The organism is Metabacillus niabensis (genome assembly GCF_020524345.1).
Lineage (GTDB): Bacteria > Bacillota > Bacilli > Bacillales > Bacillaceae > Metabacillus > Metabacillus niabensis_B.
In genome coordinates this window covers 57,672-260,794 of the sequence record NZ_JAIVLH010000005.1, presented here as the reverse complement: position 1 = coordinate 260,794, position 203,123 = coordinate 57,672, and the positions used below count along the sequence as shown (strand labels likewise).

187 protein-coding genes, 23 tRNA genes, 1 rRNA gene, 1 other RNA gene, 1 pseudogene, 3 riboswitches and 1 other annotated feature (1 of these 217 only partly in view) are annotated in these 203,123 nt (G+C 36.1%); of the genes and pseudogenes, 45 read left to right on the top strand and 168 right to left on the bottom strand.

What is annotated here, in order from left to right; genetic code table 11:
• Positions 1-257: 257 nt before the first annotated feature.
• Both LC095_RS08900 and LC095_RS08895 read right to left on the bottom strand, forming a co-directional pair.
• Complete coding sequence (locus LC095_RS08900) at positions 258-383, bottom strand: YjcZ family sporulation protein (protein WP_226527830.1); 126 nt, start codon at positions 381-383, stop codon at positions 258-260.
• Between the two features lie 41 nt (positions 384-424).
• Entirely contained in the window at positions 425-529 is a 105-nt protein-coding gene (locus LC095_RS08895; RefSeq protein ID WP_078434634.1) for a YjcZ family sporulation protein, read from the bottom strand.
• A gap of 260 nt (positions 530-789) precedes the next feature.
• On the opposite strand from LC095_RS08895, the gene LC095_RS08890 reads away from it, so the two are divergent.
• The 3 genes from LC095_RS08890 to LC095_RS08880 all read left to right on the top strand — a co-directional run bounded on the left by LC095_RS08890 (position 790) and on the right by LC095_RS08880 (position 2,785).
• On the top strand, positions 790-1,362 hold the full coding sequence (locus LC095_RS08890; protein ID WP_226527829.1) for a copper resistance protein CopC: 573 nt from the start codon (positions 790-792) through the stop codon (positions 1,360-1,362).
• Between the two features lie 3 nt (positions 1,363-1,365).
• On the top strand, positions 1,366-2,448 hold the full coding sequence (locus tag LC095_RS08885; RefSeq protein WP_226527827.1) for a copper resistance D family protein: 1,083 nt from the start codon (positions 1,366-1,368) through the stop codon (positions 2,446-2,448).
• A 175-nt stretch (positions 2,449-2,623) separates the two neighbouring features.
• Positions 2,624-2,785 (top strand): DUF1540 domain-containing protein, encoded by a 162-nt coding sequence (locus tag LC095_RS08880; protein WP_226527826.1) that lies wholly within the window; start codon positions 2,624-2,626, stop codon positions 2,783-2,785.
• 132 nt (positions 2,786-2,917) lie between these two features.
• Here the strand turns inward: LC095_RS08880 and LC095_RS08875 are convergent, their stop codons facing one another.
• The 4 genes from LC095_RS08875 to proC all read right to left on the bottom strand — a co-directional run bounded on the left by LC095_RS08875 (position 2,918) and on the right by proC (position 7,347).
• On the bottom strand, positions 2,918-3,928 hold the full coding sequence (locus LC095_RS08875; RefSeq protein WP_226527825.1) for a DUF3231 family protein: 1,011 nt from the start codon (positions 3,926-3,928) through the stop codon (positions 2,918-2,920).
• Between the two features lie 122 nt (positions 3,929-4,050).
• Positions 4,051-5,313: a glutamate-5-semialdehyde dehydrogenase gene (locus LC095_RS08870; RefSeq protein ID WP_226527824.1), complete on the bottom strand. Its 1,263-nt coding sequence runs from the start codon at positions 5,311-5,313 to the stop codon at positions 4,051-4,053.
• A 13-nt stretch (positions 5,314-5,326) separates the two neighbouring features.
• Positions 5,327-6,457 (bottom strand): glutamate 5-kinase, encoded by a 1,131-nt coding sequence (gene proB, locus LC095_RS08865; protein WP_226527822.1) that lies wholly within the window; start codon positions 6,455-6,457, stop codon positions 5,327-5,329.
• Between the two features lie 41 nt (positions 6,458-6,498).
• On the bottom strand, positions 6,499-7,347 hold the full coding sequence (proC, locus tag LC095_RS08860) for a pyrroline-5-carboxylate reductase (protein ID WP_226527847.1): 849 nt from the start codon (positions 7,345-7,347) through the stop codon (positions 6,499-6,501).
• Between the two features lie 473 nt (positions 7,348-7,820).
• Between proC and LC095_RS08855 the strand changes: the two genes are divergently transcribed.
• Both LC095_RS08855 and LC095_RS08850 read left to right on the top strand, forming a co-directional pair.
• Positions 7,821-8,573, top strand: a complete 753-nt coding sequence (locus tag LC095_RS08855) for a SurA N-terminal domain-containing protein (RefSeq protein ID WP_226527821.1) — start codon at positions 7,821-7,823, stop codon at positions 8,571-8,573.
• Between the two features lie 110 nt (positions 8,574-8,683).
• Positions 8,684-8,769, top strand: a tRNA-OTHER gene (locus LC095_RS08850).
• Position 8,770: 1 nt separating this feature from the next.
• Here LC095_RS08850 and LC095_RS08845 read toward each other — a convergent pair.
• From LC095_RS08845 to LC095_RS08820, 6 genes are all read right to left on the bottom strand, one after another.
• A complete protein-coding gene (locus tag LC095_RS08845; protein WP_319005785.1) occupies positions 8,771-9,805 on the bottom strand; it encodes an ABC transporter substrate-binding protein in 1,035 nt (344 codons plus the stop codon).
• Positions 9,787-10,539: an ABC transporter permease gene (locus tag LC095_RS08840; RefSeq protein WP_226527818.1), complete on the bottom strand. Its 753-nt coding sequence runs from the start codon at positions 10,537-10,539 to the stop codon at positions 9,787-9,789. The genes LC095_RS08845 and LC095_RS08840 overlap by 19 nt, the downstream gene beginning before the upstream one ends.
• Entirely contained in the window at positions 10,536-11,306 is a 771-nt protein-coding gene (locus tag LC095_RS08835; RefSeq protein ID WP_226527817.1) for an ABC transporter ATP-binding protein, read from the bottom strand. Before LC095_RS08835 ends, LC095_RS08840 begins: the two co-directional genes overlap by 4 nt.
• Positions 11,299-11,973: a thiaminase II gene (tenA, locus tag LC095_RS08830; RefSeq protein WP_226527815.1), complete on the bottom strand. Its 675-nt coding sequence runs from the start codon at positions 11,971-11,973 to the stop codon at positions 11,299-11,301. The genes LC095_RS08835 and tenA overlap by 8 nt, the downstream gene beginning before the upstream one ends.
• Positions 11,974-13,266: an acetylornithine deacetylase gene (locus LC095_RS08825; protein ID WP_226527814.1), complete on the bottom strand. Its 1,293-nt coding sequence runs from the start codon at positions 13,264-13,266 to the stop codon at positions 11,974-11,976.
• Positions 13,267-13,380: 114 nt separating this feature from the next.
• Positions 13,381-13,482: riboswitch (TPP riboswitch) on the bottom strand.
• Between the two features lie 70 nt (positions 13,483-13,552).
• Positions 13,553-14,521 (bottom strand): bile acid:sodium symporter family protein, encoded by a 969-nt coding sequence (locus LC095_RS08820; RefSeq protein WP_226527813.1) that lies wholly within the window; start codon positions 14,519-14,521, stop codon positions 13,553-13,555.
• 207 nt (positions 14,522-14,728) lie between these two features.
• Here LC095_RS08820 and LC095_RS08815 point away from each other — a divergent pair, with 207 nt between their 5' ends.
• The gene (locus tag LC095_RS08815) at positions 14,729-15,574 is read left to right on the top strand and encodes a hypothetical protein (protein WP_226527812.1); all 846 of its coding nucleotides are present in this window, start codon (positions 14,729-14,731) and stop codon (positions 15,572-15,574) included.
• A gap of 36 nt (positions 15,575-15,610) precedes the next feature.
• Positions 15,611-16,456 carry a VanW family protein gene (locus tag LC095_RS08810; RefSeq protein WP_226527846.1) on the top strand — a complete coding sequence of 282 codons (846 nt, stop codon included), beginning with the start codon at positions 15,611-15,613 and terminating at the stop codon, positions 16,454-16,456.
• Positions 16,457-16,513: 57 nt separating this feature from the next.
• On the opposite strand, the gene xylB is transcribed toward LC095_RS08810, so the two are convergent.
• Positions 16,514-18,013 (bottom strand): xylulokinase, encoded by a 1,500-nt coding sequence (xylB, locus tag LC095_RS08805; RefSeq protein WP_226527811.1) that lies wholly within the window; start codon positions 18,011-18,013, stop codon positions 16,514-16,516.
• 221 nt (positions 18,014-18,234) lie between these two features.
• Between xylB and LC095_RS08800 the strand changes: the two genes are divergently transcribed.
• A complete protein-coding gene (locus tag LC095_RS08800) occupies positions 18,235-19,392 on the top strand; it encodes an ROK family transcriptional regulator (protein WP_226527809.1) in 1,158 nt (385 codons plus the stop codon).
• An 89-nt stretch (positions 19,393-19,481) separates the two neighbouring features.
• Here LC095_RS08800 and ssrS read toward each other — a convergent pair.
• Together ssrS and LC095_RS08790 are read right to left on the bottom strand one after the other, a co-directional pair.
• A non-coding RNA gene (ssrS, locus tag LC095_RS08795) (6S RNA) lies at positions 19,482-19,671 on the bottom strand.
• Between the two features lie 59 nt (positions 19,672-19,730).
• Positions 19,731-20,936: an alanyl-tRNA editing protein gene (locus LC095_RS08790; RefSeq protein WP_226527808.1), complete on the bottom strand. Its 1,206-nt coding sequence runs from the start codon at positions 20,934-20,936 to the stop codon at positions 19,731-19,733.
• A 90-nt stretch (positions 20,937-21,026) separates the two neighbouring features.
• On the opposite strand from LC095_RS08790, the gene LC095_RS08785 reads away from it, so the two are divergent.
• A complete protein-coding gene (locus LC095_RS08785; protein ID WP_226527807.1) occupies positions 21,027-21,278 on the top strand; it encodes an alpha/beta-type small acid-soluble spore protein in 252 nt (83 codons plus the stop codon).
• 49 nt (positions 21,279-21,327) lie between these two features.
• Here the strand turns inward: LC095_RS08785 and LC095_RS08780 are convergent, their stop codons facing one another.
• The 9 genes from LC095_RS08780 to LC095_RS08740 all read right to left on the bottom strand — a co-directional run bounded on the left by LC095_RS08780 (position 21,328) and on the right by LC095_RS08740 (position 32,855).
• Positions 21,328-22,032: an HAD family hydrolase gene (locus LC095_RS08780; RefSeq protein WP_226527806.1), complete on the bottom strand. Its 705-nt coding sequence runs from the start codon at positions 22,030-22,032 to the stop codon at positions 21,328-21,330.
• On the bottom strand, positions 22,025-23,248 hold the full coding sequence (locus LC095_RS08775; RefSeq protein ID WP_226527805.1) for a sn-glycerol-1-phosphate dehydrogenase: 1,224 nt from the start codon (positions 23,246-23,248) through the stop codon (positions 22,025-22,027). Before LC095_RS08775 ends, LC095_RS08780 begins: the two co-directional genes overlap by 8 nt.
• A 50-nt stretch (positions 23,249-23,298) precedes the next feature.
• On the bottom strand, positions 23,299-24,411 hold the full coding sequence (locus LC095_RS08770; RefSeq protein ID WP_226527804.1) for a GntR family transcriptional regulator: 1,113 nt from the start codon (positions 24,409-24,411) through the stop codon (positions 23,299-23,301).
• Between the two features lie 170 nt (positions 24,412-24,581).
• Entirely contained in the window at positions 24,582-25,709 is a 1,128-nt protein-coding gene (gene mmsB, locus LC095_RS08765) for a multiple monosaccharide ABC transporter permease (RefSeq protein WP_319005787.1), read from the bottom strand.
• 83 nt (positions 25,710-25,792) lie between these two features.
• Positions 25,793-27,328, bottom strand: a complete 1,536-nt coding sequence (mmsA, locus tag LC095_RS08760; RefSeq protein ID WP_226527803.1) for a multiple monosaccharide ABC transporter ATP-binding protein — start codon at positions 27,326-27,328, stop codon at positions 25,793-25,795.
• 41 nt (positions 27,329-27,369) lie between these two features.
• Entirely contained in the window at positions 27,370-28,452 is a 1,083-nt protein-coding gene (gene chvE, locus LC095_RS08755) for a multiple monosaccharide ABC transporter substrate-binding protein (protein WP_226527801.1), read from the bottom strand.
• A 363-nt stretch (positions 28,453-28,815) separates the two neighbouring features.
• Positions 28,816-30,033 (bottom strand): response regulator, encoded by a 1,218-nt coding sequence (locus tag LC095_RS08750; protein ID WP_226527800.1) that lies wholly within the window; start codon positions 30,031-30,033, stop codon positions 28,816-28,818.
• A gap of 23 nt (positions 30,034-30,056) precedes the next feature.
• Entirely contained in the window at positions 30,057-31,835 is a 1,779-nt protein-coding gene (locus LC095_RS08745) for a sensor histidine kinase (RefSeq protein ID WP_226527799.1), read from the bottom strand.
• A 27-nt stretch (positions 31,836-31,862) separates the two neighbouring features.
• Positions 31,863-32,855 (bottom strand): substrate-binding domain-containing protein, encoded by a 993-nt coding sequence (locus LC095_RS08740; RefSeq protein ID WP_226527798.1) that lies wholly within the window; start codon positions 32,853-32,855, stop codon positions 31,863-31,865.
• Positions 32,856-33,085: 230 nt separating this feature from the next.
• Here LC095_RS08740 and LC095_RS08735 point away from each other — a divergent pair, with 230 nt between their 5' ends.
• The 5 genes from LC095_RS08735 to LC095_RS08715 all read left to right on the top strand — a co-directional run bounded on the left by LC095_RS08735 (position 33,086) and on the right by LC095_RS08715 (position 36,979).
• The gene (locus LC095_RS08735) at positions 33,086-33,595 is read left to right on the top strand and encodes a DUF4178 domain-containing protein (protein WP_226527797.1); all 510 of its coding nucleotides are present in this window, start codon (positions 33,086-33,088) and stop codon (positions 33,593-33,595) included.
• A 9-nt stretch (positions 33,596-33,604) separates the two neighbouring features.
• A complete protein-coding gene (locus LC095_RS08730; protein ID WP_226527796.1) occupies positions 33,605-34,273 on the top strand; it encodes a PspA/IM30 family protein in 669 nt (222 codons plus the stop codon).
• A 100-nt stretch (positions 34,274-34,373) separates the two neighbouring features.
• Positions 34,374-34,982, top strand: coding sequence for a DUF4247 domain-containing protein (locus tag LC095_RS08725; protein ID WP_226527795.1), 609 nt, complete (start codon positions 34,374-34,376; stop codon positions 34,980-34,982).
• A gap of 22 nt (positions 34,983-35,004) precedes the next feature.
• Positions 35,005-35,400 carry a DUF350 domain-containing protein gene (locus LC095_RS08720; RefSeq protein ID WP_226527794.1) on the top strand — a complete coding sequence of 132 codons (396 nt, stop codon included), beginning with the start codon at positions 35,005-35,007 and terminating at the stop codon, positions 35,398-35,400.
• Between the two features lie 25 nt (positions 35,401-35,425).
• Positions 35,426-36,979 carry a polyamine aminopropyltransferase gene (locus LC095_RS08715; protein ID WP_226527792.1) on the top strand — a complete coding sequence of 518 codons (1,554 nt, stop codon included), beginning with the start codon at positions 35,426-35,428 and terminating at the stop codon, positions 36,977-36,979.
• 94 nt (positions 36,980-37,073) lie between these two features.
• On the opposite strand, the gene LC095_RS08710 is transcribed toward LC095_RS08715, so the two are convergent.
• The 20 genes from LC095_RS08710 to rocF form a co-directional block, all read right to left on the bottom strand.
• Entirely contained in the window at positions 37,074-37,385 is a 312-nt protein-coding gene (locus LC095_RS08710; RefSeq protein ID WP_226527791.1) for a DUF3892 domain-containing protein, read from the bottom strand.
• A 119-nt stretch (positions 37,386-37,504) separates the two neighbouring features.
• A complete protein-coding gene (locus LC095_RS08705) occupies positions 37,505-37,660 on the bottom strand; it encodes a hypothetical protein (protein WP_169908421.1) in 156 nt (51 codons plus the stop codon).
• A gap of 110 nt (positions 37,661-37,770) precedes the next feature.
• Positions 37,771-38,316: a hypothetical protein gene (locus LC095_RS08700; protein ID WP_226527789.1), complete on the bottom strand. Its 546-nt coding sequence runs from the start codon at positions 38,314-38,316 to the stop codon at positions 37,771-37,773.
• A 419-nt stretch (positions 38,317-38,735) separates the two neighbouring features.
• Positions 38,736-38,975, bottom strand: a complete 240-nt coding sequence (locus LC095_RS08695; RefSeq protein WP_226527787.1) for a hypothetical protein — start codon at positions 38,973-38,975, stop codon at positions 38,736-38,738.
• Between the two features lie 119 nt (positions 38,976-39,094).
• Positions 39,095-39,217 carry a hypothetical protein gene (locus LC095_RS26770; RefSeq protein ID WP_264195967.1) on the bottom strand — a complete coding sequence of 41 codons (123 nt, stop codon included), beginning with the start codon at positions 39,215-39,217 and terminating at the stop codon, positions 39,095-39,097.
• 438 nt (positions 39,218-39,655) lie between these two features.
• A complete protein-coding gene (locus LC095_RS08690; protein ID WP_226527786.1) occupies positions 39,656-40,018 on the bottom strand; it encodes a hypothetical protein in 363 nt (120 codons plus the stop codon).
• Positions 40,019-40,388: 370 nt separating this feature from the next.
• A complete protein-coding gene (locus tag LC095_RS08685) occupies positions 40,389-41,009 on the bottom strand; it encodes a hypothetical protein (RefSeq protein WP_226527784.1) in 621 nt (206 codons plus the stop codon).
• Positions 41,010-41,013: 4 nt separating this feature from the next.
• Positions 41,014-42,768, bottom strand: a complete 1,755-nt coding sequence (locus LC095_RS08680) for a T7SS effector LXG polymorphic toxin (RefSeq protein WP_226527783.1) — start codon at positions 42,766-42,768, stop codon at positions 41,014-41,016.
• 12 nt (positions 42,769-42,780) lie between these two features.
• Positions 42,781-43,047, bottom strand: a complete 267-nt coding sequence (locus LC095_RS08675; protein ID WP_226527782.1) for a YwqI/YxiC family protein — start codon at positions 43,045-43,047, stop codon at positions 42,781-42,783.
• Positions 43,047-43,475 carry a DUF5082 family protein gene (locus tag LC095_RS08670; RefSeq protein ID WP_078434671.1) on the bottom strand — a complete coding sequence of 143 codons (429 nt, stop codon included), beginning with the start codon at positions 43,473-43,475 and terminating at the stop codon, positions 43,047-43,049. Before LC095_RS08670 ends, LC095_RS08675 begins: the two co-directional genes overlap by 1 nt.
• Positions 43,476-43,488: 13 nt before the next feature.
• Positions 43,489-43,992: a type VII secretion protein EssA gene (gene essA, locus LC095_RS08665; RefSeq protein ID WP_226527781.1), complete on the bottom strand. Its 504-nt coding sequence runs from the start codon at positions 43,990-43,992 to the stop codon at positions 43,489-43,491.
• Entirely contained in the window at positions 43,982-46,954 is a 2,973-nt protein-coding gene (esaA, locus tag LC095_RS08660; protein ID WP_226527780.1) for a type VII secretion protein EsaA, read from the bottom strand. The genes essA and esaA overlap by 11 nt, the downstream gene beginning before the upstream one ends.
• A 2-nt stretch (positions 46,955-46,956) precedes the next feature.
• Positions 46,957-51,408, bottom strand: a complete 4,452-nt coding sequence (essC, locus tag LC095_RS08655) for a type VII secretion protein EssC (RefSeq protein ID WP_226527779.1) — start codon at positions 51,406-51,408, stop codon at positions 46,957-46,959.
• Positions 51,409-51,447: 39 nt separating this feature from the next.
• Positions 51,448-52,764 carry a type VII secretion protein EssB gene (gene essB / locus LC095_RS08650; RefSeq protein WP_226527778.1) on the bottom strand — a complete coding sequence of 439 codons (1,317 nt, stop codon included), beginning with the start codon at positions 52,762-52,764 and terminating at the stop codon, positions 51,448-51,450.
• Positions 52,765-52,777: 13 nt separating this feature from the next.
• Complete coding sequence (locus LC095_RS08645; RefSeq protein ID WP_226527777.1) at positions 52,778-53,017, bottom strand: EsaB/YukD family protein; 240 nt, start codon at positions 53,015-53,017, stop codon at positions 52,778-52,780.
• A gap of 288 nt (positions 53,018-53,305) precedes the next feature.
• Positions 53,306-53,599, bottom strand: coding sequence for a WXG100 family type VII secretion target (locus LC095_RS08640; RefSeq protein WP_026562742.1), 294 nt, complete (start codon positions 53,597-53,599; stop codon positions 53,306-53,308).
• Between the two features lie 44 nt (positions 53,600-53,643).
• Positions 53,644-53,877 (bottom strand): hypothetical protein, encoded by a 234-nt coding sequence (locus LC095_RS08635; protein ID WP_226527775.1) that lies wholly within the window; start codon positions 53,875-53,877, stop codon positions 53,644-53,646.
• A gap of 100 nt (positions 53,878-53,977) precedes the next feature.
• Positions 53,978-54,181, bottom strand: a complete 204-nt coding sequence (locus LC095_RS08630) for a hypothetical protein (RefSeq protein ID WP_413467473.1) — start codon at positions 54,179-54,181, stop codon at positions 53,978-53,980.
• Between the two features lie 225 nt (positions 54,182-54,406).
• Positions 54,407-55,600, bottom strand: coding sequence for an ornithine--oxo-acid transaminase (locus tag LC095_RS08625; RefSeq protein ID WP_319005784.1), 1,194 nt, complete (start codon positions 55,598-55,600; stop codon positions 54,407-54,409).
• Between the two features lie 17 nt (positions 55,601-55,617).
• Positions 55,618-56,523, bottom strand: coding sequence for an arginase (gene rocF / locus LC095_RS08620; protein WP_226527772.1), 906 nt, complete (start codon positions 56,521-56,523; stop codon positions 55,618-55,620).
• Between the two features lie 170 nt (positions 56,524-56,693).
• On the opposite strand from rocF, the pseudogene LC095_RS08615 reads away from it, so the two are divergent.
• A pseudogene (locus tag LC095_RS08615) lies at positions 56,694-56,828 on the top strand (transporter); the annotation flags it as partial.
• A 162-nt stretch (positions 56,829-56,990) separates the two neighbouring features.
• Here the strand turns inward: LC095_RS08615 and LC095_RS08610 are convergent.
• On the bottom strand, positions 56,991-57,599 hold the full coding sequence (locus LC095_RS08610; RefSeq protein ID WP_226527771.1) for an acetate uptake transporter: 609 nt from the start codon (positions 57,597-57,599) through the stop codon (positions 56,991-56,993).
• Between the two features lie 222 nt (positions 57,600-57,821).
• A complete protein-coding gene (locus LC095_RS08605; protein WP_226527770.1) occupies positions 57,822-59,537 on the bottom strand; it encodes an ABC transporter ATP-binding protein in 1,716 nt (571 codons plus the stop codon).
• Between the two features lie 136 nt (positions 59,538-59,673).
• Between LC095_RS08605 and LC095_RS08600 the strand changes: the two genes are divergently transcribed.
• Entirely contained in the window at positions 59,674-60,720 is a 1,047-nt protein-coding gene (locus tag LC095_RS08600; RefSeq protein WP_226527769.1) for a lactonase family protein, read from the top strand.
• A gap of 45 nt (positions 60,721-60,765) precedes the next feature.
• Here the strand turns inward: LC095_RS08600 and dgoD are convergent, their stop codons facing one another.
• The 18 genes from dgoD to LC095_RS08510 form a co-directional block, all read right to left on the bottom strand.
• Positions 60,766-61,914, bottom strand: coding sequence for a galactonate dehydratase (dgoD, locus tag LC095_RS08595; protein WP_226527768.1), 1,149 nt, complete (start codon positions 61,912-61,914; stop codon positions 60,766-60,768).
• Complete coding sequence (locus LC095_RS08590) at positions 61,911-62,546, bottom strand: bifunctional 4-hydroxy-2-oxoglutarate aldolase/2-dehydro-3-deoxy-phosphogluconate aldolase (protein ID WP_226527767.1); 636 nt, start codon at positions 62,544-62,546, stop codon at positions 61,911-61,913. Before LC095_RS08590 ends, dgoD begins: the two co-directional genes overlap by 4 nt.
• A gap of 56 nt (positions 62,547-62,602) precedes the next feature.
• A complete protein-coding gene (locus tag LC095_RS08585) occupies positions 62,603-63,607 on the bottom strand; it encodes a Gfo/Idh/MocA family protein (RefSeq protein WP_264195966.1) in 1,005 nt (334 codons plus the stop codon).
• A gap of 177 nt (positions 63,608-63,784) precedes the next feature.
• Positions 63,785-65,947, bottom strand: coding sequence for a glycoside hydrolase family 52 protein (locus LC095_RS08580; RefSeq protein ID WP_226527766.1), 2,163 nt, complete (start codon positions 65,945-65,947; stop codon positions 63,785-63,787).
• A 35-nt stretch (positions 65,948-65,982) separates the two neighbouring features.
• On the bottom strand, positions 65,983-66,813 hold the full coding sequence (locus LC095_RS08575) for a carbohydrate ABC transporter permease (RefSeq protein WP_226527842.1): 831 nt from the start codon (positions 66,811-66,813) through the stop codon (positions 65,983-65,985).
• Positions 66,814-66,897: 84 nt separating this feature from the next.
• Positions 66,898-67,776 (bottom strand): carbohydrate ABC transporter permease, encoded by an 879-nt coding sequence (locus tag LC095_RS08570; protein ID WP_226527765.1) that lies wholly within the window; start codon positions 67,774-67,776, stop codon positions 66,898-66,900.
• Between the two features lie 198 nt (positions 67,777-67,974).
• Complete coding sequence (locus LC095_RS08565) at positions 67,975-69,294, bottom strand: extracellular solute-binding protein (RefSeq protein ID WP_226527764.1); 1,320 nt, start codon at positions 69,292-69,294, stop codon at positions 67,975-67,977.
• A 115-nt stretch (positions 69,295-69,409) separates the two neighbouring features.
• The gene (locus LC095_RS08560; protein WP_226527763.1) at positions 69,410-70,195 is read right to left on the bottom strand and encodes a response regulator transcription factor; all 786 of its coding nucleotides are present in this window, start codon (positions 70,193-70,195) and stop codon (positions 69,410-69,412) included.
• Positions 70,164-71,930, bottom strand: a complete 1,767-nt coding sequence (locus LC095_RS08555; protein WP_226527762.1) for a sensor histidine kinase — start codon at positions 71,928-71,930, stop codon at positions 70,164-70,166. The genes LC095_RS08560 and LC095_RS08555 overlap by 32 nt, the downstream gene beginning before the upstream one ends.
• Before the next feature lie 296 nt (positions 71,931-72,226).
• Positions 72,227-73,144, bottom strand: a complete 918-nt coding sequence (locus tag LC095_RS08550; RefSeq protein WP_226527760.1) for an endonuclease I family protein — start codon at positions 73,142-73,144, stop codon at positions 72,227-72,229.
• 197 nt (positions 73,145-73,341) lie between these two features.
• Complete coding sequence (locus LC095_RS08545) at positions 73,342-74,334, bottom strand: S8 family peptidase (RefSeq protein WP_226527759.1); 993 nt, start codon at positions 74,332-74,334, stop codon at positions 73,342-73,344.
• 184 nt (positions 74,335-74,518) lie between these two features.
• A complete protein-coding gene (locus LC095_RS08540) occupies positions 74,519-74,923 on the bottom strand; it encodes a VOC family protein (protein WP_226527757.1) in 405 nt (134 codons plus the stop codon).
• A gap of 23 nt (positions 74,924-74,946) precedes the next feature.
• The gene (locus LC095_RS08535) at positions 74,947-75,327 is read right to left on the bottom strand and encodes a DUF2500 domain-containing protein (RefSeq protein ID WP_226527756.1); all 381 of its coding nucleotides are present in this window, start codon (positions 75,325-75,327) and stop codon (positions 74,947-74,949) included.
• A gap of 114 nt (positions 75,328-75,441) precedes the next feature.
• Positions 75,442-76,764 carry an alpha-glucosidase/alpha-galactosidase gene (locus tag LC095_RS08530; protein WP_226527754.1) on the bottom strand — a complete coding sequence of 441 codons (1,323 nt, stop codon included), beginning with the start codon at positions 76,762-76,764 and terminating at the stop codon, positions 75,442-75,444.
• 48 nt (positions 76,765-76,812) lie between these two features.
• Positions 76,813-77,700: a carbohydrate ABC transporter permease gene (locus LC095_RS08525; RefSeq protein ID WP_226527752.1), complete on the bottom strand. Its 888-nt coding sequence runs from the start codon at positions 77,698-77,700 to the stop codon at positions 76,813-76,815.
• Positions 77,687-78,562, bottom strand: a complete 876-nt coding sequence (locus LC095_RS08520) for a carbohydrate ABC transporter permease (RefSeq protein ID WP_226527751.1) — start codon at positions 78,560-78,562, stop codon at positions 77,687-77,689. Before LC095_RS08520 ends, LC095_RS08525 begins: the two co-directional genes overlap by 14 nt.
• Positions 78,563-78,643: 81 nt before the next feature.
• Positions 78,644-79,972 carry an ABC transporter substrate-binding protein gene (locus LC095_RS08515; protein WP_226527749.1) on the bottom strand — a complete coding sequence of 443 codons (1,329 nt, stop codon included), beginning with the start codon at positions 79,970-79,972 and terminating at the stop codon, positions 78,644-78,646.
• Between the two features lie 366 nt (positions 79,973-80,338).
• Positions 80,339-81,397, bottom strand: a complete 1,059-nt coding sequence (locus tag LC095_RS08510) for a LacI family DNA-binding transcriptional regulator (RefSeq protein ID WP_226527748.1) — start codon at positions 81,395-81,397, stop codon at positions 80,339-80,341.
• Positions 81,398-81,742: 345 nt separating this feature from the next.
• Between LC095_RS08510 and LC095_RS08505 the strand changes: the two genes are divergently transcribed.
• Together LC095_RS08505 and LC095_RS08500 are read left to right on the top strand one after the other, a co-directional pair.
• A complete protein-coding gene (locus LC095_RS08505; protein WP_226527747.1) occupies positions 81,743-82,195 on the top strand; it encodes a YndM family protein in 453 nt (150 codons plus the stop codon).
• 154 nt (positions 82,196-82,349) lie between these two features.
• A complete protein-coding gene (locus LC095_RS08500; protein ID WP_226527745.1) occupies positions 82,350-83,213 on the top strand; it encodes a DUF4097 family beta strand repeat-containing protein in 864 nt (287 codons plus the stop codon).
• Positions 83,214-83,259: 46 nt separating this feature from the next.
• Here the strand turns inward: LC095_RS08500 and LC095_RS08495 are convergent, their stop codons facing one another.
• From LC095_RS08495 to LC095_RS08420, 14 genes are all read right to left on the bottom strand, one after another.
• Positions 83,260-85,779, bottom strand: coding sequence for a DEAD/DEAH box helicase (locus tag LC095_RS08495; protein ID WP_226527744.1), 2,520 nt, complete (start codon positions 85,777-85,779; stop codon positions 83,260-83,262).
• Positions 85,780-85,962: 183 nt separating this feature from the next.
• On the bottom strand, positions 85,963-86,466 hold the full coding sequence (locus tag LC095_RS08490) for a hypothetical protein (RefSeq protein WP_226527743.1): 504 nt from the start codon (positions 86,464-86,466) through the stop codon (positions 85,963-85,965).
• Positions 86,467-86,601: 135 nt separating this feature from the next.
• Entirely contained in the window at positions 86,602-91,686 is a 5,085-nt protein-coding gene (locus tag LC095_RS27055) for an OmpL47-type beta-barrel domain-containing protein (RefSeq protein WP_319005783.1), read from the bottom strand.
• Between the two features lie 247 nt (positions 91,687-91,933).
• Complete coding sequence (locus LC095_RS08475) at positions 91,934-92,605, bottom strand: GNAT family N-acetyltransferase (RefSeq protein WP_226527742.1); 672 nt, start codon at positions 92,603-92,605, stop codon at positions 91,934-91,936.
• 2 nt (positions 92,606-92,607) lie between these two features.
• Positions 92,608-93,294 (bottom strand): GNAT family N-acetyltransferase, encoded by a 687-nt coding sequence (locus LC095_RS08470; protein WP_226527741.1) that lies wholly within the window; start codon positions 93,292-93,294, stop codon positions 92,608-92,610.
• A gap of 12 nt (positions 93,295-93,306) precedes the next feature.
• Complete coding sequence (locus tag LC095_RS08465; protein WP_226527740.1) at positions 93,307-94,182, bottom strand: carbon-nitrogen hydrolase family protein; 876 nt, start codon at positions 94,180-94,182, stop codon at positions 93,307-93,309.
• A 453-nt stretch (positions 94,183-94,635) separates the two neighbouring features.
• Positions 94,636-94,899 carry a hypothetical protein gene (locus tag LC095_RS08460; RefSeq protein WP_226527739.1) on the bottom strand — a complete coding sequence of 88 codons (264 nt, stop codon included), beginning with the start codon at positions 94,897-94,899 and terminating at the stop codon, positions 94,636-94,638.
• A gap of 106 nt (positions 94,900-95,005) precedes the next feature.
• A complete protein-coding gene (locus LC095_RS27050; RefSeq protein ID WP_319005782.1) occupies positions 95,006-97,384 on the bottom strand; it encodes a LamG-like jellyroll fold domain-containing protein in 2,379 nt (792 codons plus the stop codon).
• 93 nt (positions 97,385-97,477) lie between these two features.
• Positions 97,478-97,672, bottom strand: a complete 195-nt coding sequence (locus tag LC095_RS08445; protein ID WP_264195976.1) for a DUF6171 family protein — start codon at positions 97,670-97,672, stop codon at positions 97,478-97,480.
• Between the two features lie 71 nt (positions 97,673-97,743).
• Complete coding sequence (locus LC095_RS08440) at positions 97,744-99,234, bottom strand: alpha-N-arabinofuranosidase (RefSeq protein WP_319005781.1); 1,491 nt, start codon at positions 99,232-99,234, stop codon at positions 97,744-97,746.
• A gap of 28 nt (positions 99,235-99,262) precedes the next feature.
• A complete protein-coding gene (locus tag LC095_RS08435) occupies positions 99,263-100,231 on the bottom strand; it encodes a family 43 glycosylhydrolase (protein ID WP_413467472.1) in 969 nt (322 codons plus the stop codon).
• Between the two features lie 29 nt (positions 100,232-100,260).
• On the bottom strand, positions 100,261-101,124 hold the full coding sequence (locus tag LC095_RS08430; protein ID WP_226527735.1) for a carbohydrate ABC transporter permease: 864 nt from the start codon (positions 101,122-101,124) through the stop codon (positions 100,261-100,263).
• Between the two features lie 16 nt (positions 101,125-101,140).
• Positions 101,141-102,067 (bottom strand): carbohydrate ABC transporter permease, encoded by a 927-nt coding sequence (locus LC095_RS08425; protein ID WP_226527734.1) that lies wholly within the window; start codon positions 102,065-102,067, stop codon positions 101,141-101,143.
• Positions 102,068-102,146: 79 nt separating this feature from the next.
• Positions 102,147-103,496, bottom strand: a complete 1,350-nt coding sequence (locus LC095_RS08420; RefSeq protein WP_226527733.1) for an ABC transporter substrate-binding protein — start codon at positions 103,494-103,496, stop codon at positions 102,147-102,149.
• A 519-nt stretch (positions 103,497-104,015) separates the two neighbouring features.
• Here LC095_RS08420 and LC095_RS08415 point away from each other — a divergent pair.
• The 3 genes from LC095_RS08415 to sda all read left to right on the top strand — a co-directional run bounded on the left by LC095_RS08415 (position 104,016) and on the right by sda (position 105,879).
• Positions 104,016-104,933 (top strand): ArsR/SmtB family transcription factor, encoded by a 918-nt coding sequence (locus tag LC095_RS08415; protein WP_026561741.1) that lies wholly within the window; start codon positions 104,016-104,018, stop codon positions 104,931-104,933.
• A gap of 311 nt (positions 104,934-105,244) precedes the next feature.
• On the top strand, positions 105,245-105,460 hold the full coding sequence (locus LC095_RS08410) for a hypothetical protein (protein ID WP_226527732.1): 216 nt from the start codon (positions 105,245-105,247) through the stop codon (positions 105,458-105,460).
• Between the two features lie 251 nt (positions 105,461-105,711).
• Entirely contained in the window at positions 105,712-105,879 is a 168-nt protein-coding gene (gene sda / locus LC095_RS08405; RefSeq protein ID WP_226527731.1) for a sporulation histidine kinase inhibitor Sda, read from the top strand.
• Between the two features lie 109 nt (positions 105,880-105,988).
• On the opposite strand, the gene LC095_RS08400 is transcribed toward sda, so the two are convergent.
• From LC095_RS08400 to rrf, 27 genes are all read right to left on the bottom strand, one after another.
• Positions 105,989-106,318 carry an antibiotic biosynthesis monooxygenase family protein gene (locus LC095_RS08400; protein WP_226527730.1) on the bottom strand — a complete coding sequence of 110 codons (330 nt, stop codon included), beginning with the start codon at positions 106,316-106,318 and terminating at the stop codon, positions 105,989-105,991.
• 16 nt (positions 106,319-106,334) lie between these two features.
• Entirely contained in the window at positions 106,335-108,128 is a 1,794-nt protein-coding gene (locus tag LC095_RS08395; RefSeq protein ID WP_226527839.1) for an ABC transporter ATP-binding protein, read from the bottom strand.
• A gap of 19 nt (positions 108,129-108,147) precedes the next feature.
• On the bottom strand, positions 108,148-109,884 hold the full coding sequence (locus LC095_RS08390; protein WP_226527729.1) for an ABC transporter ATP-binding protein: 1,737 nt from the start codon (positions 109,882-109,884) through the stop codon (positions 108,148-108,150).
• The gene (locus tag LC095_RS08385; protein WP_226527728.1) at positions 109,871-110,620 is read right to left on the bottom strand and encodes a PadR family transcriptional regulator; all 750 of its coding nucleotides are present in this window, start codon (positions 110,618-110,620) and stop codon (positions 109,871-109,873) included. The genes LC095_RS08390 and LC095_RS08385 overlap by 14 nt, the downstream gene beginning before the upstream one ends.
• A gap of 146 nt (positions 110,621-110,766) precedes the next feature.
• Positions 110,767-110,840 (bottom strand) — tRNA-Arg (locus tag LC095_RS08380).
• Between the two features lie 33 nt (positions 110,841-110,873).
• Positions 110,874-110,948 (bottom strand) — tRNA-Asn (locus tag LC095_RS08375).
• Positions 110,949-110,957: 9 nt separating this feature from the next.
• Positions 110,958-111,034, bottom strand: a tRNA-Ile gene (locus tag LC095_RS08370).
• 25 nt (positions 111,035-111,059) lie between these two features.
• Positions 111,060-111,133 (bottom strand) — tRNA-Gly (locus LC095_RS08365).
• Between the two features lie 12 nt (positions 111,134-111,145).
• Positions 111,146-111,219, bottom strand: a tRNA-Cys gene (locus tag LC095_RS08360).
• Between the two features lie 7 nt (positions 111,220-111,226).
• A tRNA-Gln gene (locus tag LC095_RS08355) sits at positions 111,227-111,301 on the bottom strand.
• 111 nt (positions 111,302-111,412) lie between these two features.
• Positions 111,413-111,488: transfer RNA gene (locus LC095_RS08350), tRNA-His, on the bottom strand.
• Positions 111,489-111,498: 10 nt separating this feature from the next.
• Positions 111,499-111,572: transfer RNA gene (locus tag LC095_RS08345), tRNA-Trp, on the bottom strand.
• Between the two features lie 14 nt (positions 111,573-111,586).
• Positions 111,587-111,670, bottom strand: a tRNA-Tyr gene (locus LC095_RS08340).
• A 9-nt stretch (positions 111,671-111,679) separates the two neighbouring features.
• Positions 111,680-111,752, bottom strand: a tRNA-Phe gene (locus LC095_RS08335).
• A gap of 131 nt (positions 111,753-111,883) precedes the next feature.
• Positions 111,884-111,960 (bottom strand) — tRNA-Asp (locus tag LC095_RS08330).
• Between the two features lie 50 nt (positions 111,961-112,010).
• Positions 112,011-112,087 (bottom strand) — tRNA-Met (locus LC095_RS08325).
• Between the two features lie 25 nt (positions 112,088-112,112).
• Positions 112,113-112,205 (bottom strand) — tRNA-Ser (locus LC095_RS08320).
• 18 nt (positions 112,206-112,223) lie between these two features.
• Positions 112,224-112,300, bottom strand: a tRNA-Met gene (locus LC095_RS08315).
• 155 nt (positions 112,301-112,455) lie between these two features.
• Positions 112,456-112,531: transfer RNA gene (locus tag LC095_RS08310), tRNA-Ala, on the bottom strand.
• Between the two features lie 8 nt (positions 112,532-112,539).
• Positions 112,540-112,616: transfer RNA gene (locus LC095_RS08305), tRNA-Pro, on the bottom strand.
• A gap of 5 nt (positions 112,617-112,621) precedes the next feature.
• A tRNA-Arg gene (locus LC095_RS08300) sits at positions 112,622-112,698 on the bottom strand.
• Positions 112,699-112,707: 9 nt separating this feature from the next.
• Positions 112,708-112,796 (bottom strand) — tRNA-Leu (locus LC095_RS08295).
• Positions 112,797-112,802: 6 nt separating this feature from the next.
• Positions 112,803-112,877: transfer RNA gene (locus LC095_RS08290), tRNA-Gly, on the bottom strand.
• A gap of 11 nt (positions 112,878-112,888) precedes the next feature.
• A tRNA-Leu gene (locus tag LC095_RS08285) sits at positions 112,889-112,974 on the bottom strand.
• Positions 112,975-112,995: 21 nt separating this feature from the next.
• A tRNA-Val gene (locus LC095_RS08280) sits at positions 112,996-113,071 on the bottom strand.
• Between the two features lie 78 nt (positions 113,072-113,149).
• Positions 113,150-113,224 (bottom strand) — tRNA-Glu (locus LC095_RS08275).
• 29 nt (positions 113,225-113,253) lie between these two features.
• Positions 113,254-113,369 (bottom strand): 5S ribosomal RNA (gene rrf, locus LC095_RS08270).
• 330 nt (positions 113,370-113,699) lie between these two features.
• Between rrf and LC095_RS08265 the strand changes: the two genes are divergently transcribed.
• A complete protein-coding gene (locus LC095_RS08265; protein ID WP_226527727.1) occupies positions 113,700-113,954 on the top strand; it encodes a DUF1292 domain-containing protein in 255 nt (84 codons plus the stop codon).
• A gap of 17 nt (positions 113,955-113,971) precedes the next feature.
• Positions 113,972-114,334, top strand: a complete 363-nt coding sequence (locus tag LC095_RS08260) for an erythromycin esterase family protein (protein ID WP_226527726.1) — start codon at positions 113,972-113,974, stop codon at positions 114,332-114,334.
• A gap of 252 nt (positions 114,335-114,586) precedes the next feature.
• Here LC095_RS08260 and LC095_RS08255 read toward each other — a convergent pair whose 3' ends face one another.
• On the bottom strand, positions 114,587-114,967 hold the full coding sequence (locus LC095_RS08255) for a hypothetical protein (RefSeq protein ID WP_226527725.1): 381 nt from the start codon (positions 114,965-114,967) through the stop codon (positions 114,587-114,589).
• Between the two features lie 149 nt (positions 114,968-115,116).
• Between LC095_RS08255 and LC095_RS08250 the strand changes: the two genes are divergently transcribed.
• The gene (locus LC095_RS08250) at positions 115,117-116,073 is read left to right on the top strand and encodes a 3'-5' exonuclease (protein ID WP_226527724.1); all 957 of its coding nucleotides are present in this window, start codon (positions 115,117-115,119) and stop codon (positions 116,071-116,073) included.
• Positions 116,074-116,183: 110 nt separating this feature from the next.
• Here LC095_RS08250 and LC095_RS08245 read toward each other — a convergent pair whose 3' ends face one another.
• From LC095_RS08245 to LC095_RS08190, 12 genes are all read right to left on the bottom strand, one after another.
• The gene (locus LC095_RS08245; protein WP_226527723.1) at positions 116,184-116,924 is read right to left on the bottom strand and encodes a hypothetical protein; all 741 of its coding nucleotides are present in this window, start codon (positions 116,922-116,924) and stop codon (positions 116,184-116,186) included.
• Positions 116,925-116,984: 60 nt separating this feature from the next.
• Positions 116,985-117,254, bottom strand: a complete 270-nt coding sequence (locus LC095_RS08240; RefSeq protein ID WP_226527722.1) for a hypothetical protein — start codon at positions 117,252-117,254, stop codon at positions 116,985-116,987.
• A 195-nt stretch (positions 117,255-117,449) separates the two neighbouring features.
• Positions 117,450-118,712: a peptidase gene (locus LC095_RS08235; RefSeq protein ID WP_264195975.1), complete on the bottom strand. Its 1,263-nt coding sequence runs from the start codon at positions 118,710-118,712 to the stop codon at positions 117,450-117,452.
• 37 nt (positions 118,713-118,749) lie between these two features.
• A complete protein-coding gene (locus tag LC095_RS08230; protein ID WP_413467471.1) occupies positions 118,750-119,412 on the bottom strand; it encodes a 3-oxoacid CoA-transferase subunit B in 663 nt (220 codons plus the stop codon).
• A 19-nt stretch (positions 119,413-119,431) separates the two neighbouring features.
• Positions 119,432-120,139, bottom strand: coding sequence for a CoA transferase subunit A (locus LC095_RS08225; RefSeq protein ID WP_226527720.1), 708 nt, complete (start codon positions 120,137-120,139; stop codon positions 119,432-119,434).
• Positions 120,102-121,484 carry an aspartate aminotransferase family protein gene (locus tag LC095_RS08220; RefSeq protein ID WP_226527719.1) on the bottom strand — a complete coding sequence of 461 codons (1,383 nt, stop codon included), beginning with the start codon at positions 121,482-121,484 and terminating at the stop codon, positions 120,102-120,104. The genes LC095_RS08225 and LC095_RS08220 overlap by 38 nt, the downstream gene beginning before the upstream one ends.
• Positions 121,485-121,513: 29 nt before the next feature.
• On the bottom strand, positions 121,514-121,786 hold the full coding sequence (locus tag LC095_RS08215; RefSeq protein ID WP_226527836.1) for a YokU family protein: 273 nt from the start codon (positions 121,784-121,786) through the stop codon (positions 121,514-121,516).
• A gap of 16 nt (positions 121,787-121,802) precedes the next feature.
• Positions 121,803-123,203 carry a lysine 2,3-aminomutase gene (gene ablA / locus LC095_RS08210; protein ID WP_226527718.1) on the bottom strand — a complete coding sequence of 467 codons (1,401 nt, stop codon included), beginning with the start codon at positions 123,201-123,203 and terminating at the stop codon, positions 121,803-121,805.
• Positions 123,204-123,463: 260 nt separating this feature from the next.
• Entirely contained in the window at positions 123,464-124,315 is an 852-nt protein-coding gene (gene ablB / locus LC095_RS08205; protein ID WP_226527717.1) for a putative beta-lysine N-acetyltransferase, read from the bottom strand.
• A 35-nt stretch (positions 124,316-124,350) separates the two neighbouring features.
• Positions 124,351-125,739, bottom strand: a complete 1,389-nt coding sequence (locus tag LC095_RS08200) for a sigma-54 interaction domain-containing protein (protein WP_319005780.1) — start codon at positions 125,737-125,739, stop codon at positions 124,351-124,353.
• A gap of 192 nt (positions 125,740-125,931) precedes the next feature.
• Positions 125,932-126,714, bottom strand: coding sequence for an ABC transporter ATP-binding protein (locus LC095_RS08195; protein WP_226527716.1), 783 nt, complete (start codon positions 126,712-126,714; stop codon positions 125,932-125,934).
• A gap of 91 nt (positions 126,715-126,805) precedes the next feature.
• Positions 126,806-127,441, bottom strand: coding sequence for a LysE family transporter (locus LC095_RS08190; RefSeq protein WP_226527715.1), 636 nt, complete (start codon positions 127,439-127,441; stop codon positions 126,806-126,808).
• A 159-nt stretch (positions 127,442-127,600) separates the two neighbouring features.
• On the opposite strand from LC095_RS08190, the gene gvpU reads away from it, so the two are divergent.
• Positions 127,601-128,026, top strand: a complete 426-nt coding sequence (gene gvpU, locus LC095_RS08185; RefSeq protein ID WP_226527714.1) for a gas vesicle accessory protein GvpU — start codon at positions 127,601-127,603, stop codon at positions 128,024-128,026.
• 175 nt (positions 128,027-128,201) lie between these two features.
• The gene (locus LC095_RS08180; protein ID WP_226527713.1) at positions 128,202-129,563 is read left to right on the top strand and encodes an amino acid permease; all 1,362 of its coding nucleotides are present in this window, start codon (positions 128,202-128,204) and stop codon (positions 129,561-129,563) included.
• A 27-nt stretch (positions 129,564-129,590) separates the two neighbouring features.
• On the opposite strand, the gene spoIIP is transcribed toward LC095_RS08180, so the two are convergent.
• Positions 129,591-130,742 (bottom strand): stage II sporulation protein P, encoded by a 1,152-nt coding sequence (spoIIP, locus tag LC095_RS08175; RefSeq protein ID WP_226527712.1) that lies wholly within the window; start codon positions 130,740-130,742, stop codon positions 129,591-129,593.
• 216 nt (positions 130,743-130,958) lie between these two features.
• On the opposite strand from spoIIP, the gene LC095_RS08170 reads away from it, so the two are divergent.
• Entirely contained in the window at positions 130,959-132,935 is a 1,977-nt protein-coding gene (locus tag LC095_RS08170) for a SpoIID/LytB domain-containing protein (RefSeq protein ID WP_226527711.1), read from the top strand.
• Positions 132,936-133,065: 130 nt separating this feature from the next.
• On the opposite strand, the gene LC095_RS08165 is transcribed toward LC095_RS08170, so the two are convergent.
• Positions 133,066-133,266, bottom strand: coding sequence for a cold-shock protein (locus LC095_RS08165; RefSeq protein ID WP_026562521.1), 201 nt, complete (start codon positions 133,264-133,266; stop codon positions 133,066-133,068).
• A 207-nt stretch (positions 133,267-133,473) separates the two neighbouring features.
• Here LC095_RS08165 and LC095_RS08160 point away from each other — a divergent pair, with 207 nt between their 5' ends.
• Positions 133,474-134,265, top strand: a complete 792-nt coding sequence (locus LC095_RS08160) for a Cof-type HAD-IIB family hydrolase (protein ID WP_226527710.1) — start codon at positions 133,474-133,476, stop codon at positions 134,263-134,265.
• Between the two features lie 16 nt (positions 134,266-134,281).
• Entirely contained in the window at positions 134,282-134,710 is a 429-nt protein-coding gene (locus tag LC095_RS08155; protein WP_226527709.1) for a DUF1801 domain-containing protein, read from the top strand.
• Between the two features lie 120 nt (positions 134,711-134,830).
• Here the strand turns inward: LC095_RS08155 and LC095_RS08150 are convergent, their stop codons facing one another.
• The 5 genes from LC095_RS08150 to LC095_RS08130 form a co-directional block, all read right to left on the bottom strand.
• Positions 134,831-136,069 carry a PucR family transcriptional regulator gene (locus tag LC095_RS08150; protein ID WP_226527708.1) on the bottom strand — a complete coding sequence of 413 codons (1,239 nt, stop codon included), beginning with the start codon at positions 136,067-136,069 and terminating at the stop codon, positions 134,831-134,833.
• Positions 136,070-136,263: 194 nt separating this feature from the next.
• On the bottom strand, positions 136,264-137,751 hold the full coding sequence (locus LC095_RS08145) for a flotillin family protein (RefSeq protein ID WP_226527707.1): 1,488 nt from the start codon (positions 137,749-137,751) through the stop codon (positions 136,264-136,266).
• 230 nt (positions 137,752-137,981) lie between these two features.
• Positions 137,982-139,529, bottom strand: a complete 1,548-nt coding sequence (pruA, locus tag LC095_RS08140) for an L-glutamate gamma-semialdehyde dehydrogenase (RefSeq protein ID WP_226527706.1) — start codon at positions 139,527-139,529, stop codon at positions 137,982-137,984.
• A gap of 16 nt (positions 139,530-139,545) precedes the next feature.
• Entirely contained in the window at positions 139,546-140,463 is a 918-nt protein-coding gene (locus LC095_RS08135; protein WP_319005779.1) for a proline dehydrogenase, read from the bottom strand.
• A gap of 263 nt (positions 140,464-140,726) precedes the next feature.
• Positions 140,727-142,235: an alpha-N-arabinofuranosidase gene (locus LC095_RS08130; RefSeq protein WP_226527704.1), complete on the bottom strand. Its 1,509-nt coding sequence runs from the start codon at positions 142,233-142,235 to the stop codon at positions 140,727-140,729.
• Between the two features lie 237 nt (positions 142,236-142,472).
• On the opposite strand from LC095_RS08130, the gene LC095_RS08125 reads away from it, so the two are divergent.
• From LC095_RS08125 to LC095_RS08115, 3 genes are all read left to right on the top strand, one after another.
• The gene (locus LC095_RS08125) at positions 142,473-143,387 is read left to right on the top strand and encodes an ArsR/SmtB family transcription factor (protein ID WP_226527703.1); all 915 of its coding nucleotides are present in this window, start codon (positions 142,473-142,475) and stop codon (positions 143,385-143,387) included.
• A gap of 118 nt (positions 143,388-143,505) precedes the next feature.
• Positions 143,506-143,688, top strand: coding sequence for a hypothetical protein (locus LC095_RS08120; RefSeq protein ID WP_226527702.1), 183 nt, complete (start codon positions 143,506-143,508; stop codon positions 143,686-143,688).
• A gap of 218 nt (positions 143,689-143,906) precedes the next feature.
• The gene (locus LC095_RS08115; RefSeq protein WP_078434746.1) at positions 143,907-144,086 is read left to right on the top strand and encodes a hypothetical protein; all 180 of its coding nucleotides are present in this window, start codon (positions 143,907-143,909) and stop codon (positions 144,084-144,086) included.
• Positions 144,087-144,212: 126 nt separating this feature from the next.
• Here the strand turns inward: LC095_RS08115 and LC095_RS08110 are convergent, their stop codons facing one another.
• Positions 144,213-144,905 carry a YesL family protein gene (locus LC095_RS08110; protein WP_226527701.1) on the bottom strand — a complete coding sequence of 231 codons (693 nt, stop codon included), beginning with the start codon at positions 144,903-144,905 and terminating at the stop codon, positions 144,213-144,215.
• Positions 144,906-145,195: 290 nt separating this feature from the next.
• On the opposite strand from LC095_RS08110, the gene LC095_RS08105 reads away from it, so the two are divergent.
• Together LC095_RS08105 and LC095_RS08100 are read left to right on the top strand one after the other, a co-directional pair.
• On the top strand, positions 145,196-145,759 hold the full coding sequence (locus LC095_RS08105; RefSeq protein ID WP_226527700.1) for a sigma-70 family RNA polymerase sigma factor: 564 nt from the start codon (positions 145,196-145,198) through the stop codon (positions 145,757-145,759).
• The gene (locus tag LC095_RS08100) at positions 145,756-146,781 is read left to right on the top strand and encodes a DUF4179 domain-containing protein (protein WP_226527699.1); all 1,026 of its coding nucleotides are present in this window, start codon (positions 145,756-145,758) and stop codon (positions 146,779-146,781) included. Before LC095_RS08105 ends, LC095_RS08100 begins: the two co-directional genes overlap by 4 nt.
• Before the next feature lie 157 nt (positions 146,782-146,938).
• On the opposite strand, the gene phoU is transcribed toward LC095_RS08100, so the two are convergent.
• From phoU to LC095_RS08075, 5 genes are all read right to left on the bottom strand, one after another.
• A complete protein-coding gene (gene phoU / locus LC095_RS08095; RefSeq protein WP_226527698.1) occupies positions 146,939-147,598 on the bottom strand; it encodes a phosphate signaling complex protein PhoU in 660 nt (219 codons plus the stop codon).
• 19 nt (positions 147,599-147,617) lie between these two features.
• Positions 147,618-148,436 (bottom strand): phosphate ABC transporter ATP-binding protein PstB, encoded by an 819-nt coding sequence (gene pstB / locus LC095_RS08090; protein ID WP_216772770.1) that lies wholly within the window; start codon positions 148,434-148,436, stop codon positions 147,618-147,620.
• Positions 148,437-148,451: 15 nt separating this feature from the next.
• Entirely contained in the window at positions 148,452-149,276 is an 825-nt protein-coding gene (pstA, locus tag LC095_RS08085) for a phosphate ABC transporter permease PstA (protein WP_026559581.1), read from the bottom strand.
• 1 nt (position 149,277) lies between these two features.
• Positions 149,278-150,192, bottom strand: coding sequence for a phosphate ABC transporter permease subunit PstC (pstC, locus tag LC095_RS08080; RefSeq protein WP_226527697.1), 915 nt, complete (start codon positions 150,190-150,192; stop codon positions 149,278-149,280).
• A 78-nt stretch (positions 150,193-150,270) separates the two neighbouring features.
• Positions 150,271-151,110: a phosphate ABC transporter substrate-binding protein gene (locus tag LC095_RS08075; protein WP_226527696.1), complete on the bottom strand. Its 840-nt coding sequence runs from the start codon at positions 151,108-151,110 to the stop codon at positions 150,271-150,273.
• 515 nt (positions 151,111-151,625) lie between these two features.
• Here LC095_RS08075 and LC095_RS08070 point away from each other — a divergent pair.
• The 5 genes from LC095_RS08070 to LC095_RS08050 all read left to right on the top strand — a co-directional run bounded on the left by LC095_RS08070 (position 151,626) and on the right by LC095_RS08050 (position 153,831).
• On the top strand, positions 151,626-152,042 hold the full coding sequence (locus LC095_RS08070) for a DUF1284 domain-containing protein (RefSeq protein ID WP_226527695.1): 417 nt from the start codon (positions 151,626-151,628) through the stop codon (positions 152,040-152,042).
• A gap of 132 nt (positions 152,043-152,174) precedes the next feature.
• Positions 152,175-152,339 carry a hypothetical protein gene (locus tag LC095_RS08065; RefSeq protein WP_226527694.1) on the top strand — a complete coding sequence of 55 codons (165 nt, stop codon included), beginning with the start codon at positions 152,175-152,177 and terminating at the stop codon, positions 152,337-152,339.
• 66 nt (positions 152,340-152,405) lie between these two features.
• Positions 152,406-152,558: a hypothetical protein gene (locus LC095_RS08060; protein WP_226527693.1), complete on the top strand. Its 153-nt coding sequence runs from the start codon at positions 152,406-152,408 to the stop codon at positions 152,556-152,558.
• A 129-nt stretch (positions 152,559-152,687) separates the two neighbouring features.
• The gene (locus LC095_RS08055; protein WP_226527692.1) at positions 152,688-153,503 is read left to right on the top strand and encodes an undecaprenyl-diphosphate phosphatase; all 816 of its coding nucleotides are present in this window, start codon (positions 152,688-152,690) and stop codon (positions 153,501-153,503) included.
• A gap of 151 nt (positions 153,504-153,654) precedes the next feature.
• Positions 153,655-153,831: an SE1832 family protein gene (locus LC095_RS08050; protein ID WP_226527691.1), complete on the top strand. Its 177-nt coding sequence runs from the start codon at positions 153,655-153,657 to the stop codon at positions 153,829-153,831.
• 146 nt (positions 153,832-153,977) lie between these two features.
• Here LC095_RS08050 and LC095_RS08045 read toward each other — a convergent pair whose 3' ends face one another.
• The 17 genes from LC095_RS08045 to LC095_RS07965 form a co-directional block, all read right to left on the bottom strand.
• Entirely contained in the window at positions 153,978-154,937 is a 960-nt protein-coding gene (locus LC095_RS08045; RefSeq protein ID WP_226527690.1) for a 2-hydroxyacid dehydrogenase, read from the bottom strand.
• 187 nt (positions 154,938-155,124) lie between these two features.
• A complete protein-coding gene (gene atzF / locus LC095_RS08040; protein WP_226527689.1) occupies positions 155,125-156,870 on the bottom strand; it encodes an allophanate hydrolase in 1,746 nt (581 codons plus the stop codon).
• On the bottom strand, positions 156,867-160,502 hold the full coding sequence (uca, locus tag LC095_RS08035) for an urea carboxylase (protein WP_226527688.1): 3,636 nt from the start codon (positions 160,500-160,502) through the stop codon (positions 156,867-156,869). The genes atzF and uca overlap by 4 nt, the downstream gene beginning before the upstream one ends.
• 245 nt (positions 160,503-160,747) lie before the next feature.
• Positions 160,748-161,398 carry an urea amidolyase associated protein UAAP2 gene (locus LC095_RS08030; protein ID WP_226527687.1) on the bottom strand — a complete coding sequence of 217 codons (651 nt, stop codon included), beginning with the start codon at positions 161,396-161,398 and terminating at the stop codon, positions 160,748-160,750.
• Positions 161,399-161,477: 79 nt separating this feature from the next.
• Positions 161,478-162,221 carry an urea amidolyase associated protein UAAP1 gene (locus tag LC095_RS08025; RefSeq protein ID WP_226527686.1) on the bottom strand — a complete coding sequence of 248 codons (744 nt, stop codon included), beginning with the start codon at positions 162,219-162,221 and terminating at the stop codon, positions 161,478-161,480.
• A gap of 58 nt (positions 162,222-162,279) precedes the next feature.
• Positions 162,280-162,410, bottom strand: a riboswitch (guanidine-I (ykkC/yxkD leader).
• 88 nt (positions 162,411-162,498) lie between these two features.
• Positions 162,499-163,869 carry an APC family permease gene (locus LC095_RS08020; protein ID WP_226527685.1) on the bottom strand — a complete coding sequence of 457 codons (1,371 nt, stop codon included), beginning with the start codon at positions 163,867-163,869 and terminating at the stop codon, positions 162,499-162,501.
• Positions 163,870-164,010: 141 nt separating this feature from the next.
• Positions 164,011-164,123, bottom strand: a riboswitch (guanidine-I (ykkC/yxkD leader).
• A 271-nt stretch (positions 164,124-164,394) separates the two neighbouring features.
• The gene (locus LC095_RS08015) at positions 164,395-165,030 is read right to left on the bottom strand and encodes an FMN-dependent NADH-azoreductase (RefSeq protein WP_226527684.1); all 636 of its coding nucleotides are present in this window, start codon (positions 165,028-165,030) and stop codon (positions 164,395-164,397) included.
• Positions 165,031-165,100: 70 nt separating this feature from the next.
• The gene (locus LC095_RS08010) at positions 165,101-165,643 is read right to left on the bottom strand and encodes a CBO0543 family protein (protein WP_226527683.1); all 543 of its coding nucleotides are present in this window, start codon (positions 165,641-165,643) and stop codon (positions 165,101-165,103) included.
• A 117-nt stretch (positions 165,644-165,760) separates the two neighbouring features.
• Complete coding sequence (locus LC095_RS08005) at positions 165,761-165,910, bottom strand: hypothetical protein (protein ID WP_226527682.1); 150 nt, start codon at positions 165,908-165,910, stop codon at positions 165,761-165,763.
• Between the two features lie 435 nt (positions 165,911-166,345).
• On the bottom strand, positions 166,346-169,108 hold the full coding sequence (gene ppc, locus LC095_RS08000) for a phosphoenolpyruvate carboxylase (protein ID WP_226527681.1): 2,763 nt from the start codon (positions 169,106-169,108) through the stop codon (positions 166,346-166,348).
• Positions 169,109-169,384: 276 nt separating this feature from the next.
• Positions 169,385-171,583, bottom strand: a complete 2,199-nt coding sequence (locus LC095_RS07995; RefSeq protein WP_226527680.1) for a sensor histidine kinase — start codon at positions 171,581-171,583, stop codon at positions 169,385-169,387.
• On the bottom strand, positions 171,561-172,253 hold the full coding sequence (locus LC095_RS07990; RefSeq protein WP_078434765.1) for a response regulator transcription factor: 693 nt from the start codon (positions 172,251-172,253) through the stop codon (positions 171,561-171,563). Before LC095_RS07990 ends, LC095_RS07995 begins: the two co-directional genes overlap by 23 nt.
• A 256-nt stretch (positions 172,254-172,509) precedes the next feature.
• Positions 172,510-173,331, bottom strand: coding sequence for a carbohydrate ABC transporter permease (locus LC095_RS07985; protein ID WP_226527679.1), 822 nt, complete (start codon positions 173,329-173,331; stop codon positions 172,510-172,512).
• Positions 173,328-174,275 (bottom strand): carbohydrate ABC transporter permease, encoded by a 948-nt coding sequence (locus LC095_RS07980; protein WP_226527678.1) that lies wholly within the window; start codon positions 174,273-174,275, stop codon positions 173,328-173,330. The genes LC095_RS07985 and LC095_RS07980 overlap by 4 nt, the downstream gene beginning before the upstream one ends.
• A 53-nt stretch (positions 174,276-174,328) precedes the next feature.
• Entirely contained in the window at positions 174,329-175,630 is a 1,302-nt protein-coding gene (locus LC095_RS07975) for an extracellular solute-binding protein (protein ID WP_226527677.1), read from the bottom strand.
• A 31-nt stretch (positions 175,631-175,661) separates the two neighbouring features.
• A complete protein-coding gene (locus LC095_RS07970; RefSeq protein WP_226527676.1) occupies positions 175,662-176,426 on the bottom strand; it encodes a sugar phosphate isomerase/epimerase family protein in 765 nt (254 codons plus the stop codon).
• Positions 176,427-176,535: 109 nt separating this feature from the next.
• The gene (locus LC095_RS07965) at positions 176,536-177,561 is read right to left on the bottom strand and encodes a LacI family DNA-binding transcriptional regulator (protein ID WP_226527675.1); all 1,026 of its coding nucleotides are present in this window, start codon (positions 177,559-177,561) and stop codon (positions 176,536-176,538) included.
• A 365-nt stretch (positions 177,562-177,926) separates the two neighbouring features.
• On the opposite strand from LC095_RS07965, the gene LC095_RS07960 reads away from it, so the two are divergent.
• The 4 genes from LC095_RS07960 to LC095_RS07945 all read left to right on the top strand — a co-directional run bounded on the left by LC095_RS07960 (position 177,927) and on the right by LC095_RS07945 (position 182,091).
• Complete coding sequence (locus tag LC095_RS07960) at positions 177,927-178,958, top strand: LacI family DNA-binding transcriptional regulator (protein WP_226527674.1); 1,032 nt, start codon at positions 177,927-177,929, stop codon at positions 178,956-178,958.
• Between the two features lie 79 nt (positions 178,959-179,037).
• A complete protein-coding gene (locus LC095_RS07955) occupies positions 179,038-180,201 on the top strand; it encodes a Gfo/Idh/MocA family protein (protein WP_226527673.1) in 1,164 nt (387 codons plus the stop codon).
• Between the two features lie 35 nt (positions 180,202-180,236).
• Complete coding sequence (locus LC095_RS07950; RefSeq protein WP_226527672.1) at positions 180,237-180,965, top strand: ThuA domain-containing protein; 729 nt, start codon at positions 180,237-180,239, stop codon at positions 180,963-180,965.
• A 28-nt stretch (positions 180,966-180,993) separates the two neighbouring features.
• Positions 180,994-182,091 carry a Gfo/Idh/MocA family protein gene (locus LC095_RS07945; protein WP_226527671.1) on the top strand — a complete coding sequence of 366 codons (1,098 nt, stop codon included), beginning with the start codon at positions 180,994-180,996 and terminating at the stop codon, positions 182,089-182,091.
• 46 nt (positions 182,092-182,137) lie between these two features.
• Here the strand turns inward: LC095_RS07945 and LC095_RS07940 are convergent, their stop codons facing one another.
• From LC095_RS07940 to LC095_RS07910, 7 genes are all read right to left on the bottom strand, one after another.
• Positions 182,138-182,287, bottom strand: coding sequence for a hypothetical protein (locus LC095_RS07940; protein ID WP_226527670.1), 150 nt, complete (start codon positions 182,285-182,287; stop codon positions 182,138-182,140).
• 126 nt (positions 182,288-182,413) lie between these two features.
• Positions 182,414-183,448 carry a SepM family pheromone-processing serine protease gene (locus LC095_RS07935; protein ID WP_226527669.1) on the bottom strand — a complete coding sequence of 345 codons (1,035 nt, stop codon included), beginning with the start codon at positions 183,446-183,448 and terminating at the stop codon, positions 182,414-182,416.
• A 107-nt stretch (positions 183,449-183,555) separates the two neighbouring features.
• Complete coding sequence (locus LC095_RS07930) at positions 183,556-186,315, bottom strand: GTP-binding protein (RefSeq protein WP_226527668.1); 2,760 nt, start codon at positions 186,313-186,315, stop codon at positions 183,556-183,558.
• Between the two features lie 331 nt (positions 186,316-186,646).
• The gene (locus LC095_RS07925) at positions 186,647-187,117 is read right to left on the bottom strand and encodes a hypothetical protein (RefSeq protein ID WP_226527667.1); all 471 of its coding nucleotides are present in this window, start codon (positions 187,115-187,117) and stop codon (positions 186,647-186,649) included.
• A 170-nt stretch (positions 187,118-187,287) separates the two neighbouring features.
• Positions 187,288-187,692: a DUF350 domain-containing protein gene (locus LC095_RS07920; protein WP_226527666.1), complete on the bottom strand. Its 405-nt coding sequence runs from the start codon at positions 187,690-187,692 to the stop codon at positions 187,288-187,290.
• Positions 187,693-187,696: 4 nt separating this feature from the next.
• Positions 187,697-188,962 carry a glutathionylspermidine synthase family protein gene (locus tag LC095_RS07915; RefSeq protein ID WP_226527665.1) on the bottom strand — a complete coding sequence of 422 codons (1,266 nt, stop codon included), beginning with the start codon at positions 188,960-188,962 and terminating at the stop codon, positions 187,697-187,699.
• Positions 188,962-189,303, bottom strand: coding sequence for a hypothetical protein (locus LC095_RS07910; protein WP_216772743.1), 342 nt, complete (start codon positions 189,301-189,303; stop codon positions 188,962-188,964). The genes LC095_RS07915 and LC095_RS07910 overlap by 1 nt, the downstream gene beginning before the upstream one ends.
• 122 nt (positions 189,304-189,425) lie before the next feature.
• Here LC095_RS07910 and LC095_RS07905 point away from each other — a divergent pair, with 122 nt between their 5' ends.
• Positions 189,426-189,866, top strand: coding sequence for a hypothetical protein (locus LC095_RS07905; protein ID WP_226527664.1), 441 nt, complete (start codon positions 189,426-189,428; stop codon positions 189,864-189,866).
• Positions 189,867-189,929: 63 nt separating this feature from the next.
• On the opposite strand, the gene LC095_RS07900 is transcribed toward LC095_RS07905, so the two are convergent.
• From LC095_RS07900 to pxpB, 4 genes are all read right to left on the bottom strand, one after another.
• Positions 189,930-190,766 (bottom strand): AEC family transporter, encoded by an 837-nt coding sequence (locus tag LC095_RS07900; protein WP_226527663.1) that lies wholly within the window; start codon positions 190,764-190,766, stop codon positions 189,930-189,932.
• A gap of 83 nt (positions 190,767-190,849) precedes the next feature.
• Positions 190,850-191,602: a 5-oxoprolinase subunit PxpA gene (locus tag LC095_RS07895; RefSeq protein ID WP_226527662.1), complete on the bottom strand. Its 753-nt coding sequence runs from the start codon at positions 191,600-191,602 to the stop codon at positions 190,850-190,852.
• The gene (locus LC095_RS07890; protein WP_226527661.1) at positions 191,599-192,618 is read right to left on the bottom strand and encodes a biotin-dependent carboxyltransferase family protein; all 1,020 of its coding nucleotides are present in this window, start codon (positions 192,616-192,618) and stop codon (positions 191,599-191,601) included. The genes LC095_RS07895 and LC095_RS07890 overlap by 4 nt, the downstream gene beginning before the upstream one ends.
• Positions 192,609-193,325: a 5-oxoprolinase subunit PxpB gene (pxpB, locus tag LC095_RS07885; RefSeq protein ID WP_413467470.1), complete on the bottom strand. Its 717-nt coding sequence runs from the start codon at positions 193,323-193,325 to the stop codon at positions 192,609-192,611. The genes LC095_RS07890 and pxpB overlap by 10 nt, the downstream gene beginning before the upstream one ends.
• A gap of 264 nt (positions 193,326-193,589) precedes the next feature.
• Between pxpB and guaC the strand changes: the two genes are divergently transcribed.
• Positions 193,590-194,573 (top strand): GMP reductase, encoded by a 984-nt coding sequence (gene guaC / locus LC095_RS07880; RefSeq protein WP_078434782.1) that lies wholly within the window; start codon positions 193,590-193,592, stop codon positions 194,571-194,573.
• Positions 194,574-194,642: 69 nt separating this feature from the next.
• Here the strand turns inward: guaC and LC095_RS07875 are convergent, their stop codons facing one another.
• From LC095_RS07875 to LC095_RS07835, 9 genes are all read right to left on the bottom strand, one after another.
• Positions 194,643-194,837, bottom strand: coding sequence for a YwbE family protein (locus tag LC095_RS07875; RefSeq protein ID WP_226527660.1), 195 nt, complete (start codon positions 194,835-194,837; stop codon positions 194,643-194,645).
• Positions 194,838-194,887: 50 nt separating this feature from the next.
• A complete protein-coding gene (locus LC095_RS27045) occupies positions 194,888-196,327 on the bottom strand; it encodes a sensor histidine kinase (RefSeq protein WP_226527659.1) in 1,440 nt (479 codons plus the stop codon).
• On the bottom strand, positions 196,324-197,535 hold the full coding sequence (locus LC095_RS07865; RefSeq protein ID WP_226527658.1) for a beta-ketoacyl-[acyl-carrier-protein] synthase family protein: 1,212 nt from the start codon (positions 197,533-197,535) through the stop codon (positions 196,324-196,326). Before LC095_RS07865 ends, LC095_RS27045 begins: the two co-directional genes overlap by 4 nt.
• A gap of 318 nt (positions 197,536-197,853) precedes the next feature.
• On the bottom strand, positions 197,854-197,991 hold the full coding sequence (locus tag LC095_RS07860; protein ID WP_226527657.1) for a hypothetical protein: 138 nt from the start codon (positions 197,989-197,991) through the stop codon (positions 197,854-197,856).
• Positions 197,992-198,342: 351 nt separating this feature from the next.
• Complete coding sequence (locus tag LC095_RS07855; protein WP_226527656.1) at positions 198,343-198,543, bottom strand: hypothetical protein; 201 nt, start codon at positions 198,541-198,543, stop codon at positions 198,343-198,345.
• Between the two features lie 83 nt (positions 198,544-198,626).
• A complete protein-coding gene (locus LC095_RS07850; protein WP_226527655.1) occupies positions 198,627-199,871 on the bottom strand; it encodes a glutamate-5-semialdehyde dehydrogenase in 1,245 nt (414 codons plus the stop codon).
• A gap of 13 nt (positions 199,872-199,884) precedes the next feature.
• Positions 199,885-200,985, bottom strand: a complete 1,101-nt coding sequence (gene proB, locus LC095_RS07845) for a glutamate 5-kinase (RefSeq protein ID WP_226527654.1) — start codon at positions 200,983-200,985, stop codon at positions 199,885-199,887.
• A gap of 58 nt (positions 200,986-201,043) precedes the next feature.
• Positions 201,044-201,268 (bottom strand) — a binding site (T-box leader).
• 39 nt (positions 201,269-201,307) lie between these two features.
• On the bottom strand, positions 201,308-202,663 hold the full coding sequence (locus tag LC095_RS07840; RefSeq protein WP_226527653.1) for an MATE family efflux transporter: 1,356 nt from the start codon (positions 202,661-202,663) through the stop codon (positions 201,308-201,310).
• 277 nt (positions 202,664-202,940) lie between these two features.
• Positions 202,941-203,123 carry the 3' portion of a TetR/AcrR family transcriptional regulator gene (locus LC095_RS07835; protein ID WP_226527652.1) on the bottom strand. It continues 387 nt past the right edge of the window, so 183 of the gene's 570 nt are visible here — the last part of the coding sequence; its start codon lies off the right edge, out of view; its stop codon occupies positions 202,941-202,943.

The following is a 203,123-nucleotide window of genomic DNA, read 5'->3' as shown; positions in this document are numbered from 1 at the left end:
AATGAAAAATCTATATATTTATCTATTTTTCGAAGTAGATGATTTTCAGGAACAAGGTCATCTATTACTATAAATTCAACTTCATTTTGTGTGTTTTCTCTTGTATTGAACATAAATATCACCCTCCCAATTAGTTATCTATATTATACCAAATTAACGCGGTGAAAAGTTAAAGTATTCAGATAAAAATAATAGGCTGCCGAGGTTTCTCGACAGCCTGAGGACCTGAGAAATCAGGTCCTTTCCCTTGGTTCATCTTATAACCAAGCAGCACCAACGATAATCAATAAAATGAATAATACAACGATTAACGCAAATCCTCTACCATATCCATATCCTCCACCATATCCGTAACCACAATGTCCATAACCATATCCGTACATATAAATTCCTCCTTTATATAATAATTGAAATCAGCAGCAAACTAGTATACAACGTAAGCAGAGCCCACAATAATTAGCAGGATGAATAACACAACGATCAAAGCAAAGCCACCACCGTAGCCATAACCTGGAGTTGCACCACTCACTTACAACACCTCCCTTTCGTTGTACTAATACACTATGTATATAGGTACTTGTCTGTAAGGGCGGATGCACAGTTCCTATAAATTTTTTTATTTCAATGGGCATTAAGGATCAACATGTTTTGTTTGCTAATTTGTTAGAAATCGTTTATGAATAAAGAGGGAATTCAATGTTAAACTGTATAGTATAAGTGTTAAAAGCTGGTTGTTCGCGTCAAACACTTTTCTAACAAGCCTATTTCTTATATGTGAAGGATGATTTGATGAAAAAAATAGTATTTCTAATTAGCGTTCTTTGGATGCTTCCATTCATTGTCTCTGCTCATACAACAGTATCAAATTCCACCCCTGAGGAAGGTCAAGTAATTAATGAGGCATTATCCGAGCTGAAAGTTGAATTTGCCGGTGAAATTGAAAAACAAAGTACACTTATCTTAAAGCAAAATGATACAGAAGTTCCTTTAGATTCCGTTACTGTTAATGAAAAAGAGATTATTGGTACAGTTACCACACCACTAACAAATGGAAACTACGTCTTAACATGGAAAATAGCCGCAAAGGATGGACATGCGATGACAGGAGATATCCCATTTACTGTGGAAATTCCTGAGACAAAAAAAACTCAACCTGAAGAAAAAGAAGGTACAGAGAGTGAAGCACCCGAATACGAGGAATCAACAGAACAAAGTGGTGAAGATATTGTAGAAGAACCTCAATATAATGAGACAAGCTCAAACGAAGATTCGAATTCTTCAACATTTGCAACCCTTTCAGTCATTGTCCTCATTGTCTTATTAATTGCTGGAACATGGGTTATTTTTCGTAAAAAGAGGTAAAGTATGAGTCAACTAATTCCAATTACAGAGTATGCTACATATATGCTCTTTTCTTATTTAGTAGGGTATATCTTCTTACAATTTATACCTCAATCTAGAAAGCCTGTTATATTTGTAACAAAACAGAGTTTATTATTAAGTGTATTAGGTATTATTGTGTTAACTTTTCTACCTGTTGTTCAGGTAATTACTTTCTTTTCTGAGGATGGGTTATTTAGTTTAACTGCCTATTCTATATTAACTGAGTTTCAAGTTGGCATTGCATGGCTCTACGGAAGCTTTTTCGCAGTTTTATTATGGATGACAATTTATGTGGAAGGCCCAAAGTATTTGCAGGCAGTATTGATCCTTGTCATGATTATTTCAGTTGGTTATGCAAGTCATGCCTCAACACTTGATGCTTTACCCGGCTTACTTTCACATTGCATCCATTTTTTAACGATCACTATATGGGTTGGCGTACTTCTTCATGTTGGTTGGTTAGCAAAAGAGATAAATAATTGGCATGCATTTCTTCGATGGTTTACACCTTTATCGATCATATTGATTGTCATTTTAACGATATCTGGGATCAGCCTCATGCTTTTTGTGGTTGAACCACGCGATTATACAAACTCATGGGTTCTGACATATGGACAGATGCTTTTACTTAAGCATATAAGTATTTTACCTATCCTTGTCTTTGGATTAATAAACGGATTTTTATCTCGAAAAACTATGCAAGATGAGAATTTCAATCCCATTAAATGGGTACAAGCAGAAACATTTATCCTTATGATTGTCTTTTTTATTACAGGAATATTAGGGACTCTTCCTCCTCCACATCAAGTGAATGCGACATTTTTACAGGAGGGCCCTGCAAATTGGGTTGAACCTATATTAGGGCTAAATATTCAAGCTCCATTTAACGTGCAACTTGATATAGGTTTACAATCGATTGTTCTACTAGTAGTTGCTGTGTTATTTATCATGATGATGATTGTTAGCTTTTTCAAAAAAATCTCACCTCTAATTGCTTTAAGCTTTGGTATTGCCTTTATCATTTCAACCTACCTGGGTTTAATGTTTTCAATTGTTATTACCTAATAATCAGCTTAATAGAGAAGAGGGACAGTTAAAAATAATCACTATTCAAAGGTTGATTAGCTTCTTAATAATATTAATTTTCTGAAAATAGAAGCCAATAAGATTAAAACACCTCCAATCATTGAATAAGAAAGCATTAGTTTGCTTATCCTAACAATGAAGGAGGTGTTTTAATATGGCACAAGACGTATTATGTGAAGTTAGTAGCTGTATCCATAACATTAACAATGAGAACAAATGTGGTGCAACTCAAATTTATGTAGTGAATCATAAAGAAAAGAACGCTTCCACAAGCAGTGACACAGACTGCAAAACATTTGAACCTGCTGATTTGTAAGGCTATTAGAAAAGGCAACCAATGAGGGGTTGCCTCTTTCTTTAGTAGTATTGAAAATAATTATCATTATTATTCATATTAATACAATAAAATAAAAACGGCTGATATTTTAATCAGTCGCTTTATATATAATTAATTATTTTTTTTTATTATTTGATCACGATCATCTGTTTGAGGAGGTTCCTCAAGCCAACTATGACTTATCATAATATTTGCGCCATCTTCTGCATAAAGGCCAATTTCAGGTACTAAAGAGGCATATCTTAGAGCAAGATCTCTCCTTGGACTGCCTGACATAGAGGCACCATAATTTCCAATTCCTGCTGCAATCATGGCTGAAATATGAAATATCATAAGCTTATCAGAAAATACAGGAACCGTTGAATCTGTAAGTGCTGTATCCCAAGTCATTGGGGCAGGTAAATCCTCTTTCTTTAAGATATCACTAAAAAGATCTATATGCTTTTGAGCAATTCGCTTTCCTCTTAAAAAATACTCTTTCACTTCCTTCCTTTTAGCAGTTTGAGCAAACCCCATAATTAACGTTTTCCCGATTGCATTTGTTTGAATATTATTAAATAGCATTGTAATTTCATGTGCTGTTAATGGCCTTTTATCCCCCATAAATCCTGCTAGAAAATGTTGTTTCCCCACAAAATCAACTTTATCAGGTACAGAGATATATGGAGGTCTTATATATGTCCCTTGCTTTAGCATTAAATTTCTTGTTAAATCTTGTAGTCCAACAGCTGTTTTAAGTACACTCTTAAAAAACGATACAACATCAGATCTAGTAGAAAATCCAATTGCCCCACTTGCCGCTGCCATCCCTAATATGGACATATTTCTCAAATATATAAGTGAAAAAGTATCAGAAAATAAACGAGGAGCATCCTTATTAACATCCTCTTTTGTAAAACCAAGGGGTATTGGGAACTTCTCTTTTTGAAATAATTCTTTTAGAAAAGCAAGATTTTTTTCCGAACCATCGAGTGCGAATTTCAAAACAGGATGAACCTCTTCATCCTCTACTTTTTCTAAGAAATGACTCACAACACATACAGAAGCTGTATCATTTATATATTGCGTCCATAACACTGACATTTCAGCAGCCGTCAATTGAATGTTTGTTTTTTTCTCCATTGTGTACACCTGCTTTTTTCATATGTATTATAAGTTTTCACCACCTATATAAAATTATGTATTTTATAGAAATTCTTAGACAAAAAAGCAGGACCACCATAACGGTAAGTCCTGATCATTTATTATCTGGTTTGACCATTTCCTGACATGAGGAATTTAACTGTCGTTAATGCAGGTAATCCCATTGGACCACGTGCATGTAATTTTTGTGTTGAAATTCCAATTTCTGCACCAAATCCTAATGCACCACCATCCGTAAAACGTGTCGAGGCATTATGGTACAAAGCGGATGCGTCCACTAAATTCATAAAGATTTTTGCCGTATCTCTATTTTCAGTAACGATTGCTTCTGAATGCTTCGTACCATATCTTTCAATATGATCTATCGCTTCTTCCACACTCTCTACTGTTTTTACTGCAAGATCCAAGCTTAAATACTCATTAGCCCAATCTTCTTCTTTGGCTAGTAAAGCATCAGGTAGATAGGATAATGCTGTTTCATCACCATGAACTGTAATGCCCTCTTTATTCAATGTGTTAATTAATTGTTCTTTGTTTTTATCAAGCCACTCTTTATGAATAATAGCTGTTTCTAATGCGTTACATACACCTGGTCTGTCTGTTTTTGCATTAACAAGAATATTTAATGCTTTCTCAACATCTGCTTCTACATCAATATATAAATGACAGTTTCCCACGCCTGTTTCAAGGACAGGAACAGTCGCATTGTTTACAACAGCATTGATGAGAGAGCCGCCACCACGAGGAATTAACACATCAATATGTTCCTTCATTGTGAACAACTGTTGTGTTGCTTCACGATCAGTACTCGCAATAAATTGAACTGCTTCTTTTGGGATTTTTGTTGTATTTAATGCTTCATGCATAACCTCTACAATTGCTTTGTTTGATGATAAAGCAGATGATCCGCCTTTTAAAAGAATTGCATTTCCTGATTTAAGTGCAAGTCCTGTTGCATCAACTGTCACATTAGGACGTGCTTCATAAATCATCCCTATAACACCTAAAGGCACTGTTACCTTTTCAACCAATAATCCATTATCTAAAGTCCAATTGGATAATATTTTTCCTGTCGGATCCTCAAGTTTTGCTACTTGTCGTAATCCCTCTGCAAAATCAACGATCCTCTCCTTTGATAAAGCAAGACGATCCATATAAGCTGCATCATAGCCTTTTTCTTTCCCTACTTGTAGATCACGCTCATTTGCATGAAGTATGCGCCCCGTATTTTTCTCCAGGGTATCAGCTATAATATGCAACGCTTCATTTTTTTCTTCTGTCGATATTAAACTTATTTTTTTTGCTGCTTTTTTCGCTGCTATTGCTTGTGCTTCCACTGATATATGCTTTTCAATGACAGACATCCAATTCCTCCTTTTAAACTCCTACGGGTAATGATAATTCAAGCTCACAAACTAAATCATCAAAATGAACAACTTCTTGCCTTTGAATATCTCCACCTGTTATACGCTTCATGTTTTCTAATTCCTCTGTCGAATAATTAACAACCCCAAGGCCAACTCTCTCACCCTCATGATCAAGGATTCGAATGACCGCACCTTTTTCAAATTGACCGTTTACTTGCTCAATATCTGATGAATAAATACTATGTTTATGATCAGCAATGGACATTTTGACATTTTGGTTAATGACAACTTCTCCTTCCGGACCTGAATGGAAGGCAATCCATTGTTTCTTTCTATTTAAGTTAACAGTCTCATTTGTGAGTTCAAAATACGTTCCCTTTGCATCGCCTCGGACTGCTTCAGTAAGAATATTTGCAATGCTTGCTTTCCCAAGAAAGGTAGAAATACCTGATGCCATTGCTATTTTGACTGCATCAATTTTTGATCTCATTCCACCTGTACCAACATTACTACCGGAATCACCAGCCCCCTCTTCGATTTCAGGGGTAATTTCATATACCTTTTCAAGTAATTTTGCTTGCTCGTTTTTTCGTGGATCTGAGTCATATAATCCTTCGATATCAGATAGAATAATTAATTGATCTGCTTCAATTAAACCAGCTACTTTTGCAGACAATGTATCATTGTCGCCAAATTTCAAACGATCGACTGTCACTGTATCGTTTTCGTTAACAATTGGGATAATCCCTCTTTCCAGCAGTACATTTAACGTATTTCTTACATTGTTATAGCGGGTTTCATCTGAAAAATCACTGCGGGTTATTAATATTTGAGAAGCAACATATCCGTGTGACAAGAAAATTTCCGAATATGCTTCAATTAATAAACCTTGACCAATAGAAGCTGCTGCCTGTTTTTCAGGTAAAGATGTCGGACGATTAATACATCCTAATTTTCGATAGCCAGCTGCTACAGCTCCAGATGATACAAAAACTATTTCATGTCCTTCATCTTTTAATAATGCAATTTCATCTGCTAATTTCTCTAGTTTCCGTCGACTAATTTCACCGTGTCGACTTGTTAAGGAACTGCTTCCAACCTTTATTACAACCCGTTTTTTCTCATTTTCAAGGGTCGCCATTATATCACTCCTGAATCTTTTTTATCTCTATATTTAATCTATTATTTAGAATTAACTAAAAGACTTTCTTGGATTTGCTCACTTATTTCTTTTGAACGTATTGCGGCATGCTCAACAGCTTTGGCAATTGCCTTGCCTCCGCCATTTTCATCAAGTGCTTTTAGACCTGCAGCTGTCGTACCGTTTGGTGAAGTTACTTTTTCTCTTAAGATGGTTGGTGTTTCACCTTGCGCTTGAACCATATTTGCAGCACCTTTGATAGTTTGAGCAATGATCTTTCTTGTTGTCTCCACATCAAATCCAGCCTTTGCTCCTTGCTGCTCCATATGCTCCATTAAATAGTAAAAATATGCGGGTCCGCTTCCTGCAAGACCTGTAAAGACATCCATATCCATTTCATCGATTGTGTAGACCTCACCGATGCATTCTAGTAATGTTTTAGTTAAAATGACATTGTTTTCTGATGTTTCATGACCTGGGGATATGGCAGTAGCTGATTCACCGATAGCACTTGATGTGTTCGGCATAACTCGGACTACCTGCTGGCCAATATGAAGGTTTTGTTCAAGATATGTTGTTGTAATTCCAGCTAGTACTGATAAAATGAGTTGGTTTGGTTTAATATGTTGCTTGATTCCACTTAATGCCTGATCTACATCTTTTGGCTTCATTGCCAGAATAATGACATCTATTTGGTCAAACTGTAAGTCTTCTAATTTACAACTGTTAATACCATAAATTGCTTCTAAAGCAGCTAATCGTTCTGCATTTGAGCGGTTTGTGGCAACAATCTGATGTGTTGGAAATTTTTCTGATTTTACAAGTCCAGATATCATTGCCTCTGCCATAGAACCTGCGCCTATAAACGCAACTGTTTTATCGTGTAGCATCTCATCTCTCCAATTTCGTTCGTATTTTTGTTCGTATTTTTGCTCACGTTTTAATACTAACACGATGATTTTCATAATCAAGGTGTTCAAGTAATGTTGTGAGTATTTCTTCCAATTAGTTAGTGTAAGCGTTACCATTTATACATATACTCTTTTAAAAGCGTCTCAGACGTCTCTAACGCTTCTCATCCCCTTATATCAAGATTTGATTTTTTAAATTTTCATACAATTGTCTAGTTGCCAAGTTGTTTGATTAATTGTTTTTTACGTTTTTAAATCGGGACTTGTTTTTTTCTCATTTTCCCATTAATGAAACCAATTTTGGTTTTTAATCCGACAACTTTAACAATTTAAAAACTACTCTCTTCTATTAAATAATTTGAAAACCTTTCATTTTTCCGTTAACTATTATACAATTCCTAGTATGTACCTATGTCTTGAATGTTTCGTAGGATCGAAAGGAGTTTTTCAAGTTGAAAAAATTTTTACTAGCACTATTCGTCGGAATACTTTCTTTATCACTTGCTGCTTGCAACAACGATGAAGATAAAGCAAAGGAAAAGGAAACAGAAGAAAAAGCTACCGGAGAAGAAGAAGCAGCTGTTGATCCTGAGGAGATGCAAAAAAAGCTTGATGCACAAAAGGTAGAAGAAGATACAGTTGTTGCGATTGTAAATGGTAAAGAAATTAAAGGTAATGAATACAACGACGCTTTAAGTATGTCACAAATGCAATTCACTAGTATGGGACAAGACCCGACAACTGAAGAACTAGCAAAACAATTAAAAGACTATACACTTGAAAGCCTTGTAGGACAAACTCTTATTATGCAGGAAATTGAGAAAAAGGGCTACGAAGCGAAAGAAGAAGATATTAATAAACAGCTGGATACCTTAAAGGCTAAGTATGAAAATGATGATGCCTTTAATGAAGCATTAAAGGCAAATAGCCTTACTCTAGATGAACTTAAGGCTCAAATTGCCGACACAGTAAAATATGATCAATATGTCAAGAATGACTTAAAGGTAGAAGAAGTGACTGATAAAGAAGTAAAAGAATATTATGACAAAATGACAAGTTCTGGAGAAGAATCAGCAGAAACTCCAAAGTACGAAGATGTTAAGGATACATTAAAGACTAACCTCGAAGGTCAGAAAACACAAGAAAAACTTGCAGCAAAAGTAGAGGAGCTTCGTGAAACCGCGAAGATTGAGTTAAAATTATAAACAATGAATCAAAAACGGTTGTTCAATTTGAACAACCGTTTTTGATATGCCTTGTTAATTTTTATAAAATTCACTTGTATAAATGCGTTTAATTGCACACACTATCACTAGGACTTGTAGCTCAATGTGTAGAGCAGTCAACAGTTACCCCGTTAACTTGTTGTACATTTTGTGGGTTCAAATCCCACCAAGTCCTTCTATTCCTCATCTGCGATATTCACAAAGATATCCTCTACAATAGGTTCCTTTTCGATTAATCCTGCATCCTTCAACCATTTAATTGTTTCTTCCCATTGTTGTTGATCCTGACTACCAAATCCTTCTTCTGACTTCATCAGAGGCAATAAAATATCTAAGCTCTGAACTTCAACATCTTTTATAAGCGGAAAGTTGGATTCATCTTGGTTTTTTAATAATATCTGTAGGGCTTCATCTGGATTTTCTGCAGTAAATTGATATCCTTTCGTTGCAGCTCTCCAAAAAGCCTCGATTGATTCATGCTCTTTTTCCCATGTTTGATCACTTGTTACCGCTACGAGCTCATAGTAGTTTGGCACTTCATACTCGGTGGGATTGATGTTACGAGTTTCATGACCTTCATGAGCCAGGACTGGTACCTCATGATTAATATATGCACCAATGACAGCATCTACTTTTTTACTGACAATAGAAGAGCCCAGCTCAAATCCAACATCAATCATTTCAACATTTGCAGGGTTTCCTCCATCTGCTTTTACCATTGAATTTATTAAAGATTCATTTAGAGGGATTCCCGGAAATCCCACGGTTTTTCCTTCTAAATCCTTCGGAGATTGTATCTTGCTATCCTCCAAAAAAATGACACGATTTAAAGGTGAACGAACAATTGCACCTACTGATTTTATCTTAACATCTTGATTTGCTCGAGCAATGATCACATCTGGTTGGTAGGAAATACCTAAAGTGATTTTTCCTGCAGCAGCTAAATTAATAGGGTCTGTAGGGTTTGCCGGGAATTGAATATCTACATTCAGTCCTTCTTCTTCAAAGTATCCATTTTCTTTTGCAATGTATAAAAAGCTATGAACAGCATTCGGATACCAATCAAGCATTATACTAATATCCTTTAATTCTTCTTTCCCTGCTTCACCACCTGTTTCAGTTGTACTAGTTTTGTTGGAACATGCTGATAAAATAACTAAAGATAAACCTATGAACAATACGAAAGCTTTTTTCAATTTGTTTTCCTCCATTTAAACATCTTTTTTTCAATGAGTGTTACAATAAGGAATAATCCAATTCCTACTAATGAGAGAATGACAATTGGAGCAAATACACCAGCTCCATCAAATTGAGTCATCATTCTTCTGCTAAAATAGCCTAAACCCGCTTGAGCTCCAATCCATTCACCAATTGCAGCACCTATTACACTTAATGTAACAGCGACCTTTAACCCTGATAAAAAGTACGGTGCACACCCGGGAATCTGAAGCTTAAAAAAAATATCTTTTTTACTCGCTCCCATTGTCAATAGCATTTCTTTATATTCCTTGCTTGTTGCTTTAAGTCCATCATATGTATTTACCGTTATAGGGAAAAACGTAATAAGAATAGTCACAACAACTTTACTCCAAATTGAGTAACCAAACCAAAGAACAAATATCGGGGCAAGTGCAATAATTGGTATGGTTTGAGATGAAATAATCAAAGGATATAACGTTTTTTCAACCGTACTACTTACACTCATCCAAATTGCCAGACCAACTCCAAAGAAAATTGATAAACTTAACCCGATGATGATAATTAGAAAGGTAGCAGGTAAATGCTCTAAAAATAATGATTCTTTTAGGTCCCAAATTTTCACAATTACATCTGTTGGTGTAGGAAGGATAAAGCCCATATTCAGAAATACTGCGCCTATTTCCCAGACGACTAATAGCAGGATGATAAGACTAAATGAGGCACCATATTTATGTATCCAACTCATAGTTTCTGCCTCATTCGCAACTCATCCAATAGTTCATCTTTTAATTGGAGAATATCTGGGTGATTCAAGTCTTTTATATTTCTTGGTCGAAGTAACGGAATCTTTATTTCTTTTAATTTCGTTGTAGGTGATTCAGAAAACACAAAAATACGATCTGATAAAAATAATGCCTCATTCACATCATGAGTAATAAACAAAATCGTTTCGTTCCGCTTTTGCCATTGAGCTAATAACCACTCCTGAAGTGATAATTTTGTGATTGCATCTAATGCACTGAAAGGCTCATCAAGTAATAGAATGTTAGACCCGCTTAATATTGTTCTTAAAAAGGATACACGTTGCCTCATTCCTCCTGACAAATCACTTGGAAAATGTTTTTCCACTCCTTTAAGACCAAACTCATCCAATAGCATGATCACTTTTTTATATGCCTCCCGCTTTTTCAGCCCTTTAATCTCAAGTGGGAGTGCTGCATTTTCTACAATTGTCCGCCAAGGTAAGAGTAAATCTTGTTGAGGCATGTATCCTACCTGTCCCAGTCTATTGATAACAAGCTGATTTCGCAGAAAAATCTCACCTTCACTTGGTTGTTCCAATCCTGTGATTAATTTAAATAATGTACTTTTTCCAGATCCGCTTGGCCCTAGAAAACTGATAAATTCCCCCTCATATAGCTCCAAGTTCAGGTTTTTAAGAATCGGCTTTTGCAAGGAATCTTTTTCGTAGTGAAAACTAATATTATTAAATTGTAGTATTTTATTAGTCATTAATCGGCCACATCTCTTCATGATACGCCATATCCCAAAACATATATTCAAAGCGAGTAGTATTCAGAAAGATTTCTTCTAATTTACGTAACTCGGGTTCTGGTTTCCCTTTTGCATGCTCATCCATTAAATCAATGCACCAAGTGGCAAGCTGACCAAACTCAGCTGAAGCATACATTGTAATCCACTCACCGTACAATTCATGGTCACACGCTTCCTTCTTTTTCGCTAAATCCTTGCCTATCTCCCAGTAGCTCCACATGCAAGGAAGCAAAGCAGCAACTAACTCAGCAAGTGTTCCGTTTTGACTTACATGTAACATATAATGTGTATAGGCGAGAGTTGTTGGAGAAGGTTTTGCTTCTTCTAGTTCTTTCGTTGTAATGCCAAATTTTTTCGCATATTGTCTATGAAGTTCCATCTCTTCATTTAATGTAGAATGTAACAATTCAGCAAAGCGTGCCATTGTCTTCACATCTGTTGCTTTAACTGCACCTAATGCAAATACCTTCGCATATTCAATTAAGTACAAATAATCCTGAATCATATAAAATCTAAACTTTTCTTTTGCAAGTGTTCCATCTCCCATCCCTTGAACAAAGGGATGAGCATGATTTTGTTCCCAAATAGGCTTCACTTTATCATAAAGTCTCTGACTAAATGTCATTTAGGACATTCCCTTCTCTTTTTTATCTGTATGACTCCATTCATAAATAAACATTAAAATCGATTTTGTGAATTCAACTAATTCATCTATAGACAATTGTTCGTTTACAGAATGGGCATGATGCAATTTTCCCGGTCCATATATAACTGTCGGAATTCCTGCCTCTGCCAACCATCCCCCATCTGTTACTGTTGGAGAAACATCTACAATTGCTGGTTTTTGTAAAACTGATTCATGTGTAGATACTAATAGCTTTACAGCAGGATGGATTGGATCTACTTCTAATGAGGGAAAAATCTCTCCTCTATCTATAATCATTGATTTGCCACCCCATTTAAAGTGCGGTGGATGATCTCTAAGCCACGGATCAGACTTTGCAACATGCAGAATATGCTCTTCAATTTCCTGAATAATCTTTTGATGTGATTCATTCGGGTAATAGTGAACTGTGATCCATAAACGACATTCATCAGCGATAAAGGCAGCATGTCGTCCCCCTTCAATTACTGCCGGATTAATCGTATTTGTGCCAGGTAAAAAACCAGGATAGCTTTTTGTCACAGCCCAATGACGCTCGAGCTCCTGAAGTCCTTGTATAATCTTTGTCATTTTTTCAATTGCACTTGCTGCAAAAAGATTTCCACCTGCATGGATCATTTGACGTCTTGTCGCATCATGATAAGTTTGTGAGCTTTTGACTGTAATCCATCCAGTAATAACTCCACCTTGACCTTGAATATGTAAATCACTTGTATCAACCACAACTGCAAAGTCAGCAGTATAACCTCTATTGCAACATTCTAAAGTCCCTGCCTCTCCAACTTCTTCTCCAATTACAGATTGAAAAATAAGATCACCGGGAAGTTCAATACCTTGCTCATGTAATAATTGAATAGCAAACAATGCGCCAGCCAATCCGCCTTTCATGTCTGCCGCACCACGACCGACAATCATTCCATCCTTTACAATAGGAATAAAAGGATTTGTTTCCCATTGTTCATCTTCATGTACCTCAGCTACATCAATATGTCCATTAATAATTAGGCTTTTATAAGAAGCAGACTGAGTACCTTTCTTAACACCAACAACGTTTGGGTCATTTGGATATACATCCCATTTATCAATTAAAAAACCTTTACGCTTTAAAAAATCTGCAATAAACAGTTGTGCTTCCCCTGTATTTCGAGCCGGCGGTGCAGGGGTTTTAAATTCAATTAGCTTTTGAACGAAAGAAACCAACTCATCTTTACGTTCATGAACACTTTCAACTAATTGTGTAATCGATTTTTCCATGCAAACTCTCCTCCTTTTTTTCAAATAAAAAACCACTTCTATTTGAGAAGTGGTTTGAATGGCATAAAATAATGGTAAAAGACTAGAGCATCAAGTCTACAAATCTACCAAATATGTACTCAAACACCGCTTCCCTCCGCTAGTATTATCTAGATCAGGTAATAAGGGTCAAGGCGTTTGCCTCTCTCAGCTTTAACAGCTCCCCTAGTGGTGATTCTATAGATATAAAATTAGTTGATTCTCATTATTTTTAACATAATCTTTCCTTTTTGGCAATGCTATATTGTTATTGTGTAGCAGAAAAATGATCTTTCACAGCTTGTTTCTGATCTAATATGTGAAACAAAAAACCAAATAAGGAGGCTAATATTTGTTGGAATAACATCCCCAGAACAACGGGTACCGCGACTGCTGCCGGAAAATACTGAACAGCAATGACTGCACCGGCACTAATATTGCGCATACCGCCTGTAAACAACATCACAACCTGTGTCTCCCTGTCTCTTTTAAATAAAATTCCTAATCCCCATGCAATAACATACCCTAAGCATGCCAGAAAAAACACTGTTAACGCGATTAATATTAATTTAACACTAAATTCTTTTATATAAGGAGAGATAACAGCTCCGTTTATCATAACGACAGTGGCAAGAGCAAGCTTTGAAAACGGTGCTAATGTTTTGCCAGCCTTAACACTTTTCCCTTTCGTAAGATGATTTGTCAACATACCTAAAAGCGAAGGAATAACAACCATAAAGAATAATCCATACATAATATCCATGACATTAATTTGTACATTTTGACCAACAAAAAGAGATAGTGTAAATGGCACTAAAAAAGGTGACAACATGGTATCAAATAAAATAATGGATAAAGCAAGTCCAATATTCCCTTTATAAATCGTTACCCATATGAAGCTTGTAATTCCTGTTGGAATGACAGAAGCTAAGACAAAACCGGTAATTGTTAAATGATCATTAGGATAAAAACTTTGGCCGACTAACCAAGCAATTAAAGGCATAATTAAATGCAATAACAAAATAATCACAAATAATGGGAGGGGTTTTTTAATGACTCCTTTAAGTGATGAAAAATTTGACCCGAGACTGCCTGTTAACGTCATAAAGGCAAATAACCATGGAATGAGAAATGTTAAAGCTAACAGCTTATCTGCTAGTAACACACCTGTTACTACACTGATTGGTGTAATGACAGGCATCCACTTTTCAAGCTGTCGATTTATTTTATATAGCATAATGCATTCTCCTATTCGGAAAAATATCATGATGAAAAACTATGTCTATGCAATTGTACCAGAAAGTAGAAGTCATTTGTGCTTTCAAATGACTATCATCTACAAGATGTAAAAAATTTCTATATCTTTCCTTTATTAAATTGCGATGATTTACGAAATTTTACGCAAAATAAACGTAATGAATGCTAGCAATGGAGTTGAAGGAAGTTGAAAAAAACCTTAGTTATTTGCTTATTTCTTTTATCCCTAACTTATAAACATACATATGGAATAACAGGCGATAAGGCATCTGTTCATCCCATTAGCTTTGAACCGGAACTACCTATTTGGGAAGAAGTGAAGAAAGTGATTCCCCGTCAATCTACGTTTACAGTCATTGATGTGGATACCGGAAAGAAATTTGATGTTCAAAGAAGAGCTGGAAGCGGTCATGCCGATGTACAACCTTTAACAAAAGAAGATACAGTTATTATGAAAGCAATTTATAACGGCAATTGGAGCTGGCGGCGACGTGCCGTTCTTATTCAAGTCAAAGACCGTCTTATTCCTGCTTCAATGCATGGAATGCCACATGGAGCAGGAGCACTCCAAAATGGTTTTCCCGGTCATTTTTGCATTCACTTTTCAGAAAGTAAAACACATCGAACAGGTAAACTGGATTTGTCACATCATATTATGATCTTAAAGGCTGCAGGAAAATTTGATGAATATGTCTCAACACTAACACCTGAACAATCATTAGAAGTATTTCTGTTAACTGTTAAAAACAATGATAAAGAATTAAGTAAGAAAATGGTTTTATCCAATCATAAAAATCTAAATCAATCATTTGTATTTTTAAATGATATTGAAGGAATGCAATGGTCAATAAAAGAGACAAGCCAAGATGCTCCACCCTCCCTCTCCAAAAAAGTCTCTGCTGATATAAAAATTTACTTAAAGACTGTAGGTCCAGTGAAAGTGAAACAAACCTTTACCTTAGTGAGAATCTCCCCGTTTTCCTCATGGAAGGTTATAGTTGACCCTTTCTTGGAAAAAATACCGAAATCCTAGATCCAGGAAGAAATCGGAGGTTGAATTTATTTGTATATGTTACTTGCACTATTCATGCTGATCGGACAACCTGTAGAAGTATCTGATAATCTGTCGATCACTTATGAAGGAAAAGAAATCAAATCATTGCATCGTTCTGAAGTTGCTCTTTCTCCTTTTCATTATGATTTTATTGATGAATCAAAATTTAATGTGTTAACTGATTCATTAGAATCCAACGTTTTCAGAGAACCGATAAACGCGTCTCTAGATCCTCATGGACGACTAATTAGTGAAAAAACGGGGCTAAAATTAAATCGTGAATTGTGGAAGAAAACATTTTATACACGCTATTTTTCCGAAGGCCCTTCAACAATTGAATTACCAACAGAAACACTTTATCCAAAGGTAGATAGCGAACTCCTTTCTTCTATTAAGGAAAAGATGGTTGGTCAATATGTCACTTTCTTTAATAGCAGAAATGGAGAAAGAACTCATAATATTAAATTGGCGTCAGATGCTATAAATAATTATGTTATCTTTCCCGGAGAGATTTTCTCGTTTAATGCAGTGGTAGGTAAAAGAACAGTCGAAAAAGGTTACTTACCAGCTCCAGTAATAGTTAGAGGAGAATTATCCGAAGGGATTGGAGGGGGAATTTGTCAAGTATCATCAACCCTTTTCAATGCAGTAGATAAAGCCGGTGTCAAGATTCTCGAGCGATACTCTCATAGTCGGAAAGTTCCATACGTACCTCCAAATCGGGACGCAACTGTTAGTTGGTATGGACCAGATTTCACATTTAAGAACGAATATAATCAACCTTTACTTGTCCGTTCCAAGGTGATTGGTGGACAACTTATTGTCACCATTTTTTCTTCTGATACAATTCAAATTCAATAACAGAAAAAGGATCAGGTCTCTCTTCTACCATGAGCTCCTGATCCTTATGCTTATGTTTTACTTTCTAAAGGCTTTCAGCCCTTCATTTAGTGATTTTGTCTGGTTATAAACTTCTTTATAAAGTGTAAAAAGTTCTTTATATTTTTCAACATTCTCTGGAATTGGTTCATATGTTTTTTCAGGCTGAATGAAGATATCAGCAATTCTTTGTAATGATTCAGCCCAACCTGCTCCATATGCCGCAAGAATGGCAGCACCAATACCCGGTCCTTGCTCACTTTTTAACTTGATAATTTTAGCGTTGAAAACATCTGCTTGAATTTGGAGCCATGTATCATTTTTTGCTCCCCCGCCTATTGAAATTACACTCCCTATTTCTTTTCCGCTTTCACGGAAAATATTTATTGACTCATTAAGTGAAAATGTAATTCCCTCTATAACAGCACGTGCAAAATCCTTTTTCTTATGTGATCCTTCCATTCCAATAAAGCTGGCCCGTATCGTAGGATCGGCATGAGGAGTTCTTTCACCTACCAAGTATGGAGTAAACAGCAAACCATTTGATCCAACTGGTACATCTCCAATCCCGTCTAACAAAGCCTCAAATGATTCATTCTCAGCAAATACATCCTTAAACCAGCTTAAACTATATCCAGCTGCAAGTGTAACCCCCATCGTATAGAAGGCATTTTCTTTTCCATGATTAAAATAATGAACTTTTCCTGAAAAGTCACGATCATTACGTTCTTCGTATGATAGTACAACACCTGATGTACCTACACTACAAAGGGTATTACCTTCCGATAAAATACCTGAACCAATTGCACCACATGCATTATCAGCACCACCGGCAAATACCTTTGTTTCTGTTGAAAGACCGGTTTGACGGGCATATTCCTCGGTAATTTGACCCACACATTCATGTGATTCTACCAATGGCGGACAAAAATCAATATTCAGTTCGAATAAATCACAAATATCTTGACTCCATGTCTTCTCTCCGACATTTAACAATAATGTTCCTGCCGCATCTGAATATTCACTATGTACCTTTCCAGTCATACGAAAGCGAAGATAATCCTTCGGTAGCATAAATACAGCTGCTTTTTCAAAAATTTGAGGTTCATGCTCTTTAACCCATAAAATTTTAGGTAGTGTAAATCCTTCCAATGCCGGATTTTTTGTTATGTCTAGTAAGCGCTCAGTACCGACAACCTCATAAATTCTTTGACATTGATCAGTTGTTCTTACATCATTCCAAAGGATAGCATTTCTTAAAACTTGATTGTTGTTATCAAGAAGAACGAGTCCATGCATTTGTCCTGAAAAACTAATCCCTTCAATATCAGCCACATTACCTTTGAATTTTTGAACAAGTTCGGCAAGTCCTTCTCTTGTTTTTTCAACCCATTGCTCGGGTTCCTGCTCACTGTAACCTGACTTTTCATGAATCAAAGGATAGGATTTTGAAACTTCTTGTGCAATTGTTCCTTGTTGATCCATTAATATTACTTTTACTGCACTTGTACCTAAATCGACCCCAATTACATATTTCATATTGTCTCCCCCATTGTTTCTTATTTATCAAAATAAATTTATACTTCTTATCAACGGTATAATTCTCGTGTAAGTAAACCCTTACAATACTGATCTGTTGATGTGTCTACTACTCCAAAAACTAGTTAAAATTATATCATTGAGAGTAAAGTTTGTCTATCCATTAAACTAAGTTTGTACTATAATAAAAAGTAGAATAACATTGAAAATAGGTGAAGCATTTGAAGTCTATTACTTGGAATCAGCAAGTTGTAAAGAAAAATAATACAGCGCTTGTTTTTCAAACGATTACCCAGCAGGAGCCCATTTCAAGAGCAGATATTGCCCAGCAATCTGGATTAAATAAAGCAACAGTCTCCTCACTTGTAAATGAGTTGTTAGAAAAAGAGTTAGTGTATGAATCTGGTCCAGGTGAATCAAGTGGTGGACGCAGGCCGGTTCTCCTTCACTACCATTCAACAGCTGGCTATTCAATTGGAATTGATCTAGGCGTGAATTATATTCTGGGTGTTGTCACTGACCTAAAAGGAAGTATTGTCATTGAACATCATGTAAAAGTGAAAAATACTGATTTTCTGGCAGTGAACGAACAGATAAGAAATATGATTATTTTTTTAATGAAAGATCTACCCAACACACCTTATGGAGTTGTCGGGATCGGGATCGGGATACCCGGAATTGTCGATAAACAAGGAAACATCCTCCTTGCACCAAACCTCGGATGGAAAAATTGCGAAATAAAATCATTATTAGAGGAAGAATTTCAGCTACCGGTTATCATTATGAATGAAGCCAATGCAGGAGCATATGGCGAAAAGCAATTTGGTGTTGGACATGACTATAAAGATATTGTGTATGTAAGTGCAGGGATTGGAATTGGTGTTGGTTTAATTCTTAACAATGAATTATACCAGGGCCTTAATGGATTCTCTGGTGAGCTTGGTCATATGGTCATTGAAATAAATGGTATTCCTTGCAGATGTGGCAGTAGGGGCTGTTGGGAAACATATGCTTCTGAGCATGCACTCCTAAAACGATCAGAAACAGAGATTAGCCTAGAAGAATTAATTACCATGGCAAAGGAAAAAGACGAAAAGGCTATATCACTTTTTCATGAAATTGGAACTTATCTCGGCTATGGAATCAATAATATTATCAATACTTTTAATCCTGAGCAAATCATTATTGGTAATCGATTAGCAATGGCCGAAGAGTGGATAAAACAGCCAGTTTTAGATATTGTTTACTCTCAATCACTCTTTTTCCAGCAACAGGATTTACAGATTGATTTTTCAAAGCATTCTACCCACTCAGCTGCACTAGGTGTTGCAGCACTTACAACTGAGAGTTTTATCCATAGAGAATTACAGGAATTTTAAACGTAGTTCTTGCTTCTCTGAAACAATTCCATCTTAATAGCACAAAAAAATCCGGATTCCTATTGGAAACCGGATTGTTTGTTATAAAGGGTTTTGCCGCGATTGCCGCATCGTAAAATTATAGAGTTTTAAACCACCACTCCTACAAGTGGGTGTTCGCAGAAGGTTTCGTATCGTCCTCAACATAATGGAGGCATGATATTCCGACTTCAATGTAAAACTCCCTATTTCAGCTTAAAGGTTAAAACTTTATAAAGGATGCGTACAGCGCAGCTTGTATAGTTATAATACTAGAAATAATAGATGAATGCAATAGGATATTTTGACATTTTTCATGTTCATGTTGATTTTATCGTTTCGATTAGTAGCTTCATAAGCTCTTCTGAAGGTAGTACACTTTCTCCGCCTCCCTGGACAAAAGAAGGTCTTCCTCCTCCTTTTCCATGAATCAATGGTAATACTGCCTTTAACACTATGTTCAAATTAATGTCTACGTCATCAGTACGTGCACAAACAATCTGAATTTTATCTTGTTGCTTACAAATGAGAGTAACGATAAGGTTAGATTGGTTTGTTACCAGATCCTTCGCAAGATTTTGCAAGTCTTCGATTGGTCTGTCCTGAAAAACTTCTTTAACTAAAAATTGTTCAGATAAGGGCTCTGCTTTCAAAAAAAGCTCCTTAGCTTCAAATTGAATAGTCTTTGTGGTTAGTTCATTAACTTTGTCTTCTAAATGTTTTGTTGTTTGCAGAAGTCTATCAACGGCCACATCTAATTGTTCCTGTGGAGCACTAAGTTGTGAGCTTAGTTTTTGAATGATTTCATGCTTCTTATTCAGTTGTTTCAGTACTCTATTACCACAAACAAAATGAACACGTACTAGCTTTTTCTGTTTTTCATAATGGAGAATCTTTAAAGCACTGATCTCACCTGTAGATTCCGGATGTGTACCACCACAACCGTTATAATCAATTTCAGGAATGACTACAAGGCGAATATTTTCAGAGACAGCCAGATCTTTACGAAGAGTATATGTCAATAATTCTTCAGTATCCTTAATCCACTTCGTATGAATAGGTCGATTTTCCAAAATAAGTTGATTTGTTAACTCCTCAGCCATCTGTATCTCTTCGGTTGTAAGAGTTTTAGTATCAAGATCAATTGTAGACAGTTCCTTTCCGAGGTGAAAACTTTTCGTTTTATACCCAAGCTGATCCTCAAAAACTGCTGTTAAAAGGTGTTGACCTGCATGTTGCTGCATATGATCAAAACGACGTTTCCAATCAATTTGACCAACAATTGCTTCCATTTCTGTTGAAGGTCCTTCAAAGTAGTGTCGCAACTCTCCTTCTACTTCCTCTACATCTATAACACTTTTTCCGTTTATTGTTCCAGTGTCGTGCGGCTGTCCTCCTCCAGTCGGAAAGAAGGCTGTTTCCTTTAAAACAATATAATTTCTACCATTATCATCGATCCCTCTTTTCTCAACTTCCGAGTTAAAAGACGTTTGGTAGGCATCGTCATAAAACAATTTTCTCGTCATATACTAACACTCACTTTAATAGAGATTTATTTTTACTATAGCATAGATTCAGCCGATACTAGAAAAACTATAAACAAAGGGGGGAATGTGATGGCAAAGCGAAACAAGTTACTTGTCCCTGAGTCGAGAGATCAAGTAAATCAATTAAAGGCAAAAGTAGCAAACAGTAACACCGCAAATGAAGCAAAATTTGAGGCAGCAAAAGAACTGGGAATTCCATTAAGTGATGGAAATAATGGGGATTTAACATCTAAACAAGCCGGCAAAATAGGCGGGAAGCTCGGGGGCAATATGGTTCGAGAAATGATAAAATTAGCAGAACAGCAGTTGAAGCAGAAATAAAGTAGAAAAAGGATGAAATGTTTTTAACACTTCATCCTTTTTCATGTTGTTATTTTAATTGTAATAACTCATCAATCTCTGTAACTGTTTCATTCGGGAGATGATGTGTTTGTGGTTTTCTTTTTCGATGATTGAACCAAATACAATTCCACCCTGCTTCTATTGGTGGGACAATATCATTTTCCCATGTATCACCAATATATAGACATTTACTTGGAGTAAGATTTAATTTTATTTGAACATATTCGAATACTCGTTTATCTGGTTTAGCAATCCCTATACCATCAGAAACAAACATTCGTTCTTCAGGTATGATACGATCAATCCCTAAGGCGATTAATTTCTTCATCTGATGAGCAACAGGTCCATTTGTAATAACACCAACAACCTTCCCCTTGTCCTGCAGAGACGTAAGAAGGGACGGTATTTCTGAAAATGGTGTAATTATCTTTTGCTCATATTCATAACGTTCTTGAATAGCTATGGCTTTTTCTTTTGATAATAAGATACCGAAGTCTTTACATGCAGAAGTTAGCCTCTCAATTCGAAGCTCTTCTAAATTAAGTGATCCTTTTACATGAAGCTTCCATAGCACATCACTATAATAGCGTACTTGTTTATAAAACGGTACGATTTGTGATTTTTCCAATTCTATTTGCTGGTTTATTAACGCTTTTTCGAAAGGTAATAATTGATCATATAAAGTATCATCCAAATCAAAAAAGACAGAATCTGCACTTGTAATACTATGCATGTTGATGCGCTCCAGTATGTTCATTCCAAAATTTTAACATCGTGTAGCGGCTTCTTATTTTATGAGCATTCTTAACACTTTCGATCACTAACTGTTCGTCAATTCCTAAATCCCGTGGTTTAACTGCACCACCCAGCTTTCCTAGTTGATCACCAATGTAAGAACTTTCCGGTAATGAAGCTAAAACAGTTAATATCTCATCTCGGTTTTCTAACACTTTCAATAATTCGTCTGTTTTTCCAGCAGGAAGTGCTTCTAACTGTTGCTTACTAGCAACAAGTTCTTTGAATCTCTTTTTATACAAATCTAGAATAACCTGTGAAGAAACACCGACCTTAGCTCCATGCAAAACCTGTGGCTTTTGTTGTTGAAGAAACTTCATTTCCCAAAAATGGGACACATGATGTTCACCACCTGATGCCGGAGATGAATGACCGACGATTAGCATAGCATAGCCTGATTGAATCAAAGCTTCAATGAGAATCCTGATTCCTTTACGATCACCTTGAGCAATTTCATTAACATGATTTTCGCATTCTTTCAACGCTTCTCTCGTTAATCTAGCAGATAACGGGCAATATGGCTCTCCATTTACCAGATGGGAAAACCTCCAATCTGCTAGTGATGTATACTTACCAATCATATCCCCAAATCCCGCAGCAATCATTTCTTTGGGAGCAGCTTGTAGAATTGATATATCAGCAAATAATGCAATGGGAGTTTGCATTTGATACGTGGTTTTCATTCCTTTAATAACAACAGGTGCTCCCATTGAGTTAAATCCGTCCACTGAAGGTGCTGTGGGGACTGAGATAAATGGTTTTCCCATTTTATAGCTGGAGAATCTCGTGATATCATGAATTGTTCCCGCTCCAACAGCAATAACAACATCAGTCTCTTGTGGTATACCAAGCATGGCCTCAATTAATGAGACCTCATCAGCCACTACATCACCTTGATCATTTGGTTGAATAACAACAACTTGATGAGGAATAGTAGATTCTATAAGCAGAGAGGTAAGCTTTTTTCCTGCGACTTGATAAGTTGTTGAGTCAGCAACGACTGTTACATGTTGAAAGTTCTTTTCTGACAGATATGTAATTGTTTCTGTTAAGGCATTATGGCTAATGACCACCTTTTCGATGGCCACATCAATATGCTTGTTTCCACATGTACATGCTTTCGATTGTTCCTTTAAATCATTTAGTGTAATCACTACACATCCCCCTTAGTTTTTCGGTTTTCGAACCAAAATCAAAAAATAAATCAAATTAAATGATTAGTTGGGATAGATCTTGTTGAATTTCGAATAACTAACTCAGGCTCATAGATTTTTTGATTATTCTCCACGATTTTCCTTTCGCGGTTTTCTACTGCTGCAACAATCCATTGTGCCGCTTCCAATCCCATCTCTGTTTTTGGATGAGTAACAGATGTAATTTTCGTTTCAGATGCTTCTGCAAGGTACGAATCATCATATCCTACAATTGAAATATCTTCAGGTACCTTTAATTCAAGTTCCCGTAAAACATTCAACACACTAATCGCTATTTCATCATTGTAGCAAACAATTCCTGTTGGCTTCTTTTCTTCTGAAATGAGGACATCTTTTAGTTTGTTGACTAAAATTTTGTCTTTCTCCTCAGTGGTATATGTAATGATCATCTCGGGAAAAAATGAGATTTCATTTTCACGAAAAGCTCTAATAAACCCTTGCATCCTGTTTAACCCCTGAATATCATCACTTTTAAAGAGCCCGATTATTTTTCGATGACCCTGCTTGATCAAATGTTCAGTTGCTATAAAACCACCTTTCTCATCGTTGAGAATGAGATGAGGGGGATTTAATTGTGGATAATATTGATTGATCATTAAATAAGGAATCTCATTTTGTTCCATTTGTAAATAGTAATGAAGATTAGGATTATAGCTGCTGCTTCTCGTTGGCTCAACAATTAACCCATCAATATTACGGCTTAACATTGATTCCAGACATATCCTTTCTTTATCAGGATTGTTGTCAGTACAAGCAAATGTTAAGGAGTAACCATGATCTGATAAATATGATTCTATTCCTTTTATAATAGAAGGAAAGATATAGTCTGTCACATAGGTTGTTATCACACCGATATTTTTGCCAGTTGGGCTTGGATTTTTTTTTCGGCGTTGCGAGACAAAGGTACCCGCTCCCTGCTCACGGTACAACCACCCTTCATGAACTAGATCACCAACAGCTTGTCTTACCGTGTGTCTACTCACTTCAAAAAGTTTCACAAGTTCATTTTCCGAATGAATTTTTTCTCCTGGCAAAACCTTTCCCTCAGTAATCCACTCTTTGACTTTTTGTTTCACCATGCTGACTTTCGTTTGCTGTGCCATTCTGTCACCACTTTCAGCTTGTATGTTTCCGCACTAACTTATTCGTACAACTAATTTCATTATATACTATGAAGCAGACATTTAAAATGACTTGTTGCGAATATTAGTAGAAGATGATTCTGAATAGTAAAAAGGGATCGGCATCAATTGACCGAATCCCTTTTACTTATTTAAGAAGCTTTATTTTTATTATAGATATCAAATGCTACAGCAAGTAGTAATACCAACCCTTTAATACCTTGCTGCCAGTCAATTCCCAATCCTAGTAATGACATCCCGTTATTCATGATTCCCATAACAAGACCGCCGATAATAGCACCAGGAACCGTTCCAATTCCTCCATATGCAGATGCTCCGCCGATAAAGCATGCAGCGATTGCATCTAGTTCAAATAAGTTACCCGCTTTAGGTGTTGCAGCATTTAAACGTGCTGCAAATAATAGACCTGATAGTGCAGAAAGTACACCCATATTAACGAAAACCCAGAATGTCATGCGTTTTGTTTTAATTCCTGATAACTGTGCAGCTTTTTCGTTACCTCCAATTGCATAAACATGACGACCTGCCTTTGTTTTATTTGTAACAAATGTATAAAGAATAATTAAAACTCCGAGGATAATTAAAATATTAGGAATTCCCTCATACGTTGCTAATACATACGTAAAAATGTTTAAAATTGCCACGAGTCCAACAAGTTTTAAAACAAACATACCTGTTGAGGAAACTTCAACATTATATTTCAATTCTGTTCGTCTGCTTTTTATTTGGGTGAAAACATAAATAATTGATAAAGCAAAACCAATAATTAGTGTTAAAACATGGATTGAGCCGCTTCCGATATCAGGGATAAATCCTGAGCTAATTTTTTGGAAAGATTCAGGGAATGGCGCAATGGATTTTCCTTCAAGGACGATCATCGTCGCACCTCTGAACAATAGCATTCCTGCCAATGTTACGATAAACGCTGGAATTTTCACATAAGCGATCCAAAACCCTTGCCATGCGCCGATAATGGCTCCTACTAGTAAAGAGATGATAACTGCCAGGAAGGTTGGCATTTCATAGTTTACCATCAAAATAGCTGATATTGCTCCAACAAAGGCTGCAACAGAACCAACCGATAAGTCAATATGCCCTGTGATAATAACTAATACCATTCCAATAGCCAAAACTAAAATATAGCTATTTTGCAAAATTAAATTTGTAATATTTAGCGGTTTTAATAGTAACCCATCTGTTAAAACTTGAAACAAAATCATAATAAAGACTAATGCAATGATCATGCTATATTGACGCATATTGTTTTGAATTACTGATTTCCAAATTGAGTCATTGTTTAATCCCGGTGTTTTTTGTAGTTGATTTTGCGGTTGCATCATAACTACCTCCTTACCTTACTTTTTGTCATATAAGTCATAAGCTTTTCTTGATTCGCTTCTTCTTTTGTTACTTCACCAGTGATATTTCCCTCATTCATCACATAGATTCGGTCACACATGCCTAATAATTCCGGTAGCTCTGAGGAAATCATAAGAATTCCTTTTCCGGCCATCGCCAGGTCATTGATAATAGAGTAAATTTCATACTTGGCCCCTACATCAATTCCTCGTGTTGGCTCATCTAAAATTAAAATATCCGGTTCAGAGAAAATCCATTTACTTAATACAATCTTTTGTTGATTTCCACCACTTAAATTTCCTGCCTTTTGGTAGATACTCGGTGTTTTTATACGTAATTTCTTTTTATATTCTTCAGCAACCATAATCTCTTTATTTTTGTCTAAGATTGATTGGTTTGAAATTTTATCTAAGCTTGCTAGTGTAATATTTTGTCTAATATCATCCATTAGAATGAGACCGTTTCCTTTACGATCCTCTGAAACATATGCCATCCCTTGGTTAATTGCTGATGTAACATCGTTAAATTCAACTTCTGCTCCATCCTTGAAAATTTGTCCGGTAATCTTCTTTCCATATGATTTCCCGAAGATACTCATAGCAAGCTCTGTACGACCAGCCCCCATTAGTCCGGCAATTCCTACAATTTCTCCCTTTCGAATGGAGATCGTAACATCATCGATTACTTTTCGATCTGAGTGTAAAGGATGATATACATTCCAGTTTTTCACTTCAAAGAATGTTTCTCCGATTTTAGGAGTTCGTTCAGGATAACGGTTAGTTAAATCCCTTCCAACCATGCCTTTTATAATGCGATCTTCCGTAACATTGTCTTTTTTCACATCAAGTGTTTCAATTGTTTGTCCGTCACGTAGAATTGTGATTGAATCCGCTACCCTTTCAATCTCATTTAATTTATGAGAGATGATAATTGCCGACATTCCTTGTTTTTTGAACTCTAACAAAAGATTTAATAGATTTTCACTATCATCTTCATTTAATGAAGCTGTTGGCTCATCAAGGATAAGCAGCTTCACTTCCTTTGATAACGCTTTCGCGATTTCGACTAATTGTTGTTTTCCGACTCCAATGTCATCGACCTTGGTATTTGGTGATTCGGTTAGTCCTACCTTTTGCAGCAATTCACGTGTTTTCATCGCAGTGATATTCCAATTAATGACACCTTTAGAGGCAATTTCGTTTCCGAGAAAAATATTTTCTGCGATTGACAACTCCGAGATCAACGCAAGTTCTTGGTGGATAATGACGATCCCAAGTTCTTCACTTTGTTTTATATTCTTAAACTCACAAACAGAGTCTTTAAATAAAATATCTCCTGTATAAGATCCATGTGGATAAACCCCACTTAATACCTTCATTAAGGTGGATTTACCTGCCCCATTTTCACCGCAAAGAGCATGAATTTCTCCTTCTTTTACTTTTAGGTTCACGTTTTCAAGTGCTTTTACACCCGGAAACTCTTTTGTGATATTCCGCATTTCCAGAATGATCTTTGACATTTTTCCCACCTACATTCAATGTTTTTCTTTCGAATGATTGATCATTGTCCAAGTTGTTCTTCTGTATAATATCCACTTTCGACTAGTACAGAGTCATAGTTAGTTTTATCAACAGAGACTGGTTTTAAAAGGTAGGCTGGAACGACTTTTTCACCATTGTGATATGTTTCAGTATCATTAACTTCTGCTTGTTCGCCGTTCAATAGGGCACTGGCCATTTCTACCGCCTTTTTCGCTAGTTCTCTTGTATCCTTGAACACGGTTTGTGTTTGTCTTTCATTAATGATTGATTTAATTGATGCAAGCTCTGCATCTTGTCCTGTTATGACTGGCATCGGTTGGTCTTCACTTCCATACCCAACTCCACGTAGAGATGAAATAACACCGATACTAATACCATCGTAAGGTGATAGCACAGCATCCACTCGTTCTGATGAGTAATAAGCACTTAATAAGTTGTCCATTCTCGATTGAGCCAAAGCACCATCCCATCTAAGTGTTGCCCCCTGTTGGAATTTTGTTTGTCCACTTTGCACAACCAATTTACCTGAATCAATATATGGCATTAGAATGGACATCGCTCCGTCAAAGAAGAAGTACGCATTATTGTCATCGGGTGACCCTGCGAAAATCTCTATATTGAATGGACCCTCTTCTTCTTTTAAGTTTAGTTGCTCTTCAATATATGTTCCTTGTAAAACCCCAACTTTGAAGTTATCAAACGTAGCATAATAATCTACATATTTGCTGTGCTGGATGAGGCGGTCGTAAGAAATGACTTTAATGCCCCTTTTATTTGCTCTTTCTAATACACTTGATAAGCCTGAACGATCATCAATTGGTGCAATAACTAGTACATCCACACCCTTTGTAATCATATTTTCAATTTGTGCTGTTTGATTTTCTATTATATCTTCGGCATATTGTAAATCTGTTTGATAGCCAAGTTCTTCAAACATTTGCTTCATATTTTCGCCGTCCTTCACCCATCTTTCAGACGATTTGGTTGGCATAGAAATTCCGATAAATCCTTTTGACTCTCCTGTTGTCTTTTCAACTCCACATCCTGCCAGAGAAAAAATGATGACAAATAATAGAATTATTGATAACGTTTTCTTTCCCATGTAGGATTCCCCCTTTCTTAACGAAAAGTGTTCATTCCTGATAGTCGGAACTTCACTTCATTGCATTCATATATTTAATGAATTACCTAAAATATATCACCGCTTACATTTTTGGTCTTTTTAATAAATTAACTATTTTTATAATTATTTAACTTATTTTAAAACGCTTTCAAGAATTCTATTTTTCTCAAAAACTTACTGTCCTAAAATAAAGAGATTAGGTAAAAATTGTTCGTTCTATTGCTCTCCACAATAAAGTTAAAATAAAAGTTATAGGCTACAATCTTTGGAGAAAACAGCAAAAAATGAAGTTTGTAAGAGTTAGATAAACACAAAAAAAGCAGATAAATTTTTACCTGCTTTTCATGTGACTTCTATACCCATTTGTTTTCTGTATTTATTTGGTGAGACACCCATTACTTTTTTAAATGCTGTACTAAAGTAATGTTGTGTGTCATAGCCTACTTGTTCGGCAATCTCAACAATAGGGAGATTGGTTGTATTTAATAAATGAATCGCCCTTTTTATTCTCATGTTTGTTACAAGGTTGACAAAGGAGATGCCTAATTCTTGTTTAATCGTTCTACTTAGATACACTGGTGACACTTGTAAAGTATTTGCGACAAAATCTAAATTAATAGATCGTTCCGAAAAGTGTTCTTCAATATAATCTCTTGCCCTTCGAACGATAGGTGAAATGATAGACTCATTTTCTAAAGATTCCATACAATGTTTATAAGCCGCTGTTAAAGATGCTTGCCTAGAGTCCACTTCCCTTACGGTAAAATGAATGGTCGTTTTCAGACGTTCTTTTAGTGTTTGTTCTGTATTCTCAAATAAACTTCCTGCATGGTCGTTCCATAGAAATAAAATAAACATTCCCATCTCATCACGAAATAAGACGTGATCAGACGCTCCCAACAGTTCTTTTACTTGATCATTAAGTGCTTTCTCAAATTTCTTTTTCTCTTTTTCACTCATTAGCGGTTTATTTGCAAGGTATTCAGAAGCCTGAATGACAGCAATGTGTGTTGGAAAAGTTGACGGTAGCTGTAAAAAAGAAAGCTGGCTTCTTACTTCCTCCTCAGAAAAATTCCCATGTAGCCACTCCTGGCAAAATTGCTCTCTGAAGAGTGATTTATTTCGTTCAATTTGTTGATTTGCTATATCTAGATATTGTTTCTGTTGCAAGGTCTCTTCCAGGTCTTGTCGGACCCGCTCAAGCACTTCTCTTAATTGATTTGGATCAACAGGCTTTAAGATATAATCAACTACGTTTAATCTAACTGCTTCTTGCGCATAAGAAAATTCATCATGGCCTGTAATAATGATGATTTTACTATCAGGCAGCTTTTCACGAACTTGTTTAATTAAAGTAATTCCATCTATGATAGGCATGTTTAAATCTGCCAGAAGGATATCAACAGAATGTTTCACCGCTAATTCAAACGCTTCTTCCCCGTCCTCTGCCTCTCCTTTTACTTCCATTTGAAGTGATGCCCAATCTACTGATTCGCGAATCCCTTCACGAATAACCGGTTCATCATCTGCAATTAAAACGTGTAATAAATGATGATTCACTTTTTGTTCCTCCATTTGAACCTTTATTTCCTATGAATTGGCAGGCGGATAGTCACTGTTGTTCCAACATCGGGAAGGCTATCAATCTGCAATCCATAATTTTCTCCATATGTTAATTTAATTCTTGCTTGAACATTCATCATGCCATAGCCGAAATTAACCTTTTGATCGTGTTCTTTATAAAGAGAATTGAGTCTTTCATTTAGCATTATCAGTTTATCCTTAGAAATTCCCTTCCCATCATCTGTGACCATCAACAATAGACATTCATCAACCTCATTTGCAGTTATTGATATATGACCAGGTCCTTTCCGCTCTTTTATTCCATGGTAGATTGCATTTTCAACAATTGGTTGAAGAATAAGCTTTAGGATTTGAATGTCTTGAAACGTCTCTTTCACGTCAATAGAATATTTTAGTTTATCCCGATATCTCGCTTTTTGGATGCTCAAATAGCTTTGTATATGAGTGATTTCCTCTTTAAGATAAATAATATCATGCCCTTTATTAAGACCAATTCGAAATAATCTTGATAATGCTGTCACAACATCAGAAACATCTTCGGCTCCTCGTTTACGCGCCATCCAGCTAATTGTATCCAATGTGTTATAGAGAAAATGCGGTTTAATGTGTGCTTGAAGACTTCGAAGCTCTGCCTCTCGTTTTTGGCGTTCTTGCTTTTCTGATAATAATAGCAATTCATTTATTTTCTTTATCATATGATTGAAACTTTTACCCAGCATGCCGATTTCATCTTGTCTTCCGCTTTCATATTGAATGGATAAATTTCCAGACTCCACCTCTTTCATCGACGACATCAACTGAAATATAGGCTTTGACATAGAGTTAGATAGATAATATGAGGCTGTAATCCCAAATAAACAAACAAAAAATACAAAACAGATAACATAAAAGTGGATGGTTCTGACCTCATATACAGATTCATCTGTAGAAAAAATGCCAACAGTTGTCCAATTAGTAAACGGAAGTTTTTGATAAATGAATTGAAAGCCTTGATCATCTATAGTTTCAGAAAAGTACCCGGAATCTTCTTCCTCTAATAAACGAGTTGGAGGGTTTACAACTAAAGGATTTGCCGGCGTGTATATGCTCTCTCCATTATGATCAATGACCATTAAATAACCTGACTTCCATAAACGGATATTTTTAGTTGCTTCAGCTATAACACGCAGTTTTAAGTCAATTAATACAACACCCATTACTTTTTGGGTTTCCGGCTCTAATATTGCTCTCACTACCGTCACAACTTCATCATCTTCATAATTTATATGACTTGTTATGTTCCTGTCCTTTGGATGACCGACAATAGTAAAGATCCCTTCATTTTCAACCGCCTCTTTATACCATGACTCTTTTGACAAATTTTTATCGCTCTTAGGATAAAGCTCATTACTGATAAATTGACCGTTGCTATTGACAACCAGTATTCCTGCAATTTCGGGATACAAAGTTGAAAGCCCTTGCATAAATTGTTTTATTGAATACCGTCCATCCTCAGTATTAGGTTGGGTGGAAGTTGTAAGAAACCTTTCAATCTCCGGATCCATAGAAAGTAGATAGCTCACATTTTGCATATTATTCATGTATGATTCGAGTGTTTTATTTACTTGTCCGATCAATTGCAGGGTATGATCAGCTGCCTGTTTTTCTAAAATGCGTTCGACAGTATATCCTGTCAACAACCCTAACCCTATAGAAGGTACAATACTAATCACTAGTAATAACGCAATGACTTTGTGTTTGATTGATAGATTATTTAGTTTATAAAAACGTTGTTTCATCACTTCATCCACTCATTCTTTCCTGAATCAGTTTGCATAATATTCTTGGATATTTTCTTTCGTCACAATCGATACACCTGTATCTACATAATCGGGTAGTTGTTGGTCTTTCTGAATGTCCAGTAATTCATTGTTTTGTTGAAACAAAAATTGAAGAGACCAATATCCCATATTCCAAGTTCCTTGTGCCACTGTTGCTGATATGGATCCGTCACGGATTTTATCCAAGGTTGGTTTATCTGTATCAAAGCTAATGACCTTCATTTCATTTTTATTTTCATCTGTTTGGATCGCCTCAGCTATTCCCACACCACCATTAGCTTCTGTAGCAAAAATCCCTTGTATTTCCGGGTCATTTTTTAACAAATTGGCAGTAACTTCTTCTGAATACAACTCATCACCTTTTCCATCCTTTATCGCAACAACTTCCATCTCAGGATAGTCAGCTTGAATGGTCTCCACAAAACCATCTGTTCGTTCCTGATGATTCAGTTGATTTGGCAGAGTGATAACAGCTACCTTCCCTTTTCCATTCATAAGCTCCGCCATTTTATGAGCGCTAATCTCTCCTGCGGCGAAATTATTTGTACCTACAAACGAAAGCGCTTCACTTGAAGATGCATCTGAATCAAATAAAACAACAGGAATCCCGGCATCCACTGCTTTATTTATCGTTGTATTTAATTTATAGGGATCGATTGCAGAAATCGCAATTCCGGCCGGTTTTCTTGCGATTACCTGCTCTAAAACAGTGATTTGTTCATGAACATCATACTGGGTAGCTCCGCGATACTCGACAGACACATCTAGCTCTTCCGCTGCATCTTCAAATCCTTTTATAGCACTCTTCCAATAATCGATTCCAGCTAAGAATGTAACCATCACATATTTTTCACTTCGGTCTCCTTGAAACCGTTCACTTGAATTTGTATTTGATAAAGTATCCTTTAGGTGGAAATTATACAAGTAGAGAAAAAAGAGTAAAAATAAACATCCATAAACATATAAGAGCTTTTTCAAAAGTTTCACCTCTAGATGTATAGAAATTACATTTTCGCATGTGAGTTTATTATACATTTGTACGTACATTCTTGCACCTAAAAATTAATGACAAGGAATATTTCATATTCTAATAAAACTATTTGTACTCAAAAAATCTGTTCAATAGAAATTTAAATTTAGTGAAACTTTCTAAATTGTCATACGTAATATTAAGAGGAAACATTAGCACAAAAAGTTGAGGTGGATAGATGAGTTTTTTCAGTAGATTATTTGGCAATAAAAGCACAAATCAAAAGCCTGTAGAAGAACGAAATATGTTCAACCTTCAAACAGATGATATTGTCACATATGATTTAGAGGATTATAAAGTAGTCGGAAAAATCAGCTATGATGATCATGGCTTTAAGTGGCATGCCTATCAGCTTGAAGGAACTTCAAAAACACTTTGGTTAAGTGTTGAAATGGATGATGAGCTATACTTAGGAATGTATGAAAAAATAAAACTAAAGCTTCAGGAACCAATTCCTAAAAAAATTGAATTTGAGGGAGTAACCTATTATCTAGATGAATCAGGAACAGCTAGAGTAACAGGAATCGGCCGAAATCAAAACATAAATGGTATGGTATGCCAATATTATGACTATTGTGATGATGATGAAGAAAACTATCTGTCTGTAGAAAAATGGGGCAGTGAAATTGAAGTAAGCCGTGGATATGATATTGAGCAATATGAAATTAAAATTATTGCAAGTAAATAGGAGGATATTATGTTTAAATTATTTAAAAGAGTAAAAACAGTTGTGGATTCAGAATTAAATGCCTTATTGGACAAAGCTGAAGATCCTGTAAAAATGCTTGATCAATTTATGAGAGACATGGAAACTGATATTAGAGAAGCAGAATCAGCTGTTGCAAAACAAATTGCCAATGAAAAAATGTTACAAAAGAAATTTGAAGACGCAGGGAAAATGGTTCAAAAACGTGATGAACAAGCGATTAAAGCCATTGAAGCAGGTAATGATGACCTTGCCAGACGTGCATTAGAAGACAAGAAAATTCACCAGCAAACATTGGATACATTAAAAGAATCGTATGAACGTGCTAAACTTGATTCAGATACATTAAGAAAAAAATTAGATGAAATGAAGGCTGAATATAATGAAATGAAATTGAAAAAGGATTCTCTAAAAGCACGCGCAGAATCTGCAAAAACAAGAACAAAAATCAATCGCACTCTTTCCGGTATCGGCAGTGATGAGTCAAAACGCGGCTTTGAACGTATGGAGGAAAAAGTCCTTCAATATGAAGCTGAAGCTGAAACGAGTGAAGATATGAGATCTTCTAATAAAAGCTTAGATGATGAATTTGCTGCATTAGAAACCAATGATATTGATGATGAACTTGCTGCCCTAAAGAAAAAACTTGGCAAAGAATAAGGAATAGTTTGCAGAGAAAAACTTTCTTGACCTCCGATGCTACCGCATTAGAGGTCTCTCGAGTTTTCAATAAAAGCTTACCCGGAAAGAAGGTGAATCAATGAAAAAGTCACTTCTTTTTATTTTTCTATCTTGTATTCTCCTTTTATCTGCCTGTGGAAGTGAAACACAAGGCTCAACAGGAGGGTCATTTTTTAAAGACGGAATTGCTGACTTCATTAGTAGTACATACATGTTACAAGACGTAGTCTCAAGTCAGGAACGCTCTCAAGAGATTTCTGAAATATATGTAGCTGAGAATAAGTCCATTGATGATGTGGCAAACGAATTGCAAGATTATGAAAAACCTAGAGAAGTTAGTGAGAAAAAAGATGACAAACAAGTTCTGATTTATCAAGATACATTTGTTATCTTAACACCTGATGAAGATAACTCAGCTAATACAATGGTTGAAATCTCCACCTATGACTTTGTACGTAATCATTATAGCCCTGATTTTTTTGATGGATTATTTGTCCTATGGCTATTAGACGATGTTCTTGATGTAGATGATTGGGGTAAAAAACAGCGTAATAAATGTACCTCAAACCAAGATGATTGCTATCAAGGGTACAGTTCTTCCGGTGGATCATTCAAAACAGGCGGTACATCAACCGTAAGAGGCGGAACATCATCTGTCCGTGGTGGCGGACCAGGTACTGGAAAATAAAATTGGAAGGGAATGAAATAATATGGAGCCTTTTATTTTAACGGCAGTTTATTTTATTATTGCAATAGCAATTGTACTTATTGGCTTAATTTTATTTGAATTTATGACGAAAAAATATAAAGATTGGGATGAAATCTTAAATGGTAATCATGCCGTATCCCTTTCAATCGGGGGAAAAATCGTTGGAATTTGTATTGTTCTAGCATTCTCTATTTATCATAGTGCAAGTGTTGTAGATACACTTATTTGGGGTGCTTATGGTGTACTACTTCAGCTAATTGCTTATGTATTATTCGAGCTTTTCACTAGGAATTTTTCTGTAGAGGAACAACTAAAAAAAGGAAACATTTCTGTAGGCATCATTAGTATGTGTGTATCTATCGGATTAGCCTTTGTTATTGGGGCATCGATTACGTAAAGAATATGAACAAGGAGACAGTTGTGTGATTGAACAGAATATCAAACAAAGCAAAGCGATCTATTGGGCTTCAGGAATCGTATCTGTCTGTGGAATCATTTTTGAAGTATTATTTGGTGCAGCTGGCTCTTACTTACTTGGTGATGGTGTAAAACAATACACCCTCACCATTTCTCTTTTTCTAACAGGCATGGGCATCGGTGCTTCCATTAGCGAGAAAGTAACAAAGAATTTAATCTTGTCATTTGTATGGATTGAATATCTAATCGGGATTATTGGCGGACTTTCAACATTCTTATTATTTGGAGTTTCTGCTTTTCTGGAATCAGGAATGGATGCGTTCTTTCTTTACTCCATTACGTTAATTGTAGGTGCACTAACTGGAGTGGAGCTTCCGATCTTAATTAGAAAAGCAAATGAGATTGGGGTCACTCTCCAAAAAAGCACTGCAAGGGTGCTGTTTTCCGATTATGCCGGGGGCCTGATCGGCGGGTTACTTTTCGTGTACTTTCTAAGACCGGAATTTGGGCTAGTAAAAACAGCTTTTCTTGTAGCCATTATTAATGTTGCCATTGCCCTGTGGATTTTAGTTTATTTTAAAAAGGAAATAAAAACGTTCAAACGTCATTTATCAGCAGGTATTGTGATCTTCCTAATCCTTATTGGTGGTATTTTCTTTGGGGAAGAAACAGCTTTTACATTTGAACAAAAGCTATATAGAGATCCAATTATTTATACGGAACAAACTGATTATCAACAAATCATATTGACGAAGGAACAAGGAGATTTACGGTTATTTCTCGACGGGCAGCTTCAATTTAGTTCGAGCGATGAATACCGATATCACGAAACTCTCGTCCACCCTGCGATGAGTACAGCCAACAGAAGAGAAAACATTCTCATCCTTGGCGGTGGTGATGGTTTAGCTCTAAGAGAGTTACAAAAATATGATGAAGTAAAGTCTATGACTTTAGTTGACCTGGATCCAAGCGTCGTGGAGTTAGGGAAAACAAATCGGGATGTTGTTACCTTAAATCAAAAAGCATTTGAGGATAAACGTGTTCAAGTCAAAAACGAAGATGCCTTTCAATTTTTAAAACAAAATCAAGGCAGCCTCTATGATGTGATATTAATTGACTTGCCAGATCCAAATAATGAATCCTTAAATAAGTTATACACTCTTGAATTTTACCAGCTGGTACGCAATCGTCTGGCACCGGGTGGTTCAATTATGATTCAAGCAACAAGTCCAACCTTTGCAACAGAAGTATATTGGTCTATTAACAAAACCGTACAAGCTGCAAACCTTTATACAGAAAACCTCCACGTGGATGTACCAAGCTTTGGTGATTGGGGCTTTGTTTTAGCGAAAAGAGAAGAAGTCGACTTGAACAAAGCTAACATAAATGTTGAAACGAAATTTTTAACAAATGAAGTATTAGGCGGCTTAACTTCTTTCGGCAAGGACATTGATCAGGAGATTTTAGATAAAAAGGGAAATCTACTTCCAATTGACACGAATACCTTAACAAGGCCTACTATTATTGAGAAGTATGAGAAAGCTTGGAGAAGTTATTAGGTATGTACTCTTTCATACTATTTCTTTTAGAGTGTGAAGACAGGAAAAAACACAGTTCAGAAACACTTCTGAACTGTGTTTTCATTTTTTTATTTTAAAATTCCGGCAAAGAATCAAGATTGTTTTCTTTGTTTCCATCTGGTTCACTTCTTAAGATATCGCGGCCGTATTTATGAAACACATCTACATGAGCGAGTTTGCCTTCCTTCGCTTCTGAAAGTGCCTGAACGTAATCCAACTGTCTGCCTGACTCTGTTTGAAAAGCAATTAAATCCCCATCATCATTCCTTTTCACTGCAATGATTCTCTCTTGATTCGGGCTCATCCCCTCAATAATTTCTGCTTGAATTTCATCTTGATTCGCTTGATTTTTGTACTGGTTAAATGCTTGTTCGAAACGATCCATTTTTATCACCTCATGATTTGTATGTCCAATTGAAGTGATTTTATTCAATAAGGCTATCATCGACACTCTACATGCAAAGGATAGCTAATAACAAATTTAATTGCCAATATAAATTTTCTTTATTTTTCTAATTCCTTTAAATCTAAGCTTTCTGTATAAGGCTTAATAAGTTCATCAAATTTCTCAAGCTTTTTGCTAAAACTATACAATACAACTAACGCACTTGATAAAGGTCTTGCTTCTGTATGTACTATTTTTTCTTTTTGATAAGTCAAATAAAAAACATCAAATGTTTGATTTTCCTCAGCTAAATTAATAGCTCCTTCTTTCTCATATTTTAGAGACCAATTAAATATTTATTTAATAAAATTCTCCAGAGATATTATTAATAAGCTATGTTTTTTTTAGTCAGTTCACCGGTACTTAAATCTAGTTCAAAATGCCACGAATATCTACCGTATGAATCCGAAATACTCCCTTCGCATACGACCGTAATTCTATCTTGAACTGTTGATAAGTATAAAAATTTATAGTCTCTAGGTGCGTAGTTCTCAAACTTTATTCCACCTTCAAGATTATATCCAATAACACGATCTCTCGAGTTTTGCCCATTTTCTAAAACAATAACAATCTCTTTTTCTAAGAATATTTTAGCATGGATAACACAATTACAGTTTAATCTAACTGACTTTCCTTCCAAATCCCAACTTACAGCACCTTTTACTTTGTCACATAAAAAAATTCTGTTTCCCTCAAATGAATAATAATATATTATGTCCTCAGAAAATTCTTCTCCACAAACAATATATACATATCTATTCTCTTTTTCGACGTTTACAAATTTAATATTAGAAATTTGAAGTTCTACTTTTTTACTATTGTATTCCCATGTAACATTATTTGAGTCGAATATATAATCTACACTACCCAATATTTTTACCTCCTTATTTATTTTCACTTACTGATATTACTCCCAGACAATTCTATTTAACAACATTTCCATCCAGTTAGTGCGTTAGGAAATTATTATAAAATCAGCTATTACGTTATACTTTTTGTTATTTACATAAAGAAATATTTACTTAGTAAAAAAAGTTAACCATTTAATATAATCATTAACTCTCAATATAGTTATCTATTAGTTTATTTTCCTAATAATTACATATACATTATTGATATCTTTACTTCCCCACTTTTCATATCAGTATATGACGTTACTTCGCCCCACTCTTTTTTTAAAATTAAAGAAGTTGGTGTTTTCTCAGAAGGTGCACCCAAATTTTTTTATAGCCATTCATCATGTAATTCTCTCTTCTTTTTTACTTTGTGATTAGACCAATTTGAATATGATTATTGCAGGCTGGAATCTGAATTTTCGAGTATAATCCTTGATACATTATTTTGAGTAAAGATAACCCAAATATAAAAGCACATTGATTCAATTTCAATAGCATCTTTAAATTCAAAAACATCTTGATCTTCATTTTTATCTTCTAGATATTTTTCATATTTGTTTATAAATACTTTTTTATCTAAGGTCCTGTATATGGTATCGTTTAGTATTTTAATATCTCCTGTATATTGATCCATATTTCTTCACTCCAATTATTCACTAAATCTAGCTTTCCAATCTTTTTATGCAAATAATCCAGTCTATCTGCATATTTTCCACGTTGAGGTTGATTAATTTTAACATTCTTTGGTGCCTGCTAAACCGCATTTCCCTCCTGCAACCCATTCACAAAATAAGCACCACCACCAACAGCCAACAATCCAAGCGCCTGGGCAAGACTATTCTGCTGCTGTTCAACCGTTAACTCATTCCCAAACATATCTTTGTTACAAGTAATTTTATCTCTAGCTCTAGAGTATTTTATAAAAATTAAAACAAAAACTGCCCTATATATTTTTATAGACCAGTTAATTTCTTATATCTCTTATAATTTAATTTTTAAGACCTATTAATTTTATAGCTTCCGGATTAATAGGCTTCTTTTCCTCTATTAGCTTAACATTACTTTTTGGTACCCAACCAAGCCAGGTATCGCGATCTACTCTTGGAAGGTTTATCTTTCTTCCTCTAACAGTGTCTAAATTTTTGTGTTCTCAACTAGATCAGTAATTGCTTTTACATTCAGATGGAGTCTACTATTAAATTTATTATATAATTTGAAACTTAATTATTAAAATAGCTTTATGTTATTAATGGTACAATTTTGATTCACATATGTTTTTTTATCATAAACGTATTACGGATTCTCAATCAATTATTACCTAATATAAGGCTCAATATCTTCTATTATTTCTACTTCGTCCATTAATACGTATTTTGAATAGAGATATTTATCTGTTCTTTTAAATCCAAATCTTACTGCCAACTCAGTGTTTGAAGTGTCAAGTAATATTTTATCATTCTTACCTTGAGAAATAGGAAATTTTTCACCGTTATAAATAGCGTAAGAATAAATATTAAACAACTTGTCAATCTCATCTAATAAGACTGATTTAATAAAAACATTTTCTGGGTACTCTTTAAAGCCAATCCTCTTATCTGTTGGATTGTTACTTACTAATTCAACATAGTCACCTTCTATTTTAGTAAATCTATATTCACAATTCTTATATGAAAGCATATTTTCCTTTTCGAATCATAATTTTTCTCCTTATTTAACTGGAATAAAATTTCCTATCCTTTCATCGAAGATACCTACAATTTTTTCTTCTCCATTCACCACTTTGTACAATTCAGCACCATCTACAGGAAGAAACCTACCATTAAATTTAAATTCAGGGACAGTTCGACCATTTCTAGATCCAGTAAAACCGTTAAGAGTACAAGGAGGACCGTCTTCATTTCCTCAAAGGATACCTTTTACCTTTATAAGCAGCATATATTGACATCACTTCACTTGCTTTAATTGGTAGGTATTAACTTTTGAAAAGAACTTTTAACAAAAAGACTATCATCTACACTCTTCATGTAAATGATAGCCTCATAACAAATTAATTACCTAAATAAATTTTCTTCATTTTTTCTAATTCCTTTAATTCTAAGCTTTCTGTATAAGACTTAAAAAGTTCATCAAATTTTTCAAGCTTTATACTGAAATTATACAATACAACTAACGCACTTGATAAAGGTCTAGCTTCTGTTATCATCATTTTTTCTTTTTGATGAGTCAAATAAAAAACGTCAGCTGTTTGATTTTCTTCAATTAAATTAATTGCCCCTTCTTTCTCATGTTCTAGAGAAAAGTAGAGTTCGTTTATATTTTTTTGAAGAATTTTTTTACCATCTAAAAGATTTTTTTCTACTATCCTTAATTCACTTTTAACATGATTATCACCTTTAATTTTCTCAAATTTCCCTTTTACAGTAATATATAATGCTAAAAATGCAGTTTCTTTTATGGAAAAATCCCCTAGTTTATAGTCTTTATTTCTTTGTATTTCGTATAGGTCCCATATTAGAGAGCCATTAGAGTTCTCTAATTTAATTCCAGCATCAAGATTTGCACTTCCGTCATTATTTTTGGGATATACATAAATTATTGTATCCCCACTTAATTTGTCCTTCTTAATATGATAATTATCTAATTTATCTAATAAATCATTATAGTTCATAATTTTATCCACCTTTTTTAACGGATACAAACTCAATTAACTCAAGTTCTTCTAACTCTTCCATTGAATAAGCCTTACCGTTACTATGGTATTTAATAAATTGAGTTCCACCACCAGGTCTATCGAACCAAGGAGCTATTTTTCCGCCAGTAACTTCAAAGTCTTCAAGTACTCTATAGATATAATAATCTGCCTCATCACTATGAAGTGCTAAGGCTCTTTGCTCGTAAGGAATTCCTTCTGGCGAAAAGAAACCACCACCTGGCGCGCCAAATCTATCAATAAGCATTCCTTTTTTGAGTTCTGTAGGCATAGGTTCCCCATCAAACCCATCATTAGGTGGCCAATTTATATTACCTGATTCCTGATCATAATATTTCGGATTGTCATAAACTTCCTTATACTTTATATATTTCTCTTCTTTTGGTGGATAAGCCCATTTAGATAACTTTTCTCTATCAGCCTGTGTTATTTCTACTATTTTTTCTGCATTCTCTATAGGTACTTCATCAAGCACTCTACTTCCATCCTGCAACCTATTCACATAATAAGCCCCACCACCAACAGCTAACAATCCAAGCGCCTGAGCCAGACTATTCTCCTGCTGTTCAAGCGTTAACTCATTCCCAAACATATCCTTACCAGTAATATACTCACTAAACCCATTAGCAGAGACAAGTCCGTAAATTCCCATTTCGGCCATTTCGAGGTTCGAGAAGGTTTTGGATGTGCGGTAGACGTCAAGAGCACGATCTGCAGCGTTCATGCCTTTGGCGGTTTTGTAGATAGCACTTCCGCCTTTGAAGATTCTTCCCGCCCAGCCGACAACTGGGATGAAGCCAGCTGTTGCCATAGCACCGGCAGCAACTCGTTGCCCTGCTGTTAATTTTTCGCCAGTGACAGGGTCAACTCCTTCTGAGGCACGTAAATAATCATAATACCCTGTGATTTCTCCTGTAAAGGTTTTGACTCCATCCCATGCTTTTTCATACCATGGTCGGTTTTCGAGTTCTTCGGCTTTTTTGAGTTCTTCTCTAAATTTTTCTTGTTCTTCTTTGAAGGTGAGGTATTCGTTTGCGTATTGTTCAACTTCGTCTGTTAGTTGATAGGCTTCGCTTGCTTTGTAGGCTTGTGAGTCGAAATTGATTGGATGGATTGTGTTTCCTTGGGCCGTTGCCTCCAACAATTGTTGAAAGAGGGCTGCTATATGGTACTCGGCACTTTCTGATACCATATATTCTTCTTTCAATTGCTGATCTAGTGTATCTACGGCTTTAACAGTATCTTCCCGCTTCTTTTTTGCATCAGACATAGCCGTATCAAATTGATCTGTTGAAAAAGCGTCTAGGGAGACAATATCATCAATATCTCTAAAGATTTTCTTGAGGTCCTCCTGCTGACTTTCTACCATTGCGATATGGTTTGATGCCTGGATAGAAAGATCTGTCTCAAGAAAGTTTACGTCCACAATGGTGTCACCTGATAAATTAGATTCATCAATTGAACCTGATACACCATTAAAGAAAGCGATTTGCATGTCGATAAAACGAAGCAAGGCTTCTACCACATCAACTTGTGCTTGGTAAAAGCCTTTAATGGCATCTGCTCCCTTTCCTGTTAGGTTATCATCGAGCTGGACGATATCTGTAAATTCCATTTTAAGCTTATCAAGCTTTTCTCTTAAATCTTTATAGACTGTTGCGCGATCCTCCATTGTCTCAATTAACGTTTTTGATTCAAGTACTTTCACGTTTGCCATCTGCCCTTTCCATTAGTTTCTCGTAATGGCTTCATCCTGATCTTTCAATGAACGTACATTTGCTTTTGTATCTTCAATGTTTTTCCCGACAATTTGAACATAATCATTGATGAACTGATGAATTCTTTCTTCTCTCTCCAGAAAATAAGTGGTGAAATCCAAGAGATTTCTTCCGATGTCACCAGAGGCAGGGACTGTAAGTTTAACGGATGATAGGGCTGAATCTGCCTCATTAAGCTCCTTTGTTACGGCTTCGTAATTTAATTTGATTGTAACCATTAGAATAACCGCCTTTTCAAATCACTTATACGGTCGGAAAGCTCATCAATGGCGTCCTCCCCCATGTTCACTAAATCTCCTGCCTCATGTGCTAATGCACTAGCAGTATTTAAGGCCATTCTCTCTAATTCCAGGACATTGATTTTACTTTCAATTGTATATTGATAGCTATTATAGCTGTACTGCCCAATGTTTTTCATGATGGTATATGCTTGCTCTCTTTCCTCATCAAATTCCTCAGAACGTTTACCTGTCCAGTCTTTACCTAGGTCTGGCTGTTTAATTTTCTCTATTTCTTGCAATAGAATGGATTGTTCGCTACTAATCTCACTTTTGGCTTTTTGGAGTCGTTCGATTTTTTCATTTACATCATTTGATCGAGACGAAATTGTGTTTTGAATTGAGTATAACGTGCTTGATAAACTCATAACGTTCACCTCACTAGCTATTTTTAACAAATTTTTGCTTTGTAGATTTGTTCCAAAACATAATGACTGTGATAAGTGATATGAAACAGATCACAACGAGTACCCAAATGAAAAGGGATAAAGGCTTTGTAGAGGAAGCTGTTTCTTCCCCTACTGTTTGCCCCTGGGATACCTTTTCTGTTGAAGAAAATAAGTGTAAATTTTCTGCTTTTGTTTTAATTGTATTTAAATTTTTTGCGTTTTCATTAAATAACGAGGAAACAATTTTCGTATCATTAGACGATTTTTCACCTTCAAATGTTAATCCTTTTTGCTCTTCAGGTATATTTGTGCGCTGTTGATTTTGTTGTTTGTCTAATAGTAAATCTTTATTAATTTTCACATTTTCTTTTTGATAGTCGTTTGGAACAAGCTCATCAATATTCGTTTCTGCTATTACAGTTTGATCTTGTAATAGCAGAAAGCTGGCGACAAAGAATAAAAACGAAATCAACATTATCCAATGCTTACGCATCATATGTTTCCGATCCTTTATCAACTGAAACAATTTCAGATCTTCCAATAAAGTATTGCAGTGCTCCTAGTCCTAACAGAATACAGCAAAGTGCAATCATTGCTTGGGTAAACAGTGATTCAGTTCCATACTGGATACTCATGTACACCTTTGACATCGGATCTTGGAAGCTGAAGTTTGGTGTTGTCAGGGCAAGCAATGGTGTCACATAGAAAATAACCATCCCCACAGTAATAAATGTTCCGACAAGCTGGTGAACCGCAAATCCGACTCTTACTAAGGCAGAACCAGCCATTAATAGGAAGATCGTAAACACAGTCCATTCCACTGCACTTTCTTCTCGTAATGGATATATTTCAAGTCCAAATAGGCTAATGACAAATCCAACAATTAGATTCAATAGTACAAATACAATCGCCTGAATCCATAATGGTGGTTGTTTGAAATAATAGCTTATGTATCCTATTAATAAGCTGGATACTAAAACTATAAACAAGACAACAACCGGTGGGATATTTTTAACTGTTGTACTTTCTGTTTGTTCTGGAACATCTCCACTTATTTTTAATGGATTTGTTAAAAAGTCATACACATAACCATTTGATTGGCCATCAACAAACGCATTTCCCAGTACACTAAATACGTCGTCACGAATAAGCTCAGTTGATGCCACATTTGTTGCCCATTTTTGATTTAGCTTATCCGCATCTGCCTGAACATCATTAATTCTTCCTTGTAATTCACTCGTGTAATCAACAATACCCCCTTGACTTTCTTGAACTGAATCCAGCCAAGTGTGGATAGAATCCATTTGATTGCTAATTTGTTCTGAACCTAAAACCATTTGTTGTCCTTCAACAGTTGAAGTAGGAGTTGATGTTGAAAGCATTTTTTCAGGTTGTTGAATTTGTTCAAGAACCGTTTGTGCTTCCTGTTGAATAGCATCTAAGCTTTCCATAAGCTTCGCTTGATTGTCATCAACAGCTTTTCGGTATTCAACCATAAAGACTGTGAAGTTATCTTCAATTGTCGTTAAAGCATCTTGCGTTGTTGGGATTTCTTCTCTCATGACATCCCAGTTTCCTTGCTCTTCTTCTGTAACATTAACAATTTCAATAGCTGCATTCTGTAAGTCTTCATTAGCGAGTATTTCTGTTTTGACTAAGTCCTCATTAACCATTCTTTGTATTGTAGCGTAATAACGTTCTAAGTAAGAATAGTAAAACATCATATCTAGTAGATCTTTACTAATTATTTTTATTTCAAAAAACTTTTCTAAATCGGCTTTCCTAGATGGCGATAGACCTTCAAATTCTAATATCTCTCTTTCCTTTTCGTCTATCTTTTCTTTTATATCTTTTACTTTTGTTTCATAATAATTATTTTGTTTTTGTAATTCATCATTCTCACTTTTTACATTTTCTAACTCAGTATCTAATGACTCTATTTGAGCTGTAGTTTCTGCAAGTGTAGTATTTAATTCATCCACTTTTAATTGAAGTGGATTTTCAGCATTCTCTTTTTCAGTTAAATTTGAGCTAAGTTCGGCTAAATCCTTTTCTATTCCTTCTAACTTTATAAGTGCTTCGTCTAACTTCTCTTTAGTTAAACTTTCAAATACTCCTAGGTCTTCTCTGAGATTTGACATTAATTCTGATATACCAGCAATTTTTTCCTTTTCATTTTGCAAATCAACATACTTTTCTTTAGGCTGATCATCTGGAAAATCAGCTGTGTTATCTTGTTCATTGTTAGCCTCTATATTAGATGTATTGTTTTCATTATGTTCTATACCAGATGGTGAATTTTTAGTAACACTTTCAGAATCTATCGTGGGAGGTTCTACTGAACCTTCTTCATTTGAAGGAACAGACAGCTTTTCACTATATTTTTCTAAATTACCTTTAATTTGTTCTAATTCTTGTGTTGTACCTGTTAGATCCTTATAAAAATCAAGTATTTTATTCTGATAAGCATAAATATCACTAATTTGTCTTGCAACCTGGCTGTACCTTTGTTCCTCAAGCTGTGTAAAAAGCTGCTGTGACTGAGTCATGCGAGTGTTTAACTGCTGCATGCTTTCTACAACGGAACTTCCTTCGTCCTCAAAGAGTCGAATGGATTGCACAAATAAAGGCTGTTGATTATTGGTTGCTTCACTTACTGTTTGAATCGCTTGTGATTGAATTTCCGATAAGATTTTCTGCTGATTATCCTGGTATTCTTTATACGTCTCAACATATTCTACAAAGCTGGATAAGCTTTTTTCATATGTCTCCAGCATTGATTTCTGGTCAGGTGTTTCGCTTCCAGCTTGCTCAATTGAGGATTGGAGACTAGCAAGCATCACCTTTTGTTCTTCAATTTGTCCTGCTAAGTCTTTTGAGCTGGGCTTGTAGAATGCTGTCATTGCTTCCTGAAAAGCAATTTCTTTTTGAAGAATTTCATCAAATTCAGCACGAACATTTTCTAAATCGGCTGAAACATAATTCCAGTATAGAGTTGAGATTTTTTGATTCACTTTTTTCGTTGCTTTCTCAAGCTCTAGTAATACTTTTTCTTTATTGACTGCATTTAGCTGACTTTGAACTTTGTATTCAAAGTTTGTTTTCACAGGGTTACTTTCATCATAAGACATAACGTTTTCAGAGAAGTTTGATGGTAAATAGACAACAGCATCGTATTTCTGACTTAGCAGACCATTTTCACCGGCACTTCTACCGACAACTGTCCATTCAAAATTTGAGTTTTCTCCTAAAATGCTTGCAACATTTTCACCAAGCTGAATTTTTTCTCCTTCTTCTTCTACACCTGTATCTTCGTTAATAATCGCGATCGATTGCGCTGCACTTGCTTTTTCAACCTTGAACGGGTTATCACCGATTGCGCGAAAGAAAAGAAGGGGTGTAATGACGATTAATGTTATCGCGACTAGTAGTTTAATAATAGTTGATGTTTGCTTCATACTTATATTTGCACCTTCCGTTCTACATGAACAAGCGGAATTTGAATGCTTTGTTCTTTTCCATTTTCAACATAATAGCCGTAGCCCGGTTGAATTTCCGGTTCCTTCCGGTCATATGTAAGAGTGAACATCGTTTGTTCTGATTTTTTCATTAACACGACTGCTTGACGAATTTGTTTTATTTCAAGTGTTAGTGGATCATATCCTTTTGTTAATTCATTGTTGCTGCCGGATACAATGATGTTAAAGCCTAAATGGCTGTAATTTTTCATCAATCGAACAAGTTTATCTTGCAGGGGATTATCAAGCTTTTGCAGGAAATTTGCGTATCCATCCACAATGAGTAACACAGGCTGATTAGCCTTCAATGGTTTTCCTTGTTGAATCAATCGCTGGTAATTGGCTTCTCTATCTACCATTGCTTTTTCAATCGCTTCAATCCAGGATGCTACGTGATCCTTACCTTCCAAGTAAACGAGTCTGTCATCTCCAATATAAGCAGATAAACCTCGATCAATGGAATCAAAGATTGCAACATGTTCCAATTGTTGCTCCAATGCAGTATGAATAAATGTCTTTAATGTATTTGTTTTACCTTTTTGCGCTTGACCGAGTACAAGACAGTGCTTAGACCTAGTAAGGTTGACATAAACGGGCTTAACTGTTTCCTCATGTAAACCTATTGGTAGTAAGCCCTCTTTTCCTTCTATATAAGCAGCAAAATTGGCCATCGTTAGTTCAGTCGGAAGCATCGGTACAGGAGCAGGTTTCTCAACATGAATATAATCATCTTTTAGATACTGCACTAATTTCTTCACGTTTTCCATCTGCTCAAAATCATCTTTTCCTTCAACTGGAAGATATACTTGCGAAAAGAATGCTTCATCCTTCTTCACGATTGCTCTTCCCGATATTGATTCAGGAGCAAATGGTAATCGTCCCAACATTGTGTAAGCTTCTGTTTGGTCCATTAGGTAATGGACAATTTTTGTTTGTAAGTTATTCATCAACGATTGACGAACAGAGTTAATTCGTGTTGCTGTCAGCATGATATAAATACCTAATGATTGCCCATCACGTGCAAAAGTATTCAGTTGCTGCTCCAGATCAAGCATTTCTTCCTTGACGAGGTCAAAATTATCAACAACTAAGTAAATGAGCGGAAGTTGCTCTTCACTTAGGGCATTGTACATTTTAATTGAGCTTACCTCTTTCTTTTGGAAGAGCTTCTTCCTGCTTGCCACTTCGTCTTTTAGAATTTTCATGAATTTCTCAATTTTTCGCACCTGATCCAACAGAAAATAATCTGCTGTATGCGGGAGCTGCCTTAAAGGTAATAACCCACCATTTCCAAAGTCCATTAAATAAAAATGAACTTCTTTTGGAGTAAATGCTTTTGCCATACCTAGCAGTAATGTTTGCATTGTACTTGTCTTACCATAACCAGCGGAACCGAATATCCCGATGTTTCCATCTTCTAATACGTTATATGAATAATCAGATTGGCTTTGTTTTTCCGGTTCATCAATGCGAGCAAACATAATACTCTCTTTATCTCTTGGTTCCTTTTGCTTGACTGGGTATAGTCGAGCTGGCAGTGGCGGCAACCAAGGACTTTGTAATTTTTTCAGCTCTAATTTTTCTTGTAACTCGTTTATTTTTGAAACAATAACGGCAATTTCACTTAGAACTTCTTTTTGCTTATGATCTTGAACCGTTACCTCGGAAAGCGGAATTAATCCAAGGTCTGTAACAATCGCGATTTCATCCTCGATATCAAGAGATTCTTCCTCATGATATGGTGCTCCACTCCATGCAGATTGAAATAGTTCATATACTTCGTTGTTTCCAACCTGCAAATATCCACGACCTGTTTGTGTAATAGAAGCTGCATCACCATTCTTTAGAATCTCCCGGCTATCCTCTGTATTCTGAACCTTTAATGCAACTCTGAAACGTGCATTACTCCAAATCTGGTTATCAATAACACCACCAGGCTTTTGGGTAGCAAGAATAAGATGGACACCCAAGCTTCTTCCTATACGTGCAGCACTGACTAATTCCTTAATAAAATCAGGTTCTTCGGCTTTCAGTTCGGCAAATTCATCAGAGATTAAAAACAGGTGTGGCAATGCCAGTTCTGCTTTTCCACTTTTATAAAGTCTTGTGTAATCATTAATATGTGTCACACTATGTTGGTCAAATAAGCGCTGACGTCTTTTTAGCTCACTTTTAATAGAAGCAAGGGCCCGCATACTGAAGTTTTTACTTCCTTCAATATTCGTAATGGTCCCAAGAAGATGCGGCATATTTTTAAACGGTTGTGCCATTCCACCACCCTTGTAATCGATAAGAAGAAAGGCTACTTCATGTGGATGAAAATGGACAGCAAGTGACAATATATATGTTTGTAAGAACTCACTTTTCCCTGAACCTGTTGTCCCTGCTAATAGCCCATGTGGTCCATGTGCTTTCTCATGGAGGTTCAAATCAACGGTTTCTGCTTTTCCTTTTAATCCAACTGGAACACCTAATGATTTCGATGACTCTCTTGTTAGCCAATTTTGTTCAATTGGAAGCTGATCAACATTTTTCACATTCATCATTTCCAAAAAGGAAACAGAGTCCGGAATCGAGTTTGTCATCCCTGTTTGATGATCAAGCGTTCGCAGCATCCTTGCATACATTTCATTATCAGATCTATTGTGATCATCCAATACAAATGGAATTTTAACTGCTTTTTTCTGTTGAATTAATATATCTCCTTGTTCATCATTGATATAACGAATAAGTGTGTGAATATTATCTGATAAGCTTTCCTTTGCTTCTGCTGCAAAAATAACCGAAATCCCTAGATGCTGATGATTTCCTTCCAGATACTCTAATATGACATGATCAGAAATTAGCTGTTGGTTTGTAACAATAAACACATAATGTGGAGAAAATCTTATTTTCTCTTTTTCTTCTTCAAGATCCCTCTCTCTTACCATTTCGTAAAGAGAAGATAATAACTGATCCCTTGTTTTTTCATTATAGATAAATCCTTTGGCATGGGATCCTGCCAATTGAAAATGTGGCAGCCACTTCATCCACTCCCATTCCTTGTATTCTTGTTCATCAAAGATAAACACAAACCTTAGGTCATGGTAGCTATGAAAAAAGGCCATTTGACCAACTAGTTGATGTAGCTCATTCTTTAATACACGGTCTTTCCCGATTAATCCAATTGCTCCCTCAGATAAATTGGCTGTAATCGGTAGGTCCGAAAGGTTTTTGTATGCTCTTTCTAGTTTTTGGGATTCTTCGAGCAACTCATCCATTTCACGATTGGACATATCTGAAGCAGAAGAAGAAATCGTGTAGCTCGCTTGAACTGTTCCTGTCCCAAGACGAAATTGGAGAAAGTCAGGACTTTCCATCGTTCTTTCCCATAGCCTATCTGACAGTTGAGTTGTTAAATATTTCATTCTTTCAAATGCAGGAAAATGGAATTCAAGCACGTCTTTTTGCTTATCAGCAAGTTGCTGAAGCTCTTGTCTTTTCGAATGTAAATAGTTCGAATAAATTCGTTTACGACGTTCCTTTGATTTTTTCTGATTTCCTCTATCTTTAAAGTATTGGACCGTTGAAGTCACAAGCGTCGTCATAAACATCACTAATGAAACAATGATGAAAATGCCTCTTGGTATTAAAAATGCGACAAGTCCCATGACGATCAGCATCACAAGTGGAGGCAAAATAATTAACCACAAGCTCCGATTTGACCCTTGAGAATCTTGTGTTGGAAAAGATAGCTGTACCTTCTCATCCGGCAAATCATATACCATACGAGGTGTTCTTCGATAGGCCGGATATTTTTTTCTCATTTCTGATAAAGGGATAATTGCCTCAGGTAACCTTGTTTGATAGGTTTCCGGACTTTCGATTTGAATAAAATCCTCTTCAAGTAAGGTTATTTTCATCGATGCCCACATGATTATATCGCCAGTTTCTAATAAACTTGGTATCTCAATTTTTTGACCATTTTTAAATAACTCACCATTTAGACTTGATAGCTGAAATCCATTTGATTGCTGTATAAGAGAAAAAGAAGTTTCAAGATCATATTTCTTATAAAAGCTTGTGCTTTGATTAAAGGTAGAAAAAGATACTTCTTTTAAATGTCCCACATAGTAGGTTTTTCTTTTCAAAGATGATGCAAAGTAAATTCTAAGTTTCTCTCCAGCGTCATTGATTAAATAATCCTTTTTATGTTCCAATTTCGTCTCAAACTGATCCACATCATTTCTCAACAAATATTGACCATCTTGAGACCTTACAAAAAAAGTATTTGATATACTCGGAATGGTAACTGTATGCTCTTTGCTTGGACCAATTGTTATATGTTGTTTTGGACCTTTATTTAGTTGAACTTCCTGGTATGTATGCTTCGTAAAAACCCAAAGCGTCGCCATATAATCACCACCTGTTATTTCATTCATTAGACAATTCTATTACTCCGTTTTTGTTTGCTCTTGTGTGCTTTCTTGTTTTGTCTGTGTTGGCTGCTTTGTATTTTGTTCAGTCTGTTCAGTTTCAGAGCTTAGAGTTTCTTCTTCAACTGAATTCGATACAGGCTGATCTTGTTCTTCATCTGCAAGTTCCGCCTCTTCTGCTTCTTGCTGATATTCCTTTATTTCGTTTTCTATGTCAGCTAATGCTTGCTCTCTTTCCTCTCGATCTAAACTATCATCTGACTTTAATTGTTCTTTATGCTTTAATAATCCAAATAAGATAAGGTCGCGATCCTCCAGAAATCTTGCAATATCAAGTGCATCTTCAGCTTCACCACGGCCAATTCGAATCCAATATTCATAATATTGAGGATCAGTTTGTAAAGTAATGGTGTTACGAACCGTTTCTTTCTGATCTTCTGTTAATGATTCATTCACAATATACGATAAGGACAGTTGGTATTGAGTCACCTTTGGCATTTCTCCAATGCTATACGGCTGAAGTTCTGTTACAACCTCACTAAAGTTATTTCTCAAAAACATTTCCTGTGCTTGAATAAAGCTAGCTTGCTTTGGTTGCAATGAAAATAATGAATACAAACTGTACATAAAGGCCGGAATAAACAATAAAGTAATTCCAATTAACACATATCGATTTAGCTTCCATGTTTTCTTATTAACAGTCATTTTAAGTGATTTTTCATGGTTAACTCTTTGAATTTCATCATCGATTATGTCAAGTAAGTCTTGGTATTCCTTTGCTTCCATGATTTTTTTCACTAATGATGAAAGCTTTAGTGTTTGAGAAAACTGGACGTATTGATCGAATGTATACGTTGTATCCACAGCAGAAGCAACAGTAGCCTTTACCTCCTGAAGAAATTTTTCTTCAGTATATTCATAAGGAGGTAGACTTTCTTTTACTCCATAATGAAGAAAATAAGTATGTAGCCCTTGGTCCACAACGATATTTTCAGGACACACAACAAGATGGATTCTCGAAAGGTTGTGACTCATCACTGACTGCACGATTTTATAGGCAAGAACAAATCGCTCTTTCTCATCTAATCGTTTCAATTGGGAAAGGAGAAAAGAATAGGTATTAGGGAGTTTGTATTTGATGGTGAGCTCATCGTCCTTCATCACTATGTCCTTTGCAATCGTAGGATTTAATTCAGTTAGAAAGGAGATTTCTGCAGGATTATCTAATTTCACTTTTTCCTTCTGAAAAGTGAATGTCATGTTCCGCTCTTTACGAGTGATAATAGCTTCCAGTTGCTTTGTTAGATATGAGGTATGATTGTTTTCTGTTGACATGCCTAATTCTCCTTTATAAGATTTCAATTCTGTCTCCTGTTCGTATTCCTGCATCAAGAAGTCGTTCTGCGCCTTGAATTACCATTTGTTTATTAACTACTCTTACCCATGCACCTTGTCTTGGCGGCTCAGTCAAACTTTTTGCTTGCCAGACAATATCGATTAATTTTTTGACAGAATGATAATTAGATAATCTGATATCAAAGCTTTCTTGTTGGTAGTTTTTTAGGTCAATTGTGATTTCTATGTACATTCACGTGTCACCTCATAAGGAAGGAGCGCGTCCGTTAAAGAGCGCCCCTGCTTTTTTCTTAGGAAATTTCGTCTATGAGCTATATAACGTGCTCGTTGACATCCAGCTCCGAAGCACAGGATGTGCAAGTGCAGTTGTTGCGACAGGACGTCGCGTTCTTAGACTGCCAGTGCCTAGAGCCCCTCGAGGTCATAAGCCACAAACGAATTGAAGACAAAGAGCACGTCTTCTATTCGCTTGCGTCTTATGCTTGTCGGGGCTAAACAAGGCACTTCCGCTTTTGTTTCATTATCCTCTAATTTGACTAGCAATTTGCTGATCAGCGTCTTCAAGTGCTTTAGATGTGCTGTTAAGCTGAGTTGAGATGTCCTCAAGCAGTTGTTGCATTTGGATGAATGATGGTCTTAAAGACTGATATTGTTCACTGAATGCTCTGCTTGATTCACCTTCCCACATACCTTCAAGCTCACGGATCATTGTATCAAGACGAGAAACTTGCTCTCCTACTTGGCTGCTTTCACTAGAGTAACGGTTGGCCATGCTCACTAACTCTGCAGGGGTAACACGAATAATTCCAGACATTTACTTCCTCTCCTTAACTAGTTTATATTTCGGTATTCATCTATTTAAATTGTGAGTACCCAAAAATCAATTGGATAGAAAAACATATCCTGTAAATTTCTACTATATACCAATATCATATCTACCCGGATAAATACAGGTTTAAACCAAAATGTAAATAAAAAGGAAACTTTTATCCTAATATTTTCAAAGTCTACGGTAATATTTTCACAATTTCCTTCTGATAAAACCAGGCATTTAGATTCATCATTTGATATTAAAAATAGGTATTCCTGCATAGCGGTTTTTACAATAAAAAAAGAAGACTAGATCCTCTTTCATCTGGTCTTCCGCTGTAAAACACAACTTTTATCCTTCTACATCAATCATTACAATCTATTAATGATTCACAAAGCTTTTATAGGCTTTACGTTGTTTATAACATTCAATGCTCCCTAAAAACTCATTTACTTCAAGTTCCATTTTTTCTAAATCCCTTCGTGTAACAACAGGATCTTCCCGATTCCACCGTACAGTTCTAATAAAATAGTAATTCTTTATAGGAGAAAACACTACTTTAGAATGAGGAAATTCTTCGAACATAAACTCAATTTGACCTCTTCTTTTATAGGAATGGTGAATGATTTTCATATAAAATCAATCTTTCTCATAGAGTTGGACAATTTTTATTAGCTCCTTTAACTGATTAATTTGTAGTATGGTACCCCAATTAAGATGTGTCAATCAATTGATTGCTGATTTAATAATAGATTATAAAAAAATAGGGACAGTCCTACTATTGAAGACCATCCCTGGAAAGTGAATCAATTATGCTAAGACTTGCTTTATTCTTTCGATTGCCCAATCAAGCTCTTCTTTTGTTATGACTAATGGTGGAGCAAAGCGGATAACCGTGTCGTGTGTTTCTTTACATAACAGTCCCTTTTCTTTAAGCTTCTCACAATAGCCACGAGCAGGTTCCGTTAGTTCAACACCAATAAACAGTCCTCTACCTCTTACCTCCTTAATAAACGGGTTCTTTATTTCCTTTAATTTTTCCAAAAAATATATACCCAATTCTAAAGAGCGTTCGACTAGTTTTTCATCTTCCATAACATCAAGTGATGCAAGTGATACCGCACAGGCTAATGGGTTTCCTCCAAATGTTGACCCATGAGACCCGGGGTTAAACACTCCCAGAACATCCCGGTTCGCTACCACACATGATATAGGAAACACACCACCACCAAGCGCCTTACCCAAAATGTACATATCAGGTATGACCCCTTCCCAATCACAGGCAAATAATTTTCCTGAGCGTCCTAAACCTGCTTGAATTTCATCTGCGACAAATAAAATATTATTTGCTTTACATAATTCAGAAGCTTCTTTCAGAAAGCCTGATGGTGGTATATTAATTCCCGCCTCACCTTGAATTGGTTCGAAAAGAAAACCCGCCGTATTGGGTGTGATAGCTGCCTTTAAAGCCTGTATATCTCCATAAGGTATGGTCTTAATACCAGGCAACATCGGACCAAACCCTTTTCGGTATTCTTCATCAGATGATAGGGAGACTGCTGTCATTGTTCGACCATGAAAATTCCCTTCACATGCAATGATTTCCGCTTTGTTCTCTAAAATACCTTTTACCTGGTACCCCCATCGCCTAATTGCCTTCACAGCTGTTTCTACTGCTTCAGCTCCAGTATTCATCGGTAATGCCATTTCTTTTTTCGCTAGGCCGGTAATTCGTTCATACCATGGTCCAAGTAGATCATTATGAAATGCACGAGATGTTAAGGTCACTCGGTCAGCTTGATCTTTTAAGGCTTGAATAATCTTTGGATGACGATGACCTTGATTTACTGCCGAATAAGCACTAAGCATATCCATATACCGATTTCCCTCAGGGTCTTCCACCCAAACTCCTTCTGCTTTTGAAATAACAATAGGTAAAGGATGATAGTTATTTGCTCCATATTGTTTTGTTTGCTCAATGACTTGCTCTGATCTAGTTTTCATCATCATTCCTCCTTACTTTATAGAAGCTTTTCCCCAAATAGTGAACCCATTAACGCAACTGCCACTTCAGCTGTTTTATTTTTTTCATCCAAAATCGGATTCACCTCAACAAATTCAGCTGATGTAATCATTTTTGATTCTTCTAAAATTTCCATTGCTAAGTGGCTTTCACGGTAACTAATTCCCCCTAAAACGGGAGTACCTACACCAGGCGCATCACTCGGATCAAGTCCATCCAAATCAAGTGATAAATGAACACCATCTGTTTTATTTTTCAAGTAAGCGATTGCATCTTCCATTACCTTTGTCATCCCGAGTCGATCAATTTCGTGCATCGTATATACTCTAATTCCTTTTTCACGGATAAGTATTTTTTCTCCCTCATCCAATGAACGCGCACCAATAATGACGATATTCTCCGGCTTTATTTTTTCCGTATAACCTGCAATTGTTATTAAATCAGGGTGTCCAATTCCGAGACTTACTGCCAATGGCATGCCATGTATATTTCCTGAAGGTGATGTTTCACCTGTATTTAAATCTCCGTGTGCATCATACCAAATCACACCTAAATTTTGATAATGTTTAGAAATTCCGGCAAGTGTCCCAATCGCAATGCTATGGTCACCACCAAATACGAGTGGAAACGAACCCTTTTTTACGACTTCGTCCACAGCTTCTGCTAATTTTTGACTAGCATTGGAAACAGCCTGTAAATATTTCAAATTACTTCCGGCAGAAGTTTCCTCATCTTTTCCGGGCCTTCCGATTTGAATATCCCCTTTATCTTGAATCTCATAATCTAGCATTTCTAATCGTTCTACAACGCCAGCATAGCGAATTGCACTTGGTCCCATATCAACCCCTCGTCTGGATTGCCCTAAATCCATAGGAGCCCCTATGATTGTTATATGCTTTTTCATAACCCACTCCCCCTTTTTTTTATTGTATCTTAGAGGTGAGTGATGACTCAACTTGACATTGTTTTGTATATTTATTCACAAATATACAATATATAATATTTCAATATATATTTTTCTAACGTACACTTATTGTTTTCCATTGAAACATTAAGAATATTAATATTCTAATATATTACCTTAAACAGTCTCCAATCGCTCTTCCTAACGCAGCATTAACATTTGGTGCTGTGATTATTTTAATTTCTTATGGTGAAGGAGATTTATTTACCGGAAACACGTTTTATTATTCGTATACAGCTTTTCAACTAATTATGGGAATATATTTTCGATTATTAGATCTTTTTTTCGATTCCAAGGATATATTTTCGATTTTGCTCCTTTTATTTTCGATTAGACATTATTCGCTAAAATTCGAGCGTGTTCTTCTATTAAAAAGAGGCAACATCTCTGTTAGCCTCTTTTCTACATTATTTTTTAAAAATACCAAATGGTTTACCAACTGGTAAAACAACTTGGTCAAAATGTGTATTTAAAACAACAGCCGCAGATCCATAGAAGGACAGCAATGCAATGATCAACTCAGATACAGCTGCCAGCATATGAGTAGCTTCGTGCATAATGCCAAATGTGCTTAATGATAGCCCAATGAATAAGAAATCAATAAAAACAAATATAAAGAATAATACTTTATGAGTCTCCATAGCACCTATAGTCATATATACACTAAAAATCAAATAGCCGATAAACGCAACACCTAGTTGCTTCGGATCAGCATTTGCTGCTAAATTCTCGCCAAAAGCACCTAATTGGATCAGCCAGGACATACCAACACCAAACCAGAATAACCCGAATGCGCCGAATGCAGTTGTTCCAAAGATATTATTGTGCTTTGCATCTTGTACACAGGCAAACAATTGGGCTAGTCCGCCTAAAAAGAATGCCCACGGTAAAATAAACGATAAACCTTCTGTTAAACCTAGTTTTTGTGATGATGCAACAAGAGTCACCATCGCTAAACCAAATAGTCCTAGTGCGGATGGATCTGCTGTTGTAATTTTCACTTGATGATTTTTCATAAATACCTCCTAAAAAGACATACTCAAATACAATACAGAACAGAGGAATCGGTGTCAATTAATTTTTAGAAGTCGGATTATTTGAAAAATACGAGGTCTACCCGTGGTTTCTTGGTACATATATGTTGTAATCGCAACCACACTTAATTTACTTTTTTGCCGGTTTGGAAAATATTTTTGCAAATTCAAAAAAGCGGAACATTTCTGTTCCACCTTGTTATATTACCTCTGAAATTGTACTCGATGAAGATTGGCAAAAATTCCACCTTGTTCAATTAATTCATCGTGCTTACCCTGTTCAGCAATGCCATCCTCCGTCACAACAACGATGCGGTCCGCGTTTCGAATAGTTGCAAGACGATGTGCAATCACCAAAGTAGTCCTGTTTAGTGATAACTCTGTTAAAGCTTGCTGGATAATTAGTTCTGTTTCTGTATCTAACGCCGAAGTCGCTTCATCTAATATTAAGATCGGCGGATTTTTCAAGAACATTCTTGCTATAGCAATACGTTGCTTTTGCCCTCCAGATAACTTTAAACCACGTTCACCAATTTGTGTCTCATAACCAAATGGAAGTGATTCAATAAAACTTTCTAAATGAGCCCTCTTCGCTGCTTCTTCAATTTCTTCTTGTGTTGCTCCAAGTTTTCCGTACGCAATATTTTCTCTTAATGTGCCTGTAAAGAGGAACACATCTTGTTGTACAATTCCGATTTGTGAACGAAGTGATTGTTTGGTCATATTACGTACATCAATACCATCTATTTTGATTGAACCGTTATCAACATCATAAAAACGTGGAATAAGAGTACAAATGGTTGTCTTACCTGCACCAGATGGTCCAACAAATGCAATCGTTTCTCCCGCTGAAATCTTCAAATCAATTCCATCCAACACCCGCTTATGTTCATCATAGCCAAATGTGACATCTTTGAATGCAATATCTCCACGCAGTGTTTGAACTTCTACAGCATCCTTAACATCCTGGACATCCGGATCCATATCAAGCAACTCGGTAAACCTTTTAAAACCAGCCATTCCCTTCGGATAAAGTTCCATTAGAGCACTAATCTTATCAATCGGTTTAAAAAGGACATTGATATATAAGACAAACCCGACTAACTCACCGTAAGTAAGCTGCCCTGTATAGGTTAACCATGCTCCGACAACTAAAACTGCCAATGTGACAAATCGAGTCATCATATAAATTCCTGATAAGCTAAAGGACATGACTTTATATCCACCTAACTTAGCTTGACGGAATTTTAAGTTATTCACTGAAAAGCGTTTGTTTTCAAAGGTTTCATTTGTAAAAGATTGAACAACCCTGACACCTGAAACACTGTCTTCCACACGGGCGTTTACATCAGCAATTTCTCCGTACATTTTTTTCCAAGCTTTGTTCATCTTTAAGTTACTGACGACAATGATCCAGCCTAAAAACGGTAATATTATAAGTGCTACTAATGCAAGCTTAACGTTTACTGTGAACATAATCCAAAAAGCACCAACAAATGTCATGATGGAAATAAATAAGTCCTCAGGACCGTGATGGGCAAGCTCACCAATATCCATTAAATCATTTGTAATCCGACTCATAATATTTCCTGTCTTTGTGTTGTCAAAAAACTTAAATGACTGTTTTTGTACATGCTGAAACAGCTGCTTTCTCATATCTGTTTCAATATTAATTCCAAGCATATGTCCCCAATAATTGACGATATACTGCAGGAATGTACTTAGAATATATAAAACTAATAATGTGATACTTACAGATACGATTGCTGACCAATTTTCAGTCGGTAATAAAGAATCTATAAACCATTGAACCGCAAGTGGAAAGGCTAACTCTAATAGAGCTACTATGATCGCACTGCTAAAGTCAAAAATAAATAGCTTTTTATGAGGGATATAGTACGAAAAAAACCGCTTTAGCATCTTCCTTCTCCTTTTCTATTCCATATAAATACTATTATAGTAGCATATTTAGTCAAATAGCTATATGAAAATGTTGTTGTTTCCAATTAACTAACGATATAATGATAGGTATTACAAATTGAAAGGAGAATGACTCTTGCCAAAATTAATCGGTTATATCGGTACATACACAAAAGGTGAAAGTAAAGGAGTTTATAGCTTCACACTTGATACTGATGCTGCAAAACTCGGCGATGTAAAGCCAGCAGCAGAGTTGGACAACCCTACATACGTAAATATTAGCAGCGATAATAAAAATCTTTATGCTGTTGTAAAAGAAGGAAATCAAGGTGGGGTTGCTTCCTACTCGATCAACAAGGAAACAGGTGAGCTTCTTGAAATCAATCGCACATTACTTGATGGTGCTTCTCCATGTCATGTGAGTGTAGATGATCAAAACAAGCAGCTTGTGACAGCTAACTATCATAAAGGGACAGTGGAATCATTTTTAGTAAATGAAAGTGGAAAAGTATCTTCAGCTGTTACAGTAGTTGAGCATACAGGTCAAGGCCCGCACGAAAGACAGGAAAAGCCTCATACTCACTATTCCGGCTTCACACCTGATGGGAAATTCGTTGTGGCTGTTGACTTGGGTATTGATAAAATTATGACTTATAAAATTGAAAACGGTAAATTAGAAGAAGTTCACACATTGCTGGTGAAGGCCGGAAGCGGTCCAAGACATATTGCCTTTCATCCAAATGGCAAATTTGCTTATGTAATGACAGAGCTGAGCAATGAAGTGATCGCTTTAAGCTATAATCCCGAATCAGGAGTATTCACAGAACTTCAATATATCCCTGCTATTCCTGAGGATTTTACCGAAAACAGTCAAGGTAGTGCGATCCATATTTCTTCTGACGGCCGCTTTGTTTATGCAGGTAATCGCGGCCATGACAGCATTGCACTTTACAGTGTAAATCCAGATAGTGGTGAACTTACATTCATTGAATATACTTCAACAGAAGGCAATTGGCCACGTGATTTTGTCCTGGATCCTACAGAAAAATTTGTTGTCGCATCAAATCAAGAAAGCAGTAACCTTGTCCTATACGCACGTGATACAGAAACAGGAAAATTATCTTTATTAGATTCCAGTGTATCGGTTCCTGACCCTGTTTGTGTGAAATTTTTAAATAGTTAACTTCAAAAGGATGAGCAAAGCAATCATGCTCATCCTTTTTTCTCATTACCACTCCGCGATACTTCCATCCTTATGGCGCCAGACCGGATTTTTCCAATTATGACCTACACTACTCAACTTTCGAACATGTTCTTCATCCAATTCAATTCCCAATCCGTGACCATTTGGTATTTTTACATACCCATCCTTATATTCAAATACATTTTTCTCAACTATATAATCTAATAGGTCACTTCCTTCATTATAGTGAATACCTAGACTTTGCTCTTGGATAAATGCGTTATGGCAAGTAGCATCTACCTGTAAACAAGCAGCTAATGCAATGGGACCCAATGGACAATGAGGAGCTGCGGCAACATCATATGCTTCCGCCATTGATATAATTTTCTTACATTCAGTAATTCCGCCCGCATGTGACAAATCGGGTTGGATAATATCAACATATCCATCGTTAAATAACTGTTTATAATCCCATCTTGAATACATTCTTTCCCCTGTTGCAATCGGAATACTTGTAGCCTGGGCAATCTCTCTTAAAGCTTCATTATTTTCAGATAAAACAGGTTCTTCAATAAACATTGGCCTAAATACTTCTAATTCTTTAGCAAGTATTTTTGCCATTGGCTTGTGAACACGTCCATGAAAATCAATCCCTATCCCGATATAAGGACCAACAGCTTCGCGGACTGCTGCAATTCGTTCTAAAGCTTGATCAACTTTTTCATAGGAATCAATGATTTGCAGCTCTTCTGTTCCATTCATTTTAACGGCTGTAAATCCAGACTCAACGGCTTCTCGAGCTGCAATACCAACATCAGCCGGCCGATCACCACCAATCCATGAGTAGACTCTAATTAAATCTCTGCAAGCACCACCTAAAAGTTCATAAACAGGTGCTTCGAAGTATTTTCCTTTTATATCCCATAAAGCTTGATCAATTCCAGCAATTGCACTCATTAATATCGGACCGCCGCGATAAAATCCTGACCGGTACATCATATTCCAATGATCTTCAATTCGATGTGGATCTTTGCCAATTAATCCTTCCATTAGTTCTTTTACAGCAGCGGCAACTGTGGCCGCTTTCCCCTCAATAACTGGCTCTCCCCACCCAATAATCCCTTCATCGGTCATGATCTTAAGAAATAACCAACGTGGCGGAACTTGGAACAACTCATACCCGGTAATTTTCATTCAGATCTCTCCTTTACTTTTGAAACAAACTGCCTTGCTTTTGTTGCAAGCTGTTCCATATACTTCTCATCTACTCGCTGTTTCGAATTAACAAGGGCACTTCCTATTCCACAGCCTACTGCACCTGCATTTAAAAACGCATGAATATTTTCGAGATTAACCCCTCCAGTAGGTAAGAGAGGAATTTGAGGAAGCGGACCTAATATATCCTTTATGTAACTTGGGCCGAGAATCCCCGGGAAAACTTTAATAATATCTCCACCATTTTCATAGGCTGAAAGAACTTCTGTCGGAGTAAAGGCTCCTGGTATACTGACAGCTCCATACCTTTTCGTTAAAGTAATCGTATCGCTATTAACTGTAGGCGAAAGGATGAATTTAGCTCCAGCCAATATTGCATGTCTGGCAGTTTCAGCATCCAATACTGTTCCAGCACCAACTAATACTCGATCACCAAATTCTTCTGTTATTTTTTTAATAACGGACAATGCTTTAGGAGAATTCATTGTCACTTCAATTGTCGTCACTCCACCATCCAGAAGTGCTTCAGTTATTTTCATCACATCGTTTGGGTCTGCTCCACGAATGATGGCAATTATCTTATTTTCCAGTATTCTATTTAACGTATTCATTCCGATTCACCTCATTTTAAAATTACTTTAATAACTCCAATTTATGAGGTACTATTTCAAGTTCTGACTATTTTTCCCTTGCTTACATACTCACTTAATCGAATTGGCTTCTCCTTTTCAGCTGAATGCAAAGCCGCTACAGTTACTGCATGTGTTTTATATGCATCATGATAGTTCGAAAGAATCATTGAACGATCACCTGTTTTGACTGCGTGTATAAAAGCATTGTTTTCTTTTTCATAAGGATTCGCTTCATCTTTAAAAGAAGACGTTGTTCCTTTTTTTGAAGAATTCACCCCATCAAAGCCGACATGAAACAGCCCTTCATTTGTGTAATAGTCTAACCCGACACTTGAATCTCCTTCTGGTAAAATACATGTATTAGAAAGGTTGGCAATTACTCCATTTTGAAACTTTAGTGTTACAGTACCAACATCGTGTACAGAGACATTCTCATATTGCTCAGAAAGCGACCTTTTTCCGAATGAAGAATAAACTTCATCAACTTCGCCAACAGTATAGCGTAATAAATCGACTAAATGAGTTGTCTGTTCAATAAATTGACCTCCTGACGTACTTTGGTTTCGCCACCAAGGTACTAAAGGCATAGACCCCATCCAACCGCCTGTCACCATTCCAAGTGTACTGCTATTCAGCTCTTTTTTAAGTAAAGCAATCGAATCACGGTACCTGAAGTGATACCCTACAGATGTAGTAAGAGTTTGATCTTGAAGCTTGGACAGGATGTCTGCAGGTATATCCAGGTCAACTCCTAGTGGTTTCTCTACTAAAAATGGAATCTTTCTATTTAGTAATTCTAATTCAATATCTCCATGAGCAAATGGCGGAACACAAATATATACGGCATCAAGTTTTTCGCTATCAAGCATATTAACAACAGAGCTATATCCCTTTACATCATTGAAATCTTTAGCAAATTTATCTGCTTTTTCCTGACTTGTCCCACAAATTGCCTTAATTTGTACTCCATCCATTTTATTCAATATCTTTGCATGAACTCCGCTAAACCAGCCTGTACCAATTATCCCTACGTTAAGCATGATCATCATCCCCTCGATTTTTTAAATCATTTATTCTATCAGTTTACCTCATTTCGAAAACCCTTACATTATTATGACTAGATTAATTTTTAAAAAGTTTAAATATTCAACCTACAAGTTCCCAACACAAAAAGCTGACCATATCCCGGTCAGCTTTTTTATCGTTTATTCATTCAATTAAGAACCACTATATACCGCTTCTTTTTTACCTAACTTAAGGTTTTTTTCTCGTTCATCAAGCCATAATATACTTGTTACTCCCCTAGGATAATACTTACTCCCGGATATTTGACCTGATATAATTTGATCACTCCAGCTCCAAACAGATAAGGAGGGATGTGTTAACCATTCAACATGGGCAGCATCAGCCTTCGCTCCTGCTTCATCCCATTCCCAGCCTAATAGTTTCCGAGTAATAAATTGACTTAGATAGATTTTACTTAACCAAGAGTTATTACTAGTTGATGAGATTTTCCACCCACCGTCTTCAAATAAACATACACCTTCCACTAAAACAGTTTTTAAATGTTTTTCAAGAGCTCGAATATAATGACCAAAGCGCCCATTTGGATCAAGTGCATCTTCACAGTCAGTAAAATAAGGGAAGATTAACCCTTCGATAGCTGGAATTATTTTAGAATCATTGTTTTCACCCACAACAGCCGGGATATACCCTTCTTCTGTTACATAACCAACGAGAGTTGCTGCACATTTCTCTGCTTGCTCACCTGATTGTCTTGCAAGGTCAGCTTTTCCATTTTCAGCAAAGATTTTTTCTAACGCAACATATGATGCCCAGCATTTCCCAGCCATATAAATGTTATTTCTCGCCTGACCTAGTGATACGTCTAAACTGTCGTATGTTGTAATTTCAGCTCCACCCATCACACGTGTAGAATCAAGGCCCATCATTCCGTTACGTTCTTCTGGATCCGGGTGGTCACGATTTAGTAAACTTTCAAAACACTTAGAGAGAATCTCCATATTTTCCTCTAGCCATTTTGTATCTTTTGCTTGTTCCACATACACTGCTGCACATAAGATCCAATTCACAAGTTGTTCATGTGTCATGTGTGAGAAGCATCCATCTAATCCATATAATTCATATGATGAAAAATGAGGACGAGAGATTGTATTAGCTACACCCATGTCATGTGTAAAACTTATGCCGCCCGGATACTCTATTTCATCATTTGGAAAACGAACATTGTCTTCATAACTAAATCTCTTCACAAACATATCCAGCTCGTTTTTTACTGTCCATGGGTTCATTTTTATTTCAAAAAACAGTTGGTCGACTGTTAAATCAAAGGTATTCATCATGCGGTATTCACCTTCATTCACGATCCAAAAAGGCCGACCCTCCGTTTCAAGAAATTGTGTACATCCATAATAACTACGAATGGAATGAGCCATCATAAACTTCTGATCTTCTGATAAATGTGTGGCATGATCAACTAAATTGTTTGCTTTCTCAGCACGTTCAATAATAGCAGCTGCATTTTCTAAGGCATATGCTGCGACGGACTCAATGTTTGGAAAGTATTTTGTATAATAATATGAAGCATCGAGACCTGCTGTCACATATCCAGAACGGTGAAAACAAATAGCGAATTGATATGTACGGCTAGTCCCTGCTGGTACATCCATAATCATTGCCGCAATTGGACCTAATCCAAATGTCCAGTTTTCCTCAAAAGGTGTTGTTAAAATATTTTCCATACTGAAATGCATGGCTGACCTTACATCAGGACTTGCAGACACAATGCTAGTTATTCGACCTTGACCTACGCCTGAAATTCCTTCACATGTATCATCCAATCGTCGCATTGAACTATATGGATCATTTCCTTCATAACCAAAAAAGGCACGTCTTGTTTTTGTTCCTTTAGTATTATCGATTGTTAGCTCAGCAATAACGGCAGGTACAATTGTTAATTTCATCTCTTCATCTGTAGCTGTTTGTGGATCTGGTACAGATCCTGTCTGAGAATACACCGTAAATGTAATATCTCCCGCTTTCCAAGTATCTGTTCCAAGCTTAAAATCACGAGTTACTTCATTTTTAGGAAAAGGGAATATGATTTTAGGTTTATTTTGATCCGGATCCGGGTTTTCTATATCATAACGCTTACTTTCATCGTCTCCAACGTCGAAAAATGGCAGTGCGTCATACAATCCCTCTTTTTCTTTTGACTCGACGCCGATAAATACACTTTTTCTTGGAGAACGTCCCAATTCAAGGTCAAGTCCACCCCCACTGCCTGGAAAACCTAATGTAAAGCTGGAAAAAGAACCAATAGGTGAATGATGAGCATTAAAAAACTGATTTTTTGGCATAAAACCCCTGCTTTCTTAGTTAATAAAGATAAGAATTATCCTTTTACAGAACCAGCAGCAATTCCTTCTACAATTCGATTACTAAAGAAGAAGAAGGCAATTAATATTGGAATTATACTGATCATAAGTGTTGCACCGATTGCACCCCACTCTGTCATGTATTGCCCGATAAAGTTTTGAATTCCGACTGTTAATGTTTTATATTTATCAGAACTAATGAAGGTGTTGATAAATATAAACTCATTCCAGTTGTATATCATATTGATAATGACAGTAGTCGATAAAACAGGAGCTGTCATCGGTAATGTTATTTGAAAGAAAATACGATGTATGGAACACCCGTCAATAACAGCAGCCTCTTCTACCTCACGTGGTAATGTGTAATAAAAGCCCATTAAAATCATAATCGTAATTGGCAGGTTAAAAGCTACATATGATAAAACAACAGACAATGGATGATCAATTAAATTGAGCTTCAAGAAAAAATCAAAAAGCGGAATTAATGTTGAGTGAACAGGAATCATCAACCCTACCATAAATAAACCTAATACTAATTTATTTAACTTCCATTTCATTCTCGTAATCGCGAACGTAACGAAGCTCGCTAAAAGTACTGTTAAAACAACCGCTAATACGGTTATCCAAACACTATTAAAGAAATATAAACTAATATTCCCTTCTGTCCAAACGGTTGTGTAATTCTCCCATTTTGGATTCGTTGGGAGAGCAAATGGAGAGTTGCTAAATACCTCTTGATTATCTTTTAATGAGAAGAAGAATAACCAAATAAGTGGATATACTTGAAAGACAGCAATAACTGCAAGAACAAGATATAGCAGTCCATATCCAATTCGTTTTCCTATCATACTTTCTGACTTTTTGGTAGTGGCAGTAACATTTGAGTGTGTTTGTTGTTTCACTTCTATGCTCATGTGGATCCCGCTCCTTTCTTAATACTGAATTTCTTCGCCAGTGGCTGTTAGTTTTCGAATAATCCATGTTACGACTAAACAGATTAGTAGTAAGAAGAAGCCAACTGCGCTACCGTAGCCGAAGTCATATGTCCCAAATGCCTTTTGGTACATATAGGATGCCATGACCTCACTTGAACCATTTGGTCCTCCACCAGTCATCACATAGATAAGATCAAAATATTTTAGTGAACCAACAATCGCTAACACAATTGTTACCTTAATGACACCTGCAATAAGCGGAACTTTAATTTTATAAGCAATTTGAAAAGCATTTGCTCCATCAATTCTTGCAGCTTCAATAAGAGACTCAGGTATGTTTTTCAAAGCTGCATAATAGATTAAGATATAAAACCCTGCATATTGCCAAATAATCGGAACAAATATAGCACCCAGCACATACTTAGGTTCTGCAAGCCATGCAGGCGGGTTATCTATACCCAATGACATAAGTAAACTGTTCACCAATCCGTTTGAAGGATGATAGACCTTTAACCAAAGCTGAGCTATGGCAACTGAAGAAAGCAGCATTGGAATGAGATATATTTTCCTTAAAAAATTCGCTCCTTTAATCTTTCCGGCAAGTACTAATGAAATGATTAGATAGCCTACTAAACTTAAAGCTGAAAATATCGCTAGTAAAAAAGAATGATACGCACTAGTCCAGAACTCTCCATCTGATAATAATTCAATATAATTATCAAGACCGATGAAGGTCATCTCTCCTATTCCATCCCATTTCATTAATCCATAATAACCCGTTAAAGCGATTGGCACATAAATTAATACCAAAATGAGTAATAGTGCAGGTAAAACATATAGTGCAATGACTAATTTATTGGACATCACTTTATCCATTGTTTTCTCACCTTTCTTTTTAAAGGTTGGTATGATTCAGGACTTACATCCCCGTCATTTATATTTCAAAAAAATGAAATTTGAAGTTTTGTTTTGCGGAGAGATAACTTTATTGAGGCTATATGGGTATAAAAAAGGACATATCGCTCAATATTGATATGTCCTTTTTCACTTCACATGCTTCTAAAGACCGTTAGCTTACTCCTCACTAGCAAGAGCTTCTTCATGTGCTTTCGCAAATTCTTCCGGTTTTACTTCTCCACCAAATAATGCTTGAATCATATTTAAGTGCTCTTCTGCAACAGATGCACTCATTTGAACATCGGCGTATAATGTAATATTACTTGCATTGCTTAGCTCATCTAATACATCAATATACATTTGTGGTAAATCAACAGAAGCTGTGTCAACTTTTGTTGCAGGGATAACGCCAGCATCTGTTACTGAACGCTCACCCCATTTTTGCACAAAGAATTTCACGAATTTTTTCGCTTCTTCTTTCACCTCTGAATCTTCAGAAACGAACAAACCTACTCCAGGACCACCAACAAAGCTGTTAATATCACCTTTTCCACCTTCAACAGTTGGGAATTTAAAGAATCCAATTGAATCTCTGAATTCCTGTGGAACATCTTCATTTGTAGTGTAGTTTGGTAATTCCCAAGAACCCATTAAGTACATAGCTGCTTGCTCATTCATAAACGGACCTTTTGCTTCATCATTGGATAATCCGTTGAAACCCTTTACAAATGCATCCATACCAACTAAATTTTGAATTTCTTCCGCAGCTTTAACTAGTGCTGGATCTTCAAAAGTTCCAGAACGATTGATAGCATTTGTTAATGTTTCAGGACCACCGAGACGGTCAGCTAAATACATATACCATAAAGACCCAGTCCAACGATCTTTGTTTCCTAATGTTATTGGTGTCACACCATTGTCTGAAAGGGTCTTTACAATGTTTTTAAAGTCTTCATAAGTTTCAGGTACGTCTAGATTGTATTTTTCAAAGATTTTCTTATTGTAGTACACTGGTGCAATGTTTAATTCAAGTGGTAAACCATATGTTTTTCCATCTACAGCATAAGCTTCAGTTGTTCCTGCGATAAAAGAATCTTTTAGACCACCTTCTAAAATATCATCAAGTGGTGCAAATTTATTTCCCTTTACGTATGGATCTAAGAACCCTGCTGCCCATGTCATTCCGACATCTGGTAACTCATTTGATGCTGACAGTACTTTTAGTTTTTCCTTGTATTGCTCATTACTTAAAATTTCTTGTTCAATTTTAACCCCTGGATTTGCTTTTTCATATTCTGCTGCAATGTCATTGACAATCATATTATGTTGTTTCGAGCTTCCCGAAGGCCAAAGGTGCATGAGTTTTACTGTAACATCATCTCTACCAGAGCTCCCTTCACTTGACTCTCCTGAGCTGGAGCTTGAACAACCTGTTAATGCGAGCCCTAAAATCATTGTAAGGGCAAAAAATATTGATATCGCTTTCTTTTTTAACATGAATCTTTCCCCCTCTTACTTTTTATCATTCCTTTGTTATGCGCTTACAACGTCATTATATCAACGTTTTTTCTATAGAATAAGGTAACGATGGTTGGGGAAAATTCCACTTATTTTAGAAATCCTTCATCATTGCCGTTTTTCGATATTTGCTTGGGGTTTGTCCCTCGTATTCCTTAAAAATTTTTATGAAGTATTTAGCGGTATTATATCCAACCGCTTCTGCAATCTCTGATACAGGCAAGTTTGACTCGATTAAAAGGTTTTTTGCTTTCTGCAGACGGCTTCTCGTTACATATTCGCTAAAAGTCATTTTTGTTTGATCCTTAAAAAGCACGCTAAAATAACTGGAATTTAGGTGAACAAAGGCTGCCACTTCTTTTAGTGTTAGTTGCTCATTAAGATGTTGATCAACATAATTCATCGCTCTCTGAATATGGGAATCTTCCTCCTTTTCCTCTACCTTTACATCTACTAACCTCTCATCAATAATCCTTGTCAGTTTTCCTTCTCTTTCACGTTTCTTTTGAACTTCAACAGCTTTCTCAACGGCTTCTATTAATTTCTTTTTACTAAGAGGCTTTAATAAGTAATTTAGCACACCTAATTGAATTGCTTCTTGTGCATAATCAAATTCTGAGTATGCAGAGATAATAATTACAACAGGATATTGCTTTTGTACTTGAAGTCTTTTGAGCATTTCTATTCCATTCATTTCAGGCATAGAAATATCTGTAATTAAAATATGGATTTCTTTTTGTTTTAAAATATCTATTGCTGCAGTTGCTCCATCTGTGCAGATAATTTCAAACTGTCCATTTGCCCAATCTTCAAGCGTTTTCTTCAATCCTTGCCTTGTTCTAGGCTCATCATCCACGATTAAAATTGTTTTTTTCAACATATGCCCCACCTCTATTTATCGGAATTTGAAACGACACACAAGTTCCTTCGTTTGGTTTGCTTGAAATGTTAATTCCATTTAATTCATGCTGTTTATAGTAAAGATTTAAGCGTTTATTTACATTACTAAGTGCCATACCATTCCCCTTTAATGATGATACCTTCCCTTTGTCCAGCAAGCCTTTAATTTTCTTTATGGTGTCCATCTCCATACCAGGACCTGTATCAAGGACTGAAATCATGATATAACCTGGATGAGAAGATAATTCCACAATGACATGCACAAAACCGCTTCCAACTTTATTGCCAACTCCATGTAAAATGGCATTCTCTACAATCGGCTGAATGAGCAACTTAGGAATAGGAACAGTTTCCAATTCTGAAGATATACTTACCTGCCAGGTAAATCGTTCTCCAAATCTCATTTTCATGAGCTGCATATACAATTCAACATGCTCTAATTCCTGTTTAATGCTTACCCATTCATCTTGTTTTTGGTTACTGATGGTATAACGAAATAATTCCGACATAGCCAATACCGTTTCCGCCAGCTCATCCTCACCTTTTTCATCTAAAGACCAGTACATTGCATCCAATGTATTGAAAAGAAAATGGGGATTAATTTGGGATTGCAAAGCTTTTAATTCAGCATGACTTTTTAATATTTCTTTTTCATAAACAACTTGAATTAGTTCATTCGTATTTTCAACAAGCTGATTATACGATTCATTAAGTCTATTAATTTCAATTGTCGAAGATATCTGCGGATTCAACGTAAGTTCTCCCTCACTTGCTTTCTTCATTGTTTTTGTTAAACGAAAAATCGGTTTCGTAATCATAGTAGATAAAAACACCGCAAAAAAGGAGAAAATTAAAAACCCAAAAATACCTGATAAAAGAATAGCTGACCGCAATACAGTAATACCGCCCATGACCTCATTAACTGGTGTTAAAATATACAGTGTCCATCCTGTAATAGAAGATGTTTGTTTCACCAACATGAAATCGCTTCCATTTAATGTTAGTGTTTTTTCTTTTTCCTTAATGATTGGTGAAATATCTCCATTGTAATTACTTGAAATTTGCTTATTATTTTGATCCACCAGAATCATATATTCATTGTTTAGTCGGGTTTCACTGAATTCAAAATAATTAGGATTAATTTGTAATACGATATACCCACCGTTTGAAAACCATCGATCGATTAAGCTAACTCTTCTTATCGCAAGGTAATAATAGGGTTCATTGGGGTCTTGTCCTATCCAGACCAATTTTCCTTCGGCCCTGTCAGCTTCTGAAATCCAGCTCTGACTTATCCGCTTATTTAATGCTTCACCATCAAGAGGGATTAACTTTCGATTATCAGCTGAGTAAATTTCTAAATTATTTATACCATTTGTGTAGGTTAAGTATTCATTACTAAGCCGGACTAATGCTTGTCTTTGTTGAAAAGTAGCCAGTTTTCCCTGTGATTCATCTTGAAGCATCTGTTGTATGGTTGAATTTGTTGCAACTTGTCTTGTTAATAAATCAATTTGCTGGTGAAGCGATTCCATCCTTCCGTTTGCTTCGACTGCAGTCTGCTGTATTTGTTTTTCAGCATTGTCTTGCAATAATGTTGAAACAATAAAATACGTCATGATACCAACAAAACACAAAACAATTGTCATCACTGTAATAAAAACTAGTAATATTTGATTACGTAATGTATTGTATCTACCTAATTTAATCCACATTCAAGCCCATCCCCAACCTTTATGAATAACTAATATAGTAAAATACTACTTTCTTACTTTATCATACCTGTATTTACTTTATCATACCTGTATTTACTTTATCTACTGAATAAACTAAGTGCAATTACTTATCATTGTCTTTTTTGCAAAAAGGAAGTTTAGTTGGATGTTCAGATTTCATCGTTCAAAAAAATGAACTTTGGATAAATAATTATAGATATTCTATATTTAAGCATTAAAATAACCTTGTGCAAAAGAAAAATAGTTGCACAAGGTTATTTGCATTACATTATTGTCTATTTTAACCCCACAGAAAAATCAATTTTATCGGCAATTTGAGGGAAGTCTATTAATGGGTTTCTATTCTTTTGCTTTTCAAAAATAGCTTTATTTCGATGCTTTTCATGCGTTGTTACCATAAACTCATTATGCCATTTTAAAAGCAATTTAATATCTTTTTGGTCATAATGATTAATTTCATTTGGATATCTCAATAAAAAATACAATGTTGATCTTGCTACTTCTCCTTTTCCACTTTCAGGTTCAAACTTTTGTTCTTCATATTTCCCACATTCTGTTGCTATTCCTTTTAACGCAAATTCAGGAGAATAGTCAGTAAAATCATGATAAGGATAATTAGATCTTAACGAGTTGCATGTTTTTTCACATGTAAATAAATGGTGTAAATCTCCTCTCATAGGATTATCTTTATCAAACCAAGATTGTGGGACAACGTGCTCACAATTATACATATTTTCCTTCTCTATGACCTTGATCGAGTCCTGTATGACAGCTTCATGTCCTAATGTCATTTTCTTTAGCTTGCTATAGGCCTTCTCTCTGCTCAACTCAGCCTCATAGTCTTCTTTTATAAGCTGCTCCGGGTCCTTATTTTTTCCGGAATAGATGCTCTTTAACGTTCCATCCATTTGCAAATCTACCCAGGAGTATAGATAATTTCTAGTAGTTGAATTGTATGGAAGATGGATTTCATGGGTTTTAGTAATTAATTCACTTAATTGCAAAAAAAATTCTTTATTATCTGTGGTATGAAATAAGATATCCCGATAGTATTGATTGATTATTTTTTGATCTTCTTCTTTATCGTAATACTCTTCTTCTTTATTCATTCTAATTTTATTATGCTTTACTTCTACTAAAAGTTCATCTAAATCTACTTCTTGGTACAATAATTTACGATTTACCTGGTCCATGATTTTCCCTCCTAATCATTGAGCAAACGAATTGTTCTTTATTAAAAGTTAAAGGTAATGATTAGTTCGTTTCATTGCGCTCCAGAAGTATAAACAAAATTCATAAGCAACATTCTTTGTGAAAATAGCCTAATAAAAAGCCCACACTTTAGAGTTTCACAAGGCTCTATTATGTGGGCTAATTGATGTAAAACCATTTACTTTTGTTGTAAAGGTATATTCAATCGTGCTACATTAATGATTTCATAAATTTTATCTACTAAGTTAAGGACAAGAAAACCATTTCCTTCTGAGCTTTTTCTGTAGCCTAATGGCAACGTTCTTCTAACGAGCTGGGCATATATTTCTGATTCTATTAGTGATCGATTAAACTCTCTTTCACTTAAATTTATAAGTAAAGCGATTGCTCCTGCTACATGTGGGGTAGCCATTGAAGTGCCGGATAGAGATGCGTATTTATTATCCGGATATGTTGACACGACATCCACACCAGGTGCCACTAAATCTACTTCTGAATTTGTATTTGTAAATGGTGCAAGCTCTAAATTATGACTCACTGCACCTACCTGAATAACCTCGTTATAACTTCCGGGATAAGAATACTCAAATGTATCTTCTCTGTCGTCTCCCTCATTTCCAGCTGCAACTACGACAGATATACCGTGGTCTACCGCATTTTTTACCGCTTTATGAAGCTCAGGAACATCTTCAGGACCACCAAGTGACATAGAAATAACCCGAACTCGTTGATTTTGAGGTCCCCGCCAATCAACAGCATAGTTAATTGCATTTATAATCCATTCATAATTACCCGATCCTTCACCGGATAACACTTTTAAACTTAATATATTCGCCTTTGGTGCTACTCCTACAACACCATCATTATTTAAAGAAGCAGCTATTGTACCAGAAACATGAGTACCATGACCATTATTGTCTTCAAACATGTCTGGATCGCCATTAAAATCAGTTGTAAAATTTCTTCCACCAATAATTTGATTCTTAAGATCAGGATGGTCTATATCAACACCAGTATCAATAACAGCTACTACAATACCTTCTCCTTGGTTGCTCTCCTCCCAAATCTCAGGAGCCTGAATTAAACTAACGCCCTTCGGAGTTTCATTTGTTTGATCCACAATTGAATTGATTGTAAAAGGAACTAATTTAACTTGTGGTGTTTGATCCATTTTTTTCCTCCTCATTTAGTGAAATGTAAAACTGACCTACTTTATATATACTAAATTCTGGATACGATTTAAATGGAAATATTGGAAATTTATATTTTTGATAGAAATGACTCATACCTATTTGAATAGAATAAGTAGATTGGCACGAATAAAATAGAGGACATATAACTAGCTCTTTTATTTATTAAAGTTTACGATCTTCCAATGTTTCTTGATCAACATTAAATTCAATTAAATTGTGATCGGGATCCATGCAAAATATTTGTGCAAATCCGCTTGTACTATTAGGTTTTTCCTTTATTTCTACACCAACTTCTTTTAAGTAATGTAAAGTTTCCTTATAATCTTTTACTCTTATAGCAAAATGTCCATCTCTTGAGTCAATTTCATCAGTATTGCGAAGTGTTGTGGAACTATTATGTACAATTAAATGCAACTGTTGATCTCCAATTTGATACCATGCCCCAGGAAAATCAAAAGGTGGCCTCTTTAATTCCTTAAATCCTAAAAGTGTCCCGTAAAAATGTTTAGCTTTTTGTAAATCTGTTACAGATAGACTAACATGATGAATACTTTCTACTTTGATCATAAACCCAACTCCATTAATAATGTTTATTCTTCTACTTGTTGTTTTCGTTCAAACCCTAAAAATCGGGTACCTTGAAAAGTCAAAATTCCAACATCACCTTCAGCAAGATATCCATATTCCTTGCCTGACATGTTTAATTCTGAACGGTCACCACTGGAAAACTCAAATGTTACAAAATATGAAGTACTTGAATGACCTTCTTGACCTACTCTCCTTACATGTGTACGCTTAGTCTTTACTTCCGCAGGAACAGATAAGCGTGGTGACTGCTCATTTTTCTTCCATTGACCAATTCCCTTAAACACTGTAAACAGAATACTTCCAAACACAATAATAAAAATAATACCAATGAATATTGGAACAATTTGAAATAAGACATCACCAGAATAATATGGATCTCCCATCTATTTCCCCTCCTCTCTTTATATATACGAAATTACTGAATAGAAAGTTTCAAACAATTTGGAATGCTAAAAAGCGACCAACTTCTATTCTTAATAGAATTAGTCGCTTTTTCTTTATTTTACTATTGCCTTTTGATTCGCAAACTGCGGCAACCAATCACCATGAGCTTCAATTAAATCATCACACATTGCAATAATGTCATCCATTGAAAGTTCTGCAGCAGTATGCGGATCAAGGAGGGCAGCCTGGTAAACCGCTTCTCGTTTTCCTGTCATCGCTGCTTCAATTGTTAGAAGCTGTGTATTAATATTTGTTCTGTTAAGTGCTGCTAATTGCTCTGGCAGATCTCCAACATAGGTTGGCATAATACCACTTCGATCAACCACACAAGGAACTTCAACACATGCATTTTCAGGCAAATTGCTGATAAGACGCCCTGTATTTAAGACATTGCCACCAAACTTAAAGGGAATGTTCGTTTCCATTGCTTCTATTATACGAGAGCCATATTCATGTGAACGTGTATGAGTAAGCTGACTATTGTTTACCATATCTTCTCGCATCGTTTCCCATCTTTCGATTTGTTCAACACAACGACGAGGATATTCATCTAATGGAATATTGAAACGGTCAATCAACTCCGGATAGTTACGCTTAATAAAGTAAGGGTGATATTCCGCGTTATGCTCAGAAGATTCCGTCACATAGTATCCGAATTTATCCATCAACTCATAACGGACCATATCATGATGTTTTGTTTTCTGTCTTTCTTTTGCGCGGCGCTTAATTTCCGGATAGAGATCCTTGCCATCACGCTTCACTTCAAGAAGCCATGCCATGTGATTTATACCTGCTATTTTTTCTTCAATTCCTTCATGATCCATTCCTAAATCTTTGAAAAGATGCTCGGTACATACTTGTACGCTGTGACACAAACCTACTGTTTTAATGTTTGTAAAGCGGAGCATTGCGCCTGTTAACGCTGACATAGGATTTGTATAATTTAGAAATAAGGCATCAGGGCAAACTTCTTCCATATCTTTTGCAAAATCCAACATAACAGGTATCGTCCGTAATGATCTAAAAACACCTCCAATTCCTACCGTATCTGCAATTGTTTGGCGTAACCCATATTTCTTAGGTATCTCAAAATCAATGACCGTACTCGGCTTATACCCGCCTACCTGAATTGCATTAATCACATACTTTGCCCCTCTTAACGCTTCCTTTCGATCAGTATATGATTTGATCGTAACATTACTCTTGTAATTTTGTTTTAAGTTATTAAGCATATTCTCCGAATCTCTTAAACGCTGTTCATCAATATCAAACAATGCAAATTCAAATCCGGCTAAAGCAGGAACAAACATACAATCTCCTAATACATTTTTAGCAAATACTGTACTTCCTGCACCTATAAAAGTTATTTTCGACATTCTTCCTCATCCCTTCTTCAATATGAATATTCCATTCAATACAACTAGCTAGCTCTTTGAACCTGTTAATGCAATACCTTCAATGATTTGCCTTTGAGCAAAGATGTATACAAGGATTACTGGTATGACGGAAATGGTTGTTCCTGCCATCATCAGTGACCAATCTGTGAAGTAAAGACCCTTAAATGTATTTAGTAGCAAAGGTACAGTAAATTTCTCAGGTGATGTTAAATAAATGAGAGGCTCTAAGAAACCATTCCAAATTCCCATGAACGCAAAGATACCAAATGCCGCTAAAGCCGGTCGAATTAACGGCAGAATTACACTCCAGTAAATTCTAAGGGGGTTCGCCCCATCAATGACTGCTGCTTCTTCTAATTCATTTGGAATCCCTTTAATAAATTGCCTTAATAAAAACACACCGAATGCATTAAACAAGCCTGACGGTACAATTAGTGACAAGTGAGTATCGATCCATCCCAGGTTATCCATGATGATGTAAAGAGGGACCATTGTTACTTGCTTCGGAATCATCATGGTTGCTAAAAACAAGATGAATAAAAGGTTTGAGCCGCGGAATCGAATTTTCGCAAAAGCATAGGCGGCCATTGAACACGTTAATAAGTTTAATACAACCACAATGAGAGTAATATAAAAACTATTAAAGTACGCGACATCAAAAGGCATTGCTGTAAGAGAGTTAGGATAGTTTTGAAATGTTACTGGATCCGGCAACCATTTTGGAGGTATAAGAAAAATCTGTGACATATCCTTCAAGGAACTACTAACTGTCCATAAAAATGGAGCAACCATCAAAAATGAGCCAATAATTAATACAACATGGAGTAAAACTTTTGTTGGCTTTATTCGTTTCCCAATACTTAATGATACATTCTGATTAGGTACCGTTTTCGTTTGAACATCATTGATCTTCATAATGAACCCACCTCTTTGACATCTTGAACTGGAATAGTGTAAACATTAAGATAATGACGAATAAAATCATTGCAGCAGCGGAGCTTACTCCCATATCAAAATCAACAAACGCCGCTTCGTAAATGTGATACACAAATGTATAGCTTGATTTTGCCGGTCCTCCACTCGTCATGACATATGCTTGGTCAAAAACCTGAAAGGATGAAATGATGGCCATGATTGTAATAAAGAAAGTGGTTGGAGATAATAAAGGCAATGTAATATGACGGAACTTCTGCCAGTTTGACGCACCGTCAATATCAGCTGCTTCATAATATGAGCGTGAAATTCCCTGCAGACCTGCTAAAAAGATAACCATATTGTACCCTAAGCCCCACCAAATACTTAGCATCGCAATAGATGGCATAACCCATTTTGTATCTGTTAACCACATCGGACCATCAATACCAACATTCGCAAGAACTTGGTTTAAGATTCCGAAGTCACCGTTTAAGATCCACATCCAAATGACACCGATTGATACAGAACTAGTGACCACAGGCATAAAGAAAAATAAACGATAAAAGTTTTTCCCTTTAATCTTATTAAGTGCTATAGCTACCACAAGGGAAATAGCGATTTGAACAGGTATAACCAACACTGTGTAATAAGCTGTATTCATAAGTGCTTTCCAGAAATCAGGATTTGTAAATTGATCCTTATAGTTTGCTAGACCAATAAACTCTTTTGCTCCGAATCCATCCCATTTCATGAAGCTTAAGGATAATGTAAAAAGAACTGGTATTAATGAGAATGCAAGTAAACCAATTAATTGAGGAGTTAGGAAAATAAATCCCCACAGATTTTGCTGACGACTATTCAATGTTTTCACCTTCTTCTGCTAAAATGGAAGGGGAAGATAGGAAATGCACATAACACCTATCTCCGCCCTTTTCTGAATTAGTTACTCACCTTTGTGCTCAGCGATCATAGCTTTTGCTTTTTCTGCGTATTTTCCAATTGCTGTCTCAGCATCATCTTTTCCAAGATACAATAAGTCCATGATGTCATTAGCCTCTTTATCCAATCCTGGGATAGTTGATTGGATTGCGTTTGCAAAACCTTGTTCACGCGCTTGAATAATATAATCAACATGTTCAGGAACCTTGGAATCTGTTACAATTTCATCAATGCCTCCAATTGACGGAATGGCATTTCCAATTCCAGCTAAACGAGCTTCTTGTCCTAATGTAGACGTGTAGTAGGATGCAAATTTTTGAGCCGCATCTTTATTCTTTGAATCATTGTTTACAGCCATATATGCTGTAGGGATAGCAACTGGCTCTGTTTTATTTTCAGTATTTGAAGGCCAAGAAATGTAATCCCACTCTAATGATTTATTTTCATGAAATAATGGTGTAAACCATCTTCCGGCACTTACCATACCTACTTGACCTGACATAAACATTGCCTCAGCTCCCTGACCCTTAGGCAAAGAACCGGAATAAGTAAAGTTCTCATCCTTCACCATCTTCTCAAGGAATTTCATTGCCTCAATTCCTTTATCATTTTGGTCTAAAATGAAATCCCCAGTCTCTTTATTATAAACATCTCCTCCATTTGCCCAAATCCAGCTGAAAAGAGTATTCCATGAGTTGTCTACAATAAAACCATATTTACCGCCATCACGTAATTGATCTGTTACTTCTTCCATCGCAGCAAAGTTCCATTCACCAGCATCAAAATATTCCTGTGGAGATTTAATCCCCAATTCAGCGAATAATTTTTTATTGTAGTAAAGTAACATAGGGTTACAATCCACTGTTATACCATAGATCTCATCATCTTTTTTTGCAGCACCCCATAGTCCTTCTGCAAACTCATCAGGTTTCGCATAGCTTTCAGAGCTATTCATGAATTCACTTAAAGGAGCGAGCTTTCCTGTTTCCACCAGTTTAGAAATATCTCCATCACCTACATAGAATACGTCAGGTGCCTGGCTGCCTTGAAGTTGTGTTTGAAGCTTTTGGATATAACCATCACTAGGAATCGGAACAAGTTTCACCTGTATATCCGGATTCTCTTTATTAAATCCATCCACTGCTCGTTGGTATACTTTTATTTCAGCCGGATTCCCCCATGCAGAAAATGTTAAATTAATCTTTTCACCGGATCCCGAACTTCCTGAATCACCAGAATTTGATGAACCTGAACTTGAATTACTACATGCTTGTAAGGCAGGAATCATGATAAGTAAAACGGCAAACAATAAAAATGCTAGCTTCTTTTTCATTACATTTACCCCCATTTTCTTAGTGAATGAAATCCTTTTGTTATGCTGATTGAAAGCCTTGTTAATCAATTGGTAAACATGTCTATGTAGAACATCACCTCCTTAAAATCAACAAGTAAATTTTACCTCTCCAACGTGTACCATCCTTACATCCACGCAAAGACAATTAAGCAAACGCTTTCATATAACCATAAGCAAATTATAATGAATATTCTTGCAGTATATCTGGAATTAGAGTTCAGATTTACCAAATGCATGATTCATTTTATTAGAAATTTAACATTTTTTGAACAAACGTTTTCTTTTTTAGCAACACGAGAATATATGAAACTAGCAATCTAAGCAATATCTATTCATCTGCATTTTTTATAAAGAAGATCTCTTTATTCTTTGCTTCCATCCACAACTTTCACGAATGATCAGTTTAGTTGGAACAATCGCTTTTATAGGAATATCCCTGCCTTCAAAGCGATCTAATAGCAGTTGAACTCCAAGCTTCCCCATTTGTTCTGTATAAATTTTTACTGTTGTTAATGGCGGACTTGCAAACTTCGCAAATTCAACATCATTCACACTAACGATTGCGATATCTTCAGGTATGCGGAGATTTTCTTCACATATAGCTCGTATAGCTCCCATTGCCATAGAGTCACTTGCAACAAAGAATGCTTCTGGAAGATCATGCATTTGTAATGCAGTTTTCATTAACTCATATCCTTGCTTCATTGAATACTCACCTAAAAACACATATTCCTTTCGAAATAACCCTTGTTCTTTAAGTAAATTTTCAAAGGTTTCTTGACGTACGCCTTTAATTACCAGTTTTTCCCCTGTCATGGATTCTCGTTCTTCTCCACCAAGAAACCCAATTTTTTTATATCCCAAATTCACTAAATGTTTCACTGCCTCACAGGTTGCCTTTTTGAAGTCTACTACAATAGAATCAAAGTCATTTTCGTTTAACGAATAATTCACAAAAACAATATGCTCTACGTGATTTTTAATTTTTTTCAACTGCAAAAGATCCATACCTGAAAGAACAATCAATCCATCTAATTCATTATTTAGGGATGCTTGCTGAATGTCTTTTACTCTCATCAATCTTGTTAGAAAGAGACCTCGTAACATGCATTCATTTTCAATAGCTCTTCTAATGGAAGCAAAATAAGGATCGTCAATACCGTCAACAATTTCTTCATCTGTACAAGACATGAAGATGCCAATTTTCTGATGAGCAGCTCTCTTCACTCTTTGTTTTTCAGTTTTTCTCGTTTTTAATGCAGTGTAACCAAGTTCCTTTGAAATTTTTAAAATTCGATCCCTAGTCGTATCAAGTACGGTAAGGGTAGGGTCATTGTTCAATACCCTCGATACTGTTGAACTAGATACATTCGCAAGTGTTGCAATGTCTTTGATCGTCGCCATAAACAATTACCTCACTACACTTAATTTAGTAAATAAACTTTGTCTGTCATTTTTTTATTTCACTAAATATTTACTTGATAATTCGAGGTTACCAAATTTTAAAAGCGCTTACAACACTTTTTTTAGAAAATTATCTATTTTATTTTCGTCATCATTCGTCAAAAACACTTTTGTTTCATTATATTCCAACTAAATACTCATCTAATCCATTTATTTAGTAAACCGAAAGTAATGTTTACAGTAATTATAGAAACCATTTTCGATAAACCTCTCATAATTTATCTTTTTCCATCGTATGACCAAGTGTTATTTGATGAAAACTAATGGTTAAGGAGGGATAAAAACATGAATCAACCCATTTTACTTTTCATAAAATTCATCATCTGTTTAATTGCTTTTGGTATAGGACTGGACCTATTTTTCAGCGCAAATTTTGTCGATATTTTATCGTTTAGCCTATTTGTTACTTTTGCCTCATATGTTGTAGGTGAATTGGTCATTTTACCACAACTAGGAAGAAGGGCTGCTGCGGTTGCGGATTTTTTGCTTAGTTACTTAAGTGTATGGATTTTTGGAAGTGTTTTATTTGAAAACTATCTTCAAATTGCATGGGGAAGTATAATTTCTGCTATTATCATCACCGGAGCAGAAATAGTTATTCATCTTATGGTACAAAATCGAGATGAACATACAACCTATATAAGCAAAAGGAATTCTATTTTGAATACAAATTTAGCTTATGGAACAGAAATCTCTGAAGAGGAATATATAAAAGATGTTAATAAAATAAAAAAGTAGCACAATATACGCATAGGGACAGTTTTTCTAAACTGTCCTTATCTTCTGTCTTCTCTTGTAAGTCTTAAGCCTTAGATAAAATAAAGCTCGAGTTCATTGTCGCGACCCTTCTTATTCTATAAGATAAAAGTAAGTTAATTGAACGCTATATGCGATGAAGAAAGAAGGGTTTATGATGAAAAAACTGTTTTTACTTTTATTTTTTGTTGGTGGCTTGTTATTAATTATTAAGACAAATACTACATGGTTTGTATTTGGCGAAAATAAATCTTCTGCTGAAGTCACCGGCAACACGGAGAAAATTGAACTACATGTTTCAGGTGCAAGTACAACAATTATTCCGAAAAATACAGATGAAGTTCATGCTGAAATAAAAGGAAATGGAAAAGTAAATGTCGAAAAAAAAGGGGATACAATTCTTGTTGAATCTGAAACAAAACGTTGGTTTAACGCATTTTCATTCTTTAATAAAAGAGAAATCACCATATATATCCCAGATGATTTTAATCAGGAACTTTCAATTGATAGTGGATCAGGAAGCATCGTATTTGACGGCGAATCAATGACCCTTGATGATTTATTAGTTGATATGAGCTCTGGAAATGTAAAACTAAGTCAATTATCTACTAAAAACTTTATACTTGATGGTTCATCAGGTAATGTTTCTATTTCTTCTTTGACAACTGAAGAAAGTAAGTTTGATATGAGCTCAGGAAACCTGACAATTACAGATCATACTGGAAAGGTTATGGCTGATTTATCTTCAGGTAAGATAGACTTACAAATGGATAAGGTAACCGATTCTATTGAGATCAAATTAAATTCTGGATTTGGCACGGTAGACTTGCCATCAGATGCAGATTTTACTCTCCATGGAGAAGCAGGCAGCGGTATTATTACATCTAATCTTACTTTAAAAGATCTTCTAAAAGATAAAAATAATATTTATGGTATTTCAGGCTCAGGAAAGCATGATGTAAAGATAGATGTTTCAAGCGGAAAAGTTGCAATTAAATAAATGACTAAAAGCTCACCGATTAATCTTTCGGTGAGCTTTTTCATACTTAAAACTGGTTATGCCTCAGCTTCCTATATTCCTTTCTTTTCTGTCTCTCAAAATGACACTCATTACAAACATCAAATTTAAATTTATTAGCTAGTGTTTTTCCACATACCTTGCAAACTTTCCGTGTTATTTGCACGCCAGATTTTAACTGTTCATGGATTTTGTCACTAATTTCCTCCCGCATTCTTTCCCAATAATGGGCTTCGGTATTTCTGCCTAATTTATATAAAAATAATAAATGGAGACCAACCGATTTATATGATAATTCAAGTTCTTCAAGACCTGCTTCCTTAATTAACGGATCAGGAAGTTCTTCCCCCTCAACAATAGCCTCAAGCTTTTGTTTCCACTGAATTCGTAAAGTTGGTTCATTCGTTGAAAAAGGCAGATGCAAAAAACCGTATAAATCAGCCATCGAGAGTTTTGCTTCAATCATTGTATCTTCAATCATTTCATACAAAAGCTTTTCCTCTGCCAATGAAGCTTTTTTTGTACCTTTAGGGCTTTTAAACTGTTCCCATAAGTAAAAAAACAACCCTAGTTTACGTGAATATTTTTGAAATCGCTCAAGCACTCCTGTTGTCGGAGCAATGGCAAACCCTTGAAGTGGTTCATCTTCTTGGTCAAGTAGCCTTGCCATTGATTTGGGATTGTGTACAAATGCTACCTTCCCAATATCATAAAGTCCTCTTCGACCAGCCCTGCCTGCGATTTGTTTGACTTCTTGTGATGTTAACCATCTTCTTCTTGTTCCATCAAATTTGTCATTTTCTAAGAAGACAATTCTTCTTATCGGTAAATTCAACCCCATTCCGATCGCATCTGTTGCTACTATAACCGTTGCTTCACCACTAATAAATCGTTCCATCTGTTTCTTTCTTGTTTCAGGCGGCATACTCCCATAAATCATGCTCACTTTACGACCAGTTCTTTGCAGCTCTGCAGCGGTTTCAAGAACTCTTTTTCTGGAGAAGCAAACAAGCGCATCACCTTTTCGGGTTTGATTTAATCGGAACAGCTGCGGTTCTACCTCTAAAGGGACCTCTCTAGTATATTCATGGATCGTAATATTTGAATCCCCCAATAACTGTAGTATCATCTGTCTTGCATTAAAGCTGCAAATAATATGAACTTCTTTTGCATTTGCTTTCGTTATGGCTTTATACCAGGAAAATCCTCTATCTTTATCTGCAATCATTTGAGATTCATCAATGACAACAATCTCATGAAAGTCTTTCTCATAAAACATTTCAACAGTACAAGCAATATGATGAGCACCTGCTACAAGCTTTTCTTCTTCACCGGTTTTCAATGAGCAAGGGACACCTTCCTGATTTAACTTTTCATAAATCTCCAGGGCAAGCAATCGAAGTGGAGCCAAGTAAATACCACTGACAGCTTCTTTCATACGTTGAATTGCATGAAATGTTTTTCCTGTATTCGTTTCCCCAATATGCAATACATATTCTATATTCCGTCCTCCCGGAGGATTATATTCTCGTCCGAAAACATCCTCTACCATTCGGGCTTCTTCTTCTTTACGATGCTTGATTTCCTCAAGCTCTGCAACTATTTTCCGTTCTCTTTCTGACATATCTGTTTCATAAATCTTTTTATGTGTTTCAAGATCGAATGGTGTATCTATTAGTTTTATTAAATCTGTGACAAATTCCTCAAGAAGGTCAGAAAAAAACTCATTAGCTAAGTCCAAAAATAAATCATATGCAATTTCTTTTATAAAGTTATCTGGCAATTTTTCATGAAATGTTTCAAGATATTCATCAAAAAGATGGGAAGAAAGTCGATCCTTAATCCAATTAGGACCAAAATCAAATAAATATCCTGATATTAATCTTTCATACATCTCAGTCATATCTTCTTCATATTGATATCTGTTATATGCAACATGGGCTTCATCATATAAATAATCAGAAAAAGTTATTTCTCCCGTAGGAAGGACAACACCCTGTTGTTCGACTTCAATAGCAAGATGTGATCCGATTAAGTATCGTATATATAAATAGAGATCTTCATAATGGTCACCAAGTAATTCTTCCATGTAGAACTCGAATTTCTGCATGAGCTTTCGTGTCTTCTCACGATGTTGTTGCATCTTAACTCGAGCCTCGTATAGTTCCTTTGATTTGTTATATTTTTCACTCCATACATCTTCTTTACCCAAAAACATTTCGTCAAGCCAGTCCAACACATGGAAAGGAGTTATATTTCGTATTTCACTACGAAACATTTGATTGACCAGCTTTTTACTAACACCTTCAAGATCATAGTCATTATCCAACAGGTATTGTCTTTTTACTGTGTTTGAGGCATGGCTTGTGGCAGCATTTAACCATGAATTTAGCCATATCTGATCAATATATTCTCCTCTTTCTCTTACATATTGTTCATAAGTTGGTACATTCTCTTTCCCTTCAAAATATCGATCTATATCCTCTAAAACCTTTGACTTAGTCCGGTCAATGGCTAACATATAATATTCTTCTAGTAAGTCACTCATGTACGCACTCCTTTTCACAATGGGTATACTTTAGTGTTTATTATTTATATGTAAACATGTATCTTTCATTGTAGTTCATGTGAAGTAGGATGTGTTAATGTTATGAATCGAAAAATAGAGCTGATATCAGCTCTATTGAAGTAATTCGTGTATTATTGGGCATGACCGACGAAATCCATCTATTTAACCTTCACTTGACTTGTTGTTACTCATTTCAGCTTCGTCTTTCTTCACAAAATATTCTTCCTTTGCAAACTGAAATCCATACAATAGCACTGCTTTAAACATAAAGATAAGTAATAATTTCACCCTGGATAACCGAACTAATGAACCCACTCCCAATTTTTGAAAAAAGTTAAGTAATGGATAGGAAAAGAAAGCATCAATTAGGAGGTTAAGCAACATATATAGATAGAATTTTCCATATGTAAATCTTAGTATCCACATAGAGCCAACAATAAATGGTCCCCACAAAACCGGTGTTTCCCCCCTCAATCTAGGGTGAAGCTTTTCATAAATCCACCACCACCTTCTTTTTTCAGCAAGATAACTTTCTAATCTCACGACGAGTGAGATAAAAATACTTGCCGGTAAAAAGCGTTTAAATGTTCTTCTATCCATTAATGGAATAGTAAACCACGGCAAAATCATCATGATTAATAGTAATACCTTCGAATATTTCAGCAATTTACTATAACCTCCTTAATCAGAGAGTTTTTATTAAAGAATTAGATACCTTGTTAGTATGTCAAAACCATGTTTTTTTTTACATTAACAGGAAAATAAAAACTCGTTTCCGTCACGGAAACGAGTTTTTATTAGCTATTTCTTTAGCTCTTCAACTAAACTGATAAGGATATCTGCTTGCTCATCAGAAAAAGTTTTATTTTTTTGAGCTTTTACTTGATTAACATATGCTCCAAGTTGACCATCTCTTGCTTTCGTTTGACCTTTTTCCTGTGACTTTTTAGCAGCTTCAAGTTTCTTTACAAATGATGTTGCTGCTTTTTCCTGACCTTTTTCAGCTAAAAACTTCTTTGTTAAGCTTGCCAGATGATCATAATCTACAAATATCTGTACTATCATTGATTTTTCTCTTTTATTTCCAGCTTTATCAATTGCTTCTGCTGTGAATTCTGTTGGCCCAACACCTAATTCGTATGCATGTTTAGTTAAGTTCTCACATGTTGTTGAGTCTAAGCCTGATAAGGAATCATTAGCTTGACATGAAAGTGAAATGATCTCATCAATCCCAACTTCTGTTTCATTTTCTAGATTAAAAAGTATGTCTGGACCTGATTTGTCAATATTCACTTCTAATTCGTGCTTTTCTTCCACATTTCCAGCACTATCTTCACTCCAGAAATGTATCATATACTTTCCTTCGTTTTTCAGTTCAATCGATGTTCCGGACTTTATCTCACCGTTATTAATTGAAAAGTAAGTCCCTTCAATTTCTGATTCATTGTCAATAGAAGTGAAGCCTATTTTCACCGTTTCTCTATACCATCCATTTTGAGCCTCACCATCAATGTTAAATGATGTCTCAGGTGCTGTTTCATCAGGCTTTTGTGCTGAAACAAGATATATATTTGGAGCAGGAGGTTCATCCATTCCTTCTCCAATAAAGAAACTAGGATGCGGCGGCTGGTTATAACCAACATTTTGCCACGCAATAGCTGTACGGTATTGCGGGTCGTGCATCAGTGTATACATTTTATGTTCTGTTTTATCAGTAGTCATAAAGACACGCAGCGCACTACTATCCTCTGTTCTCCATACAGCTTCCTCTCTCCAGTCTCCAAGTATATCTGCTTGTAATGAAGGAGTGCCTTTTGTTGAATTATTCGAGTAAGTTCCATCAGCAACTAATAGGTCTTTTAGTATTTTACTCTTATAATCCCATTTTTCAATTGTTCCTGTTCCAACACCCTTGTTGGCATCCCAATTATGATCTAATAATTCTCTTAATAAATCTCCATCCCACCATATACCGAAATTTGAAGAAGGAATAGCATCAGATATTTTTTCTCCTGTTGCAGAGTGTAATCCCCCAACTTTACTATTCCATTCACCTGAAATCGCCCAGGCTTCTGCACCATCGTGGGTCGGATCGATATCAGCAGTCATACCCCTACCTGTATCTTCACCTGTTTTGACTCCCCAGATAACTTCTCCCGTTTCTGCATCTCTAAGATCATATCCAAATTCCGCATCTTTATGTTCTTGAACGGAAAAGATTTCCAGTCCTTCCCGATCAGGATTTAGATCTCCAACATGTAATGCATCACCATGTCCTAGACCGGTATTATAAAGTCCTGATCCATCATCATCAATTGTTATCTGACCATAAACAATTTCATCTTTTCCATCATGATCCACATCCGCTACACTAAGGCTATGATATCCTTGGCCAGCCCAGTCGCTATATCCTTCATTGTTAGTATCAAAGGTCCATTGCTTTGTTAATTTACCTTCTTTAAAACTATAAGCAGAAACAACTGTTCTTGTATAATATCCGCGTGCCATAATGAAACTAGGTGTTTCTCCATCAAGGTACGCAACACCAGCCAAAAAGCGGTCCACACGGTTGCCGTATCCATCTCCCCATGAAGAAACATCACCTCTAGGAGGCGTATAATCTGTTGTCACAAGTTCCTTGCCTGTTTCTCCTTCGAAGATCGTTAAATACTCAGAACCTTGTAACACATATCCTGACGAGTTTCTGTGATCTGCATCTTCTTTTCCTATGATTGTTCCTTTACCATCCTTTGAGCCATCTGCTGTTTTCATTGCGATTTCCGATTTACCATCTCCATCAAAATCATAAACGATAAATTGGGTATAGTGAGCACCAGCACGAATATTTTTACCTAAATCGATTCTCCACAATTTTGTTCCGTCTAACTTGTATGCATCAATATAGACATTTCCTGTATAACCAGCTTGTGAGTTATCCTTAGAATTTGACGGGTCCCATTTAAGAATAATTTCATACTCTCCATCTCCATCTAAATCTCCAACACTTGCATCATTTGCAGAATATGTGTAGAGATCTCCTAGTGGTGTAACCCCTTCTTTCGGCTTTTGGAGCGGGATATCAAAAAAGTTTTCGGCAATAACTGATGTCTGATCTTTTTGTTTCTTTTCTTTGCCATCAATAACAGCTCTTACCTCATACACATCGTCTACTTTTCCTTTAGAATCCACATAGTTGGTGCTTGATGTAATTGGACTTGAATTGATTTTTTCACTATTACGGTAAAGATTAAATGAAACATTTTTGGAATCTGTTCCTAAAAATCTCCACCCTATATAAACACCTTCTTCTGTCTTCATCGCCACCAGGCCGCGATCAAGTGTTTCCATTTGCTTTTTTAATACTGTTTCAGCTGGAGTTTCAAGGCTTGTTGAAAGCTCAGAAATTCCTCCTGCACTTACAGCAGCAACTTTATAATAGTATTTAATCGTTGTTAATACCGTTTCATCTTTGTAATTTAACTTATTAGTTTTACCTATATACTGGTATTCTCCATCTTTCTTTTTTGATCTGTACACATTGTAGGTTTTTGCTCCATCTGTTTTGTCCCAGCTAAATGAAACGTCGTTTTTGTTTACTTCTCCAAGTTTCAAATTTTCAGGTGCAGAAGGTACTGGAACAGACGAATCAATCATCGAAACCGTTAACGGCATAGAAGGGACTGTTTCAACATTTGCACGATCAACCGTAGTTGCTGTGTACTCGTACTCCCTTCCAACATCAACATTTGTATCTTTATAAGAATTTGTATTTGCAGTACCAATTAACTCACTATGACTTGTACCTGCTACTTTACGATAAATATTATATTTAACCGCATCCTCTACCGATTTCCAAGAAAGCTGTACAGAAGAGTTTTCCGGATCAGAATTCACCTTGTCAGCCTTTAATTCTGAGGGAGCAAGTAAAATAGGTGTGAGCTCAAGACCATTTGCAATACCTGTTGATCCTTTAAAATTCACATTCATTTGTCCATCCTTAACAGACACATCTGAAAAGACTTTAGATGTATAGTTACGATTAGAAGCATTTACAGGTCCTAAATCCTTCCCTTCAATAGATACATCCGTTCTCGAACTCCCAAGAAAATCAGCAACATGAACTTTTACAGCATATAATCCATTTGGTACATCTACTTGGAATTCCCACCCTACATTAAAATAACCGAGCCAATCACGTGTTACATCTCTTAAAGGTGTATCACCGTCACCACGGTCACGAGTAATCATTCCTGTATTATCTTTTATTCCATATCCTCTTTCTTTTGTATACACAGTATTTAAATCAACATTAGTATACCCCTCTGCAACAGGACTACCTACCGGTCCAAAATCAAACTTAAGATTCGCTTCTTTTGTATTGATGACAACAATTTCCGATTGTTCAGATTCTCCTTTTCCATTAACAGCAGTTACAACTACGTCATAGGATTTTCCTTCTTCCATACCCATTAAACTTATTCTGGAAATAGTAGAAGTTCCTACTAATGTATAGTCTTCAGTAGGTGAAGTTGAAAGCTTACGATAAATTTTGTAAATATCGGCATTCTCCACTTCATCCCATGTTAATACAGCTCCAGCATTACTAATACTGCTTGCTGTGATACCTGTTGGCTTGTCAGGTACATTTGCAGGTGGCTCAACGTCTGTTACATAAGAAGCCAAAGAGCTGTCTAACTCTTTAATTCCGCTAGATAATAAACGAGCTATCTGAATAGCTCCATACTCTTGAAAATGGGTGTCATCCTGAGAGCCATTTGGAAAGGCAGTATATATTCCCGGTTCTGTATGAAGGAAAACTGCTTTAGTTCCAACTGGACCAATAGTGTCATAATATTCACGACTTAATGTGCTTAAATCAACTAATTCAACATCTAGTTCTTCTGCTACTTCTTTCATTCCTTGAACATAATCAGGGAAGCTAACATTGAATATGCCTGTCTCAGCATTAAAATCCCGTCGTCCAACTGGTGTCACTAATATTGGTTCAGCACCACGTTGTCTCGCACCATTGATATAAGTTTTTAAATAGTTTTTATAATCTGGAACAGAAGCATATCGCTCTGGCCTGCTAATTGTTGCATCATTATGACCAAATTGAATAAGGAAAAAATCGTCTGGACGTATTTCAGTCAAAATATTATCTAATCGTCCTTCAAAAATAAAAGACTTAGAGCTTCTTCCACCAATCGCATGGTTATCAAATAGTACTGATTCATTGAAAAAGCGAGGAATCATTTGTCCCCAGCCTGCTTCCGGTTTCCAATATTCATCATATGTCTGGACAGTAGAATCACCTGCAAGATAAACTGTTGGTGTCTCACCTGGAACTCGCTCTGCTAATTGTGTAATAATGAGTCCATTAATCTTTGGAGTTGTTCCAGTAAACTCAAACGTTAATTGTCCATCTACCAACGCTATCGAATATGTCCGTTCAATAAATTGTCCTGGTGATACAGTCGTATCTTGAATCTTTTGAATCGTCTCAGCAACGACACCGATATGTGTAGATCCATTGGCATCCCCTGCAATTACTGTTACGGAATAATCACCATTTGGTAAATCCACCTGGAAACTAGTCTCTTTTGCCACAATAAAATCAGATTTTAATGCATCATCTGTTCCTTGATCTGCAGCCTCAACATTGGAAGAATCCTTAAAACCAAATCCCGCTTCCTCACTATAATCAGAGTCGGGTGAAACTTGGTCATATCCTTCTTCTAAAGCACTGGAAGAGGTACCAAAATCATACTTTTTTGTAATTAAACCCTCCTCAGCTTTTACATCTGTCGAATAAAATGGAAGACTTCCTGCAAATAACAAAACACATAAGAAAACGGCAAATATTTTTTGACCTTTTCTTTTCATAAGTTTACTACCTCTCCTTCTCGATAATAGTCACCTTATGTTTCATCTTGATGAGAACCTTCCTCCTTTCTAACCTTTTGAAAACCCTTACAAATTTAAATGATAATATTTGTCAGAATTTTTAGATATACAAATATCAGACATAAACGTATAAAAAACCGATATTCGCTTCATATAAACGGCATTTCTATTATTAATAAAGTTAAAAACAAAAAACCCCACTACTGGAGTGGGAAATTCGATTCTTTTACATATTCATTAAAGCTAATTGATCCTTCGATTCTATGCCTTCAACCATTTTTATCCAAGAATCAGGCTTATTTGGTAATACCGCATAATAACGGATTAAGAATTTAGCTACTAAATCAGCTTGGATTGTCGACTTATTGTTATCCATTGGGAGAAAACAAAGATCTAGACCAGTAACAGCCTCACCATCATTATTCCATGATGGATGGACATAATTGATATCGATTTTTTTATAACCTAAATGTGCCAATACTTCTCTGCGAACATATGGATCCATTGGTTTTACACCACCAAATTCATGGTGTTCAACTCGGTATGGATCATAAATTTCAGCAAACATTCCTGATAAACTCTTTCCATTCGCAGCAGCAAGCTCATGTAAGTCTTTTGCCCTGTGATTAGCTAGAAATGGTCCTATTCCTAAACCCGGGTTTCCGATAATCGTGAAATCCGTCATTGCCACATTAAAATCTTCATAGTAACGATATTCTGTAGCACCAACAACTTTACCTTCGTGGACAGCAACAAAAACGCGTATACCCGGATCTTCTAACGGCTCTTTCCAAAGATCAAATTCCAACACTTCCTCAGGAGGAAAAATCTCCTGCATAAGCTGGTGCATTTGTGTAAATAAAGGATCTTCAATATTCGTAATACGATGATAATCCATCTTCATTCTCCTTTTTTATGATGTTCATTTCGAAAAGGGTTTTTCCATTCCATCAACGTTCCATAATGACACGATTCTTCATCTTCCAAATAATGAGGAACAACTCCAATTGGTGTTCGACTGCAACGAAGTAAAAACGTTAGAACAGGGTCTTTTAATGTCCCATTTACGACCGCTTCTACATATTGCTCTGCTGACATATTTTCTGCTTTTTTATGATAACCCGGCATGCGCCCTCCACCTAAAAGCCGATCTAATCCTAAGTGGATCACAACATCATACATGGAAAGCATTAACCATTTTCCAAGACCAAATTTCCGATATGATGGCTTAACACAGATATCCACAACATAGAGTGTATTTCCGTTAGGATTATGATTTCTTATATAGCCGCCATCTGTTATCTCTTCCCAAGTGTGAGTAGGATGCTCAGGGTCAAAATGTACGATTAATCCGGTCATAGAACCTGCCATCTCTCCGTCAACTTCAAAACATAGAGCTCCTTCCGGAAATAGATTGACATGATTTTCCAGCTGATCTTTATTCCACCATAAATCAGAAGGGAATGGGGGTGGAAAACTTTCTTGTTGAATTTGTATTAGTTTTTGAAAATCTTCCTTTTCATAATTGCGAATGACTGCTTTTATCGGTTTGTCTTGATCGAACACATAAAATTCTTTCCGATACATAGAAACCTCCTATTAATACGTTAATTTTTCAGGCTCCCAATCAGGATATAGATCTGTTCGTCTGTCTCTCCATGTTGTCACCGAACCACTTTGACGCACTTTATATAAAAGCTCAAGATTCAAGTCCGCAGTTACAATCATATCTTGATTAATTTCTCCTTGTACCATGATTCCCTTTGGTGGGAACGGTACGTCATTTGGTGTAATAACTGCTGCCTGCCCAAAGTTCCCTCTCATAAAATCAACTGTTTGAAGGGAACCAACTGTACCAGTTGTGACAACATACACTTGATTCTCGATCGCTCTTGCATGACTTGTATAACGAACTCGGTGAAAGCCGTGACGATCATCTGTACATGACGGACAAAAGATCACATCAGCACCCTTGGCCTTAGCCATTCTCACAATCTCAGGAAATTCAATATCATAGCAAGTTAGCATCGCAACCGTACCTTTATCCGTTACAAATACCTGCAAGCTGTCTCCTGCACTCATATTCCATTCTTCTACTTCAGTTGGAGTAATATGAAGCTTCGCTTGTTCTGCAATTCTTCCGTCAGGATAAAACATATGAGCAACATTATATAGTTTGTCTTCTTTTTCTATAACATGTGTTCCTGCAATAATATGCATTCCTGTTCTCATTGCATGCTCAACAAATAATTCACGGTATCTGTCTGTAAAATCAGGAAGACGATCTATAGGTAATGCTTTTCCGTTCTCATCCCCAATTGATAATAGTTGGGTTGTAAAAAATTCTGGAAATAATATAAAATCAGAACCAAATTCTTCGGCTGTTTTTAAATAATGTTCAACTTGACTAGCAAACTCTTCAAACGATTTAATTGTATGAAGGTGATATTGAATGGCAGAAACTCTGATGTTCATGTACATTCCTCTTTCTATCATATTTATAAAAGGTTGTTTTCGTATAATTTGTTATTATTTATGCAATTATTAAATACGAGTAAATTTAATGGTACTACACACATTATTCGATATCTTGAAACGAACCACAAGTACACACTTTCTTTTCACTAAGTATCAAAAAGTATACTATCGGATTTTACAAGGTTGGAAGAAAATATTCAAGAACAAAAGCGCAAGCTCCTTGATCAGCCTCGGGCAATAAGACGCAAATGAACAGAAGACGTCCTTTGTCTTCAATTCATTTGCGGCTTATGAACTCGATGGGCGGCTAGGCGCTCAAGCTGGATGTCGGGCACATATAAACAGTTCAAAGAATTTTATAGTTTCCTAAGCAATAAAAAAACCACAAAAAATATAATGTGGTTTTTGAGTTTTTTCATATTAGATATTCCTATTATCAAAACATTCTTTTTAGTGATAAAGCTCTTTAACTTTCTTTAAATCATTTAATAACTGATAGATTTCACCTTGACTTAAGTGTACTGGTAACTGATCATATAATGTGATAAACTGTCCGCTTTCTTCGTGTTTGTGTTTCTCTAAATAATCATAAAGAAGATTCAGTTGACTTTTTCTTAACGTGGATTCAGTAAAAAAATGTTTTACTTTTTGTATTGAAAACTCATTCATTGCATCATCAAAATCACCCGAAATAATGACACCCTCTACCTTCATAATTTCACCTCATTTTTAGTAGTAGGATATCCTTATTTAAACTATATTACTAATGATTATAAAAAAGAGGCTATAAACATAACCTATCTTACTCATGACCAGCCATCTATTTTGTTTTTGCTAATTCCATTATTTCATCTGCAGATATTGAACCTTTGTAAATTCTTAGTTCATCCATAAGCCCTTTATATGGTGTATCCCACCAATTGACTCCTAAACTGAATACTCCATTTGTTGTTGTGAACACATGTGGAAAATCAGTACCTTTAAATGTTTCTTTTCCATTCACATATACCGTGATTGTCCCTTGATTCACCGTAAAGGCAAGATGTGTCCATGTATTGGGTTGAATTGACTGGCCTGTATTGGCATCATACCAATTTGTTCCAGCCCACACTATCGTATGTTGATTAACACCGGAATGCCCCCTTGGTACTAGGCTGATCCAATGATTCGAATCTCTTGCACCAAAAAATGCGGTACTATATTCAGTTAACTCATACGGGTTTAACCATAGTGCAACCGAATATGAATCACTGTCAATTAAACCATCTGGTAATCGAATTCCCGAATGTCCATTAAACTCCGCTGACTTTCCGAACTCTGTTACAATATAATCAATATTGCCACCACTATTGTCTACTATGTCACCTGTCACAATTCCTTCTTTACCTGGTTGTGTGCTGTCCGATAAATTCCCTTCAAATTTATAATGTGCGACAATACCATCTGGTTTCTTGGGAATAACTGTGATCGTAAATTGTTTTTGAGTAGATACATCATCTTTTTGGATCGTTGCCGTCAAGGTCAGGGTTACCGGGTCTTTTCCCGCTTCTGGTCTTGTGATGACTCCTTTATCTGTCATCACATCTTTATTCGATGATACCCAGGAAATAGTCGTTCCTCTTGTTCCTTCAATTGGAAGAGTTACATTACTTATAATATTGCTTGTATCTCCCAAATCCATGTCTGCCTTTACATCCTCTATGATCTCCTGATCTGTTCTATCTTTCATCTTACTTCCCCAAAGTGCAATACCCTCTTTTGAAAGTACACTAAATGTCATCACATATTCTTGTGATCCTTCATCCCATTGACGTAAAAATACTCCATTATACACTTTTTCACCTATTTTTAGTTCAGCATTGTAATGTCCTGTTTTCTTCCATGTTCCATTTAAACTGCCGCTGATTTTGTTATTTTTCTCAAGTGTTATAGACACCGGCTTTTTCACTTCAGCTGATATATCCTTTTCATGGTTAATCATTTGATAGGTTCCGATAACATTGTTCTTTTTTATCTTTTCAATTGTTTCCCCTGCAAAACGATACGGTGCAATAACAGGCCAACCATTCTGATTCATAAACATTTGATGAACGCGAATTTCATGATGTTCACCGCTATCCGGGAAACGTGTATGGAAGATGATAAATTGTTTGCCTGTTTTTGAATCATAGTAAGTTGAATTATGACCTGGTGAGATATAGCCAGCACCAATCCCTTCTCCCGGATCCCCGATCTTTCGTTCGAACAAATGATTTCCCATTAACTTAACAGCATACGGTTCAATTGATTTATCATCAAATAATGGTACAGTTGGATCTGCTTTTACATTGATCATTTCATTTCCTTCGGCATCATAATAAGGTCCATCCGGTTTTTTTGAACGAATGACTCTCACATTGTAACCACCAGTCGCGTCCAGTCCTCCAAAAGATAGGTACATATAATAATAGTTTGTATGAGGGTGATATTGAATGTATGCCCCTTCAATTCTACTATGATTTCCGCCTATCAGCTTCTTCCCATACCCTTGATCCGGTAACGGGAACCCTGTTTTTGGATTCATTTCTAAAATAAAGATTCCACCTGAGTATGATCCGTACAACATCCAAAGCTTTCCTTTTTCATCAAAAAATGTATCAGGGTCTACAACATTAGGATGCTTAGTGGCATCATAGATTGTTCCGTCTTCACTTGGTTCTCCCCACATCCCTGATTTTAAGAAAATTCCTTTGTCCTTATAAGGTCCTTCAATAGTATCTGCTACCGCAATCCCTAAAGCAGATCTTGGTGAATCTCCTTTACATGCATTGTAATACATATAAAACTTTCCATCCTCAAGTTGAATAACATCTGCGGCCCATAGTGTATCTGTTTGCGCCCAATCAAATGTATCCCTTAACTCCTCTACTACATTGTCAAACAATGGATTTGTCACATTTGCACCAGAAGCTACAAGTTCCCACTTCATCAAGTCTTTGGATTTTGCTGCTGCTAAATGAGACCCGAACACATAGTATTCATTGTGTACCTTTATAATCGAAGGATCATGGACAGATACATCTGTAAATTTAGGTTTATCTGCTGTATTCACCTTTTGATTCATCGTTTTTTTCTCCTTGGATGTATCCGCCTCCATAGCGATCACAAAGGTTGGAATCATAATCACAAACACTAGTAAAACTAGCCATTTTTTCACCATACATCCCTCTCCTATTCCTTATCTTCAAAAAAAATAGAAGATCACTACGTTAAATCTCCTTTAACATTCATAAGTAGTGATCTTCTAAAGTTGTTACCATTTTGGTCCATTTGGATGCGGACATTGTTTGTACGATAGTTTTGTTCGAAATTCCACATAACACCCGCAATGTAAACATGTTGTTTCACTTGAAAGAGAAGGACAGCTTAAACAGATGTCCATTCTCTTTTGATACAGCAAATCATTCACTAAATTGATTTCAAGCTGAAGTTGCTCTTGAACAAGCATAGAAATTTGTGATTTTGACCTACGCTCGATCTGAAAACAGCCTTTACAGTTTCTTTTTGTTTCTTTTTCTATCATGATACCGTTACTAAAAGAACTGACATAGGAGGCATCTCGAAGGATAATTCATTCTCATTTACATTGAATCCTTCAAATACAACCGGTTCTACGGCTGTTGAATTTTCAAATGTATTTCTGCCATTCATCTTTTCAGATGTTAAAATTTTTCCGCTAACCTGTGTCACATTTTTATCTAGTAAACCTCTTAATTCAATTGTTACAGGCGCTGAATCCTGATTGTTTACATTACATAATGTAATATTCACTTCACCTTTCGTATTTTTTGAAGCTGAAAGATGAACAGAAGGGATTTCTTCTTCCTTCCCCTTAACTGTTGATGTTGCAGCTTCAACCATTAGACAGGCAGCATCTTGATGAACCTTATACATATCAAAAACATGATAGGTCGGAGTTAAAATCATATTTTCTCCTTCTGTTAAGACCATTGCTTGAAGAACATTTACTGTTTGGGCAATGTTAGCCATTTGGACACGATCACAATGATTGTTAAAAATATTAAGGGTAATACCCGCTACAAGCGCATCACGAATCGTATTTTGTTGATATAAAAACCCCGGATTTGTACCAGGCTCAACATCAAACCATGTGCCCCATTCATCTACAATCATACCCACTCGTTTTTCCGGATCATATTTATCCATGATCGTACCATGTTTTGTTACAAGCTCATCCATATGAAGAGCTTTTTTCATCGTAGTGAACCATTCATCTTCAGTAAAGTCTGTTGCAGACCCTTTCCCTAACCAAAAGTCACCTGGAATTGTATAGTAATGTAGGCTTAACCCATCCATAAAACGTCCTGCATTACGCATTAACACATCTGTCCAGTTATAGTCGTCTACATTTGCTCCCCCGGCAATTTTGTAAATTTTATTATCTCCATAGTTTCTTACATAGGTCTGGAATTGGCGATAAAGATCTGCATAATATTCCGGACGCATATTTCCACCACAGCCCCAGTTTTCATTGCCTACTCCGAAATAAGTTAATTTCCATGGTTCTTCTCGACCATTTTCACTTCTCCAGTTGGCCATTGGCGATTCTCCATCAAATGTCATATATTCAACCCATTCTGACATTTCCTGAACTGTTCCGCTTCCAACATTTCCGCATATATATGGCTCACATTCTAGTAGCTCACAAAGAAGCATAAATTCATGTGTACCGAAATGGTTATTTTCTACAACTCCCCCCCAGTGGGTATTTACCATTCTTTTTCTGTTTTCTCGTGGACCAACACCATCTTTCCAATGATACTCATCAGCAAAGCAGCCACCAGGCCAACGTAGCACTGGAATATTTAGGTTTTTTAACGCTTGAAGAACATCATTCCGAATTCCTTTTGTGTTAGGAATAGTAGAATCTTCTCCCACCCAAATTCCTTCATAAATACAACGCCCAAGATGTTCTGCGAAGTGCCCGTATATATTTTTATTGATTTTTCCCTTTTCGATATCTGCATTAATAATAATTGAATTGCCCACTTCATTCACTCCTACACTATTAGTCTATTTACTTTTTACTAACTTCACGATCCGGAACGGGGTCTCCGAATACAGGTAATCCATCTTCTCCCCAAGTAAAAACCTGTGCACGTGTATGACGATTTGGATCGTATAATGGATCACCAACAATCTCTTTATAATTTCTTGCATGATACACAATTACATCTTCATTTCCATCCTCTGAAACCGTAAAACTATTATGCCCAGGGCCATATTGACCTGTTTGTTCATTTGTTTGGAAAACAGGTTTAGTTAATTTAGTCCAAGAAGCGGGATTCAGTAAGTCTGCATCCGCAGAGGCATACAATACCCCCATACAATAATGATGATTTGTTGCACTAGCTGAAAAGGAAACAATAATTTTTCCATTTCGCTTTAATACAGCAGGACCTTCATTAACAAGGAATCCGATTTTTTCCCAATCATACTCAGGAGTTGTAATCATCACTTGTTCACCCGTAATTGTCCAAGGATTTTCCATTTTTGCGATATATAAATTAGAATTACCCTTAATGACCGGATCTTTCTGAGGCCAAATAAGATAACGCACTCCATTATGCTCAAAGGTTGTTGCATCAAGAGCAAATGTTTCCCATTTTGTTTTAATCTGCCCCATTTCTTCCCATGTTCCTTCTAAAGGATTTGCTGACTTATTTTCAAGCACATACATACGATGATCAAATAATCCCTCATTTGTTTCAGCTGTTTTAGCTGCGGCAAAATAAATGTACCAAGCTCCATCGATATAATGAATTTCAGGTGCCCATATATTCGCACTCATCGGACCACGATCATATTTCCTCCAAGCCACAACAGGCTCTGCTTCTCCTAAACCTTGAATAGAGGTTGCTCTGCGAACTTCAATTCTGTCATATTCTGGGACAGATGCAGTGAAGTAATAATAGCCATCAACATGTTTATATACCCAAGGGTCTGCACGCTGTTCTATAATCGGATTTTGGTATTTATTTGACATAACAAACATCTCCTATTCTGTAAAACTATTTATCCTTTAATTCCAGTCATTGTAATTCCTTCTATAAATTGCTTTTGAGCAAAGAAGAACATAAGAATTGTTGGGATTAGCGCTAATACGGACCCTGCCATAATGAGTGTCCATTCTGATGTGTAATAACCATTAAAGGAAGCCAATACCAATTGAAGTGTAAACTTTTCAGGCGTATTAATGTAAATTAATGGTCCAAGGAAATCATTATATCCAGCTAAAAACCATAAAATAGCTTGTGTGACAATTGCCGGCTTTGCCAACGGTAAAATGATTCTGATAAAAATTCCAAAATAACCTAAACCATCGATTTTCGCTGCCTCCATTAATTCATCAGGAATGGTCATAAAAAACTGTCTTAGAAAAAAGATTGCCATTGCCGTACCAAACATTCCCGGTATAATTAATGGCATCCACGTGTCCAGCCAACCTAAATCTCTAAAAATAATAAAAGTCGGTACCATCGTAACAACTCCAGGCAACATAATTGTCGCTAAAAGAACGAGAAATAATTTATCCCTTCCTGGAAACTTCAATTTCGAAAATCCAAATGCTGCTAATGAGCTTGTAAACACCCCGATTACAGTAGGCGGGATAATGACCGCAAACGTATTCATAAAACCTCTTAACAAATTTGCTTCAGTTAAAACTGTCCAATAATTCTCCCAAACAAACTTTTCAGGGATCCATTGAGGAGGCATTGTAAAAACTGCCCCTTCCGGCTTTAGGGATGTAGATAACATCCAGAAAAACGGTATAGCCATAACAAAGCCACCAATAATTAAAAACACATATGCAGCGATCTTTTGTATGAGTCGTATGTTCTTTACATTTTTATTCCAAGCAACACTTGTCGCAGACATATTCTTCACTTCCTTATTAATAATGAACCCAACGTTTACTCAGTTTAAAATTAATTAATGTAATGATTAAGATAATAATTCCTAATACCCAAGCCATTGCTGATGCATAGCCCATTTCCATGTAACGGAACGCGTTTAGGAATAAGTAGTAAACAACTGTTGTTGTGGAATAATTCGGACCACCTTCAGTCATGATCATAAATCGTTGGAAATCCTGAAGAGCTCCAATGATAGAGGTAATCAGAATAAAGAATGTTGTCGGTGATATAGATGGAATCGTGACAAACCTTAACTTTTGCCAGCTGTTTGCTCCATCGATATCTGCTGCTTCGTAAAGATTTTTTGGTACAGACTGAAGTGCAGCTAAATATAAAATCATATTGATTCCTAATCCGCCCCAAACCCCTTGTATAATCATGGCAGGCATCGCCCAATTTTCATCACTCAGCCAAGGAGGCCCTGTAATGCCGATATAACCAAGCAGTACGTTTAATAATCCGAAATCCGAGTTGAAAATCCATTTCCACAGCAAAGATATCGCAACAATGGAACACACTGTTGGTAGAAAAAAGGCTGTTCGAAACAAAGATAGTCCCTTTACTTTCTGGTTTAAAGCTATAGCAATAAGCAAAGCAATCGCCATACCAAAAGGAATTCCTAATGCAGCATAAAATGTATTAAAAACTGTCTTCCAAAACAAAGCATCTTCAAAAAATAATCTTTTATAGTTTTCTAAACCATTGAATTGAGCAGGTGTATATAAATCAAACTTTGTAAAACTGACATAAACGGAAAATAACATTGGGATAAAAGCAAAGCAGAGAAAACCAATTAAAGGCGGGGCAACAAATAAGTAACCCCACATATATTCTGATTTGAATCTTCTTTTCTTCTTCACGTTTATTTCAGCTTTCTTCGTCTTTGTTGCTGTCTGCGTTATCATGTTATCACCCTTTCTTTCACAGATATTTTCAAACTTAGAGGGGATTGTACAAATTCATTTCCCCTCTATTCGCAGTGTGTTACTCAAAAATTGCTGGATTCCCCTCTTTCAAATGCTTATCTACCTCAGGCTTAATGTCATTTAATAGTTCTTCAGCTGATTTTTTTCCATTCCAAAGGTCAGCAAGCTTTTGATTGACTGTATCAAGCCATTTGTTATTTGTCGTTATTGACCATGGACCCGGACGCTGATTTTCTGCAGCTTGTATAAACACTTCAGCATTTTCAGGTTTTTGCCCTGGTTGTAAGAATACATCTGTATTTGATAATGATTTATAAGTTGGAATAGCAAATCCTAATTCTGTTTGAATGGTTTGTCCTTCTTCACCAGCTAAATATTCTACTAATCTAAACGACTCATCTACAAATTTTGTTTTCTTATTAATGGCGTATCCTACTGAACCTGACCAACCAGATGATTCACCAGTTTTTCCAGCTGGGAAAGGAGCAACATTCCAGTCGAAGTTCAATTTACGATATGTTGGTACCATCCAGCGACCATTAAAGACCATCGCCACTTTACCTGATTCAAACATTTGATCCGCTGACATCGCTTCCAAAGCACGAGAATCAGGAGCGACATTGTGCTTATTTGACATATCTGCAACAAATTGCATCGCTTCAACTGCTTCCGGACTATTTAACACAAATTCTGTTCGATCTTCACTTAAAACATTACCACCATTTGACCACACAAATCCTTCCCACCATAATGGCCCCATACCATATTGCTCAGGCTTACCGTCACCATTTTCATCAATTGTTAATTTTTTGGCAATTTCTAAATATTCCTCCCAGCTCATTGGTTTCTCAGGTGATGGATAAGGACTACCCGCTTTATCGAAAAGTTCTTTATTGTAATATAAAACAGAAGGTCCAATATCCTTAGGTAGAGCGTATAAGTCACCTTCACCTAGTGTTTTTCCATTGTATTTATATCTAACTAATGCTGATTCCCACATATCATCTGTGTTAATGTCACTGTTATCGATCAATTCCTGCATATTTAAAAATAAGTCTGCAGATACCCATCTACCAAAGTCACCGTCACTAGCAAACACAACATCAGGTGCTGTTCCACCAGCAAGCATTGTATTCATCTTTCCTGCATAATCATCTGGAATATGTGTAACTTTAACCTTAATATCCGGGTTATCTTCTTCGAAATTACTTACTAATTCTTTAAATACTTTCAATTCATCCGGAGATCCCCAAGTTGAAATCCCAATTGTTGTTGTGCCATCTTCATTTTTTTTGGATTGTGTTGCTGAATCGCCACCACTTTCAGAACCTGTAAATGCTGAACATCCTATTAAACTACCAAATAGCATCAAAGCAATTCCTAAAGAAATCATTTTCTTAACAAACATATTAATCCCCCTCAATTTGTATTAAGCGCTTTCAATCATAACCAAAAAATCCAGCCCGACAAACACAATTAGTTAACTCCTTCATGTAATTTCTAATCTTTACATCTCCTTCTTATCTTGATTGCTACTTCGATTAATAATATAAACATTAACATTTTATTGTTTTCGTTAATATTAATGTTATTAATGATTAGTATATTTATTAACTATATAACTGTCAACTATTTTTAAGAAAATTAATTTTATCCTTAATTTAACTATTACACTAAGCATTGTTGAATTCTCTATTCGTTTATTATTGATTTATTGCAATCTCTCCATGTTATCACTAATCATTAATAAATTTATTATTAAATTAAAAATAAACAAAATGGCTTCCTGGTTATGTTTTTCTCTTATAAAACAGTAGATTAATAATATAAGCATAAAATAAAAATTGAAAGGTTAACATACTTGTATACTAATTAACAAACGTGTATATTATATGTAAACTGCACGAAATGATGGAGGACTAATTTCATGAAAATAGATACAACAGATGAATATTTACCTATATATGAAGCTTTAGCAAGCACAGTACGTTTAAAAATTATACAATTACTATCACTTCGCCCTATGAATATTAAAGAATTAGCAGAGGCCGCCGAACTAAGCAGTGCAATTATGACCATGCATGTTAAAAAGTTAGAAAAAGCAGGAATAATTAGAACTGACATGGTTCCAGGGAAGGCCGGATTACAAAAATTGTGCGTACTTGATGTTGATCAAATTGAAATAAATTTTCCGGCAGCACTTAGTCAAATTAAAGAATTTCATCAAACCGATGTTTCAGTAGGTCATTATACTGACTTTCAAATTGAACCAACATGTGGATTAGCAACACGGGAGAAAATAATAGGTGAGTTTGATGAGCCACGTTATTTCCTTGATCATGAACGAGTAAACGCGAATATTCTATGGTTCGGCCAAGGCTATGTTGAATATAAAATCCCTAACTTTCTGTTATCAAGCAACCGTCCCGAAGAACTTGAAATTTCTATGGAATTATCATCCGAAGCACCTGACACAAATAACAATTGGCCATCAGACATTTCATTTTATTTGAATAATGTATTTTTAGGTATCTGGACAAGCCCTGGAGACTTTGGAGATAATAAAGGAAAATATACTCCTTCCTGGTGGCCGAGTATCATTAACCAATACGGTTTATTAAAATACCTCCGCATTACTTCTAACGGGACTTATATGGATGGTAATAAAATCTCAGATGTGACAATTCATGATGTGGGAATTCGTGATAAACAATGGACATTCAAAATCGCAGTTGAAAAAGATGCAGAGCATGTCGGAGGAGTTACCCTTTTCGGTTCAGGCTTTGGGAACTATAACCAAGATATTATCTTTAGACTTTATTATTCAAAGGAACAAAAGGCATAAAATGATTCCCATCTTTCCACAATAAGTGAAGGGTGGGATTTTAAATTAGAGTAAAAGCGTTTTATCACCAAGTCCTAATGGTGATAAAACCTTCGTTTTCCTTATCTAACTAATAGTAAAATAAACTTTTCTGCAGGGCATTGTACTTTTAAACACCTCAAATATCCTCACCACAACCAATAAAATGGCTTTTTTGATCTTACTTTGGAAAATATTACCCTTAGCAAATTTCGACTACTACTAGTAAAATGATAGCTACTACATAACTTAAGACACTCTACTATTTACATATCATAAGAAAGGGGTTTACTATGGAACAATTCTTTGCCCAAGTAGAACTGTGGCGTCAAAATAATACACTTCTTCGTGTCGTTTTTACAAAAAGAAAAATTGGAAGAAAAACTTTCTCCGGCCGAATTATCCACTTATCACAAGATCAGTCACAACTTTTATTTTATAATGTCGATTCTAAATCTGTTTTTTCACTTGAAGTTAATGAAATCGATGATATTAATGCTTTCTCTTAGCCTTTAACTGCTTATATCCACAGTAAAAAATACCATTCTACTTTATTCGGCTTAACATCATTTAATAAAATACAAATCAACTCTTTTCCCCTAACTCCACTAATTGTTTTCCTAACTTTTTTACTAGTTTTCACTATTTTTTTACTTTTTTTGTCTAATTGTAGGAATGATCGTCGAAAGCCTTATCTTTTTCATGGATTTTGGTTAAAATAATCTTTATGTTAGATACTTTACAAGGAGTTATTCGAACTATGCCCTATCAAACTACCCTAAATTTAATCTCTAATTTGACACTTTATAAAGCCTACATAGATGCGCTTAAATTAAATGTATCAGAGGACTTTATGCAAATATTACTTGAAGAAATGAAATCCCGCTCTATGCCATTACCTATTACATTACAGGATAAATCGAGTTAAATTATTTACTTTTCCAGAAGTACAAAAAGTACAAAAAGCACAAATCTATCATTATAAGATTTGTGCTTTTTGTTATTTATCAATAATTAAAACAAAACTTATGATTATATTATTCCTCTGAAGAATCATAAAGCTCATAGGCTCTGAGTGTTTTTTTCATTTTTACTTGTTCAAGTTGCGGATTTTCTTTTCTTTTTTTATTCATTTCCTTATGTTCATTTACATGATCCTCTCTTGAAATCCATGCTTTAAAGTCTGCCTGAGATTCCCATTTAGAGACATAGACAAATTCTACAGTTCCTGTGTTTTCTCTTTTCCAGCATTCAAATGAAATCAGACCTTTTGCTTCAGCCAATTTTTCTTTGTCTTCCTCTCTTTTCTTTACTAATCTTTCTTCATACGCTTTTTCAATTTCAAACGTTGCTGTATTTACAAACATTTCCTTCAACCTTTCATTAAATGGTCATTTGTTTTGAATATAGCTCATAGTAAAAACCGCGCTTATTCAATAAATCATGATGATTCCCACTTTCTATAATCTCACCATCTTGTATAACTATAATTTGATTAGCTAACTCAATAGTTTTTAAACGATGAGCGATTACAAAGCTGGTTTTACCTTTTATTAAGTTTCGAATTCCTCGTTGAATATCAATTTCGGTTTTTGTATCTATATTAGATGTTGCTTCATCTAAAATTAACAAATCAGGATTTGCTAATATGGCTCTAGCAATGGAAATAAGCTGTTTTTGACCTTGACTTATATTTTGACCACCAGAAGTAATGGCTGTTTGATATTGGTTAGGCAAATGCTTAATAAACCCATGTGCAGAGGCTGTTTTTGCTGCTTCAATCACTTCTTCATCTGTTGCATCAAGGCGGCCGTAGCGGATATTTTCCATAATCGTTCCTGAAAATAAATAAGGATCTTGAAGGACAATACCCATTCTTTTCCGTAAAGCTCGTAGTTTATAGTCCTTTATATTTCTTCCGTCAAGTAAAAGTTCACCTGATCGGACATCATAAAACCTCATTAGCAAATTAATAATCGTTGTTTTACCCGAACCGGTTGGGCCAATTAAAGCAATCATTTCCCCTGGTTTTGCTGAAAAATGAATATTTTTTAAAATAGGCTTGTTTTGTTCATATTGAAAATCAACATGTTGAAATTGTACTTCACCCTTCAATGAACTAACTTGAAGCGCATCTCTTTTGTCTACTAAATCAGGAACCTCATCCATTGTTTCAAAAACCCGCTCTGCTCCAGCTAATGCTGCTTGTATTGAATTGAGCAATGTTGATAACTGATTAATCGGCCTTGTGAACTGCCTTGAATATGTAACAAATGACGCGATAATCCCAATTGTTGTATGCCCATTAAGTGCCATTAATGCACTGACAGCAATCACTATTGCAAGTCCCATATTACTTAAAAAGTTATTAAATGGGCCGAGTGTTCCTGAAAACATATCGGCTTTCATCGCAGATTGTCGCAAACGTTCATTTACCTCATGGAATTGTCCGAAAGTATCTTCTTCCTTACCAAATAAAGCGATCACCTCTCCACCACTTATCGTTTCTTCAACAAAGCCATTTAACCCACCAACATCTTTCTGTCTTTGCGAAAAGTTTTTCCGACTAATGCTAACAATTTTCTTCGTGACATAAAGCATAACCGGAATGATCAAAAAAGACACGATCGCCAATACCCAATTCAAGGAAAACATAGCGATGGTAACACCGATGATTGTTAGTAGTGAGGATACAAACTGAATCACACTTTGACTAAGCGCTTGATTTAATTGCTCAAGGTCATTTGTAAATCGACTCATTAGCTCACCATGTTTATGTTGGTCAAAAAAACGTAATGACAGAGTTTGTAATTTTGCAAATAAATCCTCGCGTAATACTTTAATAGTATTTAATGAAATATCCACCATAATATAGCTTTGAAGCCAGGTAAGAATGGATGTACCGACATAAATCCCAACAAGCAACCATATCATGCGAATTGTACCAGTTACATCTTTCGGAAGGATGTAATGGTCAATAATCACCCCAATAAAGTATGGACCTAGAAGACTTAAGATTGCAGATAAAATAACAAGAATAACTGACGCGACTAAACTCATTTTTTGTTTTTTCATATACAACCAAATTCTTAGCAAAGTTCCTTTAGGGTCCTTTGTTTTTTCAACAGGATCCGACACCCTTCCCCCCGGACCTGCGCCCCTTGTTGTTTGCTGCATTCTTGCCACACTATTATTATTACTCAACCATTACACCTCCAGTCTGTACTTGAGTTTGATAGATTTCCTGATAAACAGTGCACGACTCCAGTAATTCATCATGTGTTCCAACTCCCACTATGGATCCTTCTTTCATAACAAAAATTTTATCTGCATCAAGAATGGAAGAAATCTTTGATGAAACCATAAAGATTGTTGTCTTTGGGTATGAGGATTTTAATGCATCAAGAATTATCGCTTCAGACCGAGCATCAACCGCAGATGTGGCATCGTCTAAAATAAGAATAGACGGCTTTCGCACAAATGCTCTGGCAAGTGATAATCGTTGCTTTTGTCCTCCAGATAAATTAGTAGCTTCTTGAGTTAAAGGGTGTTCATAACGGGCATCAAGTTTCTCAATAAACTCTTCTGCACATGCATTTTTACTAGCCAATTGCAACTCGGTTTCTGACGCATCTTTTTTTCCATACATAAGGTTGGATTTAATGCTTCCTGAAAATAAAAATGGTTTTTGCGTAACATACCCTATTGATCCGCGAATATGCTTTAAACTTATGTTCTTACTATTCTGTCCATCTATTAAAATCTCCCCTTGATCCACCTCATATAATCTTGGTAACAATTTAACTAACGTTGTTTTCCCACTGCCTGTTGCTCCAATAATGCCAATTTTCTCGCCGTGACTAGCAGAAAATGAGATAGAATTTAGTACATATTCACCGTTTTTGCTATATGAAAACGATACATTTCGAAATTCTACATCTCCTTTAATCGACATTTCATCAATTGTACTTTCAACTCGGTCTGTACTAATTTCAATAACTTCTTGAATTCTATCTGCTGAGGGCAGTGCTCTCATAAGCTGCATCAGAACCATACTACTTGAAGTAAGAGCCATTAAAATGATGTTTAGATAATTAATAAACGCCAAAACTACCCCCACTTGTATAGTGCTTCCGCCAAACGGAAAAACTCCAAAAAGAAGAGCAACAGCCATTCCAATATTTATCACAAAAAGTAAAACCGGCATAAGAATTGTAATAATTTGTTCAGCTACTTTTGTTTTATTTGTTAGTGAACCGTTCACTTTATGAAATAAATTTGTTTCATATTCCTTTCGTACAAAAGCTTTTACAACCCTAATTCCCGCAATATTTTCCTGAAGCTTTGAATTTAGCTGATCTAACGCTTCTTGAACACGTTTAAACCAAATACCTGCTTTTCTCGAAAGAAGGATAATGAAAAAGAGAAGAATTGGAATAATGATAACTAAAATCGGAAACAGCTCTCTTGCTTGAAAAAAAACAATCATGACACTCCCAATAAAGAGTAGAGGTCCCCTTACGAATACACGAAGTGTCATCATAACCGCTTGTTGAACTGAATTAATATCACTCGTTACATTGGTAATTAGTTTACCAGTACCAATTCTATCGCGATCCTCACTAGATAAATGTTTAATCTTATAAAATAAATCTCGTCGAATATCAGTAGCAATATTGATGGCAGATTTAGTGCTAAATATTGTACAACCTATTCCACCAATCAAGCCAATAATTGCCGCAATGATCATAAACGTTCCCATTTGGATAACGTATGTTGTATCATTCTCAGCAATTCCGTAATCTATGATTTTTTGTAAAAGGAGAGGCTGTAACAAGTCCATGGTTACCTCTAAAGCCATTAATAAAGGAGCGAGGATAACAAATAGCTTATATGGCGTCGCATAAGGTAAAAGTTTTTTAATCGATTTCATCACATCTCTCCTTTACTCTTTTATCAGACCAATTAATAAGCTCACCCCTGCAACTATTCAGAATAGAAAGAACATCCTTTGCAAGGTCCGGTTCGGAAAGTACTCTTTTCATCGCATTATGAAATTCAAGCTGAAGTTTTCCCATTTCTTCCCGAACAAGTGAAGCTTCTTCAGACTGCTTCCAACGCAACCTCATTGCCCATTCCTGCCAAAAGATATCGTCTTCTTCACTTATTAAATCATTTATAAATTCTAACCCCTCCTCATTTAAACCGTATATTTTTTTATCTTCATCTAATTTAACTTCAATCAGTTTCTTTTCAACCAAATCCTGTAATGCAGGGTAAATGGTTCCTGCACTGGGAGAATAATAGCCGGCACTTCTCTCCTCCAGCTGCTTCATTACCTGATAGCCATGTTTCGGTTCTTCTTTTAATAGCTGTAAAATTGCAAGCTGAATAATACCTCTACGTTTTGTAAATTTAGACTTCATTTTTTCTCTTAAATGTGGCTGTTTATCAAAAAATTTTAGTGCAGTTTTTAACCCTTTATGTGTTAACGATAGATCATCCTGTTCATCTTTTTGTACAAAACCTTTTTCTATTGCTTCAAAAAGACAACTACTAGAATCGGTTACTTCATTTCTAAGAGATAGAAACAGTTCTCCTTGCTTAATTGGTTTTCTGCTTATAAATGTAAGCAATGTCAACATTTCCTGACTAATATTACCTAACATACTAACCCTCCATCCATTTCAACTATTACGATAAATTTTAATCGATATAGTTTCGAAATACAACAAAAGAGAATGAAGCCAACAGGTAATTTTTGTTAAAAACACAAAAAGGTTAGTTTCATAATTGAAACTAACCTTTTTACTGACGCGCCTTAGAGGATTCGAACCTCTGACCGACGGCTTAGAAGGCCGTTGCTCTATCCTGCTGAGCTAAAGGCGCATATTATGTTATTTCCCTGCTTTTCCATAAGAATGGCTCCGCAGGCAGGATTCGAACCTGCGACCGATCGGTTAACAGCCGATAGCTCTACCACTGAGCTACTGCGGAACACTAACATGGTGGGCCTAAATGGACTCGAACCATCGACCTCACGCTTATCAGGCGTGCGCTCTAACCAGCTGAGCTATAGGCCCATTTTTTTAACGGAATATGTATGTATGGAGCGGGTGAAGGGAATCGAACCCTCATCATCAGCTTGGAAGGCTGAGGTTTTACCACTAAACTACACCCGCTTATAAATGTTTTGGAGGCACCACCCGGATTTGAACCGGGGATAGAGGTTTTGCAGACCTCGGCCTTACCACTTGGCTATGATGCCCTAAAAATGGCTGGGCTAGCTGGATTCGAACCAACGCATGTCGCAGTCAAAGTGCGATGCCTTACCGCTTGGCTATAGCCCATTGAATAACCCTCAAGAATATACTTCCTCGATTAAGCTACATGAATCCTCAGCGCAAGAGAATATCTTGAATTTTTTCTAACAAGAGTTAGAATTTATTATAAACACATATTGGGGCGGCTGATGGGAATCGAACCCACGAATGTCGGAACCACAATCCGATGCGTTAACCACTTCGCCACAACCGCCATGGTTTTTTGGCAGGGGCAGTAGGAATCGAACCCACACCAAAGGTTTTGGAGACCTCTATTCTACCGTTAAACTATGCCCCTATTTTAAAATTAAATGGTGGAGGGGGGCAGATTCGAACTGCCGAACCCTAAGGAGCGGATTTACAGTCCGCCGCGTTTAGCCACTTCGCTACCCCTCCATATAAAGGTGGCTCGGGACGGAATCGAACCGCCGACACATGGATTTTCAGTCCATTGCTCTACCAACTGAGCTACCGAGCCAATATAGTTTTTTTCCACTAAGCTTCGAATCTCTTCATCGGCTCCATTGCTCATATCCTCACGTATGGTCATACGCTGCAGTGTTCGCTCAGTCGCTTCTTCGACTTTCTCACTTATTGTGGTAATAAAAATGGCGGTCCGGACGGGACTCGAACCCGCGACCTCCTGCGTGACAGGCAGGCATTCTAACCAACTGAACTACCGGACCATTATTTGGATCTTAAAGATAGTATTTGACATTATTTCTATCACTTAAATTGGTTGCGGGGACAGGATTTGAACCTGCGACCTTCGGGTTATGAGCCCGACGAGCTACCAGACTGCTCCACCCCGCGATAATAAATAAAAATAAAAAACATATGGAGGAGGAAAGGGGATTCGAACCCCTGCGGGCTTTGACACCCCTGTCGGTTTTCAAGACCGATCCCTTCAGCCGGACTTGGGTATTCCTCCAATATTCATATGTGAAAATGGTAGCGGCGGAGGGAATCGAACCCACGACCTCACGGGTATGAACCGTACGCTCTAGCCAGCTGAGCTACACCGCCATAGTTTTTTAAAACGCTCCTTGTTTCAAATCGTGCTCGTCATGTCTCTTGCAGACACATTCCTCGCAAGCCTACAAAGAGGATTATTCAAGATGTTTACGGCTCGCTCTAGCCAGCTGAGCTACACCGCCATATTCATTCAGAAAATTTTAATTTGGTGGAGCCTAGCGGGATCGAACCGCTGACCTCCTGCGTGCAAAGCAGGCGCTCTCCCAGCTGAGCTAAGGCCCCAATTTAAATGGTCGGGAAGACAGGATTCGAACCTGCGACCCCTTGGTCCCAAACCAAGTGCTCTACCAAGCTGAGCTACTTCCCGTACTATGGCGCGCCCGAGAGGAGTCGAACCCCTAACCTTTTGATCCGTAGTCAAACGCTCTATCCAATTGAGCTACGGGCGCTAAATTTCTTGGTGCCGAGGACCGGAATCGAACCGGTACGGTAGTCACCTACCGCAGGATTTTAAGTCCTGTGCGTCTGCCAGTTCCGCCACCCCGGCACTTACTGGAGCGGAAGACGGGATTCGAACCCGCGACCCCCACCTTGGCAAGGTGGTGTTCTACCACTGAACTACTTCCGCTTAATTTTAAATGGTGCGGGTGAAGGGACTTGAACCCCCACGTCACAAGGACACTAGATCCTAAGTCTAGCGCGTCTGCCAATTCCGCCACACCCGCATGGTGTGTATTACTAATAAATGGTGGAGGATGACGGGATCGAACCGCCGACCCCCTGCTTGTAAGGCAGGTGCTCTCCCAGCTGAGCTAATCCTCCGAAGCAGATGATGTGCAAATGCATGTGTTGCGACAGGACGTCGCGTAATTAACAAGCCTACAACATGTCTACATTAAATGGTGACCCATACGGGATTCGAACCCGTGTTACCGCCGTGAAAGGGCGGTGTCTTAACCGCTTGACCAATGGGCCAACTATCTTATTTCAACCAAATTTGGTTTACCTGGCAATGTCCTACTCTCACAGGGGGAATCCCCCAACTACCATCGGCGCTGAAGAGCTTAACTTCCGTGTTCGGCATGGGAACGGGTGTGACCTCTTCGCCATCATTACCAGACAATTTAGGACAACTTTTATTATAGTAAGTTTTTCTAAAAAAGCAAGAACTTTTTTATTTCATTTCAACCAGTACAATTTTCAGTTGAATGACACAGGAATTATAATGTATCACATCTTAAAATATAGTGTCAATCTCTTTTTTTCAATTTATCAAGTTACCTTCTCTTGAAGACAAAAAATATAATAACATCCTTTTCAAAAAAATAAAAGACCTATTTTAATATTTTTTTAAAAGCTTTTATTGTGATAGGAACAAAAGCTCTCTCTTTGGACATAAACTCTTTATTAAAGGAAACACTAACAATGAAAATGATAGGGAGTGATTCAAATGAAAGAACGAGATTTAATCACAGTTCTTGATGAATATAAACAAGAAAAACAACTTTCAGTAGAAGCTTTAATTGTGATAAATTCTGAAACTTTCGCCCTATTAACACCGAAAGAAGATATTTCTGTCTCCTTCGTTATGCAAGTTAAGGATGAGTTAGACGGTCAATATCTATACGGGATTGATGACCCTGCAATGACAAGTATGGTTATAGATGCTTATGAAATAGCTGTCGATGCAAACCCTGCTGATTAAGTTCCGGAGGTGCACGTTTGTTTGCAAAAGGAATTGTATGGGAGCATAACTCTCATGTTGGCGATGCGCGGGCAACAGATATGGCCATTGGAGGGGTTGTCAATGTGAGTCAATTGCTCAGAGAGGAAAAAGGAGCTGAGACCGTCTTCATAATTGGATTTGGTACACATAGAGGAACAGTTATCGCTGCTGACGAGTGGGGAGTTGCCCCTGAACAAATGCTCATCCCTCCCGCTCAAACAGGTAGTTGGGAGGAAGCTATGCACAAAGCCGATCCCCATGATAAATTCGTCCATTTCCCTAAACATAACCGTCTTTTGTTTCAAAAACCTGTAGAACATCGTTTCATTGGCGTCGTTTATAACCCAGCTTATGAGTAATAATGAAATTATGTTCCTTCCGCCATGTCAAATCGATATGATGTCTTTACCTATATTAATGTGACAAACGCTCTCCATCCACTAACGGTTGAAGAAGTGTTTTTATAAAAGGTAAAAGCATCTCCCTACTCTCATTTCTTTTAGTAGCAAGAGTTTGAAATAAAATCCAATCTTGGTCCATGAAAAAGGATGAATTTCAATTGGTTACTCCAACCTTTGAATTCATCCTTACATAGAAGTTTCACCTTTTATTCATCTCCTCGACAGCTCATTACCAGTAGTTTCTTCTATACCTTGTATTGCTACTATTACATGCTTTTCAATGTAATTTGCCAATACCTCTCTTTGAAAAATCACTTGTTTTTTTGCCGGTTCATTCAAATTTGCATTCTTCACCCATTCATTAAAGGCATTTTTGAAAGCAACATAACTTCTAAATAAAACTGTTAATGCATGACGTAAACGCCGCTTCGCAACCACTTTCTGTTGCAATATCATGATCGTTGACCTTGTTAAAGAGACAAGTTCCATTAATAGGGATGAAATATATAAGTCATTAGGATGTTGACTATTAGAGTAATGCTTTATTAACTTTTTCATATATTTGTAGCTATTAATAAGTTCATCTTTCACGTTCATCTACTCCTCTCACACTATAATTATGCTTAGATTAAAGGAGACATGTTGATACATTGCAAAACTCGCAAATTATTTAACAAAATTTGTATCTACCAATTCCTCCACAAGCCACATATAATTACCTGTTGAGAGGGGGAATATGAATGGCGGACATCAAGCAATTTGTTTTCTTTGACTTTGAAATGTTGTGCTCGGATACAGGGATGGCTTTCGAAGCGATGGAGGCCATTCGTTTAGGTGCTGTTAAATATGAACTTGAGACTGAGGAAGTATCATATTTTGATCAATTTATTCGTCCCCAAAGCACCGAGCCATTAACTGACTTTTGTAAAACCCTGACAGGAATAAGTGATCATGACTTAGCTGATGCAGCTAATTTTATAGAAGTTTTTACCGAGTTTCTTGAGTGGATTGGCGGAATTAAGAAATCAAAGTATTTTTCATGGTCTCCAAGTGACCTCTTTCGCTTAAAAATGGACGCAATAAGACATGAAATTCCCGAGAGAACGCTAAAAAAGATTGAGCAGCGGTACACCGATTTTCAGAAGGTATTCACAGAACGGGTTACCAAAAATCCAGTATCAGTTGAAGATGCTCTAAACCTTTATGATTTAGAATTTATAGGTGACAGGCATAATCCAATGTATGATGCTTTTAACACTTTCCGTATCTTTCAAACCTTTATGAATAAACCTCTTCAGTCTGATCTGATTATGGTTCAAAAAATTATATTAGAAGATACAATGCCTGTTAATATCAAAAATGTGAATGATAAAATACAATCCCAACTACACCATGATGCCAAACAATTAACTGAGCAGCTTCGCCATACTTATCGTTTACGTGATATAAAAAAACTGCTTAAACCGATTAGACGAACTGCATTAAAATATGAAAATGTGATCTTCAACCGCTCCGGCATTTTTTCAGAGAGTAATATTCATCATGCAAAATGCTTCCTCACCTTTTATCAAGATTTCGTTCATACTTGTGAAGAACATATTGCTTATTCTTCTAAAACAGTCATACTGCATGAACATCTGCTTCGTCCAATAGAGCAGATTACCTTATACGAAATAACGAAAATAACAGCTAGTTAATACACTTATGCTAATGGGACTGTCCTTAGATGGAACTGTTGACAAATGAGATTAGCACAATATCTATTCCCCTTTGTCAACAGCCCCTTTTATAGACAGTCCCTTTTGATTTATCCCAAATCTTCCATTCTCATTACTAACATTTCATAAAACTTTTCCGGTTCGTCCGGTGAAAGATGAACTTTTGTTACTTTTTTCTTAAAACCGTACATACATCTTACGTCTTGAGGTTGATAAAATTCAATTTCAAAAATAGGTTTCTCCTTCATAAAATCTGCTAATACTGCATCAAATACTTGTTTACTTTCTTCCTTCGACAATTTCTCAGGACCTTTGTAATAGCTAATCTCTTTTATCATTTCAAACGGCACGACCAACTTCGCTTTTATTCCAACCTGTATATAAAGAAGATTTTTTGTTAGTATAAACGGACTAAGTCGAATAGCTTGAATATCAGCAATCAAATAAACAAGCGTGTAAAGATTCATCACAAGCAAAACGTAGCTTATCATCTCATTCCAAGAATGCAGCAAAAAATGAAACCCTACCGATTCAAGGATTAAAGCATGAATAAGCATGACTGAGAAAGCAATAGCACTCGTTTTTTTATGATAGGTAAACATGTTTGAATCATTAGTATTCGGAAGCCCCTTTTTATTCCAGGTAAAGAAGCTATAATAAAACATTGTTAACTCAGATGTAATGACCTCTAAAAAACGAGATGGCTTTAATTTTCTTTTCAGCTCGATTTCAAATCTATATGAAAATACAGGAATTTCTGTCGGTTTATCTTGTTTTAAGCCCTTAATAATAGAAAGAAATTTGATCACAATTTTATAGACAACAAACAACTCAAGAAGAATGAATGCCCCCTCTCCTGTAAAGAGAATATATTTGATAAATGAATATGATCACAATAAACCATTTGGGACAATGAGGAGTGCTACACCATAACCTGCTAATGCAACTGGAAGTATATATTTTAAAGAGAAGCGCTTTCTAAGAATGAATAGATATGTTATAAGAGGAATGACAATCATACAATCGAATAAAGTTGCCAAAGCAATCCCATCAGGAAGCGGTTGCGCAAGGGGTACACGGTAAAGAATTGTATTGGAGGCAATAATGAAAAATAGTAAAAAACTAAATATGCTCAAATTTCGTTTGGATATTATACTCATCAGATACACCCTCCTTTACTTATAATTATACCTTTCACAAGCAGGAAAAGGAGGTGATTCCACAGGATAATTTTTACAAAATTGAGTAATTCATTATTGGGAATTGACAAGAAGAGTACAATTCAATAAGTTCCATGTTTAACAAAAAATCAAGAGACCGACCATGTAAAGTCCGCCTCTATCAAATGTTTTTTACTAACGCTCTACTCCGCACCAGTCAACTACCGTTAATGCAATAATCTCTGCTGCTTCAAACACTTTGTCTATTTCAACATATTCATTTGGAAAATGGGCTTTCTCTGTCACACCAGGTCCGAAGACAATTGTCGGGGTTGACCCTACCTGTGTTAACAAACCACCATCAGTGCCCCATGGTGATGCTTCAATGACAGGCTCTTTCCCTATTACTTCAGAATAACTAGCTGATAATGTTTTGATCATTTCATGACTAAGATCTACTGACCCTGGTACCCATCGTGCACCAAACCATTCTAGTGAAATCGGGTAATCATTAAACCATTGATCAATATTCTTAAGCTCCTTGATCCAGGTCTCTAGTTCCATCTTAGCATGATTCATTGTTTCATCTGGAGAAATGCCCATTCTTCCTTCTAATTTCACAAGGTCAGCAACAGAGGATGGCCAATCACCTCCTACTATCTTTCCGATATTGATTGGAATTGGGATTGGAATTTTTTCATATAGAGGATCATGTATTCTCTCATTTCTTCGTTTCTCCAACTCTCTTATATGTTCCACAACAAGCATAGCTTTCTCAATTGCACAAACTCCCTCGTAACGTGTTCCCCCATGTGCAGATCTTCCCTTGACGATTAACCGAAACCACATAGACCCTTGTTGTTTTGGGAAAATTTTCATATTAGTCGGTTCCGGAATAATCGCTGCATCCGCTTTATATCCCTTTAAAATAGCAGCAAGTGTCCCAGCCCCTCCACTTTCTTCTTCAATGACACTCTGAAATATAACATCTCCTTTTAAAGGTATTCCAAGAGCACGAATGGCTGATAAGGCTAAAAGGAGAGAAACATTCCCCCCCTTCATATCTGTTGCACCACGTCCGTAAAGTTTTCCTGCTATCACTTTCCCGCTATATGGTTGATGATCCCACTGTGCATTATCTCCCTCAGGTACAACATCAATATGACCATTTAATATAATTGAGCGGCCCTCACCCGTGCCTTTTAATATACCGACAACATTGGGACTGCCTTTAAAATCCTTCCGGGGTGAAGCAAAGTACGGATGTGTTGCTAGAAATTTCCCATCAGGCTCCCACACTTCCACTTTTAACCCAATCTTTCTAAGTTTTTCAATGACAATGGTTTGCGCATATTGCTCATTTCCTTGTGTACTGTTGGCTTGAACGAGCTTTTGCAGCAATTCTATTCCATGGTCACGGTTATGTTGCAGCCAATGATGAATTTGTTCTCGAAGCATATGCTTTTCATCAGTCACCCTTCATCCCTCATCTCTTTTATATACCAATAACCTTTATTTCGTCTGAGATTTGCAGAGGTGCATTTGTTTTTGACATCACATCATGAACTGTAAATGGCGCCATGACTTCTGTTAATAGTAACCCTTGTTCTGTTACTTCCATTACTCCCATTTCTGTAATGATTAAGCTGACACACTCTTTAGCAGTTAATGGTAAAGTACATTCTTTTACAATTTTCGATTCACCTTTTTTATTACAATGATTCATTAATACAATGACACGCTTTGCCTTTTTCGCAAGTTCCATTGCTCCACCAATTCCTGGAACTCTTTTTCCTGGGACAATCCAGTTAGCTAAATCTCCTTTCTGACTAACTTCAAGTCCTCCTAAAATCGTAATATCTAAATATCCCGACCGAATCATGCCAAAAGCTGTTGAACTATCAAAATAGGAAGCTCCTGAAACAACGGTAACCGGAAAGCCTCCTGCATTACATAATGTTGGATTTTCCATACCCTTTTCAGGTGATCCACCCATGCCGAGAATTCCATTTTCCGCATGAAACATAACTTGGAGGTGCGGTGATAGATGATTCGGTACAAGGGACGGGATACCAATCCCTAAGTTGACAATCATACCCTCTTTAATTTCCTGAGCTGCCCTCTTTGCCAAGCGATTCCGTTCATCAAGTGAATTCACAATTCCATCACTCTCCCTATCATTCCCAGGCCCATTTCCAATCAATTCCCTGGCTATTTATCACCATATCCACATAAATACCCGGGGTTATAATATGTTCCGGATCTAGTTCACCACGTTCGACAATTTCTTCTGCTTCAACAATCGTATACTGACCCGCCATAGCTACTAAAGGATTTGTGTTTCTCGCACTCGTTTCATAGAGTACGTTTCCGAAAGTATCGGCTTTTTTTGCATAAACAATGGAAATATCGGCAGTTAGTGCAGTTTCTACTAAAAATTCCTTTCCATCGACTAAGATTTTTTGCTTTCCTCTTTCGATCATACTATCAAGCCCTATGTCTGTTAAAATTCCTGCTAGACCAACTCCTCCTGCACGAATCCTCTCGGCGAGTGTTCCCTGTGGTGAAAACTCCACTTCCATTTTCCCTTCCATCATGAGCTGACCTGCAATAGGATTTGAACCAATATGAGAAACGATTAGCTTTTTAGCTTTTCCCTGACTTACCAATTTTCCAATCCCAATAGTAGGAAAACCCGCATCATTGCCAATTAATGTTAGGTCCTTTACACCTTTCTGAAGTATGCCATTAATTAAAGTCGGGGGATTACCAACACCGCCAAAGCCTCCAAACATGAGGGAACAGCCACTGTGAATATAGGATAAAGCTTCATCTAAGGTGCCTACTTTATTCATTCTTTTCATCTGGTGTGTTTGTTCCGTCATGTCCGACACCTCCTACTTCTTTTTGAATCTCTAATACTACTTCCTTTAATATGGAAACAAGTTCATCCATTTGACTTTTCGTAATAATAAACGGTGGTGAAATAATAATGGCATCACCATGGGCACCTTCTTGGCCGGCTGAGGATGGATAAACGAGCAAGCCTTTTTCTCTTGCCTTTCCTACGATCTTATTCGTTATCATGAGCTTTTTATCAAATGGTCGTTTTGTTGACTTATCGGATACAAATTCAACACCAATCATTAGACCTATCCCACGAATATCCCCTATAATCTTCGACTCTCCTAATTCAAAAAGTAGCTTTTGAAGCAAATACTCTCCCTGAACCTTCACATTTTGAACTAATTGATATTTTTCAATGTATTGAAGAACAGCCAAGGCTGTAGCGGCAGATTGAGGATTTGCACTATACGTATGACCGCTCATGACAGAGTTTGAGCCTTGCAGAATTGGTTTCATTACTTTTTCACTAGCTAAAGTGGCCGCAATAGCTGTATAGCCTGCACTCATTCCCTTCCCCAATGCGATAATATCCGCTTGTACTCCCCAATGATGTAAACCAAACATTTCACCTGTTCGCCCTATTCCTGTCATAACTTCATCGGCAATAAAGAGGATGTTATACTTGTTGCAAATTTCTTTAACTTGCTGATAATATCCATCAGGAGGAATGATCACACCACCTGCCGCCCCAATAATCGGCTCCGCAATAAATGCCGCGATCTGCCCGGGACCAATTCTTTTTATCGCAGTTTCAATTTCATTTGCACAGGCTAGCTGACAAGAGGGATATATTTTCTTTAATGAGCATTGATAGCAGTATGGTGCTGAGACTGCGGGATAATCTTCAAGTATAGATACAAATCGTTCACGACGGCTCACATGTCCAGACATTGATAAAGCACCAAGTGTAATTCCGTGGTAACTCACCCATCTGGACAATATTTTATTTTTCTTAAAATACCCTTGCTCCTGCCAGTGTTGAATCGCGATTTTCATCGCTGTTTCTGTAGCTTCCGACCCGCTGTTCACAAAAAAGGACCAATAATCCTCATCAGCATTCAAAAGTTCATTTAATTTTACTGCAAGCTTTTCTGCCGGTTCTGATGTGAATTGTGAGCGATAAACAAATGAAACTTTGTTTGCTTGCTCATGCATAGCCTCTATTATCTCAGATACTCCATGACCAATACTTGTTGTCACTGCTCCTGAAGATCCATCTATATACCGCTTGCCATCTTTGTCATACAAATAGATTCCTTCACCATGTGTCACAGTAGGATACTCTTCCTTCATACTCGGCTTGATTAACAAAGATCGATTCATACAATCGCCTCACTCTCTTGCTGACAAGCTTAAAATTTAAAGTAATTCTTTTTTAGTAATCTAGGTTGTGACATTAAGACATCAAATTCAATTGTATGTTTTAATCTCTTTGTATCTATTAACATAAGCTGGTCTTCAAGTTCTTCAATCGTTTTCTCTGTTTGATATTCCATCCCACATAATGAACAATGGACACCAGGTGTGTTAGTTATTTCAATCGCTCTTGTTCCATCCGGCAACTCCCAGTAAACCGTACATGCCTTCTCTTTGGCTCCTTCAGCTTCACACCATTCACATTTCATCTGTAAAGATTTCACCTCACGTTTCATCCTGAGCTGTCTTCTTTTGCTGTGCCAAATACTTCTTTTCCTTTAATTCATCGCGTTTTTCACGCTTATCTTTTAATGTTGAATATGCAGGGTTTTGTTGAAAGCTTTGTCTGCGGTTATAACGCTCAAGTGAATTCGGGACAAGATTAAATTGTTCATCATTTAATAATGATGTAATCCCTGTTTTTGAAGGCTTTAAATCATGGCCAGAATAAATTTCTCTAAAATAATCATCAGCTCTGTCTGCAATATAATTTTCCGGTTCCGGATATGCTGTAATCACTCCTTCAAAATTTCGCAGTACTGTTTTCGTTGGACTTTGTGAAATTAAATAGTTTGGCTGCAAAGTGATTTTTCCACCTCCACCAGGGGCATCCACAACAAAAGTTGGTACAGCATACCCACTCGTATGCCCCCGCAGCCCTTCTATAATTTCCAGCCCTTTTGATATAGGTGCCCGGAAGTGACCAATTCCCTCAGAAAGGTCGCATTGATAAATATAATAAGGACGAACTCTAATTTTCACTAAATCATGCATAAGCTTTTTCATAATCGGTACACTGTCATTAATACCAGCTAAAATAACAGCCTGGTTGCCAACCGGTACACCTGCATTCACCAACATCTCACATGCTCGCTTTGATTCTTCGGTAATTTCAATTGATGTATTAAAATGAGTATTCAACCAAACCGGATGATACTTTTTTAAAATTTCACAAAGATTTTCTGTAATTCGTTGTGGAAACACAACAGGAGCTCTCGTACCAATTCGAATAATTTCTACGTGGGGAATTTCTCGTAAATTTTTTAATATATATTCCAGTATATTGTCATTTATTAGTAGGCCATCACCGCCAGAAAGGAGAACATCGCGTACCTCAGGTGTATGTCGAATATACTCAATTGCTGCATCTAATTGTTTTTTCGGTACACCCATGCCGATTTGTCCTGAAAATCTTCGACGAGTACAATAACGGCAATACATTGAGCATTGATTGGTTACGAGGAAAAGAACGCGATCAGGATAACGATGGGTTAACCCGGCTACAGGTGAATCTTCATCCTCTTCCAAAGGATCCTCTAGGTCATATTTCGTTTTATGAATTTCTTCGCCAATTGGGACAGATTGCATCCGAATTGGACATCTTGTATCTGTAGGGTTCATAAGAGCAGCATAATATGGAGTAATATTTAATGGGATCGTTTTGGTGGAGATTTTAACTCCTTTTTCTTCTTCAGGAGTAAGATCAATAACTTTTTTCAAATCATCAAGTGTACGAATGGTATTTGTTAATTGCCAAATCCAATCATTCCATTTTTCTTCCGGTACATCCTTCCACAACTCAATGTCCTTCCAATGACGCTTTGGTTTATATAAATCATATAACATGATCATTTCCCCCTTACTTTTGCTATCAACAATAGATATGCAAATTCTATGCCAAAAACAAAAGTGAAGGGGTGACCGTTATAACTTTTAGTAATTCATGGTTATTTTTATGCAAAAAAGATTGAAATTAGATCATATGTTTTATGCGTAGATTGAAAGAGGAGGTTCAAATCGAGTAGCTGCCAAAATTTCAGCAGCTATTAGTAGATTGCCCCCGCTGAATTTTCGGCAGCATGGAGAAAATTCGGCATCTTCTTTTGCTAAGATGATAAATCCTTCCCCCAAATATTCATATCTTCTAGCTTATCGAATATATAGCAATTATTTATGAGTCTTCCATAATATTGATATCCAAGTTGATAAAAAGCATAATTCATCCCGAATGATAAAGCTCGTGCTAAAGAGTAAGTATAATATATTCCATTTTTTCTCAAATCTTGTTCTAAATACATAAGCAACTTTTTCATTAGTCCATGTTTTCTGTGAACTTTTAATGTTGCACAATCTGTAAGCTCAGCATTATGATAAATAGTGTTAACATCAGCAGAAGCAGCACTAACAATTTCATTTTGATACTCTACAAGGTAAAAATAAGTTCCACCTTCAATCATGGTTTTAACATATTGTTGATCATTCATTGGCGTTGGATAAACTTGAAAAACCTTTCGGTATAATTCAGCAAGCTGCCGGGCATCACCCACTTCAGCTTTCCGGAAACTATAATCAGTTGGTACTAACTTATCATTCATGTTAGGCTCTTTATTTTTAATATCCTGAAGAATTTCATTTTCTTTCACCCAGTATTGACTTGTTCTTCTTTCATTCTTGGTGTATAAAGTCATAACATAATTGTGAGTCCCACTAAAATATCCAGGTATCATTCCTTCGAGTTCATATCCATGACTTAATAATTGTTGCCAATGCTCAGGATGTGAATAAAATAGTACTTTTTCACAGAAATCTTCATTAGAAATATGACTAATCTCCTGTAAAATTTGTGTCATATTTCCCCGGTAATGATCAATTCTAATTCTTTTGTTAAAATAATCCAGAAAGAGCTCGAGTTGATAATCAGAAGTTGATAATTTTACGTTCTTATAAGGTTTTGCCATCTCTGGATCCCTCCCTTTCTTTCAACTAAACACTTTTACATAAGCGTGTATTTCTTCATTTTATATTGTAATGTTTGTCTGGGTATTTCCAGAAGTACCGAGGCCTTTAGTACATTACCGTTAGTTGTGTTTAATGCCTGTTTAATCATATTTTTTTCGGTTTGTTCTACGATTTCCCTTAAAGGTTGAATACTTACTTTCTCCATCAATTTTTCTTTTTTAATAAATGAAGGTAAATGTCTACAAGTTAATAAATCTTCTTTTTCGATCATATTCATCGCAAACTCAATCGTATGTTCAAGTTCTCTTACATTGCCCGGCCAGTCATGTTGATTTAATGTATCTAGTACATGCTTCTCAACACCTATCACAAGTTTATTAAAGAGGTAGTTATATTTTTGAATAAAGTGATGTGTTAATAAAGTTATATCCCCCTTACGATCTCGTAGTGGTGGAAGTTCCAGAAAAAACACATTTAGCCGATAATATAAATCTGTTCGCAAAGCTTTCTTATTTATAAGTATGGAAGGATGTTCATTCATAGCCACGATAATTCGCACATCAATTGCATATGAGTCTGTTCCGCCTACTCGACGAATGATGCCATCTTCCAATACACGCAAAAGCTTTGTTTGAAATTCGAGTGGCATTGTGTGAATTTCATCTAGAAATAATGTTCCACTGTGAGCCAGTTCAAATAACCCCGCTCGATCAACCGATCCTGTAAAACTACCTTTTTTTGTTCCGAATAAGATGCTTTCAAGTAAAGAGTCTGGCAAAGATGAACAGTTTTGGGCTATGAATGGACCATGTTTTCTTGAGGATGCTTGATGGATAGATTGGACAAGCAGTTCTTTCCCGGTACCTGTTTCTCCAAATATCATCACAGGTGATGAACTATTCCCTGCTTTTTTGGCAAGAGCAATGACATCTTTCATGGCATCTGATGAAGTAATAATATCATCCCACTTGTACTTTGCACCTGTATTTTTTACAGGCTTAGATTGTTGTCCATTCACTTTTTCCTGAAGCTCAAGGAGCTTTTGTGACAGCTGCTTAACCTTTGTGAAATCCTTCGCAATCTCGATTGCTCCAACTATTTTATCGCCCACCTTAATCGGCAGTGTCGTATTTACTGTATCTATTAGCAATCCTTTATTATTTTTATAGGTTTGGGATTGCTGATAAATAGGTCTTCCTGTTTCAATAACCTTTAATAAAGTACTTGTTTGTTTACTTAATGAAGGAAACACATCTAACACATGCCTTCCAAGAACTTCATCAATCTCAACACCATCGTGTTCTGCAGCCACCTGATTATAAAATATTGTTATTCCTTCGTAATTCACGGCATGAATGGCTTCATCAATGCTACTTAAAATGGCTTCAAGCATTTGCTTCGTTTCAAACGTTTTTAATATCACATGAAACCACCTCTATTCCAACCAAACTATGGAGTTAATCGCTCCATATTCCCATTTTATTAAATGACGGAAAGATCTATGCTGTTTCCTGAGAGTCCTCTTTCACCAATAAGTGTTTTTTATTGTACCTTCATGTGAAAAGAAATGATCTTAATATAAGATCCGCTAGAAAAAAGCATAGTTAAGCAATATTTATTTCTTTTTTAAAGTTGCCCGGCCATTTTCCCATGTAACTGATACTTTACATTCAAAGAGCTCTGTAAGCTTCTCATCTGAAAGCATATCTTTTGTTAGACCAGAATCAAATACCTGACCATTTTTTAAAAACAGTGTGTGTGTAAAGATTGGTAAAATTTCTTCGACATGGTGTGTAACATAAAGAAGAGTTGGCGCAGTGCTCTTTTCTGATATGTGAGTTAATGAGGCCAATAGCTGCTCACGGGCTAAAAAATCCAAGCCTGTTGTAGGCTCATCAAGAATGAGTAATTTAGGGTCTGCCATTAGCGCGCGGGCAATAAGTACCCTTTGTCTTTCTCCTTGGGAAAGAGTTTCATATGCCCGATCAGCATAAGGAAGACAATGCAGTTCCTCTAATAATCCAATTGCTTTTTCTCTTATTTCTTCAGTAGGCTTTTCATATAAGCCGATCGATGCAAAAGCTCCACTTAATACAATTTCAAAAGCACTGTCAGAAGGATAGAATTTTTGTTGGAGTTTAGAAGAAACGAGTCCAATCTTCTGGCGAAGCTTTTCTGCTAAATAATCGCGGCCAAAGACCTTATCTAATACCTTTATAGAACCTTGTGTTGGAAAATAATAAGCACATAGCATGTTTAATAGCGCCGTTTTCCCAGCCCCATTCAATCCATATAACACCCAATTCTCATGTTGGTTAATGTGCCAATTGATATTTTGCAATATCCACTGTCCATTTCTTTTTAACGAAACCTGATCTAACTCTATGATTTTCTCCATAAGTACTCTCCTGAATTTTTTGATTATTTTGATCGTACCATAAATTTTTGGTCTAGAAAAAGAAAAATAGACGATTTATTAATCGTCTCCATTAAAAGCCAAATAACGCTTTTAAGCCTTGATATCCAAAATATCCACCAAACCCTAACAAAGATAATCCTGAAATAATAGATATGATTTTTAAGCTTGTATCATTTAAAAGTTTTCGAAAGCCTGTTGTTAGTCCAGCAACAAATATATCCCATAAAGTAAGGCCTACAAATATCATACAACTATAAATAAGAAGCTGGCTTGTACCGCTCTCTTGTGCAGTTTTCGCCAAAACTGAACCATAAATCCCTAGCCAAAATAAAATTGATAAAGGACTTGTTATCGACATCATAAATCCAGTAAAAAAACATTTACTCAGTGAATCTTTTTTTCTGCTGTATGTAAGATTTACGCGATTAACACCTAAAATACTTTCAAATCCTGAATATAAAAGAATAAATCCTCCAAACAACCATAAAAAAATTTGTACAAAGGGAATATCTAAAAAATTCACCATTCCTAAGTAAACAAACAGCATAAAAATAGCATCTGCTATCATTGATCCTGCTCCTACGATCCATGCGTGCCAGAACCCATTTTTAATTCCTTTATCAAGGCGAGCCGAATTGACGGGCCCAATTGGAGCAGCAAGTGATAACCCTAAAAAAATATAACCGACCAAAATGCTAATACTCAAATATCTTTCTCTCCTTTTATTGGACTTGTACATTATATGAAAAAAGTTGTCCACTATGAGTGAATATTTACTCTTTCAGTTTAAAGAAATATTTGATGTTTAACTTATAAATTAAGGGCATGATAACTATACCAATATTATTGATCAGAGGTGTTAGGAATGGCAAAAGAACAAACACAAATGAGTACAAATGATGCAATCATGTTAATGTTTTTAGATTTAGTTGAACAAGATGGAATTGAAGTAGATATTACACTTTCAGTAAACGGTTCAATTGTATCCGGAACATTAATTGGTGCTACAGCCTACTACGAAGGAGTTACAGAGGCATCAAAAAACTTTGAGGATAGCACAATGTCTAAAATTATCTCAAAAAAATTTCATGATTTAAAAGAAGAGTATGCAAAACAGAAACAACAAGAAGCAGAAAAGGAATCAAAAGAAAAAGAAAATTCTTTTACCTTTATTCATTTAAAGAATGCAAAATATGTAACAAACCAACATGAAATAACACATACAAATGGAACATGGTGGCGGGGGAAAATTGCGTCTATCGATGGTTTTTCGTTTAGTTCATTCGTTTAAACATCGTTTTTGTCCCCCTATAAGGGGGACTTTTTAGTGGGGTTACCTTTTTTAAGAAGGGTTGGGTCCCTCCCCTCTAACTTGATCACACACGATCGAATTTTACTCTTGCTTTACATAATCAAACCCATCCTATCCAACAATAAGCGGAGGGAAGTTCGAGGAGGTTTTATTGATGAGTAATACAGGGCAAAAGAAAAAATCAACACAAGGTGATTTACAGTGGTGGCAGCTTTCATTAATTGGAATCGGATGTACGATTGGGACAGGATATTTTCTTGGATCTGCAATCGGAGTAAGTATTGCCGGACCTTCAATCGTTTTTTCCTTTTTACTAGCTGCTTTAGGCACTTATATTGTATATAATGTTTTAGCTAAAATGACAGCTCAGGATCCTCAAGAAGGGTCATTCTGTTATTATGCTGGTAAAGCTTTTGGAAAATGGGCAGCGTTTGGATGCGGATGGAATTATTGGTGTTCCAATATTCTTGTGATGGGTAGTCAATTAACAGCTTTGGCCATTCTATCCCAGTTTTGGTTCCCTAATGTTCCTTTGTGGATATTTGCCGCTGGATATGCAATTCTTTCAATTTTAGTTGTGATAACAGGAACAAAAGGCTTTGATAAGATGGAGAATTTATTTGCTATTATGAAATTTTCGGCAATCCTTATGTTTATTGTCCTTGCATTTGCCGCACTTGTTGGCTGGATCAATGGAGATGGTACGAAGCCACCAGGAGTTCCTTTAAAACTTGGTGACATTTTTCCTGAGGGATTTCGTGGTTTTTACGCTTCTCTCATTTATGCTTTTTATGCATACGGGGGAATAGAGGTTATCGGAATTATGGCCATGCAATTAAAAAATAAAGAAGATGCTCCAAAAGCAGGAACGTTTATGCTTATTAGCTTAACAACAGTTTATGTATTGTCGCTCGGACTGGCAGTATCCTTAACTTCAATCGATGCATTTCATGACAAGGAAAGCCCTTTTGTAACTGCACTGGCTAATTTCAACCTTCCATTTTTCCCACACGTGTTTAATGGAGCGATTATTATTGCCGGATTTTCTACAATGACGGCTGCATTGTACGGGGTAACAAATTTACTTGTCACCCTGGCAAATGATGGAGATGCACCAGCACTTTTTTCAAAGAAATTAAATTTCAAAAGCTTGCCTTTACCTTCTTTAGGGCTTGCGACGATTGGGCTTAGCGCTTCTATTATTACAGCATTATTGCTTCCTGGTAAAATTTACGAATATATCACAACAGCAGCTGGAATTCTTCTCCTATATAATTGGTTGTTTATCGTGTGTTCTTCATTTAAACTCTTGGAGCTCAAGATTTGGAACAAACTACTCGCCATTCTTGGACTGGTATTGATCCTTGCAGCAATCAGTGGAACTTTACTTGAAAAGGCTATCAGACCTGGTTTTTTTGTTAGTATTTTGGTTGTGGCCTTAATAGGGATAGTTTGTTTATTTATGAGAAAAACATGGAAGAAAACAACCGGCGATGGAAATATTAAATATTACTAAACAAGCCGAATGGAAATTCGGCTTGCTTTACTGTGAGTTTACTTCTTTAGCTTTTTGCTCATTGCGAATAGATTCTGCATACACCTCTGCAAATGCATCAATTGTTCGTTCTAATTCATCTAAATGATTGTCTACCCCTCCTATTTCCACTAATAACGCTTTATTTGATACATCTTGATTATAAACACCATTGCCTTCACTTTTTGTTTTTAAGAACACTCCTCGACTAATACCCGGAAACTTCCCCTCTAACTTTTGGTGAATTTCTTTTGCAAAATCCAGGTTTTCCTGATAATCTTTATTTTCTTTCCCAACAACAAAATAGAGTCTTGCATAACTTTCTCCATTAATCGTCTTAGTTGTAATTTCTTTACGTGCAGAATCACGATGTAAATCCAAGTAGTACACAAAGTCATTCTGTTGTGTTGATGCAGCTTCTTCAACGATATCACCTGAAAGTGTATATGCTTGTGTAGAGCTCCATCCCTTGCTATGTAGTTCTTGTGTCATATTTGTTTTGTCATGCTCTACACCAATTCCTTCTCTCATTAAATTATTAGCTAATCGGCTTCCGAGTCCAATTACATTTGCTCTTTCATCAGAGCTTATCGCATCATTTGGTTGTGTAGCTCCCTTTAATAAAGGCAAAAAAGACTCCCAACTGTGACTTTGATAAATAAATACTGTTTTATTCTCAGGATTTGTCACAGGATCTTCTTGCTCTAATTCTCTACCTGCCAATTTTTCTTCCGCTACTTTTCTTTCCTTTAAGAGAACTTCTGTTGGTGGTGGTGATTCAAATGGGATATTAGTTAAATCTGTTCCTTCTCCGGCAACTGCAATTTCAGTATCATACAGCCTCATACCCGGTAATTCATTCCCTAAAAATGTTCTTGCATCAGTTGGTTTAATACTTGTAGCAAATTGAATAGCCAGAGTAGAGATATTGGAAGCATCCATGAATTGGTTATCAGAATCTTGATAGAAATAATGATTTTCAGACTGAAGAAATTGAGCAAATAATTGCTCAGTATTCATTGAACCGATTGTTCTTTGAATACTATAAGAATCAATCGTCACTTGCATAGTGATGATGATCCCAATTAAACAAAAGATGAAGACCAGCACAAGTATAGGTACATAAATGAGTTTAAAGAAGAATTGAATTGTCGATTTCACCGTACAACCTCCTTAAATATATGTATATGAGGAGGGTACAATTGTATGGCTTAATTATTTTCCTTATCCTTAAACATCCTCTTCGAATTCCATTATTATTTTGAGTCATCATTTTCATAAGGTTTTTTCCCTTTAATCTCCTATTGCTCCTACTAACCTCTCTTTTGTATGATTCTCCCTGTAATACTATTAAACTTTTAAGGAGAATGAGTATATTTGAAAAGGAATATTTTATTTTTCATGGTTATTATCCTATTTTTCTCTATTTTTCCTTTTTCTAAATCTTCAGCAGCTACTTCAGAGCCTCATGTACAAGTAAAGCTTGTCAATTATATCGGTAATCAACCCCAGCTTTCTTTAGAAATTCATGGTGAGTTTTTCATAACAAATCATCATATACGTTTACTTGATAAGAAAACGTATATCGCAAAAGTTGATAATGGAAAAATCTCATTATTTGATGGATCAACGAAATTAATAACCGTTGACCAGCTGGAGCTAACTCCTGTGTCATACACAAACTATCTGGAAGTCAATAACCGTCCTTATCTTGGATCATTCCGATTTGTTGTTGAACAGGACAAATATATTCGTCCAATTAATACTGTCTATCTTGAAGATTATTTAAAAGGTGTTGTTCCATTTGAAATGATGGCAAGCTGGAACAAAGAAGCACTCAAGTCTCAAGCCGTTGCTGCTCGCAGTTATGCAGTTGGTTATCTGTCACGTGTGATAGACGATACAATTAACTATCAAGTATATGGCGGCTATGCTTGGCATCCAAATGCTGATGCTGCAGTAAATGAAACCTATGGTGAAGTGTTAAGACAAAATGGTCGCCTTGTGAGCACTGTTTTTTCAGCTAGTAATGGTGGACGAACAGAGTCAAATGCAAATGCATGGGGCAGCTCTCCATTATCGTACCTGCCTATTAAAACAGATACCTTTGATGCAAAAACTCCTTGGCAATTCACATTAAAAAAACAGCAAATTAACTCTTCATCACTAAATTTAAAGAAACCCTCGTTATGGTGGAATACAACAACAGAAATGGATCGCTCACTAACATCTACTATGAAAACTTGGCTTTTGCAAAATGGTTACGCAGGAAAAGATATTAAAATTATTTCAATTCCTAAGCTAACTCTTCATACACCAACATCAGGCGGCAGAGTCTCTAAAGGAGATATCACGATTGAATTTTTTGTAAAAGATCGAGTAAATAAAGATGGAGAGCTAGTTTTACAAAAGGTCGAATATGTAAACATTCCAGCTACCCGTATTCGTGCTATGATTGGAAACCGGGTAATCCTAAGTTATCTCGTTACAAAACAATCAGAAACAAATGATAGCTTTACTCTTTTCGGTCTTGGAGATGGACACGGTGTTGGTTTGAGCCAATGGGGTGCAAAAAACCGCGCAGATGCAGGACATTCCTATCGCGAGATTTTAAACTTCTATTATGATGGGACAACTATTGTCAAAGATTACGCAGAAAGACAGCAAACACCTGGCACTTCACCACAATCTGTTGTAACGGAAGATCCATCTGTTAGTACTATAGAGCCCATTCAAAAAGATAAAGCACCTGATAGTACAACAATACAGCCTGTCGAGAAAGAAGATCCACTTAAAGACACAAATCAGCCAGTTGTTACAACACCAGTCAAACCTGCAACACCCGCTAAAAAGCCAGTAATCGATAAAAAAGCCCCAATCATTAGCCAGGTAAAAGTAACAAGTGATCAAACTAAAAAGAAAGCTACCATTTCCTTTCACACTAATGAATCAGGAAAAGTCACAATTTATATTAAAAATGCACAAGGGAAAATTTTGCATTATGTTTTAAGGGATTCATCAATAAAAGCAGGATCAATCAAAAAGGAATACAATTTCTCCTCATTAGCAAATGGGACATATTATGTAGGGATTGCAGCAGTCGATGGCAGCAATAATCGAGCTTCTACATTACCATCTTTTTCAGTAAAAAAGTCTGCACCTGTCGCGAAAACAAAAACAGGTAAAGTGAATGCTACAAAACTAAATGTCCGTTCGGCTGCTTCTACTAAAGCAAAAGTTATAGGTTCTTTAAAGAAAAACCAAACCGTTACCATTGTTACTACAAGTGGTTCATGGCATAAAATTAAGTATGGCAAGTCCTATGGATATGTGTCAAAGTCTTATATTAAGTAGTAACATCGCTCTAAGTTAAGCACTTTTTGTAAGATATTTATACGATTAACAATGAAATGATAGTAAAACAAAAGGGACTTTTGCTCATATCCAATGAGCATAGTCCCTTTACATTATGGTTTAATTAGCATTAGATTTTTTGAACGTTAGCAGCTTGTGGTCCTCTGTTGCCTTCTTCAATGTCAAAAGTGACCTCTTGGCCTTCATCAAGTGATTTGTACCCTTCACCTTGAATTGAAGAGAAATGTACGAATACATCATCTCCACCTTCAACTTCAATAAATCCAAAACCTTTTTCTGAGTTAAACCATTTTACTTTACCTTGTGCCATCTCAATACTTCCTCCTAGATCAATCAAAACACGTTTGATGATAATTTCGATTTCTAGTATTGCCTTTAAAATAAAAAATAAACATCAAATTTCATTTTTTAATAAATTATTTTAAAATGAATATCTCTGATAAATGTAATGACAAAATTTTCTATGATAGAATAAAGAAAAGAGAGATAAGACTAATAAAAGGACTGTGAAGCGACGATGACAGATTACAAGGTTTTATTTTTGGACATTGATGGGACCATTCTCAAACCAGATGATACGATTGAAGACTCAACCAAAAAAGCTGTAGCAGAAGTAAAAGAAAAAGGAATTGAGGTTTTTCTAGCAACAGGTCGCCCACTACATGAGATCTCACATATAGCAGAGGAATTAACTATTACTTCATTTATTGGCTACAATGGAGCATATGCTATATACAATAATCAAGATATTTTCAGATCTCCCATGAATAGGACGACAGTTGAAAGCTATGTGAATATTGCAAAGAAAACCGGACATGAGCTGGTTCTTTATACACATGAAGAAAATATTTTTTCAGACTTGGATAGCCCTGTGGTAAAAGAGTTTATCTCAGCTTTTCACTTACAAAAAAACAATAGTTACTCTATTGACGTAATTGATAAAATACTCGGAATTACTCTTATAAATCTAAGTGAAAATGAACCGGCACTTTATGAAAAAGCAGATCCCTCCATACACTTATCACAAGTAAATGTTGATGGACTCCGTCATTGCTATGATGTAATCCGGGATAATGTGAACAAAGGCATTGCAGTACAGCATATTTTAGAGCTTTTACATATCCCAAAGGATGCATCAATTGCATTTGGAGATGGCATGAATGATAAGGAAATGTTAAGTGTTGTAGGAGAAGGATTTGCGATGGGAAATGGACACCCTGATCTTTTTCAATATGCAAAATATAAAACAACAAAAGTGACCAACTCAGGTATTTATAATGGATTAAAATCATTAGGACTAGTCGATTAGTTAGGAGGATCTTCATATGTACGAGCTGAAGACCAAGGAAAACGACAGTAGTGTAATCGAATTTATTGAAGCCGTGGAGAATCCCAAAAAACGTGAAGATGCGTATAAACTATTGGATATTTTTACTGAGACATCTGGTTATCCCGCCAAAATGTGGGGTCCAAGTATAATCGGGTTTGGAAAATATCACTATAAATATCCAACAGGTCATGAAGGAGATGCACCGCTCGTCGGATTTTCACCTAGAAAAGCAAAAATTAGTCTTTATTTTGCCACCGGTGATACAAAACGTCAGGAATTACTTCAGAACTTAGGTAAGCATACGTCCGGAAAAGCCTGTGTTTATATCAATAAAATTGCAGATATTGACGTGGATATATTAAAAGCACTTATTAACCAATCCATTGAGTTTTTGAAAGAACTCTATCCAGATCAACCTAAATAAAAACACAGTCACCCTATTGATCGTAAATCAATGGGGTGATTTCTTTTAGCAATCGGTCTTATATACCTACATTACTTTAATTTATCTCCGAAATAAATGCTAATTTCACCAACTCGGACCCTACCGATCTTTTCTTTTACTCACCATCAAATCTAGATAAAGCTGACATTTTTGATTAAAATCATTAAAATCAATTGTTGTTAACTCAGTAATTTGTTTCATTCGGTAATTTAGTGTATTAGGATGAATAAACATTTGCTCTGCTGTTGGCTTAAGCTTACAGTTATTCACTAAATAATATTCCAGCGTCTTGACAAGCTCTGTTTGACTTTCTCTATCTTTTTCTTGAAGGATCCGGATATTTTTATTCGAATAATTCGTCCTTGCATTCTTCTCATAAATAACATCCAAATACCTTAGAACTCCAATCTTCTTATATTCATAGGGAAGATTTTCTTGTGTTCTTAATTCTTCTGTAATTGAAACAACCTCAAGCGCTTCCTTGTAACTTCTATGAAGTGAGAGGATAGGCTGATACTCGTTTCCGATTCCGATATAAATATTTGAATATCTCTTGACATCAAAGTTTGTCAGTAAATTTTCTACAATTTGAAGAGAAGCTTTTACAGGCGAATATTTAAGAGAATAACAACCAACAATGATGACAATATTTGTCCGATATACCAACACATGACTTGTGTTGTCTTTTAAATTTAAATATGAACGAATTGTTTCTTTTAGTTCCTCAATAAGTTCTTCGTCTGCATGAATCGCATTCACAACCATCACACAAAAAATAGAAGGTAACACAATATCAAGCTCAGCAGCTTCCCACTTTAATTCCTTTTCGTTTGTAAACTCATTATTTATAACCTTTCTGAAAAAGTACTCAATTTCTTCTGCTTTTTGTTGCTTTAACTTATTTTTCTTGTAAATTAACTTTCCAACATGAAAGGAAATATCAAAAAGAAAATGAAGTTCTTCTTCTGTCAGATAATTGTTCATTTCCTGCACCCAAATATAGCCCATAATACTATTCTTATACTTTGCATGAACAACAACTCGACGATTTAACCCAATTTCTTTCATTTCTTCAATTCGGAAAGGCCTGTCAGTTGTTTTTAATTGGTCGATAATGCCTGTTTCAACAAACCGTTCAAATATATTTAATGGACACTTTTTTGAGAAAATGGTTTGTTGGTTTGCATAATCAAAGTGATTTACATAATAAGAACTATAAGCCAAAAGAAAAAAATGATCACTTTCTACAATTACAGGCTTTTTTAACCCATCACTGATTACATCGACAACATCATTCAAATCAGTTAATGATAAAGCACGCTCTAATAGCTCATTCATAATAAAACTCCTACCTCATATTTCGTTAACCTTATGATACTTTGCTTTATGATTACTTGTATAGTGGCATTGTAGGAAATCTTTCATAGAAATTGAACACAGTTCAAACACATTATGTAACCACATATTTAAATGCTTATGTGTATCATTTTATTGCATAGAAAAAACGGACAATATTTGCCCGCCTTCTCCAATTATTTTTCAGGTTGATCTTCAACAACCGTGATTGTATCTGAATCATTGTCCCGTTTTACATCTTGAAATGTTATATGATTGTCAGTACGATTTGTTCGGTTTGCATAAGACTTTAATAGCTCACCCATATCAATTCCTGTCATTTCTTTTAAAGGTTCCTGAATATCAACCATGGTTTTTGTAATGCTTTTTCCAAATGATGACACACCTTGGCCATTACCGGAATCTATAATTTTAACAGAATCAATATTACTTAGTGGCTGTGCAATCTTCTCAGCAAAGACTGGCAACATTTCTATTAATTTTTCAGTAATAATAACATCACCATGTTTTTCCATTGCTTCTGCTAATAGTTTACGAGCTTCTGCTTCTGCTTTCCCTCTTTCACGAATAACGTCTGCTTCAGCAGAACCTTCTTCACGACGGATTTTTGCCTTTGCTTCCCCATCGATCTCAGATTTACGGGCTTCCGCCTCTGCTTTACGAGTCGTTTCATAGTACTCCGCATCTGCTTTTGCTTTACGAACTTTACTTTCTTCCTCTTCCAGCTTCACAGCACGTTCACGTTCTAAGAATTGAAGTGTTAATTCCTCTTCTTTTATTTCTTTCGCAAGTTTCGCTTTTTCTAATTCATATGATTGTTCTGATTTTGCACGCGCCCGTTCAGTTTCCTCTTTGAAGGCAGCATCTTTAATATCCTTTTCCTTCTTTGACTCCGCTATTGCAATTTGACGCTTATATTCCTCTTCTTTAGCTGCTTGATCTGTTTGTGCTATATGAATACGCGTTTCACGCTGGCTATTAGCTTCAGCGATTTCTGCCAGTTTACGAACCTCTGCAATACGTGGTCTTCCGAGGTTTTTTAAATAACCGTTTTCCTCATCAGCATCACGTAAATCCGTTAAACCTAATGAAGTGATTTTAAAGCCCATAAGATCTAGTTGCTTTTGTGCAACCTCTGATACATCATGATTAAATTTTTCACGGTCACTATTAATATCCTCAACCGTCATCTTCGATAAAATGGCACGAAGATTACTCCCCAGTACCTCAATAATTTCAGCTTCAATTTCTTCTTGCTCTTTCCCTAAAAATTGCTCTGCATAGTTTGCAATACCATTTAATGTATCAGCTACCTTTACCATCGCAACTGCATCAGCGACAATCGGCACCCCGCCGTTTGTGTACACTCTTGGTGTTGAAAGCTTTAATTGAAAGGAAGTTAAATTAACAGGTGTAGCAGTTTGGAAACGTCTCAGTCGATAACCGCCACCTCGAATAATTTTCATCGAACGTCCTTCTTGGTCTGTGAATATATTCGTTTCTTTTTCAGGATCACCTAACTTTGGACCTGTAATAATTAACGCTTGATTTGACTTGGCTGTTCGATAACGAATCTTCACCCAAAAGAAATAACCAATCCCGGCAAGTGCCGCAATAATGAATAAGGGAATTAAAATTACAATAACACCAAAAAAACCTGACATCTTTCTGCCTCCTACTACTATATTAAGCCTTTTATCCACGTGGTAAGACTTTAGCGGTAACTAGTTACCTTTGTTAAGTAATACGAACAAGATAGACGAAAGTTTCAGGAAATTGCAAATAATTATTTTTTTAATAAGGATGCTTAGATAAATCAACCGTAAAAACATTTCCAATCAAATAAATTTATACACCCAAAAGAAGCAGACGTAATGTCTGCTCCTTGCATTTATTACAACATCTCACTTATTGTTTTTGCCTGCATATGAAGAGCTAAGTAGTCCGGACCACCTGCTTTTGAGTCTGTTCCTGACATTTTAAAGCCACCGAATGGGTGGTAGCCAACAATAGCACCAGTACAGTTACGGTTGAAATATAAATTCCCAACATGAAACTCTTGTTTTGCACGCTCGATATACTGCCTGTTTCTTGTAATCAACGCTCCTGTTAGACCGTATTCAGTGTTATTAGCGATTTCAAGCATTTCGTCAAAATCCTTCGCTTTTGCAAAAGCAACCACAGGGCCGAAGATTTCCTCTTGCATAAGCCGAGCATTCTGGTCAAGATCAGCGAAGATCGTTGGTTCAATAAAGTAGCCTTTCGTATCATCTCCTTTACCACCGCTCATTAAACGACCTTCTTCTTTTCCGATTTGAATATATTCCATAATCTTATCATATGAAGCCTGATCAATAACCGGTCCCATATATGTTTCATATTTTTCAGGGTTGCCGGTCATCTTCTGCTCAGTAATTTCCACAACCCGTTGAAGCACTTGATCATAAACATCTTCGTGAATCACTGCTCTTGAGCCTGCAGAGCATTTTTGACCTGCAAAACCGAATGCTGAAGTGAAAATAGATTGAGCGGCTAACTCTAGATCCGCATCTTTATCAACTAAAACTGTATCTTTACCACCCATTTCCGCAATCACACGTTTTAAGTGCTGCTGACCTGATTGGACTTTTGCTGCACGTTCAAAAATGCGGGTTCCGACTTCTCGAGATCCTGTAAAGGTAATAATACTCGTTTTAGGATGATCTACTAAATAATCACCAACTTCAGCACCGCTTCCTGGAACAAAGTTAACAACACCTTTTGGTAATCCTGCTTCTTCTAATACTTCTACAAATTCAGCAGCAATGACCGGTGTGGCACTTGCAGGCTTTAACACGACCGTATTACCAGTTACAATTGGTGCAACTGTTGTACCTGCCATAATCGCAAATAAAAAGTTCCAAGGTGGAATGACAACTGTTACTCCTGTTGGTGTATAGACGTATTTATTGATTTCTCCGTCACGGCTGTTTACGGGCTTCCCTTTTGCCAGTTCAATCATTTGACGGCCATAATATTCCAGGAAATCTATTGCTTCCGCTGTATCTGCATCAGCTTCATTCCAAGGCTTACCTGCTTCTTTTACTAATAATGCGGAGAAGTCATGTTTTTTTCGGCGTATGATAGCAGCTGCACGGAATAAAATATTGGCTCGTTCTTCGGGATTCCAATATCTCCATGTCTGAAAAGCTTTATCCGCTGCTTGAATGGCCATTTCCGCGTGCTCTTGAGTCGCTTTTGCTACTTTTCCCACAATTTCATCTTTGTTTGCCGGGTTATAGGAGACAATTTGACTTTCCGTTGTAATCCGTTCTCCATTAATGACAAGCGGGTATTCTTTTCCCATCACCTTATTCACATTTTCTAATGCAGCTTCAAAAGCTTTGCGGTTTTCCTCTTTTGCAAAATCAGTAAATGGTTCGTGTTTGTAAACTGTTGTCATGATAATCGACTCCTTTTTACTTTTTAGTCATACCCTTTAGGACAAAGGCAAGATTAGCTGGACGTTCTGCTAGACGCCTCATAAAGTATCCATACCAATCAATCCCGTATGGCACATACACACGCATTTTATAGCCCTGATTAACCAATTCCTTTTGAGTTTGTGTTCTCATTCCATATAGCATTTGAAACTCAAATGAATGTTTTGGAATTTTATAATCCTCTACTAATCTCTTAGTATATTCAATAATGGCATCATCATGAGTTGCAACTCCAGTATAATGACCATTTAATAAACGGGATTTGATTAATTTTTTATAATTTTCATCAACATCCGCCTTCTTCGGAAAAGCAACAGTAGGTGACTCTTTATATGCTCCTTTAACAAGTCTTAAAAATGGTTCATAACTATTTAAATTGCGAATATCTTGTTCAGCACGATACAAATATGCCTGGATTACTGTACTAATATAACTATAATCAGCTTTTAAGCCCTTAAAAATTGAAAGTGTTTCTTCACACCTTGTTTCATCTTCCATATCAATTGTGACCATAATTTTATACTTTTCAGCTATATCCATAATCTTTCTCATATTTTCAAAAACGAGTTCTTTTGAAATATCTAAGCCTAATGATGTTAGTTTTAGAGAAACATGAGAATCTAATCGTTGAGCAACAATCGTTTCGATTGTTTGGATGCATTCTTTTGTCCGCTCTCTTGCAATTTCTTCACTAGTAACGAATTCACCTAAATGATCAACTGTTACTGAAAAACCCTGTTCATTTAACTCTTTTATAAATTTAATGGAGCTTGGAAAGTCTATCCCACCGACAATCTTTCCGGAGGCGATATTGCTGCCCCAATTTTGGGCGGCCCGATTCAACGTTTTATTATTTGATAGATATAAAAATAAATCTCTTGAAATGACTGACACGACAAACACCCCCATTAAAGGTTGAGTAAGAGTTTTCTTACTATATATTGTACGATTACATAAGCTTAAGCGACAATGTATCAAATCCACAAAGATTTAAGGGAATCATTGTGTCATAAATACAATGACATATGAAGCGCTTCTGTCATTTTCTAAGTATGTCCCTATATATGTACCCTTCCACACTTTTACCTTGTTGAAACATATATCGTAAAACAAAAATGAGACCTGCTCTTTAATAGAACAGGTCTCATTTGACATTTTTATTTTTTCAATCCTAAACGGATCACATTCCAAGAATGCTTCGTTAACGGTGCAATAATATTTCCACCTTCAAGTACCGCTTTTCCTCGGTTATGTGGAATAACTGCTTGTTTTTCGAGTGTGTTAACTGCTTTTAAGTTTTCATTTTCCAACACTGTATGTTCAATGATTTGATAGTCTGAAAAACTACGAACATCACATTCTAGTGTTAAGCTATCTTCAAGACTGCGATTCAAGGCAAAAATCGTTAGTTCTTCTTTTTCTGGGTTATGAACGGCAATTGAATCCAGATAAGGAACATCTGTGAACTCTTTCGAATCATATTTAGGTGAGGAGATAACCGGCTGTAAAGCAATCCCACGCCCGTACATGGATACATGCTGATAAGGATAAAAGATTGTTTGCTTCCACGCTCCACCTTTTGTATCTGTCATAATTGGTGCAATAACATTAACTAGCTGAGCCATACATGCCATCTTCACACGATCAGAGTGCTTTAGCATTGTCATAAGCATACTGCCTACTAATAACGCATCTTCAAAGTTATAAACATCCTCTAATTGTGGAGGAGCAATCGACCATGGCTCTACTTTTTTATCTGCTTCATTTGAATGGTACCAAACATTCCATTCATCAAAGCTTAAATACATTGTTTTCTTACTACGTTTTTTTGCTTTTATATAGTCACAGGTTGAAATGACGGTCTTAATAAAATGATCCATATCCAGCGATTTAGCTAAATAGCTAGCTGAATCGTCATTGCGATTTCCATAATATTGGTGAAGTGAGATGTAATCTGCAGCTTCATATGTATGCTCTAACGTTGTAGCTTCCCACTCAGGGAAAGTTGCCATTGAAGAACTTGAACTACCACATGTAACAAGTTCAATCGTCGGATCTACCCACTTCATAGCTTTTGCCGTTTCAACCGCAAGTCTGCCATACTCTTCTGCTGTTTTATGACCAATTTGCCAAGGTCCGTCCATTTCGTTTCCTAAACACCATGTTTTTATTTTGTGGGGATCTTTATACCCGTGTTGTTTCCGTAAATCACTGTAATATGTACCCCCTGGATGATTACAGTATTCTACCAGGTTTCTTGCTTCATCAATTCCCCTTGTACCTAAGTTGACAGCCATCATCACTTCTGATTTAACTTTTTTTGTCCAGTCAACAAACTCATTTGTGCCTAACTCATTTGTTTCAGTCGTTCTCCAGGCAAGATCTAAACGTCTTGGACGCTCTCCTACAGGTCCTACTCCATCTTCCCAATTATAGCCTGATACAAAATTCCCACCCGGGTAGCGGATAATCGGCACATCCAATTCTTTCACTAGTTCAATAACATCTTTTCGAAAACCATTTTCGTCAGCAAGTGGATGATCCGGTTCATATACTCCACCGTATACTGCACGACCTAAGTGCTCAATAAATGATCCATATATCCGTGAATCCACATCAGATATTTTAAAATCCTTATCAACTACCATTTTTGCTTTTAATGTCATGATTTACCACCCATCCCTAATTTTCATTTTATAAAAACCTAAATCTTTTTATATTTTTATAATAATCTCCCATCATTTTAGTTGTCAATAAAAAATTGTATTCGTTTTCAAAAACTATTAAACTAACATCTTCATATATACTCTTTTTCTTGAACCATTAAAAATAATGACTTTCTCATTCATTCGATTTATTTTATAATGTACTAAAATAAACTTTACTCTACAGGGGGTACACCTTTGATTCATATTAAAGATTTGCAGTCAGGTCTAACCATATTTAAAGCATTAAGTTCTGAAACCAGAATTGAAATTATCAATTTATTAAGACAACATGATCGATTAAACTTAAATGAGCTAGCAGAAAAACTAAAATTAACAAATGGTGCTGTTACTATGCATATTAAAAAACTTGAAGAAAGTGGCATAATTGATATTACAACTACGGTTGGGAAACATGGAATTCAAAAGATGTGTTATTTAAATGAAGATTCGCTAACAGTGGATTTAAGAAGTAAAGAAATCGAGCATTGCTATGAATATGAAATCAATGTTGGACATTATATTAATTATAGTGCTGAGCCAACCTGTGGATTAGCTACAAAAAATAGTATTATAGGAGAATTCGATGACCCCCGATATTTTGCAGATCCAACTCACATTCATGCCGGTATCATTTGGTTAAACAATGGTTTTCTGGAATATCGAATACCTAACTACTTAAAACGATTTGAAGAGTTTAAAGAACTTCAGTTTATTTTTGAGATCAGTTCCGAAGCACCTGGATACAATGAGGAATGGCCTTCCGATATCTACTTTTATTTAAATAATATTGAGCTGGGCTTCTGGACATCACCTGGTGATTTTGGAAAAATGAGAGGCACGAATAATCCAGACTGGTGGCCTGGATACTTAAATCAATATGGAATGGCCAAATTACTTCGTATTAACAAAGATGGTACTTTTATAGATGGAAGTCGCATTTCAGATGTAACGATCGATCACATTAACCTTACGATGAAATCTGAGATAAAATTTAAATTAGCAGTTTCAGACAATAGAAAAAACAGTGGTGGCCTAACATTATTTGGAAAAGACTTTGGGCATTTTAATCATGAAATAATTGCACGTGTTTTATATGATGTTATAAAATAAAAACCTTCACCTCTTTGTAAATGAGGTGATATTTTGTATTTCAGTCATTATTTTACATTCGAATCATTTACTTTATAGTATGATAGAAAAAAGTGTGTGATGTAAGGAGGAATTTATGATGAAGATTGCCATTATCCTCGTCATTTTAATTGGTGTTCTCGCTTTACTAGGTACTATTTTAATTGGTGGTAAAGGAGATAAACATTATGATACCAAAACAAAAGCAAACCTCTCACGCTTATCATGGATTTATATTATTTTAGGCATTGGAATTATAATCGCTTTTGCATTTTATTTATGATAAATGGGGAATGAAACATTCTTCTTAATTCGTTCATTTGTGAACAAATTAAGAAGAATGTTTTTATTGTAAAAAATAAAATAGGTTACTCCTTGACATAGGTCTTTTGATGCAATAAAATGAAAGCGTATACAAATTTACTTAAAATTTTATAGAAACCGTTTTCCAATAATGAACATAAAATATATGAACTATTAATCAAAGGAGTGCCACAAATCATGAAACAATTTGTCTTTTTAATTGACACCGGAAATGAGAAAACAGAATACAAAATCACAGCATCTGGAATGACAGAAGCAGTAGCAAAAATCAAAGAAGTTAAAAACGAAATAAAGAAAAGTAATCCCCCATCTTTTAAAATTCAGTTTAAAGGCGTTATTTATGAAAACGCTTCCTGACAAAACAGAAGACCTTTTCACGTGGAAAGGTCTTTTTCTTATTTAGATTTTTGATTATTCCAGGCCATTTTTTCCTGCTCAACAAAAAAGTACGTTCTTTTCATTAGAACGTACTTTTTTTGAACTTTATTTTGTTTCGATGACCGATTTATTTTTTATCTTCTCCATTTTTTGATAATATGCAGCAAAACCTACGTACGTGATAAGTGTCCCCATGAAGAATGGAACAAGGAAAGTAAATACACCTAAACTTATATACAAAATCACACCACTGATTACCAATACAACCATATTAATCAATGGATACACCATTGTAAGAAAGAAAGCATTCTTTATACTTGTTAAAAGCTTTAATTCTGCATGTACAGTGTTTGAGAAAAAGAAAAGTGTCATTAAGAAAAGAAATAAAAATCCGATTAAAAAGAATGCACTAACCAGGACATTCACTTTTGAAAAAAAGAAAAAGTCAACAGTCCAAATCACCCAAAAAAGAGTGAGCAATAAACCACCAGTTAAACTTCTTACATAGTTTTCTTTGTAAAACCGCCAGTATGATTTAACTAGCGGGACGTCATCTTCTCCCATCACCCATTTTCTCACAACACCAAACATGGCTGTTGTCGCCGGAAAAAACATAAATGGAGTTAATACAGCAATCGTTCCCAGCAATAAAAAGACCGAGGCTTCATCTTCTGCAAACAAAAGTGACATAGCTAAATAACAAATAGGCAGATTAAATATAATCCACATTATATTAATAACAGATAAACGCATAATCCATTCAAATAAACGGTTTAAACCACCCATTACATTTGTCATAAATACATCCTACTTTCTTTTTTGTAAGCTCTTTCTTTCTATTATATCACTAATTTTTCTTTTTTTCGTCAATAAAAATGAATCTCCTAATTTATCTTTATCTTAATTAGTTGAAACATTATGAAATAAAAAACTCCACTTGCCCTAATAGAGAAGCCTTAGTTATCTTTTACTATTATCTAGAATAAATTTATACTTTTTAAAAAGTATTAAAAAAGTGCGAGTTTTTCATTCATTCATTCGATATAGATAGTGAAAAAGCTTTTTCAATAAAATAAGGAGAATCAATAATGACATGTAATGCTGTGAATTTTATTAAACTACTACAAAAACAAAATGAAAAGGCACTCGAATACATCATTGATGAATATTCAGCTCTTGTAAATGCCATAAGCTACAAAATCTTACACAATGTAAGCAGTGATGCGGTAGATGAATGTGTGAATGATGTATTCTTAACAGTTTGGCAGAATGCAAATACGTTTAAAGGAACAAGTATGGAATTCAAGAAATGGATCGCGATGCTTACAAAATACAAAGCAATTGACCGTTTTCGTCATATAAAGAAAATACAAAATCGAGAACAAAGTGAAGAGGAACTTCATATACAACCCCATTTAGATGATGTACAAATGCAAATAATTAAAAAGGAAGAAACCAACACGCTTCTCCTTGTTCTCAGTACATTACCAGAGATCGATCGTGATATTTTTATGATGAAATATTTTCTTTATTTAACAAGTGCTGAAATTGCAGCATCTCTAAAAATTTCGGTGTCAGCAGTAGAAAATCGATTATATCGCGGTAAGAAAAAACTTGCACAAAACGAACATCTGAAGGAGCGGTTTTTATGAATAATGATTTACAAGACTTTCTTGATATTGATATTAATGATATTGAACCAAGAGCATTAACAACAAAAAGGAAAACAGAAATAAAACAACATGTATTGAAGAAGAAAAAAAAGGTAAAGAAACGGACTTTACTACATACTTTAACCGCCGCAGCATTGATTGGAGTTACGGTTTTTACTGGCAGTATCATAAGCGTTCCTGTATTAGCAAAACATATTCCTTTTATACAAAATATTATGGAGCACTTTAAAAAAGATACTCTCCCCAATGAATACGTTGATTTAGCTACAGTAGTTAATCAGGTGGAGTCTAGTAATGGAATTGATATTATGATTGAAAATGCAGTCTATGATGGAACAAATGTGATTATTACTTATGCAATCCAGACTACGTTGGACCTTGGAAGTCAACCTAGATCAGAAGGTTTTATAGATATACAGGATGTTAAAGCAATAGGTGGAACAGGATACATTGATAAAATGAATGAAACAACATATGTAGGTGTCGAAAAAATCACTCCACATTTTGATGGAAAAAGTCCTGAAGAAATTATCATTAAGTGGCAGCCAAAAGTCTTTGAAAACAGTAGTGATACTAAACAATACGAAGGTGATTGGTCATTTGAATTTTCCTTAACCCAACTACAAACAAGTACGCAGTTGCTTAACGAAAAAGAAGAGTATCCCGGGATTACTCTAAGCCTAAAATCTTTTGAGCATTCAAAAATGGCATCGGTCTTACAATATGAATTTGTTGTTGATCAGGATATTTTAAAGGAATCACCTTTTATTTCAATTGAAATGAGTAATGTAATGGACAACTTAGGAAACAAATATGACGTAAATAGTAATGGTGGAGTAAGTTTTGATGATGGGGCATTTCATAAAAGTGAAGCTTCTATTTACTCCATACATCCTGATGCCCGTTCTTTAACATTTACACCGCAAATCTATTATTCAAAAGGATCAGGAATGGTTCTCAATGTTGAAGAAATGCAACCACTCTCAATTGACTTAAAATAAACTATTCCCATATGAGAGAATCCAGAAGGAACTTATCGTATTTTTCAGGAGTGAGACCGTCTCTTGACCCTCACTCCCTAAGATGTCTTATAGTAGATATACTTTTATTTATCAATAAAAATTAAAAAAGGCAAGCACAAATGCTCACCCTTTTATATTAAGAATTAAAATCATATATACGACCTTTTATTAAATAAGCCGCACTTTCTGCAATATTCGTTATGTGATCTGCAGTTCGTTCCAGGTATCGATTGATGAAAAGTAATTGCACTAATTGATCTGTTTCTTCTGGATGTTCTTTTAAATACTTAGTGATTGCTTTGTATGTTTCACCACTATATTTATCAACTTTATCATCCAAATCGCCAACTTCTTTAGCCAGGACCATATTTTCTTCAATAAATGATTGTAATGCCTTTTCAAGCATAGTAATTGATAGATCTTTCATTTGATCAAGATTTGTGATGTTCACTAAAGAGTGTGTTTGACCAATTTTTATGGTGGACTTTGCGATATTTACAGCAAAATCTGCAATTCGCTCAATTTCAGATGTAATCTTTAAAGCACCTATAATTCTTCGTAAATCTCTGGCAACTGGTTGCTCTTTTACCATTAGCCATATTACAAATTGGTTGATTTCCGTGTCCAGGTTATCGATTACTGTATCTTCATCAATTACTTTTAATGCAATCTCCACATCTTGTTTTTTTAAGGCTTCAAATGCTTTCTCCATTGCAGTGATTGAAAGCTTAGCCATCATTGACATTTTGCCTTGTAATTCCTGCAAATTATTATCAAAGCTCTCACGAACGACCATTTTCTACTCCCCCAAAATCTTACCCAAATCTTCCAGTTATATAATCTTCTGTTCTCTTATCTGTTGGCATTGAGAAAATATTGTTTGTTGAATCAAATTCAATGATTTCCCCATTTAGGAAAAAGGCTGTTTTGTCTGATACTCGTGCTGCCTGCTGCATATTATGGGTCACAATAACAATTGTGTAATCTTTTTTCAAGCGTTCAATTAATTCTTCTACTTTTAATGTTGAAATTGGGTCTAATGCTGATGTAGGCTCATCCATTAAGATGATTTCCGGCTTCATCGCAATTGCACGTGCAATACAGATCCTTTGCTGTTGACCACCAGATAGTCCGAGTGCTGATGTTTTCAGGCGATCTTTTACTTCGTCCCAAATTGCAGCACCACGTAAGCTTTCTTCAACAATGTTATTTAAGACTTTTTTATTTTTTATCCCCTGCATTCTTGGACCATATGCGACATTATCATAAATACTCATTGGAAACAGGTTTGCCTTTTGGAAAACCATTCCAACTTTTGTTCTTAATTTTATCACGTCATTTGATTGATAGATGTTTTCTTTATCTATAACAATGTCACCATTAATCTTCACACTGTCTATAAGATCATTCATGCGATTTAATGTTCGTAGAAAAGTCGATTTCCCACATCCTGAAGGTCCAATTAAAGCGGTAACTTCCTTTTCTTGAATATCCAATGAAACTGAATAAAGTGCCTGTTTATCCCCATAAAATAAATTTAAGTCTCTTACACTGATTTTGACATTGCCGTTTGTTTGCTGGTTGAATTGTGATTGGTCTTTCCTGTTACTTTGTTCAATCTCTGTTGTACCCATGTCAATACACCTCTTTTAATAGTCAGCTTTATTTAATTTCTTGGAGATAAACGTCGCCGAAAGGTTCAGTACCAATATGATGACGATTAAGACAATCCCAACCGCAGCAGCAAGCTCAATGTCACCTGATTCCTGTGTAACCAAAAAAGAATGGACCGTTAATGTCCTTGCTGAGGAGAAAATACTGTCCGGCATGGCAGCCACCGTCCCAGCAGTTAAAAAGATTGCTGCAGATTCTCCAACAATTCTCCCGATGGAGAGAATGATACCTGATAATATTCCAGGCATCGCACTCGGTAAAATAACCTTATATAAAGTTTGCAGCTTTGTTGTTCCTAAAGCTAGAGAGCCTTCACGATACGTTTTTGGTACGGTCTTTAATGACTCTTCTGTTGTTCTGATAATAACTGGTAATACGATAATTGTTAGAGTTAAAGAAGCAGCTATAATCGACATTCCCAGTTTTAACGTTGTAACAAAAAACACTGCACCGAATAATCCATAAATGATTGATGGGATCCCTGTTAAGCTTTCCGTCGCGAAGCGGATTATCCTAACTAAACGACCTTGTTTTGCATATTCCTGCAAATACACCGCAGCTAAAATTCCTACCGGGGTAGCAATTAATAATGAGATCACTATTGTATATATTGTTGTAATAATCATCGGCCAAATTCCGCCATGACCTGTTGGAGAATAATCCCCAAAGATAAAATCTATGCTAATTAAGCGATACCCTTTATAAAATATATATCCAACAATCGTTACAAGGATGGCAATAGTTAAGAACGCTGAAAACCAGAGTAGTCCACGCAATACGTTATCTTTTACCTGTCTCAACTCAATGACCACCCTTCGCACTGATTTTTGATAGAACGAAATTTAATAAAAGGATAAAAGAGAATAAAACGATACCAGTTGCAAATAACATTTCCTGGTGTGTCCCATATGCATAGCCCATTTCTAAAGCGATATTGGTCGTTAATGGACGTACACTGTCAGTTAAGCTTGTCGGGATAATTAAACTGTTTCCAGCTACTAGGATAACTGCCATTGTTTCTCCGATCGCTCTCCCTAAACCTAAAACAATTGCTGCCATAATACCCGATTTCGCTGCAGGAACAACAACCTTAAAAATTGTTCCTATCTGAGAGGCACCTAATGCCAATGAACCCTCACGATACGTTTTAGGCACTGCGCGAATAGCTGTTTCTGCAACTGTTACAATTGTAGGTAACATCATAATTGCTAATACCAAAATAACTGCAAATAAGCTTTGACCCTTCGGTAAGTGTAAATTATCTTGCAAAAATGGGACGATGATTGCGAGTCCGAACACTCCATACAAAACTGATGGGATACCGGCCAATAATTGAACAGCTGGTGAGATGAGCTTCGCTATACTTTTGGGTGCAATTTCTGATAAAAAGATGGCTGTAAATAAACCAACCGGAACTCCAATGATTAAGGATCCAATTGTTGCAAATATAGATGCTACAATCATTGGTAATATTCCAAATTTATCTTCACTTGGAACCCAATCTACCCCAAAGATAAAATCAAAAAAACTATATCCATCAGCGATAAATGGTAGTGAACCTTTATAAAAAACAAATCCTATAATGACCAATAAGCTGATAACTGAAAGTAATGCACAAAAAAGAAATAATTTTGCTGATAATTTCTCAAGAAAGTACTTCCTCTTATTTGATTTTCCAATATCTATTGCTTGGTCCTCAACAGGTAGTCGCGGCATTCTTCATTCCTCCATGTTTGCTCTAACACACGATGTTTTATGTCTGACATGTCGATTTGACATCAGTGAATTGTTACGTTATTTTATCGGTATTGCACCTGACTCTGCTGCAATCGCTTGTCCTTCAGGTCCAAGAATATAGTCAATAAACTGTTGTCCGCCACTAGATAGTTGATTATCCTTGTGAACAAACAAAAACGGACGTGATAACATATACTTTTGATTTAGAACATTTTCGGCTGTAGCTTCTACTCCATTAATCTTTACTGTTGAAATCGTTGAATCAATATATTCAAATGAAATAAATCCAACTGCATGCTTATTTGTTGCCACAGTTGTTTTTATATTACCGTTTCCGGAAGCAATAATAGAACTTCTAACTAATTCTCCTGAGGAATACCCTACTATTTCTTGAAATGCATCACGGGAACCTGATCCGTCCTCTCTGGAAACAACGACAATTTCCATGTCATCTCCCCCAAGTTCCTTCCAATTGGTCATCTCACCTGTAAAGATTTCCTTCACCTGATCCAATGTAAGGTCTTTAACTTTATTGCTTGGATGGGTGACAACCACTATCCCATCATAAGCAATAATTGTCTCAGTCAGCCCTTGTGCTTTTTCTTCCTCTTTCAAATCACGTGATGACATACCTATTTCAGATACACCGTTTATAGCATTTGTTATGCCTGCTGATGAACCTATCTGATTAATTTCTATATTTACATTCGATTTTTCTTTGTATTTTTCTGCCATTTTTTCAGCCAATGGTCCTACGGATGTCGAACCTGAAATAGCAATTGTATCTGAACCTTCATTGGTTGACTCTATTCCATTATCAGAGTTATTGCATGCTACTAATGCAGCAGCAAAGAATAACATCAATAATCCAAATGTTGTCTTTCTCATAAATGTCATTTCTAAACCTCCAAGGTGATCTACTGACAACTTCTTTCTATATAATACCCATTGTTAAGAATAAACATAGATTGTAAATTCTCTATTAAGCAATTGTAAAGGTTTTGTAAATTTTATTAATCAGGTGTTAACCCTATGTAAATATATGATATATATCCAAATTAGAAAAATAGTCCCTTTGAAAGATTAAACCCCAATCAGTAAATGATAAATCAAAACATACTTTTTTACTTTCCACTCTATTATATTTCTCTCCCTTTTATTTTGTTACATCCACCACATAGTCAAATTACTTAATTACAAACCATTTTCCCTTACTTCAATACCAAAAGGTTATATGATCTAAATAGTATTTAACAGTTACAATTGTGTATACCTTTTCTTATCTTCTTTAGTTACAAATGTAAATAGTAAAAAAATGCCCAGCTATTATAGGTAAGATGATAAAATACAGGTATGTGTTAACTTATTTGTTTTATCAGTTAACAACTTAACAACTGTTTGAGGAGGAAACAATGTATAAACTACGAGGTCATCATATTTTTTGCCTATTGGGCTATCGGGGCATGGGATATTCTATAGAATATATTGAAAATATGACGCGTTTGCATCAAACTTTGAGAGAGAAGCCTAAGACAAGTGTACAACTCATCTTAGGTCCTGATCATTTGTGTGACAAATATCCAAACAACGGTAAATACCATTGTCAGGATGATCATATTTATGAAAGAGATGCGGCTGTATTAGAGAAATTAGGACTCAAAATTGGACAGATTTTAAATTGGGAGGAAATTGAAGCTATCATAAACAAGCGTATCATCCCTTCAGATATTCAAACAGTTTGTAAATCTTGTTATTGGAGAACATATGGTGTGTGTGAAGAAGGTGTGCAAGACATTCTTAATGGCAAAAGCTTAAGGAAAGTGAAGTAAAGTCTCCGCAACATTTTTAGAATGTTTCCTTCAATCTAAAAAAATAAATTCATACTACAAGACTTTTTCTATCTCCCTTGAATAATTTCACCATTTCAAAGCAATCTAATATGTGTTTAGGAGGTGAAATTTTTGACAAATCAAACTAGAGACAATAAAAATCAAAAAAACAACCTACAAAATTCTGAAATTGGTTCAGGATCAGCATATATTAAAGAGCACGCCGGTCATGTTGAAGGTTATGGAGAGAATTATCCAATTGAAAATAATTCAACTAATACGAATCGTCCTGAATAATCTTATTTATTTTATAGAGTGAATGAGTTCATCGTTCACTCTCAACTTTTTAGCAGGATGCCTGATATGCAAAATGAACATGCATCTGGTTTATATGATTTAAACAATGAAAAACTTACCTTGAACTGGACCAAAATTGTTGGACATAAGATTAACAATTTTGGTCCAGTTTTTTTATTATCAGAAATAATTGTTACATACTTACACAAAAAAGGGTAATTTTCAACTAATAGAGGAATTTTTTTCCTCTTTCACATAATTGTAAAGATTTATTAAACAAATTATTAGCACAAATAAGGTATAATCCTAATTTGATACATTATTAAAGAGATAAATGAGGAGGAAAAAATGGGTGAATTAGATATTCTATATACATTGAAAATGATCATTATTGGGCTAGTGCAAGGATTTACAGAGCCTATCCCTGTGTCATCAAGTGGTCACGTAATGATTGCAAGTGAATTATTGGGGATAGGTGAACAAGGATTTACTTTTGCTATATTAACCAATACTGCTTCATTACTTGCGATTCTTTATATTTACAGAAAAGATATCTTTAGGCTTATGAATAATTCCATTGCCTATTTAAAAACGAAAAATTCCCGTTATAAAAGCGATTTTCACTTTATTTGCTTTATCATCATAGGCACTATACCTGCTGGAGTTCTGGGTATATTGTTAAATGACTTTATAGGGGAAAATGTTAGCATGACTACAATTGCCCTCATGTTATTTGTAACAGGAATTGCATGTTGGTTAATTCGTAATATGAAAGGTACTAAAGACGAGAGTGACCTTTCCATTAAGGATGCATTCATTGTTGGTTTAGGGCAGGCAGTAGCCTTAACTCCTGGTATAAGCCGTTCAGGAGCAACGATTATTTCAGCCATTTCTGTTGGAATGAAACAAGATACTGCACTTCGCTTTTCATTTATGTTATATATCCCTGTTAGTCTCGGTGGAGTAGTTCTTGGGTTTACTGACTTTTTACATGAACCAAATAAAGCTGACTTGGCCGTTCCATATTTAGCGGCATTTATTTCAACTCTATTGATGACTTATTTTGCGATGAAGTGGTTTATGGGAATTATGAAGAACGGCAAACTTGTTTATTTTACATATTATTGTATCATCGTGGGAACGTTACTTTTAATCTTCTTTTAATATTCTTTGAAAGAACTATTTTCATAGTTCTTTTTATAGAATATTACCATCCCTGTAATTCATAACAGAGATGATAAATAGCCCATTTTTTTAGTTCTTGTTATACTTTTTATAAAAGTTTAGCAAAATTATGATAAATGGAGGCATAATGATGAGCAAACAAGAAATACAGCAAAAAATCGATGAATTAAAAATGGAATATGTAAGAATCCAAGGAGATATTGAAAAATTGGAATCCACTGGACATTCTATTGAGAAACTAGAGGAAAGACTCAGTTTGATTGAAGAAACGCTTTCAACATACCGGAAAGAACTGTACAATCTTTAATGTTCTACAAGAACATTCTCCATCATAGAACATGTAATTGTCCGAAAAATGTAAATTCAGAAACTAGAAAAACAAGTAAGATAGCAATGAGTAGCTTAATAATGTAAATAAATATTTTAAAAGGGTAGATCTTCTCTACCCTTTTATTATCTTATTAAATTCGGAGGTGTTTTTTCCTCGAGAGCAATAGCCATATTTTCTGCAGCTAGCTTTGCCATTTTTGCTCTCGTTTCAGCTGTAGCTGAACCGATATGCGGTAGTGTGACAACATGGGGCATTGATAATAATGGATTATTCTTCTCAACAGGCTCAATCTCAAAGACATCTAACCCTGCGCTAAGTATTTTCTTTTTCTGCAGGGCTTTGATTAAAGCTTCTTCATCAACGTTTTTCCCTCTTGATCCATTAATGAAGATCGCTGAATCCTTCATTAAGTTAAATTCTCTCTCTCCAATCATTTTTTCTGTTTGAGGTGTGTGTGGAACCATTAAACAAACAAAATCTGACTTCTTCAAGAGCTCATCTAATGAGCAATATGTTGCATTAAATTTACTTTCTGCTTCCTTATTTCTTGAACGATTATGGTATAAGATTTCCATATCAAAGCCGAAGTGTGCTCGTTTAGCGACCGCTCTGCCGATACTACCCATCCCGATAATACCTAATGTTTTATGATGTACATCCACACCAAAAAGGTCTTCACCCTTTGTTCCTCCCCATTTTTTATCCTTTACATAATGATCAAGCTCAGGCATTCTTCTTGCCGTGGCCAGTAAAAGCCCAAAGACGGTATCTGCTGTTGTATCATCAAGCACCCCGGGTGTATTTGTTGCAATTATGTTTCTTTTCTTAAGCTCTTCTATATTTAAATTATCATAACCAACTGAAATATTTGAAATGACCTTTAAATTTGGAGCTTGATTTAATAGTTCTTGCCCTATTTTCATACTAGCACCTAACAATCCATGTGCAGTTTGTAATTCAACTAGAAAATCCCGGTAATTATCATCATTAAGAGTCGGAAAATAACTGACATCAAATTTATTTTTCAAGAAATATAAAACTTGATCTGGTAATTCACGATAAACCACGACTTTTTGTTGCATACTGCTCCCCCTTGTGTAAAAAACATTATTTTAATAACTTCAAGGAAAGTTGGAAAAGTCCTGCATACCATTAATTATAATAACAAATGTATTACTTAATATATCGACCTAATTGATTATTTTATCGTAAAACAAAAAATACCCCAATGGATGAAACATATTGGGGATTTAATAATATAACTTCAAATTAAATATTTAGAGGAACCTTTCGCCAGCTCCTTGAATCAGAAATATCTTCTGCATCTTCTGCTGCATATCCTTCACAAATAAACCCCGAAACCTCCGTGCCATCTTGGAGCTCCACTTTTCCGATTCCAAGCGGGGAAGGAATTAATGTTAAAAATTCTCCAAAGGAGGATACTGGCATTTCCCAAATCTCTAATTCAATAGCATTTCCACCTGATTTTTTCTTGATCAAACCCGGCTTTGCAGGTTCTGATGGCAGCTTAATAAATTGATATTTTTCAGCTGTTACATCTTCGCGAACAAAGAATGCACCAAATTCAAGCATTTGCTTTTCAAGTGAAAAACCCCGCATATGCAGACCACATACTGCGATAGGAATAGTCTTTTTTATTTCTTTATTGTTTCTAACAAATACCTCTGCTGCACCGGCTATTAAACCTTCCTCATGAGATAACGCAAAGAAGGTTATACCAAATGGAAGATTCTTTTCTGCTTCACCTGCCTGAACAGCAATTGCACTTAAATCTAATAAATTACAGTGATTTGTATATAATCCCATATCACTATTCGTTTTAATTGGATCTTTTCGGACCTGATCACGTGTCCAAGTACCCCCAACCGTTGGTGTAACAAGAACAGCATCTTTTAAAAGAATCTGAGCTCTTCTTTTGAATTCTTGTAATTTGTGCAGAGAATGAAACACAAACGTAGCATTATATTTTGGTAGATCACCAGAACGAAGTACCTTTTCCGTTACTGGGAATGTTACATCAGGATGGTTACGAATAAATTCTCCTAAATCAGCCCACCTTTCTGCTACAAATGGTCCGTCATAAAGGATGGCTGCTGCCTCGCGGAAAAATTCATAATCAATATATTCAATTGTAATCGGAAGCTGCTTCAGTTGTTCAACTGCTTTATTCCAAGCCAGTTGATACTCAGATGCATATGGACCATAAAAAGGGATGGTATCCTTTGGTAAACAGATTTTTTTAGGCAGCTTAGCAAAAGGGATTGGCATTTCCCGGGACCATGGATCCTGTTGATCAAATCCTCTAACTACTGCATCTACTTGATAAGCCTCGTCTAAACTATGGGAAAATACGGTCACACAATCAAGACTTACACATGCCGGCACAACACCTTTTGTTGGCCAAGCTCCTAAACTAGGCTTTAAACCAACTAGATCATTTAGGGCTGCAGGTACGCGCCCTGAACCAGCTGTATCTGTTCCTAAAGAGAAAACTGCCTGACCTCTTGCAACAGATACGGCAGATCCAGAACTTGAACCTCCACTTATTAGCTCTGGTCGCAATGAGTTATGGGTTTCACCAAAAGGGCTGCGGGTCCCAACTAGACCTGTTGCAAATTGATCTAGATTGGTTTTTCCTACCGGAATTGCTCCAGCCTCTATTAATCTCTCAACTACTGTAGAATGTTCTGCTGGAGTATAACTAAATTCCTCACAACCAGCTGTTGTTGGTACATTAGCTAAATCGATGTTATCCTTTATGGCAAATGGGATTCCCCATAATGGAGATGAATCAAAATTTATCTCTGATAAGCGTTCTAAATACGGATGAATCTTTTCCATTTTTGGCGGTGTAATCCAAATGTTCATTTCTTCGTCTCGTTGGGAACGTTTAACGATTTCTTCCATCACTTCTTCTGGTGTTAATTGATGACTTCTATATGCTTCACGTAGCCAGCTTAATGTTAATTTGAATGGAATCTCCATTTTGCTCATTGTGCGGCACCTACCTTATTTTCCTTAAATAAACTAGCTATTAATTGTCCAGCATGCACCGAATCTCCAGACTTCACATAAATCTCAGCGATTTCTCCATCACAAGGTGCTGTTTGAGGAAACTCCATTTTCATACTTTCTTCTATAATAAGAACATCACCCTTTTTCACCTGTGCTCCCGGTGAAACAAGAACCTTCCATACACTTCCTGGCATTGAACAATTTACAGGAAGTGCACCTTCAGGAAGTACGTCTTCTTCACTTAAAGCTAATGTATCAACTTCAGATACATGTTCTTCAATACCTTGCTCCTTCCATCTTTCACGTTCCTCATTGAAGGAGGCTTGTTGACGTTGTTTGAATTGGTCGGCACTTTCCTTAATTTCCTCTTGGAAGTTCAAGTACTCTCCAAGATCAAAGGTTGTTTCTGTAATATCAACTTCAAATCTCCCCCTTAAAACATCCTCTCGCATTTGAAGTAATTCATCTGCATCAACTGGATAAAATTGAATTTGATCGAAAAAACGTAATAACCAGGGCTTACCCGGTTCAAAGATTTCAGTTGATCTGAGTTTATTCCACACTTGAATGGTACGCCCAACAAATTGATATCCTCCCGGGCCTTCCATTCCATACACACACATATATGCTCCACCAATTCCAACTGCATTTTCCGGGGTCCATGTCCGAGCCGGATTATACTTTGTTGTAACGAGTCGGTGACGGGGATCAATCGGTGTTGCAACTGGTGCCCCAAGGTAAACATCACCCAGGCCAAGAACTAAATAGCTGGCATCAAACACAATTTTTTTCACATCTTCTATACTATCCAAACCATTTATTCGTCTAATAAATTCAAGATTATCCGGACACCACGGGGCGTCCTGCCGAACATTTTGCTGATATCGTTCTGTAGCTAATTGTACAGAGGGGTCGTTCCAGGATAGTGGCAAACGGACGATTCTTGATGCTACTTGTATGGATTCAAGCGGTGGTAACCTGCGATCAATTTCTAATACCTTTTTGGCTGCATCTTTTACTGTCATTTTTGATGCGTCAATATGAATTTGTAAAGAACGAATTCCTGGAGTTAAGTCTAAGACAGGTATTTCATTGGTTTTTTGTAGGCTATCCATAAGCGCATGTACCTGGAAACGAAGAAGTAAATCAAGTTCCATTTCTCCATATTCCACAAGAATATTTTCGTCACCGCTACAACGGATCGTTATCGGAATTTGTCGATTAGCAGACTCACTAGCTAAAACCGGATAAGTTGATGGAATCTCAATTTCAGGATCTACTAATTCAATCTCTTGTATCAGCGAAAGATGTTTTTCCCCAATTGCATGCAAATTCATGTCTTGAAGTTTTCGTAAACGATCTGCTTCTTCAAGTGTGATAAGCTTAAATTGGACTGTATCTCCAGGATGCAGTTGACCAATTTTCCAAAATTCTGCTGAAGCTGTGGTCACAGGGCAAACAAACCCACCAAGACTAGGACCATCCGGACCAAGTAATATCGGCATATCACCTGTTAAATCAAGCGTCCCAATTGCGTACGCATTATCATGAATATTGGAAGGATGCAAGCCTGCTTCTCCTCCATCTTCACGTGTCCAGAGTGGCTTTGGCCCTACAAGACGGACACCTGTACGGGAGCTATTAAAATGAATTTCCCATTTTGTTTCTGTTAATTGTTTTAAATAATCTGGTTGTAAAAATTCTTCTGTACAATGCGGCCCGGGAATAACACCAATCGTCCATGTTGTGTTGATCTTTGGTTGATGTACTAAAGGAAGTACATCTTTTACAACAGGGGTACAAGAGTTATGAACACCGAGAACATCACCTGTTCGAAGCGCTCTGCCACCGTGTCCCCCAAAGTTACCGAGTGTAAAAGTTGAAGAGCTTCCTAAAATCTTCGGCATATCAAATCCGCCAGAAACAAGCATATAGGTTCTCATTCCCACTTTAGCTTCTCCAAATGATACTACCTGGCCTTCCTTAGCTAATACTGGTTTATATAATGAAATTTTTTCACCATCTAGTTTTGCTTCCATATCAGCGCCCGTTAAACAGAACCACATATCATTTCTAAATCGATAAGATCCACCTCGAAGGGTAAATTCAAGTCCGGGTGCATTGTCAGCGTTTCCTAATATTTTATTTCCAATTCGGAAGGACAATGGATCCATTGGACCACAAGGTGGAACCCCTACGTCCCAGTGCCCTTTTCTTCCCGGCCAATCCTGAATGGTTGTCTGAATACCACCATCTATGACTTCAATAGCATTTTCAACTGGTTTAAAACTATTTAGCATTCTTGTGAATACATCACCTGATATACAATCCTCTTCTTGCAATAGCTCCTGTAAATATTGAAGATTTGTGGTAATCCCATACATTCGTGTTTCACGTAAAGCTTTAATCAATGTTTGGATAGCCTCTGTGCGGTTTTTACCATGCACGATGATCTTTGCAAGCATTGGATCGTATAATGAGGTAACGGTTATCCCATCTCTTACCCATGTTTCATTACGAGCAAGGTTTGATAAAATGACCTGATCCAGCTGGCCGGCACTTGGGCGGAAATCATGATGACAATCTTCAGCGTAAATTCGAGCTTGTATACTATGTCCTGTTGGTTCTGGAACAAGATTCTGTAAATTTTTCAGCTCACCAGCAGCCTCTTTGATCATCCACTCCACTAAGTCAATACCTAACACTTCCTCTGTTACACCATGCTCTACTTGCAAACGAGTATTAACTTCCAGGAAGTAAAATTCATAAGACTCTGGATCATATAAAAACTCAACCGTTCCTGCACTTTTATAGCCAACTTCTTTAGCTAACCTTTTGGCAGCAGCTAACATGTTCTGGCGAACGTCTTCAGATAATTTGGGAGCAGGACTTTCTTCAATTACTTTCTGATTTCTACGTTGAATGGAGCAATCTCGCTCACCTAAAGTAACCACTTCTCCAAATTCATTTCCGAAAATTTGCACCTCAACATGTCTAGCCCTTGGGATGTATTTTTCTAAGAATAGCCCGTCATTATTAAAGTTTGTTTCTGCTAAGTGACGCACACCATCGTAAGCAGCACGTAAAGCTTCTTCAGTGTCGCAAACACGCATCCCAATACCGCCGCCACCAGCTGTACTTTTTAAAATTACCGGGTATCCGATTTGACCTGCCTGTTCTATGGCAGTTTCTAAGCTGTCTATTAATTTTGTACCTGAAAGCATTGGTACTCCAGCTTTTTCAGCAATTTCCCTTGCAGAATGCTTCAAACCAAACATTTCCATTTGCTCTGGTGTCGGTCCGATAAATATAATTCCATTTTCCTGACATGCACGGGCAAAGTTTGCATTTTCACTTAAGAAACCATATCCCGGATGGATTGCCTCTGCACCTGTTTCAATGGCCGTTTTTAGAATTAAATCTGAATTTAAGTAGCTTTCCTTTGCTGCTCCTTCTCCGATCAAAACAGCTTCATCTGCACCATCAACATGTAAGCTATCTTGATCAGCTTTTGTAAAAACTGCTACAGATGAAACTCCTAGTTTTTTTAATGTTCGCTCTATTCTTACCGCAATTGCCCCACGGTTTGCGATTAGCACTTTTTTAAACATGTGACACACTCCTTCTAACGATGTTTTTTATATAAACAACCTTACTCGTATGCGTTTATTCTTCATTTGCATAATGAAAAACTTTTCTCGATCCTCTCCACTGAGTTTTGTCTATCATCCCTACTATGAAGGACTTATCTCCACTTCTCCGCCGAGTTTTGTCCTTCAACCCTACTATGAAGGACTTTTTCTCTTCTTTATCTATCGAGATTTGTCTTTCATGACTCTTACAAACGCAATTCCCTCTACTTATCCCAAATCAACACTCGTATTGGTGTTGGATTATAAGCGTTACATGGATTATTCAACTGTGGACAGTTACTAATTAACGCAATTGTTTTCACAATCGATTGGACTTCCACATATCGTCCTGGAGCTGAAACACCGTCAGCAAATGTAAGGCCGCCCTCTGGTGTAACAGGTACATTCATAAAGAAATTAATATTTGGTGCTAAGTCACGCTTTGTAAATTGTTCATCATATTGTGCCAGTTGTAACATGAATGTGTCGCAACAGTTATGCATTGGCAAGGTATCATGTGAATAACGCACTGTATTACTCTGAGCCGAACAGGCACCACCTAACGTATCATGTCGACCACATGTATCAGCCACAATTGTTAATAGCTCTTTATTTGATTCAGACCGTAAAACAGTACCAGTGGATAGGTATATATTTTGCTGTCCTGTAATCGTTGCAACAGCACTATAGTGATCTTCAGGATCTTCTGCATGATAAAAGAGTGTATCTGCCGCTTGGTTTCCTTCTAAATCTATGATTCTTAAAACCTGACCAGGTTGTAATTCATGCATCCACCCATCTCCTGCCGGAATCACATGATCATAGATTGCTTCTTCTACTTTTCTTGGGCTTTCTGTATAGTTTAAAATTGCCATAATGTCTTCCTCCTTTTAATATCTTCCGAGTTAATCGAATAAAAAATTCCGTGCCCATTTATATCCTTCTAGAAGTCTATTATTTCGACATCACTGTTTTTAATGATTCACCTATCAATGCGTAGTATTCCCAAGTATTTTCAAATGCTCTTCTGTTTTCCGGACGGTGGTTTACACAAACATCATCTTCTTCTACTGGATTAGCCTCAAGGACTTCAATCTTAATTGGAACAGAAGAATATTGACTACTTTGGTCCAAAGGGTTTGGTGTATTTGAAAAAACAAATAATGTGTCCATTTCGGTTCTTAGTGTTACAGTTGCTCCTTCCTTGCAATGGTCTTCCACAAAGTGCATATTCCCATTTTCATCGCAATAAACTTTTGAAAATAAATTCAAGACAGGTACAATATCACGTACTCCCAGCCCATTTCTAACAAGCTCAACAGAAAAATTTTCTTCACCACTTCTTAGCCAATTATTTCGTAATTCCTGGTAAGTCGTCATACCATACTTTTCGTCCGTTTGCTTTCGTGTTGTATAACCAGATATGCTATCATGCCAACCTAAACTATCCTCAACAATACTTGCTAAAACTCTTCCGTTATCACTCATAAGAACATGGCCTTTTGTTAAATGTGAGGTTTGCTGCGCTTTCAATGTATCTGGCATATTATATCGTTCAGTTAAGTTTTGACCGGTGTACATGAGAGTTGATACATTTGCTCTGTCACCTAGTGCGGTAAAACAAACTAATTTCCCCTTTCCTATTGTTCCTGACCATTTTCCACCAGCAGGGATTGTTTTACTGAAAATACTATTCATATGAAGTTTCCTCCTTAATTTTTGAGTATAAAAAAAGATAAAAGCCCGGGAGATCAATGTCTCCCAGGCTTTTATCCTTCCGTGTATATAACTATATGTTCATATAGCCATACGCTTTCTCTCGGTCCAGACCACTTGGTTGAATGAAGGGAGATTCACAACAAGAACGGAACCCTAGAAAGCTTTTTTCTTCTCATTTGAGAAGCTTTATTTAGTTATTCTGTACATTCAGTATAGTTTGCCATGTTAGAATTTCAAACTAGCATGTCATATTTTCTTACATACTTTTTTCAGTTAATCGATTTCGGATTGCTACCTTATCTTCCACCAAGTCACTTACAGACTTTTTAAGTACAACTGTTCGAATTCCCAAATAAACAAATCCTAACACTATCCATCCAATGCCTATGAAGAGTGTTTGTTTTTCAAGTAATGTTAACAACCATCCAATAAAACAAGCGCCAACTAGTGGAAATAGCAAATATAAAAAAGTATCTTTTATTGATCTCTGCTTTTGACGAACATAGTAATGTGCAATGACAGAAATATTTACAAACGTAAATGCCGTTAAAGCACCAAAGCTTACAAATGTGACAGCTGTATCTAAATCAATCGCAATTGAGAAAAACGAAATAATCGTAACAAACACGATATTTAAGACAGGAGTTTTAAATTTTGGATGAATATATCCAAATACTTTGTTTGGTAAAATTGATTCCCGCCCTAAAGCAAATAAGAATCTTGTTACACTCGTTACAGATGAAACACCTTGAGTAAAAGTTGCAACAATTAATACTGTTGTAAAGATCGCACTTAGTAAATTGCCTCCCACCATATGAATCAATTCAGCTGAAGCGGTGTCCACATTAACAAACGTGAAGTCAGGATAAGCGATCTCAGTTAAATATGCAATCGCAAGATATAATACAGCAGCAATACAAACAATTAAAAAGATAGCTCTCGGGATCGTTTTTCGGGGATTGACTGTTTCTTCTGCCATTGTTGTCACAGCATCAAATCCTAGAAAACAAAAGCATATTAGAGCTGCCCCAGAGAAGATTGTTCCGATTGAAAAATCACTGGAAATGAAAGGTTGCATCGAGAATAACGCCATGCCATCTCCACCAGTGAGAATATCCTTCGTAACAAATACACAAAAGAACACAATAAAGATAACTTGAAAAATAACAGAGAATCCACTTACTCTTGCAACAGATTTAATTCCTATAATATTTACAAATGCTAAAATTAAGTTTAATACTATGATCCATACATACACGGGGATACTTGGAAACTGGGCATTTAAAAATAGTCCAAAGGTCAAGCAAGCAATAATTGGAGAAACAATATAATCTAATAGCAGGGCCCATCCTACTAAAAATCCCATCTTTTGATTAACTGCTTTTTTTGTATATGTGTACGCTGATCCTGAAATTGGATAAGCCTTTACCATTCTGCTATAGCTATACGCAGTAAAGAAAATAGCTATGAATGCTACAACATAGGCAGCAGCAAGCATACCTCCGGCTGCTTCAAAGGCTACCCCATAAACTGTGAAAAAGATCATTGGTGTCATCCATGCAAGCCCTAAAAAAACTACACCAAATGTATTGAGCGATTTTTTTAATTCCGGAGCCTCTGTATTCATTAAATCCTCTCCTTTATATTGAATATTCTGAAATTAATACACAAAAACTGATGTGTGGAAACTGTCTTCAATTGCAAGCTATTTTGAGTTATAAAGGATACTATTACTTTTTGAGGAATAGATAAAAGCCTGGGAGAGGTCATCTCCCAGGCTTTTGTCCTTCCGTGTATATAAAAAACAAAATTGCTTTTTATACGCTCCCTCTCGGACCAGACATAGGTCATATGACCAACGGAACCCTAGGCAGCTTTTTCGTTCAAAAAATAAATCTCGAACCTTTATACAGTTAATTGATTGGCTTGTTAACATGTAGTATAGAGGGGAAAAAGATATCTCGCAATTACTATGTAACAAATTCTTACACAGTTTCTTTCTACTATTTAAAGGTAATGTTAGACTGAAAAACTGGGTTTAGCATATTGCCAAAACCCTAGTTGTTCTTATCTATTCTCCATAAAACTTCCTTCTAATCGTACAAAAAGAGTGCTATTATATGCACTCCTTTGCAATACTTCCATATGTTTTTTAAAAAGTCTTCGCCAGATCCTTTGCTCGTGCAATTCCATTAGCTTTAATCTCTTCCGCTTTATCAGGCATTGCGTTGTGGCCTTCAATAAATAACCCTTCAAACGACGGTACTCCGAAGAAATTCATAATCACATTTAAATAGCGATGTCCCATTTCAACTTCTGCAGCTGGTCCCTCAGAGTAAATACCGCCTCTTGCTTGGATATGCAGTGCTTTTTTATCCGTCAACAAGCCGATAGGTCCTTCTGCCGTATATTTAAATGATTTTCCTGCTACAGCAACTGAATCAATATAAGCTTTCATAACGGGAGGAAAGGAGAAATTCCAGAACGGAGTAACAAATACATATTTGTCACCGGAAATGAACTGTTCACTTAGTTCATTAAGTCTGCTTACCTTTGTTTTTTCTTCTTCTGATAACTCGTCAAACCCTTTTCCTGTTTGTAATTTCCCCCAACCACTAAACACGTCCACATCAATATGTGGAATATGCTCTTTATATAAATCGATATGGACGATTTCATCGTTAGGGTTAGCTTCTTTGTAAGAATCAATAAAAGCTTTTCCTGCTGCCATACTAAAAGAAACCTTGTCATCATGAGGATGTGCTGTAATATACAAAACTTTTGTCATTTTCATCTTACCTTTCTTTTATTAAGTCATTATAGTTTGATACAAAACGGTAAATTTATTTAATGAAAAACTAAAAAGATTTCCTTCGACTGAACCAGTAACCAAGTAAATACAATGTAGTTAATATGAAAAATGAGTATATAAGTTGCCAATCAATTTTTTTATAAAGATTAATACTTTCTAAAAATGGTAAACCAATAAAAGCTCCGAAACCACCATATAAAACTGCCTTAATAAACGGATTTATTTGCGGCTTAAATTGTAACAACAGCATAAAAATTACTGGCAATAGAGATAGTCTAAAAGAAAAGCTTATTGTAGCTATTGGTATTACTTTAACAGGATAAGCCCAATTTCCAAGACCGACTCCTATTGCATCAAGAATTTCTGATATAACCATGACAAGTAGCCCTGCAGAAAATAAACGAGCAGAATTTTCACGATCACGGAATATTGCCCAAATAGCCCACGGAACTATTAACATAGCTAGGGCAATCCACCATTGCCATGTGAATAAAAAGGTATTCATAACTGCTTCTATTGTCAACTGGGTTGCATCGCTGATTTTTTGAGTAGCTTTATCTATTTGATCGAGACCCTCTTGATATGTCACATTGCTCCACCTTCTTATGTCATCATTTGTTTTATTTTACACAGAAGGTATTTGAACTATACTCTGAGAAGAAAATAAAAAAGGACTCGCTATACTATGCGAATCCTTTTTAAAAAATTAATCATTTATATCTATAGTGTATGGGTTACCTGCTAAATTTTTTCTCATTTCATCTGTGATCTCAAACACTTGATTTTCTGTTAATTCATTCGTTGAAATACCTTCTGTTGAACTACTTCCATCATAATGAAGTGGTTTTTGATCCATGATTATGCCCCCAACTAGTTATATTCTTCCTATTAATAGCCTTTACATTTATCTTACATATTATTCAAGATATTCTTGATTTGGCTTATGATAATATAGGTTAAATCTGCACATAGTTTGGTAGATTTTATTACAAACTCATGTTTTTTCTTATTCGAAGAACTTATACTGAACAAAAGCGCAAGCTCCTTGATCAGAATCGGTCAAATAAGGCGACTTGAACTAGATGGCTTTCTTGGTCTTTAATTCCAATTTGGCTAGAACCTTGAGGCAGTTACATACGCGACAGCTGCAACTGCACTTCCACGTCCTATGCGATCTAAGGCTAGGTGTTGGAGCTGGACACCCACACTGAATACAAAATTTATACTTTCTTAACCTGTAAATAAAAATAGACTACCGATTACTCGGCAGTCCATTCTTATCATTGTAATATCAGCCTGTATTACGTAATCCTGCTGCAATACCGCTTATTGTTAAAAGTACTTCTGTTAATAACTCTTCATTAGGCTCTTCCTGTTGACGAAGCTGCTTAATAAGTTCTACTTGTAAGAAGTTTAACGGATCGACATACGGGTTTCTACGATGTACAGATTCTTTAATATTTGGTGTATGATCTAACAGCTCTTTATCATCTGTAATTTGAAGAAGAATTGTTTTTGTTTTTTCATACTCTTCCAAGATGTTTCCAAAGATACGATCTGCAATTTCTTGATCATTCACTAAAGATGTATATTCTTTAGCTGTTGTAATATCTGCCTTCATAAGTGCCATCTGCAGATTGTCAATTGTGGAACGGAAGAATGTCCACTCATTGTACATACGTTTTAATAGTTGTAAGTTTTCCTCACTTTTTGAAGCAAAGCTTTCTAAACCAGTCCCTGCAGCATACCAAGCTGGTAATAGCTGACGGCTTTGTGTCCATGCAAATACCCAAGGAATTGCACGTAAATCTTCAAAACGATTGCGATTTTTACGTTTCATAGGACGGGAGCCGATATTTAGTTCAGCCAACTCATTTAATGGAGTTGCTTCTGTAAAATATGTTAAGAAATCAGGATCTTGGAAAACTAGTGATTGGTACTTTTTCAAAGAAACATTTGAGATCTCTTCCATTGCATTTTCCCATGCTAGTTCACGTAAATGCTGTTGCTCTGATTCTTTTGAAAGGTTAACCGATGCTTCAATTAAGGTAGAAGTTGCTTGCTCTAAACTACGATAAGCAATATCCTCTACTAAATACCGAGATGATAACACTTCTCCTTGCTCGGTAATTTTAACTCCATCTCCTAATGTTTCAGCAGGCTGTGATAATATACTGCGGTTTAGTGGACCGCCGCCACGACCTAATGAACCACCGCGACCATGGAAAAATTTCAATCCTATTTGGTAACTTTTCGCCATATCATGAATTTCAAGCTGAGCTTTGTACAATTTCCAGTTCGCTGTAAGTGTTCCACCATCTTTACTACCATCAGAATAACCTAGCATAATTTCCTGTGAATCACCGTGGATTTTCAAATGATTACGGTATACATCCATTTTAAATAATGTCTCCATAATCTTTGGACCCGCGATTAAATCATCAACTGTTTCAAGAAGCGGAGCAACATTTAGATGACTTTCCACTGATCCGTCTGCATGTAAACGATAGATACCGGCTTCCTTTGCAAGAACCAACACTTCTAAAAGGTCACTTGCTGCTTGTGTCATACTTACGAGATACACAAGAATGGATTTCTTGCCAAATGTTTCATGTGCTTTCTTGATCATTGTAAAGACTTTAAGCATTTCCTGTGTTTCTTTAGAATAGTCTTCATTTAAAAGTAAGACAGGACGCGGATCTTTCAAAACACTTTCTAATACATTTAATTTTTCTTCTTCACTAAGTGCTGCGTAATCTTCGGTTACTTTTACTTTTCGCAGGATTTCTGTAATCGCCGCCTCATGTTCACCACTGTGATTACGAATATCAAGTGTTGCTAAATGGAAACCAAATAGCTGAACTTGGCGAATAAATTTCTTAAGCATTTTTAATTCTCGTGTTGCAGGTTGATGTGCATCAACACTTCTCTGAATTAAATATAGATCCTCTAAAAGTTCCTCTGAAGCTTTATATCCAATGTCAGATTTCCCAACTGCTTCAAGTCTCGCTATTATGATTGCAATTTTACGACGATAAACTTCTTGTTCTACAGACCATCTTTTTTCAGCTGGTAAATATAGTATTTCTTCTTTTTCAACATTTGAAAGAAGCTCTTCACTAATCTCAACACGTGTAGAAGAATGGCTGAAGCGTTTCATTGCTTCAATTAGTGAATCTCTATATTTCTTAAGTACTAGCTCCCGATGGCTTTCTAACGTCTCCCATGAAACCTCAGCTGTTACATTCGGGTTTCCATCTCTATCTCCACCAATCCAAGAACCAAAACGCAGAAAATTCGGTACATTCCATGCATGACCAGGGAATTGCTCAGTAAGTCCTTCTTCTAGATCTTGATGAATATCTGGCAACACATCAAAAAATGTTTGGTCAAAATAATATAAACCATTACGTACTTCATCCATAACAGTTGGCTTACGATGACGCAGTTCATCTGTTTGCCATAGAATTGTCACTTCATTTAACAAACTGTCTTCCAATTTTTTACGTTCTTTCTTTGTTAACATTGTATTGTCAAGGTCTTTCAAAATTTTGCCGATTCGCTTTTGAATCTCAATAACTGAACGTTTAGTTGCTTCAGTCGGATGCGCAGTTATGATCAGCTCAAGTGATAACGTGTTCAAGACGTTTTGAATTGTTTCCTCATCAATTTCATTTTCTTTTAATGAAAGAAGTGCACTTTCAATTGATACGGGTTGAACAACATGATCATCTTGGAGCTGATATTCGCGACGACGACGAATGCGGTGATTTGACTCTGCGGCATTAATTAGATGGAAATAAATTGAAAAGGCACGAATGATTTGTTTACGCATTGGTGGATCTAAATTCACGATTTCTTCTTTCAATTCATTATATATTTGCCTATCAAAGTTATTTCGTAGAGACTTCGCCATCATTCTAAATTTTTCAACTTTATCTAGTAGCTCCGTTCCTCCATGATGAACGATAATTTCACCTAGAATATGTCCTAGTGATTTTACATCACGACGTAACGGAAGACTGCTATCATTTGCTTCTATTCTTGTTGTCATTTTGTCACCTTCCCTAAGATTTTATTATTCTATTAAATATTATGATAATTCTATCATATCATTATTCAGAGAAAATTTCATCTAAATTTCACGAAATTGATATCTATATACGATGAATCAGGCCACTTTCATCTAATTCATGTATACTTATCTCAAATTTTATGTAAAATTAACCTTTTATTACGATTTGTTAAAGGTTTTTGATGAAGTTTCCAGTTCCAAGATATGTAAAAAAACTCGAAAGGCAGTTCTTAAAGAAGAACTGCCTTTCATATATTATGAGTCCAACGCATCTAAAATAATCGTTACTTTAAATAAATCACCATCAACATCTATATCCAACTGTCCCTCATGCAAGTCAATGATTGATTTGGCTATAGCTAAACCGAGACCTGATCCTTCTGTATGTCGGGATTCATCTCCACGTTTAAATCGTTCAAATAATTCATTGACATCTTCACTAAGTTCATACTTTGATACATTTTTAAATGTTATGATAATTTGTTGATTTTCACGCTTAATTGCTAGATATGCTCTTGTATTTCCCAATGAATATTTCAGAATATTTCCTATTAAATTTTCAAAAACTCTCCACAGCTTTTGGCCATCTATATAAGCGAATAAAGGGTTATCAGGATTTGTTACGCGAAATTGCACAGTTGATGCTTGAATGGTTTCATTGTATTCAGCTAAAGCCTGTTGCAGCAGTTGAACAACATCTACCTTTGCCTTTGATAATTCAATATTTCCACTGGCCATTTTTGATGCTTCAAACAAATCATCAATAAGTATTTTTAGTCTTTTCGATTTACGATCAATAATCTCAATATAGGTCGAACGTTCATCATTTGTAAGCTCAGCATTCTTTAATAACTCGGAATACGTAATGATAGATGTTAAGGGGGTCCTTAGATCATGGCTTACATTAGTAATTAATTCTGTTTTTAACCGTTCACTCTTCACCTGTGCTTTTTGTGAGGTTTTCACACCATGTTTTAATTGATTAATATCTGAAGCAAGAGTAGCTAGTGACGTTTTTCCAACAACCTTCAAATCTGATTCAAATTTCCCTTTTGTTAAGGCAGATGCATGACGGGTTATCTCATTATAATATCCGAGCCTTCTTATCAAAACAATGGATACCGGCAATGCAACTACAACAAATGCAGGAAAGTAGATAATTAAAAATCTTGGCTCTACAACCACTACTGCAGCTCCAAGACCAAACATAAACACAATCGCCAGAACCAAAAACAATTGTGTTCCAACTCTGCGATTTGCAAAAGCATCTCGGATCATTTTTAATAATTGATAAGATATTGATCTCTTTCGTAATCCTTTATTTGACGGCAATTCTTTTATCAGAGGGAATAAATAAATCCATTGGACAATGGTTACTCCTAGAAAAAAGACCATCATAAAAAACCGGTAAAGAAGATCTCTAAATGAAAAATAGTTATAATAATGAGGAAACTCATCAATTAATAATAATGAAATGATGGCTGAGATTCCAAAAAGCCCTAACGCAACATCAATTGGTAGACGATCGTAATAATTCTTTACATGATGAGATTTTATTTTTTGGAAAATAGACATTTTCCGTGCCATAACCACACTCATTATGAGTGATATGATTGCCCCAATCGTATAAATCCAGAATACAATTCTATGGTCATTAAAATTGTGGTAAGATGCCATAATGGCATTTGCATTTGAAACATCTTTACGAAGTCCGATTTTCCCTTCATATAAAACATTTGTATGATCATCTGGCAGGACATCTTCATATCCATAAATAAGGGATTCTTCCCGAACACCTAGATAATTGACATTGTCCGTTGGATAAGAATTTACATATAACATTTTTTCTTTCGTGAAGGCCGATTTTATTGATTCAGATGGTAGATTTGTGTAGATCTCTCCGGTAGATGTGTTTTTTAAGTAATAAGCAAAAGCTTCATTATATACTTTGTAGTCTTTCCTATACCCTTCTAATTCTTTGTAATATTCATCTACTCTTTTTTCTTTTTCTTTTATGATTTTTTCTTCAACATATTCGTCACTCTCAAAGTTTTTGGTTATATCCTCAATCTTCGTGTCACGTTCTTTTATATAAACATTCGCTATATCCTCATTACCACTTGCTCTTGCCTCTTCAACTTTATATTGATACTGATCCTTTATACTTTGGATTTGATCTGTTAATTCACCATAGCGGTATCGGTATTCTTCAATTTCTTCATTAGAGACAGAAAGTTTCTTTTTCACATCTTCCTTAGGTTGATAGGAAAACTCATATGCTTGAAGATAACTAACTAACGCTCCAACTGACTCTTCATACTGAGAGGTCTTAAAGTAACTTGGCTTTAAATAATCATTATTATTTACTAATGCGGTTAACACTCCACTAAGCCCGTATGTAAACAAAACAAGCCATAGAAGCATTACCCCTCTATTTTTCCATTTTGTATCCAATGCCCCATACCACCTTTAAATATCTTGGATTTTTAGGGTCGATTTCAATTTTTTCGCGAATTTTTCGAATGTGGACAGCAACAGTATTTTCAGCATTATAGCAAGGCTCCTGCCACACACGTTCGTAAATTTCCGAAATGGAGAACACACGACCAGCGTTCAACATTAATAATTCTACAATCTTATATTCTATTGGAGTTAGTTTTACTGCATCTCCGTTCACTGCCACTTCCTTCGCTTCTTGATCGATCGTTAAACCATTTAGATCAATTGTTCGGTTTCTTCCTTCAAAATGACCCAGTTTTACATATCTTCTAAGTTGTGACTTAACTCGTGCAATTAGCTCTAACGGATTAAAGGGCTTGGTCACATAATCATCCGCACCAACCTGTAAACCGAGAATTTTATCTGTATCTTCACTTTTCGCACTCAAAATAATGATCGGAATGTTTTTTTGTTCACGAATTTTAAATGTTGCAGAAATTCCATCCATCCTTGGCATCATCACATCCAGAATGATTAAATGAACTTCATTTTCTTGCAATCGCTCTATTGCTTCTACACCATCACTAGCTAATAACACTGTCAAACCTTCATTTTTCAAATATATTTCAATTGCTTCTCTAATTTCTTTATCATCATCTACGACCAGCACAGTATAATTGTTCATGTATCTAACCTCCTTTCGAAAGTATACCATGTGTTAATTTGCTTCGGATGTTCTAAGTATAATCAGAAGTTCTTAATTTAAAGGTAGGGGAAATATGAAGATTTTCTTAAGAAAACAGCTCTCTTAAATGTGGTTGTTTTTTCAACACAAATTAATTAGTTTCCATACCGATTAATGATGCGAAAACTAATATTAGTTATTATATTTCAAACAAAAGAAGTGAGCCATAAAAGACTCACTTCTCTCATTTATCTTCTTATCCTTTAACAGCTCCACCAGCTAAACCTTTAACAACTTTCTCTTGAGAGAAAAGATAAACAACTAGAATAGGCAAGCTTGCTAGTGTTAAGGCAGCCATAAGACCGGGTATATTAACTGAGAACTCCCCTTTAAAGTCTTGCAAGCCTAATGGTAAGGTCATATTTTCTGGACTTGAAATTAATACCAGTGCAAAAACAAACTCATTCCACAGGTGGATAAAGTTATAGATCAGCACTGTCATTAATGCAGGTGTTAACATCGGCAGAATCACTCTCCAGAAGATTCCAAAATGATTACAGCCATCCATTTTTGCTGCTTCTTCCAATGATTTTGGAATCTCCTGCATAAACTGAGTCAAAATAAAAATGGAGATTGGCAGACTAAAAGCGATATATGGTCCCAATAAAGCCCAAACCGTATCAAAAACCCCCATGCTTTGTGTAAGTTTAAAAATCGGAATAAGAGTAGCATGTATAGGCAACATCATTCCTGATATAAACAGTAAGAATAATACTTTATTGAACTTAAATTTCATTCTACTTAAAGGATAACTCGCTAACGCTGCTACAAGCATTACAACAAAAACAGCTACAATAGAAACCAATATACTGTTTAAGAAATAACGGGTTAATCCCATTTCAAACACCGATTGAAAATTTTCCAGATTAAACGATGAAAATAGAGCAAATGGTTCTTCAAAGAATTGGCTACGTGATTTAAGTGAAGTTGAAATCATATAAATGAAAGGAAAGCCAGTGAAAACTAACAACATAATAGCAATAATATATAGAGGTACTTTTTTAAATCCCATCGTCATATTCCGTAGGCTCCTTTCTTTTTACGCAAATGATCCATCACCTGAATAATGATCGTAACGAATAAGGCTAAAAAGAACATAACAAAGGCAATCGCACTAGCATAACCCATATTGAAATTGATAAACGCCTGTTTAAACATATAAGTCCCTAATAGTTCAGTACCGTGGTTAGGACCTCCACCTGTCATGATATAGAAAATATCAAACGCTTTTAATGATCCTACAATTGCCAAAATAGAAGAACTTACAATCGTTGGCATGAGAAGTGGTAATGTAATTTTAAAAAACTTTTGAAATGGATTTGCCCCATCAATTTCAGCGGCTTCATATAATTCGTCAGAAATTCCTACAATGGCTGCTTTAAAAAGAATCATATAGAACGGAGAGAATTGCCAAACGATAACTAATAACACAGCAAATAATGCGGTATTTGTTTCACTGAGCCATGAAACATTTTCAAAGCCAAAAAGATTAATAATACTGTTAATAATCCCATTGATTGGATCGAACATTAAGACCCATAACAAACCGATTGCTACAGTTGACATTAGAAATGGAAAGAAATAAACACTACCAAAGAATTTAATTCCTTTAATTGGTGCAAATAGCATTAGAGCCATGACTAAACCTAAAGGAATTTGAGCAAATACCGAAGTTAATACGACCCATGTATTGTTTGTGAGAGCTCTCCAAAAAATTGCGTCTTTAAAAAGGTCTACATAATTTTGTAATCCAACAAATACTCCTACACCCATGCCGTCCCATTTATAAAAGCTGTACATTAAGGTTGATATAATCGGAAACAAAACATAAACAGTATAAATAATAATCGCAGGTGCAACAAAAGCTCCAATTGTTAGAGCACTCCTTAATTTTTTATACTTGGCAGCTGAATTCTGTCTAACCATCACTTGACGATCAGCAACTTTTACATGTGTATCCATTTCAGTCACTCCTTTTGTTACAACAAGAGGGGGAAATACCCCCTCCTACTGTATTACTCTAAAACCTCTTTCGCTTTCTCTTCCATTTTCTTCGCAGCCTCTTCAGGTGTCATATCTAGACCAAAGATCGCTTGAGTCGTATCTTTATGTAATTCCGCTAACTCAGGTGGAAGTGTTTGGTCATAAGGCATTTGTAAGTGAGTTGCTTGTTCCACCACATCGTAAAAACGTTTTGTAAATTCATCATTTGGAACAATGTCTTTAACACCTGTTAGTGCACCAGTTCGATCTGTATAATTTTGAGCCGTTTCAGCACTAGCTAGTTCATTAGCTAGTTCAGCAGCTAGGTCAGGGTTTTTACTGTTTTGTGCTACTGACCAAACAGGACCAGTATTTGCGCCTACATGTGTTTGATCTCCTTTACCACCAGGAACCGTTGGGTATAGGAAGAAATCTAGCTTTTCTTCAAATTCAGGTGCTTCTTGTCTTACGTTATTTACGAATGAGATTGTCATGTCCATCATTGCTGCCTGACCAGTATACAGTAACTGACGGCCTTGACCTTCATCATATGGAACACCATTAAATCCTGGGTTGAATGCATCTCTTTTTACTAGATCTTGAATATACTTTCCTGCCTCAACATATGCTGGGTCATCGAATCCTCTTCCTTCTCTATTCAAAGCACTTTCGAATAATTCAGGACCTGCAATTCTGCTTGCAAAATTCATAAAATGATAGGCACCTGGCCACTTTGTTTGATTAGCTAAAGCAATAGGAATAATGTCATTTTCTTTAAGCGTATCAATAACATTTAACCATTCATCATATGTTTTGGGTGCTTTTAATCCATATTTATCAAAAATCTCTTTGTTATAGAAAACAACATCCAATGATAAACCTAATGGCAAGCCATAAATTTTACCGTCATATGTCGCATTGTTAAGAGCAAGCTCATTGAAATGAGATTTATCCGTTGATTCTGTAATATCATATACTTTTCCTTGGTCAACAAAGTTCTTTAACCAGCCGCCGCCCCAACTATGGAATACATCTGGTGCCTTATTACCAGACATAGCGACAGATAGCTTTTGCTTATAGGCATCATTTGGAATTTGAAGCATTTTCACTTCAACATCTGGATGATTTTCCTCAAAACGTTTCACAGCCTCTTCATAAACAACTTCTCTTTCGCCTGGATCAATATGCCAGAATTCTAGTGTCGTTTTGCCACCATTTGACTCACTCTTTTCAGTTTCAGAGGTTGCTTGCTCTGTTGAACCACCCCCGTTAAGTCCACATGCAGCTAGTAGTAAAAGCGCTATAATTGTGAAAACAGATAATAGTTTCTTCATTCTTCCATCCCCTTTGTTTTCGTTATCAGCTTTAATTTGTTATCAATTGCTTATTTTTCAAATAATTCATGCTGATCTCAATGCTCTCTAACGGCGATCTTCTCGATCTGTCCTGTTCAACAACAAACCACTCTACATTTGATTGTTCCCCTTGATTTAGCACACCGTCTAGATTAACCCCACCAGTTCCTAATTCCGCAAAAAACATCTCCCCATCTGTTGTCATATCCTTTAGGTGAACAAGTGGTGTTCTTCCTTCATAACGTTTTAACCACTGAACTGGATCTTCACCAGCTTTTGTTAACCAATATACATCAAATTCTGCCTTCACCCATTCAGGATTGGTTTCATCTAATAGAAGTTCTAAAGGCTTTTTACCATTATCTAATTCAATTAATTCAAAATCATGATTATGATAAGAAAGAGTAATGCCTGATTCATGACATCTTCGGCCAATTTCATTTAGGATTGGAATTAGTTCATTGTAAGCCTCTTTTGTTCTTCTCTCAGCTGGTAGTACAGGACATGCAATATGTTGACTACCTATTATTTGCTGGTATTCTATGACCTGGTCTAATTCATTTTCAAGCATCGCAATTGGAACATGACTAGAGCTTGCTTTCAGTCTTAATCGATCAAGTTCATTTTTCAATTGACCTGCTGGTAGTCCTCCATATCCTGCAAACTCTACTCCTTGATATCCAAGTTTTGCTACCTTCTCTAGTGTTCCTACAAAATCTTTTTCAGTCTCTTCACGTAATGTGAATAACTGTAAGCTGAATTGAAAGTTCGCCATAAACAAATCATCCTTTCCATGGCTAAAAATATGTAATCGGTTACAAATTTCTTTCTATTTTCATAGAATATTTAGATATTCACCTCCTTTAACTGTAACCGATTACATTTTATGTGTTTAGTTTTTCATTTAGCACCTTTTCCTTCCCACCACATGATTCTCTAACAATTAATTCACATTCTAATACATATTGTGACTTCACTATCGGTTTTCCCTGCATTTGCAAGAGTAGTAAATTCATTGACTTTTGTCCCATTTCAAAAAGTGGTTGAGCTACAGTTGTTAACGCTGGATCAAATTTAGAAGAAAAGCCGATATTATCAAATCCCACTACAGCTAAATCTGTTGGGACACTATGTCCTAGCTCTTTTGCTGCCTTTATTGCCCCCATTGCCATATCATCGTTTGCTGCAAAAATAGCAGTTGGGGTTTTCTCGATTGCCATTATTTTTAACATTTGATTATAGCCAGATTCAAAAGTATAGTCTCCCTCTTGAACAAGCATATTACGAATCTCTATATTGTTTTGCATCAAAGCTTGCTTATAACCTTTATATCTACCTCTGGACATCGCAAACTTCAACGGACCCGTAATATGAGCAATTTCACGATGACCCAAACCAATAAGATGTTCAACAGCGTCACGACTACTACTAACATTATCGATTGATACAGAGGGTACCTTTAAACCTTCGATATAAGCTGTAGCTAAAACAAGCGGATATTCTTCACTTAATGCCTTTATATAGTCAGCATCCATTCGCTCTGATAACAGTATCATTCCGTCTGTTTGTTTTTGCTTTAATAATTCAACGAGACCATACTCGTTTTCTACATTTCTATTCGTATTCCCTAATAAAACTCGGTATCCATGCTTGGATGCTTCGTACTCAATTCCTTCAATAATACCCGAAAAAACTGTATTCATAATACTTGGTACTACTACGAGAATGATTTTAGTTTCATTTCTACGGAACTGGCGTGCTAGCATATTAGGTTGATAATTTAACTGTTCAATAACACTTAATACTTTCTTTCTTGTTGGTTCTCTTACAGTTTCAGGATTATGCAGCACCCTTGAAACAGTAGCAACTGAGACGTTTGCTAATTTAGCCACATCACGCATTTTCACCATATAACCATTCTCCCTGCGGATAACTTTTTCTCTTTGTACCATTTTTGTAACCGATTACATTTTTCAGTATAAGCACTTAATTTTTATCTTTCAACACCTAATTTCCAAATCAGGTAAAATGGCCCATTTTTTATCAAATACAAAAAGTAAACCTCTATACAAAGTACAGAGGCTCCTCAAGTTTTTCATATAGAAAGTATCAGGGGGGATACTGTCTTTTTCTACATACCCTAATTAACAAAAGATAAACCTAAAAACATTTATTTTTTTCTACATTCAAATAATTTCCTATTTTCATAGATTTCATATTGACATTTACTTCAAAACAAGAGAAAATGAACGCGTGTACATAATATGTTTAGGGGGTGAATACATTAGCTAATAGAAAAGATGTTGCCAGATTAGCAGGCGTTTCTGAAGCGACTGTTTCCCGGGTATTCAACAATGTATCGCCTCTGCGCGAAGAGACAAAACGTAAAGTACTTCAAGCTGCTAAAGAGCTTAATTATCATCCTAATGTCATTGCACAAAACTTTGCAAAAGGAAAAAGCCATAACATCGGTGTGATCGTTCCCTATTTACCAAAGGTGAATGTCATGTCCACTCATTATTTCTCAGAGATAGTCAGTGGTATTGGTGCAAAGCTTGGAGAATCTGGCTATGGCTTACTCTTACTTTTTCAACCTCCAGATGAGCGAAAAAATTATGTACAGCTTTTTCAATCACAACGTGTTGATGGATGCATTATTTTAGGTTCCAGCGATAATGCTGCTGAAATAGAAGCTATAGAAGAACTTCATCAATTACAATTACCTTATTGCCTTATTAACCAAACGTATTCCGGCTATTCCTTTCACACAATTGATGCAGATCATGTAGGTGGTAGTTTCCAAGCAACATCCTTTTTACTTGATAAAGGATTCCGACATGTTATTTTCATAAATGGACCTAAGGAATATTCAAATAGTCTTGACCGTTTCAAAGGTTATAAACAAGCTTTTGACAAAAGGAATGAGCGATTTTCTAAAGAATTTGTTTTCGAGGGTAATTATAGTAGAAAAAGCGGATATCAAGCCGCTAAAGAAATTTCAAAGTTACTACCTACATCTAAAGCAATCTTTTCTGCAAATGACCGAATGGCAATTGGACTTATGCAAGGCTTGGGTGAACTAGGACTTCAAGCAGGCACAGATTATGCAATCATTGGCTATGATGATTCTGAAATCGCAAGAATGACATCACCTCCACTTACAACTGTAAGGGTTCCACTATATGAAATGGGAAAACTGGCAGCTGAAAAAATATTGAATTTTATCTCAGGTAATGAATCTGAACAACAAATTCGACTACCAGTAACATTAATTGAACGCAAATCAACCTCACTTGACATGTACTAGTACCAGATGATTTCCGGCACTAGTACTGATCATAGATTTTAAAACCAATTCTATAAAACTTTTTAAAGGGGGATATGTTATGAACAATATTAAAGTTGGTATGATTGGCTATAAATTCATGGGGAAAGCTCATAGTCACGCATATCGTGACCTTCCACTTTTCTTCCCAAATACTGTTCATCCTGAAATGAAAGTAATTTGCGGACGTAATCCAGAGGGTGTGAAAGAAGCTGCCAAACAATTCGGCTGGGAGGAATACACAACTGAATGGAAGGAACTTATTCAACGTGATGATATCGATTTAATCGATATAAATGCACCGAGTGATGTACATAAGGAAATTACAATTGCCGCTGCAAAAGCAGGCAAGCATGTATTTTGCGAAAAACCGTTAGCGCTTACACTTGAAGATTCCATAGAAATGCTTGAGGTTGTTGAAGCTGCTGGTGTGAAACATATGGTAGGCTTCAACTATCGTTTCGCTCCTGCTGTTATGCTAGCAAAAAAATTAATTGATGAAGGCAAGTTAGGTGATATCTATCATTACCGTGCCTGGTTCTTACAAGATTGGTTAATTGATCCGAACTTCCCTCTTGCTTGGAGACTTCAAAAAGAAATCGCCGGCTCTGGTTCCCACGGCGATCTAGGAGCTCATTTAATCGACCTGGCACATTATTTGATAGGCGATATGACAGAAGTAATTGGTATGAGTGAAACGTTTATTAAGCAAAGACCTATTACAACAGGTACTTCCGGTTTATCGGCTGGAGGTAGTAACGAAAATGCTGAAAAAGGTGAAGTAACAGTTGATGATGCTACCTTATTCTTAACACGTTTCGCTAATGGGGCTTTAGGTAGCTTTGAAGCAACACGATATGCCGCAGGACATCGTTGTACGAATTCATTTGAAATCAACGGCAGTAAAGGAAGCGTTATCTTTGATTTTGAACGAATGAATGAGCTTCAAGTTTACTTCACAGATGATCGTGATGATGTTCAAGGATTCCGTCGAGTATTAGCAACAGACCCGGCTCACGCATTTGCAGAAAACTGGTGGCCACCAGGACACACAATTGGATATGAACACACATTTATTCATGAAGTAGTCGAATTAATGGAAGCGTTTAAAGAAGACCGTCAGCCTGTTCCTAACTTCCGTGATGGTGTGAAATGTCAACAGGTTTTAGAAGCTGTTGACCGCTCAATTGAAAAACGCCAATGGATTAAAGTGTCTGACGTTTAATATTTTTTACTTAACCTATTAAGGAGTGTTTAACTATGAAAAAAAATGCATTAATCGTTTGGGGCGGCTGGGACGGCCATGAACCGGAACAAATAAGTCAAATTTTTAAAGGAATTCTTGAAGAAGAAAATTTCAATGTAGAAGTATCTGATTCATTAGAATCTTACGCTGATACGGAAAAATTAAAATCTTTAGACCTTATTGTTCCGCACTGGACAATGGGAGAAATCGAGAAAAAATATGTACTAAATATTTCAGAAGCTGTCATGAACGGTGTTGGCTTAGCAGGATGTCATGGCGGAATGTGTGACTCATTCCGAAACAATGTAGACTGGCAATTTATGACCGGCGGTAACTGGGTTGCACACCCTGGAAATGATGGTGTGGAATACATGGTGAACATCAAGCATTCAACAAGTCCGCTTTTAGAAGGACTTTCTGATTTTAAAGTCGTAAGTGAACAATACTACTTACATTTCGATCCAGCTGTTGAAGTATTAGCCACAACACGTTTTCCAGTCGTTGACGGACCACATGCAGCAAATAAAGCAGTTGATATGCCTGTAGTCTGGACAAAACGTTGGGGACATGGAAATGTTTTTTATAATTCATTAGGTCATAAAGCAAACATCGTCTCAATGCCTGAAGTTTCACTTATGATGCGTCGCGGATTCTTATGGGCAGCAGAAGGTAAACAACGAGCTGAAAGTTTAGCTGTTGCAGCAAATGGCCGTTCTTACACAGGTATGGGTGATAGTCAGTAAATCTTATTAAAAATTTGGAGGTTTGAAGATGAAAAAGTTAAAAATCGGAATTATAGGGTGTGGAAATATCAGCTCTATCTACATGGAAAATTGTCAAAATTTTGAGCATCTTGAACTTGTAGCTTGTGCTGATCTTGATGTGGAACGTGCCCAATCACAAGCAACAAAGTTTGGGATTCCAAAAGCATATACAGTTCAAGAGCTTCTTGATGATTCTGATATTCAACTAGTGATCAACTTAACTATTCCAAAAGCACATGCAGCCGTATGTATTCAAGCGCTCGAAGCTGGCAAACATGTCTATACAGAAAAACCTCTTGCAGTCACACGTGAGGAAGGAAAGCAAATTTTAGAGACAGCAAAAAAACACAATCTCCTAGTTGGAAGCGCTCCAGACACGTTTTTAGGTGCAGGTATTCAAACTTCCATCAAGCTTATTGAACAAGGTGAAATCGGTGTTCCAATCGGTGCCTCTGCCTTCATGATCAGCCGTGGCCATGAACACTGGCATCCAGATCCAGCCTTTTTCTATGATATTGGTGGCGGTCCGATGTTCGATATGGGGCCATATTATTTAACTGCCCTTGTTTCGTTATTAGGACCTATTCAACGAATCTCAGGCTCTACTAGAATTAGTTATCCAGAGCGAATTGTTTCAAGTGAACCGAAAGCTGGTGAAAAAATCAACGTACAAACACCAACCCATATTTCAGGTGTGATTGATTTTGCTTCAGGAGCGGTTGGAACCATTACGACAAGCTTTGATGCAATGGGCGGCTCATCACTTCCTCCTATTGAAATCTATGGAAGTGAAGGTACATTACTTGTACCAGATCCAAATACATTCGGTGGACCTGTTAAGATCCGCAAAAAAGGTGAAAAAGAATTTATTGAAGTCCCATTATCTTATGGATATGCTCAAAACAGCAGAGGTTTGGGTGTAGCAGATATGGCAAACAATATTCTAAACGGTGGGACATATCGTGCAAGCGGCGAACTTGCCTACCATGTATTAGAGGCTATGCACGGCTTCCATGATTCTTCTGATCAAGGAAGTCATTATCAAATGGAAAGCACGTGTAAAAGACCGGATTCTTTAGATGTTGAGCAGGAAGTTTCCCAGTAAGATCACTGTGTGGATACGATTTAATTTCTTCAAAGTCCTTCTTCGTTTAATGAAGGACTTTTTTCTTTTGTTTCTCACCAAATTTGTCCCTCATTCCCTTTTTGAAGGACATTTTCTTTTGTTCTTCCCCAAATTTGTCTTTCATTCCCTTTATGAAGGACATTTTCTTTTGTTCTTCCCCAAATTTGTCTTTCATTCCCTTTATGAAGGACATTTCCTATTTTTCTTCACCAACTTTGTCCTTCATTGCAAACCGCCAAAAATCACAAAAAAGCAGTCAGATGATTCATGTTCATCAGACTGCGCACAAGAAATGTATGCCCTACTTCTTCTCTTCTAACCTTTTCAAATACTCTACCGCTTCTGACAGAGTACCTACCGGGACAATTTTAACGTTATATCCATTATCCTCAGCTTGGGCAATAGCATCCTTTTCATTTAGGTCAAGCTCGGTTAAGTCTTTCGGAGCAAAAAAGATATCGGCTCCTTCTTCTTCAGCAGCAATAACTTTATGGGTGATGCCCCCAATTTGGCCAACATTTCCGTTATGATCGATCGTCCCTGTACCTGCAATTTTGTATCCCTTTGTAAGGTCATCAGCTGTTAACTGGTTAAGGATTTCTAAAGAAAACATAAGTCCTGCTGATGGACCCCCAATATCTTCACTTGTGATGCTGACTGTTTTTGGGATCGTTGCGGTAAATTCCTCTTCGGGTGCAATTCCGATACCTACTTTACCAGAAGACTCGTCTAACATGATAATGTCCACTGTTTTTTCAAGTTCTTTGTTTCCTCGTAAAATAGTTAGTGCTGCACGATCACCTATCTTTTTATTCTGTTGGATATAATCAATAAATTCAGGTGCTTCAACGATTTTGTTTCCATCTACAGTTGTAATAATGTCGCCTACTTTCAGAATATCCTTTGCAGGTGAATCAGCTACAATACTTCTGACAAATATACCTTTATAATCGATAGTAACCTCTTCATCAGCGGCTCTAAAAGCTGCAACCAGTGCATTCTGCTGTGAATCCTTCATCATAAAATCTAACAATCTATTATATTCGGCATCTGATAGATCTCCTTTTACACTCTCTTCCTCCATTACATCTGTATTTGGTGCTATTAGACCATATACTAATAAATAGGGATTAGCCTTTATTTGTAGGACAGTTGTTAAGTGGAAGCTCCCTACTTCGTTTTCATAACCATTCTCTACCTTGATAATCGGCGCCAATTCTTCCATTGGTCCTGGTTGATATAAATAATAGGGTGTTGGGATTAAAGCTATTATGACTAGTACCAGCAAGATAAGAATATATCTTTTTACTCTTGGTTTAAATGATTTTTTTGACATGTGGTATCTGTGCTCCTAAAAATTTTTTCGTTATTTTTATTATAGTCCTTTCCTCCTCTGTTTTGGCGAAAAAAAAGAGACGATATTAAAAATCGCCTCTTTTCCATTTATATTGAACGACTATATGCCTTCTTCGCTTGAAGAGTAAAGTCCTGCTGCAGAAGATTTACTTCAAATAGTTTTAATGGATCATAGAAGACCTCAGGATTATCCCTCATATTCGCTAACTCTTCATTGCCATTTTGAATTGTTTCTTTTGTTTCTATTATCGTGTTTTCAACCTCTTTAATCGGACCTTGAAAAAACGACGAAACATCTTGATTTAGTCCTTTTTCAAATAGTTCAAATGGCAGGAATAATTTATTAGCAATTGAATTCGTTACTTCTTCATACGATTCATTTTCAACATATTTTTTATATTGATTAAATAGCATGTGATTGCTTTGATTCATCGTACCGAATAGTTTTCCGGCACCTTTTAATAAAAGCTGTGTTGGTTTATTTTTCAAAAGAATGTTTTCCTTTTCATAGCGAACACGGCCAGTCATTCTGGTAATATCACGGTTCCAGTCATCTAATAACGAAAAATCACACTGCAGGGAAAGCTTCTTGTCTTCATAAATATCATTAAATGTGTCACTCATTTCGTTCAAGTATGATTGACTTTCAAGAAGCTCATCATGTGAAGCGGAAATCCATGTTTCAAGTTGATTAAATACTGTAGGCAGTAGTTTATCTTCGACATAGTCCTGTATTTTTGCATTCATTTTTTCATTCAGAGTAATGTGAATTTGCTTAAAATCACTATCCTCTTTAATAAGAGCAGAGCTTTCTTTTAGTAGCTTAGGGATTGTCTCTGTTAATTCTGCTTTCGACACTTTTAATAATGTTTTATATGCAGAAATAACTGTGTCTACTTTTTCATACTGTAAATCAGATAACTTGTTTGTAAGACCCTTTAATCTAACTAATATATCTTCATTCCATTCAATCGAGTAGATGAGACCTTTTTCCATATCCACACGTTTTTGAAGGAGATCAGCTAGAACTTTTCTTATTAATGTTAAAATATTTGCTGTCCTTTTTTCCCTCTTCTCCTTTATTTCATATGGAAAATGCGTAGAAAGGAATGCATTTAATTGACTTAATTGCTGTCCAAATGGATGTAATGAAGAATAAGGAAGAATTTCTGCCTCCGGATATATATCCGCAATTTTCGATTTGATCTCATTCATAGCAGCTTGAGCATGAGCATCACTCGCAATTAAATCTACCTTATTTAAAATAAAATGAACCTTCACATCAGGTGCAAACTTTTTCAATTGATATAAAATATCACTTTCATTTTCTGATAATGGTGATGATCCATCAAGAATGTAGAGTACTCCATCTGCCAATAAAGAAGTATTAAAAAGCTCATTGCGTGTTTCCTGATTTTTATGAATGGATGGTGAATCAATTAAGGCACATTGATGCTCATTCAAAAAGATACATGGTCTCTTTACTTGGAACAATGAGGATGGGTTCACTTCCATCTCTTTCACTAATTCCCTTTGATCTTCTAGATAGCGATGACCGCTACTTGTAACTTGACTCATTGTAAGTTCATCGTCATCATGCAGAACAACAAAAGCTGAACTTGAGCCTTTAAAGAATTTATCGCCGAGTAGTGAATTAACAAAAGTTGTTTTTCCACTGCCTTCCTCACCCATAAGCAAAAAATGCTGTTTAATGTTCGAGTTAATTAATTCTTCTAACCACCAGCTCACTCGTTTATCTACTTCAAGTGCATGAGTTTCTGCCCAATTTTTTATCGTTTTGAACAACTGAAGTGCCTGCTCTGAGCCATTTTGGTTATGTTCCACTTCAAAAATAACTTCCTCTGCTGTATACACAGCATCTTGAATAATCTGCCCAGGGAAGATTTCGTTCCATGCAAGCACAGTAGCTGCAGGTGATAATGATGTTGCTCTTGTTGAAAGCTTTAACCAGCAAGCTAGCAAATGCGGAATAACTACTTGTAACTCTTTCAGATAAAATCGACCATCTGTTAGTTCTTTAAATGTTTGTTCATAGAGCTCTACAATTTTATTCCAGTCAGCATCCTCTTTATAATCGACTGTTGAAAGAACCATTTCATTAATTGTTTGGATCCAATGAAGATATGAATCTTCTTTTTTATAGCTATCCCATAAAGCTCCGATAAATGTAATAAGAGACGGCCTGCTAGCCTCATACATTGCGAGCAGTGCTTCCGCAAAATAATCCGGGCTAAAGATTATGGTTTTACCTTCTTTTACATAAGAAGTCAAAACGGAAAACCATTCTTCTTTTTGTGTACGTATCGCCTCGCTTACAGCTAACTTGACTGCATGTTCATCGTCGTTTTGTTCCTCATAAAAATCCCGTGCTGTCCTTGTTACTTCAGGATAGTCCGGGTCAATTAATACAGCCTTTTGAATCGTGTCATAGGCATGTTCAAGCTTTTCACGTTCTGTATATAAGAAAAATAACTTAAGAGTTACTTCACTTTTTAGCGTCAGTTCTTCTGTTTCAATAGACGTATACATATCCTCAGCGGCAGAGAGTAAGCCCAACTGATAATAGGCATCCCCAATATTCATTTTTGCCCAAGGTTCTAGTTCATTTTTAATGTTTTCCCATTTAAAAACAGCAGTTTCGTAATCCTGTGCATGGAAATAGTATTCCCCTTGTGCATATCGTATGTATGACAAATCAAAGCTCTCTTCCCTGCTTTGTTCATCATAATACACCTGTCCCAATTCATGTACAGTATGTTTTTCATCACTTTCTTGCAAATAGGTCCGATAAAATGTCTTTTCAATTAGCTGTTCTTCTCTCGTCATCGTCTTCCTCCTACAACCCCTCATATAGTGACTATTTATATATAGTTTATCTTATTATTATCTCCCCTGCACTTTATAACATAAAACATTAGAAAAACTTGGCTTGTCGCCAAGTCCTAATGGCGACAGCCTTAGTTTTTCTTATACTATCATCCATAAAATTTATATACTTACTGATAGTATTAGAAAAACTCGCCATCTGGCGAGCCTGAAAGGCAAAATAGTAGCATAGTTCCACTAATTAACCACTAATCAATAAAAGAAAAACCAATCTCTTCATATAATAATACGCATGGAGGCTTGGTTTTATTAGGGTTTTTATAAAAATTTACTACTCTTTTTTTCTGCTATCAAGCTTCCTTAGAAAGTACATAATCAGTGCTCCAATCCCTAATCCAGGAATTAAAGAGAGTATTGGAAAAAATATAGGTCCGATAGAAATTCCGTTGAATTTTACAATAGGTGCGTACATAGTACCGACTGTAACAATGTACGCACTACATACATAGGGTAAAAAAGAGTAACGGGGCATTTTTCCTTGTTCCGAGTCCTTCACAGCATCCCACATGGCAAACATGTAAACACAAGGATAAAACATAAGCCATTGATAATTAAGTACCTCAAAGGCTTTATCCATTTCTCCTAAGTAGCTGGCCATAATCGCTGAATTAAAATTGCTATTAACATTTATTAGAAATTCAAGAAAAATAAAGACAAAACCTTTTAATAATTTTTTATTAAGTATTTGAGCAAACCCAGGTAAGGCAATACTCCAAAGAATCGCTTCTGTTTTTGACGTCATATGTATGCTTCCCATCATCATTTTTAAAGTAATCAATTACTTCCCTCGTTTTATTACTATTTACAATCACTTCCAAATCTATTCCAAAAGTGACCGTTTTTGATGAGTGGAATTTTGACAATTTTCGCGCTTACATATTGAAAAACAGTATCCAAAAACACCCTATTTCTTTAATATGTCAAAGATGCAGCAATGATTAATCCTATCGAAATAGATAAAAAAAGTAAAAATAATCCAACTGCCTGATTATCATCATCGATTGCTTTTGTAATATTGAATTTTGGTGTTAATAATTCTGCGAGATAAAAAATAACAATCTGCATAATAATGGCAACACTGCCCCAAATGACCATGTCAAATACGTTGACAGAGTTTGCAATCGAGGAATACAAAACAATGGCTAAACCTACAATACGTCCGCCAAAGGCATAGACCGCAGCTTTATTCCCACTTTTAATTAGTTGCATTTCTTTATTTTTGGTTGTAATTTCAAATAAAATAATACCGATAAATAGAAGTACAATAGCTACACCAATATACGATAACGTTGCTAAAAACAAATCTAAAAATGTCATCTCTTTAATCCCTTCCTTCATGTTTAATACCAACTGGTAAAAAATAAGCATTATTATCTGTTATTTGGTTTCCTGCTCTTAACCCAATTCCACTTGCTTGACCATTGATAAGAAAACTGCCTATTAACAACTTTGCTTCCTTATAACCGTCTACAGTTTTTATCATTTTAGTTGGAAGTTCAACATATTTTTGATATACCGGTAAAGATTCTTCATATGTTTTATATTGATCTTCGTAAAGCTTTCTTTTTCCCTGGAAAACGGAAACCGTGTCACCTTCTCTTCCGAAGCTTGGTTTTTTTACATACTTCCAATCCTTTCTCAAAAACGTTTCATCTTCTAGGTAAGTTGGTAAGAAATACTGTTTAATCCATTGTTTTTCCTTATATGTATAAAACGGATGATCAAGTTCCATCATTCCCCATATTACTGATTGAACCGCTTTAGATTGAAGAAGGAATGCTGAAATGGGATTTAGCATGATTAATTTATTTGAACAAACTAATTCTAAAAGCTGAATGCCAATTGGATCACCCGCTTCATTACCAACATCTTCAATTAAATGCTCAACAGGATATGTTTGCCGATATAAGATATCAATTTTGTTTCCTTTATCATCAAACAATCCTACTCCTTTTTCAATGATTAAATTATTCAGAGGCACATATCTTGCCTCAACATTTGCTACTTCCTTTAAATAATGGGTGGTATATTTATCTTCCTCATGGTCATCATGAGATGTGAACACAATTGTTGGTTCTCCCCTAAATTTCCCGCGATGTAATACTTCAGCTAAAGCCTTTCTCATCTCAATCCCTAATTTTTCAGCAAAACCGGCATTAGGATCACGAACACCAAACTCCTTACACATAAGACCATTTACTAGAAATACTTCTTTTTCAAATGTGGGTGTATCACTGTTAAGCTCAAGAACTTTTAATCCTTCATTTGTTTGAACTAGATCTATTCTAGATATTACGGATTCAATAGGTAGTGCTCTATGTCTGATAAAAGGTAGTATTTTTTGAGGAATATCCAGTTGAAGCAACGTTTCATCAGGTAAGCTTCTTAATAAATGACCTGTTTTAAAGAAGATAGAACCAATTCGATTGGTTGCTTGTCGAATGTCGGTCACCTCTTGGTGTGACAAATAGGCAATATCATATAATGCGTATTCACTGTCATAAAGATCTCGCCAAAAAAAATCAATTGCTCCATATGCTTTTTTTCGTCTTAGTTGATGATCAAATAAGTTGTAATTCTTTATCATTACCCACCAAATCCTCCGCTGGATCCTTTCCCAAATCCAGAGCTAGAACTGGCGGTTTTGCCTCCTCCTTTGAAGGAGCTGCTGGATTTATAGCTTTTATAAGCTGAACTCGTCTTTAAGCTACTTTTCGTTGAGTAAAACCGTCCCCCATAAAAATAATGGCCGTAATGTGATGAATAGTCATCATCACACTCCCATACTCCCTCATCAGCTTCCCATTCCCAGTCACCGCAATCAGTGTCCTCTGGAACAGGTGGTAATGATTCGTTATTACCGCAACCAGCAGCTGTAATCATTGTTGCTGATATGATTCCTGTTAATAGCTTATTGGTTTTGCTCAAGTGTTAACCCTCCTTATAAACTTCTCCATACTTCAAAATAGAATCAGATAAAAATGAAAAAAAACAGTCCATATCCACCTTTTATAGTATAGTAAAAATAATCATAACTTTGGAGGTTTATTATGAAAAAAAGTTATAAATTGGAATATCGATTAAATGATGATCGTAATCATTACCCAGCTATTTATCATTATTCGTTTTCAGATCCATATGAAATCTTTTGCCGTCGACTATGTGATTTCTTTATTAAAGAAAAAAAAGTCTACAAGCGAACCTCCTCAAGTCTTGAAGATGAATATTATGTGATTTATGTAGAAGAAGAGACGGATGAATATGTTTTTGAACAAGCTGAGAGTTATACACATGTCACACTTGAGGTAAGAGAATATAATGAGTATAGTGTGTCACCACTAATCTTTACATATGATTTATATTCACATGAAGAAGCTTTATCCTTAATAGGTAATGATTATTTGTGGATTGAAGAAGAAGAATACGAAAAAATTTCTGCAGAAATTGATGAAGACCGCTCAACATATGTACTTTATATGGTTAGGACTTAAGCCATGCTCCTTGATCAGCTCGGTGGCTGGGCGCAACACAAAAGCAGCACTGTATGCTGCTTTTTAACCATATATAACTTGTGACACGTATAAAACAATCGGTAATGTAATGACACTCAAAACTGTACTAAACAATGTTGCTGATGAGACAAATTGTGGTTCTGTGTCATATTTTAACGCATACATTGTTGTATTTGCAGCTGTAGGCATTGCCGATAAAACAATCATGATTTGCTTTAATAAATCATCAATGGGCAAAATAAGTGTAAATGCAAATGCTATGACAGGTGATAAAAACAATCGAATTCCTAAAGATAATGATAATGGGGCTAAATCCAGTTTTTTAACTGATATTTTCGCTAACTGCATACCCAGGATAATCATAATCGTCGGTACTGCTGCATTCCCTACCATTGAAATGGCTTCCATAAACGTCCCTTCAATATGTATTTGAGAAAAATGAAAAACAATACCAAGCAGGGCTCCGTATACAATTGGAATCTTCACCACTTCTTTAAGCGCAATTTTTACTCCCCCACCATTTGGTGAACCTTTTGCTGCATAATAAATCCCAACGGTACACATTAATAATTGTTGAATAACCATTAAAATTACCGCATATCGCAACCCTGATTCTCCGAAAGCAAAGAAAATCAGTGGCGTTCCATAGTTTCCGTTGTTCATAAATGCACTGGCAAGAATCATTCCACATGTCTTTTTCAGCGAATAACGCTTCAAAAAGGCTATTCCATAGATGACTAAAATCAAACAAAAAGCTAGCCCAATTGTATAAATAGCCATCATAGATAATGGCTTAGTATCAAATTTAAGTACCTTTTCTCCTACGAAACCTATGCCAAAAATAAAAAATATCGGTATTAGAACCACTACAAATTCCATTTGCTCACCTTTTCTACTAAAATATGTATAAAGTAATATAGTACATGTACCTAGGATATTCGGGTGAATAAAGATAATGAGCGTTATATCCCCTTTATCTGAACACCGTTTTCCTGGAGAGTATTGTATATCAATTGGGCAAATGATGCAGCATATTCACCATCTCCATGAATACAAATCGTATCTGCCTTGATTGATACTTTTTCTCCATTCGTAGCGACCACTTTTTGCTCCAGAACCATGGTTAAAACCTGTTTAATAGCCAGTTCTTCTTTTTTAATTAATGCATTTTTTTCTACACGAGGAGTCAGCATTCCGTTTTTTTGATATGTTCGATCTGCAAATACCTCACTCGCTGTTCGCAATCCTAGTTTCTCACCTGCTCTAATTAATTCACTTCCAGAAAGTCCATATAAAATTAGCTCTGGATTTACTTTATATACTGCCTTTGCTATCGCCTCGGCAAGGTTTCCATCTAGAGCCGCCATATTGTAAAGAGCACCATGTGGTTTCACATGATGTAAAGTCCCACCCTCTGCTGTAACAAATCCTGAGAGTGCACCAATCTGATACACGACTAAATCAAATGCCTCCTCGGGTGAAATCGAAATATTCCGTCTACCGAATCCTTTCACATCTTCAAAGCCGGGATGTGCTCCTATTTTGACAGAATGTTTTTGTGCCAGTTTCACTGTTTTTCTCATTGTTGCTGGATCACCTGCATGAAAACCACAGGCGATATTTGCTGAACTTATAAAATGAATAATTTCTTCATCTGCGCCTATTTTATATGCTCCAAAGCTTTCACCCATATCACAATTTATATCTATTTTCATTTATTAGACCTCCTTATAGCTAAGGCTATTCCTATTTTTAACAGCTTAAACTCTTTTTCTCTTTGTAAAAGTAAATGCTGAGCCTCTAATACAGATACTTCCTTAAACCTTACGAGCTCACCAGGCATCACCTGTGACATCAAAGGTAAATCCACACTTATGACATACCCGATTTTAGGATAACCTCCAATTGTCTGGTGATCAGACATTAAGACAATCGGTTGCCCATCATTCGGCACCTGAATTGTTCCCATTGGCACAGCCTCAGAGAGAAGGTTATGTTGTGATGTAACATCAAGTTTTGCTCCTGATAATCGATAACCCATTCGATCTGATTGTGGTGTAACTTTGTAAGTCTCTGTCAGAAACTCTTCTTGAGAAATTGACGTAAACATTGAAAATTGCGGACCTTTTATGATCCTCACAGTTGGATTTTTGAAATTGGTAGATCTCATATGAGTTGGAATCGTCCAATTTACAGATTGAAAAGGAGTTGAATGCTCTTTTCTTCTAAATGACCCAATTAAGGCCTGAGCGAATAAACTTTCTTGCTTTCTCTGGTTAAGACAATCTCCTTCTTGCAATGCCCTACCATGTATCCCACCTATTTTGCCTCTAATATATGTACTCCTGCTATTCATCACAACCGGAACATCAAATCCACCAGCAACTGCAACATAACTGCGGCATCCGTTTTGGGGACGACCAAAAGTTAAACAGCTTCCTTTTTTCACAAGCAGGGGTCTCCATAATGGTACTCGTATATTATCGATTTTTGCTGATAAATCTGCACCACAAATTGAAATAAGATAATCTTGTTCGAACATAAGACTTGGTCCAATGATCGTTAACTCTAATACAGCCTCATCTTCCGAGTTGCCGACCATAATATTTGCCAACCTGGCTGCTGCATCATCCATTACTCCTCCAACGACCACACCATATTGCTGATATCCTTTTCTCCCCAAATCTTGAATCGTTGTTAAAAGCCCCGGCTCAGTTACCTTTATCGCCATGTATGATCTCCTACCTCCCAGTGTTCAAACTTCTCGGGTGTGATTTGTACAAACCGAACAATATCTCCTGCTTTTAATAAACTTGGCTGTGCCTGGTGCTGGTCAAATAGTTTAATGGGGGTTTGACCGATTAATTGCCATCCTCCCGGGCTATCAATAGGATATATTCCTGTTTGCTCGCCTCCGATCCCAATACTACCTGCAGGAATATTCACTTTTGGTGTATCTTTACGTGGAGTCGCGATTTTTTGCGACATTCCGCCAAGATAAGGAAATCCCGGAGCAAAACCTATCATATAAACTAAATATTCTGTATGAGTATGTATTTCAATCACTTTTTGCTCTGAAAGATTATGATATGCAGCAACATATGATAAATCCGGACCATAGTTCCCTCCGTAGCAAACAGGTATTGTTACAATATTTGACGGAAATACATTTCGTTCATTTTGTTTTGAAAGTTGTTTTTTTAGTATGGTCACAACTTCTTCATATGGTGATACTGATTTCATTTTAATTGGATCATAATAAACCGTTACGCTTGTGTAGCCTGGAACCACTTCAACCATTCCATCAAAAGAATTTCCAATTAAATATGAGGAGAAATGGCGAATTTGACTATGTGTATCTCTGTTTATTTTATCGTTAAATACGACTGCTACAGCATGATCTCCTTGTGGAAAAAATGTCACTTTCTCCATTTTCATTCACACCCTTCCCATATCTTCTTGTTATTTATAGTTTACCATTTCTTATGCGTAAGTTTATTTAAAAGATTCTGAAATTCAATATAAGCTATAAAATGTTCTTTTAATTGATTCCTTTTAGGGAAATCTATCTATGAAAAGTGAAGCCCTTTCAAAAAAATACGTAAAAAGCTTTGACATCTGATTAAAAATAATGTAAATTACCAAAGGGACGAACATTTTAAAACGAATTTATAACAATATTCGTGTTTAGGGGTGTATAACATGGAAAATGTATTTGATTATGAAGATATTCAATTAATTCCGGCTAAGTGTGTGGTAAACAGCCGTTCTGAATGTGATACGACAGTAACTTTAGGTGGACATAAATTTAAGTTACCAGTCGTACCTGCTAATATGCAGACAATTATTGATGAAAAAATCGCTGTATATTTAGCCGAAAATGGCTATTTTTATATTATGCATCGTTTCCAACCGGAAACACGCATCTCATTTATTAAGGATATGAACTCACGCGGATTAATCACTTCTATTAGTGTTGGTGTGAAGGACGAAGAATACGATTTTATTAGACAATTGGCTGAAGAACAACTTTCACCTGATTTTATTACAATCGATATTGCCCACGGTCATTCAAATGCAGTCATTAATATGATCAAGCATATAAAAGCTCATTTACCAAAAAGCTTCGTCATTGCAGGAAACGTCGGCACTCCTGAAGCTGTTCGTGAACTTGAAAACGCTGGTGCCGATGCTACCAAAGTGGGAATTGGACCTGGTAAAGTATGTATTACGAAAATAAAGACTGGTTTTGGTACAGGTGGTTGGCAACTTGCAGCACTTCGCTGGTGTGCAAAAGCGGCAACAAAACCTATTATTGCTGATGGAGGTATTCGTACACATGGTGATATCGCAAAATCAGTTCGTTTTGGTGCATCAATGGTGATGATCGGGTCATTATTTGCAGGTCATGAGGAGTCACCGGGCCAAACGATTGAAAAAGACGGTAAACTTGTAAAAGAGTACTTTGGGTCAGCTTCAGAATTCCAAAAAGGTGAAAAGAAAAATGTAGAAGGAAAAAAAATGTACGTGGAGCACAAGGGAGCCCTGCAAGATACACTAACAGAAATGGAACAAGACCTTCAATCTTCTATTTCATATGCAGGCGGAACGAGCATAGAGGCAATTCGGCACGTTGATTATGTTGTTGTGAAAAATTCAATTTTTAATGGTGATAAGGTATTCTAATCTTTTTTAGAGGGACTGATTTAACAGGTCCCTCTTTCATTTGAATCAAGTCGTTCTCAATTTCTTCTCTCATTCACTTACTTCTTTAACCCTTCCTACAATACCTGATTCTAGCATTACCTTTATACCATGAGGATGTACTGCTGAATTTGTTAATATTTTTGAAACTATGCCGTCTGTTAATTTTCCTGATCGTTGGTCTTGCTTTTGTACGACTTTAACTCTTGCACCAATATGTATATTAGCACGCTTTGTTCCCTGCATACCTTTCCACTTCCTTTTGTTTATACTAGTATAGAAAACAGCCTCTTTTTCTAGGTATGACTCAATTCACTAAATTCGTATTGTGGCAAACTTACCCGAAATGTTGTTCCATTCTGACTGCTTTCTAGAACAAAAATTTCGCCGCGGTGTTCAAAAATTACTTTCCTGACAAACGGGAGACCGATTCCCATTCCTAATTCTTTTGTTGAGATAAATGGATCAAAAATACTTTCCCATCGATCTTTAACAATCCCATTTCCACTATCAGAAATATCAATAATAATCTTATCCGCAACAATATCTGCTTTTATTACAATATTACGCTTTGGATTAACGTCATCTATTGCTTCACAACTATTTTTTATAAGATTAATAAAAACCTGTTTTAAATAAGTAGAGCTTGCAAATGCCTTAAGCGGTTTATATTTTTGTTCAAAGCAAATATCTATTTGCTTCTCTTTTCTTAATTCTGTCGTAAAATCAATTGCTTCTTGAATAATTTGATTTAAGTCTGCATCATTAAACTCAACAGCTTTCTTTTTTATATATTCTGAGTAGTGATGTGTTAATTCTTCAAGTTGACTTGTGCCTAATTGAATCATTCTCACGTGATTTTCACTTTGCTTTGGTAAACCTTCCGTTTCTGCAACCATCTTAGAATAACCTTTTATTATTTGAATATTATTTTTCACTTCGTGAATAAGGCTTGTCGAGAGATTCCCCATATAATCAAGCTTCTTTTGACGCTCTTTCAATAAATTATAATTTATGGTAACCATATTATTCATTTTCACAAAAGAAAAAATAATACTCGATGAAAAAATAATAACCCCAATACTGCTAATGACTGCACCTGTACCAGGTATGAAGTTCAAAAATCCAGTTAGTAATAAAAACATGGAACAATATGAGAAGGTTCTTAAAAATGCTTTTAAGGACGCATTTTGAATCCCTCTACAAATAATTACAACAATGATGAGTAACAAAAGGACTGTACCAGTGTGTATAAGGTATAGAAAATGATAATCTCCGTAATTAGGAAAATAAAGACTAGTATTTGGGTCAGCAATTTGAACAACCCTTAGCCCTTCAATTCCCCATTTTGTCCAGTTAATTGCATAAATTCCCACACTCCAAACAACTAAACCCCAAAATATTTTCAGATTGAAAAAAGATTGAAAAAAATTATATCCTGTTTTATTTTTTATATTCGGTGTGTGCTTGTTAAGCAGAAGATAAATTAAATAGAATATAACAGGTACAACACCAGTTGTGCCAATTCGAAAAAAACGGAATAAATTCAAAATCCATTCCTCCGGGATAATCCCTTTTAAATAAAGAACTCCGATATCCAATTGCCACAATGTAATAGAGCACATAAATAACAACAAGGCTATTCCAAGTTGTGATCCCTTATATATCCTTGTTACATTCACTGCCAGAACTAATGGCAGCAATCCAATTGTAAAAATTAATAATGACGTTATCACGTTGTCTCTTCCTTTTTGTACCTTTTAATGTAAGCCGAAGCATTGTTGCCCCCATATCCATGATTTGTGATGGCTACTTCGTTTATTCGTTTGAAAATTGGCTCCATAACAATGTTCATCTCTTCATACCCACTTTTATCGGTACGAATAGTTGGCGGTATAAAATTGTTATTAATGCTTAATAGAGATGAAATAACCTGAATGATTCCAATAGCCCCAAAAGGATTGCCAATCATACTTTTTATCGATGTAAAAGGTACAGTATGATTAAACAATTCTTTTGAAGCTTTTTTTTCAATTCTATCATTTATTTGAATGCCTAGAGCTTGGCTATTGACATAATCAGGTACCCTATTAGTAACAGCTTCTCTTAAAGCCTTTATCATTTTATCACCTGATGCATCTATAGAATAGATATGTACACCATCATTATTTGAAACGATGTTGTCTATTTCCCCGAAAATATTCGCGCCTCTTTGCAACGCATCAGACTCCCGTTCCAACACAATGACTCCAGCTCCTTCAGCCATCGCAAAACCTTTACTACTAGATCGAAAAGGAACAGCACCCTCTTCTAAACTCTGATTGATAGGCAGAACTTTTGTTTTGGAAAATGAATAAAACGCTGCTTTGCTTATTGGACTGTCAACTCCACCAACAATTGCTATATCAATTAACCCGCTTTTCAAATAAACAATTGCATCCTGAATAGCTTCCAGGCTTGATGTACATCCAGTTGAAATTGTCTTGGTGACATCGTTTCCACCTAAAAAATAAGATATCGATGAGGTAATACTATGATAGTTTCCTATGTGCCCAAATGTTATCGGTATTTCTCTTTCATTATGTTGATCGGCATTCAATAAAGCCCGTTGGAAATCATAATCGCCTATGTTTCCTACAGAAATACCAAAAAACACACCAACTTTCTTTTTTTCAGTATTACCTATTTTTGCATAAGTTAGTGCTTCCTTTCCTGCAGCTATCCCTAACAGAGCAGTACGTGGTAATCTTTTATAGAGCTTATCTTTAGAAGGTTGTAACGTTTGATTGTCTATTAAACCAACAATGGTGGATTTATGCTTTCCACTTAAATTTGTTACTACCTCCAGACAACAAGTGCCATTCTTTAAATGATGTAGAAATTGATCTATATTAGCAGTATTTGGTGCTTTTATTCCATATCCTGTCACAACCATCATACTCATACTCTACCAACCTTTTAATCGTACTATTCTCCTATTATTATATAAGAAAAAGGAACGAAATCATAATAGAAGGAAAGGTATGTAGAAATTTTAACTTTTTTTATGAGGAAGTGGAAAAGAAATAAACAGGCACCTTCAACTTGAAAACTGGGTAAGATTGGTATATGATAGGGAAAAGAACATACACTAATAGACGATTGGTGCTCTAACACCAATCGCCCTTATATGCTTTAGTTACTCCGCATTGTAAAGTTGCGGTGGCTGAGGCAAGTAGAACAGACTAGCTCCACTACCCTCATCGCCAAATGTCAGGGTGGGCTAGTCGTTTTTATTATTCCCGCTATTTCTTGTTGCGACAATAATCGAAACGACCAAAGCAGCAAAAGCAATCATTGTATCCAATTCATCTCTTGTGATATACACGGCACCACCACCGATCTGCCTCGGGAGTACCACCGCTGCCCATACCCAGCATTGTAACTTTCTAAATTATACCATATTTAACTCAATAACCTCTTATCAACCTATTTATTACTCAAAATCACATCTTTTGTCTTAGTTTCAGTATCGAATAAAATGCAAATGCCATCTTATAAAGAAAAACGCTGCAAGATGATATAATGCTGAAAACCATATGTCCCATTCAAAGTAATGGATAAAATCTGTATAAGCCAATAAACTTTCAAATTAAAGGGAAAAAATTAACCAGTACACACAATATACAATAAAGCGTTTCATTGTCTTTGGCACGAAATTCAAAAAATAATTCCATATGATGCACCTAATGTGAGTTCAATCTTATGGACACTATGCTTGGACACCATCACCATTTAATTCATACAACCTAAAGTATAAACTGAGGACAATATCTGAACTTAAGTTAAAGAGTGCCACAACAAACCATGAAATATATATTTCTTTTTTCGTTAAATATTTTGGCATAAAACGGATAATAACAAGATTAATAAATAGAGAAAGATTCGGTAGAAGCCACCACATTTTCAGCACCAGCTTTAATCATACCTTTATTAAAATATAGGTATCTCCCAAAAAAATCTTCTAAGGGTTATCCTTAGAAGATTTTTTATTTGTTATCGTATTTGTCCTGAACCGTAAATATAAAATTTACTGGATGTTAATGCTTGTAATCCCATTGGACCTCTTGCATGTAATTTTTGCGTGCTGATTCCAATCTCAGCACCATAACCAAACTCAGACCCATCTGTAAAACGAGTTGAAGCATTATGATAAACAGCTGCAGCATCTACCTTATTCAAAAACAATGTAGCATTCCGTTCATTTTCAGTTACAATAGCTTCAGAGTGATTTGTACCATATGTGTTGATATGATGAATAGCTTCATGAACATCCTTTATTACTTTCACACTTACCGATAAAGCAAGATATTCAGTATACCAGTCTTCCTCAGTAGCTAACTTAGCCTTTTGGAACACATTCGCCACTTTATCATCTCCGAAGATCTCAACTTGGTGTTCATCTAATTTTTTAAGTAAACTTTGCCCGTATTGTGAAAACCAATTTTCTTCTACTAAAATAGTCTCAATTGAATTACATACAGAGGGACGCTGTGTTTTACCGTTTATGACAATATTTTCAGCCATTTGATCATCAGCAGTTTCATCTATAAATATATGGCAGTTTCCAGCACCAGTTTCTAGGACCGGAACTGACGCTTCCCTTACAACAGTATCAATTAAATTCTTTCCACCGCGTGGGATTAGTACATCTAAATACTCCTTAAGATGAAAAAGCTCCTTCGCTGTTTCTCTGCTTGTATCTTCAATTAATTGAACAGCATTGATTGGCACAGAACTGTTCTCAAGTGCTTTATGAATCGATTGAATAAGAGCTTGATTTGAATAGCTTGCAGAAGAGCTTCCTCTTAAAATGACTGCATTTCCTGTTTTCAAAGCAAGTGTTGCTGCATCTACTGTTACATTTGGACGTGCCTCATAAATCATTCCGATTACACCGATCGGTACTCTTTTTTTCTTGATAAGCAGTCCATTTTCTTTTTCAATTGTTTCAATTGTTTCTCCAATAGGATCTTTGAGATCAATTAATAAACGAATTGCCTCAGCTATATCGTGTATCCTCTTTTCGTTTAGCATAATTCGATCTAAGACACTGTCAGTTAGACCATTTTTCTTTCCAGCTTCTAAATCTTTTCTGTTCTCTTCAACAATCATACCTTGGTCAACTAAAAGCTGATCAGCTATTTTAGCTAATGCCTCATTTTTTTCTTCGGTTGAAATATCTACCAATGAAAAGCTTGCTTCCTTAGCTGCTTTTCCTTTTGCAAGTACCTCACTCATAACCTTTCCTCCTCTACGCTTTTACCCATTTATTTCGATGTATTACAACAATTGATGATATAACATCCTCTTTGTTTAACTCTTCGCTTCTTTTCCCCATTGCATCCTTTAGTTCTTCTGATGAAAAAAGCACTTCACCTTTGCCAAGTAATCCTTGTGGCCCAACTACTTCTACAACGTCATTTTTTTCAAATGTACCTTTAATGTCATAGACTCCTGCTGGAAGAAGGCTTTTTCCTTTATACACAAGGGCATCTTCTGCGCCTTGATCAACATAAATAGTCCCTGATATTTCCGAGTGAAGCGCAATCCATTGACGACTGTTATTTACAGCTTGAAGTCCTTCATTCCCTATATATGTGCCATCTCCATTGCCAAGCATAATGTCCACAAGCTTATTTCTGCCTTTTCCAAGACCTATAAACACTTGCACTCCTAATGAGAGTGCTGTTTTAGCAGCCATTAACTTGGACTTCATCCCCCCTGTACCAACCTTTGAACCAGATCCTCCTGCAACATCCAGCATGTCTTCTGTCACATCTGGAAGAAAATCTATTCTTTTTGCCAATGGATTTTTAGTTGGATTCGAATCATAAAGTCCGTTAATATCTGTTAAAATAATGAGCTGATCCGCATGAACAAGTCCACTAACCAGGCTTGAGAGCATATCATTATCACCAAAAGTAAGCTCCTCTACAGAAACAGTGTCATTTTCATTAATAATCGGTAAAATACCACGCTCTAATAATTCTGTTACTGTTGCATAGGCATTTTTATAACGATCTTGTTTTGAAAAGTCATTTCGGGTAAGCAGAATTTGAGCAGGAACAATATCATGATAATTGAATTGTTCAATATAAGATTGAACCAACAAGCTTTGCCCCACTGCTGCTGCTGCTTGCTTTCCTTTTAAGGTAATCGGTCGGGAAGGATATCCTAAACGGGCAAATCCAGCAGCTACCGCACCTGATGATACAAGTAATACTTCATGTCCCGCCTCTCTGAGTGCAGCAACAGCATCAACATGATCTGTGAATTTTTCCTGATCAATTTGTCCTTTTGCATTTGTTAAGGAGCTGCTCCCAATTTTGACAACAATTCGCTTCTTATCCATATCTTCTTCCTCCATTTGAAGTTGCAAGCAATAAAAAAGCTCCCATCATCCTTTATAAAATAAGGACGAAAGGAGCTTAGCTTCCGTGGTACCACCTTGATTGGATATGAAGTAATATACATTCACATCCCACTTTACCCTTTTTAACGCCAGGGGTGCGCCTATGTTTTCATAGGACTCAAGAGGTAGGTTCAACGGTTTTTAATATGAAGTCTTTCAGCTTATAAACTTCACTCTCTGTGAAAAAAGGTACCGTATACTAGTCCTCTATAAATACGTTCACTGTGATTTTTATTTATTATGCCGAGTATTTCACCGACTGTCAAGACTGATTATATAATTTTTTTTCATTTGTCCCCAACTTAATTTTGTTCCATTTTCCATACTTATAATAGCCAAATGCAATCACACTGCTTATGACAAAACTAAGACCCATTCCAACTGCAATTCCACGTTCTCCGAGCCATATTGAACATAAATACGACAATGGATATCTTAGAATCCAAAAAGAAATAACATTTAAAATTAATACCTGAAACATAGCACCAGCTGCACGTACTATTCCATTTAAAATAAAATTAATTCCGAGAAATGGATAGAAAAAAGCTATTGCGATTAAATAATCAGTGCCAAATTGTACAGCTTCATTTTCACCAATGAAAAGTCTTATTCCCCATTCTGCAAAGAGAACCACAACCGTGCTTATCAGAATCATAATTAATAAATTAAATATAACACCATACTTTGCAATATCATGGACACGCTTCCACTGGTTTGCCCCAATATTTTGTCCTGCCATACTATTAACTGCTGTCCCAAGTGCCATAGCAGGTAGCATAATCAGACTATCAAGCCTCTGGGCTGCACCAAATCCCGCTACAACATCATTGCCAAAAGAGTTGACCACACTCATAATGGCCATTACACCTGCCGAGATGACAGTCATTTGTAATCCTGAAGGCAATCCGAGCTTCATAATTGTTGCCACTTCATTACCGGAAGGCAACTTTGGTTTTATAAAAGGAACTAACTTTCTTCTTAAAGTATCCCAAATTCCGTAGAGAAAGGATATTCCCTGAGAAAGAATCGTTGCATAAGCAGCACCGGCAATGCCGAGCTCGAACACGTAAATGAATAACGGGTCTAATAGTGCATTTAAGACTACCGCAATCATGACATAGCGGATCGGTGTCTTGCTGTCACCAAGTGCTCTAAGCACAGTGCTAATAAAATTATAGCCAAATAAAAAAAGAATTCCTATAAAATTAATTTGTAAATACTCCGCAGCATCCGGGATCATTGTTGCAGGAGTTGCCATCCATATTAAAATCTGCTCTGATAACAAATACCCCGCTATCCCAAAAAACACAGATAAGGCAGTTAACACGACAACAAAGGCATTAAGATAGTTTTTTAGCCCTGTTTCATTTTGTTTACCCTTTTGCTGAGATAAGATTGTAAGAGTCGCATTATTAATTCCGATGATGAACGATAAAATTGTAAAAATGACCGTACTTGAAACAGCGATTGCTCCTAAAGCATTTGCACCTAACAAGTTTCCTACCCATAAGCTATCAATAAATTGATATGAGATCTGAAGCAGATTTGTTAGCATAATGGGAAGGGAAAACGTCCACACCTGCTTCATGATGCTTCCACTTGTAAAATCTTGTTTCATCTTTGTAACTTCCTCTCATGTTAAATCAATGATTCAACATTTTGTTGCTATTATGTTAACACAGCCTGTAATGATCATGCACAAGGTATGTTTTACTCATAAAAAAAAGGATCATTCGATCCTTTTTAAGTCTGCTTGGCATTTATCTACGATTCTACTGCTTTATCTTCGATTTCTGAAATTTATCAACGATTTGGGAGATTTATTTTCGATTCTTGATATTTATCAACGATTTTTAACATATATCTTCGATTAGACTTTTCTCGACAAAATCCGACTATTCCTCTTTCATTTTATGAATACCCGCTAAATAACTATCGAGCAATAAATGCAAGCTTTTATCGAGCTCTAACGGAAGCCCAAATCCTCCCTTTTGTTCCAATGATGAAAAGCCATGAAGAATACTGCGGAGTCCTCGTACAGCATGAATAACTTCATCGTTTTCCAATCCATATCCTCT

Excerpts from the sequence above, each read along its gene's own strand:
- LC095_RS08120 (WP_226527702.1), top strand. The coding sequence starts at position 143,506 with ATGAAGATTGCCATTATCCTCGTCATTTTAATTGGTGTTCTCGCTTTA.
- uca (WP_226527688.1), bottom strand. The coding sequence starts at position 160,502 with ATGTTTAAAAAAGTGCTAATCGCAAACCGTGGGGCAATTGCGGTAAGA.
- LC095_RS08415 (WP_026561741.1), top strand. The coding sequence starts at position 104,016 with ATGAAAATAGATACAACAGATGAATATTTACCTATATATGAAGCTTTA.
- LC095_RS08555 (WP_226527762.1), bottom strand. The coding sequence starts at position 71,930 with ATGTGGATTAAATTAGGTAGATACAATACATTACGTAATCAAATATTA.
- LC095_RS08810 (WP_226527846.1), top strand. The coding sequence starts at position 15,611 with ATGTTACTTGCACTATTCATGCTGATCGGACAACCTGTAGAAGTATCT.
- LC095_RS08110 (WP_226527701.1), bottom strand. The coding sequence starts at position 144,905 with ATGACAAATGTAATGGGTGGTTTAAACCGTTTATTTGAATGGATTATG.
- LC095_RS07980 (WP_226527678.1), bottom strand. The coding sequence starts at position 174,275 with ATGGATACACATGTAAAAGTTGCTGATCGTCAAGTGATGGTTAGACAG.
- essA (WP_226527781.1), bottom strand. The coding sequence starts at position 43,992 with ATGATGCGTAAGCATTGGATAATGTTGATTTCGTTTTTATTCTTTGTC.
- LC095_RS08240 (WP_226527722.1), bottom strand. The coding sequence starts at position 117,254 with ATGAGTATAATATCCAAACGAAATTTGAGCATATTTAGTTTTTTACTA.
- LC095_RS08845 (WP_319005785.1), bottom strand. The coding sequence starts at position 9,805 with ATGGAGGAAAACAAATTGAAAAAAGCTTTCGTATTGTTCATAGGTTTA.
- LC095_RS26770 (WP_264195967.1), bottom strand. The coding sequence starts at position 39,217 with ATGTTTGGGAATGAGTTAACGGTTGAACAGCAGCAGAATAGTCTTGCC.
- LC095_RS08790 (WP_226527808.1), bottom strand. The coding sequence starts at position 20,936 with ATGACGAGAAAATTGTTTTATGACGATGCCTACCAAACGTCTTTTAAC.
- LC095_RS08430 (WP_226527735.1), bottom strand. The coding sequence starts at position 101,124 with ATGTCTGCGACAAGTGTTGCTTGGAATAAAAATGTAAAGAACATACGA.
- LC095_RS08025 (WP_226527686.1), bottom strand. The coding sequence starts at position 162,221 with ATGAATAGTATTTTCAGTAAAACAATCCCTGCTGGTGGAAAATGGTCA.
- LC095_RS08565 (WP_226527764.1), bottom strand. The coding sequence starts at position 69,294 with ATGTTAAAAAAGAAAGCGATATCAATATTTTTTGCCCTTACAATGATT.
- LC095_RS08250 (WP_226527724.1), top strand. The coding sequence starts at position 115,117 with ATGGCGGACATCAAGCAATTTGTTTTCTTTGACTTTGAAATGTTGTGC.
- LC095_RS08195 (WP_226527716.1), bottom strand. The coding sequence starts at position 126,714 with ATGGAGAAAATCATAGAGTTAGATCAGGTTTCGTTAAAAAGAAATGGA.
- LC095_RS08215 (WP_226527836.1), bottom strand. The coding sequence starts at position 121,786 with ATGAAATGTGAATGGTGTGAAGCTGAAGGAGCCAAAGAGAAGGCATGT.
- LC095_RS08770 (WP_226527804.1), bottom strand. The coding sequence starts at position 24,411 with ATGGCACAGCAAACGAAAGTCAGCATGGTGAAACAAAAAGTCAAAGAG.
- chvE (WP_226527801.1), bottom strand. The coding sequence starts at position 28,452 with ATGGGAAAGAAAACGTTATCAATAATTCTATTATTTGTCATCATTTTT.
- LC095_RS08610 (WP_226527771.1), bottom strand. The coding sequence starts at position 57,599 with ATGAAAAATCATCAAGTGAAAATTACAACAGCAGATCCATCCGCACTA.
- LC095_RS08445 (WP_264195976.1), bottom strand. The coding sequence starts at position 97,672 with ATGCTTGTTCAAGAGCAACTTCAGCTTGAAATCAATTTAGTGAATGAT.
- LC095_RS08145 (WP_226527707.1), bottom strand. The coding sequence starts at position 137,751 with ATGTCAGGTTTTTTTGGTGTTATTGTAATTTTAATTCCCTTATTCATT.
- LC095_RS07945 (WP_226527671.1), top strand. The coding sequence starts at position 180,994 with ATGAAAAAGTTAAAAATCGGAATTATAGGGTGTGGAAATATCAGCTCT.
- LC095_RS07920 (WP_226527666.1), bottom strand. The coding sequence starts at position 187,692 with ATGACATTTTTAGATTTGTTTTTAGCAACGTTATCGTATATTGGTGTA.
- LC095_RS08710 (WP_226527791.1), bottom strand. The coding sequence starts at position 37,385 with ATGGATCGTTTCGAACAAGCATTTAACCAGTACAAAAATCAAGCGAAT.
- LC095_RS27050 (WP_319005782.1), bottom strand. The coding sequence starts at position 97,384 with ATGGTGAAAAAATGGCTAGTTTTACTAGTGTTTGTGATTATGATTCCA.
- LC095_RS08055 (WP_226527692.1), top strand. The coding sequence starts at position 152,688 with ATGGGTGAATTAGATATTCTATATACATTGAAAATGATCATTATTGGG.
- LC095_RS27055 (WP_319005783.1), bottom strand. The coding sequence starts at position 91,686 with ATGAAAAGAAAAGGTCAAAAAATATTTGCCGTTTTCTTATGTGTTTTG.
- LC095_RS08675 (WP_226527782.1), bottom strand. The coding sequence starts at position 43,047 with ATGGTTACAATCAAATTAAATTACGAAGCCGTAACAAAGGAGCTTAAT.
- LC095_RS08735 (WP_226527797.1), top strand. The coding sequence starts at position 33,086 with ATGAGTTTTTTCAGTAGATTATTTGGCAATAAAAGCACAAATCAAAAG.
- LC095_RS08745 (WP_226527799.1), bottom strand. The coding sequence starts at position 31,835 with ATGAAACAACGTTTTTATAAACTAAATAATCTATCAATCAAACACAAA.
- LC095_RS08725 (WP_226527795.1), top strand. The coding sequence starts at position 34,374 with ATGAAAAAGTCACTTCTTTTTATTTTTCTATCTTGTATTCTCCTTTTA.
- LC095_RS07895 (WP_226527662.1), bottom strand. The coding sequence starts at position 191,602 with ATGAAAATAGATATAAATTGTGATATGGGTGAAAGCTTTGGAGCATAT.
- LC095_RS08880 (WP_226527826.1), top strand. The coding sequence starts at position 2,624 with ATGGCACAAGACGTATTATGTGAAGTTAGTAGCTGTATCCATAACATT.
- LC095_RS08105 (WP_226527700.1), top strand. The coding sequence starts at position 145,196 with ATGACATGTAATGCTGTGAATTTTATTAAACTACTACAAAAACAAAAT.
- LC095_RS08685 (WP_226527784.1), bottom strand. The coding sequence starts at position 41,009 with ATGAACTATAATGATTTATTAGATAAATTAGATAATTATCATATTAAG.
- LC095_RS08435 (WP_413467472.1), bottom strand. The coding sequence starts at position 100,231 with ATGTCAAATAAATACCAAAATCCGATTATAGAACAGCGTGCAGACCCT.
- LC095_RS08505 (WP_226527747.1), top strand. The coding sequence starts at position 81,743 with ATGAATCAACCCATTTTACTTTTCATAAAATTCATCATCTGTTTAATT.
- LC095_RS08630 (WP_413467473.1), bottom strand. The coding sequence starts at position 54,181 with ATGTTCGAAGAATTTCCTCATTCTAAAGTAGTGTTTTCTCCTATAAAG.
- LC095_RS07865 (WP_226527658.1), bottom strand. The coding sequence starts at position 197,535 with ATGAGTATGATGGTTGTGACAGGATATGGAATAAAAGCACCAAATACT.
- pruA (WP_226527706.1), bottom strand. The coding sequence starts at position 139,529 with ATGACAACAGTTTACAAACACGAACCATTTACTGATTTTGCAAAAGAG.
- proC (WP_226527847.1), bottom strand. The coding sequence starts at position 7,347 with ATGCTACACGATAAAACAGTTGCGTTTATAGGCGCAGGTTCTATGGCA.
- LC095_RS08580 (WP_226527766.1), bottom strand. The coding sequence starts at position 65,947 with ATGCCAAAAAATCAGTTTTTTAATGCTCATCATTCACCTATTGGTTCT.
- LC095_RS08100 (WP_226527699.1), top strand. The coding sequence starts at position 145,756 with ATGAATAATGATTTACAAGACTTTCTTGATATTGATATTAATGATATT.
- LC095_RS08395 (WP_226527839.1), bottom strand. The coding sequence starts at position 108,128 with ATGCAGCAAACAACAAGGGGCGCAGGTCCGGGGGGAAGGGTGTCGGAT.
- LC095_RS08515 (WP_226527749.1), bottom strand. The coding sequence starts at position 79,972 with ATGAAAAAGAAGCTAGCATTTTTATTGTTTGCCGTTTTACTTATCATG.
- LC095_RS07890 (WP_226527661.1), bottom strand. The coding sequence starts at position 192,618 with ATGGCGATAAAGGTAACTGAGCCGGGGCTTTTAACAACGATTCAAGAT.
- LC095_RS07985 (WP_226527679.1), bottom strand. The coding sequence starts at position 173,331 with ATGACGATGGGATTTAAAAAAGTACCTCTATATATTATTGCTATTATG.
- LC095_RS08550 (WP_226527760.1), bottom strand. The coding sequence starts at position 73,144 with ATGGACCAGGTAAATCGTAAATTATTGTACCAAGAAGTAGATTTAGAT.
- ablB (WP_226527717.1), bottom strand. The coding sequence starts at position 124,315 with ATGGCAAAACCTTATAAGAACGTAAAATTATCAACTTCTGATTATCAA.
- LC095_RS08155 (WP_226527709.1), top strand. The coding sequence starts at position 134,282 with ATGTACGAGCTGAAGACCAAGGAAAACGACAGTAGTGTAATCGAATTT.
- LC095_RS07940 (WP_226527670.1), bottom strand. The coding sequence starts at position 182,287 with ATGAAAGACAAATTTGGGGAAGAACAAAAGAAAATGTCCTTCATAAAG.
- LC095_RS08115 (WP_078434746.1), top strand. The coding sequence starts at position 143,907 with ATGAAACAATTTGTCTTTTTAATTGACACCGGAAATGAGAAAACAGAA.
- LC095_RS08460 (WP_226527739.1), bottom strand. The coding sequence starts at position 94,899 with ATGAAGGTAGAGGGTGTCATTATTTCGGGTGATTTTGATGATGCAATG.
- LC095_RS08890 (WP_226527829.1), top strand. The coding sequence starts at position 790 with ATGAAAAAAATAGTATTTCTAATTAGCGTTCTTTGGATGCTTCCATTC.
- LC095_RS08840 (WP_226527818.1), bottom strand. The coding sequence starts at position 10,539 with ATGAGTTGGATACATAAATATGGTGCCTCATTTAGTCTTATCATCCTG.
- LC095_RS08420 (WP_226527733.1), bottom strand. The coding sequence starts at position 103,496 with ATGTTTGTTAAGAAAATGATTTCTTTAGGAATTGCTTTGATGCTATTT.
- LC095_RS08225 (WP_226527720.1), bottom strand. The coding sequence starts at position 120,139 with ATGACGGAACAAACACACCAGATGAAAAGAATGAATAAAGTAGGCACC.
- LC095_RS08410 (WP_226527732.1), top strand. The coding sequence starts at position 105,245 with ATGGAACAATTCTTTGCCCAAGTAGAACTGTGGCGTCAAAATAATACA.
- tenA (WP_226527815.1), bottom strand. The coding sequence starts at position 11,973 with ATGACATTTAGTCAGAGACTTTATGATAAAGTGAAGCCTATTTGGGAA.
- LC095_RS08540 (WP_226527757.1), bottom strand. The coding sequence starts at position 74,923 with ATGATCAAAGTAGAAAGTATTCATCATGTTAGTCTATCTGTAACAGAT.
- esaA (WP_226527780.1), bottom strand. The coding sequence starts at position 46,954 with ATGAAGCAAACATCAACTATTATTAAACTACTAGTCGCGATAACATTA.
- LC095_RS08680 (WP_226527783.1), bottom strand. The coding sequence starts at position 42,768 with ATGGCAAACGTGAAAGTACTTGAATCAAAAACGTTAATTGAGACAATG.
- LC095_RS08400 (WP_226527730.1), bottom strand. The coding sequence starts at position 106,318 with ATGTTTGTAAATACAGCAACGTTTGAAATTGAAAAAGCGTATGAAGAA.
- LC095_RS08150 (WP_226527708.1), bottom strand. The coding sequence starts at position 136,069 with ATGAATGAGCTATTAGAGCGTGCTTTATCATTAACTGATTTGAATGAT.
- LC095_RS07955 (WP_226527673.1), top strand. The coding sequence starts at position 179,038 with ATGAACAATATTAAAGTTGGTATGATTGGCTATAAATTCATGGGGAAA.
- sda (WP_226527731.1), top strand. The coding sequence starts at position 105,712 with ATGCCCTATCAAACTACCCTAAATTTAATCTCTAATTTGACACTTTAT.
- LC095_RS07875 (WP_226527660.1), bottom strand. The coding sequence starts at position 194,837 with ATGCAGGGAACAAAGCGTGCTAATATACATATTGGTGCAAGAGTTAAA.
- LC095_RS08545 (WP_226527759.1), bottom strand. The coding sequence starts at position 74,334 with ATGGATCAAACACCACAAGTTAAATTAGTTCCTTTTACAATCAATTCA.
- essC (WP_226527779.1), bottom strand. The coding sequence starts at position 51,408 with ATGGCGACGCTTTGGGTTTTTACGAAGCATACATACCAGGAAGTTCAA.
- LC095_RS08560 (WP_226527763.1), bottom strand. The coding sequence starts at position 70,195 with ATGTTGAAAAAAACAATTTTAATCGTGGATGATGAGCCTAGAACAAGG.
- LC095_RS07975 (WP_226527677.1), bottom strand. The coding sequence starts at position 175,630 with ATGAAGAAACTATTATCTGTTTTCACAATTATAGCGCTTTTACTACTA.
- essB (WP_226527778.1), bottom strand. The coding sequence starts at position 52,764 with ATGTCAACAGAAAACAATCATACCTCATATCTAACAAAGCAACTGGAA.
- LC095_RS08015 (WP_226527684.1), bottom strand. The coding sequence starts at position 165,030 with ATGACAAAAGTTTTGTATATTACAGCACATCCTCATGATGACAAGGTT.
- LC095_RS08165 (WP_026562521.1), bottom strand. The coding sequence starts at position 133,266 with ATGGCACAAGGTAAAGTAAAATGGTTTAACTCAGAAAAAGGTTTTGGA.
- guaC (WP_078434782.1), top strand. The coding sequence starts at position 193,590 with ATGGAAAATGTATTTGATTATGAAGATATTCAATTAATTCCGGCTAAG.
- LC095_RS07965 (WP_226527675.1), bottom strand. The coding sequence starts at position 177,561 with ATGGTGAAAATGCGTGATGTGGCTAAATTAGCAAACGTCTCAGTTGCT.
- LC095_RS07915 (WP_226527665.1), bottom strand. The coding sequence starts at position 188,962 with ATGATAAAGAATTACAACTTATTTGATCATCAACTAAGACGAAAAAAA.
- LC095_RS08160 (WP_226527710.1), top strand. The coding sequence starts at position 133,474 with ATGACAGATTACAAGGTTTTATTTTTGGACATTGATGGGACCATTCTC.
- ppc (WP_226527681.1), bottom strand. The coding sequence starts at position 169,108 with ATGACAACAAGAATAGAAGCAAATGATAGCAGTCTTCCGTTACGTCGT.
- LC095_RS07935 (WP_226527669.1), bottom strand. The coding sequence starts at position 183,448 with ATGTCAAAAAAATCATTTAAACCAAGAGTAAAAAGATATATTCTTATC.
- mmsB (WP_319005787.1), bottom strand. The coding sequence starts at position 25,709 with ATGCGTCAATATAGCATGATCATTGCATTAGTCTTTATTATGATTTTG.
- LC095_RS08825 (WP_226527814.1), bottom strand. The coding sequence starts at position 13,266 with ATGGAAAAATCGATTACACAATTAGTTGAAAGTGTTCATGAACGTAAA.
- dgoD (WP_226527768.1), bottom strand. The coding sequence starts at position 61,914 with ATGAAAATTACCGGGTATGAGTTGTTCCAAGTTCCGCCACGTTGGTTA.
- LC095_RS07850 (WP_226527655.1), bottom strand. The coding sequence starts at position 199,871 with ATGAGTGAGGTACTTGCAAAAGGAAAAGCAGCTAAGGAAGCAAGCTTT.
- LC095_RS08070 (WP_226527695.1), top strand. The coding sequence starts at position 151,626 with ATGTATAAACTACGAGGTCATCATATTTTTTGCCTATTGGGCTATCGG.
- LC095_RS08050 (WP_226527691.1), top strand. The coding sequence starts at position 153,655 with ATGAGCAAACAAGAAATACAGCAAAAAATCGATGAATTAAAAATGGAA.
- LC095_RS08625 (WP_319005784.1), bottom strand. The coding sequence starts at position 55,600 with ATGAAAACTAGATCAGAGCAAGTCATTGAGCAAACAAAACAATATGGA.
- LC095_RS08510 (WP_226527748.1), bottom strand. The coding sequence starts at position 81,397 with ATGGCGACGATCAAAGACATTGCAACACTTGCGAATGTATCTAGTTCA.
- LC095_RS08875 (WP_226527825.1), bottom strand. The coding sequence starts at position 3,928 with ATGGAGAAAAAAACAAACATTCAATTGACGGCTGCTGAAATGTCAGTG.
- LC095_RS08130 (WP_226527704.1), bottom strand. The coding sequence starts at position 142,235 with ATGACATTAAAAGCAAAAATGGTAGTTGATAAGGATTTTAAAATATCT.
- LC095_RS07990 (WP_078434765.1), bottom strand. The coding sequence starts at position 172,253 with ATGAACAATTATACTGTGCTGGTCGTAGATGATGATAAAGAAATTAGA.
- LC095_RS08640 (WP_026562742.1), bottom strand. The coding sequence starts at position 53,599 with ATGTCTGGAATTATTCGTGTTACCCCTGCAGAGTTAGTGAGCATGGCC.
- LC095_RS07950 (WP_226527672.1), top strand. The coding sequence starts at position 180,237 with ATGAAAAAAAATGCATTAATCGTTTGGGGCGGCTGGGACGGCCATGAA.
- LC095_RS08385 (WP_226527728.1), bottom strand. The coding sequence starts at position 110,620 with ATGTTAGGTAATATTAGTCAGGAAATGTTGACATTGCTTACATTTATA.
- LC095_RS08045 (WP_226527690.1), bottom strand. The coding sequence starts at position 154,937 with ATGCAACAAAAAGTCGTGGTTTATCGTGAATTACCAGATCAAGTTTTA.
- rocF (WP_226527772.1), bottom strand. The coding sequence starts at position 56,523 with ATGAAAAAGCATATAACAATCATAGGGGCTCCTATGGATTTAGGGCAA.
- LC095_RS08020 (WP_226527685.1), bottom strand. The coding sequence starts at position 163,869 with ATGAATACAGAGGCTCCGGAATTAAAAAAATCGCTCAATACATTTGGT.
- LC095_RS08495 (WP_226527744.1), bottom strand. The coding sequence starts at position 85,779 with ATGAGTGACTTACTAGAAGAATATTATATGTTAGCCATTGACCGGACT.
- LC095_RS08835 (WP_226527817.1), bottom strand. The coding sequence starts at position 11,306 with ATGACTAATAAAATACTACAATTTAATAATATTAGTTTTCACTACGAA.
- LC095_RS08635 (WP_226527775.1), bottom strand. The coding sequence starts at position 53,877 with ATGCAGGAATACCTATTTTTAATATCAAATGATGAATCTAAATGCCTG.
- ablA (WP_226527718.1), bottom strand. The coding sequence starts at position 123,203 with ATGTTATATGATTTATATAAACCAAAGCGTCATTGGAAGGACATTGAG.
- mmsA (WP_226527803.1), bottom strand. The coding sequence starts at position 27,328 with ATGTCAAAGATCATTCTGGAAATGCGGAATATCACAAAAGAGTTTCCG.
- LC095_RS08500 (WP_226527745.1), top strand. The coding sequence starts at position 82,350 with ATGAAGAAAGAAGGGTTTATGATGAAAAAACTGTTTTTACTTTTATTT.
- LC095_RS08820 (WP_226527813.1), bottom strand. The coding sequence starts at position 14,521 with ATGCTATATAAAATAAATCGACAGCTTGAAAAGTGGATGCCTGTCATT.
- LC095_RS08785 (WP_226527807.1), top strand. The coding sequence starts at position 21,027 with ATGGCAAAGCGAAACAAGTTACTTGTCCCTGAGTCGAGAGATCAAGTA.
- LC095_RS08645 (WP_226527777.1), bottom strand. The coding sequence starts at position 53,017 with ATGTACATAGAAATCACAATTGACCTAAAAAACTACCAACAAGAAAGC.
- LC095_RS07930 (WP_226527668.1), bottom strand. The coding sequence starts at position 186,315 with ATGACGAGAGAAGAACAGCTAATTGAAAAGACATTTTATCGGACCTAT.
- LC095_RS08030 (WP_226527687.1), bottom strand. The coding sequence starts at position 161,398 with ATGGCAATTTTAAACTATACAGAAAGCCCAAGAAAAGTAGAAGAAGCA.
- LC095_RS07900 (WP_226527663.1), bottom strand. The coding sequence starts at position 190,766 with ATGGAATTTGTAGTGGTTCTAATACCGATATTTTTTATTTTTGGCATA.
- LC095_RS08720 (WP_226527794.1), top strand. The coding sequence starts at position 35,005 with ATGGAGCCTTTTATTTTAACGGCAGTTTATTTTATTATTGCAATAGCA.
- LC095_RS08530 (WP_226527754.1), bottom strand. The coding sequence starts at position 76,764 with ATGTCGAAAATAACTTTTATAGGTGCAGGAAGTACAGTATTTGCTAAA.
- LC095_RS08005 (WP_226527682.1), bottom strand. The coding sequence starts at position 165,910 with ATGGATCAAAAACCACTTCATTATGATGGAAGTAGTTCAACAGAAGGT.
- proB (WP_226527822.1), bottom strand. The coding sequence starts at position 6,457 with ATGGCGACCCTTGAAAATGAGAAAAAACGGGTTGTAATAAAGGTTGGA.
- proB (WP_226527654.1), bottom strand. The coding sequence starts at position 200,985 with ATGGATAAGAAGCGAATTGTTGTCAAAATTGGGAGCAGCTCCTTAACA.
- LC095_RS08730 (WP_226527796.1), top strand. The coding sequence starts at position 33,605 with ATGTTTAAATTATTTAAAAGAGTAAAAACAGTTGTGGATTCAGAATTA.
- LC095_RS08265 (WP_226527727.1), top strand. The coding sequence starts at position 113,700 with ATGAAAGAACGAGATTTAATCACAGTTCTTGATGAATATAAACAAGAA.
- LC095_RS08425 (WP_226527734.1), bottom strand. The coding sequence starts at position 102,067 with ATGATAACGCAGACAGCAACAAAGACGAAGAAAGCTGAAATAAACGTG.
- LC095_RS07840 (WP_226527653.1), bottom strand. The coding sequence starts at position 202,663 with ATGAAACAAGATTTTACAAGTGGAAGCATCATGAAGCAGGTGTGGACG.
- LC095_RS08470 (WP_226527741.1), bottom strand. The coding sequence starts at position 93,294 with ATGTATCGGAAAGAATTTTATGTGTTCGATCAAGACAAACCGATAAAA.
- LC095_RS08605 (WP_226527770.1), bottom strand. The coding sequence starts at position 59,537 with ATGCTAAAGCGGTTTTTTTCGTACTATATCCCTCATAAAAAGCTATTT.
- xylB (WP_226527811.1), bottom strand. The coding sequence starts at position 18,013 with ATGAAATATGTAATTGGGGTCGATTTAGGTACAAGTGCAGTAAAAGTA.
- LC095_RS08900 (WP_226527830.1), bottom strand. The coding sequence starts at position 383 with ATGTACGGATATGGTTATGGACATTGTGGTTACGGATATGGTGGAGGA.
- LC095_RS08060 (WP_226527693.1), top strand. The coding sequence starts at position 152,406 with ATGCAAAATGAACATGCATCTGGTTTATATGATTTAAACAATGAAAAA.
- LC095_RS08235 (WP_264195975.1), bottom strand. The coding sequence starts at position 118,712 with ATGCTTCGAGAACAAATTCATCATTGGCTGCAACATAACCGTGACCAT.
- LC095_RS08575 (WP_226527842.1), bottom strand. The coding sequence starts at position 66,813 with ATGATAGGAAAACGAATTGGATATGGACTGCTATATCTTGTTCTTGCA.
- LC095_RS08535 (WP_226527756.1), bottom strand. The coding sequence starts at position 75,327 with ATGGGAGATCCATATTATTCTGGTGATGTCTTATTTCAAATTGTTCCA.
- pstC (WP_226527697.1), bottom strand. The coding sequence starts at position 150,192 with ATGCCGCGACTACCTGTTGAGGACCAAGCAATAGATATTGGAAAATCA.
- LC095_RS08690 (WP_226527786.1), bottom strand. The coding sequence starts at position 40,018 with ATGCTTTCATATAAGAATTGTGAATATAGATTTACTAAAATAGAAGGT.
- LC095_RS07925 (WP_226527667.1), bottom strand. The coding sequence starts at position 187,117 with ATGACGTCAAAAACAGAAGCGATTCTTTGGAGTATTGCCTTACCTGGG.
- LC095_RS08870 (WP_226527824.1), bottom strand. The coding sequence starts at position 5,313 with ATGTCTGTCATTGAAAAGCATATATCAGTGGAAGCACAAGCAATAGCA.
- LC095_RS08590 (WP_226527767.1), bottom strand. The coding sequence starts at position 62,546 with ATGAATACGTTAAATAGAATACTGGAAAATAAGATAATTGCCATCATT.
- LC095_RS08390 (WP_226527729.1), bottom strand. The coding sequence starts at position 109,884 with ATGAAATCGATTAAAAAACTTTTACCTTATGCGACGCCATATAAGCTA.
- LC095_RS08475 (WP_226527742.1), bottom strand. The coding sequence starts at position 92,605 with ATGGATTATCATCGTATTACGAATATTGAAGATCCTTTATTTACACAA.
- phoU (WP_226527698.1), bottom strand. The coding sequence starts at position 147,598 with ATGGTCGTTCGTGAGAGCTTTGATAATAATTTGCAGGAATTACAAGGC.
- LC095_RS08075 (WP_226527696.1), bottom strand. The coding sequence starts at position 151,110 with ATGACATTTATGAGAAAGACAACATTTGGATTATTGATGTTATTCTTT.
- atzF (WP_226527689.1), bottom strand. The coding sequence starts at position 156,870 with ATGAGCAAAATGGAGATTCCATTCAAATTAACATTAAGCTGGCTACGT.
- LC095_RS07970 (WP_226527676.1), bottom strand. The coding sequence starts at position 176,426 with ATGGCGAACTTTCAATTCAGCTTACAGTTATTCACATTACGTGAAGAG.
- LC095_RS08885 (WP_226527827.1), top strand. The coding sequence starts at position 1,366 with ATGAGTCAACTAATTCCAATTACAGAGTATGCTACATATATGCTCTTT.
- LC095_RS08525 (WP_226527752.1), bottom strand. The coding sequence starts at position 77,700 with ATGAAGATCAATGATGTTCAAACGAAAACGGTACCTAATCAGAATGTA.
- LC095_RS08465 (WP_226527740.1), bottom strand. The coding sequence starts at position 94,182 with ATGAACATCAGAGTTTCTGCCATTCAATATCACCTTCATACAATTAAA.
- LC095_RS08570 (WP_226527765.1), bottom strand. The coding sequence starts at position 67,776 with ATGGATAAAGTGATGTCCAATAAATTAGTCATTGCACTATATGTTTTA.
- LC095_RS08780 (WP_226527806.1), bottom strand. The coding sequence starts at position 22,032 with ATGCATAGTATTACAAGTGCAGATTCTGTCTTTTTTGATTTGGATGAT.
- LC095_RS08585 (WP_264195966.1), bottom strand. The coding sequence starts at position 63,607 with ATGCTTAACGTAGGGATAATTGGTACAGGCTGGTTTAGCGGAGTTCAT.
- LC095_RS08180 (WP_226527713.1), top strand. The coding sequence starts at position 128,202 with ATGAGTAATACAGGGCAAAAGAAAAAATCAACACAAGGTGATTTACAG.
- LC095_RS08670 (WP_078434671.1), bottom strand. The coding sequence starts at position 43,475 with ATGAGTTTATCAAGCACGTTATACTCAATTCAAAACACAATTTCGTCT.
- LC095_RS07905 (WP_226527664.1), top strand. The coding sequence starts at position 189,426 with ATGAAAAAAAGTTATAAATTGGAATATCGATTAAATGATGATCGTAAT.
- pstB (WP_216772770.1), bottom strand. The coding sequence starts at position 148,436 with ATGGGTACAACAGAGATTGAACAAAGTAACAGGAAAGACCAATCACAA.
- LC095_RS08220 (WP_226527719.1), bottom strand. The coding sequence starts at position 121,484 with ATGAATCGATCTTTGTTAATCAAGCCGAGTATGAAGGAAGAGTATCCT.
- pxpB (WP_413467470.1), bottom strand. The coding sequence starts at position 193,325 with ATGAAAATGGAGAAAGTGACATTTTTTCCACAAGGAGATCATGCTGTA.
- LC095_RS08695 (WP_226527787.1), bottom strand. The coding sequence starts at position 38,975 with ATGGATCAATATACAGGAGATATTAAAATACTAAACGATACCATATAC.
- gvpU (WP_226527714.1), top strand. The coding sequence starts at position 127,601 with ATGGCAAAAGAACAAACACAAATGAGTACAAATGATGCAATCATGTTA.